We start from the raw sequence: 229965 nt of genomic DNA, 5'->3' as shown, positions 1-229965 counted from the left end.
CGACGGCCCTCGTGTGCGACCACCGGCGCGGGGAAACCGGCTTTCTCCACGTACGGGGTCAGCGCCGAACTCTTCGCCTCCTTCACCTGGAGCACCAGTGGCTGACCGCGGTGATCGAGCAGCAGCACGACGTAGGAGCGCAGGCCCACACTCCCCGTTCCCACCACCCTGAACGCCACGTCCTGCACCTCGTACCTGGCGAGCAGCGGGAGCCTGTCCTCCGGCAGCGTGTCCAGGTAGTCGGCGAGCGCGGAGACCACCGCGGCGGCCTCCGCGTCGGGTATGCGCCGCAGTACGGGCGGGGCGTCCACGAACCTCCTGCCGCCGCCGGATATCTCCTCCGTCGCCTTCGCCGCGAACCGCGCGCTGGTGTTCTTCCGTGCCTTGGCCACCACCCGCTCCAGCGTGCCCAGCAGGTCGCGGGCGTCCGCGTGGGAGACCAGTTCCTCGTCGGCTATCGCGTTCCAGGCGTCGGCGGCCGGCATGCCCGCCAGCAGCCGCATCGTGCGACGGTACGCACCCACCGCGTCCCGGGCCGCCTCACGGCACTGCTCCTCACTCGCCCCCGCCTCCCGGCCGGCCAGCACCAACGAGGCCACGAGCCGCTTCAGGTCCCACTCCCAGGGCCCGTACAACGTCTCGTCGAAGTCGTTGAGATCCATCACCAGCTTGCCGCGGGCGTCGCCGTAGAGACCGAAGTTGGCCGCGTGTGCGTCACCGCATATCTGCGCGCCGATGCCGGTCACCGGGGTGGTCATCAGGTCGTACGCCATCAGGCCGGCGGTTCCGCGGAGGAAGGCGAAGGGGCTGGTAGCCATGCGGCCGACCCGTATGGGCACCAGTTCCGGAAGACGTCCGGCGTTGGACTCCTCGACGGTCGTCACCGCGTCAGGCCGCCCGGCATCCGGCGTGAACCGGCTGTGCGCGGAACGTGGTGCCCGCTCCCGGAGCGCCTTGCCGACCGCCTTCGGCGCCGGTCCCCGCGCGTCCGGCTTCGCGAACCCCGTTACGTACGGCAATCGCGTCATCGCCGCCACCTCCCCCTCCGTACCCCTGCCCCGGCCCCGGACTCCGTCGTCCGACCGCGTCGGAACGTCCACGGAACCGGTGTTCTGCCGCCGGTCGCCGGGGCGCTGCCTCCGTCGCGTGTTCACGACGGTACAGACAGACCCCGCCTTGCGGCAGGGCCTGTGGATAACTCTGTGTGACGAATATGCGCGGGATGGACCTGTGGGGTGGAGCCGTGGGACGGAGCTGTGGGGCGGGCTCGGGACAGGGGAAGGATCGGGACCGGGGCGGGATGGGGCGGGCGCCTGTTGCGGATGCCTTGTGACTCGCTCGGCCCGGATGCATCGAGCGTTCACTCGGCCCGTTCGGCCCGCTCCGCCCGCTCCGCCCGGTCGGCCCGCTCCGCCCGGTCGGATCGAGCGTTTCACTCAGCCAGTTCGGGCCGCCCGGCCAGCCCCGCCAACTCGGTCAACCGGGACGACTTGTTCATCCCGGCCCCCTCAGCCGCCTAGGACCGCCCGGCCAGCCCCGCCAACGCAGCCGACCGGAACGACTTGTTCATCCCGGTCGACTCGATCGGTTCAGACCCCGACTGCCTCTTCCATCTCCTCCTCGGCCTCCTCAGCCGCCTCGGACCGCCCGGCCCGCTCCGCGTTCTCGCCGTCGCCGGCCCCCGCGGCACGGGCGGGGCGGCGTTCCGGCACCGTTGCGGCCACGGCGGCTGCGGCCACGGCCGTCGCGTTCTGTGCCGCGGCAGCCGCCGCGCGCCGGCGGCGCGCCTCGGCCAGGGATGCCACGCCGATCATCACGAAGCCCACGACCAGCCACAGCACCAGCGTCCAGACGTGCCCGGCCAGCCCGTTGTTGTCGAAGTAGACGTGGCTGCGGGTGCCCTCGACGAAGCCGGCGCCGTTCCAGAACGCGTGGAGGGAGGCGAAGAAACCGTTCTGCAGCTCGGGGCGGAAGACACCGCCCGCCGAGGTGAAGTTGAGCATCACGAACAGCGCCATGACGCCCAGCGTGGTCCAGCGCTTGAGGAACGTGTGCAGGCCGGTACCGATCAGCAGGATGCCCGCCGAGTACAGCCAGGCCATGGACCACAGCCCCCACATCCCGTGGTCCACGAGGTGGAAGACCGGCCCGGCGAAGAGCGTGCCGAGGATGCTGACCACGAAGGAGGTACCGACCGCCAGCGCCGCGCGCAGCCGGATCGGCAGGACGGCACCGGCGCCGCCGATCACCGCGACCGAGGCGTACGAACCGATGCTGATCGCGACCATCAGGAAGAAGAGGCCCTGGCCTGTCGGGTCGTCCTCGGCCGGCGGAGCGACGTCGGTGACCTTGAGCGGCGTGCCCTGCTGGGCCGCGACGGGGGTGAAGATCTTCTGCACCACGGTCGCCGTGGTGTCGGAGCCGGCGGTCGCGACCACCAGTTCCGGTGCCGCCTTCGCACCGGCGGCGGTCGCGCCGTCGTTCTTCACGGCCGCGCCGCCGTCGTTCTTCACGGCAGCCCCGGGGCCATTCTTCGCCGTCGGCGCGCCGTCCTTCGGGGCCGACGCCCCGCCGCTCGTCCCGGCCGGTGCGCCACCGCCGGAGGCGTGCGTGTCCATGACGTACGCGCCGAAGATCTCCTGGTGCTTCAGCTGGTCCACGGCCTCGGCCCGGCTGTCGACGGTGCGGACGTCCAGGCCGCCGTGCGCCTTGTCGCTGATCGACTGGGCGAGCACCTGCGCCTGGGATCCCGAACCGACCACGGCGACGGGCAGGTGGTGCGGCTCGGGGTGCGCGAACGCCCCCAGGTAGGCCAGGCCCATCCCGATGCACATCAGCAACGGGGTGACCAGGTGGGTCAGGACGTGCCGCAGATCGGCTCGGTGATCGGGGCGGTGGTGGTCAGGACGTCGGACCGAACTCATGCGTCGTGCCTTCTCAAGCTAGTCGCTCAGCATCGAGTAGTTGGCTTATACAACTCTCACTTCACGTTGTACTATACAACTACTTCAACGAAAGGCAAGCACCCGTGGCCCGCAGAGACGAATCCGTCGAGACCATCCAGCAGGAGATGACCGCGTTCGCCCGCCGGGCACGCGCCACCGCCGCCCGCATGCACCCCGAGCTCTCGCTCGTCTCCTACACGCTGCTGGCGCACCTCGACGACCAGCAGGGATGCCGCGCGACCGACCTCGCCGCGCACTACCTCCTGGACAAGTCCACGGTCAGCCGGCAGATCTCCGCCCTGGAGAAGCTCGGCTTCGTCGAGCGGCGCGTCGACCCGGACGACCACCGCGTCCAGGTGCTGCACCCCACGACCAAGGGCGCGCAGATGCTGGCCAATGTCACCGCCAGCCGCCGCCAGGCGTTCCACGAGCGGCTCGCCGACTGGGACGAGGAGGACCTGGACCGTTTCGCCTCGTACTTGCTGCGCTACAACGCCGCGCAGGCACGGCTCGGCTGAGGGCCACAGACAGCCCCGGCCCCCGGCCCTGCCGGCCCCGCCGCCGCCCGCCCCTGCTCAGCCCCGGAAGCGTGCCGGGCACTGCCCGCCGTCGGCGAGGTACGTCTCCGCCCACCGGGACAGTTCCTTGAGCGCGGGGTCGAGTGCCCGCCCCGCCTCGGTCAGGCGGTACGAGACGCGCAGCGGCGGGCCGCCATCCACCTCGCGCACGACCAGACCGGCCGCGGACAGTTCCGTGAGCCGGTCCGAGAGCATGCGTTCACTGATTCCGGGGACCGCCCGCCGCAGCTCGGCGAAGTACACGGGGCCGTCGAGCAGGACGGCCACGACCAGGCCGGTCCACCGTTTCCCCAACAGCGCGAAGACCCGCGTCATGCCGGTGTCCACCTGCCTGCATGCCTCTTCGCCGCGCTCCGTCATACGCCCAGGTTACTGCTCCGGCGTTGGGTACTAAAGAAAAGTAAGCTACTGTTCTATCCATAGGTACGAACGGAACTCATCCGCGGGCCGCATGCCGGCCACGACCGAAGGACCGCATCATGGCCACGCTCCTGCACCTCGACTCCTCCCTCTTCCCGGCCGACGGATCCGCCTCCCGCGCGGTGACCGCCGCCTTCCGCAAGGCTTGGGAGGAGCAGCACCCCGACGGCACCGTCGTCTACCGGGACCTCGCCGCCACACCGCTGCCGCACCTGGAGGCCGCTGGATTCACCGCCGCCTTCAGCGCCCCGGAAGACCTCACCCCGGAGCAGCGGGCCGCCTTCGCGCAGCGCCTCGAACTGGTGGAGGAGCTGGAACAGGCGGACGCGGTCGTCCTCGGCGCCCCCATGTACAACTTCACGATCCCCTCCACCGTGAAGGCATGGCTGGACCACGTGATCATCATGAACCGGACCACCGGGGACGAGTCCACGCTCAAGGGCAAGCCGCTGACCGTCGTCACCAGCCGTGGCGGCTCGTACGCCCCGGGCACGCCCCGCGCAGGCTTCGACTACGTGCAGAACTACCTGGAGGCCGTGCTCGGCACCATGTTCGGCATGGAGGTCGACTTCATCGTCCCCGAGCTGACGATGGCGCCCACCAACCCCGCGATGGCGGACCTCATACCGCTGTACGAGGCGTCCCGCGACAAGGCTTTCCAGGAAGCCGCCGACAAGGCCAAGGCCCTCGCCACGCGCCTGGCCGCCTGACCACCTGACCGCCTGGCCGCCTGGCCGCCTGGCCGCCTGGCCGCCTGACCCGACGCTACGGACACGCGCCCGGCCGCCTGAAGCAACTGCTACGGAACGCGCTTCGCCGCCCGTCCCGACGCTACGGACACGCGCCTCACCGCCCGAACCGTCGCTACGGACACGCGCCTCACCATCTGACGCACCGCGGCCCGGCGCGGCCCCGCGCAGGCCCGCGCACGCCCCGCACCTGCCCGGCCCGGACGCCATTCGGGTCGGGCCGCCCTACGCCCCCGACTCCGCGTCGCGCGCGAGCAACGCCGCCTGTACCCGGTTCTCGCAGCCCAGCTTGGACAGGATCCGGCTGACGTACGTCTTCACCGTCGCCTCGCTCATGTGGATCCGCTCACCCGCGTCGGCGTTGGACAGCCCCTCGCCGAGCAGGGACAGCACCTCCTTCTCCCGTTCCGTCAGGACGGACAGCCGCCGCCTGGCCTCCTCCGCACGCCGTGCCGTGCGCGTCGCGCCGGTCTCGCCGTCCGCACCGCTGCCGTGTGCCACCAGCGAATCGGCCACGTGCCGGGTCGCCACCGGCGACATGTAGGCATGGCCCTCGGCCGCGGCGCGCACCGCCCGGATCAGCTCGTCCGGCGCGGAGTCCTTCAACAGGAAGCCCGCGCTTCCCTCGCCCATCGCCCGCAGGACGTTCTCCCGCTCCCCGAACGTCGTCAGGATCAAGGCCCGTACGGCGGGTGCCGCGCGGCGCAGCTCGGCGAGTGCCGTCAGCCCGTCCATGACCGGCATCTGGATGTCCAGGAGCACCACGTCCGCACCGTGGACCCGCGCGGCCTCGACCGCCTCCTTGCCGTTGCCCGCCTCCGCCACGACCGCGATGTCCCGGTCGGAGGTGAGGATCATCCGGATACCGGCTCTGATGAGCGGCTCGTCGTCGGCCACGATCACCCTGATCACTCGGGCTCCCGCACGGGCTCGGTCGGTTGCTTCCACGGACAGCGCCATCTTCCCCCCACTCACGCGCCGGTCCGTCCGGCCGCCTTCAGACCTTCCCCACGAAGGTCTGCTTCTCCACCAGCTTCCCGTCCTTGAAACAGAACCGGAACGCGCGCTCCTGCGCCCAGTCCTCGGACGGTTCGTCGGACGCGAACGTCTCGCAACGCGCGCCCTCCGGCTTCGCGGGCCCCTGGTCGTTCAGCTCGCTGTTCAGGAACGACTCCGCCGGCAGTTGTTCGCGCACCTCGTCCTCCGGGGCCCCGGTCTTCAGCCGCTCGAAGGTGGCCGGTGCCACCGAACTCTCCTCCATCGCCTTGAAGAGCTCGACCGCTCCCCACGCGGTCACCAGGCCCAGGACCACGACCACGCCCGCCGCCAGACCGCACCCGACGGCGAACCCGCTGCGCCTCGGCTCCCCGCGGAACATCGCCGTGTCCGGCGCCGCATACACCCGGGACCAGTCGATGACCGGCTTACCGTCCTTGCCGGTTCGCACCACGGGGCGCCCGCGCCCGGGGTCCGGGAAACCGCCGATCGGAGCATCCGGACCGCACGGGCCGCCTGGCCCACCCGGCCCGGCTGCCGCCCCTGCCGCTTCTCCCGTCGGTACGGGTTCCCTGGCCGTCGCCGGCACCGCCACCGGCCCGTACGGCAGCACCCCTGCGAGCCGGAAGCCGCCGCCCGGCACCGGACCGCTGTGCACCATGCCGCCCACCAGCCGTGCCCGCTCCCGCAGCCCCGTCAGCCCCTGGCCGCCGCTGACCTGGGGACCGCCGGCCGCGCCCGGTGGCACCGGACCGTTGACGACCTCCACCAGCAGCGAGTCCGGCTCGTAGCGCAGCGCCACCGCCACCGGCGCCCCCGACGCGTGCTTGTGCGCGTTGGTCAGCCCTTCCTGCACGATGCGGTAGGCGGCCCGGTCGACGGCCGGCGCCAGCGCGCGCGGCTCCCCCGACCGGGAGACGGATATTCGCGCCCCCGCGCCACGCGACGCCTCGGCCAGCGCGTCCACCTGGTCCACCCCGCGCTGCCCCGCGTCCGGAGCCGTGCCCGCGCCGATCGCCGGATGTGCGCCGGCCGTGTCCTCGTGCTCGTCGCGCAGCAGCCCCACCACCTCACGCAGTTCGCGCATCGCCGCCACCGATGCCCCGCGCAGCACGCCGACGGCCTCCCGCTGCCGCCCGTTCAGCTCGGAGTCCACCTCCAGCGCGCCCGTGTGCACGGCGATCAGCGTGAGCTGGTGACCCAGGCTGTCGTGCATGTCCTGCGCGATGCGCTGCCGCTCGCGCAGCCGCGTCTGGCGGGCGATCATCGCGTTCTCCCGCAGCAGTTGGGTGCGCTGCGCGTGGAGCGTCTCCACCAGGGTGCGGTTCTGCGACCAGTAACGACTTGAGATGCCCGGCATGGCCACTATCGCCAGGAAGCACACCGCCAGGATCATCAGCTTCTCCGGCGACACCAGCGGGAAATCCTGGACCACCGGCACCACCGTGCCCGCCAGCAGCGCCACCGCGAACACCGCCAACGCCCGCGCGCTGCCCGCGATCCGGCGCCCGGCCGACCAGCCCGCCACGATCAGCAGCACCATCATCCCCGCGTACGACCAGCTCAGCGCCGCCGCGATGATCAGCACCGTGCCGGGCAGAGCTCGGCGCAGCGGTGCGAGCACCACCACCGCGCCCGTCACCAGCCACGTACGGACGTCACCGCTGTCGCTGAGCTTCTCCATGCCGAGCGCGATCAGGCCCAGCAGCAGTGCCAGCAGCGACTCACCGACGACGCGGTACGGCGGCCACTGCTCCGGACGGGCCAGGCACCGCCACCCCCGCCCGATCGCCGCCCGGACCTCCGCGAGCCGGACCCCCGCCGCCCGGACCGCCGCCCGGTCCGGGGTCGCACGGTCCGCAGTCACCCGGTCCGCTGCCCCGTCCGCCACCTGTTCCTTCCCCCTGATGTTCACGTACCGAGCGTAGGCACGCCCCGCCCACCGACACAGTCACCATTCGTCGCTCCCTGCCGTAACGAAAGTCGCGGCCGCGAAGCCCCCACCGTCCCCCTTGGCCCCGCACGCCCGCCCCGTCCCCCACAGCTCCCCGAACAGTCCGTCTTTCACCACTCCCTTCACACTCTCCCCACCCCTGGCCCCCGCCCCACCCCCACCGCGACCAACGCCCCCACCGCCAGCGCGCCCCCGCTCCACAGCACCGCGGTGATCCCCCAGCCGTCCACCACCCGGCCCCCGCCGAAGGCACCCAGGGCGATGGCCGCGTTGAACACCGCCACGAAGAGCGCGGACGCCGCCTCCCGCGCCTCCGGGGCCACCACCATCAGCCAAGTCTGCGTACTGACCGACACCCCTCCGTAAGCCAGCCCCCAGACCGCCAGCAACGCCGCCGCCCCCGGCACACCCACCCCGAGCACCGGCACCAGCAGCACGGCCCCGGCCAGCACCGCGCTGATCACCACCAGCGTGCCGCGCGGCGACCGCCCCGCACCCGCACCGCCCACGAAGTTGCCCGCCACCCCCGCTACCCCGTACACCAGCAGCAACGTGCTGATCACCCCGGGACCGACCCCGGACACCTCCTCCAGCACCGGCCGCACATACGTGTACGCGGCGAAGTGCCCGCCCACCAGGAGCGCCACCACGACCAGCCCGGTCCGCACCCGCGCGTCGTGGAACAGCCGCAGCACCCCGCCCAGCCGTACCGCCCCCTCGGCCGGCAGCGGCGGCAGCAGCACGGCGAGCGCCCCCGTGACCAGCGCCGCCAGCACGCCCACCACCACGAGCGCCGCGCGCCACCCGCCCAGTTGCCCGATCAGCGTGCCCATCGGCACCCCGAGCACGGACGCGGCAGCCACCCCACTGAAGATCAACGATGTCGCCGCGGCCACCGACCGCGCCGCCACCAGCCGTACCGCGAGCCCCGCCGCCAGCGCCCACACACCGCCCATACCCAGCCCGACCAGCACCCGCGCCGCCAGCATCACCCCGAAGTCCGGCGCCCACGCGGCCAGCAGGTTCGCCGCCGCGAGCATCGCCATCAGCCCGCACAGCACCACCCGCCGGTCAGCACGCCTCACCGCCAGGGTGAGCACCGGCGCCCCCAACGCCGCCACCACACCGGCCACCGTGAGCGTCAGGCCCGCCGTACCGTCCGTGACCCCCAACGCGCCCCCGATGGGCGTCAGCAGCCCCACCGGCAGCATCTCCGACGTCACCACCGTGAACGTGGCCGCCGCCAGTCCTCCCACCGCGGGCCACCCCGCGCCCCGCCGCAACTCGCCGTCGCGGCCCGCCGTTTCCTCGATCGTCTTCATGCCCCCAGCCAATGCGCAGCCACCCGCGGGAACAACGGCGAACCCCGCACGCTTCCATGAGCGTGGCTCATCGATCCCGGAGTACCCGGAGTACCCCTTCCCCCCGGAGCAACACCGCGCCCGTCACCTCCGGCGGCCTGGAGATGCGCGAACTGGAGTGCTTCCTGGTCCTCGCCGAAGAACTGCACTTCGGGCGCACCGGCGCACGCCTGTACGTCTCCCAGAGCCGCGTCAGCCAGCTCGTCCGCGCCCTGGAACGCCGCGTCGGCGCCCGCCTCGTCGAGCGCACCAGCCGCCGGGTACGGCTCACCCCTCTGGGTACGGACTTCCTGGCCGGCCTGCGCCCCGCCTACGACGCCCTGCGCGGCACAATCGAGTCCACCGTCGCCGCTGCCCGCGGCATCGAGGGCCGGCTGCGCATCGGCTTCCAGGGGACCGCCGACGACCGGATCATGCGGGCCATCGACACCTTCCACACCCGCCACCCCGGATGCGCCACGGAGATCGTCGAGATTCCGCTCCACGACCCCTTCGGCCCGGTGCACCGGGGAGAGGTCGACGCCGCCGTCGTCCTGCTGCCCGTCGAGGAACCCGGCCTCGTACTGGGCCCGGTCTTCTCCGAGCAGCAGCAGACCCTGGCCGTCTCCGTACGGCACCCCTTCGCCTCCCGCGCCTCCATCGACGCCGAGGACCTGGCCGACGGGCCGCTCGTCGGCGTCGAAGGCCCCGCCCCCGAGTACTGGCGCTACGCCCAGGCCCCCACCAGCACCCCCGGCGGCCGCCCCATCCCGCCCGGCCCCGGCGTCCGCACCCTCCAGGAGGGCCTCACCCTGGCCGCCGCCGGACGCGGCGCGATGCTGCTCTGCCGCCCCACGGCGGACTACCACGGGCGCCGCGACATCACGTTCGTACCGGTCACCGGCCTGCCGGACTCCGCACTCGGACTCGTCTGGCACCAGGACCGCGAGACCGCGCGCACCCGCGCCTTCAGTACGGCAGTCACCGATGTGACGTAGCGCTCGCCGACGCGACGCGGGGCCGCCGGTGTGATGTAGAACTCACTGCCCGTCAGTGCGGGCCCGGGGGGAGGCGGCCTGCGCGGGAATCCGGCGGAGCAATCATCGGGAGACCATCTGCGCATCGACGGAACAACGCAAGACCCCCGGTCCGGGAATCCCGGACCGGGGGTCTCATCTGTGCGCGAGGGGGGAGTTGAACCCCCACGCCCTTTCGGGCACTGGAACCTGAATCCAGCGCGTCTGCCTATTCCGCCACCCGCGCATTGGGTGTGTCATCCGATTCTCTCACGCGATCCGGGGTGTTCCGTCCGGGTCTTGTGTGAGCGCCTTCCGACATGCAGAACATTAGCACGCTGTCGGGGGTGCAATCACATCCGTTCTCCGGCACCCGTCCGTGACCTGCCCCGGAACCCGTCGAGGCCCTCCGTCACCCGTCGGCCGTCACCCGTCACCCCGACGTGCCCCGCCATGACGACCAGCGCCCCGGCCCGACCCCGCACCCCGCACCGACTCCCCCCTCTGGACCACCCCCGGTCACCCCTCCGCCACACCCGGCAGCCACCGATCCCCCCGCCCGGTCGCCGCTCGCACCACTCCGGCCGTCGCTCGTCCGCCACACCCGACGACCGGTCTCGTCCGTCCCGGCCGCACCCCGGACCAGCCCGATTCCCGCCACCCCGACCGATTCCCGCCACCCCCGCACACCCCCGCCCGCATCCGCCCCCGCCTCGCCGCCCCACCCGGTCGGCGAACCCGGCGGTTGCGGGACACTGTGAGTGGGGCACATCTACGATCGCAGTGCCATCGCAACGCCGGCGCGGTCCCATCGCGAAGCCATCGCGGTGCCCGGGCCCGTCCCGGCGGCCGGCGGCACTGCGGGTTTCACCATGGCGGCACCGCGGCCCCATCGCGGTTACGCCGGAGTGACGCACCAGCAAGCAGCAGTGAGCAACCTTGTGAGGGGCGACACTCGTCCTCACGACGGGAAAGGGGAACCAGCCGATTTCCCGGCGCGTGGATACGATCAGTAAGCAGTATCAGGACGACCCTGTCGAAGACCGACCTGACGAAGACTGAGGAAGGAGGTGCCCCCGTGGGAGTACTGAAGCGCTTCGAGCAGCGTCTCGAAGGTCTCGTCAACGGCACCTTCGCCAAGGTGTTCAAGTCCGAGGTGCAGCCCGTTGAGATCGCCGGCGCGCTCCAGCGCGAGTGCGACAACAACGCCACCATCTGGAACCGCGACCGCACGGTCGTCCCCAACGACTTCATCGTCGAACTGAGCACCCCCGACTACGAGCGGCTCAGCCCGTACAGCGGCCAGCTCGGAGACGAGCTCTCCGGCATGGTCCGCGACTACGCCAAGCAGCAGCGCTACACCTTCATGGGCCCGATCAAGGTGCACCTGGAGAAGGCCGACGATCTCGACACCGGCCTGTACCGCGTCCGCAGCCGCACCCTCGCGTCCAGCACGTCCCAGGAGCACCCGGGTGCCGCCGCGGCGGCCCAGCGCCCCACCGCGCCCCGGAACAGCCCGTCCGGCCCCGGCGGTCATGTGGGTCCGCCCCCCATGCCCACCTCGCCGCCCGGTATCGCCCAGCCCGCGTCCCGCCCGGGGACGCCCGGCGCCGGACCGCAGCCCGGTGCGGCCTCCGACAGCTGGTACCAGGGCCGGGGCGGCGCGGAGCGCGGCGCACCGACGCGACGCTGGATCGAGATCAACGGCAACCGCCACCAGATCTCCCGGTCGACCCTCGTCCTGGGCCGCAGCACCGACGCCGACGTACGGATCGACGATCCGGGAGTCTCCCGCCGGCACTGCGAGATCCGCGTCGGAACGCCGCCGACCATCCAGGATCTGGGTTCTACCAACGGCATCGTGGTAGACGGGCAGCACACCACCCGCGCTACGCTCCGCGACGGCTCGCGGATCGTCGTGGGCAGTACCACCATCGTTTACCGGCAAGCCGAAGGGTGAAGCGGGGGCAATGTCAGAGCTGACCCTCACGGTCATGCGGTTGGGTTTCCTCGCCGTACTGTGGCTGTTCGTCATCGTGGCCGTCCAGGTCATCCGCAGCGACCTGTTCGGCACACGGGTCACGCAGCGCGGCGCCGCCCGCCGCGGCGGCCAGGAGGCGCGTTCGCAGCAGCGCCAGCAGGCCGCGCCGCCGCAGCAGCGCCGCCAGGAAGGCGGCCGCGGCAACAACCGTCAGCGCCGCGGTGCCCCCACAAAGCTGGTGGTCTCCGAGGGCACGTTGACGGGGACGACCGTCGCCCTCCAGGGCCAGACCATCTCCCTGGGACGCGCGCACGACTCCACGATCGTGCTGGACGACGACTACGCCTCCAGCCGGCATGCCAGGATCTACCCGGACCGTGACGGCCAGTGGATCGTCGAGGATCTCGGGTCCACCAACGGCACGTATCTCGACCGGACCCGACTGACGACCCCGACACCGATTCCGCTGGGCGCCCCGATCCGCATCGGCAAGACCGTCATCGAGCTGCGGAAGTAGTGCTACGTCATGAAAGAGCGCGAGCGGAGCGAGCGAGCCGTGGCGGTCCACTCGACGGACCCGAGCGTGCTCCCGACCGGAGGGTGGGCACCGTGCGGATGTACCCCGAGCCGACGGGCGAGGTGCGTATGAGTCTGTCACTGCGCTTCGCCGCCGGATCGCACAAGGGCATGATCCGGGAGGGCAACGAGGACTCCGGTTACGCCGGCCCGCGCCTGCTCGCCATCGCCGACGGCATGGGCGGCCAGGCCGCGGGCGAGGTCGCCTCCTCCGAGGTGATCTCCACCCTCGTCCAGCTCGACGACGACGTCCCCGGCTCCGACATCCTCACCTCCCTCGGTACGGCCGTCCAGCGCGCCAACGACCAGCTGCGCGTCATGGTCGAGGAGGACCCGCAGCTGGAGGGCATGGGCACGACCCTGACCGCCCTGCTGTGGACCGGGCAGCGGCTCGGCCTGGTGCACGTCGGCGACTCCCGCGCCTACCTGCTGCGCGACGGCGTCCTGACGCAGATCACGCAGGACCACACCTGGGTGCAGCGGCTCGTCGACGAGGGCCGGATCACCGAGGAGGAAGCCACCACCCATCCGCAGCGCTCCCTGCTGATGCGCGCGCTGGGCAGCGGCGACCACGTCGAACCCGACCTGTCGATCCGCGAGGTACGGGCCGGCGACCGCTACCTGATCTGCTCGGACGGCCTGTCCGGCGTGGTCAGCCACCAGACCCTCGAAGAAACCCTCGCCAGCTACCACGGTCCGCACGAGACGGTGCAGGAGCTGATCCAGCTGGCGCTGCGCGGCGGTGGCCCGGACAACATCACCTGCATCGTCGCCGACGTCCTGGACGTCGACGCCGGTGACACCCTCGCGGGTCACCTCAACGACACCCCGGTCGTCGTCGGTGCCGTCGCCGAGAACCAGAACCAGCTCAGCGACCCCAGCACGATGCAGACGCCGGCCGCCCGCGCCGCCGAACTGGGCCGCCACCGGGACGCGCCGCAGAGCGCGCCGGGCGGCTCCTTCGGTCCGCCGGGCAGCGGCGACAACGGCGTCCCGGGCCCGCCGCAGGGCTCGTTCGGCGCGTTCACGGACGAGGAGTTCCTCAAGCCGGAGCGCGGCCGGGGCCGGTGGATCAAACGTTCGCTGATCGTCGTGCTGGCGCTGGCCGTGGTCGGCGGCGGCCTGTACGCGGGCTACCGCTGGACGCAGACGCAGTACTTCGTCGGCGCCAAGGACGACCACGTCGCGCTGTACCAGGGCATCAGCCAGGACCTCGCCTGGATCAAGCTCAACAACGTCGACGAGGACCACCCGGAGATCGAACTCAAGTACCTCCCGGTCTACCAGCGCAACCAGGTCAAGGAGACCATCGCCGTCGACAGCCGCAACCAGGCGATCGACAAGGTCACCGAGCTGGGCAAGCAGGCCACCGCCTGCCGCTCGAAGGAGACGCGGGAAACGGCGGAGCGTGCGGCGGCGGCCCGTAAGAAGGCCGAGGAAGACGCCCGAAAGAACAACAAGCCCGGCAAGCCCGGCGCGCCCCAGGCGACTCCGAAACCCACACCCACCACCAGCCAGACGCCCCCCTCCGAGGAGCAGCAGAAGCTGGAAAAGAATTGCAGCACCCAGCAGTGAGGGCGTAGGGGGCCGTAGAACTGATGAGCAGTACCACCACCACGACCACCGTGGGCACGATCGGCGCCCCGAGTCGCCGCAACACCGAGCTGGCCATGCTCGTCTTCGCGGTGCTCATCGCGGTGTTTGCGTACATCAACGTGGGCCTGGCCAAGGAGGGCTCGGTCCCGGCCGGCGTCCTGGGCTACGCCCTCGGCCTCGGCCTGCTGGCCGGCATCACCCACCTCGTCGTCCGCAAGTGGGCCCCGTACGCCGACCCGCTGATGGTGCCCATCGCGACCCTCCTCAACGGTCTCGGCCTGGTCTTCATCTGGCGTCTGGACCAGGAACCGCAGATCACCACCAAGCAGCTGGGCGGCGCGATGGCGCCCGGACAGCTGATGTGGTCGACGCTCGGCGTCGCCCTCTTCCTCGGCGTGCTGATCTTCCTCAAGGACCACCGTGTCCTGCAGCGCTACACCTACATCTCGATGGTCGTCGCGCTGATCCTGCTGATCGCCCCGATCTTCTTCCCGGCCAAGTTCGGCGCCCGCATCTGGATCACCATCCCCGGTGTCGGTTCGCTGCAGCCCGGTGAGTTCGCCAAGATCGTCATCGCGATCTTCTTCGCGGGCTACCTCATGGTCAAACGGGACGCGCTGGCGCTGGCCAGCCGCCGCTTCATGGGCCTGTACCTGCCGCGCGGCCGCGACCTCGGCCCGATCCTGGTCATCTGGGCGCTGAGCCTGATGATCCTGGTCTTCGAGACCGACCTCGGTACGTCCCTGCTGTTCTTCGGCCTCTTCGTGATCATGCTGTACGTGGCCACCGAGCGGACCAGCTGGATCGTCTTCGGCCTGCTGCTCAGCGCCGGCGGCGCGGTCGCCGTGGCCACCTTCGAGTCGCACGTGCAGGAGCGGGTGCAGAACTGGCTCAACCCCCTGCAGCTGATCAACGGCGGCGTGACCGAGACCGCCCAGGCCATGTACTCCTTCGGCTCCGGCGGCATCCTCGGCTCCGGCCTCGGCCAGGGCTACTCCCGCCTGATCGGCGGCATCGCGCCCAAGAGCGACTACATCCTCGCCACCGTCGGCGAGGAAGCCGGTCTCGCCGGCGTGATGGCGATCCTGCTGCTGTACGGCCTGCTCATCGAGCGCGGCATCCGTACGGCGCTGGCCGCCCGCGACCCGTTCGGCAAGCTCCTCGCCATCGGCCTGTCCGGCGCCTTCGCCCTCCAGGTCTTCGTCGTCGCCGGCGGTGTCACGGGTCTGATCCCGCTGACCGGTATGACGATGCCGTTCCTCGCCCAGGGCGGCTCCTCCGTCATCGCGAACTGGGCCCTGGTCGCGATCCTGCTGCGCATCAGCGACACCGCGCGCCGTCCCGCCCCGGCCCCCGCGCCCTCCACCGACGCCGAGATGACCCAGGTGGTCCGCCCGTGAACAAGCCTCTGCGCCGCGTCGCCATCTTCTGCGGCCTGCTGGTTCTCTCACTGCTGATCCGCGTCAACTGGGTGCAGTTCGTCCAGGCCGACGAGCTGAAGAACGACACGCACAACCGGCGCGTGGCCATCGAGCGCTACAGCCAGCCGCGCGGCAACATCATCGTCGACGGCAAGGCCGTCACCGGCTCGACCACCAACGAGAGCGGCGACTTCAAGTACAAGCGGACCTACAAGGACGGCCCGATGTGGGCGCCGGTCACCGGCTACGCGTCCCAGGCGTTCGGCTCCAACCAGCTCGAAAAGCTCAACGACAGCATCCTGTCCGGCACCGACGACAAGCTCTTCTTCAGCCGTACGGTCGACATGTTCACCGGCGAGAAGCAGAAGGGCGGCGACGTCGTCACCACCCTGAACGCCAAGGCGCAGAAGGCCGCCTACGACGGCCTGAACAAGAGCAAGGGCGCGGTCGCCGCGATCAACCCGGAGACCGGCGCGATCCTGGCGCTGGCCAGCACCCCGTCGTACGACCCCTCCACCTTCGCCGGCATGTCCGACAAGGACGCCAAGGCGTACAACGGGCTGCTGAAGAAGAACAACCCGGACGACCCGATGCTCAACCGGGCGCTGCGCCAGACCTACCCGCCGGGCTCCACGTTCAAAGTCGTCACCGCCGCCGCCGCGCTGGAGAACGGCCTCTACACCGACATCAACGCCAAGACGGACTCGCCGCTGCCCTGGTACCTGCCGGACACCGCACACCAGCCGCTGAACAACGAGGGCAACATCCCCTGCGAGAACGCCAGCCTCAAGGAAGCGCTGCGCTGGTCCTGCAACACCGTCTTCGGCAAGATCAGCGCCGACCTCGGCAACAAGAAGATGAAGGCCGAGGCCGAGAAGTTCGGCTACAACAACCCCGAGGTCGACACCCCGGTACGGGCCGCCGAGAGCGTCTACCCGACCGACAACCGGCCGCAGAACGCGATGGCCGGCATCGGCCAGGCGTCCAACCGCGCCACCCCGCTGCAGATGGCCATGATCACCGCGGCCATCGCCAACGGCGGCAAGCTGATGAAGCCGTACATGGTCGACCAGCTGGTGGCCCCCAATCTCAACGTCGTGCAGCAGCACACGCCCGAGGCGATGAGCCAGCCGCTCAAGCCGGAGAACGCCCAGAAGCTCCAGGAGATGATGGAGGGTGTCGTCAAGAACGGCACCGGCACCAACGGCCAGATCGACGGCGTCACCGTCGGCGGCAAGACCGGCACCGCCCAGCACGGCGAGAACAACAAGGACAACCCGTACGCCTGGTTCATCTCCTACGCCAAGACCTCCAAGGGAACGCCGGTGGCCGTCGCCGTCGTGATCGAGGGCTCGGACACGCTCCGCGGCGACATCGCGGGCGGCAAGCTGGCCGCCCCCATCGCCAAGAAGGTCATGGAGGCGGTACTCGACGGCAAGAAGTGACCCCGGTCACGCCAATACCGGTCGGATATCAGGTGCCGGTCGCGACCGGGCCCCGCACGGCGTGCCGGGTACGGTATGCCCGAACAGCACACCGCCGGACCACACACGGGTGCGGTCGGGACTGACGGAGAGGGCTGGAGAAGCTTATGGAAGAGCCGCGTCGCCTCGGCGGCCGGTACGAGCTGGGCTCGGTGCTCGGCCGCGGTGGCATGGCCGAGGTCTACCTCGCGCACGACACCCGCCTGGGCCGCACCGTCGCTGTGAAGACGCTGCGCGTGGACCTCGCCCGCGACCCGTCCTTCCAGGCCCGGTTCCGCCGTGAGGCCCAGTCGGCCGCCTCGCTGAACCACCCGTCGATCGTCGCGGTGTACGACACCGGCGAGGACTACGTCGACGGCGTCTCCATCCCGTACATCGTCATGGAGTACGTCGACGGCTCCACCCTGCGTGAGCTGCTGCACTCCGGCCGCAAGCTGCTGCCCGAACGGTCGCTGGAGATGACCATCGGCGTGCTCCAGGCACTGGAGTACTCCCACCGGGCCGGCATCGTCCACCGCGACATCAAGCCGGCCAACGTCATGCTGACCCGCACCGGCCAGGTGAAGGTCATGGACTTCGGCATCGCCCGTGCGATGGGCGACGCCGGCATGACGATGACGCAGACCGCCGCGGTCATCGGCACGGCGCAGTACCTCTCGCCCGAGCAGGCCAAGGGCGAACAGGTCGACGCCCGCTCCGACCTGTACTCGACCGGCTGTCTGCTCTACGAACTGCTCACCGTGCGGCCGCCCTTCGTCGGCGACTCGCCCGTCGCCGTGGCCTACCAGCACGTACGGGAAGAGCCGCAGCCGCCGAGCAACTTCGACCCCGAGATCACCCCCGAGATGGACGCCATCGTCCTGAAGGCGCTGGTCAAGGACCCCGACTACCGCTACCAGTCGGCGGACGAGATGCGCGCCGACATCGAGGCGGCCCTCGACGGGCAGCCGGTCGCGGCGACCGCCGCCCTCGGCGCGGCCGGCTACGACCAGGACCAGCCGACGGCGATGCTGCGCCCGCAGGACCCGGCCGGCCAGACGTCGATGCTGCCGCCGATGAACCCGGACGACGGCGGTTACGGCTACGACGAGCGGCCCGACCGGCGCCGCGGCGGTGGCGGCCAGAAGAAGAAGCACACCTCCACGATCCTGCTCGTCGTCGCGGGCATCCTCGTCCTGGCCGGTGCGATCTTCATCGGCAAGGCGATGTTCAGCAACACGAACACCAGCAGTGACGTCAAGGTGCCGGAGCTGACCGGGAAGACCCTGGAGCAGGCCAAGTCGGCCGGCGTCAACGGCGGCTTCAAGGTCTCCAAGAGCGGCAGCACGGCCTGTGAGAACGTCGAGAAGGACCAGATCACCAAGCAGGAACCGGCCGCCGGCGGCACGGTCGCCAAGGACGAGACGGTGACGGTGACGCTCTGCACCGGGCCGGAGAAGGTCACCATCCCCGACGTCACGGGCCTGACCTTCGAGAAGGCGAAGGACGACCTGAAGAACAAGGGCTTCGAGGACGTCCAGAAGACCGAGCGGGTCTCCGAGCGTCCGGAGGGCACGGTCGTCGACCAGGACCCCAAGGGCCAGAGCGAGGGCACCAAGAAGACCAAGATCACGCTGGTGGTCGCCAAGAAGTCGCCCACGACGACGGTGCCGCCGGTGACCGGACAGGACTTCAACACCGCGCAGAAGCAGCTCACCGACCTCGGCTTCCAGGTCAGCAAGAACGAGCAGGAGGTCTCCGACCCGAACCAGGTCGGCAAGGTCACCGCGCAGTCCCCGGACGGCAACGCGCAGGCCCGGAACGGCTCCACGATCACACTGACCGTCGGCAAGGCCGCCGAGCAGAAGCCGGTGCCCACCGTCATCGGCCAGTCCGTCAAGGACGCCAAGAAGGCCCTGCAGGACGCCGGCTTCACGAACATCCAGTTCGCGGGCGGCAGCTCGCAGGACGACAAGGCCCGCGTGATCAGCCAGGACCCGCAGCCCAACACCCCGTCCGCCCCCGGCTCCACCACGGTGACGCTCACCACGATGGGCGCCCCCACCGGGGACGACGACAGCGGTGACGACGGTGGCGGCGTCATAGGAGGCTGGTGGGGCCGGCACGGCAGGCACTGACGGGGAACCGTCGCCGCACGGGAAAGCCCCGGCACCCTTCGCTTGGGTTCTAGTGGTCGTTGCAACACCCCAGTTCAAGGGGTGCGATGGACTTCGAGGTCCGTAAGGTCCGCTCGGCTCAGGGGCGCAGGAAGCTCACCGCTGAGCGGGCGGAATACTTCCGGCTCGTGAATGCGGGATACACCAGCAAGGAAGCGTCCGCGGCGGTCGGTGTGAACGAGCGCACCGGACGTGAATGGCGCAATGGCCGGTGGGATCCTCAGCGGCTCAGACCGCCGGCGGCCCAGGCGACGCGCCGCCCCGACCAGGAGCGCGTCCACACCAGGCGGGCACCCGTTCTCCAGGACCGGGTGCCCGCAGCCGCAGCCGCAGCCGTGGAAGTGCGCTCGCGCTTTCTGTCAGAGCGTGAGCGCATCCACATCGCTGACCGGCTCCGGGAGAAGGCGTCCATCCGGTCGATAGCCGCCGAACTGGGCCGCAGCCCTTCCACCGTCAGCCGGGAGATCCGGCGCAACCGCACCGACGGCACCCGCAAGCAGTGGCACTACCGGCCGTTCGCCGCCCAGGCCCGCGCCGATGGCCGCAGGCCACGGCCGAAACCGCGGAAGATCAGCCAGAATCCCGAACTGCGGGACGCCGTCCAGGCGGGCCTGGACCAGCGGTGGAGCCCGGAACAGATCTGTCACGCTCTGCGCAGACAGTTCCCCCACCGGCCGGAGATGCACGTGGTCCACGAAACGGTCTACCAGGCGCTCTACGTGCAAGGACGCGGCCACCTCCGACGGGAGGTGGCGGGCGCGCTGCGCAGCGGACGTGCCCGCCGCAGGCCGCACCGCCAGGCCAACTGCCGCCAGCCCCGCTTCACCGATCCCATGGTCATGATCAGTGAGCGGCCCGCCGAAGCGGACGACCGGGCCGTGCCCGGCCACTGGGAAGGCGACCTGATCATCGGCAAGGACAGCGGCTCGGCGATCGGCACCCTCGTCGAACGCAGCACCCGCTACGTGATGCTCCTGCACCTGCCCGCCGACCACACCGCAGCCAGCGTCCGCGCTGCCCTGACGGAGACCGCGCAAAGGCTCCCCCAGCACCTGAAGCGGTCCCTGACCTGGGACCAGGGCGCAGAGATGGCCGCCCATCGCAGCTTCACCCTCGCCACGAACGTCCCCGTCTATTTCTGCGACCCGGCCAGCCCCTGGCAGCGCGGCTCGAACGAAAACACCAACGGCCTGCTCCGCCAGTACTTCCCTAAAGGAACCGACCTGTCCGTCCACACCCGCGAGCACCTCGACGCCGTCGCCGCCCAGCTCAACGGCCGCCCACGCAAAACGCTCGACTGGGAAACCCCAGCCGAGCGCCTGCATAAACTACTCGCGGCCTGAACAACACGACTACGTGTTGCGACGATCCCTAGAATCCGCCTCTCGGGAGCCGGGGCTTTGCCGTGGGCCGGGGCGGTACCGCCCTCAGCGCAGTTCCTTCGGCGGGGTGCGCTCGGCGTCGACCTTCTCGGTGCGCTCCAGCTCGCCCCAGACGATGTAGCGGTACGTGGAGGTGTAGACCGGCGTGCAGGTCGTCAGCGTGATGTAGCGGCCCGGCCTGCGCTTGCCGGACTCCTTGGGGACGTCGTCCAGGACGTCGACGTTGTACTTCGAGGTCTCGTCCAGGGACGCGTAGGCCTTGTAGATGTACCAGGTGTCCTTGGACTCGAAGACGATCGGATCGCCTTCCTTGAGCTTGTCGATGTTGTGGAACTTCGCGCCGTGCCCGTCGCGGTGCGCGGCGAGCGAGAAGTTGCCCTTCTTGTCCTGCGGAAGGGCCGACTTGACGGGCTCGGTGTAGTAACCGGCGACGCCCTCGTTCAGGACGTCGGGGTCGATGCCCTTCTTGACCAGCACTTCGCCGTTCTTCATCGCCGGGACGTGCAGGAAGCCGATGCCGTCCTTGGTGTCGAGCGCGCCGGGGCCCTTCGGGGTCTGCGCCCAGTTCTTGCGCACCGTGTCGCCCTGCTTGTGCGCCTCGCGGTCGGCGAGGACGTTCGTCCACCACAGCGAGTAGACGACGAAGAGGGCCAGGATCAGTCCCGCCGTGATCAGCAGCTCTCCGACGACGCTGACGACGGTGGCGATGCGCCCGCGCAGGCGGCGCGGCGGCGTGGACGCCGGCGGCTCCGCCGCCGTGCCGGTGTCCTCGTCGTGTCCGGTGGCAGTCACCGCGTGGTACCCCTCTTACGTTCGCTCAGCTGACGAGCGCATCCGGCTTGCCCTTGCTCCGCGGCCGCTCCTCGACCATCTTGCCCCAGACGATCATCCGGAAGGTACTGGTGAATTCGGGGGTGCAGGTCGTCAGCGTGAGGTAGCGGCCGGGGCGGGTGAATCCGGAGCGCCTCGGCACCGGGTCGAGCACCGCGATGTCCCGCGGCGAGGTCTGCGGCAGGATGCTCTCCATCGTGTACGTGTAGTACGTGCTGCGCGTCTCGACGACGATCTTGTCGCCCTTGACCAGCTTGTTGATGTAGCGGAAGGGCTCACCGTGGGTGTTGCGGTGCCCGGCCACCGCGAAGTTGCCCTGCTTGTCCCAGGGCATCGCGGTCTTCACGCTGTTCTTGTCGTAGTGACCGATCATGCCGCGGTCCAGCACCGCGGGCTTGCTGATGCCCTCGGCGATCGGGACCTTCACGTCCAGCTTGGGGATATACATGATCGCGAAGCCCTGGCCCGGTGAGAAGGCGTCGGGCCTGCGGTCCTCGCCGCCCTCGTCCCACTCGTGCTCCAGGTTGCTGGCGGTGCCGCCCGCCTGCTGGTGCGCCAGCACGTTCGTCCACCACAGCTGATAGGTGACGAAGAGCAGCATCAGCACGCCGAGGGTGATGAACACCTCGCCCACCGCGCGGCTGACGATGATGCCCGGACTCTCCTTGCCGGCCCGCTCGGCGCGGCGGGCCTCCATCCGCGTCATGGGCACGGAAGGCGCCTCTGCGGCCGAGGAGGCGGCGCTCGCACCGCCCGGAGGGGAACCACGCCGTGCGCGCCTGTTACCGCGCTTGGCGGCCTCCTGGGCGGCTTTACGGCGTGCGGCGCGGCCACCGGTCGTCGATGGCGTGGAAGCCGACGAGCCGGAAGCCGGCGCCTCGGGCTCTGTTTCACGTGAAACAACGTCCGTCCCGCCGTGGTCGCCGACCGGCTCTGCGGCCTGACGGAGTGCCATGGTCTCGGCGTCGTACGCGGGATCCGGGCCGACGGTGCCGACAGGGCCCGGTACGTACGGCGGGTCCAGGGCCGGGTTGAGGAACGGGTCCGGCCCGGCAGCGGGAGTGGGTGCCGTGACCGGTCCCGGGGGCGGAGCCGGGCTCGGGGCCGGGGACGGATCCGAGGTCGGGGACGGTGCCGGGTCGGGGGCCAGGTGCGGAACCGGGTTCGGGGCAGCCGTGTGAGCGGGCGCCTGGCTCCGCCCGTACGGGGGCGTCGGGGCCCGGTCCGGGCCGGGTATCGCGCGGTCCCGGTCCTGGCCCTGCTGCTGTGCGGGAGGCGCCACCGGGGCCTGATGCGGCCGGAACCACGGAGAACCGCTCCGCCCGGAGGCGGGCTGCCCGGCCTGCGAGGGCCGCCCAGGCTGCGGGGGCTGCGCGGGCTGCGGGGGCTGCGGGGGCCGCTCCGCCCCGGTCGGCCGCTCCGGCTGCGGACGCTCGTCCCGCCCGGCGCCCGGACGGCCCGGCCCCGGCTCCCGTGCCGGCGGGCGGCCGGGGAGCGGGTCCGTCAGCGGGTCGTCCAGCTGCCCGACGGCCGCCTCGAACGCCTCGCGGTCGTACGAACCGTCGGCGTCACGCGACGGCTCGTAGGACCTCCCCTCGCGCCCGGGGCGGAGGTCAGTCACGCGCCGACCTTGCCGACCACCGGGGCAAGCCCCGCCGAACGCTCCACCGCACCGGAGTCGCCACACTCCACCAGCCAGTTGGCGAGCATCCGGTGACCCCACTCGGTCAGGACCGACTCGGGGTGGAACTGGACGCCTTCGACGGGAAGTTCCCGGTGCCGCAGCCCCATCGCCACGCCGGTCTCGGCGTCGTCGCCCGTCCAGGCGGTGACCACCATCTCGTCGGGGACGGTGCCGGGCCGCACGGCCAGGGAGTGGTAGCGGGTGGCGGTGAAGGGGGTGGGCAGGCCCTTGAAGACGCCCGCGCCCTCGTGGGAGACCAGCGACGTCTTGCCGTGCAGCAGCTCGGGGGCCCGGCCCACGACACCGCCGTAGGCGACCGCCATCGACTGCAGCCCGAGACAGACCCCGAAGACCGGCACGCCCGTGTCGGCGCAGTGCCGGACCATGTCGACGCAGACACCCGCCTGCTCGGGGGCGCCGGGCCCGGGCGAAAGCAGGACACCGTCGAAACCGTCCTGAGCGTGCCGCAGCCCCACCTCGTCGTTGCGCAGCACCTCGCACTCGGCCCCGAGTTGGTAGAGGTACTGGACGAGGTTGAAGACAAAGCTGTCGTAGTTGTCGACCACGAGGATCCTTGCGGTCATCGGACGGCTCCCATCCCTCGGTCGACCGTGACGTCGTTGAAGGGGAGCAGCGGCTCCGCCCACGGGAAGACGTACTGGAAGAGCACGTAGACGATCGCCAGCACCAGCACGAGGGAGATCAGCGCCCTCACCCATGCGTTGCCCGGCAGATGCCGCCAGATCCAGCCGTACATGCTGTCGCTGCCCCTACTTGCCGATGACGATGACCGTGTCGATCGATGTCGATCGCTCCACCAGACTAAAGGGCGAGGGCGGCGGCCGGGGGCTCAGCCGGTCAAAGCCGACGGCCGCCCGCGCTCCACGGGTTGGGTGGAATCCAGGTGCGCCCAGACGATCAGCCGGTGGCTGTGGCCCCACTCCGGCTCACAGGTCGTCAGGGTGAGGTACCGGCCCGGACCGTTGTATCCCGATTTGCGCGGTACGGGGTCGATCACCCCGATGTCGGTGGGCAGCGTCGTCCAGGGGCGCCGGTCGATCCGGTACGTGAACCAGGTCGCGCCGTCCGTGAGCACCACCGCGTCGCCCGGCCGCAGTTCGGGGAAGTCCTTGAACGGGTCGCCGTAGGTACGGCGGTGCCCGGCGACCGCGAAGTTTCCCGTCGCGCCGAGCCGCGCGGTGCGGTCGTAGTGCCCCAGGCCCTTCTTCAGGACGTCCGTCCCGGTGCCTTCCAGTACGGGCTTGCTCCAGTCGGCTCCGAACCGCGGGATGTACATCACGGCGAAGGACTTTCCGTTCTCGTACCGCGGTTGCCTCGTGGTCCGGTCGGGCTGTCCGGCGGCAGCGTCCGGGGACGCGGTGGTGACCGGGCCGGTGGACCACCGGTCCTGGAGAGCGCCGATCTCACCGTCCATCGCGCTGTCGGCCCGCACGCCGGTCCAGAACAGCACGTACACCACGAAGAGCACGATCAGCGTGCCGACGGTGACGCACACCTCGCTGAACGTCCGTACGACCAGCCGCGCCGCCGCGCCGGAGCGCCTCCCACCGCCGGGCCGGCCTCCCGCCCCGGGCCGCGCCGCCGCCCTGGACCGTACCGTCATCGCGGACCGCCCCCTCCCCGGCCGCCGGCGCCGGTGCGGGCGGCCGGCGGGTCACGGCTTCACAGGCTGTGCGTAGTGGAGATCCACTGTGCCGGAGTAGCCGGGCAGAGTCACCGTCTCGTGCTGGTCGACTTTCCAGCCGAGCCCGTAGGCGTTGACGTACTGCATGTAGTTCTGGATGGCCGGCGAGGCGGTCAGCGCCCTGCTCAGCTTCTCCCGGTCACCGACGGCGGTGACCTTGTACGGCGGCGAGTAGACGCGGCCCTGGAGGATCAGGGTGTTGCCCACGCAGCGCACCGCGCTGGTGGAGATCAGCCGCTGGTCCATGACCCGGATGCCCTTGGCACCGCCCTGCCACAGCGCGTTGACCACGGCCTGCAGGTCCTGCTGGTGGATGACCAGGTCGTTGGGCTGCGGCTCCGGCACGCCGGGGATCTTCGCGGTGGCGTTCGGCGGGGCGTCGGTGAGGGTGACGGTCATGCCCTGGCCGTCGACCGGCTTGGTGCCCGCGTTCTTCTCCAGCGCCGCCAGCCTGGCGTTCTCGGCCGCCGAGTTGCCGCTGTCCTGGTGCGCGAGGGTGTCGACCTCGTCGCGCAGCGCGGCGTTGCGCTCGTCGTGCGCGCCGTTCTTGTGGCTGCGCTCCTGGATGAGGTCGGACAGGCGCAGCATCGAGTCGTCGGAGCGCAGGTCCGTGCCGCGCGCGGTGTCGAAGCTCAGCCAGAAGATCAGCCCGGCGAGCGCGAAGACGCCCAGGGTCAGCAGGCGCACCGGCCGCAGGCGGCGGCGCGGCGGGCGGCCGGGGGAGTCAGCGGAAGTGCTCAACGTACCCTTGCTCCTTACGACGCCGCGGAAGCACTACGCTAACGGACGCCCGGGGAGGGAATCCGCTCCCCGTCGCGTCCCCGCCCGGCCCGCGTCATGCATCATCCGCCCTCAGTGCGGTCACGCAGATCATCGACAGGAGAGTTCCTCGTGCCGAAGTCACGGATCCGCAAGAAGGACGACTTCACGCCGCCGCCGGCGAAGCAGACGACCAGTCTGCGCATGAGCTCCGGCCGGGGCTGGGTCGCCCCGGTGATGCTCGCGCTGTTCCTGATCGGTCTGGTGTGGATCGTGCTCTTCTATGTGACCGGGGGCGACATGCCCGTCAAGGCGATGGGCAACTGGAACATCGTGTGCGGGTTCGGCTTCATCGCGGTGGGCTTCGGCGTGTCCACCCAGTGGAAGTAGCCCGGAACGAACTGCGTCTTCGCTGACCGGTGACGCCGGTCAGCGGAGACAGCCGGGCTGCTTCTTGCCCCAGCGCGGGCACCGTCACGCAAGCCCTGCCCAAGGCCATCCACACAGTTATCCACAGCCGGGGAAAACTTCAGAAGATCTGTGGATAACTTCCCGGTCGTTGACGCCGGTGTGACCAGCGGTCCGTCCCCCCGATCCCCGCGACGACCCGTCCTTCCTGGGAAAACGCGTCTCTGTGCAGGTTGGAACACACGTTCCCCACCCGGTGCACAAGATCCGCCACCCGCTGTGGACAACCCGTACCCGGAGCGTGGACAACCCGTACCCGGAACACCTCCCGGCGCCCTATCGGACCGGTACGGGACAACCGCGCACCGCGCACGGCGGACCGCAGAATCCGCGCTCCGCCGCCCCGCTCACCCCACGAGCTGGACGGTCCGCACCCACACCACCGCGACGATCACCAGGAACACCACCGCGAACGTCAGGCCCTGCACCAGCGCCCGCCGCTCCCGCGGCGCGTGCACCATCCCGTACGTCACAGCCGCGCCCACGACCAGCCCGCCGACATGCGCCTGCCACGCGATGTTGGGCCACGCAAAGGTGAAGACCAGGTTGAGCGCCAGCAGGATCAGCACGGGCCGCATGTCGTAGTTCAGGCGGCGCATCAGTATGGCCGTCGCGCCGAGCAGCCCGAAGACCGCGCCGGACGCCCCCAGCGAGGGCTGGTTCTGCGCGGCGAGCAGGTACGACAGGGCGCTGCCGCCGAGCGCGGAGAGCAGGTAGAGCCCGATGAAGCGGAGCCGGCCGAGGGCCGCCTCCAGCGGCGGGCCCAGCCACCACAGCGACAGCATGTTGAAGATGATGTGCATCGGCTCCTGGTGCAGGAACGCCGCCGTCAGCAGGCGGTGGAACTCGCCCTCGGCGACGCCGATGAACCTCAGGTCCTCGGGGACGAACGCGCCGCCGATCATCTCCAGGTCCTGGACCAGGCTGTCGCCCACCGCCAGCACCGCGATGAACACCGCGACGTTGATGCCGAGCAGGATCTTGGTGACCAGGCGGGTGTCCGCGGCGAGCGAGCCGCCCGCGATCGTCCGGGGGGCGGTGGCCTGCGCCGTACGTCCCGTGCCGCTGCCGCCGCGTACGCAGTCCGGGCACTGGAACCCGACCGACGCGCTGACCATGCACTCGGGGCAGACGGGCCGCTCGCAGCGCGTACAGCTGATGCCCGTCGCACGGTCCGGATGGCGGTAGCAGCCGGGCGCGGCGTCGCCCGGCCGTGCGTCCTGCGGCTCCTGCGGGCTGCCCGGCGCCTGGTCCATGGTCCCCTCGGTCCCTCGTCCGAATCCGTGCGGACGTCACCGCACGACGAAGTGCGCGCCCCACCCGATCTACGACCGGGCGGGGCGCAATGGTTCCCGCGGGTCCGCGGTCCGGGGCCGCTGCGGGCCCGCCGGACCGGGCGTCCGCGGTGACGCGGTGCCGCGCGTCAGCGGGTCTCGACGACGACCGACTCGATCACGACGTCGTTGACCGGGCGGTCCGTACGCGGGTTGGTCTGCGTCGCCGCGATGGCGTCCACGACCTTCTTGCCCGCGTCGGTGGTGACCTCGCCGAAGATGGTGTGCTTGCCGGTCAGCCAGGTGGTCGGGGAGACCGTGATGAAGAACTGCGAGCCGTTGGTGCCCGGGCCGGCGTTGGCCATGGCGAGCAGGTACGGCTTGTTGAAGGACAGGTCCGGGTGGAACTCGTCCTTGAACTCGTAGCCCGGGCCGCCGGTGCCGTTGCCCAGCGGGTCGCCGCCCTGGATCATGAAGCCGCTGATCACCCGGTGGAAGACGGTGCCGTCGTACAGCTTGTCCGTGGTCTTCTTACCGGTCTCCGGGTGGGTCCACTCGCGCTCGCCCTTGGCGAGTTCGACGAAGTTCTTCACCGTCGTCGGGGCGTGGTTCGGCAGGAGCCGAATCTCGATGTCGCCCTGATTGGTCTTCAGGGTGGCGTAGAGCTCTTCAGCCACGATCTACCTTCCATAAGTCTGCACTGACGGTTCCCGATCCTCGCATGGACGTGTGCCCCGCACCGGGACACCGCAGCGTTCGGTTCTCCTTTCCGCCACCAGTACCGGCCGAACCGGCGCACGGCCCGGAAAACCGTGGCATTGTCATCGCAAGGCTCCGTATGGCCCCCAATGACCCGGATGCCCGCCCGCACATGCCGTATGTCGTGTGAGCAGGCATGATCTTGAACCGGGTGGACAGGCGACACAGCAGACATCGGGGGACAACCCCCCGAGCCCCCCGGACACGCCACCGAGGAGGAGGATCCCGTGACCCGCAAGGACAGCGTGCGCGCGGCGACCAGTTCGGCCAAGGACAGCGTGCGACACGCGGCGGAGGTGGTGGCTCCGTATGCCGGTACGGCCAAGGACACCGCCACGCACTACGCGCACGAGGCCCGCACGCGACTGGCACCCAAGGTGGCCGAGGCCGCTCACCAGGCCCGCAGCCAGTACGACGCCCACCTGCAGCCGCGCATCGAGCACGCCCGCGGCGCCCTGCCGCCGAAGGTCGACGCGGCCGCGAGCCGGGCCGCCGAGCGCACCCGCAAGGCGGCCCGCCAGGCCGCCGACTACACCGCCCCGCGCGTCGAGCACGCCGTGCACAGCGCACGCGCCGCCGCGGAACCGGTCCGCGAGCAGGCTGTGGCCCGCGGCACCGCCGCCATCGCGGCCCTCCGCGGCCAGGTGTCGGCCAAGGAGATCGAGAAGCTCGTCAAGAAGCACAACCGCCGCCGCCGCGCCGGCAAGGCCGCCAAGCGGATCGCGATCGTGGGCCTCCTCGCCGGCGGCGCCTACGCCGCCTGGAAGTGGTGGGACAAGCAGGCCAACCCGGACTGGCTGGTCGAGCCCCCCGCTCCCACCGAGGTCAGCGAACGCGCCACCCTGACCGCGGTCGACGGCACCGCGGAGGCGGCCGCCCTGGACCCGGAGGTTCAGGCCAAGCAGGCCGAGGCCGAGGCCGAGGAGCGCGGCGGCGGCACCACCTGATGCCTCGGGTCGCCGCCGCCCCGCCGCACGACACCGGCCCGGGCCGCAGCCCCGTCCAAGGGACTGCGGCCCGGGCCGGTGGTCCGGAACAGCGGACTTACGCCTTACGCAGACGGAACCCGAGGCCCAGGGCGTCCTCCTTGAACGTCTCGCCGTAGGACGGGTCCGCGTCACCCGGCGCGAAATCGACGGCCAGGACCTCGTCCGCTATGAGTTCGGCGTGCTCGGTGAGCGCCGTGGTCGTCTCGGGGGAGACAGAGGTCCAGCGCAGCGCGATCCGGTCGGCCACGTCCAGGCCGCTGTTCTTGCGGGCCTCCTGGATGAGCCGGATGGCATCGCGGGCCAGCCCGGCGCGCCGCAGTTCCGGGGTGATCTCCAGGTCCAGGGCGATCGTCGCGCCCGCGTCCGAGGCGACCGACCAGCCCTCGCGCGGCGTCTCCGTGATGACGACCTCCTCGGGGGTCACGGTGATCGTCTCGCCGTTCACCTCCAGCGTCGCCTCGCCGGAGCGCAGGGCCAGGGAGAGGGCCGCCGCGTCCGCCGCCGCCACCGCCTTCGCCACGTCCTGGACGCCCTTGCCGAACCGCTTGCCCAGGGCCCGGAAATTCGCCTTGGCCGTGGTGTCGACGAGCGAGCCGCCGACCTCCGAGAGCGAGGCGAGGAAGGAGACGTTCAGTTCCTCCGTGATCTGGGCCTGGAGGTCGGGGGAGAGCGCCGCGAACCCGGTCGCGCCCACCAGCGCGCGGGAGAGCGGCTGACGGGTCTTGACGCCCGACTCCGCGCGCGTGGCCCGGCCCAGCTCCACCAGACGACGGACCAGCAGCATCTGCCGCGACAGCTCCGGGTCGGCGGCGAAGCGGTCCGCCTCGGGCCAGGTGGAGAGGTGGACGGACTCGGGCGCGTCGGGTGTGACCGGCACCACCAGGTCCTGCCAGACCCGCTCCGTGATGAACGGGGTCAGCGGGGCCATCAGGCGCGTGACCGTCTCGATCACGTCGTGCAGGGTCCGCAGCGCTCCCTTGTCGCCCCGCCAGAACCGGCGCCGCGACCGGCGTACGTACCAGTTCGACAAGTCGTCGATGAAGGCCGAGAGCCGCTTGCCGGCCCGCTGGGTGTCGTACGACTCCATGGCCTCGGTGACGTCGGCCACCAGCGTGTGGAGTTCGGAGAGCAGCCACTTGTCGAGGACCGGGCGGTCGGCCGGGGCCGGGTCGGCCGCCGACGGTGCCCAGTCGGAGGTCCGGGCGTACAGCGCCTGGAAGGCGACCGTGTTCCAGTACGTCAGCAGGGCCTTGCGGACGACTTCCTGGATGGTGCCGTGGCCCACCCGGCGCGCCGCCCACGGCGAACCGCCGGCCGCCATGAACCAGCGCACCGCGTCGGCGCCGTGCTGCTCCATCAGGGGAATCGGTTCCAGGATGTTGCCCAGGTGCTTGGACATCTTGCGGCCGTCCTCGGCGAGGATGTGGCCCAGGCAGACCACGTTCTCGTAGGAGGACTTGTCGAAGACCAGCGTGCCGACGGCCATCAGCGTGTAGAACCAGCCGCGGGTCTGGTCGATCGCCTCGGAGATGAACTGCGCCGGGTAGCGGCTCTCGAACAGCTCCTTGTTCCGGTACGGGTACCCGTACTGCGCGAACGGCATGGAGCCCGAGTCGTACCAGGCGTCGATGACCTCCGGTACGCGCGTCGCCGTCTTCGTGCAGCCCTCGGCGGTGCAGGGGAAGACGACGTCGTCGATGTACGGACGGTGCGGGTCGAGCTGCGACTGGTCGGTGCCGGTCAGCTCGGTGAGCTCGGCGCGGGAGCCGACACAGGTGAGATGGTCGTCCGCGCAGCGCCAGATCGGGAGGGGGGTGCCCCAGTAGCGGTTGCGGGACAGCGCCCAGTCGATGTTGTTGTCGAGCCAGTCGCCGAAGCGGCCGTGTTTGACCGAGTCCGGGAACCAGTTCGTCGTCCCGTTCTCCTCGATCATGCGGTCCTTGACCGCGGTCGTACGGATGTACCAGGACGGCTGGGCGTAGTAGAGGAGCGCGGTGTGGCAGCGCCAGCAGTGCGGGTAGCTGTGCTCGAAGGTCTCGTGGCGGAACAGCAGGCCCCGCTCCTTGAGGTCGGCCAGGACCAGTTCGTCGGCCTTCTTGAAGAAGACGCCGCCGACGAGACCGAGGCCCTCCTCGAAGGTGCCGTCGGGGCGGACGGGGTTGACGACCGGCAGACCGTAGGCCTTGCAGACGCGGTAGTCGTCCTCGCCGAAGGCCGGGTTCGTGTGGACGAGGCCGCTGCCGCTCTCCGTGGTGACGTGGTCGCCGTTCACGACGATATTGGCGCCTTCGAGCGCGACGACGGAGAACGGCGACCGGTAGGACCAGCGCTCCATCTCGGCGCCGGTGAAGGACTCGCCGGTGGTGACCCAGCCCTCGCCCAGCGCCTGCTCGATCAGCGGCTCGGCGACGACCAGGCGCTCCGTGCCGTCGGTGGCGACCACGTAGGTCACCTCGGCGTTGACGGCGACGGCGGTGTTGGAGATCAGGGTCCAGGGAGTGGTCGTCCAGGCCAGGAGGGCCGCCTGGCCGGCCAGCGGGCCCGAGGTCAGCGGGAAGCGGACGTAGACGGAGGGGTCGACGACCGTCTCGTAGCCCTGGGCCAGCTCGTGGTCGGACAGGCCGGTGCCGCAGCGGGGGCACCAGGGGGCGACGCGGTGGTCCTGGACCAGCAGGCCCTTGTCGAAGATCTTCTTCAGGGACCACCAGACCGACTCGATGTACGGGGGATCCATGGTCCGGTACGCGTCGTCCAGGTCGACCCAGTACCCCATCCGGGTCGTGAGCTCGGCGAAGGCGTCGGTGTGCCGGGTCACCGACTCGCGGCACTTGGCGTTGAACTCGGCGATGCCGTACGCCTCGATGTCCTTCTTGCCGTTGAAGCCCAGCTCCTTCTCGACGGCCAGCTCGACCGGCAGGCCGTGGCAGTCCCAGCCGGCCTTGCGGCCGACGTGGTAGCCGCGCATGGTGCGGAAGCGGGGGAAGACGTCCTTGAAGACGCGGGCCTCGATGTGGTGCGCGCCGGGCATGCCGTTGGCGGTGGGCGGGCCCTCGTAGAACACCCACTCGGGGCGTCCTTCGGACTGTTCCAGAGTCTTTTCGAAGACCTTGCTCTCGCGCCAGAAATCGAGCACCTCGTGCTCAAGGGCGGGCAGGTCGACCTGGGCGGGCACCTGGCGGTACTGCGGCGATGTCATCGGCGGCTTAACTCCGGTCGGTCTGCGTGATGGGATCCCTGGAGGCTCACGGCCACACCCCTCATGGCCTGCGAACGGGGCCTGCCCGCACGGCGGTTCGTGGTGGCCCCCGCGGAGTGTGCGCCCCGGCCGGTCACGGCCGCGGGAAACGCTGCTCGTGCGGTCGGCGCCTGTCGGTCGATCCACTATACGGCCAAGCTCTGGCCCCCTGAGGGCTGTTGGGGCCACCCGTCAAGGGGGGGCGGCCGGCGCGCCGCGAGGCGGCTGCGGACCCGGTCAGGTGGCCCGTGCGTACCGTCGGCCCGCGATGATCTCCACCAGCCCGGGGACGTTCTGCTCGACGTAGAAGTGGCCGCCGGGGAAGAGCCGCGTCTCCGTCGACGCCGTGGTGTTGAAGCGCCACTGGTCGAGCTGTTCGGTCGTGAAGATGTCGTCGGTGCCGTAGCACACGACAATGTCCGCCTCGGTGACGGTGCGCCGCTTCCTGGACAGGAACGACTCGGATACCGAGAAGTCGGCGCGGAGAAGATCGGCGGTCCGGCGGCGCAGTTGGGGATGGTCCAGGATCTGCTGCGAGAGGCCGCCCCCGGATTTGGCGGTGATCTCGAAGATCTCCTCGTCGGTCGTGGTGAGGGGAGAACCTTCGAAGGGCAGGACGGCACCCCGCGGGCCCGAGTTCGCCGACGCGAACAGGGTGGCGCACTGGCTGCGGGCCCCCGTCTCCTCCAGCCGGGCCGCCAGGGCGAGGCCGACATAGGCACCGAGGCTGTGCCCGAAGACGGAGAACGGGCCGTCGATGGCGGAAACGGTGTCCAGCAGGGAGTCCACGGCCTCGTCGATGGTGGTGACGGGCGTTTCCCGCCAGCGGCGGCCCCGGCCGGGGAGATCGACGGCCAGCGGCCCGATCTCCGGCGGCAGTGCCTTCACCAGGGGATCGAAGTAAGCGGCGGACCCGCCGGCGTGGTGGAGCAGAACGAGCGGATGAGGCGTCATGGATGTCCGTCTCCCGTAAGGGCGGGCGAAAGGCGCGGGTGGAGGCGGCCCGCAGGCCGCCTCCACCCCGGGGCCCGTCAGCTCTGCTGGTGGGGGGTGAACTGGAACCCCCGCTGGCTCTCCTTCGCGACACGGTTGTGCCCGTACGTGTCCTCACCGGACACCAGGACCGTGCCGTACTTGTCGAGCACGATGCCGCCGCCGTACTCGCTCACCTCGTCGGTGCCCGGGTAGACCTGCACCTGCGTGGGGACGAACCGGGCGGCGTAACCCATCCGGTAGTCCTTCTTGGTCCCGGTGTGCGGCAGGGACGCGTGCATCAGGGTCGACCAGAAGATCACGCACTCGCCCGGCTTCATCACCAACGGGAACGCCTGGGACTCGTCCGGCTTCCAGTTCGGGTCCTTCTGCAGCTGCCGGTAGTCGTAGCCGAAGAAGCCCCGCTTGATGCCGTCCTTCTCCTGGGAGTTCGCCGCCTCCGCGTTGTACTCCATGCCCTTCGACTCGTCGTAGTTCATGACCTTGTGCGTGCCGGGCATCAGCTGGAGGCAGCCGTTCTCCTTCGTGGAGTGCGTGAACGCGGTCCACACGGTGACGGTGCCGCCGAAGGCCGGCCGGCCGTCCTCCGAGGGCCACACGATCTGCGGCGTGCCGCTGGCGTGCGCGAAGGTCGCCGCCTGGTGCCAGTCCGTGCCCTCGTCGCCCTGGTACTTGGGGAAGAACTCGCTGCGCCAGCAGAGCAGGTCGGGGCCCAGGAGCGAGGCGACCCGGTCGACGATCTCCCGCTTCATGATGTGCTCGGAGAGCAGGTCGATGTCCAGGTGCCGGTCGTAGTTGGAGATGCTGCTCGCCTTGCCGGAGCCCACCGGGTAGATGGCGTGCGAGCGGTCGCGCAGCTGCCGCTGGACGGTCTTCCAGCGCTCCTCCATCTCCTCGACCTCGTAGATCTTGATGGGTCCGAGGAAGCCGTCCCGCTCGAACTGCTCGACCTCGGCTTCGGTCAGGGAGAACGTGGTCTGCTGAGTAACGGTCATCGCTGTCATCCGCTCTGTACGGGGGTACCGGTGAGACGAGCTACCTCTGAGGCGACCTCTGCGAGGTTCTTCTCGAAGAGGATCTGAATGTCGACCTCGGCGCCGAAGCGCTCCTTGATGCGATTGCTCAGTTCGAGGGCGAGGACGGAGTGGCCGCCCAGGTCGAGGAAGTTGTCCTCGAGGGTGGCCGGTTCCTCCAGGAGCTCCGTGGCCCAGGCCGGGATCAGGCTCCGGGCCTCGTCGAGAATCGGCTTGTCCTGTGTCATTTCACTCATGTGTGACGACCGTTTCGTTCCATGACCGGGCGACGGCAGCCCGGTCGACCTTCCCGTTGACGGTGCTGGGCAGCTCCGGCAGCCGCTGGTAGCGGGCGGGATGCATGTAGGCGGGCAGCAGATCCTTGACGTGTGCGCGCAGATCGGCCGCCGTCGGTGCCTGCGCTTCGTCCCGTGCGACGAAGTCACAGACCAGCCGGTCATCGCCGGCCTTGAACTGCCGTACGTGGACGACCGCGTCGAGTACGCCTTCGTGCCGGCGGACCGCGGCCTCGATGTCGCTGAGCTCGATCCGGTAGCCACGCAGTTTGACCTGGAGATCGGCCCGCCCGATGTAGGCGAGGCTGCCGTCGGGCAGGCGGTGCACCAGGTCACCGGACCGGTAGTGGAGAACGGGCTCCCCGGTGTCCGGGGAGGCGACCGGCACGAACTTCTGCGCGGTGAGGTCCGGCCGCTTGAGGTACCCGTCGGTCACCTGGGGGCCGGCGAGCCACAGCTCCCCCGTCTCGCCGTCCGCCACCTCGTGGCCGCTCTCGTCGGCCACCCGCAGCCCGAAACCGGGCAGGGCGGTGCCGATCACGGACCTGTCGGAGTCCAGATCGTCCTCGCCGACCTCGTGGAACGTGGTGAAGACGGTGGTCTCGGTGATGCCGTAGCCGTTCACGAGCCGGGGGCTTTCCAGGCCGTACCGCTTGGCCCAGGGACGCAGCGTGGCGGGCACCAGCTTCTCCCCGCCGAAGATGACGTACCGCAGACCGCTCAGGTCCCGGCCGGAGCGCAGTGCCGCTTCGGCGAGGGTGGTGAATGCGGTGGGGGTCTGGTTGAGCACGGTGACGCCCTCGTCGGCGATCACGCCGAGGTATTTGTCGGGCGACCGGGCGGCCCAGTGGGGCAGGACCACCAGTTCGGCCCCCGTGGTGAGGGCCCCCCAGATTTCCCACACCGAGAAATCGAAGGCGATCGAGTGGAAAAGGAGCCACCGGTCGTGTTCGTCGAAATCGAAGACGGCCCGTGAGGCGGTGAAAAGGGCCGCGGCGTGGCCGTGGCGTACGGGTACGCCCTTGGGGGCACCGGTCGTGCCCGAGGTGTAGATGACGTAGGCGTCGGCCTGCGGGCCGGGTACGGGGCCCGGTGCCGTCCGTCCGGCCCGGTCGGCGAGTCCGGCGATCTCCTGGGTGGTGATCACACTGGTCACCGTGGTGGCGGCGAGGTCCTCACCGGGGTCACCGATGATCGCGGTCGCCTCGCTGTCGGCGATGATGAAGCTCTTCCGGGCCGGCGGGTGCCGGACGTCCAGGGGGACGTAGGCGGCCCCCGCCTTCAGGACGCCGATCATGGCGGCGACCGCGTCGGCGCCGGGGAGCATGCGCAGGGCGACACGGTCGCCCGCCCGTACTCCCTTTTCGTGCAGCAGCCACCCGATGGCGTCCGACCACTCGTCGAGTCGGCGGTAGGTGAAACGCCTGCCGTCGGCGGACAGCGCGCAGCGCTCCGGATGCGTGCTTGCGGATTCTTTGAACAGGCCTAATAGGCCTACTTCGGCCCGCATAAAGCAATCCGATTGCACCATGAAGTCCCCCCTCATGCTCAACGAATGCCGTATCAGAATGTGAGATACAACGACCTCGCCATTCACGACGAGCGAAACAATCGCACGGCAAATATGACCGGGACAAGACCATGTGATCCTGATCACTCCGACTGGACGCCCCTCCTGGCCGTGCGGTTGGCTCCTCGCTGCGGCACCCGAATGAACTAGCCACCTTGGGGGAAGAGTTGGCCGGGACCGAACTGGCGGGATCCCGCCGCAGGAAGCTGAGATTCCGCACGCAAGGCGCAGTCGTTCTGACCGTTTTACTGCCTCTTGCTGTGATTACTGTCGTCACCTTGCAGGTAGGCGACACGCAGTCCGGCAAGAAATCTGCCAGCCCGGATTCATCGGTCCTGGACACGGTCGGTCACTTTTTCCTCGGTGCCGCTGTGGTTCTCGTCGCGTCTCACATATTGGGATACGTGGCATCGAAGCTGGGGCAGCCACGCGTTACCGGAGAGATAGTCGCCGGCATTCTCCTCGGCCCGTCCTTACTGGGATCCCTCGCTCCCGGTGTGGCCGGCTGGCTGTTTCCCGCAGCAGTCGTCCCGATGTTCAACGGCCTGGCCCAGCTGGGCCTCGTCCTGTTCATGTTCGGGGTCGGGCAGGAACTGGCGTCGATGCGGCTGCGGGGCGCGGCGCCACGCGCCGTGCTGATCAGCCAGTCGTCGCTGCTCGTCCCGTTCGCGGCCGGCGCCCTGGTCGCACTGCCACTGATGGACGGCTACCTGGCCGAGGACGTGCCGCCCCTCGCCTTCGTCCTGTTCATCGGCTGCGCGCTGAGCATCACCGCCTTCCCCGTGCTCGCGCGCATCCTGAGCGACCTGGGGCTCACCCGCACGCGGCCGGGCCGGCTCAGCCTGTTCGCGGCGGCCGTGGGCGACGGGGGCAGCTGGCTGCTCCTGTCCCTGATCCTGTCGCTCGCCCACGGTGGCGACCCCATGACCGTCGTCGCCAAAGCCCTGGCCGTGGTCGCGGTGATCGCCGTCTTCGTCTGGCCGCTGCGCCGGCTCCTGACGAAACTGCCGGACCGGGCGGACGCCCGCGCGAAGGCGCCGGCCCTCATGGTGTTTCTCGTGGCCGCGGTGGGCGTGGCCGCGACCCTCACGGCGGCCCTCGGTATCCACCAGCTCATCGGAGCCCTGCTGGTCGGCCTGATCTGGCCGCACGGGAACCGGGCGGCGAGCGCCGCGGTGGCCCCGCTGGCGGACACCGCGAAGACCGTACTGCTGCCGTTCTTCTTCCTGGGCTTCGGGCTCGGCGTGGACCTGGGCTCGCTGAGCCTGGACGGCGGGGCCGGCCTGGTCCTGCTCGCCCTGCTGGTCGTCGCGACCGTCGGAAAAGTGGCCGGCCCCAGCCTGTGCGCCCGCTGCACGGGGCTGCCCTGGTCGGAGGCGCTCACCCTGGGCGTACTGCTCAACGCCCGCGGGCTGACCGAGCTGGTGGTGCTCCAGATCGGGTACGAGGCGGGGATCATCGACGAGAAGATGCTCGGGCTGCTGACCATCGTGGCGATCACCACCACCGTGATGACCACACCCCTGCTCAAGGCCACCGGAGCCCTGCGCGAACCGCCGTCCCGGCCACCCGCCTCCCCGGACCAGCCGCCCGCTTCCCCGGACCAGCCTCCCGCCTCTCCGGACCAGCCTCCCGCTTCCCCGGACCAGCCCGCCGGGCCGGCCGCACAGCGCTCCCCCGAGGCCCCGCCCCTCGCGCTGTCGGGTGCCGAAGGGGTCAGTGAGCGGCCCGCTGGTAGGTCGCCGGAGTGATGCCGTACGCCCGCTTGAACCACCGGTTGAAGTGCGCCTGGTCGGAGAAACCGGCGGACGCCGCGGCGTCCGCCGGGGACAGGCCGTGTGCCAGCAGCTGCCGTGCCCGTCGGAGCCGCAGGAGGCGCTGGTAGTCGCTCGGTGCCATGCCGAACTCCGCGCGGAAGGCCCGGTACAGCGCGAAACGGCTGCAGCCGGCCGCCGCTGCCAGCTGCTCCGCCGACACCGGTTCGAGGAAGAGGTCGTTCAGCAGGGCGTGCGCCTGCCGGGCGGCCCGGCGCTGTGCCTCGCCCTCCAGGGTCCGCCTCCGTGGTGCCCGCGTCGCGCCCCGCTCCGCGAGCGCGAGGACGGTGGCCGTCAGGAGCTCCTCCCTCGCCAGGTCGCCGGAACCGTGCACCAGCGCCTCGTGCAGACGTGCCAGCGCCCCGGTGAGCAGGGGGTCCGTCAGTACGGGGCGGACGAACAACGGCATCGACCCCGCGGCCCCGCCACCGGCCGCGTCGCCGAGGGTGTCGCGCACCACGGACGGGCCGATGTGCACGATGCGGTACTGATAGCCGAGCTCCGCGGCGGCCTGGCCGTCGTGCACCTCGTCGGGGTTGAACGCCATCACCATGCCGGCGCCGCTGGTGTGGTGCGCCCCGCGGCAGCGGAAGGTCTGCGCGCCCAGATCGGTGATGCCGAAGGAGTAGGTGTCATGGCTGTGCGGCGCGTACACGTGGTCGAGGAAGTGCGCGTGCATGGCCTCCAGCGGACGGGTCCCGTCCCGCCAGTACCGCACCCAGCCGTTTCCGTTCCTCATGCACTCATTGTGGCCGCGCACGAGCGTTCAAGTCAGGGGGGAGACCCGTCGGGCAGGGTCGGCGCATGGTAACGATGAACAGGATCAGCAACCCGTACACGCTGCTGATGGTGACGATGGTGCTCTGGGGAAGCTCCTTCTCCAGTTCCAAGTCGGTGGTGGAGCACGTACCGCACTCCGTCGGAGCCTTCCTGCGGTTCGGCGGCGGTGCGCTGGCCCTGCTGCTCGCCGTGGCGATGTCCGGCAGCCGTACGACGCGCGTACCTGCCCGCAACGGATGGCTCGCGGCCGCCGCCGGCGTGCTGGGCGTCTTCGCCTACAACGGGTTCTTCTTCTGGGGCCTGTCGCTCGCCCCGTCCCTGGACGCCGGCATTCTCATCCCGGTCATGAGCCCGGTCCTCACGAGCACGTTCCTGCTGGTGACCAAGAAGGAGAAGGCGACCTGGGCCCGCGTCACCGGCCTGGCCCTCGGGCTCACCGGCGCGGCGATCTTCTTCATCGGGGCCGGCGGCAGCGGGGGCGGCGGGTCGTCCCGGCTCCTGGGCGACGCCCTCTTCCTCCTGAGCGCCGTGTGCTGGGCCTCCTACACCCTGGCGGGACCACGCGTCCTCAAGGGCATCGAACCGCTGAAGGCCACCACGTACGCGACCTGCGCGGGCGCCGTGCTCCTCGGCGTCCTCGCGGCACCCGACATGCCCGACGTGGCATGGGGCGAACTGCCGACCAGCGTCTGGCTGAACACCGCCTTCCTGGCGATCGGCGCCGCGGCCGTGGCGAACCTCCTCTACTACCGGGGCGTCGGCACCGTCGGCCCGGCCAAGGCCTCCCTCATGATGTTCAACGTCCCCGTGATCAACACCCTGTGCGCCACCCTCCTCCTGGGCGAGTCCTTCGGCTGGCTCCAGGGCACCGGGGCACTGGTACTGGTGCTGGGCGCCGTACTCGCGGTGACCCAGGGCAAGCTCCCCTGGCGCTCGGCCGGCACCGGCAAGCAGCTCCCCCCGCCCGACGAGCTCGCTCCCCAGAAGGGCACCCCGGCCAGGAGCGCCTGACCGGCAGGACGCACGCAAAAGCCCCCTTGACCGCGTTCCCGCAGGTCAAGGGGGCTTTCTCGGTGGAGCCTAGGGGAGTCGAACCCCTGACATCTGCCATGCAAAGACAGCGCTCTACCAACTGAGCTAAGGCCCCGTCGCGAACCAGGGTACCCGGTGCCCGGGAGGTTTCCCGACCGGGTATCGCCGCGCGCAGGTGGTCTCCGTAGGATGCTTCGCGAGATTCGCGGCAGCGAAGCGCGATCGGGGAGACAGGGGAGACGCCATGGACGCAGCACAGCAAGAAGCCACCGCGCGCGCTCGGGAGCTGCAGCGCAGCTGGTACGGCGAGCCCCTGGGAGCGCTGTTCCGCCGTCTCATCGACGATCTCGGCCTCAACCAGGCCCGTCTGGCCTCCGTACTGGGGCTCTCCGCGCCCATGCTGTCACAGCTCATGAGCGGCCAGCGGGCCAAGATCGGGAACCCGGCCGTCGTCCAGCGGGTGCAGGCCCTCCAGGAGCTGGCCGGGCAGGTGGCGGACGGCAGTGTGAGCGCCGCCGAGGCCACCGACCGGATGGACGAGATCAAGAAGACCGCGGGCGGGTCGGTGCTCAACAACACCGCGCAGACCGCGTCGTCCACCGGGGCGACGACCGTACGGCGCGTGGTGCGCGAGATCCAGTCGCTGTTGCGCTCGGTTTCGGCCGCCGGTGACATCATCGACGCCGCGAACACCCTCGCCCCCACCCACCCCGAACTGGCAGAGTTCCTCAGGGTCTACGGGGCGGGGCGCACCGCGGACGCGGTCTCCCACTACGAGGCCCACCAGAGTTAGACGGCGAGCGGCCGGGGGCGCGCGACGGCCCCCGGAAGTCGGGCAGTTCGGTGGTTCGGTAGGCGGACGGGGCGCAATGGGTGAGGTCTTCGCCGGTCGGTACGAGCTGATCGACCCGATCGGGCGGGGCGGCGTGGGAGCCGTGTGGCGTGCCTGGGACCAGCGGCGGCGCCGTTACGTGGCGGCCAAGGTGCTGCAGCAGAGCGACGCGCACACGCTGCTGCGGTTCGTGCGGGAGCAGGCCGTACGGATCGACCACCCGCATGTGCTGGCCCCCGCGAGCTGGGCCGCGGACGACGACAAGGTCCTGTTCACCATGGACCTGGTGCACGGCGGTTCGCTGGCACACCTCGTGGGGGACTACGGGCCGCTGCCACCGCGCCTGGTGTGCGTCCTGCTCGACCAGCTGCTGTCGGGGCTGACCGCGGTCCACGCGGAAGGCATCGTGCACCGCGACATCAAGCCCGCGAACGTCCTGCTGGAGTCGACCGGGACCGGCCGGCCGCACGTGCGGCTGTCCGACTTCGGCATCGCGATGCGCAAGGGCGAGCCGCGGCTGACCGACGCCAATTACGTGGTGGGTACGCCCGGTTACTTCGCGCCGGAGCAGATGCTGGGTGCCGAGCCCGACTTCCCCGGGGACCTCTTCGCGGTCGGCCTGGTCGCGGTGAACCTGCTCACCGGCGCCAAGCCGGACGCGCAGAGCCTGGTCGACCACTTCACCGAGCACGGCACCCCGGAGGCTCCCGAGGACATCGCGGAGCCCCTGTGGCAGGTGCTGGCGAACCTGCTGCAGCCCGATCCCGAGCTGCGCTTCAAGACGGCCGTCGGCGCGCGCAAGGCGCTGCTCGCGGCGGCCGAGCTGCTGCCGGAAGCGACGGTCGAGGACGAGGTCGTCGAGGTCTTCGATCACATCGGGCCGCTGCCCGCCGGGTTCGGGCCGGACGGTCCGCTCCGGCCGGAGCAGCCGGGAGACGTGCCGTCGACACCGCCGCCCGCGCCCGCCACGCCGCCCACCCCGCCTCCGGCGAGCGTGTCCGACACCGGCAGCTCCCCCTTGGCGCCGCCCTCCAGCGGCATACCCGCGCCGCAGCACCCCGCAGCGGGCATCGCGGGCGTCGAGGGCCCGCCCGACACCGGGCGGGACGGCGCACGGCCTCAGAACGGCACTGAGGACGGCTCCAAGGACGGCGCCAAGGGCGGCGCCCAGGGAGCCGATGGGGAGCAGGTGGGCGGCGCGCACGGGAACGCGTACGGGAGGACGTACGGGCCCCCGTACGCAGCCCCGGACGGAACTCCGCCCCCGGCCCCCTACGCGGCACCACAACCGCCCTCCACGCCACCGCCTTTGCCCCCGGCGCACCCCCACGTCCACCGCCCGCCCGGCCCTCCGGACACCCGCCCGTACACCCCCGACCGCCCGCAGCCGCTGCCGCCCTCCGGACGCGCTGCGGCCCGCCGGCACCGGGCCGTGCCGCAGCGGCGTCCAGGGCCCCCGCTCAAGGTCGCGATTCCGGTCGTCGTGGTGGCGTTGTTGTTCATCGCGTTCGGTGTCTGGGCCTTGTCAGTCAGCTGACGGTTTCCGGCGTCACCGCTGCCCGCGCGCCCCACCAACCCTCCAGCGCGCTGCCACCGCCCACACCCCGAGCGCCAGCAGCAGCACCGTGCCCGTGCTGATGCTGCCGTACCCCAGCACGCGCATCCTGCTGCTCGACGCCACCTGTTGGGTCGTCATGCCGTCGTCTGCCGCCGCTCGTTGTTGCGGCGACACTGAGAAGTCGGTGGTGTGCTCCCGGTAGTCGGGGCCGCGTTGCGGGCGGCCTGCCGGGTCGACGCGTAGCGTGATCGGGGTGCCGTTCTCGAAGTACTTCGCGGCGTCCGGGTGCAGCGACACGGCCAGGTAGTACGAGCCCGCGAAGCGCATCGCGCTGACCGGTGCGGTGGCGTTGTAGCGGTTGCCGTAGTCCACCGGTGCCGTGGCGATCCTGGCGGCGGCCGGCTTGCCGTCGTACGCGATGAAGCGGGTGTCGCTGACCGGCCCGCGCGCCGGGTTGTAGACCCCCAGCCCCAGCGCGCTGGCCACGAGCCGTGAGCCGGCCACCGGGCCCTGCCCGCGCACCGTGGCTTCACCACCCGCCAGCGTCCCGCCCGGCAGCTCGACGCTCACGCTCAGCTGCTGCCCCCAGTCCACCGGCACCCGGTAGAAGCGGGTCTCCCCCGGCCTGATGCGGTCCTGCCACACCCCCTTGCCGATCGGCCCGGCGTCGTTGAAGCCGGTGCCGCCACCGGCGTCCTTCTTCTTGCCGCCGGTCAGCGGTGCGGGGGTCGCCGTGGACCAGGTGCCCGGGGCGGGTTGAGCGGGTGGTGTGCCCGTGAGGCCGGGTTCGCGCTGGAAGCGGAGTTCTACGGGCCAGCGGTCCGCGCCCGGTGCCGATGTCTTGCCGGCCCGCTTGACCACGAAGTAGTAGGCGCCTGCCTTCTGGCAGTTGGTGCGCGGGCCGTCGGCCCGGCGGGTGGCGTAGTCGGCGATCGGGTACGCCATGCCGCGGCCGTGGAAGGCCGTACTCCCGCCGGGGGAACAGGCGTTGCCGTCGGCGTCGCGGAGGCTGACCTTCAGGCTGTCGGTGTGGTCCGCGACTTCACTGCCGGGCCGGGGCGCGGCCACCGCGGAGAAGTAGGCGCTGGACTTCCCGTCCAGCCGTACCGCGTAGTGCTTCTCGTCGCCTCGGGCGAGGGTGTCGGTGTACGTCCCGGGCTCGATCCGCGGCGCGCCGGACGGTCTCTGGGTGCCCTGTACGGGCTGGGCGCCGACCGCCGTCCTGTAGGCGGGCGGACTGTCGCGTAAACCGTCCACGGGCCCCGCCGCCGCAGCACCTGCCGGCCCCGGTACGGATACGAGTACGGGCACCAGGAGGGGCACCAGCCTCCTCGCACGCCCGCCCCTTCGCGTACGCCCCCTTGCCACGAGCCACCCCTCACCACATTTGCTTTTGCAAGCTACTTATGTGCTTTGGCAAACCCGTCGGGACGGCTGCGTCACACGCCGCGGCACGCGCCGCCCCGCCCCCGGACGCACGAGACCCCGGTCACCGTCACACGGTGGCCGGGGTACGTACGTCGACTACGAACTGCTCTGCGTCTCACACACCCGAACCTGCGGGCACGGAGTCGGTCGCCTCCGTCCACAGATCCTGCTCGGCGCGATCCGCCTGGATCTGGCGGTACACGAGGAGCCCGCCGATGGCGGCCAGTGCGACCAGGAGAAGCTTCTTCACCGCGCGACCTCGTCTTTCGTTGACGTAGGGGACCTCTGGGGGCCGATGATACACACCGGCCGATACCGATCGGTGACCTAGGGCCCGACCCATGCGCAATGATGCACGGCCCGTCATCGCCCCGTCCGGCCGGCCCGCCATCGCCAAGCCCCGCCGGCCCGGCCGTGACCACCCCGGACGCGAAAGAGGCCCCACCGTCTCCGGTAGGACCTCTGTCGCGCTGGTGGGGCTAACAGGACTTGAACCTGTGGCCTCTTCCTTATCAGGGAAGCGCTCTAACCGTCTGAGCTATAGCCCCGCGCTGCACCGAAAGATTAGCGCACTTCAGAGGCATTCCCAAAATCGTGCGCCGGGCGCCTCCGGGTCCCCGGACGGAGCCGCCGTACGGCCCCGTCCGGGGATGCCCGCGTCCGTCACTCGTCCTCGGCGAGGGTCAGCTCGACGCCGCCCACGAACCCTGCCGAGATGTTGTAGATGAAGGCCCCGAGCGTGGCCAGAGCCGTGGCGAGCACGACGTCGATCACCGCGATGACCGCGGTGAACAGCAGCACTCGCGGCAGCGACAGGAACGACTGGAGGTCAAAACCGCCGCCGTCGCCCGAACCCGTCGCCTCACTGATCGTGCCGCCGACCGTGGTGAAGACGCCCATCGCGTCCATCACCATCCACAGCACCGCCACCGCCACGATGGTGCAGATCCCCAGCGCGATGGAGAGCAGGAAGCTGACCTTCATCACCGACCACGGATCGGCCCGGGCGACCCGCAGCCGCGCCTTGCGCGTACGCGGCGTCGTGCTGGCGCCCGTACGCGGCCGGCGCACCCCCTGCTGCGCCCCCGCGCCCTGTCCCGCACCCGATCGGTACGCCTGGGGCGGCTGGTACGGCTGCTGGCCGCCCTGGGCGCTCCCGCCCTGGGGCCCGGGTGCCGGTCCCGAACCCTGGGCCGGAGGCTGCGGCTGCGCCGCGGAATGCGGTTGCGGCTGACGCCGGTCGGTCACGGTTCCCCCCTGGTAGGAGCCCTCGGACGAGGTGCCGCCGGACGTGGCGGAGCCACGGGCGCTGTCCTCCGTCACGGTCGCGGGTCCCGAACGGGAGCTCTTCCTGTCTCCCGGTCCACCCGCCGCAGCGCCCGTGGCTCCACTCACGACCTACTCCTCGCGTTACTCCGCCGCGGGCTCGCCGCCCTCGGCCACCGCGGACTCGGTGCCCTCCGCCTCGTCGGCCGCCCCGGGCTCCACACCCGCGTCGACCTCCTCGGCCTCGCGACCGGCCTCGGCGTTACGTGCGATACCGACCACGGCATCGCGCTTGCCCAGGTTGATCAGTTGGACGCCCATGGTGTCACGGCCCGTCTCCCTGACCTCGCTGACCCGCGTACGGATCACGCCACCGGACAGCGTGATGGCGAGAATCTCGTCCGTCTCCTCGACCACCAGGGCGCCGACCAGCTCACCCCGGTCCTCCACGATCTTGGCGGCCTTGATGCCGAGGCCACCGCGGCCCTGCACGCGGTACTCGTCCACCGAGGTGCGCTTGGCGTAACCGCCGTCGGTCGCGGTGAAGACGAACGTACCGGCCCGCACCACATTCATCGAGAGCAGTTCGTCGCCCTCGCGGAAACTCATGCCCTTGACACCCGAGGTGGCGCGTCCCATCGGCCGCAGCGCCTCGTCCGTGGCGGTGAACCGGATCGACTGCGCCTTCTTGCTGATCAGCAGCAGGTCGTCCTCGGCGGAGACCAGCTCGGCGCCGATCAGCTCGTCGTCCGCGCCCTCCTCCGTCTCCCGGAGGTTGATGGCGATGACACCGCCGGAGCGCGGCGAGTCGTAGTCCTTGAGCGGCGTCTTCTTCACCAGGCCGCCCTTGGTGGCGAGCACCAGGTAGGGAGTGGCCTCGTAGTCGCGGATCGCCAGGATCTGCGCGATCTGCTCGTCCGGCTGGAAAGCCAGCAGGTTGGCCACGTGCTGGCCGCGCGCGTCCCGGCCGGCGTCCGGCAGCTCGTACGCCTTGGCCCGGTAGACCCGGCCCTTGTTGGTGAAGAACAGCAGCCAGTGGTGGGTGGTGGAGACGAAGAAGTGGTCGACGATGTCGTCTTCCTTCAGCTTCGTGCCCCGTACGCCCTTGCCGCCGCGCTTCTGCGACCGGTAATCGTCGGTCTTCGTCCGCTTCACATAGCCGCCACGGGAGATCGTGACGACGATGTCCTCCTCGGCGATCAGGTCCTCGACGGACATGTCGCCCTCGAAGGGCACCAGCTTCGAGCGCCGGTCGTCACCGAACTTCTCGACGATCGCCGCCAGCTCCTCGCTGATGATCTGACGCTGGCGCTCCGGCGAGGCGAGGATCGCGTTGTACTCGTTGATCTTCGCCTGCAGCTCGTCGTGCTCGGCGGTGATCTTCTGGCGCTCCAGGGCGGCCAGCCGGCGCAGCTGCATCTCCAGGATCGCGTTGGCCTGGATCTCGTCGATGGTCAGCAGGCCCATCAGGCCCTCGCGCGCCTCCTCGACCGTCTGACTGCGCCGGATGAGCGCGATGACCTCGTCGATCGCGTCCAGCGCCTTGAGCAGACCGCGCAGGATGTGGGCCCGCTCCTCGGCCTTGCGCAGCCGGAACTTGGTGCGCCGGACGATGACCTCGACCTGGTGGCCGACCCAGTTGCGGATGAACGCGTCCAGCGACAGGGTGCGCGGCACGCCGTCCACCAGCGCCAGCATGTTCGCGCCGAAGTTCGTCTGCAGGTCGGTGTGCTTGTAGAGGTTGTTCAGCACGACCTTGGCGACGGCGTCCCGCTTGAGGACGATGACCAGGCGCTGGCCCGTACGCGAGGAGGTCTCGTCACGGACGTCGGCGATGCCGCCGATCTTGCCGTCCTTGACCAGGTCGGCGATCTTCTGCGCGAGGTTGTCCGGGTTGACCTGGTACGGCAGCTCGGTGACCACCAGGCACTGGCGGTTCTGGATCTCCTCGACCTCGACCACCGCACGCATGGTGATCGAGCCGCGGCCGGTGCGGTACGCGTCCTCGATGCCCTTGCGGCCCACCACCAGCGCGCCGGTCGGGAAGTCCGGGCCCTTGATGCGCTCGATGAGCGCGTCCAGCAGCTCCTCGCTGGACGCCTCCGGGTTCTCCAGCGCCCACTGGGCACCGGCGGCGACCTCGCGCAGGTTGTGCGGCGGGATGTTGGTCGCCATGCCGACCGCGATGCCGGCGCTGCCGTTGATCAGCAGGTTCGGGAAGCGGGCCGGCAGGACCGTCGGCTCCTGGTTGCGGCCGTCGTAGTTGTCCTGGAAATCGACGGTCTCCTCGTCGATGTCCCGCAGCATCTCCATGGAGAGCTGCTTCATCTTGCACTCGGTGTACCGCATGGCCGCGGCCGGGTCGTTGCCGGGCGAGCCGAAGTTGCCGTTGGAGTCCACCAGCGGCATCCGCATCGACCACGGCTGGGCCAGCCGGACCAGGGCGTCGTAGATGGAGGAGTCACCGTGCGGGTGGTACGTACCCATCACGTCGCCGACGACGCGGGCGCACTTGTAGAAGCCCTTCTCGGGGCGGTACCCGCCGTCGTACATCGCGTACAGCACGCGGCGGTGCACCGGCTTGAGGCCGTCCCGCACGTCCGGCAGCGCGCGCGAGACGATGACGGACATCGCGTAGTCGAGGTAGGAGCGCTGCATCTCCGTTTCGAGCCCGACGGGCTCGACACGCATGCCCACGCCTTCGATGGCGGGGGCCGCGCCCTCGGCGGTCACGCCGTCCGGGGTCACAGGGGGGTTCTCGTCGGCCATTGCTGTTCAAAATCCTTTCGAGCTGCGGCTGCTGCGGTCCCCGCCGGCGGGCGGGGGAGGGCCGACAGGGCTCAGATGTCGAGGAAGCGGACGTCCTTGGCGTTGCGCTGGATGAAGGAGCGCCGGGCCTCGACGTCCTCACCCATCAGCACCGAGAACAGGTCGTCGGCGCGCGCCGCGTCGTCCAGCGAGACCTGGCCGAGCACGCGGCTGTCGACGTCCATCGTCGTCACGCGCAGCTCCTCGGCGTTCATCTCGCCCAGACCCTTGAAGCGCTGGACCGAGTCGTCCTTGATCCGCTTGCCGTTCTGCTTGCCGAGCTCGATCAGGGCGTTGCGCTCCCGGTCGGAGTAGGCGTACTCGTGGTCGTCCCGGCCCCACTTGATCTTGTAGAGCGGCGGGCGGGAGAGGTAGACGTGCCCGGCCTCCACCAGCGGCCGCATGAAGCGGAAGAGGAAGGTGAGCAGCAGGGTGTTGATGTGCTGGCCGTCGACGTCGGCGTCCGCCATCAGGATGATCTTGTGGTACCGGAGCTTCTCGATGTCGAAGTCCTCGTGGACCCCGGTACCGAAGGCCGAGATCAGCGCCTGCACCTCGTTGTTGTGCAGGATCTTGTCGACCCGCGCCTTCTCCACGTTCAGGATCTTGCCGCGGATCGGCAGGATGGCCTGGTACTGCGGGTCCCGGCCGGACTTGGCCGAGCCGCCGGCCGAGTCACCCTCGACGATGAAGATCTCGCACTTGGTGGGGTCGTTGGACTGGCAGTCCGAGAGCTTGCCGGGCAGCGACGCCGTCTCCAGCAGGCCCTTGCGGCGGGTCAGGTCCCGGGCCTTACGGGCCGCCACCCGCGCGGTCGCGGCCTGGATGCCCTTGCGGATGATGTCCGCGGCCTCGTTCGGGTTGCGGTCGAGCCAGTCCGTCAGGTGCTCGTGGACCACCTTCTGCACGAAGGTCTTGGCCTCGGTGTTGCCCAGCTTCGTCTTGGTCTGGCCCTCGAACTGCGGCTCACCGAGCTTGACCGAGATGATCGCCGTCAGACCCTCGCGGATGTCCTCACCCGTGAGGTTGTCGTCCTTCTCGCGCAGCAGCTTCTTGTCCCGGGCGTAACGGTTGATCAGGCCCGTCATCGCCGAGCGGAAGCCCTCTTCGTGCGTACCGCCCTCGTGGGTGTGGATGGTGTTGGCGAAGCTGTAGACACCCTCGGTGTACTGGGTGTTCCACTGCATCGCCACCTCGACCGAGAGCATCCGCTCCTTGTCCTCGGCGTCGATGTCGATCACCGTGGGGTGCACGACCTCGCCCTTGCGCGAGTTCAGGTACTTCACGAAGTCGACGATGCCGCCCTCGTAGTGGTACTTGACCGTGAGCGGCTTGCCCTCCTCGTCCACATGGGCCTCGCGCTCGTCGGTGAGCGTGATCGTCAGGCCCTTGTTGAGGAACGCCATCTCCTGGAAGCGGCGCGAGAGCGTCTCGAAGCTGTACTCGGTCGTCTCGAAGATGTCGCCGTCGGCCCAGAACGTGACCGTCGTGCCGGTCTCCTCGGTGGCCTCGTTACGGGACAGCGGAGCCGTCGGCACGCCGAGCTTGTAGTCCTGGGTCCAGCGGTAGCCGTCCCGCTTGACCTCGACGGCGACCTTCTGCGACAGCGCGTTCACGACGGAGACACCCACGCCGTGCAGACCACCGGAGACCGCGTAACCGCCGCCGCCGAACTTGCCGCCCGCGTGCAGCACCGTCAGCACGACCTCGACGGCCGGCTTCTTCTCCGAGGGCACGATGTCGACGGGGATGCCGCGGCCGTTGTCTACGACGCGCACGCCGCCGTCCGGCAGGATCGTCACGTCGATGGTGTCCGCGTGCCCGGCCAGCGCCTCGTCGACGGAGTTGTCGACGACCTCGTACACGAGGTGGTGCAGACCGCGCTCGCCGGTCGAGCCGATGTACATACCGGGGCGCTTACGGACCGCGTCCAGGCCCTCGAGGACGGTGATCGCGCTGGCGTCGTACGACTTCTCTTCCGGAGAGTCGCCACTGGCGCCGGCAGGAACCCCCTCTTCAGTAGAAGCCGTGTTGTTCTCGTTGAGGTCGCCGGAGTCGGCCACGAAGCGCCCTTTCTGGCACAGCACGAGCCGCCTCCATCAGAAGCAGGGCGGCTGCGTCGTTCGACATGTTCCGCGAGTGGGCGGGATTGCTACCAGTCTACCGGTAGCGCCGACACTAATGGGGGTTTGCGGGCGCCTGAGTCGTCATGTGCCGCCCTGAAGTGCCGTTGGCCGACTCCCCATATCTGCGACGGGGCCCCAGGACGCTCTAGACGGCCTTCAGCGCTTCGGGCTGTCAACCTCCGGCTACCGTGAGCGGAGTCTCACCCGCATCACGCGTTCACCTCAGCCGTACGTGTCCCCGGGCCCCTTGCTGCCGGGCGCCCGCAGCGGCCCGTACCGCCGCGCCGGACCACCCGGGCCCAGCACCTTGATCAGCTTTACCGTGCCCTGGCCCAGATCCTGGTTCAGCCGCGCGACGAGCTGCGGCGCCAGCAGCCGCAGCTGCGTCGCCCACACCGTCGAGTCGCACTGCACCGTCAGCACGCGCGCTTCCTCGTCGTACTTCTGCGGCTCGCAGTGCTGCGCCACCTCGGGACCCACCAGCTGCGGCCAGCGCCCCATGACGCCGCCCACCGCGGCCGGGGTCTCCCAGCCGCGCTCCGTGATGAGCCGGTTGATCGCCGCACCCAGCGGCAGCGGATCGCGCCCGTCGGCGCGCGCGCCGGAGCGCAGACCGCCGCGGCGCGCCTGCTTCTTCTGCTGCGCGGCGGCACCCCGGGCCTTCGCCTGTTCCTTGGCGGCGACCAGCGCCTGCCGGGCCAGATCGATCCCGGACAGCTCCGGGGGCTTGGGCTGGTCGGCGCCGGGCGGCCGCTCCGAGGGCTCCTCGGAGGGCGGTTCCGGCCGCTCGCCGGTCATCACCGGCTCCGACGCCCGCTCATGGTGCGACCTTCTCCGCGACACCCTCGGACACCGCGAACCGGGCTCCCGACAGCACCCCCGGCACGTCGTCGTCCACCGCCGCGGTCACCAGCACCTGCTCACCGGGCGCCACCAGCTCCGCCAGCCGCTCCCGGCGCCGGCTGTCCAGCTCCGCGAAGACGTCGTCGAGCACCAGCACCGGCTCGTTGCCCTCACCGCGCAGCAGGTCGTACGAGGCCAGCCGCAGCGCGAGCGCGTACGACCAGGACTCGCCGTGGCTCGCGTACCCCTTGGCGGGCAGCTGGCCCAGCTTGAGCAGCAGGTCGTCGCGGTGCGGACCGACCAGCGTCACCCCGCGCTCGATCTCGTTCTTACGGGCCGCGCCGAGCGCCTCGGTCAGCAGCCCGTACAGCTCCTCCCGCGTCGAGGCGCCGTGCAACGCGTCACCGGCCGAGCCGCGGTACTCCATCGCCAGCGGCCCGCCGCCCGGCGCCAGCTGCTCGTACGCCTTGTCGGCCAGCGGCTGGAGCGTGGCGATCAGGTCCAGGCGCTGGGCCAGCAGCTCGGCGCCGACCCGGGCCAGGTGCTGGTCCCACACGTCCAGAGTGGACAGGTCCATCTGACGGCCGCCGTGCCGCCGGGCCAGCGCCGCGCTCTTCAGCAGCGTGTTGCGCTGCTTGAGCACCCGGTCGTAGTCCGAGCGCACACCCGCCATCCGCGGCGAACGCGCCGTGATCAGCTCGTCCAGGAAACGGCGGCGCTCCCCCGGATCGCCCTTGACCAGCGCCAAGTCCTCCGGCGCGAACAGCACCGTCCGTACGATCCCCAGCACGTCACGCGGTCTGACCTGCGACGACCTGTTGATACGGGCCCGGTTGGCCTTGCCCGGGTTCAGCTCCAGCTCGACCAGCTGCTGCCGCTCGCCCTGGACGACGGCGGCCCGCACGATCGCCCGCTCGGCCCCCATCCGCACCAGCGGCGCGTCGGAGGAGACCCGGTGGCTGCCCAGTGTGGCCAGATAGCCGACCGCCTCGACGAGGTTGGTCTTGCCCTGCCCGTTGGGGCCCACGAAAGCGGTGACGCCCGGGTCGAGCGGGACCTCGACCCGGGCGTACGAGCGGAAGTCGGCGAGCGAGAGATGCGATACGTGCATGTGGCGCGCCGACCTCCCCCGGCTACCGGACTACTGCTACCTGGCTACGTGCTTCTTCGTGCTGCTTACTTCTTCGCGTTCTCGACGGCGTGACCGCCGAACTGGTTCCGCAGCGCCGCGATCATCTTCATCTGCGGCGAGTCGTCCTGGCGCGAGGCGAAGCGCGCGAAGAGCGACGCCGTGATCGCGGGCAGCGGCACGGCGTTGTCGATCGCGGCCTCGACGGTCCAGCGGCCCTCGCCGGAGTCGGCGGCGAAGCCCCGGAGCTTGTCCAGGTGCTCGTCGTCGTCCAGCGCGTTGACCGCCAGGTCCAGCAGCCAGGAACGGATGACCGTGCCCTCCTGCCAGGACCGGAAGACCTCGCGTACGTCGGTGACCGAGTCGACCGCCTCCAGCAGCTCCCAGCCCTCGGCGTAGGCCTGCATCATGGCGTACTCGATGCCGTTGTGGACCATCTTCGCGAAGTGGCCCGCGCCGACCTTGCCGGCGTGCACCGAGCCGAAGTCGCCCTCCGGCTTGAGCGCGTCGAAGACCGGCTGCACCTTGGCGACGTCCTCCGTGGAGCCGCCGTACATCAGCGCGTAGCCGTTCTCCAGGCCCCAGACACCGCCCGAGACGCCGCAGTCGACGAAGCCGATGCCCTTGGCGCGCAGCTCCTCGGAGTGCTTCTCGTCGTCGGTCCAGCGGGAGTTCCCGCCGTCCACCACGACGTCGCCGGGGGAGAGCAGCTCGCCCAGTTCGTCGATGGTCGCCTGGGTCGCTTCGCCGGCGGGCACCATGACCCACACCACGCGCGGACCCTTGAGCCCGTCCACCAGTTCCTTGAGGCTGTTCACGTCAGCCAGGTCCGGGTTGCGGTCGTATCCGATGACGGTGTGGCCTGCGCGGCGGATGCGCTCGCGCATGTTGCCGCCCATCTTGCCGAGACCGACGAGACCGAGCTCCATCAGTACCCCTTACGTTGCGTTACGGCACATCCCCGCCCTACGTGTCGAGTTTACGCGCGAAGCCACGACGCGGCGGCCCGCCCCCCACACCTGTGGACAACCGGGGGTGCAGCGGGGTGGCGTTCGGGAGGCTTTCGGTATTCGGGTCTTCGGGAGTACGCCGGTCAAGGCATTCGCCTGACGGCAGGGGTTTCGAGCGGGTCGCGCGCGCTCGACTACGTATTTCGTGAGGGAAACATCGGGGTATGCCGCCAGCGGCCGCGCTGGGCCGGCGCGTCTTGCATCAGGGCGTTCTGCGTCGGCGCTGTTTTGCCGGTCGGGCGGTGGGGTGCGGCGCGGCGGTCGACCGGGTTATCCACAGTCGCACCTTCGTACGTGCGGCTGGCAACGCTGTGACCAGCTACTCCACGGGCACTCGGAGCGGGGCCGCCAAGGCTGTGGATTGTTTTCCGCCCGGGACGGCTACCTGGGCGCCGCAGCGCCGGGAGCCTGGGGACGGTGTGGACACGGGCACGTCCCGACGCACCGGATATCCGCAGCCTGGGGAAAACGTCACGTCCGCCCGAGGCTTTTGCTCGGCACGGAAAGGAGAAAGTGGTCGCCGACGTGAAGCGAGTGGTGGGCCTTTTCCTTCGGCGGCGGCACGCACTCCGAAAGGATTTTTTCGTATTCTCCACCGAAAAACTCCGCCCCTGATACACGAGCGCTGCGTGCGTGTATCAGGGGCGGAGTGAAAACTCCCGGGTGACTTCCGTCGGCGGACGGCCGTACGGCCGGAGCCGGCCGGCAGCCGGAGACCGCAGCTGTCCGGTTGCCGGGGTCGCCCGGCAACCGGCCGGACGGTCAGCCGGAGAGGCGCACCGGCATGATCAGGTACTTGTACGCGTCGTCCGCCTCGGCGTCCTTGGCCGGGCGGCCGCTGAGCAGCGCCGGCTTGGTCGAGGTGGTGAAGGACAGCTGGGCCACCGGGGAGTCGATCGCCGACAGGCCCTCCAGGAGGAAGCCCGGGTTGAAGGCGATGGAGATGTCGTCGCCCTCCAGGTCGGCGTCCACCCGCTCCACAGCCTGTGCGTCCTCGCTGGAGCCCGCCTCCAGGATCAGCACGCCCTGCTCGAAGCTCAGACGCACCGGGGTGTTCCGCTCGGCGACCAGCGCCACACGCTTGACGGCCTCGACGAACGGGGCGGTCTCGATCACGGCGACCGAGTTGAACTCGGTGGGGAAGAGCGTGCGGTACTTCGGGAGGTCGCCCTCCAGGAGCCGGGTGGTCGTCCGGCGGCCCGCGCCCTCGAAACCGATCAGGCCCTCACCGGCGCCCGAGCCGGACAGCGCCAGGGTGACGCTGTCGCCGCTGCTGAGGGACTTGGCGGTGTCCAGCAGCGTCTTGGCGGGCACCAGGGCCACCGCGGAGGCGTCCGGGCTCTCCGGCTTCCACAGGAACTCGCGGACCGCGAAGCGGTAGCGGTCGGTGGAGGCCAGCGTGACGGTGTCGCCCTCGATCTCGATCCGGACACCGGTGAGCACCGGCAGGGTGTCGTCCCGGCCGGCGGCGATGGCGACCTGGGCGGCGGCCGCGGCGAAGACCTCACCGGGCACGGTGCCGGTGGCGGTCGGCATCTGCGGCAGCGCCGGGTACTCCTCCACGGGGAGGGTGTGGAGGGTGAACCGCGAGGAGCCGCAGACGACGGTGACCCGTACACCGTCGGTGGAAATCTCCACCGGGCGGTTGGGGAGGGCACGGCAGATGTCGGCCAGCAGGCGGCCGGAGACCAGGACGGTGCCTTCCTCCTCCACGTCCGCGTCGACGGAGACGCGCGCCGAGACCTCGTAGTCGAAGCCGGAGAGGCTCAGGCTGCCTTCCTCCGCCTTCAGCAGCAGGCCCGCGAGGACGGGCACCGGCGGACGGGCCGGGAGGCTCTTGGCCGCCCAGGCCACTGCCTCCGCGAGTACATCGCGCTCCACCCGGATCTTCACCGGAAACCGCCTCCTGCTGTTGCTGGCTTACGCCCTGCTGGCCTTCTTCGTCGGCTGGGTCGCCGGGGACCAGTCTGACGTACGTCACCGACAGCTGTTGCGGCTCGGGGTCAAGTCGGGTCGAGAGGCGTCGGACGACCGATCCCCAAGTTGTGCACAGCACCCGATTCGAAACGAGTTCCCCGGTAGCTATCTGTGGTCGTAGTAGTAGGGCCTGTGGAAACCGTGGACAACTGCGTCTGCGCAGGTCAGCACCGTTTTTTTGTCCACCGGGCCTGTGGGCGGCAGCCGTGGACAACCGGCCGTGTCTGTGGACCGCCGTTCTTCATGCACACCCGATGCACAGGGGAGCCCTACTTCTCCCCAGTCCTGTCCCCAGCTTTACCCCGGTTCCCCACAGCCCAATCCGGCACCTTGGTGTGACGCCTTTCACTCGGCCCGGTGAGCGCGGGTGTCGCCTTGCCGAACAGTGGACAGGGGTGTGGAGAAGTTGGGGACAAGCGCGGGCCACCTGTGGGCGGGCAGTGGACAACGCGATCGACCCCCTGTGGACGAATCCTCTGTCCACACCCTGTGGATGAGCGTTAGCCACAAATCCACACGCCGCTGACCTCGGCTGATGCCCCTGCGGCCGCTCCTCCTGTGGAAGCCACCGGGATAACTTCCCAGTCCCCAGCATGTGGACGGAAGAATCTTGGTCAATCTGTGGAGTACGACCGTGACCTGACGAGGAATCGAACAGAGCAGTGGCCTTCCACAGGGTCGGGACGAGGTCGGGGCGGTCGCGGGACGGGGCCAAAGGGGCTGCGGGGCGCGGTGAAGACGCCTTCGGACCGCGAAGTCGGGCCTCCGGCACGGGCCGGAGAAACCCGCTGAGCGAGGCGGAGCGCCTTGCGTACGAGCCGGAGGGGCGGCGCCGCACAGGGCCAGGGAGCCCGCCGTACGCCCGCCTGGGCCCGGCCGTACGTTCTCGGAGTCCTGCCGGACGCCCGTGGAGCCCTGCCGGACGTCCGCGAGAACCGCGCCGTACGTCCGGAGAGCCCGCCGAGCGACGAAGGGCGCCCCGGGAGCGGTTACGTCCCCGGGGCGCCCTCGAAGCTCCGGCCGGCCGGTGGCCGATGCCGCGTCAGCCGTTCTTGATGCGGTTCGTCAGCTCGGTGACCTGGTTGTAGATGGACCGCCGTTCGGCCATCAATGCCCGGATCTTGCGGTCGGCGTGCATCACCGTCGTATGGTCACGCCCCCCGAACTGCGCCCCGATCTTCGGCAGCGACAGGTCCGTCAGCTCTCGGCACAGATACATCGCGATCTGCCGCGCCGTCACCAGCACGCGGCTGCGCGACGATCCGCACAGGTCGTCCACGGTCAGCCCGAAGTAGTCCGCGGTCGCCGCCATGATGGCGGTCGCGGTGATCTCGGGGGCCGCGTCCTCGCCGCCCGGGATCAGGTCCTTCAGGACGATCTCCGTCAGGCCCAAGTCCACCGGCTGGCGGTTGAGGGAGGCGAAGGCGGTGACCCGGATCAGCGCCCCCTCCAGCTCGCGGATGTTGCGCGAGATGCGCGAGGCGATGAACTCCAGCACCTCCGGCGGCGCGTTCAGCTGCTCCTGGACCGCCTTCTTGCGCAGGATCGCGATCCGGGTCTCCAGCTCCGGCGGCTGGACATCGGTGATCAGCCCCCACTCGAAGCGGTTGCGCAGCCGGTCCTCCAGGGTGACCAGCTGCTTGGGCGGCCGGTCCGAGGACAGCACGATCTGCTTGTTGGCGTTGTGCAGGGTGTTGAAGGTGTGGAAGAACTCCTCCTGCGTCGACTCCTTGCTCGCCAGGAACTGGATGTCGTCGACGAGCAGGATGTCCATGTCGCGGTAGCGCTTGCGGAACGCGTCCGCCTTGCCGTCGCGGATGGAGTTGATGAACTCGTTGGTGAACTCCTCCGAGCTGACGTACCGCACCCGGGTGCCCGGGTAGAGGCTCCGCGCGTAGTGCCCGATGGCGTGCAGCAGGTGCGTCTTGCCGAGGCCGGACTCCCCGTAGATGAAGAGCGGGTTGTACGCCTTGGCCGGTGCCTCGGCCACGGCGACCGCGGCGGCGTGCGCGAAGCGGTTGGACGCGCCGATGACGAAGGTGTCGAAGAGGTACTTCGGATTCAGCCGGGCGGTCGGCTCGCCGGGGCCGGTCGCCGGCGCGGGCTGCGCGGCGAGCGGGCCGGGGGCGCCGCTGGGCGCGGGCAGGCCGCCGGGGCCGGGGTTCTGGATGTGCGCGGGGGGCTGGTGCTCGGCGAGGTCACGCCGCTGCGGCGGCTGCTGCTCGTACGGGGAGTGGCCTTCGGAGTGCTGGTGCTGCGGCGGGCCGGTGTGCTCGGGAGCCTGCGAACGGTAGTCGCCCTGTGACCGCTGGGGGTGCTGGTGCTGCTGCTGTACGTGTGCGGGAGGCGGCGTCGCGTAAGGATCGCGTTCGGGGAATCCGCCGAGGCGCTGCTGCTGCCATCCGTAGTCCTCGCGCGGGCCGGGGCCGGCCTGGCCGCCCATCCCGGAGTGCTGCGGCCAGGCGCCGGGCTCGTGCCGGGGCTGCTGATGCTGCTGGTACTCCGGGTACGCGGGACGTACGTGGGGCAGGTCGTCGTCCTGGTGGCCGTAACCCTGCCGGTTGTCGTAGCCCTCGCTCTGCCGGCTGTCGTAGCCGCCGTACGCATCGTGCTGCTGCCCCGGCTGTCCCCCTTGCTGCTGGGGCTGCTGGGGCTGATGCCGCTGCTGCATGTGCGGAGACGGCTGGGACTGCTGCATCGGCTGCTGAGGCTGTGGCTCCTCGGCGGAGTCGTCGACGGTGATCGCGATCCGGATCGGGCGCCCGCACTCGTGGCTCAGCGCCTCCCCGATGAGCGGCGCGAGCCGGCCTTCCAGCACGCCCTTGGCGAACTCGTTGGGCACGGCCAGCAGGGCGGTGTCCGCCACCAGAGCCAGCGGCTGGGTCCGCTTCAGCCAGTCCTGGTCCTTCGGCTTGAGGCTGTCGCTCTCCGTCCGTAGGAGGTGATCGAGTACGCGTGGCCACACTGCGGCAAGATCGGCAGGTACGTCGGCCACAAAGCACGCTCTCTCACTGGTCCCACGAATGTGTGATTCTCAGGACGGGCGGGAAGGAATCGGAGTTGACCCACGGTAGTCAGGGCGACCCTGGTGATTCAAGTTGTTGTCCACAGGCTGTGCATAGTGTGTCCCGGCCGAGGGCCGGTTTGACCGGATGACGCCGCCGCGCGTACCGTAACCAGGTCGAGTTGTCGATGGCTGCTGCCGCCTGCCTCCGATGGGCAAAGATCGCGCTCAAGTGATCGAAGTAGCGGTGCACTCGGGCGTTGCGAGCTACTCGTGGGCGCACGGTGACAGCCAGTCGACACCCCACACCTGTCTCCCCGGAGACACCAAGCATCTCTGGAGCCCCCGAGTGAGCAAGCGCACCTTCCAGCCGAACAACCGTCGTCGCGCCAAGACCCACGGCTTCCGCCTGCGGATGCGTACCCGTGCCGGCCGCGCGATCCTCGCGTCCCGCCGTGGCAAGGGTCGCGCCCGCCTGTCGGCCTGAGCCCTGAGCTAGGTCCATGACGTGCTGCCTACCGAGCATCGGCTGAGGCGGCGCGAGGACTTTGCGACCGCGGTACGCCGGGGACGCAGGGCCGGGCGCCCGCTCCTCGTCGTCCATCTACGCAGCGGTGCAACGGACCCGCACGCAGCGGGGGAGAGCCCTCCCCCGGCGCGTGCGGGTTTCGTCGTGAGCAAGGCCATCGGCGGTGCCGTGGTCCGCAACAAGGTCAAACGACGGCTGCGCCACCTCGTGCGCGACCGGCTGGACCGGCTGCCCGCCGGTAGCCTGGTTGTCGTACGGGCGCTGCCCGGCGCGGGCGATGCGGACCACGATCAGCTGGCCCGTGACCTGGACACCGCGCTGCAGCGGCTGCTGGATGGAGTTCCCCCCACCCGAGGTCAGGGGAGGGAGCCGCGGTGAAGTACCCGCTGCTGCTGTTGATCAAGCTGTACCAGTGGACCATCAGCCCCCTGCTGGGGCCGGTCTGCCGGTACTACCCGTCGTGCTCCCACTATGGCTACACGGCCATCGACCGGCACGGCGCGGTGAAAGGGACCGCGCTGACGGCTTGGCGCATCCTGCGTTGCAACCCGTGGTCGCCCGGTGGCGTCGACCGCGTTCCACCCCGGAAGCGTCCGGTCTGGCATCGGCGGCTGAGGAGCCGCCTGGGCGGATCCACCGTCCCTGAGCCTGCCGCACAGCCTGAGACTCAGCCCACCGCCCAAGGAGCCTGATTCGTGGACACGATCCTCAGTCCTCTCTATTACGCAGTTTCCTGGATCATCGTCCAGTTCCACTCGTTCTACAGCCTCATCTTCGACGAGAACAGTGGCGCGGCGTGGGGTCTGTCCATCGTCTCGCTGGTGGTGCTGATCCGTGTCTGCCTGATCCCGCTCTTCGTGAAGCAGATCAAGTCGACGCGGAACATGCAGGCGCTCCAGCCGAAGATGAAGGCGATCCAGGAGCGCTACAAGAGCGACAAGCAGCGTCAGTCCGAAGAGATGATGAAGCTGTACAAGGAGACGGGTACCAACCCGCTCTCCAGCTGCCTGCCGATCCTGGCGCAGTCGCCCTTCTTCATCTCGCTGTACCAGGTCCTCAGCCACATCGCGAACAACCAGACGGTCGGCGTCATCAACCAGTCGCTGCTGGAGAGCGCGCAGAAGGCGCACATCTTCGGCGCGCCGCTGGCCGCGAAGTTCCTGGACACCCCGGAGAAGATCCAGTCTCTGGGTGCGTCGGTCACCGACGTCCGCGTGGTCACCGTCATCATGATCGTCCTGATGTCGGCGTCGCAGTTCTACACGCAGCGCCAGCTGATGACCAAGAACGTCGACCTCACGGTGAAGACGCCGTTCATGCAGCAGCAGAAGATGCTGATGTACGTCTTCCCGATCATGTTCGCCGTCTTCGGTATCGGCTTCCCCGGCTTCCCCGTCGGTGTTCTCCTGTACTGGCTGACCACCAACGTCTGGACCATGGGCCAGCAGATGTTCGTCATCCGCCGGAACCCGACCCCGGGCAGCAAGGCGTTCGAGGAGCGTCAGCAGCGGCTGCGTGCCAAGGGCAAGCTCAAGGAGGACCCGGCCGAGGTCGAGGCCAAGAAGGTCGCCGAGGAGGCGCGCCAGAACCGGCAGCAGCCCAAGCGGCAGAGCAAGTCCCAGCGCCAGACCCAGCCCGCCGCCGGCGGCAAGCAGGCCGGCGGCAGCAAGCCCGCCGGTGGCGCCGGCGCGCAGCGGCGCACCCGCGCGGGGTCCGGCTCCAGCGCTTCCGACGCCTCCGGCTCGGACGCTTCGAAGAAGCAGTCCCTGGAGAAGCAGGCACCTCAGGACAGCAAGCCGAAGGGCGGCTCCTCCGCCTCCGGCTCCCGTAACGCCAAGTCCGGACAACGCAAGGGCCAGCAGCGGCCCAAGCACCCGTCCAAGAAGTAAGAAGGAGTCCTTCCGTGACGGACACGACCCGCCCCTCGTCGTCGACAGGGGGGACCCCGGCCGCCGAGGGGACCGACACCCTCACCCGCCTGGAGCAGGAGGGTGAGATCGCGGCCGACTACCTCGAGGGCCTGCTGGACATCGCCGATCTCGACGGCGACATCGACATGGACGTCGAGGCCGACCGCGCCGCTGTGTCGATCATCAGCGACTCGACCAGCCGTGACCTGCAGAAGCTGGTGGGCCGGGACGGTGAGGTGCTGGAGGCGCTCCAGGAGCTGACCCGGCTCGCGGTGCACCGTGAGACCGGTGACCGCAGCCGTCTGATGCTGGACATCGCCGGGTACCGGGCCCAGAAGCGCGAGGAGCTCGCGGAGCTGGGCGCCAAGGCGGCGGAGGAGGCCAAGGGCACCGGTGAGCCGGTGAAGCTGAAGGCCATGACCCCCTTCGAGCGCAAGGTCGTGCACGACGCGGTGGCGGCCGCGGGGCTGCGCAGCGAGTCCGAGGGCGAAGAGCCCCAGCGTTGTGTGGTGGTCCTCCCGGCCTGACGGCCAGAGCCCCGCACAGCTTGATGTCACCGGCCCCGTCTGTCTCGCAGGCGGGGCCACATCTTGTCAGCCTTATAACAGTCCAGAGGAAGGGCGTTTCCCGTGACGGACGCAGCAGCGGAGCTCCCACCGGCGCCGGATGTGGCGCGTGAGGTGTTCGGTGAGCTTTTTCCGGAGGCCGTGCGCTACGGCGAGCTGCTCGCCGACGCGGGCGTACGCAGAGGTCTGATCGGTCCGCGTGAGGTGCCGCGGCTGTGGGAGCGGCACCTGCTGAACTGCGCGGTGCTCTCCGAGGTGGTGCCCGAGGGCGTCACGGTCTGTGATGTCGGTTCGGGTGCGGGGCTGCCGGGCATTCCGCTGGCCCTGGTGCGGCCGGACCTCAAGATCACGCTGCTGGAACCGCTGCTGCGGCGGACGAACTTCCTGCTGGAGGTGGTCGAGCTGCTCGGGCTGGACCACGTCACGGTGGTGCGCGGCCGTGCGGAAGAGGTCATGGGCAAGCTTCCGCAGGTGCATGTGGTGACGGCGCGTGCGGTGGCGCCGCTCGACCGGCTGGCGGGCTGGGGGGTGCCGCTGCTGCGTCCCTACGGCGAGATGCTGGCGCTCAAGGGGGACACGGCCGAGGAGGAGCTGAAGGGAGCCCGCGCCGCGCTGAGCAAGCTCGGTGTCGTGGAGACCTCGGTCGTCCAGGTCGGTGAAGGGGTCGTGGATCCGCTGTCGACCGTGGTCCGTGTCGAGGTCGGCGAGAGCCCTGGTGGGGTGCGTTTCGCGGCCAAGCGCGCGAAGGCGGCCCGGCCCAGCCGGGCGCAGCGGGGGCGGCGCCGCTGAGCGGGGCGGTAGCCCTGCTGACTACCCCAGTAAAACCAACAAAATGACACAAAGCGGAGTGTCGCGTACAAAACGGACGCAACGCTGTCATCGTGTTTCACGTGAAACGTCGTTCTCTGCTGCATGGAATCATCAGCCGTGGTCGCGCGGCTGCCGCGCCGCGTGACCGGAAGCCCCCAGGGGTGACGGAAGTATCCACAGAGGTGGGTTCATCCACAGGAGAGCGGACCTCACTGGTTCACGACACCGAAAGCATGGCAGGCTCTGAGCACTGCGAGCCTGATGTCGAGGAGAGTGAATCCTTGCGGTCCGACGCCAACATCGCGGGCCCGATGACCGATCCGGTCCCCGGTCCCCGTAGCGAGTCGCTCGGGGATGACGTTTCACGTGAAACGCCGTCCCCCATGGACGACACCCCGATCGGTCGTGCAGCTCAGCTGGCGGTTCAGACGCTCGGCCGCTCCGGAGAAGCCCTGCCCCGGCCCGAGAACACCCGGGTCATGGTGGTCGCCAACCAGAAGGGCGGGGTCGGCAAGACCACCACGACGGTCAACCTTGCCGCCTCGCTGGCTCTGCACGGCGCCCGCGTCCTGGTCATCGACCTCGATCCGCAGGGCAACGCCTCCACGGCCCTGGGCATCGACCATCACGCCGAAGTCCCCTCCATCTACGACGTGCTGGTGGAGAGCAAGCCGCTGGCCGACGTCGTGGTCCCGGTGCCCGACGTGGAGGGGTTGTTCTGTGCGCCGGCCACCATCGACCTGGCCGGCGCCGAGATCGAACTGGTCTCGCTGGTGGCACGGGAAAGCCGGTTGGACCGGGCCATCAAGGCCTATGAACAGCCGCTGGACTACATCCTCATCGACTGCCCGCCGTCGCTCGGCCTGCTGACCGTCAACGCACTGGTCGCGGGTGCCGAGGTGCTGATCCCGATCCAGTGCGAGTACTACGCGCTGGAAGGACTCGGCCAGCTGCTGCGCAACGTGGACCTGGTGCGTGGGCACCTCAACCCCAAGCTCCACGTGTCGACGATCCTGCTCACCATGTACGACGGCCGCACCCGGCTGGCCTCCCAGGTCGCGGAGGAGGTGCGTAACCACTTCGGCAGCGAGGTGCTGCGCACCAGCATCCCCCGTTCGGTGCGTATCTCCGAGGCGCCCAGCTACGGGCAGACAGTCCTCACCTATGACCCGGGTTCCAGCGGCTCGCTGTCCTACCTTGAGGCGGCCCGGGAGATTGCCTTGCGTGGAGTCGCTCAGGCCGGGATCGGCTCCGAGGGGCTCACCGTGAACTATGAACCACAGCACAGCATGTCGGAGGGGAATCAGTGAGCGAACGACGTAGAGGACTGGGCCGTGGGCTCGGTGCGCTGATCCCCGCGGCACCGCAGGCAGCGGACAGCGCCGCGCCCGTGGTGGGCCGGGGAGCGACTTCGCCGTCCGCGGTGCCGGCCATGCCGCCGGACCGTGGGGTGGCGGCGGCCAAGGTCACCTCGATCGCGGCCAGGAGCGTTTCACGTGAAACGGAAGAGCCGCAGAAGACCGAAGCGGCGGCAGCCGTGACGGAAGAGGTGGCGGGGGCGCACTTCGCGGAGCTTCCGCTCGATGTGATCACGCCCAACCCGCGGCAGCCGCGTGAGGTCTTCGAAGAGGAGGCACTCGCGGAGCTGGTCACCTCCATCCAGGAGGTCGGCCTCCTCCAGCCGGTGGTGGTCCGGCAGACCGGTCCCGAGCGGTACGAGCTCATCATGGGCGAGCGGCGCTGGCGGGCCTGCCGCGAGGCCGGCCTGGAGCGGATCCCGGCGATCGTCCGTGCGACCGAGGACGAGAAGCTTCTGCTCGACGCCCTGCTGGAGAACCTCCACCGGGCGCAGCTGAACCCGCTGGAAGAGGCCGCGGCCTACGACCAGCTGCTGCGGGACTTCAGCTGCACCCACGACGAGCTGGCCGACCGCATCGGCCGGTCGCGCTCGCAGGTCTCCAACACCCTGCGGCTGCTGAAGCTCCCGACATCCGTGCAGTTCAGAGTCGCCTCCGGGGTGCTCTCCGCCGGCCACGCGCGCGCCCTGCTGGGTGTGGACGACGCAGACGAGCAGGAGGAGCTGGCGCGCCGCATCGTCCGCGAGGGACTTTCGGTGCGGTCGGTCGAGGAAATCGTGCGGCTGATGGGCTCCGAGCCCGCCGGTACCACCAAGGCGAAGAAGCCGCGGGCCGGCACCCGGGTCTCCCCCGCCCTGACGGGCCTGGCCTCCCGGCTGTCCGACCGCTTCGAAACCCGGGTGAAGGTCGATCTCGGACAGAAGAAGGGCAAGATCGTCGTCGAGTTCGCCTCGATAGAGGATCTGGAGCGCATCCTCGGCACCATGGCCCCCGGCGAGGGCCGGGTGCTCGACAAGAGCCTCACCGAGGACGACGGCGAAGACGACTGAACCGAGTGGCCGAGCCCGGAGGGCGGGCCGTGTTCCCAGCGGATTACGGAACACGGCCCGCCCTTTGCTGTGTGGCGGTACCCGCATACGCGGACCGTGGATACGATGCGATCGGGTATGGCGCACATCCACGTGGAAACCCCCACAACAAGGAGTAAGCCATGCGAACGGTGAGCCGCACCGGACTGCTGGCAGCGGGCTTCGGCCTCGGGGCAGTCGGTGGTTTCGTCGGTGGCCTGCTCAGCGAGCGGGACGTGCGGACGGCATCGCGCGGTGCGGCGGGCGAGGGAAGCGAGGACCTGTCTTCATGGGCCGTCGGCTCGTACCGCTCACGCTGGACAACCTTCCGGACCTCCCCAAGCGCTGCCGCTCCTGCGTCTTCTGGGAACTCGACCCCGTCAGCGGCGAAGCCGCGGTGAGAGCGGGCCGGCCCGAGCTGGAGAAGGAAGCCTGGATCTCGGCCGTCCTGCTGGAGTGGGGCTCCTGCGGCCGGGTGGTCCATGTCGACGACGTCCCGGTCGGCTTCGTGCTGTACGCCCCGCCCGCGTACGTACCGCGTTCCACGGCCTTCCCCACGAGCCCGGTGTCCCCGGACGCCGTACAGCTCCTCACGGCCTGGCTGACGCCCGGGTACCAGGGGCAGGGGCTGGGCCGGGTGATGGTGCAGACGGTGGCCAAGGACCTCATCCGCCGCGGTTTCAAGGCGGTCGAGGCGTTCGGTGACGCCCGCTGGTCGGAGCCGGCGTGCGTGCTACCCGCCGACCACCTGCTGGCCGTCGGCTTCAAGACGGTCCGCCCGCATCCCCGCTTCCCCCGGCTGAGGCTGGAACTGCGCACCACGATCTCGTGGAAGGAAGACGTGGAGATGGCCCTCGACCGCCTCCTGGGCGCGGTGCAGAAGGAACCGGCCCTGCGTCCGCTCTGAAGAGCGGGAGCGCACGAACGCGAACGGGCCCGGACCCCGGAGGGGCGGGCCCGTTCGCGTTCGTGCGGGTCGCGGAGAGCGATCAGGCGAGGAAGTCGCCCAGCTCGCGCTCCAGCATCGCCTTCGGCTTGGCGCCGACGATGGTCTTCACGACCTCGCCACCCTGGTAGACGTTCATCGTCGGGATCGACATGACGCCGTACTTGGCGGTGATGGTCGGGTTCTCGTCGGTGTTCAGCTTCGCGATGACGATCTCCTCGTGCTCGGCGGCGATGGCCTCCAGCGACGGGGCGATCTGGCGGCACGGACCGCACCAGGTGGCCCAGAAGTCCACGAGTACGGGCTTGTCGCTCTTGAGAACGACCTCTTCGAAGTTGGCGTCCGTCACGGTCACCGTGGCACCGGCCATGGCAGTCTCCTTACTGGGTGGGGTGGGGCTGGGGGCGTCAGGGGCGGAGTCAGGCGGAGGCGGTCTTCTCCGGCTCGGGGACGTCCTCGCTGTCCGAGAGCGCGGCGAGGTGCCGCTCGGCGTCCAGGGCCGCGGAGCAGCCGGTACCGGCCGCCGTGATGGCCTGGCGGTAGGTGTGGTCGACGACGTCGCCGGCGGCGAAGACACCCGTGATGTTCGTACGAGTGCTCGGGGCCTCCACCTGGAGGTAGCCCTCGTCGTCCAGCTCCAGCTGGCCCTTGAACAGCTCGGTGCGCGGGTCGTGGCCGATCGCGATGAACAGGCCGGTCACCGGGGACTCCGAGGTCTCACCGGTCTTCAGGTTGCGCAGCGTCAGGCCGGAGAGCTTGTTCTCGCCGTGCAGCTCGGCGACCTCGCTGTCCCAGACGAAGTTGATCTTCGGGTCGGCGAAGGCGCGTTCCTGCATCGCCTTGCTGGCCCGCAGCGTGTCGCGGCGGTGGATGATCGTGACCGACTTGGCGAAGCGGGAGAGGAAGGTGGCCTCCTCCATCGCGGTGTCGCCGCCGCCGACCACGGCGATGTCCTGGTCCTTGAAGAAGAACCCGTCGCAGGTGGCGCACCACGAGACGCCGCGGCCGGAGAGCTCGTCCTCACGGGGCAGGCCCAGCTTGCGGTGCTGGGAGCCGGTGGTGACGATCACGGCCTTGGCGCGGTGGACGGTGCCGGCGGTGTCGGTGACGGTCTTGATCTCACCGGTCAGGTCGACCGCGACCACGTCGTCCGGCACCAGCTCGGCGCCGAAGCGCTCGGCCTGGGCACGCATGTTGTCCATCAGGTCGGGGCCCATGATGCCGTCGCGGAACCCGGGGAAGTTCTCCACCTCGGTGGTGTTCATCAGCGCGCCACCGGCGGTGACGGCGCCCTCGAAAACCAGCGGCTTCAGGGAGGCACGGGCGGTGTAGAGCGCGGCGGTGTAGCCCGCGGGCCCGGAGCCGATGATGATCACGTTACGGACGTCGCTCACGGGTGTCTTCCTTGTCTCTGCCGACTGCTTGCTGGGGCTCTCGGTGAACTCTCACCCCACCCAACGGATCCTAAGGGGCAAGCATTCCCGCGGAGCCCCGGCGCTCTTACCGCCGGTTCAGGCCCGCCGGTACGAGTGGGTCAGCAGCACCTTGCCCGGAGCCGGCGGAGACGCGGAGACGCAGGAGGAGGAGATGACGTAGGCGGAGACGCGGTCGGCGTCGGTCGGGTGCGGCAGCACCAGGAGGTAGGCTTCCTGGCCCTCGTAGGTGCTGTGCGTGGCTGCCAGGGGGGTCTCCGGCCGTCCGGTGCCGCGCTGGACGCAGGACGGCACGGTATCCGTAGCGCCCCGCAGCGGGGTGTCGGGAGAGCTCTGTGTGCCGACGTCCGGCGCCTTCTTGGTGTGGGACGAGGCCAGCAGGTCGTGGACCCGCGATTCCAGGGTGGCGGACGTCAGCGCGGACGCGGCACCGGCGCTCTTCTCCGCGGCTTCGGTGTGCGGCTTCTGTGCTGTCCCCTGGCCACTGCCGGAGGACACGTTCTGGATGACGATCCCGCCGACGCCGATGACCGCCGCGGCAGCGGCGGCACCGAGCAGCGCCCTCGGCCAGCGTCGGTTGCGGGGCCGGCCGCCGGCTGTGCGGCGCCCCGGACCGGAAGCCGCCCGAGGGTGCCCTGCGGGTCGGGTGACGGACGCGGGAGGGACGGCGACGGTAGCGGGGGCGATGTCGGTTTCACGTGAAACAGGGACGGTCGTGGCGGCCGGAATCTCCCGCACCACCGGCTCCTGGTCCGGTGCGGTGGAGTCGAGCAGCGCCTCGGCTGCCAGCGCCGCGTCGATGCGCTCCGCCACGTCGGCCGGCATCCGCGCAGGCCCTGGAAGGGTGCCCAGCAGGCCCCGGATCTCCTCCAGGGAGGCATGGACGTCCTCGCACAGCTCGCAGCACGCGAGGTGATCGCGTAGGTCCGCGGTGCGGGACGGGGAGAGCAGCCCGTCCGTGAGCGCGGAGATCTCGGAGACCTCCGGGTGCTCGTCCGTGTCGGTCGTCGAAGTCACGAGCGCCCACCTCCGCCCTTCACGGCATCTGTGTCCTTCGGCCCTGCCGCCTCTGGGACGGATGTCCCCTGCGCCCGGTTCCTTCCCCCGCCGACGGGTCTGCTATCCCCTTCACCCGGGCGCAGATGGGTGAGCATCGGAAGAAGCCGGGCCCGGCCTCGCGCACAGCGGCTCTTCACCGTCCCCGTGGGGACGTCGAGGATCGCGGCGGCCTCGGCCACCGGATATCCCTGCATGTCAACGAGGACCAGCGCCGCACGTTGTTCCTCGGGCAGGGTGCGCAGCGCACCGAGCAGTTCCCGGTGCAGATCCTGCCGCTCGGCCGGCACGGCGGCGGACTCGTGCGGTTCCAGCAGCTGCTCCAGCCGCTCTGTCTCGGCGACGGGGGACGTACGGCGGGAGGCCGCTTTGCGTGCCCGGTCCAGACAGGCGTTGACGGTGATGCGGTGCAGCCAGGTCGTGACGGCCGACTGACCGCGGAAGGTGTGAGCGGCCCGGTAGGCCGAGACGAGTGCGTCCTGCACGGCGTCCGCTGCTTCTTCCCGGTCACCGAGGGTGCGCAGCGCCACCGCCCAGAGCCGGTCGCGGTGGCGCCGGACTATCTCGCCGAAGGCGTCGGGGTCGCCGGCCACGTGGCGCGCGAGGAGGTCGCCGTCGCTCACCACGTCAGAGCCGCCCGTCTCAGGCCCCACATGTCCCCCTGCTCGCGGCGGGTAGCGGATAGGTGGCTCCATTGAAGCCCGCCGGGCTGCGAAAGTAAACGCCGGTCAGACGCGGGGCCGGTCTCCGGCACGGCGGGCGCCGACTGCTGTTCGGCGCTGCGCGCGCCATCACTTCGCCGCCTTGAAAGTGCGTATTGCGAGAGTTGCCGAGGCGCGGTGACGGCTGAAACGATCAAGACGCCGCACAAAAACGGATCGCCGGGAATCGGCCGCTGTGGAACGGTTCGGCCGACTGCTTCCCACCCGTCGACAAAGATTCAAGGAATTGCTGTATGAAAAACCTCAAGCGTCTTCTGCTGATCGCGGTGGCCTCGGTCATTGCCGTGGGTGCGATGCCGGGTTCGGCGTCCGCGTACTCCAAGGGCAGCTGCAGCTACCGCAAGACGCTGTCGGTGAAGACCTACGGCGGGCACGCCACGGTCAAGCTCCTCGTCTACCGCTGCAAGGACGGTCACGACTGGACGATGGCCAGCATGACGTCGAACGGGAGCGACAGCGAGGGGGCGCTCTGGATGGACGTCTCCCGCAACGGCGGAAAGACCTGGAAGGGATTGGTGCAGAAGCGCCGGGTCACTCTCGACCCGGGTGACACGGCGTCGATCGCGAACAACAAGCTGCAGAACGACGGCCCCGGATACTCGGTGCGGGCCTGTGGGTACTTCGGCAACAATAAGGTGTATTGCACCAAGTGGAACTGAAGCGTAAGTAGGTTCCGATTTTCCGGGGCTCCGGCCGATGCGTCGGCCGGAGCCCCGGTGTGCTGACGGCCCTTCTTCGGTGGCAGTAGCCGGATTCACGGGTAATCGCCGGAATTCGGGTCGAAGTCACCTGTCGGACCACCCGCCGCTTCGCGAAAAAACGAGCACGCGCTGCTGATGCAGCACGTGCTCGGTCCTCGTGAAATTGGCCGGATCCCGCGAGAGCGGGGAGCGGGGAGCAGACCGTGCCCTTCGAGCGCCCCGCGAAGGGCGCTCGAAGGGTCAGCCGCTGACCTTGATCTCCGAGATGCCGCCCCGGAAGCCGTCTTCCTCGTCGTCGCTGGGCAGCTCGGTGATGTGGATCAGGACGTAACGCGTCTTGACGGGCTTGTCCAGCTTCGCGGTCAGCGAGGTGCCGGCCTTCTCCAGCTTCGAGAGGCGCTTGGTGAACGCGTTGAGCGTCGTCGGGTTCGACACTTCGGGATCGGCGGCGAGCACCTCGGCCGTCTGCCCCGGCCGGTACATGCTGGCCTGCACCTCGGAGACGTCCTGGACGCTGCCGAGGTCGACGACCAGACCGCTGCCGTCCGCGCGCTGCGGGAGGTTGCCGAAGTTCGCCCAGCCCTTGAACAGCCCGGTCACCCAGGCGGTGCCCGGGTCCCCGTCCACGGCGTTCGACGCCGGGCTGTAGCGTCCGCCGACGGGCGAACTGGTACGCGGAGAGAACTCCGTAGCGCTGTCGATCTTGATCGGCTTCGGTACGGGCTTCTTCTGCTTGCCGCTTTCGGGCTGCGTGCTCTCCTGGCTGTCCTGGCCCTCGTCCTGCAGGAGGGTGTCCGCCAGCTGCCAGCTGCCGAGCCCCAGCGCCGCGATCAGCAGTCCGGACACGCACCACTTCAGGGCCCGGCCGGTGCGGCTCTGCAGCGGCGGCGGCGGAGCGGGCACCGCCGCCGCCCGGGCCGGCGCCCCGCCGCTGCGCGACGGGGGCTGCCCGTACGAGCCCTGCTGGAAGGCGGTGCGCTGGTAGGGCGGCGGTGAGGTGAAGGACGTCTCCGGCGGGCGGATGCGCGGTATGGCCGTGACGGCCTTCGCCAGTTCTTCCGGAGTGGTGCAGGCCGGTTCCTGGCGGGAGGCGGTGGCACCGTCGTTGACCAGCGCACGCATGGCCAGCTCGGACAGGCCGCGGTGCACTCCGGCCCGTACCTGGTCCGGCGGGATCATGCCGATGTCCTTGGGCAGCCCCGACAGGCCGTACGCGTCGCTCTCGTACGGCCAGCGCTGGGTGAGGGCGGCGTACAGGAGAGCGCCGATCGCCTCGGTGTCCGTGCGCTGCGGGTGCTCGCTGGTGATGCCGCGCAGCGCGGCCATCACGGCCAGGCCGCGGATGCGGTACTGCCCGGACTCGGTCCGCAGCACCGAGCCGGGGTTGATCCTGAGATGGGCCAGGCCTTCCCGGTGGGCGGCGGCCATGGCCTGGGAGACCTGGCTGACGAGCTGGTAGGCGTCGTGGGGTTCGAGCGGGCCGCTCGCGAGCACCGCGGTGAGCTCCGTGGCGTCCGGCAGCCACTCGTGCACGACGTAGACGAGGTCGTTCTCCTCGACGGCGTCGAGGACCTGCACGAAGCGGGGGTCGCCGAGCAGCGCGGCGGAGCGCGCGGCGGACAGCACGGGGCGGGCGCGCGGGTGGTCCGCGGGCAGGATGTGTACGCCGACGGCACGGCGCAGTTTCTCGTCGACCGCACGCCAGCTGCTGAATCCGTCCAGACGGGTGACGCACTCCTCCAGGCGGTAGCGTCTGGCGAGCTTGTGGCCGCTGTGCAGTTCGGGCGGCTTGGTGTCGGCCACCGCGGCAGGCTGTTCGCCGGTGCGTGCGGTGTCCTGGTCCGTGCCGGTTACGCTCTCGGCCTCCGCACCGTCGTCCGTGGCCTGTCCCGCCTGGGCGGTCAGCGGTTCGTCACCGCTCGTGTCGGCCACGTCGACGGCAGCCGTGCTCCGTTCCGCCACCGTCGTTCCTGCCTCCCCATCCGTTGCAGGCTCTACGAGCCAAGACAATTGTGCCCACAGTCCGCCACTATGCACGACACACGGTTGCGGCCGATGGTTGTGCCCGCTCAGCGCCCCAGCTTGGCGCGGACCATGCCGACCATGGCGTTCATCTCCTCGACCCGCATCCGTTTCGCGGCGAGGAAGAAGACGGCGATCAGTGTGACACCGCCACCGGCCAAGGCGGCCAGCGATCCGGTGACCCCGCTGCCGAGCGCCAGGGTGATTCCGTATGCGGCCGCGCCGCCGACCAGAGCGGCGGGCACACAGGCACCGGCGAGACGGGCGTACGTACGAATGACGTGCGGTCCGTCCAGGTCGCCACCCAGCCGTGTGCGCAGGCGCCGCCAGGCCACGCCGACGCCGACGGCGTATCCCAGGCCATAGGAGGCCGCGAGGCCGACCACGACCCAGCGGGCCGGCAGGAGGAGGAAGCACAGCCCGGAAGCCGCCGCGTTGACGACGGCGACGATCACCGTGTTGAAGAACGGCGTGCGGGTGTCCTCGTAGGCGTAGAAACCCCGCAGGATGACGTACTGCGCGGAGTACGGAATCAGGCCCAGTCCGAACGCCATGATCACGTAACCGATGTTGGTGGCGCCGGTGCCGGCGCTGGAGAACATCAGCGTCGCCATCGGCACACCGAGCGCCACGAACGCGAAGGCGCACGGCACGATGGCCACCGCCGAGGTCCGCAGCCCGTAGGAGATGTCGTCGCGCACGGCGGTGACGTCCCCGTCGTGAGCGGCCCGGGAGATGCGGGGCAGGACGGCGGTCATGACCGAGACGGTGATGATGGCCTGCGGCATCTGCCAGAGCTGCAACGCGTAGTTGTAGGCGGTGATACCGGTGCCGGAGTGGCCTTCGCTCTCGGCCACCGAGCCGGCCCAGGTGGCGATCTGGGTCACCACGATCAGGCCGAGCTGGTTGGCGAGAACGAAGAAGAAGGTCCACTTGGCGAGCCGGGCGGCCTTGCCGAGTCCGTGCCCGCGCCAGTCGAAGCGGGGACGGAGCCGGAAACCGGCGTCCCGGAGGTAGGGGAACATGGCGAGCGCCTGCACGGTCAGTCCGAGCAGGGTGCCGATGCCCAGCAGCCGGACCGCGTCGGCGGAGACGTTGCCCGCGCCCACACCGCTGTGCGAGAAGCTGCCGAAGACCCAGATGAACGCGCCGAAGGTGGCGATCACGATGATGTTGTTGAGGACCGGGGTCCACATCATCGCGCCGAACCGGCCGCGGGCGTTGAGGATCTGCCCCAGTACGACGTGCACGCCCATGAAGAACATGGTCGGCAGGCAGTAGCGGGCAAAGGCGACCGCGACGTCCATCTGCTCGGGGTCCGAGGCGATCTTCGGCGACATCATGCCGATGAAGACCGGCGCCGCCAGCACGCAGACCGTGGTGACACCGGCCATCAGCACGGTGACCAGGGTCAGGAGCCGGTTGGCGTACGCCTCGCCGCCGTCCTCGTCGTTCTTCATGGCCCGCACCAGCTGCGGGATGAAGACGGCGTTCAGGGCGCCGCCGCCGACCAGGATGTAGATCATCGTCGGCAGGGTGTTGGCGACCTGGTACGAGTCGTTGAGGGTGCCGACGCCGATCGCCGCGGCGATGACGAGGTTGCGGACGAAACCGAGGATGCGGGAGACCAGCGTGCCCGCGGCCATGACGGCGCTGGACTTCAGCAGGCTGGAGGCGCGCCCGCCGGAACGCTTGGCGGGCTCCGGCGCGGGCACCGGTGCAGGCGGCTGCTCCGGTACGGCGGCGGCCTGCGGAACGGGGTCCGGCTGCGGCGTCATCGCCTGCTGCGGCTCGTCCGGGCGCTGCTGGCCGTAAGGCTGCTGTGTTCCTTGCGGGGGCTGCTGTCCGTACGGCTGCTGGGTTTCCTGGGGGCGCTGCTGTCCGTAAGGCTGCTGTGTTTCCGGGGGACGCTGCTGCCCGTACGGGCGTTGCTGGCCGTACGGCGGCTGCTGCGCTTCTTGGGGCCGCTGCTGCTCGTAGGGACGCTGCGGTTCGTACGGTTGCTGCTGGTCCCGGTACAGGTGCGCGAAGGCGTCCTGCCCGGGGCGCTCGTCGGCGGCCTGCGTGATGAGGTCGTCCACCCCCACGAACTGTGTCGTGGCGGCGTCGTCACCGTACGGCAGGTGCCGGGTCGGGCCCTGGGGCTCGGGAGGCGGGGGCGGGGCCCACACCTGGGGGTCCGGAGTGTGCTGCGGGGCAGGCGGCTGCTGGTAGAGCGGGTGCGGGGCCTGGCCGGGGGGCGGCGGGGGGTGGGCCGACCGGTCGTAGAGGACGTCGTTCACCGGGTCCTGGGCCGTGGGGTCCTGCGACCGGTACGGGTCGTTGGCGTACGCGTCCTGCACGTACGGGTCCTGGGGCGGCTGCCCCTGAGGCGTCGGCGGTCCCTGACCCGCAGGAGTGCCGCGCGCACCCCTGCCGCGGTCACCGTCGTACGGCGCATTCATCGCTGCCCCACCTCATCCGTCGCCGGCCATCCGGCCCCGCCATCTATCAACGGTCCACTTTCTCACCTGAGCCGGACGGGTCCGTGCTTCCCGAACCGGTGTCCGGCCCGGGGTCACCCGGCTGCACCGGCCCGTCACCGTCCGTGCCGCCGTCGTCGGTTCCGCCGCTGTTCCCGCTGCCGCCGTCGGCCCCTTCGCCGCCGGCTCCGCCGGACCCCTCGCCACCGCCGGTCCCGCCGGCGCTCTCGCCGCCGTCGGGCCCTTCCCCGCCGTGCCGGGCGGCACGCTTGCGCTGGAGGTAGATGCGCACCCCGGCGAGGACGAGCAGCAGCACACCGCCGGCGATCACGAGCATGATCGTCGAGGTGATCTCGGTGACGTTGACCTGGAAGGTCATCGGCCGGCCGTACAGCTTGCCCTCGGAGGTGTAGAGCTGCGCCGTCACCTGCACGGGACCGTTGGCGTTCGCCGTCGTGTCGAACTTGAACGACTGGCTGTGGCCGCCGTCCACCGTGATCTCCTGCGGCTCACCTGTGTCGAGACGGTTGGGCTGCGAGGACGTCAGCTCCAGCGTCAGGTTCTTCACGCCCTGCACCAGGTTGTTCTGCACCGTCACCGGAATGGTCGCGCTGCGCCCGGAGAGCGTCGCGTCCGACTTCTGGATCAGCTGCACGTTCTTCGTCAGACCGTCGAGGTAGGTGCGTACGGAGCTGCGGAAGACCGCGGCGCCCGCCTCGTCGCCGCGCCACTCGGTCGACATCTCCCGCATGATGGCGTTGCCGAACGGCGTCACCACGCGGGGCGGCTGGGACAGGACGGGCTCGAAGTCGTCCAGCGTGCTCTGGGTCTCCTGGATTTCTTCGAAGGCCGCGGTCGGCAGTTCCTGCTCGCGCAGCGAGGCCGGATACGCGGAGCTCCGGGGCACGACGCGGTTGGCGTCGGGGTCCGGCGTGGCCTTGGCGGCGCTCGCCAGGTTCATCGGTTCGGTCCAGCGGCCGGGTACCAGGCTCTTCACGCCGGCGGCCATGGCCTGGGCCTGACTGACCGACGGTGTGCGCTGCGGGGCGACGACGATGTTGCGCTGCCGCTCGGGCTCCTGGCCGTTGACCATCAGGCTCTGGGCGAGGAACTCCTGGATCGCGAGGGTGGAGTTCTCGGCCTTGGACAGGTCGCCCTCGAAGGCGGTGGACAGCCGGGCGTCCGAGACGATCGCGGTGTTCCCGCCGCCGATGGGACGGGCCGCCGTCGGGCTGTAGGAGAGGTCGTTCTCCTGGAGGCTGTCGCTGCGGGCGATGATGTTGTGCGCGCCGCCGGAGGTGGCCACGTCGACGATCGAGGAGTCGACGGCGCCCTCCGCGGGCCAGGCGAAGTCGGTACGGGGCTTGACGCCCAGGATCGTCTCCACGGTCGTGGCCGCCAGCGTCGTGGCGGGCCCGAGGTGGCCCAGGGCGCTGGGGACCTCCTTGCCGCGGTGGGCGAGCGAGGCCAGGTCGGGGTCGGCGAAGGGGAGGGCGACGACCTCGTGGGTCTTGACGGCCTCCTCCACCTGGGCCAGCCACTGCTTGGCGACGGCCTGGTTCTTGCCCGCCGTGGGGCCGTTAGGGCCTTCGACCTTGTACGTCTTGGTCATCGCGTCGACAGAGGCGAGCACGTCCGGGTCGATGACGAAGGTGACGGGGAGGTCCTTGCCGAGCGCCACGAGCTGCTGGAGCCGTCCGCCGGGAGCGATCTCCGCGGCCAGGTTGTCGTTGCGGAAGACGGGGGTCTGCTCCGCGTCCGCGTCCGTCTCCGCGGTGAGGTGCGTCGAGGAGATCAGCGGCCACAAGTACGTGAGCTGGGACTTCTTCGCCACGTCGGAGGTCTGCCAGGGCAGGAACGTGCGCTGGGCGCCGAGCACCTGCTCGTACGAGGAGTCGCCGGACCGGCCGGACAAGGAGACGCCGAGCTGGTAGACGCCGTCGTCCCCCAGGCCGAGATCCTTGACCGGCACCTGGAGGGTGAAGGTGCGGCTGACGCCCGGGGCCAGCTTGTCGATCTTCTGCGTGCGGTCCTTGATCTCCTCGCCGTCCGCGCCGGACGAGAAGCCGGTGCGCTTGGCGGCCGTGTCGATGGCGCTGCGGCTGGTGAGGGCCTGGCCCCGCCGCAGACCCACATGAGCGTCGGTGACCGGTGCGTCGCTGCGGTTGGTGAGTGTGCCGGAGACGGTGAGCGTGTCGTCCTTCTTCGGCACGGTGGGCGTGAGCGCGTCGATGGAGACGTCGACGGTGCGCGGCCCGGCGGCACGGGCTTCGGGGGCGACCGGGAACTGCACCATCGCCATCAGCAAAGGCACTCCGGCGACCAGTGCCGCGACCCGGCGCGACCACCGGCCGCGCGGCCGTTCACTCCCTTGCAACCCTGCCGCCTCGGCCACGCGTTCGCCCGTCCCTCGTCGTCGTCAGTGGTCGTCGGAATGTGCGTCCACGCATGGTAACGAGACCTGCTGTGCCGAAGTGCTGGGGACTGCTCCACAAGATCGCCCGGCGGCCGGCCGCCGGAGGGCCTTGTCCCCTTTTCCCGGGGATGCCCGGCAAGGCGGGCGACAGGACGCTTCGCCGGGCGCGGACCCGTACCCTGTTCTGTTGTGCCGAACGCCAACAATGACTTCCTCGCCCCGCAGTCCGAGCGGACCTCGCAGCCGACGAGCGCACTGAGCCAGGTGCAGCGCCGTGCCGTCGGCGAACTGTTGCGGGTCTCCCCTGTCGCGGACGACCTGGCCCGCCGTTTCCAGGAGGCCGGGTTCACGCTTGCCCTGGTCGGCGGTTCGGTGCGGGACGCCCTGCTCGGCCGGCTCGGCAACGACCTGGACTTCACCACCGATGCCCGCCCCGAGGACGTGCTGCGGATCGTGCGGCCGTGGGCGGACGCGGTGTGGGAGGTCGGTATCGCCTTCGGCACGGTCGGCTGCAAGAAGGACTCGTTCGACATCGAGGTCACCACGTACCGCTCCGAGGCGTACGACCGGACCTCGCGCAAGCCCGAGGTGTCCTACGGCGACTCCATCGAGCAGGATCTGGTGCGCCGGGACTTCACGGTGAACGCCATGGCGGTGGCGCTGCCGCAGAAGGAGTTCATCGACCCGCACAACGGTCTGGAGGACTTGGCGGCGCGCGTCCTGCGGACGCCCGGGACGCCGGAGGAGTCGTTCTCCGACGACCCGCTCCGGATGATGCGGGCCGCCCGGTTCGCGGCGCAGCTGGACTTCGAGGTGGCCGAGGACGTCGTCTCCGCCATGAAGGCCATGGCCGAGCGCATCGACATCGTCTCCGCCGAGCGGGTGCGGGACGAACTGAACAAGTTGCTGCTGGGCGCACACCCGCGCAAGGGGCTCAGGCTGCTGGTCGACACGGGGATCGCCGACCGGGTGCTGCCGGAGCTGCCCGCCCTGCGGCTGGAAAGTGACGAACATCACCGTCACAAGGACGTCTACGAGCACTCGCTGACGGTGCTGGAGCAGGCCATCGACCTCGAAGAGGACGGTCCGGACCTGGTGCTGCGGCTGGCGGCGCTGCTGCACGACATCGGCAAGCCGAAGACGCGGCGCTTCGAGAGCGACGGGCGGGTCTCCTTCCACCATCACGAGGTCGTGGGGGCGAAGATGACCAAGAAGCGGATGGCCGCGCTGAAGTACTCCAACGACATGATCAAGGACGTCTCGCTGCTGGTGGAGCTGCATCTGCGCTTCCACGGCTACGGGACGGGCGAGTGGACCGACTCCGCGGTCCGCCGGTACGTGCGGGACGCGGGGCCGCAGCTGGGGCGCCTGCACAAGCTGACGCGTTCGGACTGCACCACCCGCAACAAGCGCAAGGCCAACGCGCTCTCCCGTGCCTACGACGGCCTGGAGGAGCGGATCGCGCGTCTGCAGGAGCAGGAGGAGCTGGACTCGATCCGGCCGGACCTGGACGGCAACGACATCATGCAGATCCTCGGTGTCGCCCCTGGTCCGGCGGTCGGCAAGGCGTACAAGTACCTGCTCGAACTGCGCTTGGAGAACGGGCCGATGGAGCGGGACCAGGCCGTCGCAGCCCTGCAGGAATGGTGGGCCACGCAGAGCTGAGCCTGCTGTTTCACGTGAAACACGGCGCCGGAGCCGGACCGTGTTTCACGTGAAACGCGTCGCGTCCCCTACTCCTTGAGGTTTTCGAGGCAGAGGACGACCTTGTTGCGGTGCCTGCGGCCGGTGGCTTCCGGAGCAGCTGGAGGTCAGAGCCTCAGCTCCGCAGGAAGCGCACCAGCAAGGCGGCGGTCGCGGCGTGCAGCAGGGCGACGCCGATGACGAGCAGACTCGACTTGCCGTCCGGCGGCAGCATCAGCGCCGCCACCGCCGCAGCGCCGACGTAGGCGACGTTGAAGAGCATGTCGTAGACGGCGAAGACGCGACCGCGGAAGGCGTCGTCCACCGAGGACTGCACCACCGTGTCCGTGGAGATCTTGGCTGCCTGAGTACTGAGGCCGAGCACGAAGGCGGCCACCAGCATCGGGCCGTACGCGAAGGCCAGCCCCAGAGTCGGAGCCAGCACGGCAGACAGCCCCGCACAGCACGCCATCCAGGCCAGGGGACCGAACCGGGCTACGGCCGGAGGCGTGACGACCGCTGCGGTGAAGAAGCCGGCCCCCGATACGCCGACGGCGATTCCGAGGAGTGCCAGCCCGTTCGCTTCGCTGTCGGACCAGGCGTACCGGCACAGCATCAGCACCATCACCGTCAGCGCTCCGTAGCAGAAGCGCAGCGCGGTCATCGCTGTCAGCGCGACCGCGGCGGTACGGCGCTCGGCAAGATGGCGCAGGCCCTCGACCAGGCCACGGGCGGTGCTCGACACGGCGGTGCGCAACCGCGGCTGGAGCTCGCCGGGTTCAGGCCCGAGCAGCCCCGGGGCCATCCGCAGGGAGACCCCGGCAGCGCAGAGATAGAGGGCCGCGGCCAGCACCACGACGGCCGAGTTCGACTCGATGCCCGCGAGCCGTGCCGTGAAGGCGAGACCACCGCCCGCGGTGGTCGCGAGAGTGCCGGCGGTCGGGGACAGGGAATTGGCCAGCACCAGGCGCTCCGTACCGTCGACCACGCGGGGCAGGGCGGCCGAGAGCCCGGACAGCACGAAGCGGTTGACGGCCATGACGGAGAGGGCGGACGCGTAGAAGAGCCAGTCCGGGACCTGGGCGGTGATCAGGGCTGCGGTTCCGGCGGTGAGCGCGGTGCGCAGCAGATTGCCGTACAGCAGCACCTGCCGGCGGCGCCAGCGGTCGAGGAGGACGCCGGCGAAGGGGCCGAGGAGCGAGTACGGAAGCAGCAGGACCGCCATGGCCGAGGCGATGGCCGCGGGAGAAGCCTGTTTCTCGGGTGAGAAGACGACGTACGTGGCGAGCGCGACCTGATAGACGCCGTCGGCGGCCTGGGAGAGCAGCCGCACGGCCAGCAAGGAGCGGAAGTCGCGCAGCTGGAGCAGTACGCGAAGGTCACGCACAACGGGCATGAGACCCAGCCTCACACAGCTCACAGGCCCCCGGACGGAATTTCCGGGGGCCTGTGAGCACGGGGGAGGGCGCGGAGGTTAGCGCTCGACCTCACCCTTGATGAACTTCTCGACGTTGGCGTGCGCCTCGTCGTCGAAGTACTGCACCGGCGGCGACTTCATGAAGTACGAGGACGCGGAGAGCACCGGGCCGCCGATGCCGCGGTCCTTGGCGATCTTCGCGGCGCGCAGGGCGTCGATGATGACACCGGCGGAGTTCGGGGAGTCCCAGACCTCCAGCTTGTACTCCAGGTTCAGCGGGACGTCGCCGAAGGCGCGGCCCTCCAGGCGCACATAGGCCCACTTGCGGTCGTCCAGCCAGGCGACGTAGTCCGACGGGCCGATGTGGACGTTGTCCTCGCCCAGCTCGCGGTCGCGGATCTGCGAGGTGACGGCCTGGGTCTTGGAGATCTTCTTGGACTCCAGGCGCTCGCGCTCCAGCATGTTCTTGAAGTCCATGTTGCCGCCGACGTTCAGCTGCATCGTGCGGTCCAGGACGACGCCCCGGTCCTCGAAGAGCTTGGCCATCACGCGGTGCGTGATCGTGGCACCGACCTGGGACTTGATGTCGTCACCGACGATCGGCACACCCGCCTCGGTGAACTTGTCCGCCCACTCCTTGGTGCCGGCGATGAAGACCGGGAGGGCGTTGACGAAGGCGACCTTGGCGTCGATGGCGCACTGCGCGTAGAACTTCGCGGCGTCCTCGGAGCCGACGGGCAGGTAGCACACCAGGACGTCGACCTGCTGGTCCTTGAGGACCTGGACGATGTCGACCGGCGTCTCGTCGGACTCCTCGATGGTCTGGCGGTAGTACTTGCCCAGGCCGTCGAGGGTGTGTCCGCGCTGGACGGTCACGCCGGAGTTCGGCACGTCGCAGATCTTGATGGTGTTGTTCTCGCTGGCGCCGATGGCGTCCGCCAGGTCGAGGCCGACCTTCTTGGCGTCGACGTCGAAGGCGGCCACGAACTCGATGTCACGCACGTGGTAATCACCGAACTGCACGTGCATCAGGCCGGGCACGCGGGTGTCCGGGTCTGCGTCCTTGTAGTACTCGACGCCCTGTACCAGCGAGGCGGCGCAGTTGCCCACGCCGGCGATGGCTACGCGAACCGAACCCATTCCGGTTGCTCCCTGTGATCTCGACAAGGTCCCGCTGACTGCGGGACCTCATGTGGTGGTGTCATCGGACGGATCCGGCCGGGAACCACCCCGACGCCGGGGCAGGCCGCCCGCATCTCCTGACGTGTCCTTCTGGTGCTGCTCGGCAGGGTCGACGGCGCGCTGGTCGCGGCCGGCGCGCTCGCTCTCGATCAGCTCGTTGAGCCACCGGACCTCGCGTTCCACGGACTCCATGCCGTGCCGCTGAAGTTCGAGGGTGTAGTCGTCCAGCCGCTCACGCGAACGGGCCAGGGAGGTGCGCATCTTTTCGAGGCGTTCCTCCAGCCGGCTGCGACGGCCTTCGAGGACCCGCATCCGTACGTCGCGCGAGGTCTGCCCGAAGAAGGCGAAGCGGACGCCGAAGTGCTCGTCCTCCCACGCGTCCGGGCCGGAGTGGGCGAGCAGCTCCTCGAAGTGGCTCTTCCCCTCCGCCGTCAGCCGGTAGACGATCTTCGCCCGGCGGTTGGTGAGGGACGCGGGTTCCGGAGAACCGACCGTCTCTTCGGTCAGCCAGCCGTTGGCGACCAGTGCCTTCAGACAGGGGTAGAGCGTGCCGTAGCTGAACGCACGGAAGACCCCCAGTGAGGTGTTGAGCCGTTTGCGCAGCTCATAGCCGTGCATGGGGGACTCGCGAAGCAGTCCGAGGACGGCGAACTCAAGGATGCCGGACCGCCTGCTCATGTCCGCCTCCTTGGTGTCGTGCGCTCTTTATGCCGAGCTGATGTATCGATCCGATACATCCAGACGATAGATCGGCCCCCGGGGAGGAACAAGAGGGGGGACGGTGAACGCCATCACATCACCGTTTCGTTCTACCCAACCTGACTGATTTGGAGTGAATTTCGACGGTGGGCAGGTTTTGGCCGTGCGTAGTCTGTGCGCCATGCAAACTGCCGGGAACCGCGGGGCGGAACATGACGTCCCCGTCCTCGGTGTAGTGCGACCCCATGCGCCATATGGGTGCCGTACGTCGGGGGGACCTGAAGCCAACTGCCGCCTTCAGGCGACGAGATAGATAGCGCGCCTGCCCGAGGAGTATTCGTTCCATGAGCGAGCACCGTCGCAAACCGCCCCAGCCGCAGGGCGGCGGACGTGCTGCGGCCCGACGAGCCGCACAGCAATCACCGGGGCGCCGCGCCGCGCCCACCCGCGGCTCCGCCCCTGCCCCCGGCCCCGACTCCGGGGCGTACGGGCAGGAACGGCCGGCCGGCGGCAGAGCCGAGGCCCGGCGTGCCGCACAACGCGGCGGCCGACGACGTGCCTCCGACACGGCGGCGATGGCCTCGGGCAGTGGCCATGGCGGCCGCGGCGGCGGACGCCGTGGTGGTGGCGGTGGCGGTGGTGATGAAGGTGGCCGCGGACGTGGCCGGGGCGCAGGCAGGCCCGGCAAGAAGCGGATCATCGACTACCCGAGAGCCGGGAAGATCGGCTGGCGCCGGTTCGTGCCCTCGTGGAAGCAGACCCTCGGCACCTGCATCGGGTTTCTGGCGCTGATCGTCGGAGCGTCCGGTATCGCACTGGCCTACGTGGACATCCCGGACCCGCAGAAGGCGTCGCAGCTGCAGAAGAACGTCTACTACTGGTCCAACGGCAAGCCGATGGTCGTCGCCGGCGGTGGTGAACTCAACCGGCAGATCGTACCGATCTCCTCCATCCCCGCGACCATGCAGGACGCGGTGATCTCGGCCGAGAACGCCTCCTTCTACGAGGACTCGGGCATCGACCCGATGGGCATCGCGCGGGCCGTCTTCAACATGGCCAGGGGTGGTGAGACCCAGAGTGGTTCCACCATCACCCAGCAGTACGTGAAGAACACCTACCTCGACCAGTCGCAGACCATCAAGCGCAAGCTCACCGAGCTGTTCATCTCGGTGAAGGTGGGCATCAAGGAGGACAAGAAGGACATCCTGGCGGGCTACCTCAACACCGCCTACTACGGCCGCGGTGCGTATGGCATCCAGGCCGCGTCCCGGGCGTACTACGGCAAGGACTGCGACAAGCTCACCCCGAGTGAGAGCGCCTTCATGGCCGCCCTGCTCAACGGCCCCAACCTGTACGACCCGTACATCACCACGGAGACCAAGGGCGCGAACCTCAAGCGCGCCGAGTACCGCTGGAAGTGGACGCTGGACCGCGAGGTCGAGGTAGGCCGGATGAAGAAGCCGGACCGGGATCAGATCAAGGATTTCCCGATGCCGCTGAAGCCCAAGAAGGCCATGGACCTCCGCGGCCAGAAGGGCTACCTGGTCGACCTGGCCAACAACTACATCACGGCCAACACCAAGATCACGGACGCCATGCTCAAAAAGGGCGGCTACGAGATTCACACGACCTTCGACGAGAAGCAGGTCAACGAACTCGCGGCGTCCGTCGACAAGGTCACCAAGGAACACATCAAGCCGGACGAGCGCGAAGTGGACAAGTACGTCCAGTTCGGCGGTGCCTCGGTCGAACCGGGCACCGGCAAGATCGTCGCCATCTACGGCGGCAAGGACGCGACCCAGCACTACACGAACAACGCCGACTACACCGGTGTCCAGGTCGGCTCGACCTTCAAGCCGTTCGTGCTGGCGTCGGCGATGAGCGAAGGCGTACGGGACCCGCACAACCCCGAACGGCGCACGCGGGTCTCGCCGAACAGCATCTACAACGGTGACAACAAGCTGAAGCTGCTCAACTACGACGGGACCGTCTGGCACGACAAGGACGGCAAGGAGTGGCACCAGGCGAACGACGGCAACGAGGACAAGGGCAAGGTCACTCTCCGCACCGCCATGCAGTTCTCGGTGAACACCCCGTACATCCAGCTCGGCATGGATGTCGGCCGCGACAAGGTGAAGGAAGCGGCCATCGCCGCGGGGCTCCGCGACGACCAGAGCATGGCGAAGACCACCCCGGCCTTCTCGCTGGGCACCTCGGCGCCGAGCGCGATCCGGCTGGCCGGCGCGTACGCCACCTTCGCGGCCAGCGGGCAGCAGGACGATCCGTACTCGGTCGAGTCCGTCGAGAAGGACGGCCGGACCAAGTACGAGCACACCAAGAAGCCCAAGACGGGCTTCAGCGCCGCGGTCGCGGACAATGTGACGGACGTGCTGAAGACCGTGGTGGAGAAGGGCACCGGTACGGCGGCGAAGCTGCCCGGCGGGCGCGAGGCGGCCGGCAAGACCGGTACCACCGACGACAACAAGTCGGCCTGGTTCGCCGGCTACACGAAGCAGCTGGCCACCACGATCGGCATGTGGCGGGTGGACGACCAGGCCAAGCAGCAGCAGTTCCTCAAGATGTACGGCGTGGGCGGCGAGAAGAAGGTCCACGGCGCGTCGTTCCCGGCGCGTATCTGGGCGGACTACATGGCGCAGGTCATGAAGGGCAAGAAGCTCGAACGCTTCCCGCAGCCCGCGCCGATCGGCCAGACGGTCTACGGGGACGGTATGAGCCCGTCGCCGAAGCCCACCCCGTCCGCTCCCCCGCCCAGCTCCCCGACGCCCACCCCCAGCAAGTCCGCACCGACCAGTCCTACGCCCACCCCCACGCCGACCAAAACGTGCGCGGACTGGGACCTGAACTGCCGGACCAACGGTGGTGCGACCGGCGGGGACACCGGTGGACGTCCGGGCGGCGGAGATTCCGGCGGCACCACTCCGACACCCGACCCGGGCACCGGTGGCCCCGGGGGCGACGAAGGCGGCATCTTCGGCCACCCGGCCGGCGGCTCGGGGGCAGGGGGACGACGCGACTACTGACCGGTGACTGTTTCACGTGAAACGTGAAACGTGACGGAGAAGCCCCCGGACCCGTGCATACGGGCCGGGGGCTTCTCCGCGTTCGGCCCAGGCCCGTACGGCAGGATGGGCGCATGACGAGCGTGCGACAGGACGAGCCCGTACGGCCGACGCGACGGGACGAGGTGGCGGCGGCCGGCAGCGAGCTGGTCGGCGGCCCTGCCGGGCGGCGCGCGGTCTTCGGCACGGGCTGGTGGAGCCCCGTACGCGTCATCGCACTCGTCATGATCGGGATGTTCGCGCTCGGCATGGTGCAGAAACTGCCGTGCTACGAGAGCGGGTGGTTCTTCGGCGCCACCAGCCAGTACACCCACGCCTGCTACTCCGACATCCCCCACCTGTACGCGGGCCGTGGCTTCGCCGACGGTCTGATTCCGTACTTCGACAGACTGCCCGGCGAGATGGAGTACCTCGAATACCCGGTCCTGACCGGCGTGTTCATGGAGGTCGCCTCCTGGCTGACCCCGCACGGCGGCTCCATGCAGGACCGGGAACAGATCTACTGGCTGGTCAATGCCGGCCTGCTGATGGCCTGTGCCGCCGCTCTCGCCGTCTGCGTGGCACGTACCCACCGCCGCCGCCCCTGGGACGGCCTCCTGGTCGCCCTCGCTCCCGCCCTCGCGCTCACGGCCACCATCAACTGGGACCTCCTGGCCGTCGCGCTGACCGCCGTCGGGATGCTGATGTGGTCGCGCAGCCGAGCCCTCGCAGCGGGTGTGTTCATCGGGCTCGCGACCGCCGCGAAGCTGTACCCGGTGCTGCTGCTCGGCCCGCTGCTCGTCCTGTGCTGGCGGGCCGGACAGTGGCGTGCCTACGGCAAGGCCGTCGCCGGAGCCGCGGCCGCGTGGCTGGTCGTCAACGTGCCGGTGATGATCACGCACGACGGGTCCGGATTCCACCTCCGGGAGGGCTGGGCGAAGTTCTACACCTTCAGCCAGGAGCGGCCCATCGACTTCGGATCGATCTGGCTGCTCCTCTCCCAGCGCACCGGCAATCCGCTGGAGGACGCGAACACCTACGCGACGCTGCTGATGATCGTGGGGTGCGGCGCTCTGGCGCTGCTCACCTTCTACGCACCCCGCCGGCCACGGTTCGCGCAGCTCGCCTTCCTGGTCGTCGCGCTGTTCATCCTCACCAACAAGGTCTACTCGCCGCAGTACGTGCTCTGGCTGATCCCGCTCGCCGCGCTGGCACGGCCGCGCTGGCGTGACTTCCTGGTGTGGCAGGCGTGCGAGGTCATGTACTTCCTCGGCATCTGGATGTACCTGGCCTACACCGGCAACGGCGACAAGCACCAGGGTCTGCCGCTGGAGGGCTACCAGCTGGCCATGGCACTGCACCTGCTGGGGACGCTGTACCTGTGTGCCGTGGTGGTACGCGACGTGTTGCTGCCGGAGCGGGACGTCGTACGCAAGGACGGCGAAGACGATCCGTCGGGCGGCGTGCTGGACCACGCACCGGACGTCTTCGTGCTCGGCCGGGCACAGCACCTGCCACGGCATGCTGTGCAGTTCGAGGGAGCACCGCAGGTGCGCTGGGGTGCGGCCCGGAAGTAAGCAGGTCGGCAGCAGCGCGTACGGAACAGGCCCGGGGCCGCAGAGCAGATCTGCGGCCCCGGGCCTGTGCTGTTCCGTACGAGCGACCGCGGCTCAGCGGTCCACGAGGCGGTCGTACTGCGTCGTGGTGTGCCGCAGGTGCGCCACCAGTTCCTCCCCGACGTGGGGCTCGGGGGCGTCACCCGGCACGAAGAGGATGGAGACCTGCATGTGCGGGGGCTCCGCGAACCACCGCTGCTTGCCCCCCCACACGTACGGCGAGAGGTTGCGGTTGACGGTCGCCAGGCCCGCCCGCGCTACGCCCTTGGCGCGGGGCATCACGCCGTGCAGCGCCTTGGGCGACTCCAGGCCCACACCGTGCGACGTGCCGCCGGCCACCACGACCAGGTAGCCGTCGGAGGCGGCCTTCTGCTGGCGGTAACCGAAGCGGTCGCCCTTGCCGACCCGGGTGACGTCCAGGACCGAGCCGCGGTACTGGGTGGCCTCGTGGTCGCCGAGCCACAGCCGGGTGCCGATCCGTGCGCGGAAGCGCGTCTGCGGGAACTGCTGCTGGAGGCGGTGGAGCTCATCGGCCTTGAGGTGACTGACGAACATCGTGTGCAGCGGCAGACGGGCGGCCCGCAGCCGGTCCATCCAGCCGATGACCTCCTCCACCGCGTCGGAGCCGTCGGTGCGGTCCAGCGGCAGGTGAAGGGCGAAGCCCTCCAGCCGTACGTCCTCGATGGCCGCGGCCAGCTTCGGCAGGTCCTCGGGCAGTACGCCGTGGCGCTTCATGCTGCTCATGACCTCGATGACCACCCGGGCGCCCACCAGGCCGCCCACGCCCTCGACCGAGGAGACCGAACGGATGGCGCGGTCCGGCAGCGGAACCGGTTCCTCGCCGTGCCGGAAGGGGGTCAGCACGAGCAGGTCACCGCTGAAGTAGTCCTTCATGCGGGCCGCTTCGTACGTCGTCCCCACGGCGAGGAGGTCGGCGCCGAGCCGGGTCGTCTCCTCGGCGAGGCGCTCGTGGCCGAAGCCGTAACCGTTGCCTTTGCAGACCGGGACGAGACCCGGGAACTGCTGCAGAACGCTCTGCTGGTGTGCCCGCCAGCGCGCGGTGTCGACGTAGAGGGTGAGCGCCATGGCCGGGCCCGGAACCTTTCTCGTGGCTGCGATGCGGTCGAACAGGGGGTGTGACGGTCAGCGGCGCGACATGTAGATGTCGAGCGCCTTGTGCAGGAGCTTGTTGAGCGGGAAGTCCCACTCGCCCAGGTACTCGGCTGCCTGCCCGCCCGTGCCCACCTTGAACTGGATGAGGCCGAAGAGGTGGTCGTTCTCGTCGAGCGAGTCGCTGATGCCACGCAGGTCGTAGACGGTGGCGCCCAGCGCGTAGGCGTCGCGCAGCATCCGCCACTGCATGGCGTTGGACGGCCGGAACTCCCGGCCGATGTTGTCCGAGGCACCGTAGGAGTACCAGACGTGGCCGCCGACGACCAGCATCGTCGCGGCGGAGAGGTTCACACCGTTGTGCCGGGCGAAGTACAGCCGCATGCGGTTGGGGTCCTCGGTGTTGAGGGCTGCCCACATCCGCTGGAAGTAGCTGAGCGGCCGCGGCCGGAACTTGTCGCGCACCGCGGTGATCTCGTACAGGCGCTGCCACTCGGCGAGATCTTCGTAGCGGCCCTGGACGACCTCGACGCCGGCCTTCTCGGCCTTCTTGATGTTGCGGCGCCACAGCTGGTTGAAGCCCTTGTGGACGTCCTCCAGCGAACGGTTCTCCAGCGGCACCTGGAAGACGTACCGGGGCTGGACGTCACCGAAGCCGGCCCCGCCGTCCTCGCCCTGCTGCCAGCCCATCCGGCGCAGCTTGTCGGACACCTCGAAGGCGCGCGGCTCGATGTGGGTGGGCTCGACGTCACGCAGGCGCTTGACGTCGGGGTCCTGGATCCCCGACTTGATCGCGGCGGAGTCCCAGCGCCGAATGATCACCGGCGGGCCCATCTTGACCGAGAAGGCGCCCTGCTGCTTCAGGTGCGCCAGCATCGGCTTGAGCCAGTCCTCCAGATTCGGCGCGTACCAGTTGATGACCGGCCCTTCGGGCAGGTACGCGAGGTACCGCTTGATCTTGGGCAGCTGGCGGTAGAGGACCAGACCCGCGCCGACCAGTTGCCCGGTCTTGTCGAACCAGCCCAGGTTCTCCGAGCGCCATTCGGACTTCACATCGGCCCAGGCCGGCACCTGCATGTGGCTCGCCGAAGGCAGGCTCTGGATGTACGCCAGATGCTGCTCTCGGCTGATGGTCCTCAGGGTCAGGCTCATGCGGGGCGCTCCTCGGCAGGTTTGTCCCCAGGGTCGGGGCTCCGGCTCTCGCGCCGAAGCCTACTGTGACTGGGGAGCGCCCCGTCTGGGCGTAGGGGGGTGGAGCCCCCGCCGCCCGGCTAGCCGAGCAGCCCGCCGAAGAGTCCGCCGTGCGCCATGCCGAGGAAGAAGCCGACCGCCGCGGCGCCGAGGCCGATGATCAGCAGGAAGCGCTCGCCGGTGGTGGCGGAGATGAACTGTCCCCATGCGCCGGTGCCGATGCCGATCAGTCCCGTCCAGGAACTCAGCAGGTGAAGGTGGTGGAAATGGGCGGTGGCGAAGGCGATCGCGCCGAACACCAGCGTCACGGCGACGAGGGTGTTCTCGACGGGATGGGCCTTGCCGTCGCTGTTCAGAAGAGAGAGAAGGCCGTGCTGCGGCCGGACTGCCTGTGCCATGCGGCACCTCCGAAGACAGGGCGGCGAACTGTAACGCCGCTCACACCCGTTGTGTTCCAGATTGGGGGGATCAGCGGCCGGATTTCAACCGGAAGCCCACGGGCGGGTACTCTGTACAGTCTGCGCCCACGTCTGCCCAGGTCTCCTGGCCGGGCCGGGTGCGGAACGCATCATGACCCTCCTGCCACGGAACGACCGTGGCCGCTGAGTCCAAAGGAGGTGGGTTCTACATGCGTCACTACGAGGTGATGGTCATCCTCGACCCCGATCTCGAGGAGCGCGCTGTCTCCCCGCTGATCGAGAACTTCCTCTCCGTCGTCCGTGAGGGCAACGGAAAGGTCGAGAAGGTCGACACCTGGGGCCGTCGTCGTCTCTCGTACGAGATCAACAAGAAGCCCGAGGGCATCTACTCGGTCATCGACCTGCAGGCCGAGCCTGCGGTCGTCAAGGAACTCGACCGTCAGATGAACCTGAACGAGTCGGTCCTCCGGACCAAGGTCCTCCGTCCCGAGACCCACTGACGCACCAGCGTCAGCGGTAACCGGGTTCGAGTAGCAACACCAGCAGCCAGCAGCACACCCGCCGAGAGGTTCCCCTAATGGCAGGCGAGACCGTCATCACGGTCGTCGGCAATCTTGTCGACGACCCCGAGCTGCGCTTCACCCCGTCCGGTGCGGCGGTCGCGAAGTTCCGCGTCGCGTCCACCCCCCGCACCTTCGACCGCCAGACCAATGAGTGGAAGGACGGCGAGAGCCTGTTCCTGACCTGCTCGGTGTGGCGTCAGGCGGCGGAGAACGTCGCCGAGTCCCTCACGCGGGGCACTCGCGTGATCGTGCAGGGCCGCCTGAAGCAGCGGTCGTACGAGGACCGCGAGGGCGTCAAGCGCACGGTCTACGAGCTCGACGTCGACGAGGTCGGCGCCAGCTTGCGCAATGCCACGGCCAAGGTCACCAAGACCTCGGGCCGCGGTGGCCAGGGCGGAGGCTTCGGCGGCGGTCCGCAGGGCGGTGGCCAGGGTGGCGGCGGCTGGGGCGGCGGCCCCGGCGGCGGCCAGCAGGGCGGCGGCGGTGCTCCCGCCGACGACCCGTGGGCGACCGGTGCCCCTGCCGGCGGCGGCCAGCAGGGTGGCGGCGGTGGCGGCTGGGGCGGCGGCTCCGGCGGCGGCTACTCGGACGAGCCGCCCTTCTAGGTCCGGCATCCGGCACGTACACGCGCTGTTTCACGTGAAACAGCGCGAGCCGGCCGGGGCCTGAGGGCGTCAGCACAAACTTCTTGAACTCACTGGAGAGAGACAATGGCGAAGCCGCCTGCTCGCAAGCCTAAGAAGAAGGTTTGCGTGTTCTGCAAGGAGAAGATCTCCTACGTCGACTACAAGGACACGAACCTGCTGCGGAAGTTCATCTCCGACCGCGGCAAGATCCGTGCCCGCCGGGTGACCGGCAACTGCACCCAGCACCAGCGTGACGTCGCCACGGCCGTGAAGAACAGCCGTGAGATGGCGCTGCTGCCCTACACCTCCACTGCGCGATAAGGGAAGGGTGACCGACTCATGAAGATCATCCTCACCCACGAGGTCTCCGGCCTCGGCACCGCCGGCGACGTCGTCGACGTCCGCGACGGTTACGCCCGTAACTACCTGGTCCCGCGCGGTTTCGCGATCCGCTGGACCAAGGGTGGCGAGAAGGACGTCGAGCAGATCCGCCGCGGTCGCAAGATCCGCGAGATCGCCTCGGTCGAGCAGGCCAACGAGGTCAAGGGTCAGCTCGAAGGCGTCAAGGTGAAGCTGGCCGTGCGTGCCGGCGACGCCGGCCGCCTGTTCGGCTCCGTCACGCCGGCCGACGTCGCCTCGGCGATCAAGGCCGCGGGCGGCCCCGACGTGGACAAGCGCCGCGTCGAGCTCGGCTCGCCGATCAAGACCCTGGGCGCGCACCAGGTGTCCGTACGCCTGCACAGCGACGTTGTCGCGAAGCTGGGCGTCGAGGTCGTCGCCGCCTGATAGCAGCGACACCGCAGCACACGAAAGGGCCGCACTCCGGGAACGGGGTGCGGCCCTTTCGCGTGCGCGGACTGCTCAGAGCCGCGGGCTCTCAGCCTTCGTCCGCTTCCTGGGCCCGCTCGTAGAGATCGGCGACAGCCTCACCGAAGTACGCGGCGTAGGAGACATCGTCCTCGTCGCCGCCGCCCTGGTGCCCGCCCAGCACGCCGATCACCGTGCCGGTGTGGCTCTTGGGGTCGTAGTCGGCGAGCCAGGGGCTGCCGCTCGTGCCGCCCGCGAAGTCGGTGCACCTCACGCGCATCTGGGTGTCGCTGAACTTCGTGGCGCGGTTGTGGCAGGAGATCGGCGTCTCACTGCTGGTGGGGTAGCCGGTGATCTTGACGTCATTGTCGAAGCCGGGGTCGATGCCGAGCGTGTTGCCGCCCAGCACGTCCTGGATCTGCTTGCCGTCCTTGCTGCCGAGGACGAGGAAGGCGACGTCCATGTCCTCGTCCTGGGACGTGGCCCAGCGGTCGTCGACGACGACCTTCTCGACCTTCCACAGGCCGGTCGGCTCCTTGCCGTCGCGGTAGTCGGGTGCGAAGACCAGGTCGTTGACGGGCTGGCCGGTCTCGGCGTCGAAAGCGCAGTGCGCCGCGGTGATCAGCATGTTCCGGCCGGGGCTCTGCACGACACTGGCGGTGCAGAAGTGGTCGCCGGAGTCGTCCTTCTCGAAGATGGCCCCGACGCGGGCGTTCTGCTCGGTACTGCGCGGGGTGTACGCGCTGCCGTCGTCGGCGGGCGCGGTGGCGGACGGGTCCTGGTCCTGGGGGTCCTGGCGGGCCTCTCCCGACTTGCCGTGACCACTTCTGAGCGTGCCGTTGCCCCGGCTGCTGGTGTCGGCCTCCTGGGAGGCGTAGCCCACTATGGCGCCTGCCCCGACGACGGTCAGCGTCAGGGGCAGGACGATCTTCCTGGCAAGCGGGCGCACAGGGTCATTATCATCACGGGACCGTTGTTTCGGGTGGCTTCAACGCGAGGCTCCGGTCACAATCCAGCGGCCCGACCGGGTGCGTGCCCACAATGTCAGCATCCGCACGGTCATCATCAGGGCCATGGCCCACCACAGTGCGGTCAGGCCGCCGCCGACGACCGGCACCAGCAGCGCGGCGGGCGCGAAGAGCGCGAGCGTCACCAGCATCGCCCAGGCCAGGTAGGGGCCGTCGCCGGCGCCCATCAGTACGCCGTCGAGGACGAAGACGATGCCGGCGACCGGCTGGGTGAGGGCGACGACCAGCAGCGCGGGCAGCAGGGCGTCCTTGACGGCCTGGTCGTCGGTGAACAGCGGCATGAACAGCGGCCGGGTGAGGACGACGAGCAGCCCGAGCACCACACCGGAGGCGATGCCCCACTGCACCATGCGGCGACAGGCAGCCTTGGCGCCCGCCACGTCGTCGGCTCCCAGGTAGCGGCCGATGATCGCCTGGCCGGCGATGGCGATGGCGTCCAGGGCGAAGGCCAGCAGGGACCACAGGGTGATGACGATCTGGTGGGCGGCCACCTCGGCGTCACCGAGGCGGGCGGCCACGGCAGTCGCGATCATGAGGACGGCGCGCAGCGAGAGCGTACGGACCAGCAGCGGCACCCCGGCCTGGGCGCAGGCGCGGATACCGGCCGCGTCCGGTCGCAGCGAGGCGCCGTGCCGGCGGGCGCCCCGCACCACGACGACCAGGTAGACGGCGGCCATACCGCACTGGGCGACGACCGTTCCCCAGGCGGATCCGGCGATGCCGAGCCCGGCGCCGTAGACCAGCCCGATGTTCAGGGCCGCGTTGACGGAGAAGCCGCCGATGGCGACGTACAGCGGTGTCCGGGTGTCCTGGAGACCGCGCAGTACGCCGGTGGCCGCCAGCACCACGAGCATCGCCGGGATGCCGAGGGCGCTGATGCGCAGGTAGGTGATGGCGTACGGGGCGGCGGTGGACGAGGCGCCGAAGATGTCGACGAGCCAGGGTGCGGTGGGCAGGACGGCGGCCAGTACGGCGGCGCCCAGCAGCAGGGCGAGCCAGATCCCGTCCATGCCCTGCCGGATGGCGGCCGAGCGGTCACCGGCACCGACCCGCCGGGCGACGGCGGCGGTGGTGGCGTACGCGAGGAAGACGAAGACCGAGACCGCGGTCGTCAGCAGCGGGGCGGCGACGCCGAGGCCGGCGAGCTGCCGGGTGCCGAGGTGGCCGATGACGGCGCTGTCGACCATGACGAAGAGCGGTTCCGCGACGAGCGCGCCGAAGGCGGGCAGAGCGAGCGAGATGATCTCGCGGTCGTGGCGGCGGTCGGTGCGCCGCGGCGTCGCGGGGGCCTGTGTCATGCCGTCAATCTAATCTTCCACAGGTAAGTGGCACAACTGCAGAGCAATCATTACTTGGCGGCGCGTGGAGCGTTCTCCTCCACGCCGTTCGGCCCGATCATGAACAGGTTGCCGAAGTTTTTCTCCCCCACAGCCTATGGACGACAAAGCTGCAGGTCAGGTGGGTGGGGGTCGGCTGATTGTGTGTTTGTCCACAGCGGTGTCCCCCGTGCCGTGCACAGGATCGGCGCACTTCTCCACAGGAACGGGTGCTTCGTCCACATGGCCTGTGGATAACCAGATTGGCGGACGGTGCCGACGGGCCTACCGTAGTCCGGCGCCTGGCCCCTGTTCCGGTCTGAGAACCCGTCCGAACTCGACGCGCCGTAACCGGAGTCGGGCGTCTCGTTTGTCAGAGCCGTGCCGTAAGAAAGAAGGGCACAGCAAGGTCCGCGCCGCGGACGGGAGGAGGTGCCGGGGTGAGTATGCCCGAGCCCGTGGAAGACCCCTGGGCGGACGCCGGCCCCAGTGACCGGCTGCCTGCCGCGCGCTCCCGTCGGGGCGAGGGCAAGGGCCGGGGCCGCGACGACCGCCGTGACCGTGGCGGTGACGAGGAGGGCGGCTGGCCCTCCGGCGGTTTCGAGCGGGTGCCGCCCCAGGACCTGGACGCCGAGCAGTCCGTGCTCGGCGGCATGCTGCTGTCCAAGGACGCCATCGCGGACGTCGTCGAGGTGCTCAAGGGCCACGACTTCTACCGGCCGGCCCACGAGCTGATCTATCAGGCGATCCTCGACCTGTACGCCAAGGGTGAGCCGGCCGACCCGATCACCATCGCGGCCGAGCTGACCAAGCGCGGCGAGATCGCCCGGGTGGGCGGCGCGTCGTATCTGCACACCCTGGTCCAGTCCGTACCGACGGCGGCCAACGCCGAGTACTACGCCGAGATCGTCCACGAACGGGCGGTCCTGCGCCGGCTCGTCGAGGCCGGCACCCGCATCACGCAGATGGGATACGCGGCCGACGGCGACGTCGACGAGATCGTCAACAGTGCCCAGGCGGAGATCTACGCCGTCACCGAGCAGCGCACCAGCGAGGACTACCTGCCGCTCGGCGACATCATGGAGGGCGCCCTCGACGAGATCGAGGCGATCGGCTCCCGCCAGGGCCAGATGACCGGTGTGCCCACCGGCTTCACCGACCTGGACTCCCTGACCAACGGCCTGCACCCCGGCCAGATGATCGTCATCGCGGCCCGTCCCGCGATGGGTAAGTCCACCCTCGCGCTGGACTTCGCCCGGGCCTGTTCCATCAAGAGCAACCTGCCGAGCGTGATCTTCTCGCTCGAAATGGGCCGCAACGAGATCGCGATGCGTCTGCTGTCCGCCGAGGCGCGGGTGGCCCTGCACCACATGCGGTCCGGATCGATGACGGACGAGGACTGGACCCGCCTGGCCCGGCGGATGCCGGACGTGTCGGCCGCGCCGCTCTACATCGACGACTCGCCGAACCTGTCGATGATGGAGATCCGCGCGAAGTGCCGCCGCCTCAAGCAGCGCAACGAGCTGAAGCTGGTGGTCATCGACTACCTCCAGCTGATGCAGTCCGGCGGCTCCAAGCGCGCCGAGAGCCGCCAGCAGGAGGTGTCGGACATGTCCCGAAACCTCAAGCTGCTGGCCAAGGAACTGGAGCTGCCGGTCATCGCGCTCTCGCAGCTGAACCGTGGCCCCGAGCAGCGTACGGACAAGAAGCCGATGGTTTCGGACCTGCGTGAATCCGGTTCGATCGAGCAGGACGCGGACATGGTCATCCTGCTGCACCGAGAGGACGCCTACGAGAAGGAATCGCCCCGCGCCGGCGAGGCCGACCTGATCGTGGCCAAGCACCGTAACGGTCCGACGGCGACCATCACGGTGGCCTTCCAGGGCCACTACTCCCGTTTTGTGGACATGGCGCAGACCTGACCTGGAGGCGTGTAGGGCCTCATTTTCCGTGTCGGAATCTCACGATCGATGTCGGATGGATGTCGGATACGACATCGTCGTGAGATTGGCCAGACTCTTGAGGCTGAATTCGCTCAAACGTGTGGACGTTCCAAGCTCTCTTGGTGCACGTACTGCCGTACGGCCCAGGCTGTCACCGACTGCTTGATCGCATCGAACCTGATGCTGCGGGAGTGGGGGGTGCTCGTGCCAGTTGAGTCGGCAGTGGTGTGTTTCCGTACATCGGCCGGGGGTTCGAAGACGAGCCATGGGAAAGCGTCAGCAGCGCGTCGTTAGCGACAGCGTCTCCATGGCGGACATTCCGGTGGTACGACGGCCAGAGGCACTACTCGGGCACCTACTGGTCCTCGACCATGCGTGACCACGTGATCTACGAGTCACGGCTTGAACTTGCTCGACTGCTGTTTGACGACTTCGACCCATCCGTCCGCCGCATCCTTGCCCAGCCCTTCCTGCTGAAAGCCGAGGTGGAAGGAAAGGTTCGCAAACACATTCCGGACTACCTTCTGATCAGCGAGGACGGTCCGGTCGTGGTCGACGTCAAGCCGAGGCACCGGGTGGCCAAGCCAGAGGTGGCGTTCACTTTCGACTGGACGCGGCGGCTGGTGGAGACACGCGGATGGCGATACGTCGTGTGGAGCGAACCTGCGCCGGCGGAACTCGAGAACCTTCGGTTCCTCGCCGGGTACCGACGTGACTGGCTTTTCGATGGTCTCCTGCTCGACGAACTTCGAGCGATGGGTCTGGATTGCCGGACACTTGGCGAACTCGATGACGCACTCGCCGGACGAGAGCCGGAGGAGGTCCGTGCTGGGGTCCTTCACCTTCTCTGGCGTGGTGAGCTGGTCACCGACTTGAGTACCCCGCTCAGCGGTCATCACGTTCTGAGGGCTTAGAAGTGAGCTGGGCCGGAGTCCGCGTGGGGGTTGGTACACGGTTCCGCTATGACGGCGAGACCGTTGAGGTAATCGAGCTGGCGATCACCGCGAACGGCAACGAGGCGGTACTGAAGAACGGCCGCGGGAAGCTGCTGAGACTGGCAGTGAAGGAACTGCTGCTGTCTGATCGAGTTCGTGTGATCCCGGATGCTCCGGGACCGTCCAGTGACGACGACGAAGACGTCGCTGGCGTCGTGCTGAGCCAGCTGTCGAAAGCCGAGCAAGACGGACTACGAGAGCGGGCAGGCCATGTCCGGGAAGTTCTCACCGGTTACCGGTCGGGCGCTCCGGAGCTGGCAGCGGAAGGCGAGCCGAGACTGGAATACTCGCCTGACCTCCCGCTAGGCGAGCGCTACGCGAGCAAGGCCGCTGAACTCGGCGTCACCGTCCGTACCGTCGAGCGCTGGGTTCGGGACTTCCGCCGTGGCGGCGAGGCGGGCTTGGCGGCTGCCGGGCGACCCGCACGTGGGCGGGCCACGAAACTGGATGACCGATGGGTGGAGACAGCCACGGAGGTCATGGTCGAGCATGCCAAGGAGTCCAAGCCGTCCCGCACGCTGGTGATCGAGCGGACCCGAGCACGGGTGGTTGCACGGTTGGGTCCGGATGTCGTCCCGCAACCCAGCCGGGCTACTGCCTTCCGGCTGCTTGAGGAGTTGGAGGACCAGCACCCGCTCTTCCGACTGAGTGCGAAGCGGAACCGGGACATCGCTGGCCGGCCAAATGAGCCTTATGGCAAGTTGCGGCCGACCAGGCCGGGAGAGTACCTCCTGATGGACTCCACCCGGCTGGACGTTTTCGCCTTCGACCCGCTCACCCTTCGATGGGTGCAGGCTGAGCTCAGCATCGGTATGGACTGGTACACCCGCTGCATCACCGGCATCCGCCTCACCCCGGTGTCGACGAAGGCGGTGGACGTCAGCGCGGTGCTCTACCAGTCGTTCCGGCCCAGGCCGGCTGGGAAGGACTGGCCGCGCTACGCGGTCTGGCCCGAGCACGGCATCCCACGGACGGTCCTCGTGGATACGGCTGTCGCCGAAGGAGCTGGTGCAGCTGGCCCCATTCTGGTTCCGGAAACCCTGGTCATCGACCACGGAAAGCAGTACGACTCCGAGCATCTGACCAGCGTCTGCCGACGGATGGGCATCTCGATCCAGCCTGCGAGGCTACGGACGGGCCGCGACAAAGGGCCAGTCGAAAGATTCTTTCGCACCCTGCGCGAGGGCCTGCTTCAAGCACTACCCGGCTATAAGGGGCCGGACGTCCATTCCCGGGGGGAGAACCCCGAGGACGACGCCTTCTTCTTCCTGCATGAGCTGGAAGCGATCATCCGTGAGTGGGTCGCGGCGGTCTACCACCACCGACCGCACACGAGTCTGGTCGACCCGGGCCTGCCAGGGCTGCGGATGTCCCCCGCCGCGATGTTCGAGCACGGCATGGCTCGGGCGGGTTACGTCGAGGCCCCCAGAGACCCCGACCTCGCCTACGAATTCCTGAAGACCGAATGGCGCACGATCCAGCACTACGGAGTCGAGATCGGCCGTAGCCGCTACAGCGGCCCCGGCCTCAAGGGCCTCAGCGATGTCCGGAGTCCCTACAAGGGTCCGGTCGAGAACGGATGGCCCTTCCAGGTCGACCCCGACGACATCACTCGCATCTACGTCCGGGACCTGGACCGTCGCTGGCGCACCCTGACCTGGGAACATGCGCCCACGGCCGGTATGCCGCTGAGCGAGGATGCTCTCGCCTTCGCCCGGAAACTGGCTGCTGCGAAGTATCGCTTTCCTGACGACCGTCTTGCGGTCGCCGACCTATTGGAGCGCTGGAACCTCGGCCTGGGCACAACTCTGGCAGAGCGGCGGATGGCCCTGCGGCTATCGCGAGAGCAAGCGGCCATCGAACTGCCCGAGTCCGACGAGTCAGTCGTCTCGCTGCCCTCAGTCCGCAAAGCCCTGGGGGACAAAGAGAGCTCGTCCCACGAGGAGCTGGAGGAGATGGAGCCGGCCGAGACGGGTGATGACGACGAGGCCGACTTCGAAGTCCTCGTCGATGAGGATGACTTCTACGCCGACGCACTGGAGGACGTGTGACTGACCCGCTCCCGCTGGGCCTGGGGAATCTGGCGTTGTCGCGGAAGGAGGACTTCAAGGAGTTCGCCAACGCTCCGCGTCGCGAACAGCCAAGGTTGCTGACGAGGGCAGAGCTGAAAGCTCAGACCTCTGAGGCGAGAGCCGTCTACGACCGACTGCGGCGGGAGTGACATGCCAACCTCGGGCCGATCAGGACGCAGCAACTGGCCGACCTTCACGAGGACTTGTGGGACATCGTCGACAGCAATCAGCAGGATGGTGACAAGGCCAAGGGCGCCGTGGCTGTCGACGCCTTTCCTGGCCTCGGGAAGACGACGACGGTGCTGGCGTTCCTCCGTGAGTTCCACCACCGGGAGATCGCCGAGAACGGCGAGTTCACAGCGCAGGGACACGAACGGCTTCCGGTCTGCCGGGTTGGACTGACCGGCAATACCGGCATGAAGGACCTCAATCGTGCCATTTTGGAATTCTTTGGCCATGCCGGACGCAACCGCGGAACAGCCGCCCAGATGGGCCAGCGGGCCCTGGACTGCGTGTTGTCCTGCGAAGTGCGCGTCCTCGCCCTCGACGATCTGCACTTCCTGAAGTGGCGCAACACCAGCGGCATCGAGGTCAGTAACCACCTGAAGTGGATCGCCAACGAGTTCCCCGTGACCTTGCTGATGATCGGCGTCGGACTCGCTGAGAAGGGCCTGTTCAGCGAAGGAACCACTTCTGGTGACACAGCCCTGGCCCAGACAGGCCGGCGCACGACTCGACTGGACATGCAGCCCTTCACCATCAAGAACGAGGCGGGCCGCCGAGAATGGAGGAAGATGCTCCTCGCCCTGGAGAAGCGAGTGGTCCTAGCCGATAAGTACCCCGGCATGCTTGCAGACGATCTTTCCGACTACCTCTTTGCCCGCAGCACCGGGCATATCGGCTCGCTGATGACACTGATCAACCGGGGCTGCCAGCGAGCCGTCCGCAGCGGCACCGAACGCCTCGACCGTGACCTGCTCGACCGAGTGAAGAACGACGAGGCATCCGAGAAGGCTCGCAGGGAGCTCGAAACAGCCCTGGACAAGCGACGACTCACCAGCCGGCTCCGATCCAGCAACCGGAAAGCCGCGTGACGTCCGGCCTGCGGACTCTCCCGATCAGAGTCGCGCCGCTGCCAGGAGAAGCCTTGGACTCCTGGCTGGAGACTCTGGCCCACCGCAGCATGGTCAGCTTCCGCGAGATCCTGATCGCCTTGGGACTGCCCGGCCGGCGCGACGGCAGCCTCCCTGACCTCACCCGCTACCTCGAGCCGGAGCAGGCCGAGCAGGCCGCGGCCGTCAGCGGAGTCCCCGCTGACCGGTTGCATGCGATGACGTTGCGCCAGTACGACGGCCATGCGCTCGTACTGCACCCTCACCGCCGGACGGTGAACCGCATGCAGCTATGGGGCCGAAACGGCTCCCGATACTGCCCCCAGTGCCTTCACGAACACGACGGCCGCTGGCAGTTGTGCTGGCGTCTCCCCTGGAGCTTCGCTTGCACTCGGCACCGGATCCTGCTGCCGCATGCCTGTCCCTCTTGCAACCAGCGCACCTGCCACGGCCGAGTCAGCATCTTCCGTGATCTTCCACCCCATCAGTGTCCTACGACGCTGAAACCGTCAGGGGCGCTCTGCCAGACGGACCTCGCCCTGGCCCCCGCGGCCGCCCTTCGCGAAGACAGCCCAGTACTGGCGTCGCAGCGCTGGATCAACGACCTGCTGGACCGAGTCGAACAGGGACAAGCGCAGTCCCTCCCCACACCACAAATGATCTTCAATGACCTGCGTGCGCTGGCCTCCTGGGTCTTGCGCATCGCGGAACCCGGCGACTTCCCGACACTCGATCCGCATGTCGAGCAGGCATGCCAGGATTACGCCGGAGACGGCCAGTTCTCGCCCACCTCGGCGGCAGTGACCGCAGGCGGACTCACCCGCGCCGTCCACATCCTTCAACAGGGCTCCGACAAGACAAACATCGCCACGCTGCGGACCCTCCTCGAACGAGACGGCGAGCGACTGGACCTCATGCCCCTCGGCGATGTCAACAAACGCTGGAGGGCACACTCCACTGCACTGCAACAACTGATCTGGCAGGCCATGGATACACGCATGGCGAACGTGGACCGGCTCCGCTTCCGAAGCTGCACCACTCGCCCGCGCCCACCCCACAAGATGAACGAGACCTTGACCACGGCACGGGCCGACCGAGTCCCACAGTTGCTCTGGCGTGGATGGACTGCCCGCGTCCTGCCCGCCGCCGGCGTCCGGAACATTGGCAACTTCCGCGCGGCCCTGGCCGTCGCACTCCTCCTCCCCGGAGCATCCAAACGTCACTTCGATCCCCTGATCAGCATGCTCGGCCATCAGGCGCAGCTCGACGTCCACTACACGCTCGCCGAGCTTGCCCAGCAGGGCCACGACGGAGTCCTCACCGGGCTCTGCGAGATCGCCGACTACCTGGACACCCAGCCCGTCCCCATCGACTACGAACGTCGACGCGGGCTGACAGGTGACGGCCTCTTGCCCGCTGATGACTGGGTTTCGATCTGCACACAGACCGGTGTCCACCCGGGGCAGGAAGCGCGGCTGCTGTCTGTGCGCCGCTACCTCTATCAGCGCATCACCGGAAATGATCTCCGGCAGGCGCCAGAGTCGCTCCGGATCACGACCGCCGAGGAGGCGGGAGGCGTCGCGGTGGTTCCCTTCCGGATCACCGCCGCCCTACTGGGAGCTCTCGACGAGTACGGCGAGAACTACCTACGGGGTTTGGGCATCGACGAACCGCTGACCTGGGAGCCTCCAGCGGACCTTGCCGCAGGACTCTGCCTGCCCGGCAGACCAGTGGACGTGAGACGAGCACACCGTCTCATCTGCGCTGAGGGCCAAGCGCCCGCCGTCGCGGCGAAGGAGATGGGCGTCGCTCTGGAAAGCATCCGCCATTGCTTCGAGCAGCACCCACCCAGCAGCCCCTGGCCCTCCAAAAGCGGCGGATCTTGGGTCGACCCCAGCAGGCCCATTGCTCGACGATCCCGGCTTGCAGCAGCTCAGGCCCGCCAGCAAGCACACACCATGCTCACCGACGAATTCCTGCGACGCGAGTACCTCGACGCGCGGAAGACGGTCAGAGAGATCGCCTCAGAGACCCATCTCCCCAAGAGGCTCATCAGTGAGGTGCTGAATCAGTCCGGCCTCATCGCCAGCCGAGAGCCATCGAGGAAGCCGATCGTCGATGAGCAGTGGCTCCGAGAGCAGTACATCCGGCAGGCCCGGACCCTGGCCAGCATCGCCACCGAGCTGGACATGAGCCCAACGACCCTGACACGCCACCTCCGGGCCGTGGGCATCGAAATCCGTCCACGCGGCGGACGCCGGTCCGTGAGCCGAACGGAACTCGAATCAGTACCGCCGCTGATCCGGCCGGCCCTCACAGATCGGCGCTGTTGGGGCCGGCTTCAGCGGTTTCGAGAAGCCATGGAGCATCGCACCCTCGCCGAGGCATCACGTCAGCTCGGCACCACTCGCTCGGTCCTTTACGCCCAGTTTGCTGCCCTGGAAGGTGATTTGGGCGTCCAGCTCTACATCCGCCCCCGCCGGGGCGAATCACTCCGCCCCACCAAGGCCGGACAAGCCGTGATGGACGCGCTGACCGACAACGAAGGCGCCCGACCAGGCGGCAACACCATCGAGACCGGCATTCCTCCCGCCTCCAGGCAGAACCCATGACCAGCCGATCGTCGGCGGTCGGCTATCGAACAGGACCGCACTCATCGACCAGAATGGTCGGCTCCGACAGGAAGACGTTCGGGTCGACGGGCCCATAGGCAACGTTGAACGTATCGAGCCAGTACGACCAGTCCCGTATTCCGGCGGCGCTACTGAACCGATAGTTCAACTGCCAACGGACCCAATGCCCCGGGACCAGACGCACCGCCGGCGGCCGCCGCGGGCGCGGCGGCAATCCGAACAACGGCTCCACACGCGCCAGCACGCGGAGCCGATCGCCCTCGTCCCGCAAGCTGAGTCCGACCTGGCGCAAGTCCCTCTCACTCTCGTGCGGCTCGAAACCGTCACGCTCGGACATCTGGATGACCTGGGCGAAGGAAGACGGCACTGGTGACACCAGGAACCCTGTTGGCGCTGAGTTCCTGCGGGCAGCAGCGTCACCGCCCCTGGAGTGCTTCGTCCAGGACGTCCTGATCCACTGAACCGTGATCTCCACTGGAACCGCCTTTCGCCCCGGACACTACGGCGACCACGGCCTGCACGGCACTCGGGTTTCGGCTCGCTGCCCGGCGGCCCGGAAGATTCTGGCTGAGACGGACCTATTGCACAGCGCTAGAGTCCAGCGAAGGAGGCGAAGATGGTGCTGAACAAGAAGGGTTCCCGGCGCATAACCGTTGACGGGATCGAGTACCGCTGGCGGATCCGCAGGAGGCCCTCCTACATGCAGGGACTCTGCTGGACACCGATGACCTATGCGGTTGAAGCGGCCAGCGGCAGCCAGCCGGGCACGCCGTTGATCGTCACGAGCGGTCAGGCCCATCCCAGTAACTGGGTGGGCGTCGAGACGGAGCCCATTCGTCCGGCTCACGTTGCTGCCAGCATTCGAGAGGCGCGGGATCAAGGCTGGGATCCAACCCGGGTCGGTTCTCCTTTCCAGCTCGACCGATCCGCAGGATTCATCGCCCAGCCATGAGACAAGGCGGAGTAGCGCGGTGCATCTGGCCCGGCATCATGGCCTGGTGACCACATGGATGCGCTGTTACTGGGACGAGGAAGACACCTGGTTCTACTTCGAGGTCGACGCCGAAGGCTGGGTGATCCGGCAGGTCGAACTCGAAGGCTCAGAGCTGATCCCGATCGCAGCAGCCTCCCTCACCGAGTGGCAGCGGGCCCGCGACGCAGGCCGCCTCGGTGATTACGACAGCAGATTCGGGATCACTGCCGAGCTGCCCGTCTCGGAATGGGAAGGCCACGACCCCGAACAACTCACCTTTGAGGAGTTCGAGGATGTCTGGGGCTCTGCCCGTCAGCAGATCGCATCCCGGCCCAGCTGACCTCTCGGCGCCGCACTGGTGTGAAGATCGTGGAACTCCAGCGCGACCCGTCGGCAAGATGAACCTCGGCATCGACGTTGCAGACCTCCTCGATCGCCTCGTCCGGTTCCACGAGGAAGAGCACCTGGAAGCCGGCGGCCCGAACCCGGTAATAGGGGGCCTCCCAGCCGGCATCAGAAGCCCGACCCTCAGACGCCGGGCCCGCCTGTTGCGGCATCGACGCCGTCACTGAAGCTCCTCACCCGGCGGTATGAAGGCGTCGGCGCTGTCGGCGTCCTCCACATGCCCCTGAGCATCGACCGTGATGGCAGTCGCCCGGCCCTGCGAAGTGATCAACCAGGCCAGCACCTGCTCCGTGAGAGGTGATCCACCCGGCCCTTCATCCGTCCAGTCTGCCCGCCATCCCCCACCGGGTATCGCGGCAACGACCTGATCGGCCCGCTCCAAGTGGGAGAAGTCCACGTAGTCCGTGACCTGGCGCAATGCCCCTCGCTGCGGGTCGGCCACCAAGGCTGCCCCGGTTGCGGGATCCCATCCCTCCACACGCACCATGCGACCGATCTCGGTCTCAGTGCCATCGAAGATGGCGGTCCATCCGGTCTGATTGAAGTATCGGAGTTGCATGGCGTCATGATCCCGGAGGTCCGGCGACCTGCTCGACCTCCGTGTCGTGGAAGCCGTGGTTATCAAGAAACCGGCAGGCCGGTGATGCTGATGACAAAGACCCGACGGACTGTGGAAGCGGACCCAGACATTCCTGTAGGGCTCACGGAGCTTGTGACCGACCGGCGGGCAGCCGGGCCAGCGTTGCTGCCACAGATCCGTCAGAAGCACCCGCACATCTCCAGTCAGTGGAGCCGCGACTGGCTCCCCAAGCAGGGGAGGCCGCCGAGCAGGTGGGAGAGAGCGCGGTCAGTGGATTTGATGCTTTCTATGCTGGTGCCCACGTTCACTCGTTGGGGGACTCCGTTGCCGGTGGGATACCGCACCGCCAGCAGTCGTTCGCGTGGTCGTCCTGGCAGACGTAGCCGATGGCACCATCCACGCACCATTCGGCGGCCTCCTCGGACAGCAGATCGGGCCCGGCAAGGAGCAGCCGACGAAATTCCGTGGTGTCCGCAATGTCGGCCGGCCGGTTGGTGAACCACTCGTCGAACCAAGGCTTGTCCTGGTGTATGCGCCAGTGCGCATTCTCCCGGTCGTCGACAGCCGTAAGGAACCGATCGACGATGCGCCCCCAACTTGGTGCTCCGAACCAGCCGTTGTCGGACGCACAGAAGGATTCGATCAGGGTTCGCAGGCCGAACTCCTTCTCGCGAAGGCAGTACCTTCGCCCCCATGAGATCGCGACCTGTGCCATCTCTGCGAGTTCTTCTCGCGGATCAACCTCGTGCGCCGGGTCGTCAGGGTTGTGGCAGGCCAGCCCGAGCTCGAGTACGGACTGCCCTGTCGGTAGAACCCGGGACGGGTTGACGATCGCGAGACCGAGGCCGATCCAGTCGACATGGTCGAACGACAGCATCGAGCGCACGAGTCGGGTGGTTGCCGTGTTGATCCGCATCATTGTGCCGTCGTGGAGCGGACTCTTCCCGGCATGCCAGTTCTCGACGGGTGTGTTGCGCCACACGGCGAGCGTGATGCGGGTGGCAGCGAGCCACAGCAGGGCGTCGTCGCCGAGGTGCCCGAACCGCTTGGCGCACTCCTGGGCGCCGTAGGTGATCAACTCTTCCGGTTTCGGCCACCTGTGGCTGTCGGGCCCTTCAGGCCCTTCAGGCGCGTACTCGTAGTCGTCGGCGTACTCGTCGAGGATCGCGCTCAACTCGGCTGCGCTGTAAGCCTCGCTGTACTCGGAGCTGTCCGGCTCCTCGACGGTGTACATGTCGTGGTCCCAGGAGACGTACACGTCGCCCCAGAGCACGACGTCATCGCACTCGCTGGCGTTGTCCGTCACAACCGGCCTGATGGTGATCGGAGCAGTACGTCCGTCGGTTCGCTCGCCGTCCTTCTTGGCGGCCCATGCGGTGATGATCCCGAGCGGCTTCGGAAGGAGAGGGCCGACCTCGGTGATGCTGAACGGCTCGACGTCGTCATCGGTGTCGAACCGGCTGTTGACGAACGCGACCGCCTCGGAGGGCGTGCTGACGATGGACTGGGTACCACTCTGGTTGTCAACCACTCGCCACAACGGGCTGTTCTTCACGATGCTCTCCGATCGCGGTGAATGTACCCGGGGCGGGTGCGATGCACCGGGTCGCTCGATACTGACTCCGATTAGGTACTCAAAGGGGCCGGGCTGACAGGCTGCACTCGTGGCCCTCAACGATGCCTGCACGCTGGTTGGGCCGAACCACCCCCGAGCAGGCCAGGGAGGCTGCCGTTTTCCGGTGCTGGCGGCCTCGGGACCGGCCCCATCTCGCCGCACTCTAAGCGCAGGGTCTGACATCCGGACCGGGCAGCAGGTTCATACGGTCGACAATGAGCGCATGGACGTCCCTGAGTTGCTCGAAGCAGCTTTCCTGTTGGTTCCGGAAGAGACCGCCACCGAGAATGACATCACGGTGGGAGACGTCTGGGACTACCTGGTTCACGACGAGTGGGAGATCGCCCTGGGTCTGCTGGAGGAGTTTGGGGAGGCTCACTCGCCCCCTTTGGCTTTCTGGGAGAAGCTCGCCGAAGCGGCTGATCAGCTCCAGCTGGAGCGGAGTGCGGCTTGGTGCCATTGGCGATGCTCCGAGCTCCGCAACGGCGTGATCAGGGCAGATTTGACGCTCCGCCCTGCCGCCGAGGCGCGACGCACGACGCCAATCTCCGGCGCGGGTGTTCTGCGGCCCATGTGGGACATCGGTCTCCTCTCACCCACCGGCGGACGTGCGGTCAGCATCGCTGGGCTCTGGGTTGAGAACATGCCCATACTGGAGCCCGGCGGGCGAGCCACGGTTCGTCTTGTGCCCCTCACTCCCTCCCACTGGACGCACGTCCAGCCCGGCCAGCAGATCACCATGCACGAGGACCGAGCCGTGGCTGGCACCGCAGTCATCCTGGAGGTTTGTCTCCCTGCCACCGTCATGCCCGCGCGATGACATGAACTGCTTGCCGGTGCACATATCTCCGTACGTGGTGGTGCACTCAGACGGGACGCGGACAAGCGGTGCAGCCGGCTGGGCAGTCTGAGGAAATGACATCGATCTGAGACAGCCGCTTGCCGACACGTCGTGAGACTGGAGGGGAACGTCCAGGTCATAGCGTCGGCGCATGACACCGAAAGCGAGAACCTACAAGGCGGAGGCCGGCTTTCGTACGTGGTGCCGGACGAAGCAGTGACCGGCGCACGAGACGTCGCGGCTGTAGAGGGAGAACCACGGCTCAGGGGTGTCACCCGTTCGGGTGGCACCCCTGAGCTCTCCCCTGCCTACCGGGCGAAGAAGCTGATCAACTCCTGGGGCGTGGGGTTGTGGGTGACTCCGGCGGCTGCGGCGGCTGCGGCGCTGCGGGGGAACATGGCCTGCTCGTACGCGGTGAGGGCGGTCTCGATGTCGTCGGGGTGCGCGGCGAGGGCCGTGCCGAGTTCGGCGGCGTCCTGCATGGCCAGGTTGGCGCCCTCGCCGTCAGGGGGTGAGAGGTGGGCGGCGTCGCCGAGCAGGGTCACTCCCGGCACCCGGTCCCAGCGGTGCCCGACCGGCAGGGCATGGAGGCGGCGCAGGACCGGTGCGGTGTCGATGCCGGTGATCAGGGTGGTGAGTTCCGGTGCCCAGCCGTCGTACTCCTGCGCGATCCGCGTGGCGGCCGCGGCGGTGTCGGTGAAGTCGATGCCGCCGAACCAGTCCTGCGGCTTGGCCAGCGTGACGTAGGAGCGAAGGGCACCGTCCTTCTCCCGGTGGGCCACGAGCCACTTCCCGCGCTCGTCCGGGTCGAACGCCGCGAGCGTCCCGCCGCCGACCGCTTTCGCGGTGGCCGGGTGGCGGGTGTCTGCGTCGTACAGGCAGGTCTCGACGAAGGACCGGCCGATGTACGCGGGGGCGGCGTCGGAGAGCAGCGGGCGGACGCGGGACCAGGCGCCGTCCGCGCCGACCAGGAGGTTCGCGGCGACGGTGGAGCCGTCGGCGAAGGTCACCTCGTGGCGGGCCGCATCGAGGGTGCGGACGCCGGTGGCCTTGTGGCCCCATCGGACGGTGCCGTCGGGGAGCGCGTCGAGCAGGATTCGCCGCAAGTCGCCGCGCTGTACCTCGGGGCTCGTGCCGGTGCCGTCGTCGGCCTTGCTGAAGAGGACGGTCCCGTTCCGGTCGAGGAGCCGTATGGCTTGGCGACCCTCCAGGACGATGCCGCGGAATTCTTCCGTCAAAGCCGCCGCTCCGAGCGCGAATTGGCCGCTTCGGGCGTGGATGTCGAGCATCCCGCCCTGCGGACGCGCCGTCGGCGAAGGGTCCGCCTCGTAGACCACGGACGGGATGCCGTGGACGTGCAGGACGCGGGCCAGCACCAGGCCGCCGAGGCCGGCGCCGATGATCGTGACAGGCGTGTGCATGGGACTCCTTGCGTGTCGTGCACCTGCCGGGCGTGGTCGGGCCCGGCAGGTGCTCTGGGGACGCGGCCCGCCGGGTTGCGCGACCGCGCGGGAAGCGGCTCAGACGACGATGACCCGCCGCCCTCGGGAGTGACCGGCGCGGCTGTCGATGTGCGCCGCCGCGGCGTCGGCGAGCGGGTACGTCTTCTCGACCGGGATGTGGAGCTTGCCCCGCTCGATGAGGGCGGTGGCCTCGGTGAGCGCGTCCGGCACGCTTCCGGCCACGCCGGAGAAGCGGACACCGAACTCCGGCGCGCCGAGGTCGGCGATGGAGATCACCTTCTGCGGATCGCCGGTCAGGTCGACGAGTTCGCGGATCACGCCCGAACCGGCCAGGTCGAGGGCCGCGTCGACGTGGCCGAGCTGCCGTACCCGCTCGGTCCAGCCCTCGCCGTACGTCGTGGCGATGGCGCCCAGGCCGCGCAGATAGTCCTGGTTGGCGGCCCCGGCCGTGCCGATCACCGTGATGCCGCGGTCGCGGGCGATCTGCAGCACCGCTGAACCGACTCCTCCGGACGCGCCGCTGACCAGCAGCGTCTGCCCGGGGCGCACACCGACCTGGTGGATGATGCGCAGCGCGGTCTCCACCACGGAGGGGTAGCCGGCCGCCTCTTCGAACGTCAGGTGCTCGGGCATACGGGCCCAGGCCGACAGCACGGCGAACTCGGCGTAGGTGCTCGCGCCTTCGCCGAACACGCGGTCTCCGGCCTGGACCCCTTCGACGCCCGAACCGACCTCGTCCACCACTCCGGAGGCGTCCTGCCCGACTCCCGCGGGCAGCTCGATCGGGTGGGCCTTCTGGAACTGGCCCTCGCGGATCCGCCAGTCGACGGGATTCACGCCTGCCGCCCGTACGGCGATACGTATCTGCCCGGGGCCCGCGTGGGGCTCCTCGGCGTCGATGAGGTGCAGCACGTCGGGGCCGCCGAACTCGGAGAAGCTCACTTTCTTCATGCCGGGGACCGTAGCACTAACGGTTAGCTTTTCGGAACTGTTACAGGTCCGTACCTGGTAGCATCACTGCATGACGGAGCCGACCGGACGCCGTGAACGCAAGAAAGCCGCGACGCGCCAGAAGATCGCTGACGCCGCCCTGCGGCTCTTCCTGGAACGCGGGTACGACGCGGTGGGCATCCGTGACGTGGCCGCCGAGGCGGACGTGGCCGTCACCACGCTCTTCTCCCACTTCGCCTCGAAAGAGGCCCTGGTGTTCGAGCAGGACGAGGACTTCGAGCAACGCCTCACCCGGGCGGTCACCGGCCGGGCGCCGCACGAGCCGCTCATCCCCGCGCTGCGCCGCGAGGTCCAGGCTCTGGTGCGGCACTGCACCGCGGAGGAAGCCGCTCCGATCTGGCGCATGATCGACGACTCACCCGCCCTGCGGAAGTACGAGGAGTCGATGCGGCTGCGCCATGCGGAGTCGCTGGCGGCGGCCATCGCCGCCGATCCCGGCCTGCCGCAGACCACGACGGCGGGCCGGACGATCGCGCGGTTCGTGATCGACGCCTATTCGCTGGCCCGTGAGGAGGCCGAACCGGACGCCGCGGTGGACGAGATCTTCCGGATGATCGAGGCGGCCTGGGAGGTCGCCCGCTCTGCGTGACGGGCGTACGGAACTGTTCCTCCCGTCACGCGGGTCAGGAGCGGTCGGAGGCACGGCATCGGCAAGGGCGACGGCCCGGGGGCACCGGTCGCCGGAGCCAGGCTGCTCGCCGCCGCACATCTCCCCACCGTGGGGCTCGGTGCACTGGGGGCGGGCCCGTCGGCACGCGCGGGCGGCCTGACTACCGGGCGGTGATGCGGACGTTCGTCGGCGCGGAACTGGCCGAGAAGGCCGAGGCCGACCGGATCGCCCTCGACGCCGGCGCCACGGAGTTTCACGCCCCGGACCTCAAGGACGGGCCCCTGAGCCCCGGACGCCGTCTTGTGCCGCTCGCCGACCTGCCGCGTCCGCTGCTGCCGCCCAGAATCTCGCGTGCCACGGTTGCCGCGCTCATGCTGGACGAGGCTCAGACGTCCGGTCACGGGGGCGAGACAGTCGTCCCACTGAGCTGATCGCCCATGTCGACGACGGCTGTCGGGCTTGCGCTGGTCCCCTGGCAGCACGGCTGCGTTGTCAGTGGCTGCTGTGATGCTGCATCCCATGATTCCTCTGACGCTCACTGACATCACGCAGGCGATCCGCTCGGGCTGGGCCGCCGATACGTGTTCGGCCGACGATCACGAACGTAGCCCCTGGACCGCCGACAACCCGGCCTGGGGCCAATGCGACATCACCGCTCTCGTCGTGCACGACTTCTTTGGTGGTGAGCTCCTGGTCGGTGAGGTGTACCTCGACGGGGAGCAGCACAATTACCACTGGTGGAACCGGCTTCCCAGCGGCATCGAGATCGACCTCACGTACGAGCAGTTCAAGCGCGGTCAGGTGGTGTCCGGCAGCCGGGCCGTTCCGCGGCCTGTGGGCCGGCCGCCGCGCCGCGGTGACGAGTACGAGTTGCTGCGCGGCCGGGTCTGGCAGGCGCTCGGCCGAACACCCGCGTAGCTGACGGGAGCGCGGCGCCACCGGCTCGGCTTTGACCTTCAGGTTGCTCGAAGTCCCACAATCGCGGTCATGGACGAGAGCGATGAGCTGCTGGGCATCGGAGCGTTCGGACGGCGGGTGGGCCTGGCACCGAGCGCGCTGCGCTTCTACGACGACTGTGGCGTCCTGCGTCCCGTCAAGGTCGACCCGGCGAGCGGCTACCGGTTCTACGGAGCCGAACAGGAGGGCCGTGCCGTGTTGCTCCGCAGGTTGCGGGAGGCAGGACTGCCGCTGCTGGATGTCAGGGCCGTACTGGACGGGGGCGAGGCGGAGGCCCGTACGGTCCTGCACACGCACGTGGAGCGGACGCGGCAGACGGCGGACGCCGCGCGGGCATTGATCGAGGAGGTGCTGAGAAGGAACCCGGCGGAGTCTCCGCAGCAGCCGCAGGGGTGGGCCGGTGTCGGTGGTGCGGAGCTGGCCAGCGCGGTACGGCAGGTGGGGCCCGCGGTCGCGGAAGCCGAGACCCGTGCGAAGCACCCGGTGCTCGGTTGTGTGTTGCTCGAACTCGACGACGGCGAGGTGCGGGTGGTGGCCACCGACCGGTACCGGTTGGCGGTCCGGACCTTGCGGGCGGTGGCGACGGGTGGCGCTCCGTCCCGGGTACTGATCGATGTCGGGGAACTGGCCGCCATGGCGGCATGGGCACTGCCCCGGCAGCACATCGACATCGAGGTGCACGGTGATGAAGGACGCCTGATCGGGGAGGACGGGGTGTGCCGCGCGTTCGTGGGGTGGGCGGGAGAGTTTCCCGATTACCGGCTGGTCCTGGACGGAGTTAGGGCCGTCCGGCATCGGATCATCGCGGACCGGACGGCGCTCCGGGAGGCTCTTGCCGAGCGGGAGAAGGGCGCTGTGATCACAGTCCGGGCGGGAGCACAGGAGGTGGTTGTCAGCGGAGGCCAGGGAGGCGGCGGAGGCGGGGACGAGAACGGAGGTGGGAAGCGGCCGGCGGTCGAGGTGAGTGCGGTCTGCTCGGGTCCGCCGTTGCGTATCGCCTTCGATCCGGCGGTGCTCGTTCCTGCTCTGGACGCGGGGGTGGGGCCCGATGTGCTGCTGGAGGTTGCTTCCGAGAGCGAGCCGGTCGTCGTGCGCTCCGCTGACCAAGGCAGTTTCACCACCTTGGTCATGCCGGTCCAGGCGCTTGTTTCACGTGAAACGGACTGAAGGGAGCCGAACGATGGACGCCGACAATGACGTGGTGCGGCTGTGCGTGCGAGGCATGGAGGCCGAGGCGCGGGGTGAGAACGGCGCCGCGCTTCTTCTTTTCCTGGAGGCGTGGGAGGAAGCGAGTGACGATTACGAGGCATGTGTCGCCGCTCATTACGTGGCGCGGCACCAAGCCACGCCGGAGGAAACGCTCCGGTGGAATCAGGAGTGCCTGGACCGGGCGGACCGGGTGAGCGACGAACGTGTCAGCGGGTTCTACGCGTCTCTGTACGCGAATATGGCGCGTGCTCACCGGGAGTTGGGTGAGACCGCTGTGGCGCACGAGTACTTTCAGCGCGCTGCCGAACGGGTGGAGGACGCGCCGGGCGGGGACTACGGGATGTGGAACCGTCTCGTCATCGCGGAAGGGCTGCGGGGGACAGCTGCTGCTGGTCGGGGAGTGGCGGAAGCGGTGGGAGGTCGGAAGCCCGAGGGTGCGGAGAGCGCGGAGGATGCGGAGAGTGCAGAGGGTCCCGTGAGCGTGGCGGGCGTTTCGAGGTCGGTGGGCGCTGTGAATGTATTGCTGGCGGGGCTGCTGGCCAGGTTCTGTGAGCGGCGGGAACTCAGGGCACTGGGGATGATTCTGCCGGCGTACCTGAGCGATCTCGGCTCCGAGCAGGATCGTGACCGGCTTCGGTCGGCGCTGTGCATGGTCCACGCGGCGCGGTGGCTCATGGCGGAGGAACAGCAGGCCCTCGGGGAAACCATTGCGTTGTTGGGCGAAGAGGCCGGGACTTCGGTGGCGGGTGGAATCAGCGGAGTCGGCTGTCGGGTCGGGTGAGTTCGCACAGTGGGTGGGGCTGGGGGTCCCCGGGCTGCGTGACCGGGCCGGCCAGCTCGTCCATGGCCTCTTCGGCGCGGGCCAGTTGCTCGCCCACCTGCTCCCGTACGTCCTGGAGTTGTGCGATGCAGGCGTCCAGTTCGGCCAGCTTGCGCCGGTAGACCTGGACCGAGGCGGGGCAGGCGTCGCCTGCTGGATGGCCGGCGCGCAGGCATTCCACGAAGGGCCGGGTCTCTTCCAGCTCGAAGCCGAAGCGTTGCAGCACCTGGATCTGCCGCAGCAGCCGCAGATCGGCTTCGTCGTAGGTGCGGTGACCGTTGGCCGTGCGCTCGGCGTGGAGCAGTCCGCGCGCTTCGTAGTACCGCAGGGTGCGAGTGGTGGTACCCGCTCGCTCGGCGAGTTCTCCGATCCGCATGTCCACCCCCGTCCGGGCCCGGCACGGTGCTGTTCCGGGCGCCGTGACGACCGTAGCCGTTGACGTCGACGTCATGTCCAGAGGCTCCGACGGATTTGACGGTGCGGGTGGTGGGCCGGGTGCTCCATCCTTGTCCGGACCGTGGTTGTTGAGCTGTCGAGGAGTGCCATGAGTGGGGAACCGGCCGACGTGCGCCAGGAACTGGGATCAGGCGGGGAACTGATCGGCACGGGAGAGCACGAGGCGGGGCCGTTCGGGGCCCTGTTGCCGGAGACGAGGCGGGCGCTGTTGCGACGGCTGGCGGTCGGCCAGGCCGAGGGACGCGCGCCGTCGCTGACGGGCGCGGTGATTCGGGGCGGGAAAGTGGCCTGGGCCGCGTCTCGTAGTGGTAGTGGCAGTGGCAGCGGTAGCGACGACGGTGCTGTCGGCGGTGCAGGTGTTCAGTACCGGATCGGTTCGATCACCAAGACGTTTGTCGCGGTACTGGTGCTGCGGCTGCGTGACGAAGGGCTGCTCAGCCTGGACGATCCGCTCGGCAAGCATGTGCCGGGCAGCGCGGCTCCGGACGTGACGGTCGCCCAGCTCCTCTCGCACAGCTCGGGGCTGGCGGCCGAAGCTCGTGGGCCCTGGTGGGAGCGGACGCCCGGATCCCTGAGGCAGGAGCCCGGCGACCTTTTCGAAGGAGATCCGCGCCGCCTGTCCGCCGGGCGGCGGTTCCACTACTCCAACCCGGGTTACGCCCTGCTGGGCTCCTTGGTCGAGCGCCTGCGGGGCGGGCAGCCCTGGGGTGAGGTGCTGCGCCGGGAGGTGCTGGAACCGCTGGGCATGGGGCGTACGACGCTCCAGCCGCAGGCTCCGTATGCCGACGGGTGGGCGGTGCATCCCTGGGCGGACGTGTTGTTGCCGGAGCCCGCCCAGGACACCGGCCTGATGAGCCCGGCCGGACAGCTCTGGTCCACGGCCGAGGACCTGGGGCGCTGGGCGGCGTTCCTGGTCCGTGGTGACGACCGGGTGCTCAGCGCCGCCACCCTGGCCGAGATGCGTACTCCGTCGGTACCGCCCGAGGGCGCGGCGTGGGACGGCGGCTTCGGGCTCGGGCTTCAGCTCGTACGGTGGAACGGACGCCTGCTGTTCGGCCACACCGGGTCCATGCCCGGCTTCCTGGCGTCCCTGTGGATCGACGTTGCCGAAGACGTCGCCGGTGTCGTGCTCGCGAACTGCACGTCGGGGCCGGCCGTCAGCTCCGTCGCCGCAGACCTGGCCGGGATCGTCGCGGAGCGGGAGCCGCGCATTCCCGAGCCGTGGAGCCCATTGGCCGGACCGCTGGACGAGGACCTGCTGGCCCTCACAGGGCCGTGGTACTGGGGCGCGCACCCGTACGTACTGCGGTTGGGAGCGGCACGGGCGCTGGAGATCTCGCTCCTCTCGGGCCCGGGGGGCCGGGCTTCGCGGTTCCGTGCGGAGTCCGACGGCACCTGGACCGGGCTGGACGGCTACTTCACCGGTGAGCGGCTGCGCGTCGTCCGCGGTGAGGACGGCTCGGTCAGCCACCTGGACGTCGGCACCTTCGTCTTCACCCGGGGCCCGTACGAGCCCGCAGGGCCGGTACCGGGTGGAGTCGATGCGGAGGGCTGGCGCGGCCGCTGACGGTGGTGGGGCGGGACGTGAGCCCGTACGGCAGGGGTGACGGCCCCGGACGTACAGTCGAGCCACATATCAGGAGCCGCCGCACCGCGGCCCGCTACCGCTGGAAGGCCACCGTGACTGACGCGACCGCCGTGAACACGACCTCCGACGCCCCGGATCTCCTTGATCTGCCGCCGCTCACCGCCGGACACTTCGCGCGGATCGAGGACAAGGTCGCGGCGCTGATGCGTACCCAGGCCGACGTCGTGGCCATGCAGGGTGAGGCGCTGCTGCCGCTGGAGGCGTGCATCCGGTCCGCCGTGAGCCCCGGCAGCACGGCGCTCAACATCGTGACCGGGCCGTACGGCGAAACCTTCGGCGGCTGGCTGCGATCCTGCGGTGCCGAGGTCGTCACGATCAGCGCGCCGTTCACGGGAGCCGTGCGCCCGGAGCAGGTGGTGGAGGCGCTGCGTGAGCACCCCGCCATCGACTTCGTGAGCCTGGTGCACGCCGAGGCGGCGACCGGCAACACCAACCCGGTCGCCGAGATCGGTGCCGTCGTGCGAGAGCACGGCGCGCTGTTCATGCTCGACGCCGTGGCCTCGGTGGGAGCGGAACCGCTGCTCACCGACGAGTGGGGTGTCGACCTGTGCGTGATCGGCGGGCAGAAGGCACTCGGCGGCCCGGCCGGTGTTTCGGCCGTCTCGGTGAGCGCCCGGACCTGGGAGCGCATCGCGGCCAACGCGCAGGCTCCCCGTCGCTCCTACCTTTCGCTGCTGGACTGGAAGGAGCGGTGGATCGACGGTGGACGCACCGCCCTGCCACACGCTCCGGCACAGCTGGAGATGCTGGCTCTGGAGCAGGCCGTGGACCGGGTCGGGGCGGAGGGTCTGGCCGCTGTCATCACCCGTCACCGGGCGGCTGCGGCGGCGGTACGGGCAGGTGCACGTGCGCTCGGTGCCCTCTCCCCGTACGTACTGCGGGACGAGGACGCGGCCCCGGCGGCCACGACGTTGCGCGTGCCTGCGGACATGGACGCCCGCGACATCGTCTCTGCCGCGTTGGACGCTGCGGACGGCACGGTCGTGGTGCCCGTCCAGGCTGCGGCAGGGGCGCTGGCCAAGGAGATGATCCGGTTGAACCATTACGGGCAGGCGGCAGAGCGGGGCGTGGTGCTGGCGTCCCTCGCGGCGTTGGCGGCGGGACTGCGGGTGCTCGGCGTCACGGTGGACGGCGACGGAGCGGCCGCGGCGGCGGGCGCGGCATGGGATGAGGTCATCGCGGGCTGAGGCTCCGAGCGCTCACCGCGCAGCGCCTTCGACGCGCGGTCCCCTGGGGTGTCGTTTCACGTGAAACGACACCCCTTTTTTGTCGGCCGGTAGCTGTTTCACGTGAAACCGGGGTTGCTGAGCGGAAGTGGTCCTGTGGCAGTCAACAGGCTTGTGCAGAGCCCTAGTTGAGCGCTGTGGGGCAGAAGGGCTGACGAGTGGCCGTGTGTCGATTGCGTATGTCCCGTCCGTGACGGTGCGGCCGTCGCGGGCTCCTCCGTTCGGTCGTACTCCGGTGGCGGGGTGGGGGAGTCGGAGTGAGGCTGGACACCGAAGCTCGTGCGCTCCCGATCCCGCACCCGCTCTCTCGATGGCGGCACCCACCTGGTGGGGGCCGCCGAGGCGGCCTGCGAGCTCGTCGCTCCGTTCACCGCGGCGGCGCGGCTGTTGGTGATCTTGATTTCAGGCCCCTTTAGAATCGGAACGAACGCCCCGGTTGAGCATGAAGAACGCTCGTCCCGGAAGTCGACGGTTCTGAGGAGAGCGGATGGTGGCGAGTGGGATGCCCGCCCCTGCGCGGGCGGACGCGCGGCGTAACAGGGAGCTGGTGCTGCAAGCGGCCCGAACTGCTTTCGAAGAGCAGGGGTTGGGTGTGCCGCTGGGTGAGATCGCGCGGCGCGCCGGAGTCGGTGCCGGGACCGTCTACCGTCATTTCCCCTCCAAAGACGCGCTGTTCAGAGCATCGGTCGCCGACCGGGTACGGCTTTTCACCGATACGGCACGGGACTTGGCGGACACCGCGGATCCCGTTGCCGTCTTCTTTCGGTTCCTCGCGTCGGTGGTCCGGCTGGCGTCCCGTAACAAGGCGCTGTGCGACGCGCTGGAGGCGGCCGGCGAGGGTGATTACCAGCCCTCACCGCAGGCCGAACGGGACTTCGCCGAGGCCTTGGACGTCTTGCTCGTACGGGCCCAAGAAGCGGGTGGCGTAAGGAAGGACGTGGGTCTCGACGATGTCCTGGCCCTCCTGGTCGGGTGTCTCTCGATGGAGCAGCGGCGGGTCTCGTCGGGGGCGCCGCAGGGGCGGATGACGACGTTGATGTGCGACGGGTTGCGGGTCGGCAGAGGTGTGACGAAACTGCCCCGCCAAGTGCAAAGTCGTAACGAAACTCGGTGCGAGGTGTGTGGGGACCCTGTTTCTTCCGCACGGACGGGGCGGCCGGCTCGGTTCTGCGGTGGAGCCTGCCGACAGAAGGCGCATCGAGCCAGGGCGCGGGCGGCGCGTACTGCGCCTACTCCCGGAGAGGGCGGGCGCCGCGGCTGAGAAGGCGCGGGGGAAGTGGTGGCCTCGGCGCGCCGGACACCCCGGGGCACCCGATACGGCGGTTGCGCGGGCGCCCCGGGACGGGCTGAGCAAGCGGAAATGCGTAGGGACGGTCGGGGGGAGAACGCGTCGGGGCAGGGCGGCGCGAGGTCAGAGGTGGAGCTTGAAGCCCAGGTGGGAGGCCTCGAAGCCGAGGTGCTCGTAGAAGCGGTGGGCGTCGACGCGCGTCGCGTCGGAGGTGAGCTGGACCAGCCGGCAGCCGAGGGTGCGGGATGCGGCGACCGCCCACTCGATCAGCTGGGTGCCCAGGCCGCTGCCCCGCTCGTCCGCGTGGACACGTACCGCCTCGATGATCGAACGGCTGCTGCCGCGTCGTGAAAGCCCCGGTATCACCGAGAGTTGGAGCGTGCCTACCGGCCGGTCGCCGCGTACGGCGACGACCAGGTGCTGGTTGGGGTCGGCGGCCAGCAGCTCGTACGCCGCGCGGTACGGGGTCAGGTCGTCCGGACTCTCGCGGGTGGCGCCCAGCGCGTCGTCGGCCAGCATGGCGACGATGGCGGGAATGTCGTCCTCGGTCGCTGGGCGGATCTCGATGTCGCTCATGAGCGGGACCCTACGCACCCCCGGTCAGGCAGGCGTTGCGAGGGTTTCCACCGCGGTCACCAGCGGGGCCAGCTCGGGGCGTTTTGCGGCGTCCTGCAGTGCTTCGCGCAGCGCCGCGTCGTGCGTCGGACGGGCCTCTTCGAGCAGCTGACGCCCTTCGTCGGTGACGTTGGTGTAGATGCCGCGCCGGTCGTCGGGGCAGAGGTACCGGGAGAGCAGGCGACGCTCTTCGAGGCGGGTGACCAGGCGGGTGGTGGCGCTCTGGCTGAGGACTACCGAGTCCGCGACCTGGTGCATCCGCAGGTGGCCGCCCGGGCCGTCGTGCTGCTCGCTGAGCACGTTCAGTACGGAGAACTCCCGGACGCTCAGGTCGTGCCCAGCCTGCAACGCGCGCTCGATGTGCGACTCGATACGTCCGTGCAGAGCGGAAAGGGCGCACCAGCCCTGGGCGAGGGCCGGGGCGGAACTGGAACCGGCCGGGCAGCCCTGGCCGGACGCCTGGTGGCCGTGCTGCTCGGCCTCGTCCTGTCCGGTCCGCCGCGGGGCCTGCTGCGGCGCCCGCCGGGTCTGCTGCGTCATCGAGGGACCTCCTTACAGGTCGTACGACCCAGGATAGAACACCGGCGAAATAGCCCGCGCTTGCAAATAGCCAGCGTCTGCAATTATTGTCAGCGCTTGTTAAAGCTGCATGCAATCGTTTGAAGGGATCCGTCATGCCGCTCGCTCTCCTGGCGCTGACCATCGGCGCCTTCGGGATCGGGATGACCGAGTTCGCGGTGATGGGGCTGCTGCCCGACGTGGCCGCGGGCTTCGGTGTCTCCATCCCCACGGCCGGATACGCGACCACCCTCTACGCCCTCGGCGTCGTCGTCGGCGCCCCGCTGACGACCGCCCTCGGCACCCGCATGACCCGTAAGCAGATGCTGATGCTGCTGATGGGGCTGTTCGTGGTGGGCAACCTGCTCACCGCCGTGGCGCCGGTGTTCGCGGTCATGCTGGCCGGGCGAATCGTTTCGTCCTTTGCGCACGGCGCGTTCTTCGGCATCGGATCACTGGTGGCCGCCGATCTCGTCGCGCCGCACAAGCGGGCCGGTGCCATCTCGATGATGTTCGCCGGACTGACCGTCGCCAACGTCGTGGGCGTACCGTTCGGCACCCTGCTCGCCCAGCAGATCAACTGGCGCGCCACCTTCGTCGCCATCGCGGTCCTGGGCGTGCTCGGCTTCCTCGGTGTCGCCAGGCTGGTCCCGGCGCAGCCCGTGAAGGCGGCCGCCCCGATGGGCCAGGAGATCGCCGTCTTCCGCAACCCGCAGGTCGGGCTGGCGATGCTGATGACGGTCCTCGGCTTCGGCGGCGTCTTCGCGGCCGTCACCTACCTCGCCTCGATGATGACCGAGGTCGCCGGCTTCGCGCCGTCGTCCGTCGTCTGGCTCACGGCCGTCTTCGGCCTGGGAATGGTCGGCGGCAACCTCGTCTCGGGACGGTTCACCGACCGCCACATGATGCCCATGCTGTACGTGTCACTGGTCGGGCTCGCGCTCTCGCTGGCCGCGTTCAGCTTCACGGCCCACGACAAGGCCGCCGCGACCGTCACCGTCGCCCTCATCGGCGCCTTCGGCTTCGCGACCGTGCCACCGCTGCAGAAGCGGATCATGGATCAGGCGGCAGCCGCCCCCACGCTCGCCTCGGTCGGCAACATCGCGGCCTTCAACTTCGGCAACGCGCTCGCCGCCTGGCTCGGCGGCATCGTCATCGCGGCGGGGCTCGGGCTGACCGCGCCGAACTGGGTCGGCGTGGGGATGACCGTCCTCGCGCTGGGCGTCGCGGTCCTCGCGGGGGCGCTGGAGCGCCGGGGCAGCCGTGGTGACCGGAGTGGCACGGACGGGCGCGGCGGCCGGGTCGTCGCTTCGGGAGCCGGGGCCGGGGCTGGAGCCGGAGCCACCCCCGGACCCGGGGGCGGGAGCGGGGCGGTGGTCGGCAGTGCTGAGGAGGAGGCTGCGGCGGCCGTACGCGGTTAGGGGCCGAAGCGCCTCTGGCTGGCGCCAGGCCCGGTCTGCCCCCTCGTCCCATCACCACCCGTACGCAGGTCACGCGTTTGCCGGCAAGCGCGCCCCGCCCGTCCGTTCAGTCATCCCCAGCGCCGCCTCCATAGCTGAAACCAGCGCATAGCCCATATACCTACACGTACCTACACATACCCGCACACACAGGAGCACCCCTCATGAGCACCACCCCCTCCGTCCGCCCGCTCACCACCCACGACGCGGACACCTTGATAGAGGCCGCTCGCGCTGCCGCCGCTGACCTCGGGGTCCAGGGCAGTGTCACCGTCCTGGACGCGGGCGGGCACCTGCTCGGCTTCCGGCGCGACGACACCGCCGTGCTGATCTCGGGCGAGACCAGCACCCGTAAGGCGTACACCGCGCTCCAGCTGGACGCGCCGACCGCCGATCTCGCCGGCGCCGTACGGCCCGACGGCCTCTTCCACACCCTGCCCACCGCGCTCGACCGCCCGCTGCTGTTCATCGCCGGTGGCGTGCCGGTCCACCGGGACGGCCGCCTGATCGGCGCGGTCGGTGTCGGCGGCGGTGCGCCGGAGCAGGACGACCGGATCGCCCGTACCGCCATCGAGGCGGCGGGCCTCAACTGACGACACGACTCGGGTGCTTACGTGCCCGCCCGCGGACCCCGGCCGACTGTGCAGCGCGCAGTCGGCCGCCGCGTCGGGTGAGGCCCCAGGGCTTGAGTACGGAGATGGCGGTGACGAAGAGGTACGTGGCCGTCGCCACGGAGGGCGCGGACACCATGCTCAGCCCGGTGTCCGGGGTGCCGGCCACGGCATCGGCCGCGAGCCGGTCGATGCCCGGGCGCAAGGAGAAGGCCGTCAGCAGTACGGTTGCCGACGTCAACCAGAACTTGACGACGACCCAGCGGTGGCGGGCCAGCCCCCAGGGCGTACCGAAGGACAGCACCAGTCCGCTGGCCAGCGCCGTCAGTGCCACGGGGAGGACCAGCCAGTCGCTGAAGATCTTCATGGCGCGGTAGGCGGCCACGGTGGTCTCCAGCGACCCCGAGGTGTACCCGGTGACGCTGAGCGTGAGCAGGCCGAGCGTGAGCCCGAGCCAGCCGACGGAGACCGCGACATGGACGACGAGGACGGCGCGGCGCACAGGCCGGCTGAGCTGCTTCATGAGATCCACGGTCGCGCCCGGCGGCCAGCGCGGCATCTGACGGCGGGAGTATCCGGCCCTACGCGCGGTCGAGTAGCGGGGAGGCTATGGGGGGCGGTGCGCGTCTGCGTCGGGGAGCACCGTAGGAGCCGAGTGAGCGGTGCGGGAGCGCCGTAGGAACAGAGTGACTGGTGCGGGGAGCACCGTAGGAACCGAGTGACCGGTGCGGCGCACGGGACGAGGCCCCTCGCCAGCTCTCCCCGTCCGCTCTCCCTGTCAGCGCCCCCGTTTACGCTCCCAGGTATGGGGAGACTGCATCTGTTCGACATGGACGGCACGCTGCTCTACGGCTCGGCGGCCTCCGTCGAGATATCCCGGCAACTCGGGCTGGACCAGGAGATCGCCGCGCTGGAGCGGGCCTTCATCGCCGGCGAGGTGACGCCGGTGCGCTTCGCGGAGCTGGCGTGCGAGCTGTGGGCCGAGCTGACCGAGGAAGTGGTGGCGACGGCCTTCGAGGGCGCTCCGTGGCTGGCCGGCATCCGGGAGGTGTGGGCCGACATCCGGGCGCGGGGGGAGCGGTGTGCGGTGATCTCCCTGTCACCGGCGTTCTTCGTCGAGCGGCTGACGCTCTGGGGCGCGGATGCCGCGCACGGCTCCCGCTGGCCCGCACTGCCTTTTCGCGAACCGGTGGAACCGGACGGGATACTTTCCGCGTCTGCAAAGGTGCGGATTATGGATGAACTGTGCGCCCAGTTCGGTCTGAGCCGGTCCGACTGTGTGGCGTACGGCGATTCCCTGTCCGACACCGCCCTGTTCGCGGCCGTTCCCGCTTCCGTGGCGGTGAATGCGGACCACCATGTCAGCGCTCTGGCCTCATACGCATACGACGGCCGTGACCTGCGCGAGGCGTACGAACTCGTCCGGGCCGACGGGTAATTCCCGGCTGCCCTCACGGCTGTCCGGCACCTTTCGCTTGCCCGATGAATCGTGTTCTATGGGACGGAACACGGAAATCGGCGTGCCCGGAGTAAGTACCCCCAGTACAGGGGTTGTGTATTCAAGTACTGCGGGTATGGTCTAGTCCGGTTGAGCGGTGCGGCTGCTTCCGGCGGCCTGCGACTGTGCGGCGGGGCGGTAGGTGAAGCCCGCCAGCTTAGTGGCAGAGCGGCCCGCCGCGCCCGGATTTCCAGGTGATTGTCCGGTGCGCCGGGCCAGGTGGCACGCTGCGGAGAAGGAGTCCGCACGCGGTGCCGGACGAACGCGAAGTGTGTCCGCTATGGAGGGTGTTGCCGGGACAGCCCTGATCGATCAGGTATTCCGAAGCGGAGCGGGGGAATTGCGGGCACATTCCGAACTGCGGAAGTGCGAAGACGATCGAAAGACGTTCGAGGCGAGGCAGACCATGGACGCTCCGACCACCACGACAGCCGATAACGGCTCTTCTGGCGGCAGCAGTGGCGATTGGGGATGGTTCACTCCGTCGAAGAAGTCCTCCGAAGACCAACCTGGAGATCATCAGGGATCGACGGACGGCCGGAGCGAGCATGAGGGCGAGTACGCGGCAGAGACCCCGGAAGGTCGCGCGCGGGTAGGGCGAACGGCGGAAGGCCGGGGGGAGGAAGGCCGGGTACAGGAAGGCCGCGCATCGGGGCGGCATGCTCAGAACAGCCATGTCAGCCATGTCAGCCATGCCAACCACGACAGCCATGACAACCACGACAGCCATACGCAGGTCGGCCATGCCCAGGCCGATCACGCTCAGAGCAGTCATGCGCAAGGCGGCGACACCCAGGGCAAGCACGTCCGAGGCAGGCACGCGCAAGGCGGTTGCGCTCAGGACGGTCCCGCTCAGGACGGCCACGTACAAGACAGTCGCGCCCAAGGCAGGCGTGGCGTACCGGATGACTCGGCTGGGTATGGGGCTGGGCTCGGGGTTGGGGCCGGTTCTCCCTCCCCTTCCCCCCTTCCCCCTACCCACCCGCCCACCTCCTCCTCCACCACCACCGAGTCCGCCCATACCTCTGGCGCCATGCCCGGGGTCGGCCTGAACTCCGGCGAGGCAGGACCTACTCGTGCCCCTGCCCTTGCCCCTGTCCCTGCCCCTGTCCCTGCCCCTGCCCCTGCCCCTGCGTCCAGCTTCACGCCCGGGGCCGGCGGGCGTGCAGGTGACGTGTTCGTCCCCGCGCGCGGGGGTGACCCGGTGACGGGCTCAGCCGGTGCCGCGGACACCGGCGTCCGTCCGTCCGTCGCCGTCTCCCCCGACGCGATGCTCATCCGTCGGACCCTGGACGAGATCGAGCCCGTGGCGGACAAGGTCACCTCGTACTTCTACGCGCTGCTCTTCGTGCACCACCCCGACCTGCGTGCGCTCTTCCCGGCCGCGATGGACGTCCAACGTGACCGGCTGTTCAAGGCGTTGCTCACCTCCGTCAAGAACGTCGACGACACGGGCTACATCACCGACTACCTTTCACACCTCGGGCGCGGGCACCGTAAGTACGGCACACTGCCCGAGCACTACCCCGCTGTCGGCGAATGCCTGCTGAGCGCGCTCGCCCGGTACGCCTCCGGCACCTGGAACCCGGAGGCCGAAGCCGCGTGGGTGCGGGCGTACACCACCATTTCGCAGATCATGATCGACGCTGCCGCCGAGGACGAGGCGGTGGCCCCCGCCTGGTGGCAGGCCGAGGTCGTCTCGCACGAGCTGCGTACGCCCGACATCGCTGTCGTCACCGTCCGGCCCGACCAGCCCTACCCCTTTCTGGCCGGTCAGTACGCCAGTGTGGAAACCCCTTGGTGGCCGCGTGTGTGGCGGCACTATTCCTTCGCCGCGGCGCCCCGCTCCGACAGCCTGCTCTCCTTCCATGTGAAAGCCGTACCGGCCGGCTGGGTGTCCAGTGCCATGGTCCATCGCGCCCGCCCCGGCGATGTCATCCGGCTCGGTCCCCCATCCGGTTCCATGACCGTAGACCACACCACTGACAACGGGCTGTTGTGCCTGGGCGGCGGTACGGGCATCGCACCGATCAAAGCCCTGGTCGAGGACGTCGCCGAGCGTGGCCACCGGCGCCCGATGGAGGTCTTCTACGGCGCTCGCAGCGGCCATGACCTGTACGACCTCGACACCATGCTGCGGCTGGAACAGAGCCACCCCTGGCTGTCCGTACGCCCGGTCGTCGCCACCGGACGCCCCGACGGCCCGGCCAACAGCCTCAGCGGCCAACTCCCCGACGCGGTGCGTCAGTACGGGCCGTGGCGGGAATATGACGCCTACTTGTCCGGGCCGCCCGGAATGATACGTAACGGCGTGGATGCATTGGTGGGGGTCGGCATTCCCTCCGACCGCATACGGCACGACTCCGTGGATGAGCTGGTCGCGGCGGGAGATTGAGCAGTGACGACACATAGTGATCAGGGCTTGGCAGCACAGGGCGGGAGCGGTTTGACGGCGTACGGCGATCTCGGCGCGACCGGCGCGACCGGCGCTCCTGGCGCGTACGGGCTGGCGGGACCGGGTAGAAGCACTGGCGGCCGGCCCGGGACGGACGTGCGGGGAGCGCGTCCGGGCAGCGACGGCGAGCATCTGGTGCAGCAGCGGCTGGGTACGACCGAACGCGCCGACCGGTTCTACGACGACCAGGTGCTCGACCATCTGAACGACCGGATGCGGGAGTTCGTGGGCCGTCAGGAAATGTTCTTCCTGGCCACGGCCGACCGGCACGGGGAGTGCGACTCCACGTTCCGGGCCGGTCCGCCCGGGTTCCTCCAGGTCCTGGACGAGCGGACGCTCGCCTACCCGGAGTACCGCGGGAACGGCGTCATGGCATCCGTCGGGAACCTGTCCGAGAACCCGCACCTCGGCATCCTGATGATCGACTTCACGCGTGACCGCATCGGGCTGCACGTCAACGGGCGGGTCCGGGTGGTCATGGACGACGAGATGCGGGCGCGGCACCCGTACCTGCCCACCGACCCGGTGCCCGGCCGACGGGCCCAGTTGTGGGTGGAGGTCGCGGTTGAGGAAACGTATATCCACTGCGCCAAGCACATCCCGCACCTGCAGAAGGTGCCCCGGCAGGCCAGCGGATCGCGCGCCTGGGGCACGGACGACGCCAAGCGCAAGGGCGGGGACTTCTTCGGCGCGGCGGCGGAGGCAGCTGCCCGCCGGGAGGAGGGGACGCGTCGGGAGGAGGAGGCGTGTCGGGGTGAGGAGACGTGTCGGGAGGAAGGGACGCGTCAGGATGAGGGGGCGTGCTGCGAGGGTGGGGCAGGTCGCCGCTCGGTGGCTGGTCCGCGGTCGGCGGCGGGCTCTTCACCGGGCGCCGTCGTACGACCGGACGTCGCCTCTCGCCCGGGGGCCGCTGCCCGGTGGGAACTGGAGCCTGCGACTCGACGACCGGTCTCCAAGCCGGAGCGGGAGCCGAAGCCGCAGCGGGAGCCGAAGCCGCAGCGGGGAAGGGAGCCGCAGCCGGAGCCTGGGTTTGGGGCTGGGCCCGCCCCCGTCCCGCTGCCTGCCCCCAGTTCAGAGCCTGTCCCCAGCTTGGGATCCGCCCCCCAACCGGTGCCTGCCCTCAGCGCAGAGCCTGCCCCCACCCCGGAGCCCGCCCCCGCCCCGGAGCCCGCCCCCGTCCCAGAGCCGGCCCGCGAGCCCCGCGAAGTACGCCAAGTCCGGGAACAGGTCGAGCGCGAGGTCGAGCAGGTGCTCGCTCGTGCCCGGCTGCGCGCCCCTGCGGTGGCCGAAGGAGACGGTTTCCGGGGCTGGTTCGGCTAGGGCCCGGGGGGACGCGGGCGAGGGGCGTCAGAGGTCGGCAGCGGCTTCGTGGAGTGGCCGGCTGCCGCCGTATGCCGTCTCATGGAGCGGCCGGGCGCCGCCGTACGCCGCCACGGGCTGCCGCACGTCATCCGAGGTCCGGCGCGTGCATCGCCCGTACGCCCTCGATATTGCCGTCGAGGTAGTGGCGCAGGGACAGCGGCACGACCTCGGCCGAGGCGATGCCCACCCGGGTGAACGGCACCCGCACGACCTCGTACTCGCCGCAGGGCTCCTCCACCTCCGGCCCGTGCCGCAGCGCGAGGTCCATCGACTCCAGCCGGCAGACGAAGAAATGCTGCACCTTCACCCCGTCCACCCCGCCGTCGCTGATGTGCTCGACGGTGTCGACGAAGACCGGGACGACGTCGGTGATCTTGGCGCCCAGCTCCTCGTGGACTTCGCGGTGCAGGGCGTCCACGACCGTGGCGTCCTCCGGCTCGACCCCGCCGCCGGGCGTGATCCAGTACGGGGCCCGGCCGGGCTTGGTGCGCTTGATCAGAACGATGTCGGCACCGTCGAGCAGGATCGCGCGGGCGGTGCGTTTGACGACTGGCCGTACGGTCATACGGGACAGATGCCGCAGCCGGGACGCCGTGAAACCACCGTCCCACCAGTCCGCCGAGACGCGCTCCGAGCCGTGCGGCGGACTCTCCGGAGAGTCACGGACCATCGACCGCCATGACCGCCTCCCTGCGGTCCTTCCCACGGCCCTCCCCGGGTTGATCCACCGCCTCCCTGCGGGGTCCCCCCACAGCCCTCCCCGGGTGACCCGCCGCCTCCCCGCCGCCCCAGGAGCGCCTCACCACTCCGCAGCCGCTCGCAGCAGCCACTCATGAGTACGGGCGATGTGCGGCAGCGCCAGCGTCCCGGCCCGGGTGACCAGGAAGTACGTACGCAGCGGCGGTACCGGAGGGTCGAGCAGGGCGACGGCCTCGCCGCTGTCCAGTGCCTCTGTGCACAGGTAGCGCGGCAGCACCGCCAGGCCGGCGCCTGCCATGACGCAGGCCAGTACGGCCCGTAAGTCGGAGGCGATGACGGCCGCCGAGGCCGCGGGCGGCGTCTCGAAGACCGCTGACCAGTAACGGGAGATGAGCGGGAGGCTTTCGTGGACCTCGACGAGCGGTACGGGAGCGAGCGCGTGCACCCCCTTCGCCCGGACGACCGCGGGGCCGCCGAGCCGGTCCGCCCACCGTGGGGCGGCTATCAGGACGTGCTCCTCGTCGCACAGCGGCGTGGCGGTGAGCAGGGCGCCACGTGGCCGGGTGGTCGTGATGGCGAGGTCGTGGTGGCCGTCGGCCAGGCCGGACAGCAGCTCGTCCGCGGGGCCGAAGGCGGTCCGTACGCAGAGGCCCTGGTCTATGAGCGGCGCCAGGGCCGGTAACGCGCGCTGGGAGGTGAACTCCGGGGGGCCGGCGAGGTGCAGGGTGCGGATGGCGGACTCCTCGTCGAGTCCGGCTTCGGTGATCTCGGTGAGCGCGTCCAGGTGGGGCGCCACCTTGTGGGCGAGCTCGTCGCCGACGGTGGTGGGGGTCACGCCGCGGGCCTTGCGGAGGAAGAGCGGGCGGCCCAACTGCCGCTCCAGGCTGCGTATCTGGCTGGTCACGGCGGGCTGGGAGAGTCCCAGCAGAGCGGCGGCGCGGGTGAAGGAACCCGCTCGGTGCACCGTGACGAACGTGCGTAATAAAGCGAGGTCCATCCGTACCTCCCTCCACTCCCGTCGAGTCGGCGACCGCCCAACTATAAATTTGTCGATAGGGCTGTGCCGTCAGCGTGATTGGACACTGACGCTGAGTCAACTAGCCTTGTCTGCGCGGTTCGAAATGACGCGAACCGGGGCTGGCAGGGTGCCGAGGGGGGATACCCTGCCAGCCCGCTGTGCGTAGCGGCACGGGTACCGGCCGGTGACACCGGCTGCCGCATCGGCTGCCCCGTCGGCCGCCGCCTCCCGTTACGCGTTACGACGGCCGCTCGAACGCCGTGTCCAGCGCCGCCGTCACGTCCGCGATCAGGTCCGCCGGCTCCTCGACCCCGACCGAGAAGCGGATGAAACCTTCCGGCACCGCGTCGCCGCCCCACCGTCCGCGCCGCTCGGCGGTCGACCGCACGCTGCCGAAGCTGGTCGCGTCGTCCACCAGCGTCAGCGCCTCCAGGAAGCGCTCCGCGTGGGCGCGGTCGGGCAGCGTGAAGGAGACCACGTTGCCGAAGCGGCCCTCGCGCATCTGCCGTACGGCGATCCCGTGGGCGGGGTCGGACGGCAGCCCGGGATGCCGCAGGCCCGTCACCTCGGGCCGTTCCCGGAGGGCCGTCGCGAGCGCGAGCGCGCCGGCGGACTGCTGGCGCACGCGCAGGGCGAGCGTGGCGAGCGACCGGTGGGCGAGCCACGCCTCCATCGGGCCGGGGATCGCGCCGACGGTTTTGCGCCACATCCGTACGGAGTCGGCGAGGGCCGCGTCGCGGGTCGCGACGTAACCGAGGAGTACGTCGCCGTGGCCGGTCAGCGCCTTGGTGCCGCTGGCGACGGAGAAGTCGGCGCCGAGGTCCAGGGGGCGCTGGCCGAGCGGTGTGGCCAGGGTGTTGTCGACGGCGACCAGGGTGCCGCGCGCGTGCGCGGCCGCCGCCAGCCGCCGGATGTCGCAGACGTCCAGGCCGGGGTTGGACGGCGTCTCGATCCACAGCAGCCGGGCGCCGTCGAGCGCGTCGAGTTGCGCGTCGCCGGGGGTGGGGGCCGTACGCACCGCGACGCCGTAGCTCTCCAGGCGCTCGCGGACGGCGGGCAGCAACTGGTAGCCGTCGTTCGGGAGGACGACCGTGTCGCCGTTGCGCAGGCAGGAGAAGAGGACGGCCGAAATGGCGGCCATCCCGGAGGCGAAGGTCACGGTCTGCGCGGGCTCGTCCGGGGACTCCAGGTCGCCGATGGCCGATTCCAGCCGGGTCCAGGTGGGGTTGGCATCGCGGCCGTACGTGTACGGGCCGGTGGCGTCACCGGGGAGGTGGTAGTGCGCGGCGAAGACCGGGCCGGGCAGCGACGGTTCGTACGCTTCGGCCGCCGGGAGCCCGGCCCGTACGGCTCGTGTGCTGTCACCTGTCATGCGGGTTCCTCTCGTTGGAGGTGGGGAGGGGAGCGGCTGTGCCTGGGTTCGGGCTCGGGCGTGCGCGCCGCGGGGCGGGGCGTGCACCCGAACGTGCGCCTGGCGGTGAGACCGGACCGGGGACGTCAGGCGACAGACGGTTCCCCAGCGGGCGACCGGCCCTGCTCCGCAGACGACCGATCCTGCCCCGCAGACGACCGAACCTGGGCAGCGGACGACCGGATCTCGTCTGCGGGCTTCCCTCCGGCCGGAGCCCCCTCCCCGTCGAGGGTGGCCCGTACCGCCGCCAGCAGCCCGTCACTGGCGGCCTCGACCATCTCCAGGCACTCCTCGAACCCTGCCATGCCGCCGTAATAGGGGTCGGGAACGTCCAGATCGTGGGAGCACGCCCCCGTAGGAGCCTCACCGGAGGACACCGTTCCGTCCAGGCGTCGGTCCAGACGTCCGTCCAGGCCTCGGCCCAGATGTCCGTCCAGATGTTCATCCAGGCGTACGGCGCCTCCGGGCGACACCGCGGCGTCGTACGAGCGCAGCAGCCGCACCTTGGCCGCGTCCCGCGCGCTGGGCGCCAGCCGCCGCAGCGCGCGCAGGTGACCTTCGTCCAGCGCGATCACCAGGTCGAGCGTCGCGAACCACTCGGCCCGGAACTGCCGGGCCGAGTGGTGCTCCTCGTAGCCGGCGGCACGGAGGACGGCGACGGTGCGGGGGTCGGCCCCGTCGCCCTCGTGCCAGCCGCCCGTACCGGCGCTGTCGACGACGACCAGCCCGTCGAGACCGTCCTCCTCGACGCGGGCCCGGAAGACGGCCTCGGCCATCGGCGAGCGGCATATGTTGCCGGTGCAGACGAAACAGACGCGGTACGGGGCGGCAGCCCGGGGATGTGCCGGACGCGGTGCCGGAGTGCGCACGGTTCAGTCCCGGTCGTCGGGCAGCACCATGTGCAGGGCCCAGGAGACGATCGAGATGATCACGCCGCCCAGGACGGCGGTCCAGAAGCCCTGGACGTGGAAGGCGAGGTCGAGCTCCTTCGCCAGCCACGAGGTGAGCAGCAGCATCAACGCGTTGATCACGAGCGTGATGAGGCCGAGTGTGAGGATGAAGAGTGGCAAGGACAGCAGCTTGACCACGGGTTTGACGACGAAGTTCACCACACCGAAGATCAGCGCGACCAGCAGCAGCGTCAGCGTCTTGCGCCCGGTGCTCTCACCGGTCAGTGTGATGTCCTTCAGCAGCCAGATGGCCACGGCAAGCGCCGCGGCATTGGCGATCGTCTTGACCACGAAATTCTTCATGGTGAGATCGTCGCAGACGATACGGACACTCCGAGGGGTACCAACGGCATGAAGGCTTTCAGGCTCGACGAACTGGAGGCGGAGCGGGCCGCCAACGACGGCGCGTATCTGCAGTTCCTGCGGGAGCGGAACATGTCGGTAGGGCTCTACGCCCTCGACGCGGGCAGCATCGACCCGCAGCTTCCGCACAACCAGGACGAGGTGTACCTGGTCGTCAGCGGGCGGGCGGCGATCACCGTCGGCATGGAGACGACCTCGGTGGCGCGCGGCAGCGTGGTGTACGTCCCCGCCGGAGTGCCGCACAAGTTCCACCACATCAGCGAGGACCTGCGGGTCATGGTGGTCTTCTCTCCGCCGGAAAGCTGAGGCGCGTACCCCTGGACCCGTAGGGGACGGTTCAGGGGAGGGCCGGGGCCGCGCGGCCCCCGTTCCGTCCCGCGCCGCCCTAGCATCGGCGGTGCAGGGGGGAACAGGGCATCGGGCCCCCGGGCCGGGGCACCGGCCGGGCACATGACACGGACGCGGGACGTTGGACAGGACCGCGGACCGGGATCACGGGCCGGGATCACGGGCCGGGGACCGGAGATCGCGGACCGGGACCACGGACCGGCGGATCGCGGGCCGGGGTCCGCATGAGCAAGGCGCACCACAGACAGACGACAGCAAACGCGAAGAAGACGCAGAAAGCAGGGCAGAGCAATGGCCGGCAAGGGGACGTTCGCAGGACTTCCGTGGTGGGTGACGTGGGTCGCGGTGCCCGTCGTCCTCCTGGTGGTGTTCGGCAGCCTGATCGCCAGCGCGGTCGGCTTCCTGATCGGCCTGCTCTTCAAGGTGCTGATAGCCGTGGCGCTGATCGCCGGTGTCGTCTACCTGGCGCGCAGGCTCAAGGGATCCTCGTCCTCCTCGTCGCGGAGTGACTGGTGACCGACCGGTCCGTGGGGAGCCGGGCCCGGTCCTGCTGATCGCGCCCGTTCCTCCCTCCTGATCGCGCCCGTTCCTCTTTCCTGATCGCGCGCCCGGCCCTTCCGGCCCTCCGTTCCGCCCGCCCCGCCCCGAAAGGGAGCGGGGCTTCGGCTTTTGCGCCGGTGGTACGGCAGAGCCGGGTCGGCCGGCGGGCCGACTCGCTCGCCGATCCGTGACCGCCCCCCTGACCGCCCCCTGACCGCCCCCCTGACCGATCTCCTGGCTGACTCCCGGGCTGTCCCCTCGCCGATCTCCACACTGTTCTCCTTGCCGTTCTCCTTGCCGATCTCCGCACCGATCTCCGCACCGATCTCCACGCCAAATCCCCCTGCCGCCCGGAGCGGCCAAGTTAGAGTGCGATTCGCAGGCGTCTTCCGGATGGTGACGTTCCGGAAAATAACGAGTGAGGCAGGACCGGGCCGGGCGTCGACGAGGGCCCCTGGGAGACGCGGGCGGAGCGGGAGCGGCTCCCGCCACCGGGGCCGTGCCGCCCCGGCGACCCGACCAGGGGGGTTGGCCATGGTGAACGGTGAACCCGTTTCGCACCCCACGTTGATCGGCTCGGTGCAGCGGGCGCTGCGCCTGCTGGAGGCGGTGGGCGCGCACTCCGCCGGTGCCCCCGCCAAACAGCTGGCCAGGGAGGCGGGCTTGCCGCTTCCGACGACGTACCACCTGCTGCGGACCCTGACGCACGAGGGCTACCTGCGGCGCGAGAACGGGGTGTTCGTCTACGGAGAGGCCGCCGGCTCCATCGGGAAGGCGGGCGCCGAGCGGTGCCGCCGTGCCGAGCTGGGGGACGCGCTGGCCATCGTGGGCAAACGGGTCGGCGCCGCGGCCTACTTCGCGGTCTACCGGGAGGGCGAGGTGGAGGTGGTGGCCGCCACCGAGGACCCGCAACGGCCGCCGGTGGAGGAGTGGGTGGACTTCCGTACCACCGCGCACGCACATGCGATCGGGCAGTGTCTGCTCGCACAACTCGACGAACAGTCCAGGAAGGATCACCTGGCCCGGTACCCGGTGCAGTCACTCACGCCCTATTCGGTGCGGTGCGAGGACGACCTGCTGCACCGGCTGGACGCGGTGCGCCGCGCCCAAGTCGCCTACGAGCAACAGGAATATGCCTTGGGCACAGTATGCTCGGCGATTCCGATCCAGGTGGGTTCGGCGGCCGCGACCGTGGCGATTTCCCTTCCCGCGAGCGACGCTCAGCGCCTACACTGCGTTACCGAAAGACTACGCAGAATGGTGGAGGCGACGTTAACGACACTCGCTTTCTCTATCAGTATCTGAAAAATCACTCCTTGTGATCCGTTTGCACGTGACAGACGATGGCGTCAATGGGGCCAAGAGGGACGATTCCTGGCCATCTCCGACCAAGTACGGGGCAGAGGTTGATGACCGACACAGTTCAGGCAGAAGTGATCATGAGCTTTCTCGTGTCCGAGGAGCTCGCCTTCCGTATCCCGGTGGAGCTGTACTTCGACCGCGCGGACCCCTATGCGGTCAGCTTCACCTTCGACCTTCCCGGAGATGTGCCCGTGACCTGGGCATTCAGCCGGGAGTTGCTGCTGGACGGGTTGAGCAAGCCGTCCGGTGAGGGCGACGTACGCATCGAGCCGTCCTCTTCCGAACACCTCAGCGATGTCTTCATCAGCCTTCAGGTGGCCGACGAACGGGCGCTGTTCCGTGCCGGCGCTCCGCCGCTGGTGGCCTTCCTCGACCGTACGGACCGACTCGTACCGATCGGGGAGGAAGAGGTGTGCGACACGCTCGACTCGACACTGGACCGGATTCTTTCGGAGGCGCAGAAGGCGGGGTGAGCGGGCGGCCGCTGCCGGCTCGCTGCCGGACCGGCCGGCTCGGCCGTGTGCCCGGCCGCCGGTTCAGTGCTTGCGTCGCTTGCCGCTGCCGACGCCTCGACCCGCGCGCCGTCCTGCGCTGCGCCCCGTGCTCGGCCTCGTACTCCGCCCCGGACCTCGGGGGGAGCCCCGGCCTGCCCTCCGGCCCGCCTCCTGGCCCGGCCCCCGGCCCGTCTCCCGGTCCGCGGAGACGACCAGTGCGGCCAGCAGCGTGGTCAGCGGTACGGACGCGACCAGGCCGATGCTGCCCACCAGTGTGCGTACGACTTCCTCGGCCACCACCTCACTCGTGGCGACCGTGCCGACGCTGCTCTGTGCGATCGAGAACAGCAACAGGAGTGGCAGTGCCGCGCCCGCGTAGGCGAGTACGAGCGTGTTGACCACGGACGCGATGTGGTCGCGGCCGATGCGCATCGCCGACGTGTAGAGCTTGCGCCAGCCTGCCGACGGGTCGGCCTCCTTCAATTCCCAGACCGCGGCGGTCTGGGTGACCGTCACGTCGTCGAGCACACCCAGCGACCCGATGATGATGCCCGCCAGCAGCAGGCCGCGGATTTCGATGTCGGGATAGAGGCCGTGCACCAGCTCCGTATGGTCGTCGGTGTTGCCGGTCAGCAGGGCCCAGCCGATGAAGACGGAACCGAGCAGGCCGATCAGCAGCAGCGAGGCCAGCGTGCCCAGTACGGCGACGGACGTACGTGCCGTCAGGCCGTGGCACAGGTAGAGGGCGACCAGCATGATCGCGCTGCCCCCGACGATGGCGACCACCAGGGGGTTCGAGCCCTGGAGGATGGCGGGGAGGATGAAGAGCGTCAGCACCAGGAAGCTCACGACGAGCGCGACCAGCGCGAGGGCGCCGCGCAGCCGCCCGACCACGACGACCGCCGCGGCGAAGAGGGCGGCGAGTATCCACATCGGGAAGGTTCGGTCCACATCGGTGACCGAATACTGCAAGTCTTTGGGCGCTTTGGGAGCGTACGCGACCACGACACCCTGACCGGCCTGGTAGTGCCGCGTGGCGTCGGGCGTCACGATCGACTCGAACCGCCGGCCCGTGTCCTTCCCGGTGGTCACCTCGATGACCGCCCGCTCGCAGTGCTTGGCCTGTTGGGGGCCGGCGGGGGAGGACGGTTGCTGCTGCGAAGGCTGTTGTGGCTGCTGGGCGTGGACGTCCGCGCACTTCACCTCCTCGACCTTCACCACCTTCGCCTTCTCGGTGGGCTGGTCGAAGCCGACACCGGACGGCTTGTGACCGGGCGCGCCGCCCGGCCACAGCACGACCAGCCCGACCAGGACCGCGGCGGCGAACGGGACGAGCACCGCGGCGATGACCTTGCGGAGGTGGCGCGATACGGGGGCCGCGGGGCCGTGCCCGTGACTGTGGCTGTGGCCATGGCCGTGTCCGTGATCGCGGCGGTGTCCGTGCCCGGAACCGTGCTCCTGTCCGGCTGCGGCTGCGGCTGCGGCTGCGGCTCCGAGGCCGTGCTCGTGCCCGGGACCGGTCCCGGCCCCTGCTGCGGACATGGGCCCGGACCCGTGCGACGGCCCGGAAGCGTGGTCGTGCGCGGAGTGCGAAGGCTCGTTGCTGGTCACCGCCCGATCATCGCAAGAACTGGCAGGGCCCCCTGTTCACCGCGCCACACCGGCCGCTACCGTGGTGTCACCTTTGCAATCGCGGGAGCTCGGAGCACCGGGCTGAGAGGGCGCTGACCCCCGTACGGAACGTCCGGCCGAAGCCGGGAACGCCGTCACGGACATCGCTGCGTCGACCGCCGAACCTGTTACCGGGTAATGCCGGCGTAGGGAGTGGGTCTTCATGACTCTGCAGGATGCACGCACGCCCGAAAACGGCCAGCACTCCGCCGCGGAGATCGGCTGGCACAAGGGCTACCTCACCGGTTCGCGACCCGACCTCAGGGTTCCGGTCCGGCGTGTGCACCTCACCAACGGCCAGGACGTGACGCTCTACGACACGTCAGGGCCGTACACCGACCCCCACATCGAAAACGACGTCCGCCGCGGCCTGGCGCCGCTGCGGGAGAACTGGATCATCAGCCGCGGCGACACCGAGGAGTACGCGGGACGGCCGCCGCGGCCCGAGGACGACGGCCTCAAGCACACCTCGCCGCGCGGCGGCCTGAAGAACCTCGACGCGGTCTTCCCCGGCCGCCCCCGGCAGCCGCGCCGGGGCCGGGGCGGCGCCGCGGTCACCCAGCTCGCGTACGCGCGGCGGGGCGAGATCACGGCGGAGATGGAGTACGTCGCGATCCGCGAGAACGTCTCCCCCGAGTTCGTACGGGACGAGATCGCGGCCGGCCGGGCGGTGCTGCCCGCCAACGTCAACCACCCGGAGATCGAGCCGATGATCATCGGCAAGAACTTCCTGGTGAAGGTCAACGCGAACATCGGCAACTCCGCCGTCACCTCCTCCATCGAGGAGGAGGTGGAGAAGATGACCTGGGCGACCCGCTGGGGCGCCGACACGGTCATGGACCTGTCCACCGGCCGCAACATCCACACCACCCGGGAGTGGGTGCTCCGCAACTCCCCCGTGCCCATCGGCACCGTCCCCCTCTACCAGGCACTGGAGAAGGTGGACGGCAAGGCCGAGGAACTGTCCTGGGAGATCTACAAGGACACGGTCATCGAGCAGGCCGAACAGGGCGTCGACTACATGACCGTGCACGCCGGGGTCCTGCTGCGGTACGTCCCCCTGACGGCCCGCCGCAAGACCGGCATCGTCTCGCGCGGTGGATCGATCATGGCGGCGTGGTGCCTCGCGCACCACAAGGAGTCGTTCCTCTACACCCACTTCGAGGAACTCTGCGAGATCCTCGCCTCCTACGACGTCACGTACTCCCTCGGCGACGGGCTGCGCCCTGGGTCCATCGCGGACGCCAATGACGAGGCGCAGTTCGCGGAGCTGCGGACGCTCGGCGAACTCAACTCGATCGCCAAGCGGCACGGCGTCCAGACGATGATCGAGGGACCGGGCCACGTCCCGATGCACAAGATCAAGGAGAACATCGACCTCCAGCAGGAGATCTGCGAAGAGGCCCCGTTCTACACACTCGGCCCGCTGACCACCGACATCGCGCCGGCGTACGACCACATCACCTCCGGGATCGGCGCGGCGATGATCGCCTGGTGGGGTACGGCGATGCTCTGCTACGTCACGCCCAAGGAGCACCTGGGCCTGCCGGACCGGGACGACGTGAAGACCGGCGTGATCACGTACAAGATCGCGGCCCATGCGGCGGACCTGGCCAAGGGGCACCCGGGGGCCCAGGAGTGGGACGACGCGCTGTCCGACGCGCGCTTCGAGTTCCGGTGGGAGGACCAGTTCAACCTGGCCCTCGACCCGGACACGGCCCGCGCCTTCCACGACGAGACGCTGCCGGCGGAGCCGGCGAAGACGGCGCACTTCTGCTCCATGTGCGGGCCGAAGTTCTGCTCGATGAAGATCTCCCAGGACATCCGCCGCGAGCACGGTGGCGACCTGGCGGCCGCCTCGGAGGCGGAGGCCGGCATGGCCGAGAAGTCGAAGGAGTTCGCGGCGGCGGGGAATCGGGTGTATTTGCCGATCGCGGAGTGAGAGTTTCCTGAGACTGTGACCTCACGTCACAGTCTCACGCAACTCTCGATACGTTACCCGCAGGGGGCGACCTGGGGACTTGTGCGTACCCTCACGAAAAATGAGGGTTCCGTCGATACATCGGGTGGGGCCCCCGGGGTGTCCACAGGCTGGTGCGAGCCCCGAAGCATGGCTATCGTGCAACAGCGACCGGGCCCGAAGCCGCAAGTTCCGATTGCGGCTTCGGGCCCGTTCCGTACGTGCCGGACCGGATCAGCGGGGCAACGTATACCTCGGCGCCCCATCGGCGCCCACCCCGACCTGGCGGATGCACCCCCGTTTGAGCAGCATCCGCAGCGAGTCGTGCACACGGTGCTCGGTGAGCCCGGTCCGCTGGGGTGAAGGCAGGCCGTTCTTCCCGTACCTGTTCTTCCGCTCCCAGCTTGTCCGCGATCCGATCCAGTGAATCAGCGATTCGGCCGAACATCCGCAGTTCCTCGCGCCGCAGCACGGCGTACTCCTCGTCGAGCTGGAGATTGCGCTGCTCCATGCGGATGATGACGTCGGCGACCTGGTCGGGCATGGCGTAGGCCTTGGGTGCTCCCGGGGTGCGGACTTGGGTTTCGGCTTCGTCCAGCGAGTACGAACCGTCCCGCTGTACGGTCACGACCACGTCGGTGATCCAGTTCTTGAACGGCTCGCACTCGGCTTTCACGCACCCGTTCACCAGCCGGACCAGCCCGTTGAGACTAACCAGGACCATGGACTTCCTGAGCCCCTGACCAGCGGGAATGCTCCAACCCTCACGGGAAATTAGGCTTCCGGCGATACATCGCATGTGCTCCGGCACGTGCCTGCGCAGTGCTTCGCTGGTGTTGGTGTGCTTCAACTGCCGGCACAGGTCCGCCGCCGGAAACCAATGCGTCCCATCCGGCATGGTCAGCCTCCGTACCCGCGCCCCTGTCGCCGCGTACACGAAGTCGTTGACGTCGATTGCGTCCTGCCGCCCCACGTGAGGGGGCCGTGTGTCATGTGTGCTCATGATGAGCATCACCTCCACCGCCGAACGTAAGTCCCCGGCCACCCCAACCCCCGGCCGATAAACCGCATTTCACTCCATCGTGGCGGTTCTGCGCACAACCCGAGGGGGGCCCGGACTCGGACCCCCCTCGGATGTGGTGCATGGGCGCTACTCAGGATGGTGATCCGGCCCTCCGTAATCGGGGCTGGTGAAGTCCGGGCTGGTGAAGCGGGGTCGGGGAGCGGCGGGCGGGCCGCCGTCCGGGCTGGTGAAGTCGGGCCGTGAGTAGCCCAGGGACGGGATACGGCCGCCTTCGACGCCGCGCCGCGGCACGTACCGGGCCGTACCGTGGCCGTTGACGCCGGCCGGGTCGGACAGGGCCTCGCGCAGGAACGGCAGGATGCCGCGCTCCAGGAGCGCCTGCCGCCAGGCGTCCCGGGCGAGGTCCACCTCCCGGGCCCGGCCGCTGCGGCCGTCGCCGGTGCGTGGGGCGCGGAGCGAGGTGGAGCCGTTGCGCCAGGCCGCGAGGACCAGGCTCGCCATCGCGACGAGCGCGCCCGCGGCGGTGATCGCCGCGAAGACCCAGCCCACACTGATCATCGGCTGGGCGGCGGACGGGTCGGTGCCGACCGTCCGCAGGACGTACCCGATGACCAGGAACAGGACGGCGGCGATCCCCGCCAGTACCGGTGCCAGGACCGCGAGCATCGCGGCCAGCCCGGCTCCGGCCGGTTCGGCGGCCTCGCCCACGGTCGTGGCGAGGTCGATCCCCGGGCCGCCCGCGGAAGCGCCTTTCTCCTCACGGCCTTCCACGGGGCCGGCGTCCGGTGCGGGTGCCGGAGCGCGCAGCTCCTCGCGGAGCCGTACATAGTGTCGGTATTCGGCCGTCGCGCATGCGGCTATGGCCGATGTGGCGCTGAGCGCCATGGTGCGCAACTGCTCGGTGTTGAGGTGCTTACCCGCCGCGGAGGTCATTTCCGGTCGGTATTCCGCGGTGCGCAGCGCCTCGTCGAGGAGCCGCGCGAATTCCGCGCGGTCCTCGCTCAGCAGGTGCGGAGCGCTGTTCATGTGCATCCCCCGATGCTCCGTAGGGCCGTACAGGCCGGCGTGGGCCGGGCAGTGGGCGGAAACGGAGGAGAGCCTGCTACGGATAGACCGATGGTAGAGCGCCTCCGGCACGGGGTGACAGGGTGTTTGCGGAAATAAGGACCGCTCCTGCCGGGCTCGGACCCCGCTGCGCCACTTCCCTACCTGCCGCTACCCCTGCCCGGATAACGGTCAGGCAGTCAGGGGAAGTTGTACGACCAGTAGTTTTCCGGCCATGGTGATCCCGCCGTCCATGGCGATGGCGAGCCCGTCGGCGTAGACGTGCGGGCCGTCGACGGCGACGCCCTCGCCTTCGTCGTCGTCCTCACCGCCGACCTCGCCGAGGAGGTACGGGATCGGGCTGTGGCCGTGCACGACGCGCCGGCCGCCGTAGGTGTCGAGGAGTTCGCGTACGGCCAGCGGGCCGGCCTCCTCGTCGCGGAAGGCGAACCGCTTGGTGAACTTGCGGAACAGGTCCCAGACCTCGTCCGCGTCGCTGCGCGTGAGGACGTCGTGGACGGTGTCGTTGACGTCCTCGATGGAGTCGCCGTACTCCAGGTAGGCCGTGGTGTCGGAGTGCACGAGCAGGTGCCCGTCCTCCTCCGATACGGCGTCGAGGCGGGCCATCCACTGCAGGTGGTGGTCCTGGAGACGGTCCATGTCGGTCTTCTGGCCGCCGTTGAGGAGCCAGGCGGCCTGGAAGGACGCGGTGCCGGCGCCGGACTGGACCGGGGTGTCACCGAACCGCTTGGCGCCGAGGAGCAGCAGTTCGTGGTTGCCCATCAGGGCCTTGCAGTAGCCGCCGGCGGCCGCGGCCTCGGCGGACAGCTGCATGACGAGGTCGATGACGCCGATGCCGTCCGGGCCGCGGTCGGTGAAGTCACCGAGGAACCACAGGCGGGCGTTGCCGGCGGCCCACTGGCCGTCGGCGTCGATGAGGCCTTCGGCGGCGAGCGCCTCGCGCAGTTCGTCGTAGTAGCCGTGCACGTCGCCGACGACGTACAGCGGGCCGCCGCCCTCCTGCTGGTCAGCGGCGGGTACGGCCGACTCGGGCACCGCCGTCAGGTCGACGGTCGGGCGGTCGATGAGGGTGTCCGTGCGGGTGACGGGCGGGAGGTCCGTACGGCCGTCGGGGTGACCGGGGCCGCCGGCCGTGGCGACGGGGCCGATGACCGGGAGGGAGCGCTCGGTGGGCGTGTACTCGGGCGGCATGCCGTGCGGAGGCACGCCCGCGGAGGCCGGCGGGACTGTCGGCTGCGGGGGGACCGCGGGTGCCGGGGGCACCGGCGGAGCGGGCGGCTGCCCCGGAGCCGGAGGTTGTGCCGGCATGGTCCGCACCATGGGTCCCACACTGGCCCCCTGAGTCATCGACCCCTCCACCGTCGCGCCGCCGTGCACCTCGCGGACCTTGCCTGGTCGACGGCGGTCCGTGGTGTCGTGCGCCCATCATAGGAATGCCGCTCGCGGGTTGTGACGCACCCGGGGGTGCTCAATCGCTCGGCGCCCGGTGTTCGCTGCCGTTTTCTCCGGGATCCACCCGATTTTATCCCGGGCGTCCGGGGGCCGGGCGGGCGGCGCGGCGACGCCGGGAGGACGGTGCGACGTGCCGAAGTCGCCCGGAGGGGTGCTCCGGCCGATTGGTGTACGGGTGGGTGCAGGCGGGGCGCCCGCCCGCCGCCGGACACACCTCCGGCCGTGCGGACGCGGAAGGCGCGTCCACACGGCCGCTCGAACGTGTGACGGTCGGATCCGGAGGGGCCTCCGTGGTGACCGGCGGGATCAGGCTCCGGACGGTCCCCGTGGCGGGCTGACGGTCGTCCGTGTGGACCTGCGCTGGGAGGAGGTCCGCACGATCAGGTCCGTCGGTATCACCTGCTCGACCGGTCGTCCGCTGTCCAGCCCTTCGATGGCGTCGATGAGGAGCTGGACGACGGCGGTGCCGATCCGGCGGGGCTTGAGGGAGAGGGTGGTGATCGGCGGCTCGGTCGTGGCGTAGACCGTGGACTCGCTGCAGCAGACCAGCAGCAGGTCCTCGGGGACGCGCAGGCCGTAGCGTCTGGCCGCCGCCAGCAGGTCGGTGCCGTTCGGGTCGAACAGGCCGTACACCGCGTCCGGGCGGTCCGGACGGGCCAGCAGGCGGTCGGCGGCCACCGCGCCCGCGCACGGGTCGTGCGCGGGGTAGGACTCGTACACCGGGTCCTGTCCGACGCGCTCGCACCAGCGCAGGTACGCGGTGGTGGAGAGCCGGGTGTAGGTGTCGGTGGTGGTGCCGGTGAGCAGGCCGATGCGGCGGGCGCCGGCCTCGGCGAGGTGGTCGAGGAGGCCGAGTACGGCCGCCTCGTGGTCGTTGTCGACCCAGCCCATCACGGGGAGGGTGCCGCCGGGCCGGCCGTCGGAGACGACGGGGATGCCGTGCCGTACGAGCTCGGTGACGACGGGATCGCCGTCGGCCGGATCGATGACGACGGTGCCGTCGAGGGCGACGTTCGACCAGACGTCGTGGCGGGAGGTCGCGGGCAGGATGACGAGGGCGTACCCGCGGGCGAGCGCCGCCGAGGTGGCGGCTCTGGCCATTTCCGCGAAGTACGCGAATTCGGTGAAGGTGAAAGGTTCATCCCCGTACGTGGTGACGGTCAGGCCGATGAGCCCTGACTTGCCGGTACGGAGCGTGCGGGCGGCGGCGGAAGGGCGGTAACCCAACCGGTCGGCCACCTCGCGGACGTGGCGACGGGTGGCATCCGGAAGCCGGCCCTTGCCGTTGAGCGCGTCGGAGACAGTCGTGATGGATACCCCGGCTGCGGCGGCCACGTCCCGGATGCCTGCCCGCCCCAGCCGGCGACCGGTAGACCGGCTCACCTGGTGCTTCCCTGCTGCTGTCATGGCGAGCCGATAGTAGGGCTCGGGCGGTCCTTTCGCGGGGCGCTGCGTGCAGGAGTGGAAAGGCACGTTTCTGCACGGCCGAATGACTCGTATGGCCTGCGAAACAGAGGGAGTTGAGGGGATTCACCAGCGACTTTCCGAGGAACGTCGGGAGTCGCCGGCCGATTGGTCCAGGTCTCGAAGCGGTCTCAAGTCACCTTCACGAGGGATGCGCGCCACGGCGCGAGCCACCGGCGCGTAACGGAGGGCGTAGCGCTCCCCAAGGCCTGTGCGCGGTGGCGGCGGGGTGCGGGGGGATCTTGCGGCGGTGCGGACCTCCGCCCGGACGATCTTTCCGTACGGGGCGGTCGCCGATGCGCATGATCTTTCCGGGAGCATGATCCTCCGGCAAGGCGGACTCCGGGGGTGGGCCCCGGGGGTGGGCCCCGGGACGGGCCGGGCCTCGGGACCGGTGGCCTTCCGGGGGCGGGCTCACGCCGCTGACGGGAAGCCGGACAGCGCGCCCGAGGAAGCCGGACAAGGCCCCGGTGCGGCATCCGTTCCGGCCGAGGCCTACGCCTGGCGGAGCAATCCTCATAAGGTGTGCAGTATTGGCGACGGACGGTACGGTCGAGGAGGAACCTGCGGTGAGCGAGAAGAGCCCGAAGCTGCGCGCTGCGCTGGACGGCATCCCCACCTACAAGCCCGGCAAGCCGGCTGCGACGGGTGGTCCCGTCACGTACAAGCTGTCCTCCAACGAGAACCCGTACCCGCCGCTGCCGGGCGTCCTGGAGAGCGCCGTGGCCGCGGCCGGGGCCTTCAACCGTTACCCGGACATGGCCTGCACGGGCCTGATGGCCGAGCTGTCGGAGCACTTCGCGGTGCCGGTCGAGCACCTGGCGACGGGTACCGGTTCGGTGGGGGTGGCCCAGCAGCTCGTGCAGTCGACGGCCGGGCCGGGCGACGAAGTGATCTACGCGTGGCGCTCCTTCGAGGCGTACCCGATCGTCACCCAGGTCGCCGGGGCCACGCCCGTACAGGTGCCGCTGACCTCCGGTGAGGTGCACGACCTGGACGCGATGTACGAGGCGATAACCGACCGGACCCGGCTGATCTTCGTCTGCAACCCCAACAACCCCACCGGCACCGTCGTCCGCCGGGCGGAGCTGGAGGCGTTCCTGGACCGGGTGCCGAGCGACATCCTGATCGTGCTGGACGAGGCGTACCAGGAGTTCAACCGCGACGCGGACGTGCCGAACGGCCTGGACCTGTACCGGGACCGCCCCAACGTCTGTGTTCTGCGGACCTTTTCCAAGGCGTACGGGCTCGCCGGCCTGCGGATCGGCTTCGCGGTGGCCCACGAGCCGGTGGCGGCCGCGCTGCGCAAGACGGCCGTGCCGTTCGGCGTGAGCCAGCTCGCGCAGGAGGCGGCGGTGGTGTCGCTGCGCAGCGAGGGCGCGCTGATGGAGCGGGTGGACGCGCTGGTCACGGAGCGGGCGCGGGTCTGCGAGGCGCTGGTCGCGCAGGGCTGGACGGTTCCCGAGACGCACGCGAACTTCGTCTGGCTGCGGCTGGGCGACCGCACGCTCGACTTCGCGGCGGCGTGCGAGAAGGCGGGCGTGGTGGTCCGCCCGTTCCCCGGCGAGGGGGTGCGGGTGACGATCGGCGAGACGGCGGCGATGGACCTGTTCCTGCAGGCGGCCGAGCAGTTCCGCAAGGAGCTGTGAGCGGCGGGCAGCTGTTACCACCGAGCGGGGGCGTGTGCCTAGGGGCGCACGCCCCCGCTCTGCTGTTTCTCGAAGTGCGGGGAAGGGCCACGCGGCGCGTTTGCCGGGCGTGACGGTAGTCACGCACCCCCCGTCAGGGTCAGAAACCGGCCATGGGTGATAATTGCTTGTGAATGTGAACGCGTTCACAAGCGCGCCCCTTATGTACCGCTTCCATCGGGACAAACCGGGGCGAAGCAAGCCGTAGACAGCACACGGCGACGTAAGGAGAGACCCGACGTGGACCTGGCGTTGGCGCCAGAGACCCTGGCGCGATGGCAATTCGGCATCACGACCGTCTACCACTTCCTCTTCGTCCCCCTCACGATCTCCCTCGCCGCCCTGGTGGCCGGGCTGGAGACGGCATGGGTGCGGACGGGCAAGCAGCAGTACCTCAAGGCCACCAAGTTCTGGGGCAAGCTCTTCCTGATCAACATCGCGATGGGTGTCGTCACCGGCATCGTCCAGGAGTTCCAGTTCGGGATGAACTGGTCCGACTACTCGCGGTTCGTCGGTGACGTCTTCGGCGCCCCGCTCGCCTTCGAGGCCCTCATCGCCTTCTTCTTCGAGTCCACCTTCATCGGCCTGTGGATCTTCGGCTGGGACAAGCTGCCCAAGAAGATCCACTGCTTCTGCATGTGGATGGTCTCGATCGGCACCATCCTGTCGGCGTACTTCATCCTCGCCGCCAACTCCTGGATGCAGCACCCGGTCGGCTACAAGTACAACGCCGCCAACGGCCGCGCCGAGCTGACCGACTTCTGGAAGGTGCTGACCCAGGACACCACGCTCGTCGTCGTCTTCCACACGCTGACCGCCGCCTTCCTGACCGGCGCCGCGTTCATGGTCGGCATCGCCGCGTACCACCTGATGCGCAAGAAGCACGTCAAGGTGATGCGTACGTCGCTGCGGCTCGGCCTGGTCACCCTGGTCATCGCCGGCGCGCTCACCGCGATCAGCGGCGACCAGCTCGGCAAGGTCATGTTCCGGCAGCAGCCGATGAAGATGGCCGCCGCCGAGGCGCTGTGGGACAAGGAGGGCCCCGCGCCGTTCTCCGTCTTCGCCTACGGCGACGTCGACAAGGGCCACAACAAGGTCGCCGTCGAGATACCCGGGCTGCTCTCCTTCCTCGCCCACAACGACTTCTCCACGCCGGTCCCCGGCATCAACGACGTCAACAAGGCCGAACAGGAGAAGTACGGGCCCGGCGACTACCGGCCCAACATCCCGGTCGCCTACTGGGGCTTCCGCTGGATGATCGGCTTCGGCATGGCCTCGTTCGCCATCGGCCTGGCCGGGCTCTGGCTCACCCGTAAGAAGTTCTGGCTCGCGCCGGGCCTGCGGACGGGGGACGAGGAGCCACCCCACCTGGCGCTCACCAGGAACAAGGTGCTCGGCGTCCGGCTGAGCAAGCTCTACTGGTCGCTGGCGTTCGTCACCCTCGGCTTCCCGCTCATCGCCAACTCCTGGGGCTGGATCTTCACCGAGATGGGCCGCCAGCCCTGGGCGGTGTACGGCGTGCTGAAGACCTCCTCGGCGGTCTCCCCGGGCGTCTCGCAGGGCGAGGTGCTCACGTCGATGACCGTCTTCACGCTGCTGTACGCGATCCTCGCGGTCATCGAGGTCAGGCTGCTGGTCAAGTACGTCAAGGCCGGACCGCCGGAGCTGACGGACGACGACCTCAACCCGCCCACCAAGATCGGCGGCGACCACGCGGACGCCGACCGGCCGATGGCCTTCTCGTACTAGGAGGCGACCGTGGAACTCCATGACGTCTGGTTCGTACTCATCGCCGTGCTGTGGACCGGGTACTTCTTCCTCGAAGGATTCGACTTCGGCATCGGCGTCCTGACCAAGCTGCTCGCCCGGGACCGGAGCGAGCGGCGGGTCCTGATCAACACCATCGGCCCGGTCTGGGACGGCAACGAGGTGTGGCTGCTCAGCGCGGGCGGCGCGACCTTCGCCGCCTTCCCGGAGTGGTACGCCACCCTCTTCTCCGGCTTCTACCTGCCGCTGCTGCTCATCCTGATCTGTCTGATCGTGCGCGGTGTCGCCTTCGAGTACCGCGTCAAGCGGCCCGAGGAGCGCTGGCAGCGCAACTGGGAGCACGCGATCTTCTGGTGCTCGCTGCTCCCCGCGTTCCTGTGGGGTGTCGCCTTCGGCAACATCGTGCGGGGTGTCCAGATCGACGCGCACAAGGAGTACGTCGGCAGCGTCCTGGACCTGCTGAACCCGTACGCCCTGCTCGGCGGCCTGGTCACGTTGACCCTGTTCACCTTCCACGGGGCGGTCTTCGCCTCGCTGAAGACGCTGGGCGGCATCCGGGAGCGGGCCCGCCGGACGGCCACCGTCCTCGGCCTGGTCACCGCCGTGCTGGCGGTCGTCTTCCTGGGCTGGACCCAGCTCGACAAGGGCGACACCGCGTCCCTGGTCGCGATGGCCGTCGCGGTGGTGGCCCTGGTCGCCGGGCTGGTGATGAACCACCGCGGGCGGGAGGGCTGGTCGTTCGCGTTCTCCGGCGTCACGATCGTCGCCGCGGTCGCGATGCTGTTCCTGACGCTCTTCCCGAACGTGATGCCGTCCTCGCTGAACGAGAGCTGGAACCTCACGGTCGCCAACGCCTCGTCCAGTGCGTACACGTTGAAGATCATGACGTGGTGCGCGGGCATCGCCACCCCGGTCGTCCTGCTCTACCAGGGCTGGACCTACTGGGTCTTCCGCAAGCGGATCGGTACGCAGCACATCGCCGACGCCCACTAGGAAGAGTCCACCCCGGTGGGGTCCCGGCGGGACCCCACCGGCCGTCACCGGCTGATCAACTTCCGCCCGGGAGAGGTTGTTTCACGTGAAACCCGTCGACCCGCGCCTGCTGCGGTACGCCCGCGCCACCCGTTTCTTCCTCGCCGCGGTGGTGGTCCTCGGGCTGGCCGGCTCGGGTCTGGTCATCGGCCAGGCCATGCTCATCGCCGAAGTCGTCGTCGGCGCCTTCCAGCGCGACCTCGGTCTCGCCGGCCTGAGCACACCGGTGACGCTGCTCGCACTGGTCTCCGTCGGCCGTGGCCTGGTGGCCTGGCTGACGGAACTGGCCGCGCACCGGGCGAGCGCGGCGGTCAAGTCCGAGCTGCGTACGCGGCTGCTGACGCAGGCGGCGGCCGGTCTGGGGCCGGGCTGGCTGAGCACCCAGCGGTCCGGGGAACTCACCACCCTCGCCACCCGCGGTATCGACGCCCTCGACGACTACTTCGCGCGTTACCTGCCGCAGCTGGGCCTGGCGGTCGTGGTGCCCGTCGCGGTCCTGGCGCGGATCGTCGCGGGCGACTGGATCTCGGCCGCGACCATCGTCGTGACGCTGCCGCTGATCCCGCTCTTCATGGTGCTCATCGGCTGGGCCACGCAGAACCGCATGGACCGCCAGTGGCAGCTGCTGTCGCGGCTGTCGGGCCACTTCCTGGACGTGGTCGCCGGGCTGCCCACACTGAAGGTCTTCGGCCGGGCCAAGGCGCAGGCCGCGGCCATCCGTTCCATCACCGGCGAGTACCGCCGCGCCACGCTGCGCACCCTGCGGATCGCCTTCCTGTCCTCCTTCGCGCTGGAACTGCTCGCCACGATCTCGGTCGCGCTGGTCGCGGTCGGCATCGGGATGCGGCTGGTGCACGGCGACCTGGACCTGTACACGGGCCTGCTGGTGCTGATCCTGGCGCCCGAGGCGTACCTGCCGTTGCGGCAGGTCGGCGCGCAGTACCACGCGGCGGCCGAGGGCCTGGCGGCGGCCGAGGAGATCTTCGCGGTGCTGGAGACGCCGCCGCGTACGACGGGCGACGAGCCCGTTCCCGACAGCACCGCGCTGTCCGTCGAGAAACTCGTCGTGCGCCACCCCGGCCGCTTCGAACCCTCGCTCGCCGAGACGTCGTTCGAGGTCAGGCCCGGTGAGACGGTGGCCCTCGTCGGCCCCTCCGGTGCGGGCAAGTCGACCTTGCTGAACGTCCTGCTCGGCTTTGCCGCGCCCGCGGCGGGACGGGTACGGGTCGGCGGCCGGGATCTGGCCGCCGTCGATCCGGAGGCCTGGCGGCGGCAGATCGCCTGGGTGGCCCAGCGCCCGTACCTCTTCGCGGGCACCATCGCGGACAACGTGCGGCTGGCCCGCCCCGACGCGGACGACCCGTCGGTACGGGCCGCGCTGCGCGACGCCGGGGCCCTGGAGTTCGTCTCCGCGCTGCCCGACGGCGTGGAGACCGTGCTCGGCGAGAGCGGTTCCGGCCTGTCGGCGGGGCAGCGGCAACGCCTGGCCCTGGCCCGTGCGTTCCTGGCCGACCGCCCGGTCCTGCTGCTCGACGAGCCGACCGCGAACCTGGACGGCGAGACGGAGGCGGGCATCGTCGACGCGGTGCGCCGTCTGGCGGCCGGCCGCACGGTGCTTCTGGTCGTCCACCGGCCCGCGCTGCTGGCGGTGGCGGACCGTACGGTGCGGCTGGCGGGGCCGGTGGTGGAGGCGGCGGCGCCGACGCAGGAGCTAGCCGTGTCCGTGGCGTCCGTGCGGGAGAGCGACGGCGGAGCCGTACGCGACGATCTTGCGGCCCCGGAGCCCGGGGGCGGCCCGGACGTCGTCCCCGGGGCCCGGCGTCCGGCACTGGCCCGGCTGCGGGGCCTGGCACGGGCCCGCTGGGGCCGGCTCGGGCTGGCGCTGCTGCTGGGCAGCCTGGCACTGGGCAGCGCCGTGGGCCTGATGGCGACGTCCGGGTGGCTCATCTCCCGGGCGGCGCAGCACCCGCCCGTCCTGTACCTGATGGTGGCGGTCACCGCGACGCGGGCCTTCGGCATCGGCCGGGCCGTGTTCCGGTACGCGGAGCGGCTGGTGGCGCACGACGCCGTCTTCCGGATGCTCGCGGACGTACGGGTGGCCGTCTTCCGGCGCCTGGAGCGCCTGGCGCCCGCCGGACTGCGGGCACGCAGCAGCGGCGACCTGCTGTCGCGCCTGGTGGCCGATGTCGACGCCGTGCAGGACTACTTCCTGCGGTGGCTGCTGCCGGTCGGGGCGGCCGTGGTGGTCGGCGCGGGCTCCGTCGGGTTCACCGCCTGGCTGCTGCCCGAGGCGGGCGCCCTCCTCGCCGCCGGACTGCTCCTGGCGGGCGTGGGGGTGCCGGCGCTGTCCGCCGTGCTCGCGCGCCGCGCCGAGCGGCAGCTCTCCCCCGCCCGCGGTGTGCTCTCCGCCCGCGTCCTCGACCTGCTGACCGGCACGGCCGAGCTGACGGTGTCCGGCGCGCTCGCGTCCCGCATCGACCGGACGCGGCGCGCCGACCGCGACCTGACCCGGATCGCGTCCCGTTCGGCGGCCGCGGCCGGTGCCGGGGCCGGGCTGTCCGCGCTGCTGTGCGGGCTGACGGTGGCCGCGGCGGCCGTCGTGGGTGTCCAGGCCGTGGACGAACGGCGGCTGGCGGGCGTGTGCCTGGCGGTCGTGGTGCTCGTTCCGCTCGCCGCGTTCGAGGCCGTGGCGGGGCTGCCGCTCGCCGTGCAGTACCGGCAGCGCACGCGCCGGGCGGCCGAGCGGGTCTTCGAGGTGCTGGACGCGCCCGAGCCGGTCACCGAACCGGCCGGCTCGGTGGCCGTAGCGCTGCCGGGCTCCCCGTTCCCGCTGGTCGTCGAGGGGCTGACGGCCCGGTACCCCGGTCAGCGGGTGCCCGCGCTGGACGGTGTCGGCTTCGTCCTCCCCGCCGGGCGGCGTCTGGCGGTCGTCGGCCCGTCCGGTTCGGGCAAGACGACGCTCGCCCAGGTGCTGCTGCGCTTCCTGGACCGGGAGGCCGGCTCGTACACGCTGAGCGGCGTGGACGCGGCGGCAGCGGACGGTGACGCCGTACGGCGGCAGATCGGTCTGTGCGCGCAGGACGCGCACCTCTTCGACAGCTCCGTACGGGAGAACCTGCGGCTCGCGCGGCCCGGAGCGGGCGAGGGCGACCTGTGGGACGCGCTCACGCGGGCCCGCCTGGCCGACTGGGTGCGGTCGCTGCCCGACGGGCTGGACACGATGGTCGGCGAGCACGGCGCCCGGCTCTCCGGCGGCCAGCGGCAGCGTCTCGCGCTGGCCCGCGCGCTGCTCGCCGACTTCCCGGTCCTGGTGCTGGACGAGCCCGCCGAACACCTGGACCTGGCCACCGCCGACGCCTTGACCGCCGACCTGCTGGCCGCGACCGAGGGCCGTACGACCGTGCTGATCACGCACCGGCTGGAGGGCCTGGAGGCCGTCGACGAGGTGCTGGTCCTCGACGAGGGGCGGCCCGTCCAGCACGGTCCGTATGCGGAGCTGGCGGCGGCCGACGGCCCGTTCCGCCGGATGCGGGAGCGGGAGCAGGAGGTGGACGCGCGGGCCGGAGACAAGGGTGCGGCGGACGCGCGTCCGGCGGGTGCGGGGCCGACACGGTGAACGGCTGAAGAACGACGGGTGCCGGCGTCCGCTGCGTACGGTGGCGGCGGACGTCCGGACCGGGGTGACGTGGCAGCCCGGGGCGGTCCGGGGTGGTCCGGTCCGGCGTCCGAATTGCCGTATAGAGGGCTTTCATCGGGAAAGCGACTATTAGGCTCGTCCCATGGCAGTCACGACAGGACCCTCAGACCCCATGGGCACCGGGACACCCGCCGGTACGGGCTCCGGGACGGCACCCACGGGCTCCGGCGGTGCCGACGGCGCGTCCACGCCCGGCCCCGCCCCCGACCCCATGGAAGCGGCCACCGAGGCGACCCGCAGCCTCCAGGGCCTGTCGACCGAGCTGACCGCACGGGTGCCGCAGCTCCTGGAGGCGATGCGTACCGTCGGCGCGGGCCTGGACCTGCACATCACCCTGGACCGGATCGTGGAGACCGCCGCCGAGCTGGCCGACGCCCGCTACGCCGCGATCGGGATCATCGACGAGGCGCGCGAGGGCCTGTCGGACTTCGTGACGTACGGAGTCAGCGCCGAGGAGCACGCCCGGATCGGCGCGCTGCCCGACGGGCACAAGGGACTGCTCGGCGCCCTCATCCACGATCCGAAGGCGCTGCGGCTGGCGGACCTCACCCAGGACGTGCGGTCGGCGGGCTTTCCGCCGGGGCACCCGCCGATGCGGACCTTCCTCGGGGTGCCGATCCGCGTCCAGGGGGAGATTTTCGGCAACCTCTATCTGACCGAGAAGCGTGGGGGCGGCGAGTTCAGCGAGGGCGATCTGCACATGGTGCGGGTGCTCGCCACCGAGGCCGGCATCGCCATCGGCAACGCGCGGATGTACGCGGCGACGCGGCAGCGGGAGCGGTGGATCGACGGCGCGGCCGCGGTGACCACCGCGCTGCTGGCCGGCAGTGACGTGGACGACGCGCTCGCGGTCGTCGCCGAACAGGCCCGCAAGCTGGCCGACTCCGCGGCCGGCATCGTGCTGCTGCCCGCGGCGGACGGCGGACTGGAGATCGTCGCGGTGTCGGCGGACGATCCCGCCGGCCTCATCGGCACCCACATGCCGTCCGAGAGCCCGGTGGCCGAGCAACTGCTGGCCGGTGAGCCGGTGTTCGTGGAGGACTCGGCCACCGATCCGCGGATGGTCACGGACGTCGCGCCGCGGTTCGGTCCCAGCATGCTGCTGCCCCTCAAGAGCGGCGGCCGGGTGCTGGGCACACTGGCGACACCGAGGGAGCGCGGCGACCGCCCCTTCACCGCCGCCGAACGCACACTGGCCACCCAGTTCGCGGCCCAGGCCGCGCTGGCGCTCGTGCTGGCCGACGCGCAGCGCGACCGCGAGCGGCTGGCCGTCTACGAGGACCGCGACCGGATCGCCCGTGATCTGCACGATCTGGTCATCCAGCGCCTCTTCGCGACCGGGATGATGCTGGAGAGCGCGCAGCGCAGGGCGGTCGTGCCGGAGGTGCAGGACGGCATCGGCAAGGCCGTCGACGAGCTCGACGTCACCATCCAGGAGATCCGTACCGCGATCTTCGCGCTGCAACAGGGCCCGGCCGAGGCGCCGTCCGGGCTGCGGACCCGGGTCCTGCGGGAGATCGGGACCGCCGCCGTGCCGCTCGGGTTCCAGCCGTCGGCGAACTTCGTCGGCCCGGTGGACGCCCGCGTCGGCGAGCTGACCGGCAAGAACCTGATCGCCGCGCTGCGCGAGGCACTGTCCAACGCGTTCCGGCACGCGGACGCCTCGCGCATCGAGGTCGTCGTGGACTCGATGATCAAGCTGCCGGACGGACGGGACGGCGTACGGCTGACGGTCGCCGACGACGGCGTGGGCATTCCGGACGGCGGCCGGCGCAGCGGCCTGCGCAACCTCGCGAAGCGGGCCGAGTCGCTGGGCGGGTCCAGCACGTACGGGCCGGGCCTGGGCGAGGGCGGGGCGGGGACGATGGTGACCTGGGAAGCGCCGCTCTGAGGGAGGCCGGAGGCCGGGGCGGGGGACCGCAGGCCTGGGGGCCGGGGCCAGAGGTCAGGGTGCGGTGGTCGCGGTCGGGAGGTGTCCGTACGGTGTGCCGCGGCCCGGACGCGGCCCTACGGACCAGCCGGAGCGCCTCCGTACGGTTCAGCCGGTATTCGAGTGATCTGTCGTGTTGTCGGAGCGGCTGATTCCGGCCATTCCGTGGGGGCGGATTGCTCCGTTCGGAGCCTCGTGGGCGAGGTTGGCGAAACGTTTTAGTTGCTTTTGAAGGTGTTTGGGCAATTATCTGGCCATGTGTCCAGGTTTGCTGGATTGGTTGCGTAAGACGGTCCGAGGGCGGTGGCGCCCTGCCCGGCGTACGTACGGGCAGGCAGGGCGCGGTGTCCGCCGGCGGCGTGGCGCGCCGTCACGTGCGGTGCGGGTGACGTTGTCGCTGGTCGTGGCGCTGACGGCGGCGGCAGGAACGGAGCCTGCCGCCGGCGGGACGGCTCGGGCCGGCACCCCGGCCGCCGCCTCGGCCCCGGCGGAACCGAGCGACAACGCCCCCTTACCGTCGCTGCCCGCTCGCCGCCGCCCCTCCCCGGCACGCGCCCACGGTGCCGACCGGCTGGCCGCCGCGAGCCTGGAGGCCCTCCGGCTCGGCAGGGCCGCGCATCGGACCGGGCGGTCGTACGCGAAGATCCTGCGCGAGGTGAGAGCGGGCCGGGCCCGCGCCTCGCGGCTGCAGGCGGCTCTCCTCCGGGAACGCCGCAGGGCCGGTGAACTGCGCCGGGCGGCCGGACGGATCGCCGGTGCGCAGTACCGCAGCAACAACCGGCTGCCGTTCGCCCTGAGCGGCCGGGTACGGCACGCCTCCCAGGCCCGTCACGGACACCAGGCCCATCACGGGCCTCGACCCCATCACGGGCCCCAGGCGCGTCTCGGACCCGACGCGGTACTGGACGCCTACCGGGACGCCGATCACCGGCAACACCTGCTGGCTTCCCGTGCGCGCGAGGCGCTGCGTCTGAGCCGGGCCCTGGAGGCGGACAGTGCGGCCGTACTGGCCCGCTCCGCCGCGCTGGACGCCCACCGCTCCCGCCTCGACACCGAGCGCCGGCGCATCAGCCGCCGCCTGGGCGTCGTCCGCGGACAACTCCGGGAACTGTCCCGGAAGGCGTCCCGCGAGGGGCACTGCGGGCTGCCCGGCACGGTATCCGCAGCGGCGAAGCGCTCCGAGCCGGCGGCACCGCCGGTGACGGCGCCGGGCGTCAGGTGGACCCGGCCGGTGGAGCACTACGTCCTGTCAGCGGGTTTCGGCGGCTCGGGCCGCCGCTGGGCGCACGTCCACACGGGCCAGGACTTCGCGGTTCCGGTCGGCACCCCCGTACGGTCCGTGGGCTGGGGGCGTGTCACCAGCCTGACCTGCGGTGACGGTTTCGGGATCAGCATGGTCGTGCAGCACGGCGCCGGTGTGTTCTCGCAGTACGCGCACCTGTCGGCGGCGCTGGCCCGCCCCGGGCAGCGGGTGCGGCCGGGGCAGCAGATCGCACTGTCGGGTACGACCGGCAACTCCACCGGACCGCATTTGCACTTCGAGGTACGCCGCACGCCGCGCATGGGGTCGGGCGTCGATCCGGTGCCGTGGCTGGCGAGTCGGGGGGTGCGGTTGCGGTGAGTGAGGAGGTGGGGTGTGTGGTGGCGAGGGGCGGTCAGCGGTGCTCAAGTATGCGTTCGATCACGGCCGCTACGCCGTCCTCGTTGTTGCCGGCCGTGTGGAGGTCCGTCGCGGCCAGTACGGCGGGGTGCGCGTTCGCCATCGCGTACGCGGTGCCGGCCCAGGCCAGCATCTCGATGTCGTTGGGCATGTCCCCGAAGGCGACGACCTGGTCGGGGCTGATGCCACGCTCCGCGCAGCAGCGGGCCAGGGTGCCGGCCTTGCTGACACCCAGGCCGCTGATCTCCAGGAGCGCGGTCGGACTGGACCGGGTGAAGGAGGCGTACCTGCCCGCCCGCGCGCGGGCCAGGTCGAGGAAGGCGTCCGGGTCCAGGTCGGGGTGGTGCGCGAGGAGCTTGAGCACGGGCTGGTCGGGGCTCAGCGGGGACTGCCGCTCCTCGGGGCTCGGTTCGGCCAGGAGTTTTTCCGCGGGCGCGATGACGGCGGCCGGGTCGAGATAGAAGGGCGGGTACGCCGGCTCGTAGTTGAAGCCGCCGGTCTGCTCGACCGCGAACGTCGTGCCGGGAGCGGCAGCGCGCAGCGCGTGCACGACGGAGAGTGCCTCCGGCCGTTCCAGCGGGCTGATCTCGACGATCCGGCGGCCGTGGTGGAGATCGACGACGGCCGCGCCGTTCGCGCAGATCGCCAGGCCGTGTCCGTGCACATGGTCGCTGACCACGTCCATCCAGCGGGCCGGCCGACCGGTCACGAAAAAGACCTCGATGCCTGCCCGCTCGGCGGCGGCCAGCGCGGCGATCGTCCGGCCGGAGACCGTCTTGTCGTCGCGCAGCAACGTGCCGTCGAGGTCGGTGGCGATCAGCCGGATCGTTTTCCCGTCGGACCCTGGCGCCAGGGGAGGCTCTGCGGAGGCATCGGTCACGCCGCCCATCTTCGCGCATATGCGCGCACAGGCGTGCGGCGGGTCGCGCGCATGAGCTTGACGGAGGCGGGATCCGTGCCGGGAGTACGGGGGCGTACGCCGGCGGGTGCCGGACGGCCGTAGAGGAACGGGTACCGGGCCGTAGGAGGACGAGCGGCGGGTCGTACCGGAGCGGGTGCCGTACGTACCCGCCCAAGAACTGAGCCGGTCCTGCGCAGGTTCGGGCGGGGAGGCGTACGGATGCGGAGACGGGCGTACGGCCGACTGCGCGTGCGCCTGTACGGCAAGTGCACCCCGCGTGCACGGCGGGTGGCTCCCGTGTGCGGGTGCTCACCACGGCTCGCGGGTCCGATGCGGGGCCGCCGTACGCTCGTACCCATGCGACTGAGCACCGTGATCCTTCCCGTCCGCCGCTGGTCCGAGGGTGGCCGGGAGGTGTGGCAGCGCGCCGAGGAGCTGGGCTTCCACACCGCGTACACCTATGACCACCTCTCCTGGCGGAGTTTCCGGGACGGGCCGTGGTTCGGCGCGGTGCCGACGCTGACCGCGGCCGCCGCCGCGACGTCCCGGATGCGGCTGGGCACCCTCGTCACCTCCCCGAACTTCCGGCACCCGGTGACCCTCGCCAAGGAACTGATCTCCCTGGACGACATCAGCGACGGGCGGATCACCCTGGGCATCGGCGCCGGGGGCTCCGGTTTCGACGCCACGGCGCTCGGCCAGGAGCCGTGGACGCCCCGGGAACGGGCCGACCACTTCGGCGAGTTCGTACCGTTGCTGGACCGGCTGCTGACGCAGGACGTGGTCTCGTACGAGGGCGTGCACTACCGCGCCCACGAAGTGCGCAACATCCCCGGCTGTGTACAGCGCCCCCGGTTGCCGTTCGCGATCGCGGCCACCGGGCCGCGCGGCATGCGGCTGGCCGCCGGGTACGGGCAGGCATGGGTGACCACCGGCGACCCGAAGGCCGCCGCGACCGGCACCGCGGCCGAGTCCCTGGAGGCGGTGCGTGGCCAGGTCGAACGCCTCGGCAAGGCGTGTGCCGAGGCCGGCCGGGACACCGGCGAACTGGAGAAGATCATGCTCACCGGCTTCACGCCGGACCGTCCGCTCGATTCCGTGGACGCCTTCGTGGACTTCGCTGGTGCACACGCCGAGGCGGGCATCGACGAGATCGTGCTGCACTGGCCGATCGACGGGTCGGTCTTTGAAGCGGACCTTTCGGTGTTCGAGCGGATCGCCGGGGAGGGGCTTGCGCAGCTCGGGCGGTAGGGCGGTCGGCAGGTAGGGGCGGTCGGTTAGGTAGGGGCGGAAGGCGGAAGGCGGAAGGCGGAAGGCGGACGGCAGGTAGGCGGGTAGGAGCGGTGGGCGCGCCGGGTCGGCATCCGGCGGTCGGGGCGAATCCATGGCCTGCGTTTTACGCCGTAACGGGTGGACAAGAGGGAGAATCGGGTCAGAGGCGCCGGAACGGTTCCTCGGACGGACTCTGCGGACTCTGCGGACTCTGCGGTGTGGAGGACTGAGAGCATGGCACGGACCCGATTCGCCCCCGACCGCGGCCTGACGTCACGCATGGTCACGACCATGTTCTTCATCGGCCTGCTGTACGTGGTCGTGGTGGGCGCGCTGGTGGTGCTCCTCAAGGGCGCGTGGATCGTGGTGCTGCTGATCTCGGGCGCCATGTTCGTCGCACAGTTCTGGTTCAGCGACCGGATCGCCGCCTTCAGCATGGGGGCGCGTGAGGTCACTCCGGAGCAGGCACCGGAACTGCACGGCGCTGTCGACCGGCTGTGCGCCCTCGCGGACATGCCCAAACCGCGCGTGGCCGTCGCGGAATCCGACGTACCGAACGCCTTCGCGACCGGCCGCAACCAGAAGAACGCGATGGTGTGCGCGACCACCGGCCTGCTGCGGCGGCTGGAGCCGGAGGAGCTGGAAGGAGTCCTCGCGCACGAGCTGTCGCATGTCGCGCACCGCGATGTCGCGGTCATGACGATCGCCTCGTTCCTGGGCGTACTGGCCGGGATCATCACGCGCGCGGCCCTGTGGAGCGGCGTCGGCCGCAACAGCCGGGACAACAACGCGGCGATCGCCGTCCTGGTCGTCACGCTGGTCAGCGCCGTGGTCTACGCCGTCAGCTTCCTGCTCACCCGCCTGCTGTCCCGCTACCGGGAGCTGTCCGCCGACCGGGCCGCGGCCATCCTGACCGGGCGCCCGTCGGCGCTGGCCGCCGCGCTCACCAAGGTCACCGGTCAGATGGCGCAGATCCCGACGCGGGACCTGCGCAAGGCCGAACCGTTCAACGCGTTCTTCTTCGCGCCGGCGTTCTCGAAGGAGAGCTTCGGGCGACTGCTGTCCTCGCACCCGACGCTGGAGCAGCGGCTGGAGCAGCTGGGGCGGATCTCGGCGCAGCTGGGGCGGCCGTAGGGGCGACTGTGGAGGTGGTCTTGGAGGTGATCCTGGAGGGGGTGCGTAGGGCGGTCGTAGAGGCAGGCGTAGCGGCAGACAGAGGCAGGCGTAGGGGGAGAGCGCCGTCACCTTGCGCCCGCCGGAAGACGGATCGCAAGCAGATCAGACGGATCGCAGAAGGTCCGCAGTCGGGCCGCAGTCAGGGCGCGGTCGGGGCGCAGTCGGGGCGCGGTCGGGGCGCAGTCGGGCCGGAAACGGTCCGCAGTCGGGACACAGACGGATCAAGGAGAGCCACCGCATGGGATTTCTGGACGCCATCCTCGGACGCAGCAAGCCGGTACGTCCCGACCTCGACCGGCTGTTCGCGCTTCCCTCCGCGGCCGTCACCCTCCAGGCCGCGGCCGGGTTCCGGCCCACCGGCCTGGGATCGGTGTGCTTCGCGAGCGTCGAGGGCGGCGCGTTCCGCGGCATCCAGGAGGAGGTGCGCGACCTTCTGGGCCGACCGGCCGAGTTCAGCCAGGACGAGTACGGCTACTCGTGGATGCTCGCGCGGCACGGGCCGGAGGACATTGCGGGGTTGGTTAACGATCTGCACACGGTCAACAGTTCCCTGGAGAGCGCCGGGTTCGGCCCGCAACTGCTGTGTTCCCTGATGGGCTTCCGGGACGACCGTGGCAGGCCGCTCGCGCTGGTCTACCTCTACAAGCGCGGTACGTTCTACCCGTTCGCGCCGCTGACAGGCCCGGAAGGGGCCGCCGAAAAGCGCGACAACGCCCTGGAGCTGGAGATCCGGGCCGTGCTCGCCGACGACTTGGAGACCGAGCCGGATCTGAGCCGGTGGTTCCCGGTCTGGGGTGCGCCCGGGTTGTGACGGGCTGACCGTGCCCGCGCGGGGACGGCTGGTCCCTGGCTGGCCTTTTCGGTGGCTGGTTCCGGCACCGGGCGGTCGCTCGCGTACGTTGGCGGCATGGCTGAGGCAGTGGAGACGGCGGGCGTGCCGGGCAGGCGCCGCCGTGCGCCCGGGATGAGCGCCGACGAGCGCCGCTCGATGATCGTGAAGGCCGCGTTGCCGTTGGTGGCTGAGTACGGCGCGGGCGTGACCACGGCGAAGGTGGCGCGCGCGGCGGGCATCGGTGAGGCGACGATCTTCCGTGTCTTCGAGGACAAGGAGGCGCTGCTGGCGGCCTGTGTGGCCGAAGCCCTCCGCCCCGACGCTCTGCTCGCCTCCCTGGCCGCCGTCCCCTTGCACCGGCCCCTCGCGGAGCGGCTGGTCGAGGCGCTGGACGCGATGCGGGAGCACCTGTCCCGTATCGGTGCGGTGATCGGTGCGCTACACGCGACGGGGCACCTGCGGGGGTGTGAAGCGCCAAGGGCGGGTGGGCCGGGCTCGGAACCGGGACTGGCCTCGGAACCGGGACCGGTTTCGAAACCGGAACCGGCCTCGGAACCGGGGGCGGCCTCGTCCCCGTCCGTGCCCGGCAGCCGCGAGGAGGCGCTGGCGGCTCCACTGGCAGCGGTAGCCGCCCTGTTCGAGCCCGAGCGGGACCGTTTGCGGGTGGCGCCGGAGGCCCTGGCCAGGGTCTTCCTGACGCTGAGCCGGGCCTCGGCGGTGGAGGCGGGGGACGAGGAGCGCATGCTGGGGGCGCTCAGCCCGCGAGAGTTGGTGGACCTCTTCCTGCACGGCGCGCTCGGGGACGAACGCTAGGCCGTGGGCTTACGGGGCCCGTCCGTATCCCTGTTCAGGCACCTGCCACGGATCTACCGCTGGAGCTTCTTGGCCCGCTCTCGACCTTGCACACGCTCCTGAATTGGTTCCTGTTCACTTTCCCGGCCCCGGTTTCGGTCCCGGTTTCGGTTTCGGTCCTGCTCCGGCTCGTGATCCGGGCCCTGTTCCCCGGCCGGTGCCCCGGCTGCTTCCCTGTTCCGGCGGGCCTGGTCCGAAGTGATCTCTGCGGCCGCCCAGTTGGCCCATTCCTCCATCATGGCGGTCTGGCGCAGACCGAATTCCAGGGCGATGCGCCCGTAGACCGCGATCATTTCGCCCTTCCAGTCGCCGGCGTCGGCCAAGGCCCGGTAGTCGGCGTGCGCGCGGGCGGACCGTTCGGCCTGTTGCAGAAGGTACGTACGGGCTTCCAGCGGTGTCAGGGCGCCGAGGAAGAAGACACGCAGCAGGCCGTCGTGACGCTGCGGTCCGACAGGCTCCACCTCCGTGAGCCAGTGGTGGAGTTCGGCCATGCCGGCCTTGGTGATGGCGTACTCCTTGCGGCCCCGGGGGCCGTGCGAGGCCACCTCGATCAGGTCGGCCGCGGTGAGTTTGTTCAGCTCACCGTAGACCTGGCTCTGGGTGGCCGGCCACACGTGCGCGAGCGACAGGTCGAACGTCTTCATCAAGTCGTAACCGCTGGCGGGTGATGCGGCCAGCAGGCCCAGAACGGCGTGGCGGAGGCTCATGTCCGTCACTTTACCTTCCAGTCTTGACACGTCAAAGGAGAACCCTCTAGCTTCGACATGTCGAAGTTGGAATGTCGCTGGAAGGCCGGGGCAGCCCGGTCGGGGGAGTCGAGAGTCATGACCTTCTTGCGGGGGTTCTTTCCGTGGATCGCCTACGGAGCTGTGGCCTGGGCGTCTTGGCAGTGGGCCGCGCTGCTGGCCCTGGTGATCGGCTGCGCGGTGCTCTACGCGGACCGTGCCGAGGGGCTGTCGCCGTCGTTCCGGGTGCTGGAGTACGGCAGCCTGGTGTTCTTCGCCGGCATCACGGTCCTGGCCTTCGTCCGGCCGGACAGCGGTCTGCGGACCTACGACGGAGCCCTGTCCTCGGGCTGGCTGGCACTGGTCACCTGGGGATCGATGGCCGCCCGTCGGCCCTTCACGCTCGCGATAGCCCGCCGGAAGGCGCCGCCCGAGGTGTGGCGTACCCGGCTGTTCCTGCGGATCAATTACGTGCTCAGCGCGGCCTGGGCGGCATCCTTCACGTTCGCTGCGGCAGGGCAGGCCCTGGTCACGGGCTACGGGCTCGGACTGACCGCGATGATCTCCATCCATCTCAGCGCCTTCGTCATCCCGTTGCGTTTCACCGCGAGCTACCCGGAGCGTGCGCGAGCGCGCTTCCTGGAGAAGGCCGGCGGACACCCTTACGTACAGGAGGCCCAGCCCGCATGACGACGACAAACGTCCCCGGATCCGCCGTCCCGGCGTCCGGCTCCGAAGACACACCGCCCCCGCACCTGGCGGGGAACTTCGCCCCGGTGCCCAAGGAACTCACCACGCACGAGCTGCCGGTCACCGGCGCGATACCGCCCGAGCTGACGGGCTGGTACCTGCGCAACGGCCCCAACCCGCGGGACGCCGCGTCGGTGCACTGGTTCTTCGGTGACGGCATGGTCCACGGCGTCCGCCTGGAAGGCGGCAAGGCCGTCTCGTACCGCAACCGCTGGGTCCGCACCTCGGCCTTCACCGACGGTGCAGCGGTCCGGGACCGGGAGGGGCGTCCCGACCTGACCGCCGGTGTCGCCAACACCCACGTGGTCCACCACGCGGGCCGCACCCTCGCCCTGGTCGAGTCGTCCTTCCCGTACGAACTCGACTGCCGGCCGGGGCACGAGCTGGAGACCATCGGCCCGTACGACTTCGACGGCCGGCTGACCACCGCCATGACCGCTCACCCCAAGACCTGCCCGACCACGGGAGAGCTGCACTTCTTCGGCTACGGCGTTCCGGAGCCGCCGTTTCTGACCTACCACCGTGCGGACGCCTCCGGCGCGCTGGTGGTGAGCCGCCCCGTCGAGGTGGGGGCGTCCACGATGATGCACGACTTCCACCTGACGGCCGGGCACGTCGTCTTCATGGACCTCCCGCTCGTCTACGACCACGGGACTCCCGGCTTGCCGTACGTATGGGACGCGGAGTACGGCGCCCGGCTCGGTGTGCTGCGCCGCGACGATCCGCACGGTGACGTCCGCTGGTTCACCATCGACCCCTGCTACGTCTTCCACTCCCTGAACGCGTACGACGACGGCCCGGGGCGCATCGTCCTCTACGTCTGCCGCTACCCGGCGCCGGAGCTGAAGTCGCTGCCCACGCTGTGGCGGTGGACCATCGACCTCGCCGCGGACAAGGTCGTCGAGGAGCAGGTGGACGACCAGTCGGGCGAGTTCCCGCGCATGGACGACCGGCTGGCGGGGCTGGACGCCAGGTTCGGGCACATCACGCGGAGCGGGGGCCCCGGCGCCGGCCCCACGCCGAGCGCGGTGATCCGCTACGACCTGCACACCGGCACCAGTGCCCGGTACGACTTCGGCCCCGGCCGGACCCCCGCCGAGGCCGCCTTCGCTCCGGCGGACGACCGGCCCGGCGGCCCCGGGTGGTTGCTCACCTACGTGCATGACGCGGCGAGCGACACCAGCGATCTTGTGATCCTCGACGCGGAGGACATAGCCAAGGGGCCGGTGGCCACGGTCCACCTGCCCCAGCGGGTGCCCTTCGGGTTCCACGGGAACTGGCTACCGGACCCGGTCCAGTAGGGAGGCAGCGAGTCGCGCCCGGCCCCGAGTGGCTGCGCCTGAATGGCGGCCGGGGGTGCGGCGGTATCGGATGAGGGGGTTCACCTCGGTCGACGCAGCCGGGACGGCTTCGGGTGCCACATCCCGACGAGGCCCGACTGCCGCATCCGGGCGATGTCCACGAAGACGGCCGGGCCCGGGCCCGGAAGCTTCCGGCCGGCTCCAGACGAGGAAAGAAGCCCCCATGCGTGTACGTACCGCCGACACCCTCGGCGCACTGTTCCTGGCCGCCGCGGCCACCTTGCTCATCACCGGCCCGGCCACGGCCGACAGCCACGACGGCTGGATCGGCCGGACAGGGCCGGTGGACGATCTCGGCCGCCCAGGCCACGTCGGGCGCGACGCAGGACGCGACGCAGGCAGGGACGGTCGGAACACCGGCGCGGTGACCATCGGCAAGCACACCTACGCACCGTCCGCCGCGACACACAACTGGGGAGGGAACAACTGGAACAGCAAGGTCGTCTTTGGAGCCCTGAGGCTCGATTGAGGTGGTCCCGGCGAGGGGCCGGCGGTCAGCGGGGCGGAGTGCGGCGGGCTGCCAGCTCGTCCATGGTGCGGGCATGGACCTCGCGTCGGGTGGCGGCGGTGATGAAGGCTGCCACGTTCTCTCGGCCGACCAAGTCGCGTACGGCGCGTACGGCATCGGCGGGGAGCGCGATCACGGTGGCGTCGGCGTCGGCGTCGGCATCGGTGGAGGCGTCGACGGTGGGAGCGGTGGGAGCGGGGGCGGCCTCGGGGGCGGTGGTGCCGGTGTTGGTATCGGTGGAGTGAGGTGCTGGGGAGCGGGCTGGCTCGGGGGCTACGGCCTGCCCCGCCCTCGGACCGCACAATCCGCTGCCGCTGCCGCTGCCGCTGCCGCTGTCGTTGCTGATGTCGCCGAGATGGTGATGGATGTAGCGGGTGGCCATGGTGCGCATGGCGCGGGCGAGTTCGGCGTCGACGGTTTGCTGAGCGAGGGGGCGCAAGCGGCGTACGAGGCCAGCGGCCTCGGTGGCCTCTGCTTCGGTGGGCTGGTGGTCGAGGTAGGGGTGAAAGACGTACTCGGTGGTGAAGTCGAGGAAGCGGGCCGCAATGTGCTCGACCTGGCCGCGGAGTTCGCGCAGATGGCCGGAGATGGCCGTGAGGGGGACGCCGGCGCTGTGCAGCTCGGCGGCTACGGCCAGCTCCTGAGGACTGGGGACACGGAAGACGTCGCCACTGCCGGGGAGGCGTTCCAGGACGCCCAGTTCGACTGCGTCCGCCAGGGCTTCTTCGTCCGGTGAGCCGCCGAACGCGGCGTCCAGCTCCTCACGCGTGATGCGGGCCGCCTCCTCGTCGCTCCATGGGCCGTCGATCTCGGCGACCAGGCCGAGGACGCCGCCGAGGCCGCGTCCGGTGTCCCAGGCCTCCAGGAGTTCCTTGATGCTGGCGAGGGTGTAACCGCGGTCGAGCAGGTCGGCGGTGCGGCGCAGCCGCTCCAGGTGCTCGTCGCCGTAGACGTTGGCCCGGCCGCGGCGTTCCGGCTTGGGCAGGAGGCCGCGGTCCTGGTAGGCGCGGATGGTGCGGACCGAGGTGCCGCTGATGTGGGCCAGATCCTCGATGCGGTACTCGGCCGGCGGCGACTGGTCGGTCAATGCGGTGCTCCTTACGAGATGGCCGCGCGGCCCACCGCGCCCGCTGCGGCGCGGGCGGCTGGGGAGGACACCAGGTAGTCGACGGCCTTGCGCAGCGAGCCTTCCTGCGAGGGATGGTACGACCGCTTCAGGTAGCGCGGTACGGCGGTGCCCAGCTCGCGCCAGGTCGGCAGGAGCTGCGCGCGCACGGCCCGGTTGTGCGCGCGCAGGGAGTACCGCAGGCGCCCGGCCAGCTGCGGGTCGTGGCGTATGAGGTAGGCGGCGCCCCAGGCCCACAGGTAGAGGAGGACGGGGGCGGTGACGGCCATGCCCAGGACGCGGCGGGCGTACCGGGGCAGGCTCTCGCCGCCGGTGTGCTCATACATGTCGAAGGCCACGGCGCGGTGCTCGACCTCTTCCGCGCCGTGCCAGCGCAGCAGGTCGAGCATGACCGGGTCGGGGCCGGCCCGGTCCAGCCCCTCGGCGTGCAGCACCCAGTTGCCGAGGACGGCGGTGAACTGCTCTATGGCGGCTATGAGGGAGAGCCGGAAGCGCAGCCACTCCTGGGTGGGGACGGGGGCGGCGAACGGCGGCCGTTCGCCGAGGAGGTGTTCGAAGAGGAAGTCGACGTGCTTCGTGTAGGGGGCGGTGTCCAGGCCCTGGTGGGCGAGGTGTTCCAGGACGTATGCGTGCTGGACGCTGTGGGTGGCCTCCTGCCCCATGAAGCCTTTGACGTCCTTGAGCAGCGCGGGGTCGCGGACCAGCGGCAGGGCTTCCTTGAAGACCTTGACGAACCAGCGTTCTCCCGCGGGCAGCAGGAGGTGCAGGACGTTGATGACGTGGGTGGCGGTGGGCTCGTCCGGTATCCAGTGCAGCGGGGTCTCGCGCCAGTCGAACGTGACCCGGCGGGGTGCGATCGTGTGGCGCTCCTCCGGTTCGGTGGGGTTCGTACTCACGCTGTGCTCCTGACGTAAGACGTAAGACGTGAGGGGAGAAGGGGAGAGAGCGAGTGGGAGGGGTGTGGGGGAGGGGCCGGGGCGGTGGTGCGACCGCCCCGGCACGCGTTCGTCTTGAGGGGCGCCCGCTGCGGCATGTGTTCGCCTGGGGGTGCGGTCGCGCCGGCCTCTGTCTGCGCCTGGGCGTGCGGCAGCGCCGACTTGTCCGCGCCTTGGCGCGCGTCCTCACACGGGCGGGTCGAGACGGGCCAGTGCGCGTAGCGCGCGGGGGGTGAAGCGGGACATCAGGTGGGCGCCGCGTGCCTCGGGCGTGACGGGGACGACCGCTGCGTTGCGGACGACCGCGCGCAGGATCGCGTCGGCGACCTTCTCCGGCGGATAGTTGCGCAGCCCGTACGCGCGGGCCACCTTGGCCTGGCGGCGCTTCTCCTCGTCCGCCGAGACGCCCGTGAAGCGGGCCGTCGTGGTGATGTTCGTGTTCACGATGCCGGGGCAGACGGCCGTGACGCCGATGCCCTGGCCGGCCAGTTCGGCGCGCAGGCTCTCGCTGAGCATGAGGACCGCCGCCTTCGACGCGCCGTAGGCGGACAGGATCTTCGACGGCTGGAAGGCCGCCGCCGAGGCGGTGTTGACGATGTGGCCGCCCTGGCCGCGCTCGGCCATCTGCCGGCCGAAGAGCCGGCAGCCGTGGATGACGCCCCAGAGATTGACGTCCAGGACCTTCCTCCAGTCCTCGGTGGTCGTGCTGAGGAAGGAGCCGGACAGGCCGATGCCGGCGTTGTTGACCAGCACGTCGACGGTGCCGTACTCGGCGGCGACCTTGTCGGCCAGCTTCTCCATGGCGGCCTCGTCCGAGACGTCCACCGTCTCGGCCCACGCCTGCGGGGCGCCGACCAGCCGCGCCAGGTCGGCCGTACGGGCCGCTCCCTCGGCGTCCCGGTCGACGGCGACGACGCGTGCACCCGCCTCGGCGAACGCGAACGCGGTGGCCCGCCCTATGCCGCTGGCGGCGCCGGTGACCAGCACCAGCTGCCCGCCGAACCGGTCGGCGTACGGACCGGCGGCGACGTTCTCCCTGGCCGGGTCGCCCTCCTCCTTGGACGTCACGAATTCGGTGATCCAGGAGACCAGTTGGTCGGGCCGGGTGCGCGGCACCCAGTGCTTGGCCGGGAGGGTGCGCCGGACCAGCTGCGGCACCCAGCGTTCGAGGTCGTCGTAGAGCCGCTGGGACAGGAAGGCGTCCCCGGTGGGCGTGATGAGCTGCACCGGGCAGTGGGCGTAGGCGTCGGCGCGCGGGCGGCGCAGCCGGGCGCGGACGTTGTCGCGGTAGAGCCATGCGCCGTGGGCGGCGTCCGTGGGCAGGGACGCCGTCGGGTAGTCGCCCGCGGGTATCTTCTCCACCCGCTGGAGGATCTTCGGCCAGCGCTTGCCGAGCGGCCCCTTCCAGGCCAGCTCGGGCAGGACCGGGGTGTGCAGCATGTAGACGTACCAGGATTTGACGCCCTGGTTGAGCAGTTGTGCCGCGCGGCGCGGGGTGGGGCGGGCGGCGCGCTTCTTGATCCAGTGGCCGAAGTGGTCCAGTGACGGGCCGGACATCGAGGTGAAGGAGGCGATCCGGCCTTCCGTGTGCCGGGCCGTCGCGAACTCCCAGGCCTGCACCGAGCCCCAGTCGTGGCCGACCACGTGGACCGGGCGGTCCGGGCTCACCGCCTCCGCCACGGCGAGGAAGTCGTCGGTCAGCTTCTCCAGCGTGAAGCCGCCGCGCAGCGGTCTGGGCGCGGTGGACCGGCCGCAGCCCCGGACGTCGTACAGCACCACGTGGAAGCGGCCGGCCAGACCGCGGGCCACCTCCGACCACACTTCCTTGCTGTCCGGATAGCCGTGCACCAGCACCACCGTGGGGTGCGTGGTGTCGCCCAGTTCGGCGACGCACAGCTCCACCCCGCCCGTACGGACCCAGCGCTCCCGGGCACCGTCCAGCCCGGCTCCAGCTCCGGCTCCGGCTCCAGCCCCAGCTCCAGCACCGGTCCCGTCTCCTGTCGTCCTGCTCATGCGGCCTTCTCCTCCTGCCAGCGCCGCACGTGCGGCAGATCGTCGTCCAGCCAAAAGGCGCTCTCCTGCGGGTCGGCGGAGTCCGTCACGACGAGGATCTCCTCGAACTTCGCGCCCGTGCCCCGGAATCCGAGGTGTGGTTCGACCGCCCACAGTCCCGGCTGCGGCGGGTGGTCGGAGAACTTGTACGGGCTCCACAGCGGCGACCAGCCGTCCCGGTGGCCGTGCAGCGCGTCCGAGGCCAGGCCCTTGAGCGCCTGCGTACCGAACCCGAAGACCGTGGGTGACCAGCGGCGTTCCTTGACCCGGTCGATCTTGTGGGCGATCACGCCGAAGGGGTAGGCACGGTGCCGGTTCGCATGCCCCTGGCGGATCATGAGCCGCTCGACGTCCTCGTAGATCTCACGCAGCGGGCGGCGTTCGCGCACCTCGCGCAGGATCAGTTCGCGATGCGCTTCGAGGTCGGCCAGCAGCCGGTCGTGCACGGGATTGAGCCCGAGGCACCCGGAGTAGCCGATGTCGGCCGTGCGGCCGCGGTGGACCGGCGCCATGTCGAGGATGAAGGCCATCCCGGGCTCCAGGCGCCGATTGGTGGGGAAGAACTGCAGCGGTATACGGAAGTTCGTGAACGCCGTACGGTCGCCGAACCAGGCGAAGGGGAGGTGGAACCAGTCCCGTACACCACGCTCGTGCAGCCAGTCGCGCTGCATCCGCGCCGCTTCCCGCTCCGTCACGCCCGGTCTGAGCTGCGCGGCGACCGCCTCGGCGCAGTCGTAAGCAAGGCGCTGCACCTCTCTGAACCCCCGCAGCTCCGCGGTGAGTTCACGCGCCCCGCCGGCCCTGCCGACCCCGCCGGTCCCGGCCGCGCCACCGTTCCCCCCGGCCGCCCCGCCGCCCCTCCGGGCCGCTGCGGCCCCTGTCGCTGAGGTCATCGCCAACCGTCCGTCCCGTATGCCGTTCATCGCGGTACGTGCCCGTAACTTGACACTGATGAATGTGACAATGCTCGGCGGCGACGTCAAGGGGTCGGTACGGGCCTGTGGAAAACCTGCGGGAGACACCCGGCAGCCGGCCGTGCGAAGCGATCAAGGATCAAGGATCAAGGATCAAGCTTGACGAGCACCCGGGCCACCGCACGTACCCCCGCCCCGCCCCCGACCCCCATGAGCCGAAAGCCGGACCTCCCCTACGGGCCCCTCCACCTGTGGTCGGAGGCCGATCCAGCCGCCAGGTCTGACGACCGGTGTGGTGAGCGCCACTACCGTCGTGGACGTGACTGTGATCGTGACCGAAAGCCTGAGCAAGCGGTACCCGAGGGTGACCGCGCTGGACCGGCTCACCGTTGACATCGGCCCGGGCGTGACCGGCCTGGTGGGGGCGAACGGTGCCGGCAAGTCCACCCTGATCAAGCTGCTGCTGGGCCTCGCCCCGGCCAGCGAGGGGTCCGCGACCGTCCTCGGCCTCGACGTGGCCAGGGAGGGCGGCGCCATCCGGGAGCGCGTCGGCTACATGCCGGAGCACGACTGCCTGCCGCCCGACGTCTCGGCCACCGAGTTCGTCGTCCACATGGCGCGCATGTCGGGCCTGCCGCCGACCGCGGCCCGTGAGCGCACCGCCGACACGCTGCGGCACGTCGGCCTCTACGAGGAGCGCTACCGCCCCATCGGCGGCTATTCGACGGGTATGAAGCAGCGCGTCAAGCTGGCCCAGGCGCTGGTCCACGACCCGCAGCTGGTCTTCCTGGACGAGCCGACCAACGGCCTGGACCCGGTCGGCCGCGACGAGATGCTCGGCCTGATCCGCCGCGTGCACACCGAATTCGGCATATCGGTCCTGGTCACCTCGCATCTCCTCGGCGAACTGGAGCGCACCTGCGACCACGTCGTCGTCATCGACGGCGGCCGGCTGCTGCGCTCCTCCTCGACCGACGACTTCACCCAGCTCACCGCCTCCCTCGCGGTCGAGGTCACGGACACCGACGAGCACCCCGACGGCACGGCGTCGCTGCGCTCGGCCCTGACCCGTGCCGGTGCCGCGGTGACCACCGCGGCCCCCGGCTCGGAGAGCGGCGCCTCCGCCGCCCACGTGCTGTACGTGGAGGCCACCGGCGAAGAGACGTACGACCTGGTGCGCGACACCGTCGCGGGCCTCGGCCTCGGCCTGGTCCGCATGGAGCAGCGCAGGCACCGCATCTCCGAGGTCTTCCGGAGCGACGACGCGGCGACCGCGGGCGCCCCGGAGGCATCGGGCCCGCAGCCCGCCGCGCCCCGCCCCACCGCCCCCGCGACGACCGCTTCCGCGACGACCGCCCACCGAGCCACCAAGGACGGAGGCGCCCCCGATGCCGCCTGAGACCAGGAACCCCGCCACCGCCGGAGCGGCGCAGGACGTCATCCACGACATCGGCTACCGCCACTTCGACGGCCCCCGCCTGGGCCGCGCCTACGCGCGCCGCTCGCTGTTCTCGCAGAGCCTGCGCGGTGCCTACGGGCTCGGCCGCTCGGCGAAGTCCAAGGTCCTGCCGATGCTGCTGTTCGCCGTCATGTGCCTGCCCGCGGGCATCATGGTGGCGGTCGCGGTGTTCACGAAGATGAACGACCTGCCGGTGGCGTACACCCGGTACGCGATCTTCCTCCAGGCGGTCATCGGCCTCTACCTGGCCGCCCAGGCACCGCAGTCCGTCTCCCGCGACCTGCGCTTCAAGACCGTCCCGCTGTACTTCTCGCGCCCGATCGAGCGGGTCGACTACGTGGTGGCGAAGTTCGCGGCCATGGCCGGTGCGCTGTTCATCCTGACCGCCGCGCCGCTGCTGATCCTCTACATCGGCGCGCTGCTGGCCAAGATGGACTTCGTCGACCAGACCAGGGGGATGGCCCAGGGCCTGGTGTCGGTGGCACTGCTGTCCCTCCTCTTCGCCGGTGTCGGCCTGCTGATCTCCGCGCTGACCCCGCGCCGCGGCTTCGGTGTGGCGGCCGTCATCGCCGCGCTGACGATCCCGTACGCCGCGGTGAGCGCCGTCCAGGGCATCGCCGCCGTACAGGGCCAGGAAGGGGTCGTGGGCTGGCTCGCCCTGTTCTCGCCCGTCACCCTGATCGACAGCGTGCAGGCGACGTTCCTCGGCGGCACCGCGTCCTTCCCCGACGAGGTCCAGCCGTCCACCGCCGCTGGGCTGGTGGCCCTCCTGGTCACCCTGGTCGCCGTCGCGGGCTCGTACGCCCTGCTGATGCGCCGCTACCGGAAGGCCGGCCTGTGACCGCCCGCCCCGCGCCCCCGGAGGCGCACCCGACGATGCCCGCCATCAGCTCCCGGAGGAACGGGCCGCGCCCATGACGACCATCCAGATCGACCATGTCTCCCGTTGGTTCGGCAACGTGGTTGCCGTCAACGACATCACCATGACCATCGGGCCCGGTGTCACCGGCCTCCTCGGCCCGAACGGCGCGGGCAAGTCCACCCTGATCAACATGATGGGCGGCTTCCTGGCCCCGTCCGGCGGGTCCGTCACCCTCGACGGCCGTGCCATCTGGCGCAACGAACGCATATACCGCGACATCGGCATCGTGCCGGAGCGCGAGGCGATGTACGACTTCCTCACCGGCCGCGAGTTCGTCGTCGCCAACGCCGAACTGCACGGCCTGGGGAAGGGCGCCGCGCGCCGCGCGCTGGCCACCGTCGAGATGGAGTACGCGCAGGACCGCAAGATCTCCACGTACAGCAAGGGCATGCGCCAGCGCGTGAAGATGGCGTCCGCGCTGGTCCACGAACCGTCCGTACTGCTGCTGGACGAGCCGTTCAACGGCATGGACCCACGCCAGCGGATGCAGCTCATGGAACTGCTGCGGCGGATGGGCGACGAGGGCCGTACGGTGCTGTTCTCCTCCCACATCCTCGAAGAGGTCGAACAGCTCGCCTCGCACATCGAGGTGGTGGTGGCCGGACGGCACGCCGCGTCCGGCGACTTCCGCAAGATCCGCCGCCTGATGACGGACCGCCCGCACCGCTACCTCGTCCGTTCCGACGACGACCGCGCGCTGGCCGCCGCCCTGATCGCCGACCCCTCCACGGCCGGCATCGAGGTGGACCTCCAGGAGGGCGCGCTGCGCGTCCAGGCCGTCGACTTCCCCCGCTTCACCGCCCTGCTGCCGCGCGTCGCCCGCGACCACGGCATCCGCCTCCTGACGGTCTCGCCCTCCGACGAGTCCCTGGAATCGGTCTTCTCCTACCTCGTCGCGGCCTGAAAGGAGCCTGAAAGCGATGTCAGCGACCTCATCGGTCCGGCCGGACCCGTCCCCGGCACCCGCCGCGGGCCCCTCGGCGGCCCCGTCGGTCTTCAACCCCACCGTCGCCCGGCTCACCTACCGGGCCCTCCTCGGGCGGCGCCGCGCGCTGATCCTCTTCGCGCTGCCCGCCCTCCTGATCGTCATCTCCGTCGCCGTACGGGCGCTGGCCGGCGCCGACGACTCCACCGCCAACGGCGTCCTGGGCACCTTCGCGCTCGCCACGATGGTGCCGCTGATCGGCGTCATCGCCGGTACGGGCGCGATCGGCCCGGAGATCGACGACGGCTCCGTCGTCTACCTGCTGGCCAAGCCGCTGCGCCGGTCCTCGATCATCTTCACCAAGCTGGTCGTGGCGATCGGTGTGACGGCCGCCTTCTCCGCGATCCCGGTACTGATCGCGGGCTTCGTCCTCAACGGCAACAGCCAGCAGATCGCCGTCGCGTACGCGGTCGCCGCGGCCGTGGCCTCCGTCGCGTACAGCGCCCTGTTCCTGTTCTTCGGCACGATCAGCCGGCACGCGGTCGTCTTCGGCCTGGTCTACGCCCTGGTCTGGGAGACCCTGTTCGGCAACCTGGTCCCGGGCGCGCGGACGCTGAGCGTCCAGCAGTGGGCCCTCGCGGTGGGCCAGAAGATCGGCGCGGAGGGTGCGATCACGTCCGAGGTCGGCCTGCCGCTGGCGGTGGCCCTCCTGGTCGCCGTGACGGGCCTCGCCACGTGGTACGCGGCGCGCAAGCTGCGGACGTTGACGTTGGCTGGGGAGGAGTAGGCGGGAGACAGAAGGGAAGTTGCATACCGCTTAGGGGAGCGCCGTAAGCGGTATGCAACTGCCGCGCGGGAGGGCGGCTCAACGCGCAGCGCGCTGCCGGAGAACACACATCTCCGGCAGCGCGCGAGGGCGGAAGAGGTACGAGGCCCGTTACGCCTCCGCCCCGATCCGCCGGTCCCGCCCCGCGCCCAGGCCCAGCAGGACCAGGCCCGCGCAGACGGCCAGCAGCAGCACGATCGGCACCGTCCAGCCGTGTGTCGCCTGGTGTACGGCGCCGAGTACGAGCGGGCCGGCGGCGGCGAGGAGGTAGCCCCAGGTCTGGGCCATGCCTGAGAGGCGGGCGGCGGTGTGAGCGTCTCCGGAGCGCAGCACCATCATCGTCAGGGCCAGGCCGAGCGCGCCGCCCTGCCCGATGCCCAGGAGTACGGCCCAGATCCAGGCGCCCGCCACCGGGGCCACCAGGAGGCCGACGATGCCGCAGGCCATCAGGGCGGTGACGGCGACGGCCAGCAGCCGCTGCCGCCGCATCCGCCCGGCGAGCATCGGCACCACGAAGGAACCGGCCATCTGCACCAGGGTGCTGAAGGCGAAGACCAGTCCGGCCGTGGCCTTGCTCATGCCGTGGTCGGTGAAGATCGTCGGCATCCAGGCGATCATCACGTACGCGATCAGCGACTGCGACCCCATGAAGAGCGTGACCTGCCAGGCCAGCGGAGAACGGCTCAGGTTGGGCCCGTCCTCGGTGGCGTGCGTCGGTGTCGCGGCGGCCTGGCCGTGCCGGGTGCCGCGCCGGGCGAGCACCGCCTGCGGGATCCAGACGAGGGCGGCGACCGCGGCCAGCAGCGCCCACGAGGCCAGCGAACCCTGCCAGCCGCCCAGCGCGTTCTCCAGCGGCACGGCGGAGGCGGCCGAGACGGTGGCGCCCAGGATCATCGCCGTGGAGTACAGGGCGGTCATGCCCGCCGCCTGCTCCGGGAAGTCCCGCTTGATCAGGCCGGGCATCAGGACGTTCAGCAGCGCGATGGACGTACCGACCACCGCGCAGCCCACGAACAGCGCGACGACCGGCGGGGCGATCCGCAGCAGGATGCCGCCGCACAGCAGCACCAGCGCGCCGCAGAGCACCGTCTCGGTGCCCCAGCGGCGGGCCAGCCGCGGCGCGGCGATCGAGCCGAGGCCCATGAAGACCAGCGGGATGGTCGTCACGAGGCTGCTCGCGGTCGCGGCCAGGTGGAAGTGGTCGCCGATCTCGCTCACCAGCGGCGATACGCCGGCCAGGGCGGCGCGCATGTTCAGTGAGGCGAGCACGATGCCGAGCAGGACCAGGACCGGGTGCGCGCGCAGCCGGCGGCGGGCCGCGGCTACCGGCGGAGCCGGGGCGAGGTCCTCCTCGGCGTCGATCAGTGGTGCTTCGGGCCGGGTCCCTGACATGGGTGGGTGACGCTCCTTGGGTGAGGGGGAGGGGTGTGCGGGGCGGAGGAAGGGAGAGGAACGTTTCGGCAGTGGCCGTGCGGGCGGGGCGGGGCTCCGTACTGCGGGACGGCGGCCTGCCGTCTTCACGGGCGAACCGGTTCGCTCACCGCTCCGCGAGCAGTTTTTCCACCGCCCGTTTCGGGGGCTCCAGCAGCGCGCGGGCGGCCTTCTCGGCGGCCTCCGGGTCGCCGGAGGCGATCGCGTCCAGGACGGCACGGTGGTCGCCGTGCACGATCCGCGGCATCAGTTCGTCGCCGAGCGAGGAGACCAGTGCCTCGCGTACGGAGCTGCTGAACCAGGCGTACGTGGCGGTGAGCGCGGTGTTGTGCGCGGCCTCCACGACGGCCCGGTGGAACGCGACGTCGTGATCGGCGTACAGCTCCAGGTCGCCGCCGAACGGCTGCCCGCCCGCCGCTTCCAGTGCGGCCTGGGCGTCCAGCGCGGCGCGCATCCGGTCCAGGTCGTCCGGCCGGTGCCGCTGCGCCGCCAGCCGGGCGGCCTCCGCCTCCAGGGCGATACGCAGCTCCAGCACGTCCCGGACCCCGGCCCGCTGCACACCGCGCATGACGGCGCCGGGGTCGGTGCAAGAGACCACGAAGGTGCCCTCGCCCTGCCGGGAGCGCAGCATTCCGGCGTGCACGAGGACCCGTACGGCCTCGCGGACGGTGTTGCGGCCGACCTGGAGCTGCTCGGCCAAGGCGTGCTCGGTGGGGATGCGCTCGCCGACCGGCCAGGTGCCGGCGGTCAGCTGGGCGCGCAGGGCGTCGACGACGGTGTCCACGAGGGACTGCCGTCCCGCTGCCTGCAACGCCATGTACATCTCCTCGATCGGTCGTCCAGGGGTCTGCCGCACCGGGGCGGTCGCCCGGTTGCCCAGTCATCCTACAACTGGTGGATGCGGTATGCACGGAGTTCTGGCTCCGTGCACACCGCGTCCGTCCCGAGGGTCGTCACAGACCGATGTCGCGCCCCTGGATGTCCGCCAGGGACTCGCGCCGTACGAGAACCCGCGCGTGCCCGTCCGCGACGGCGACCACCGGCGGGCGGCCGACGAGGTTGTAGCCCGAGGCCATGGACAGGTGGTACGCGCCCGCCACCGGCACGGCGATCAGATCCCCCGGCCGTACGTCCCCGGGCAGCGGCACCCCGGCGGCGAGTACGTCACCCGCCTCGCAGTGCCGCCCCACCACGCTCACCGGCACCGGCGCCGCGGACGAGCGCCGCCCGACCAGCCGGGGCGCGTACCGCACCCCGTACAGCGCGGGCCGCGGGTTGTCGCTCATCCCGCCGTCGACGGCGACGAAGGTGTGCTCACCGGTCCGCTTGACGGACAGCACCCGGTAGAGGGCGACGCCGGACGGCCCCGCGATGGCGCGGCCCGGCTCGACGGTCAGCCGGGGCACCGGCAGCCCGGCCGCCGCGCAGCCGCCGGCCAGTTCCGCCCGCACCCTGGCGCCGAGCGCCGCGATGTCCATGCTGTCCTCGCCGGGCCGGTAGGCCACGCCGTGGCCGCCCCCGATGTCCAGCTGCGGCAGCGTGACGCCGTGCTGCTCATGGATACGGGCCAGCAGTCCGACCAGCCGCCGTACGGCCGACAGGTACGGCTTGACGGTGGTGATCTGCGAGCCCAGGTGGCAGTGCAGGCCGACGAGCCGGAGCCGCGGCTGGCCCAGGATGCGGGTGATGGCGTGCTGCGCCGAACCGTCGGCCAGGGACAGGCCGAACTTCTGGTCGTCGGTACCCGTACGGATCTTGGCGTGGCCGCCGGCGGCGATGCCCGGAACCACCCGTACGAGGACCTGCTGCCGGGTGCCGGCGGGCACCGCGGCGGCGAGCCGGGCGATCTCGGAGGTGCTGTCGATGACGATCCGGCCTACCCCGAGGCGCAGCGCGGTGCGCAGGTCCTCGGGGCTCTTGGCGTTGCCGTGCAGCACGATGCGGCCGGGCGGGAAGCCGGTGGTGACGGCGAGTTCCAGTTCGCCCGCGGAGCAGACGTCCAGGCCCAGGCCCTCCTCGCGTACCCAGTGGGCCATGGCGCGGCACAGGAACGCCTTGGCCGCGTACAGGACGTCGGCGTCGGGGAAGGCGCGCAGGTAGGCGCGGCAGCGGGCGCGTACCTCGCCCTCGTCCAGGACGTAGGTGGGGGTGCCGAAGCGGGCGGCGAGTTCGGTGAGGGGGACACCGCCGACGGCGAGGTCGGCGTCGGGGAGTTCGGCCGTGGAGGCGGGCCAGACACCGAGGCCGGTGGGGCCGGTGGGGTTGGTGGGATCGGTGGGGTTGTTGGAATGGGTCGAGTCGGCGGGGGTGGTGGGTCGAGCGAGATCCGTGGGATCTGTGGGATCTGTGGGGCCCGTGGGATCAGTGGGTTCGGTGGAGTGGGGGTGAGGCAGGTCGGTCCGCTGTCCTGTGGGGGGCTGCGGTGCCGGGGTCGTCGTCACGGTCATGGTGGTCGTACGCCCCTTCTCAGACGGCCCGCAGCAGCGGTGTACGGGGAGTACCGGGGGCGAGGCGGGGGTCCACCGTCAGGACGGCCGCGCCGAGCGGTTCGGCGAGGGCGCGCAGCGCGGGCTCGGCGAGCCGGATCCACGGCTGGTCGCTGCCTAGCGCGGCGGCGAGCCGCTGCACGGAGGTGAAACCGACGGCGGTACGGCCGCCGAGCGGAGTGCGGAACAGGCGGGCCGTACAGCCCGCGGGGCCCGGCCGGACGGGGACGAACAGCAGTCCGGCCGGGATGCGTTCGGCGGGTTCGGGGTCTTCCGCGTACAGGTGTTGCTGGGGCACGGCGTCGCTCCTCGCGCAGCAATGGCCCCGGACCGGAGGGAAGGGAAGTGCCGGGGCTCCTCCTCGACGCTATGCCCGTACCGGCATGCGCACGGCGGCGTACTGACGCATCATTGACGGCCCGTGGACGCCCCTTGACGGAATGCTGGTGCTCCGGCGCATGCCCCGGTGCACGGAATCGCCGTGCGCCCCGGCGCGGGCCCGTGCATACGCCTCGGCAGATGCCGAATCACGGCACGTCGCCGCCCGCTGTCCACGAGGATCGCCTCGACCACCGTCCGGAATTCACGAAGATCACCTCGACCACCGCCCGACGACCGTCGGCCCGCTCCCCGCCCTGCACACCCGCCTCCGGCCTTCGCCCGCCCCTTGCCCCTTGACCCCCACCCGCCCCTTGACCTTCACACCGTGGCAAGCCCTGCACTGGGAGTCTCATGTTCACCATCGGAGAGTTCGCGGGCCACGGCCGTGTGTCGGCCCGGATGCTGCGTCACTACGACGCCATCGGGCTGCTGCGCCCGGCCCGTACGGACCCGGTCACCGGCTACCGCTACTACGAGGCCGGTCAGCTCGCCCGCCTCAACCGCATCATCGCCCTCAAGGACCTCGGCTTCAGCCTTCAGCAGGTGACGGCCATCCTGGACGAACAGGTCAGCGCGGCGGAACTGCGCGGCATGCTGCGGCTGCGCCGCGCCGAGCTGACGGCGGCGGTCACGGCGGCCGGCGCCCGGCTGGCCCGGGTCGAGGCGCGGCTGCGGACGATCGAGGGCGAAGGGCGGATGGCCGCCGACGAGGTGGTGGTCAAGCGGGTCGAAGCGGTACGGGTCGCTCAACTGACGGGTACCGCGGCGAGCTTCGGGCCCGAGGACATCGGTCCGGTCGTCGGGCCGCTGTACGACGAGCTGTTCCGGCGGCTGGCCACCGCGGGCGTCGAGCCGGCGGGCCCGGGCATCGCGCACTACGCGGACGCGCCCGGCGGTGGCGACCGCATCACGGTGCACGCGGCGGTCGTGGTCGCGGCCGTTCCGCAGCCGTCCCACGACTTCGCGATCGTGGACCTGCCGCCGCTCGCGCAGGCCGCCACGGTGGTGCACCGCGGGCCCATGGAACGAGTGCTGCCCACGGCCCAGGCGCTGGCCCGCTGGCTCGACGACAGCCCGTACCGGTCCGCCGGGTATCCGCGGGAACTGACGCTGGAGTGTCCCGAGGACCGGGAGGACTGGGTGACCGAGTTGCAGGAGCCGATCACCTCGGAGGGGTGAGTCAGGGGGCGGCTGGGAGGGGCGAACGGTACGTCGTTCGGGTCGCTCCGGTCGCTCCGGTCGCTTCGGTCGCTCTTCGGTCGTTCGGGGCGTTCGGTCGCTCCGGTCGCTTCGGTCGCTCAAGCCTGCGCCCGTGCCGGCCCCCTGTCGTGCCCCTCGGATGCGCCGGCGCACGTAGGGGCGCACGCGGGTACGTCTGCTTCGACGCCCGAGAGCCGTTGTGCGCGAGCTCTTGCGTCCGGGCCGGCGGCTGTGCCTGGCGCCGCACCCGGACCAGCAGCCGTGCCCACTCCGGTCACCTCGGCGACCCCGGCCGCCCCACCCGCCCCGACCGATCCACCCGCCCTGACCACCCCGGTCGCCCCACCCGCCCCGACCGATCCACCCGCCCCGAGGGAACCGTTCACCGTTTCGGCGAACTCCACCGCCACCGGGCTCAGCGCCGCCCACTGCCGTACCGCCCACCCGGCCGCCAACGGGGGGAGCCCCGGAATCGGGATCAGCCGCAGCGACGGGTGGCCGGCGCCCCGCCAGCCCGGCAGGTCCGGCACCACCGCGTGTCCGACGCCCAGTTCCGCCAACAGGATCGCGGTGTCCCAGTCGGCCACACTGGTGGAACTGGCGGGCACGGCGGCGGGGCCCTGCCCGGCCTCCGGCCGCCCCCGGCCCAGGTGGCCGTCGAGCCGCATCCGCGAGACGGAGTTCTCCGGCAGCCGGATGTGCCGGATACCGGACAGGCCGCCCGCCAGCTCGGCCGGCTCGATGTGGTCGCGCCCGGCGAGCGGGTCGTCGGACCGTACGGCGAGGACCCACGGCAGCTCCAGCACCGGGTGCTGCTCGATACCGCGTACGGGCGGGCCGATGGTGATCCAGGCCAGTTCGGCGGTGCCGTCGGCCACCGCCTCGAAGCAGCGACGACCGGAGTTCTCGGTCTGGAACTCCAGGTCGACGTGCGGGTGGCGGGCCCGGAAGGCGACCACCGCCGCCGACATGAAGTGCCGTACGGTCGTGGCCCCCGTGGTGATCCGCAGCGTGCCGCCGTCGCCTTGGCGCAGGTCGGCCAGGCGGCGCAGGGCCAGATCCAGTTCGGCGAGCGACCCGGTGGCGGCGCGGCACAGGATGCGGCCCGCCTGGGTGGGGGCCACGCCGCGCGGCCGCCGCTCCAACAGGGCTGTTCCCGTCTCGCGTTCGAGTCGTTTGACGCGCTGGCTGACCGCCGACTGCGTACAGCCCAGGTCGCGGGCGACGGCGCTGAGGCTGCGCGCCTCACAGACGGCGACGAAGGCACGGAGGTCGTCGAGAGTCACCAACCCAAGGTATCGCTGGGGTATTTGGAAGGAAACCCGAGGATTGACTTGGGGGTGCGGGCGGGACGAGGATCGGTGCAGGGCCCAGGGCGGCCACCCGGAACCGGCTACGGCGCCGTACGGTTCCGGGGGCCGACCCGCCATGGGCCGGCCCCCGGGGATCAGGGATTGCTGTCGTACGGCCGCTTCGTACGCCTACGGCCTCACCTTCACGCGTGCGGCCTCACCTTCACGCGTGCGGCGCTCGCGGCCTCATCCGTACGACTTCGGCCTCACCCTTGGTCGGCGCCGACGGGCACGTCACCGGCCCGGCCCCGACCCGCGGGCACCGGGGAGCCGGTCGTGCCGGGGGCGTCGGTGCCCGTACCGGAACCCGCCGTACCCGAACCCACCGTGCCCGGCTTCGCCGCCGTCCCCCCGGCAACCGGAGCCGTCTGCTCCGCTTCCGGGCGGCGTACGACGGCCAGGACCAGCAGCCCCGCGGCCACCGCCACCACGCCCGCGACCAGGGACACCCGGGTCAGGCCGTGCACGTACGCGGTGCCGGGGGCGGCGTGCGCGCCCGCGGACCGCACGCCCTGCGTGAAGACCGTGCCGAGGATCGCGATGCCGAGCGCGTAGCCGAGCTGGCGGAAGGTGTTCACCGCGCCGCTGGCCATGCCGGCCCGCTGGGGCGGAGCCGCGCCGAGCGCGGCCGAGACCAGCACCGGCATGGACATGCCGATGCCGAGGCCGCTGACCAGCAGGCCCGGGACGAGGACCGCCCAGCCGGAGGCGTCGTTCAGCAGCAGGACGTGCAGCAGCGGGCCCGCGCCGATCAGCAGGAGACCGATGCCGATCGGCAGCCGCGGCGCCAGCCGGTGCAGATACCGGCCGCCGAACATGCCCACGCCCATCGACGCCACCGCCATCGGCAGGACCGCGACACCGCCCATCACCGGGCTCAGGCCGAGGATGTTCTGCACCCACAGTCCCACGTACGTCAGGTACGGGAACGCCGCGGCCTGGAGCAGCAGCGCGGCCGCCATCAGTACGGCGAAGGCCGGGCGGCGCATCAGCTTCAGGTCCAGCAGCGGCTGCCGCGCGCGCCGTTCCACGGCGACGAAGGCGACCAGGGACAGCAGGGACACCGCCAGCGCCAGCAGGGTGCCGGACTCCGTCCAGCCCTCCTCGCCGCCGCGCATCAGCCCGTACGTCAGTGCGCCCGCGCACAGTGTGAACGCGCCGGCGCCCGGCCAGTCGATGCGCGCCGCACGGTCGCCGTGCGACTCCTGGACCGACCGCAGGGTGATCCAGACTGCCACCGCCGTCAGCGGCAGGTTGACCAGGAAGATCGCCCGCCAGTCGATGTACTGGGTCAGCACCCCGCCCAGCACCGGACCGACCGCCGCCGCGGCGCCGCTCGTACCGCCCCAGATGCCGAAGGCCACCCCGCGGTCACGGCCCTGGTACGCGGCCATCAGCAGCGGCGTGTTGGTGGCGAACATGGCCGCCGCACCCACGCCCTGCACCGCGCGCGCGGCGATCAGCACGCCCTCGTCGGGCGCCAGCCCGCAGGCGAGCGAGGCCAGCGCGAAGAGTCCGAGGCCCGCCAGGTACAGCTTGCGGCGCCCGAACAGGTCGGCTGCCGAGCCGGCCACCATCAGCAGCGCGGCCAGCGCCAGCGCGTAGATGTCCATCACCCACTGCAGCGAGGTGAAGGAGGCGTCCAGACCGTCGGCGATCCGCGGCAGCGCGGTGTTCACGATCGTGACGTCGACGAGCAACATGAAGTTGCCCAGGGTGATGGCGACCAGCGGCCACCATTTGCTCCGCCCGTTGTGCATCAAGAACCTCTGAGATGGATCGGTGTTCCGAGTGGTGTGTTCCGTCCAGCGTCCGGGCCGGTCCCCGTTCCTCCCAACCACACCGTCCCGTGCGGCGCGATCCGACACGGGTTAGCCTTTCCTGGTGAAAACCGACGGCTTCGACCGGCTGGACCGGAGCCTGGTCCACGCCCTCCAGCTCGACGGCCGGGCCCCCTTCAGCCGGATCGCCGAGGTGCTCGGCGTCTCCGACCAGACCGTCGCCCGCCGCTACGGGCGGCTGCGCGGCGCGGGCATGATCAGGGTCATGGGGCTCACCGACCCGGCCGCCCTCGGCGAGACCGAGTGGATCGTACGGGTCCAGTGCACGCCCGACGCGGCCGTCGCCGTCGCCGAGGCGCTCGCCCGGCGGCCCGACACGTCCTGGGTGAGCCTGATGTCCGGCGGCACCGAGATCGGCGTCGTGTGCCGCTCCGCGAGCAGCCGGGACAGCGACGCGCTCCTGCTGCAGAAGCTGCCGCGGACACCCAGCGTGGTCGGTGTGACCGCGCACTGCATGGTGCACGAGTTCTTCGGCGGCCCGCTCGGGCTGGTCAACAAGTCCGGCGCACTGACCGAGGAGCAGGCCGCGCAGTTGCGCCACCCGGCGTCCGCTGCGGCCGACGCGCGCGCCGCCGACCCGCCCGGACAGGCGGCATCCGTCACGCTCACCGACGCCGACCGGCGCCTCCTGGACGTCCTCGCCGAGGACGGACGGGCCGCCCTCGGCGATCTCGCCGCGGCCACCGGCTGGTCCCAGACCACCGTCCGCCGCCGCCTGTCCGAACTGCGCGCCGACGGCGTCCTCTACTTCGACGTGGACTACGACGCCCGGCACTTCGGGCTCGGCGTCATGGTCTCCCTCTGGCTCTCCGTCGCCCCCAGCGAACTCGCCGCCACCGGCGCGGCACTGGCCCAGCACCCCGAGGTGGCCTTCGCCTGCGCCACCACCGGGCCGCACAACCTCTTCGCGTCGGTCCTGTGCCCGGACGTGCGCGCCCTGTACACGTACCTGACCACCCGGATCGGGGCGCTGCCCGCCGTACGGAACATGGAGACGGCCCCGCTGATCCGCCGCCTGAAGGGGCCCGGGCCGCACGGTTACGGGCGGGTCGGCTCCGGCCCGATCACCTCGGCGCTGTCACCGGCCCGGGTGCGGTGAGGCCGGTGTCCGTGTGATGAGGCCGGTGCTCCCGTCCTCGCCCGTCGACCGGGCGGCCGCCTGGGTACGGTCCGCTCCCGGCACCCACATCTGGCTGCTGGTCATCGGCATCACCAGCCTGGTGATCGCCGGTGCCAGCGAGGGCCTGGAGCAGTTTCTCCTCCACCGCACCAGCAGCAACATCCACGAACTGAACCGCCACCCCCTCTCCTCCCTCCTCATCAGCGGCTTCTGGATCGAGAACCCGTCCTCCTTCGTCCTGTACGCGGTCCTCTTCGAGCTGGTGCACGCCAACGTCGAACGCTGGCTGGGCACCTGGCGCTGGCTGCTGACCGTCGGCGCCGCCCACATCACCGCCACCCTCGCCAGCCAGGAACTGGTCCTGCTCGCCATCGAAGGCCACCGGCTGCCCCGCTCCATGTCGCACGTCGTCGACATCGGCGTCTCCTACGGCCTGGCGGCGGCAGCCGGCCTGCTCACCTACCGGCTGCCGCCGCCCTGGCGCTACCTCTACCTGGCAGCCGTCGTCGGCTTCTTCGGCATCCCGCTCCTGTCAGGCGCCACGTTCACCGACATCGGACACGCCATCGCGCTCATCCTTGGTCTCGCCGCTTGGGCCTTGACCCCGGATGCCGGTGCGGGCGGGGCAGCGGACGGGGACCGGAACGCAACTCCCGTACGTCCTCCGCCAGATCGCTGAGCCGCTCACTCATCGCGCACACGACCCGGTTCGTGGCGTCCAGCCGCCGGTCCAGCCGGTCCAGCCGCCCGGAGATCCGGCCGATCACCGGGCCCAGGTCCCGCAGGGCGGGTCCGATGTCGGCGAGCGACGACTCGCCGCGGGTGAGCCGGTGGTCGAGCGACTCGACCGTCGGCGCCGGCCGGGCCTGCCGGGGCCGGGGCACCTCGACCCGCTCCCGCGCGCTCTCCTCGACGTCGAGGAGGTACGTACGGACCGCCCGCGCGACCTCGCTGTCGCGGAGGAGCATGGCGATGTTGAGGATGGTCCGGCGGGTGTAGAGGGTGAGGTTGGTCTTGGCCTGTGGATAACTTTCCTCATAGAGGGACATGTTGTCCCTCTTAAACTCTCGCAGGTCAGAGCCTCGGAGGACCCACATTCCGTTGGTGGACAACTCCGCCCGGTGTCGTTGGGTGACCTTCTTTACGACCTCCTTGTGTACAACGAAGTAGGACGCGACGCCCTCTGTCGTCGCGTGCACCCCGTCGGGCAGCAAGGCAAGTGCCTTGACCTTGTCGAGGACCTCGGTACGGTCCGCCACACTGTCGCGCATAGCACGCGACTCCAGCAGTACAGCTTCAGGTGGCATGTACATGCCCTCCACTCAAACCAGAAGCGGTTTGAAAGAGTCAGGCTGACTCTTTCAACTGAACGCCCGTATCCAGGGCTCAGGAGCGGAGGCTGCTCACGGATGCCACTACCTCTATGTCCGGTTCCCAGTCGTACGGCTGCACCGCTTCACGACCGTCACCGGCAAACCCCAGCACTTCACGAACCCTCGACGCCTCGAACTCCAGTTGCCTCCACGCACAGGGGACAACGAGTCGATAAACGTACAGTTACCCCGTCTCGGGCATGACTTCGTGCGTACGTTCCGAAAAGCAGACCGACCCGGCCGTCGGGGCCGGGCCGGAGGGCGTCTCAGGCGCCGTACCCGTCCCCGAACAACCGCTCCAGGACGACCGCGATGCCGTCCTCCTCGTTGGACGCCGTCGTCTCGTCCGCGACGGCCTTGAGCTCGGCGTGGGCGTTGGCCATGGCGACGCCGTGCCGGGCCCAGCCGAACATCGGGATGTCGTTGGGCATGTCGCCGAAGGCGATGGTGTCCGCGGCCTTCACGCCCAGGCGGCGGGCGGCCAGGGAGAGGCCGGTGGCCTTGGAGAGGCCGAGGGGGAGGAGTTCGACGACGCCCTCGCCGGCCATCATCACGCCGACCAGGTCGCCGGAGACCTCACGGGCCGCGCGGGCCAGTTCGTCGTCGCCGAGGGTCGGGTGCTGGATGTAGATCTTGTTGATGGGGGCTGCCCACAGGTCGCCGGGGTCCTGGACCTCCAGGTTCGGCAGCGGGCCTTCCTGGATGCGGTAACCGGGCGTGACCAGCACCTCGCCCTCCAGGCCGTCCCGGCTCGCGGCGAGGAACAGCGGGCCGACCTCCGCCTCGATCTTGGACAGGGCCAGGCCGGCGAGCTGCCGGTCCAGGGTGACCGAGGTCAGCAGCCGGTGTTCGCCGGCGTGGTAGACCTGCGCGCCCTGCCCGCACACCGCTATGCCGTCGTAGTCCAGCGCGTCGAGGATGTGCCGGGTCCACGGCACCGCGCGGCCCGTGACGACGATGTGCGCGGCCCCCGCCGCCGTGGCCGTGGCCAGGGCGGCGCGGGTGCGCTCGGAGATCGTGTCGTCGTGCCGCAGCAACGTTCCGTCGAGATCGGTCGCGACGAGTCTGTACGGCAGCGGGCGGGCCGGCGGTGCGGCTTGGTGCGCGGGCTCGGGGGCGGTGGTCACCGGGCGACGGGCTCCAGGATCTCCCGGCCGCCCAGGTACGGGCGGAGCATCTCGGGCACGCGCACGGAGCCGTCCGCCTGCTGGTGGTTCTCGAAGATCGCCACGATGGTGCGGGGCACCGCGCAGAGCGTGCCGTTGAGCGTGGCCAGCGGCTTGACCTGCTGCTTGCCGTCCTTGTTGGTCCGCATCCGGACCGACAGGCGGCGGGCCTGGAACTCGTCGCAGTTCGAGGCGCTGGTCAGCTCGCGGTACTTGCCCTGGGTCGGGATCCACGCCTCGCAGTCGTACTTGCGCGAGGCCGAGGCGCCGAGGTCACCGGTGGCCACGTCGATCACCTGGAAGGGCAGTTCCAGGCCGGTCAGCCACTGCTTCTCCCAGTCGAGGAGGCGCTGGTGCTCGGCCTGCGCGTCCGCCGGGTCGACGTACGAGAACATCTCGACCTTGTCGAACTGGTGGACGCGGAAGATGCCGCGGGTGTCCTTGCCGTACGTACCGGCCTCGCGGCGGAAGCACGGCGAGAAGCCCGCGTAGCGCACGGGCAGCTGGTCCGCGTCGAGGATCTCGTCCATGTGGTACGCGGCGAGCGGGACCTCGGAGGTGCCGACGAGGTAGAAGTCGTCCTTCTCCAGGTGGTACACGTTCTCCGCGGCCTGGCCGAGGAATCCGGTGCCCTCCATGGCGTGCGGGCGCACCAGGGCCGGGGTGAGCATCGGCGTGAAGCCGGCCTCGGTGGCCTGGGCGATGGCGGCGTTGACCAGCGCGAGCTCCAGGAGCGCGCCGATGCCGGTCAGGTAGTAGAAGCGCGAGCCGGAGACCTTGGCGCCGCGCTCGACGTCGATCGCGGCCAGCGCCTGGCCGATCTCCAGGTGGTCCTTGGGCTCGAAGCCCTCGGCGGCGAAGTCGCGGATCGTGCCGTGCGTCTCCAGGACCGTGAAGTCCTCCTCGCCGCCGACGGGCACGTCGGGGTGGACGAGGTTGCCCAGCTTCAGCAGGAGGGACTGGGTCTCCTCCTTGGCCTGGTCCTGCTCGGCGTCGGCGGCCTTGACGGCGGCGGACAGCTCCCCGGCCTTCTTCAGCAGCGCGGCCTTCTCGTCGCCGGCGGCCTTGGGGATGAGCTTGCCGAGCGACTTCTGCTCGTTGCGCAGCTCGTCGAAGCGGACGCTTGAGGCCCTGCGCCGTTCGTCGGCGGAGAGCAGTGCGTCGACGAGTGCGACGTCCTCTCCACGGGCGCGCTGGGACGCGCGCACACGGTCGGGGTCCTCACGGAGCAGGCGAAGGTCAATCACCCCACCAGGCTACCGGGGCCCGGGCCGGACCTTCGACGCCATATTCTCCGCGTGGCGCTATGTCCGGTTTGTTGATTTTTAGTGTGTTTGGCTATTCCGGGCGGTACGGTCCGGTAAGGCGGGGTGGCGGGGGTGCGTAAGGGGCGCATAAGGGGCGTGCGGGAGAGGGGCGGGGTGCGGGTGGATGTGCGGGAAGTGCGGACGGGGGGTGTGCGGGCGTACGGAAAGTGGCGGGAAATAGCGGTGGAAGAATCTTGCGTCGGCGCCGGTGCGGGGGTAGGCGGTCCGCACTCGTCCACCGGCTTCCCTTGCGTGTGGGAGGAGTTGGCGGGCGGGCCGGGGCGGCGGGCGGCGAGGGTTGTACCCAGGGTTGTCCACAGGTGCAGGGGGTTACGGAACCTTATCCACAGGCTGTGTGTGGAATCTGTGGAAGTCGGAAGAGCATGTTCCGTTTCAAGAATGCGTTGCCATGGATTCACCGAAGAAACCCCTACTGGACGCTCTTTCGTGTGGGATTTCCTCGCCCTAAAGGATTGTTCGCGTAATTTGTGCTGACGCGGGGTGGGGTGCGGTGCTGTGGAAGGCCCTGGGGGTCGGTAGAGCAACATGTCGACTCGGGCCGGGCTGCGGGGGCTGTCGTGTCGACTTATCCCCAGGTCGAGAACCGGGCCTGTGGATAACTTTGTGGACAACCCCAAGACCCCAGACCAAGCCCCCGGAGGAGCCTCCGGAACGCCGTCCGGCCGCTCCGCCGCCCGCTGCGGACGCCTCAGGCCCGCCCGTCGAGGCAACGGGTCAGCCAGTCCGCCGCGTCCGTGAACGCCGCGTCGACCGTGTCCGGCCGTACGTTCGGCCGCACCTGGTCGGCGCGCGGATACGACCCGAGGAAGCGCACCTCGCGGCAGACCCGCTTCAGCGCCATCAGCACCTCGCCGACCCGGCGGTCCGTGAGGTGTCCTTCGCAGTCCACCGAGAAGCAGTAACGGCCGATGCCCTCGCCGGTCGGCCGCGACTCGATGCGCATCATGCTGACGCCGCGGGCCGCGTACTCCTGGAGCAGTTCCAGGAGCGCGCCGGGGTGGTCCTCGCGCAGCCACAGGACGACCGAGGTCTTGTCGGCGCCGGTGCGCGCCGCGGGCCGGGCCGGGCGGCCGACCAGCACGAAGCGGGTGGCGGCGTTCTGCGCGTCGTGGATGTCGGTGACCAGCGGTTCGAGGCCGTACGTCGCCGCCGCGAACTCACCCGCGAACGCGCCGTCGTACCGGCCCTCCTGGACCAGCCGCGCCCCGTCCGCGTTGGAGGCCGCCGACTCCCACACGGCCTCCGGCAGGTGCGCCGCGAGCCACTTGCGCACCTGCGGCTGGGCCACCGGGTGCCCGGTGACCGTCTTGACGTCGGCCAACTGGGTGCCGGGCCGTACGAGCAGGGCGAACGCGATCGGCAGCAGCACCTCGCGATAGATCATCAGCGGTTCGCCGGCGGCCAGTTCGTCCAGGGTGGTGGTCACTCCGCCCTCGACCGAGTTCTCGATCGGCACCAGCGCGGCCGCGGCCTCGCCGGTCCGTACCGCGTCCAGCGCGGCCGGTACGGACACCATCGGGACCACCTCGCGGGTGGCGGCCTCCGGCAGCGTCCGCAGGGCCGCCTCCGTGAACGTTCCCTCGGGTCCCAGGTAGGTGTAGCGGCTGACCGACATGTCCCTCTGACTCCCTCACGCTCCGGTGGGGACCGACTCGCCGATCACCCGCGCGCCACGTTACCCGCCCGGCCGCCCGCCCCGGCCGGGAAGCCCGTATCGGCTCACGGGCCACACAGGGGCCTCACAGCCGCACCGGGCCCGTGAAACACACGGACCAGCCATCACCCTTCCAGCAACGGCTGCCCCACGTACCCGCCCGCCACCGCGGCCGGCGGCACGGCGAACAGCCCGCTCGCCTCGTGCCGCAGGAAAGGGGACAGCGCGTCCCCCCGGTCCAGCTTGCGCTGGATCGGGATGAAGGAGCGCAGCGGGTCGGCCTGCCAGCAGACGAACAGCAGCCCGGCGTCCGGGGCGCCGTCGTCCCGGAACCCGTCGTGGAACGAGAAGGGCCGCCGCAGCATGGCCGCGCCCTGGTTGGACTCCGGCGCCGCGATCCGCGCGTGCGCGTCGGCCGGAACGACCGGCAGCCCGTCGGGGCCGTTCTTCTCCAGGTCCATCTTGGTGTGCTCGTCGCCGCCGGTCAGCGGCGCGCCGTCGGCCTTGCGGCGGCCTATGACCTTCTCCTGCTTGGCCAGCGGCTGCTTCTCCCAGTCGTCCAGCAGCATCCGGATCCGGCGGACCACCGCGTACGAGCCGCCGCGCATCCAGGCGTACGGACCGCTGCCGGCGTCCCGGCCGACGAAGATCCGTTCGTCGAAGTCCGGGTCCGCCGGCTTGGGGTTGTTGGTGCCGTCGACCTGGCCCATCAGGTTGCGGGCGGTCATCGGGGCCGCGGTGGCGCCGGGCGTGCGGTTGAAGCCGTTCATCTGCCAGCGCAGCCGCGCGGTGCCCCCGGCCTCCTTCTGGAGGGCGCGCAGCGCGTGGAAGGCGACCAGCGCGTCGTCGGAGCCGATCTGGAGCCAGAGGTCGCCGTTGCTGCGCCCGGCGTCCAGCTCGTCCGCGGAGAAGTCCGGCAGCGGTTCGAGCTGGACGGGGCGGTGCGCGGTCAGCCCCGTACGGTCGAAGAAGGTGCGGCCGAGACCGAAGGTGACGGTGAGCGAGGACGGGCCCGCGTCCAGCGCGACACCGGTGTCCGCGGCCGGTGTGCGGCCGGCCATCAGCTCCTCGGCCGTACGCGACCAGCGGCGCAGCAGCGCGGCCGCCTCCTTGCGCCCGGCCCCCGGCGCGAGGTCGAAGGCGACGAGGTGACCGCGCGCCTGGAGGGGCGTGGTGATGCCCGCCTGCTGCTTGGCGCGCTCGTCGCGGAAGGCGACGGAGGCCGAGCCGACGCTGCTCAGGGCAGCGGGCGGGTCGTCCTGGGCGGCGGCGACGCCGATCGCGCCGCCCGCGGCACCGACGACGAGGCCCGCCGCGCCCGCGGCGCCGACGGTGCCGAGCAGCCGACGGCGGGACAGTTCGAGGGTCTCGGTGGGTTCGGGCCCGGAACCGGAGTTGGTGCCGGGGCCGGTGCGGCCGTCGGTCCCGGAGGCGCCGTCGGAGGGAGAAGCGGTGGTCGTCATCAGTTGATCTTCACGTTCCTGGTCTCGGTCACCTGGTCGATGTCGGAGGTCCGTACGACCAGGGAGAGCTGCCACTGTCCGGGCACCGGCAACTGGACGTCCCGCGCGCTCCAGTGTCCCTCGCTGACATGGTCGAGGGTGACCGGCAGCGGCCCGAGATCCTTGTCGGGGAGGGTGAAGGAGACCTTCACCTCGGGGACGTCGACCGTCCGGCCGTCCGGATCGGCGAGCCGCAGGTGCAGGGCGTTGCCGCTGCCGCTGCGGCCGGGGTCCAGGTCGACGCGCGCGGTGCCCTTGCCGCGCGGGCCGCCGGTGTCGAAGGGGATGTTCAGCACCTTCGGCTGGTTGGCGTCGGCCGACTGCCCGGCGCCGCCGGCCGCCTTCACGGCCGCCTCCGTACGCGCCGGTTCGGTGGAGGTGAGCACGGTGGTGACGGCCAGTACCACCACGGCGACCGTCGCCTCGGCGAGGACCGAGCGGCGCAGTCCGGAACGCTCGGGGTCGGCGTCGCGGATGCGCTTCGTCCGCGCGCTGGCCAGCGCGGCGCGCTGGCGGGCGAGTTGGGCGGCTCGCTCGGGGTCGGCTTCGGCCGTGGGGGCGTCGGCGGCAGGCACCGGTCCGTCGGTGGCGGCCGTCTCCGTACGTGCCGCCACGCTCTCCAGTACGGCGGTGGCCTCCGCCTCGGGCGCCGGGCCCTCGCCCAGCCGCGCCGTCCAGCGCCGCGAGAACCAGGCGATGCCGACGAGGACGACGACCAGCGCCGCCTTGGCCAGCAGCAGCTTGCCGTACGAGGTGTCGGTCAGCGCCTGCCACGTGCCGACCTGCCGCCACGACTGGTACACGCCGGTCGCGACCACCACCAAAACGGAACCGAACGCGAGCCGCGAGAAGCGGCGTACGCCGGAACGGGCCACGGCCGGGCCTCGGTAGAGGGAGACCAGCAGCGCCGTCAGGCCGCCGAGCCAGGTGGCGACGGCCAGCAGGTGCAGGACGTCGACGGGCATGGCGACGGCGGTCTGCAGGCCGGTCGAGGCGTGCTCGGCCATCGCCCAGGTCGCGGCCAGCCCCACGGCGACGATGGCGCCGCCGACGGAGAGCCCGAAGGTGAGGTCCTTGCGGCGCTTGGTGCCGGCGGTCGCGGTGCCCGGGGCGTCCGACGGCGCGTCGCCCGCCCCCTCCGCGCCCGTACGCCCCTCCTCCCGCTGCGCGCGGGCGTACGCGCCGAAGAGGACCGCCACGAACAGGGCCGCGGCGGCGAGCAGCAGCAGCCGCGAGACCAGTGCGGCACCCGGCTTGGTCTCCAGGACCTGGCGGAGTCCGCCGAGATCGAAGACGTCGGCCAGGTCGCCGGAGGTCGTGTACGGGGTGCGCAGCAGCAGCATCGCGATCGTCGCCGCAGTCAGCGCGGCCCAGCTACGGGCGACCAGCCGCTGCACGGACCGTACGCGCGCGGCGGCCGGGCGGCAGATCAGGACGAACGCGGCCCCACCCACCAGGACGACGAAGCCCGCGTACGCGAGATAGCGGGCGATGCCGTACAGCGCGCCGACCACCCCGCCGCCGGCCTCCTGCTGCGGCAGCGGTGCGCTCGTCTCCGAGGGCGCGCCCACGGAGAAGGTGAAGGCGCCGGAGACCGGGTGGCTGTCGGCGGAGACCGCCTGCCAGGCGACGGTGTACGTGCCGTCCGGGAGCCCCGGCGGCAGCCCGGCGCCGTACTTGACCGTCTCGCCGCTGCACAGGTCGCGCAGCTTGCCGCGGTCCACCCGCTTGCCCTGCGGGTCCAGGACCCGGACCGAGTCGTCGCTCATCGCGACGCCTTCGGAGAAGGTGAGCGTGACCTGTTCGGGTGCGCTCTGCACCACCGACCCCTGCGCGGGTGTGCTGCCGGTCAGCGCGGCGTGGGCGGAGGCCGGGGCGGCGCCCCCGAAGAGCGCGCCGAGCAGGGCCGCCGCGAGCACCAGGAGGCGCAGCGCGGACGACCGGCGGGCGCGTGGTGCGCTGGTCCGGCGTGCGCCCGGAGCGCGGGCGCCGGAGCCCGGTGCGCAGAGGACGGTGGTGGTCATGGCGAGGCGCCCCCTACTTCTCGGCGTGGTGCTGCGCGTGGTCGTCCATCGACCCCTCGTGCTGCGGGCCGTCGTGCTTGGAGCCGTTGCCGTGCGAGCCGTTGTCCTGCGAGCCACTGCCCTGCGAGCCACTGCCCTTCGGGACGTAGGTGGCGGACCGGACCGGCACCTCGACCTTGATCGCCTTGGCCGTGGCGAAGTGCAGCTCCACGCTGACCTTCTGGCCCTCGGCCGGCTTCTTCTTCAGCCCCATGAACATCAGGTGGTTGCCGCCGCGGGCGAGTTCGAGCTTGCCGTTCGCGGGGATGTCCAGGGACTTGACCTGCTCCATCTTGTTGTTCTTGGTGGTGTGAATGGTGACGTCGTCGCTCAGGTCGCTGGTGACGGAGGTGAGCTTGTCGGCCGTACCGCCGGTGTTCTCGATGACCATGAACGCGCCGGCCATGCTCTGGTCGACCGGCTGCGGCAGGTACGCCCCGGAGACCTTCAGCTCGGGGGCGCTGTCCCCGCCGCAGCCCGCGAGGGCGAATCCGGCGGTGAGGGCGAGTACGGCGGCGAGGGTGGTGCGGCGGTTCACGGGTTCTGTCCCTTGATGATCTTCGGAAGTGCCTTGGAGTAGTGGTCGACGCCGGCGTCCTGCATCCCCATCCAGTGGATCTTGTCGTCCTTGGGGGAGCTGAGCAGGACCTGCGCTCCGTGGGTGGAGACCACGTCGCCGTTCTTCTTCTTGACGGGCTTCTCGATGCCGATGTTCACGCTGCGCGCGCCGGCCTGGATGGTGTCGAAGGAGCCGGTCAGGCCGACGAACTTCTTGTTGATGCCGCCGAGCCACTTCTTGAGCGCGGCGGGGGTGTCCCGTTCGGGGTCCGAGGTGACGAAGACGACGCGCAGGTCGTCCTGTTCGGCCTTGGGCAGCTGCCGCATCGCGACGTCGATGTTGTTCATCGTCAGCGGGCAGACGTCCGGGCAGTGGGTGTAGCCGAAGTAGACCAGGGTCGGGTGGCCCTTGGTCCGCTCGATCAGGTCGTACTTCTCGCCCTCGGTGTCCGTCAGGACCAGGTCCGGCTTCTCCATGGGCCGGTCGAGCGTGACGACCGGCTCGGAGCGGGTGCCGCCGGAGACGCTGGCGGCGGGCTGGTCGCTGTCGCCGCCGCTGCCGCAGGCGGCCAGGGTCAGCGCCGAGACCAGCGCGATACCGGCGGCGGTCAGGTTCCTCTTACGCATGTACGTGTTCCGTTTTCAGGAAGGGTGCGCCGGTCCGGCGTCCGGGAGGCCGGGCGCCGGGGGCGGGCACGGGGTCGGGTCAGGCGCCGCGGCGCCGGCCGGCGAGCACGCCGAACGCGACACCGATGATGCCGACGACGATGCCGGCACCGCCCAGGACGCGGGCCGTGGTGTCGCTGCCGTCCGCGGCGGCCTGCTGGGTACTGCCCGCGTCGCCGCCGGCGTTCTTCGCGTCGGCCGTGCCGGAGCCGTGGCCGTCGCCGGACGCGGGGGTCAGTTCGAGCACCGGCGCCGGGTTCTCCGGCTCGGGGCCGCCCTCCTTGGTCGGCTCGATCCACCGTACGACCTCGTCGTTGTCGTACGTCTGGAGGGCCTTGAAGACCAGCTTGTCGGCCTTGGGCAGCTGCCCGACGGAGACCGGGAACTGCTGGAACTGACCGGGCGCGATCTTGCTGCCGTCCGCGGTCCAGGTGATCTTCGAGACGGCTTCGGTGAGCTTCTTGCCGTGCGTTTCGAGCGGCTTGTCGAGCTTGGACTTGGTGACGTCCACCTTCCAGCCCGGCACCGGCTGCGGCATGGCGGACGCCAGCGGGTGGTCGGTCGGCAGGGTCACTTCGAGCTTCACGGTCGAGGCGTTGTCGCGCTCGTTGGGGACCTTGAAGTTGATCGTCGCGTAGCCGCCCTGCTCGGCCTGGCCCGGCTGCACGCTGACGTGCGCGAAGGCCGGGCCGGCGAGCAGCAGCACGCCGCCGGCCGCGAGGCCGCCCACGACGGGCAGACGGCGGGCGAGCCGGCCGCGGCGGCGGGTGCCCGGGGCCGGAGCGGCGCCCTGTGACGGTGCGGCAGGGGACGGTGACGGTACGGCAGTGGTCTCAGACATGGCGGAAATGCACTCCACAGGCTGGAGGGACGGGGAAGGAACGGCTGGCACGCGTGCGGCGACGACGGCGCACGCCGCCTCCTCCCGTGCGCCGGAGCGCGCCCGGTCCTGCCGGGGCGTGCCCGGTCGTGCCGGGGTGTCCCGGCGCTGCCGGACCGTCCCGGTCCTGCTGCGGGGGGTAGGGGTGCGTGGTCGTCAGGCCGCGAGGGCCAGGGCGGGCGGGCCCCGCCTGACGACACTGTGCTGGAGCGCGAGTTCCCGCGGGCGGGCTTGGTCATCCCCGTACGAAAAACGCGCCACGGGGCGTACGTCCGCCGTCAGGAGCCCGGCGCACAGGGCGCGTACGAGCGCGAGCGCGCCGCGCAGCGCGCCCACCAGGGCTTCCGCCACCGCCGACGCCTCCCGCGCCGCGGGCGCCGAGAGCCGTACCAGTCGCCACAGGGCCGCCTCGCCGCGGCGCAGCAACCAGCCGGCGGCGAGCGCCGCGAGCAGGTGCGCCAGCAGCATCGGCAGCGAGGGCAGCAGGCCGTGCGCCGCCGTGGCGGCGGTGGCCGGGTCCATGGCGTGCCCGGCACCGCCGGCCGAAGCGGCGGGGCCGCCCGGGCCGATGACCGAGGTGTGCAGGATGCGGCGTGCTTGCGCGCCGTCCAGCTGCCCGGCGCCGAGGCCGCAGGTGATGTGCCGTGCGAGGGAGATGGCCGCCTGGTCCGAGAGCCCGCCACCGGCCGGAGCCGGGCCGGCCGCGGGGGCGGTGGCCATCCGGTGCTGCCCCAGCGCGAAGACGGTGTGCAGCGCGAGCTGGCCGACGGCCAGCGCCACGGCGATGCCGGGCAGCGAGCGTTCCCGCCCGGCCAGCGGCGCCGCGACGGCGAACACCGCCGCGCAGCCCACGCCCAGCGTCCACAGGGGAACGGCGGCGCAGGACCCGATCATGTGCCCGGCCGCGGACAACGCGACGCAGACCGCGGTGAACACCGCGGCCCTCAGCAGCCGCAGATCGGCGGCGGCGCGCGCTCCGGGGTCGGACGGGGCAGTCATGGCGGCGCCATCATCCCACTGCCCTTACGGCTCGCATACGGCAGGTCCGCCTCTCCGGTACCGGGCGGATCGCGCCATTCCGGTCGGGGCGGGTCAGGGCGCGGGACGGGGGGCGGCTCCGGAGCGCTCGGGCGGCGCGCCGGAGCGTGCGCGGGCGCACGGAGGGACTCGCTACACCGGCGGGTGTCGGGGGCGCATCCGCCGAATGAGCGGAGTCACGTCCGGGGCACGCTTACGGACCATGCGCCCCGGCAATACGTATCGATATGTCGAGCCGCGACCAGGAGGCTGCAGCGATGAGCATCTGGTGGTCCCTGCATCTGCGGCGCGAGGCCGCGAGCGTGCCGCTCGCCCGGCGGCTCCTGCTGGGAACGATGGAGACGGCCGGGGTGGACCCGGACGTCTCCCACGACCTGTCCGTCGCCCTCACCGAAGCGTGTGCGAACGCCGTCGAACACGGTGGCGACGCCGCCGCGGAGGACTACCGGGTCACCGCCTTCATCAACGGCGACACCTGCCGTATCGAAGTCACCGACTCCGGCCCCGGATTCCGGGACCGGACCCGCAGGCCCAAGCGCCCCGGGCGGAGCGCCCTGCCCGATCCCGCGCCGCCCCCACCCATGGCAGCCCCCGCCCCGGCCCAGGCCGAGCACGGACGGGGGCTGTTTCTGATCGAGGCCCTGACCGACCACGTCCGCTACCGCAACCGCACCGGACGGTGCGGCGCGGTGGTCAGCTTCGACAAGATCCTCAAATGGAAGGAGGACGTGCCGCTGATGGCGTCGTGAACGGGACCGGGCGCTCCGTGGCAGACCGGTCGGCGGGCCCGGGTCACTGTTTCCAGTACTTCGCCACCGCTTGCGCGTACGCCACCCGGTGATCGAGCCCCTCACCCGGGACGCGGAAGCGGCCGCGCGCGGACTCGGTCATGACCGCCCGGCCGAAGAGCCCGCCCGGCCGCTTCCAGGCCGTACGCAAGGGGGAACCGACCTCGTCGGCGGGCATGTCGGAGAGTGCCAGACCGATCAGGTAGATCAGGACGAGCGGCAGCATCACCAGCCACAGGAGCAGGGACGGTACGGTCCCCTCCCGCCCGCGCAGTACCTCCCCGTCGGGTAGGTGGATCTCGTACGTGGGGCGCCACCGCTTCTTCTTCGGCGGCAGGCGGAGTTCGGCGAGCTGCCGGTGGTCCGGGGTGAGGACGGCGAGGCGGCCGCCGTCCGTGCGGACGACCACGGCGAGCGGCGCGGTGCCGGCGGGGTCGGTGGTGAGGGTGAAGCGTGGCTTGCAGCCCTCGGGGACCGGATGGCCGTCGGGCGCGCCTTTGCGTACGTACACGGGGGCGGAGCCCCTGGGGCGCAGTTCGTAGGGCTTGGGGTCGGGGTGGCGGGTGAAGGCGAGTGTCATGGAGTTGGTCCGTCTCGTCTCGTCGCGACGCGTCGATGTGGGCAGGAGGAGCCCGGTGGGCCGGGGCCTCGGCCGAAACCCGGGCCTCGGCCGAAACCCGGACCCCGGCCGAAACCCGAGCCCCGGCCGAAACCCGAGCCCCGAGCCATGACCCACCGAATCCGTGCTAACCGAACACCGCGCGCACGCCGCCGGGTGCCGCCGCCTCCGGATCGTCGTTCTCCCGTGTCGCCGGGCGGATGACCAGGCTCTCACCGATCTGCCGCAGGATGCCGGTGTAGCGCGGCAGGTCGGCGAAGCACGGCGTGGAGAGGGCCAGCACCAGCAGCCAGCCCCGCACCGGTGCGGGGACGTACAGCTCGATGTGGGCGAAGTCCAGCGTCGGCAGGATGCCCGTACCGTCCGTCTCGGTGGCGTGCAGGGACAGCACGGCCGGGCCGCACGGCAGGTCCACCCGGTCGACGCTGCGGTGCTCCTCGAAGGCGAGGCCCTCCTGGACGGAGGCGGCGACGACGTCCGGGGCGTCCGGCTCCACGGCCTCCGCCCGTACGAGGAAGTGCGCCGTGCTCGCCACGCCGTCCTCCGTCTCGTAGAAGGCGACGGACGCGTGCAGTACGGAGTCGGCGGCCAGCGCGGCCGTCAGGTCGGAGTAGACGACGGCGGTGGTCTCGCGCTGGAACTCCGTACCGCCCGGCCAGATCTTCTCCGCCAGCTCCCACAGCGCGGCGTCGAGGACGTCCGGCGGGAGGTGCAGCGGCAGCTCGTGGAAACCCTCCGGGGTGTCCAGCGTGAGCGACACGTTCTGCGGGGACGTGGTCATCACAGCCTCCCCGCGGCCGGCGTGCCGGGATCGGTGAGCTGGTTGTGGGCGCCGATGGCGATACCCGGTACCTGCTGGGCCACCTGCGGGCCCCTGGACCACCAGGAGACCGGGTCGATGGAGCCGTCGGCCCGCATCGCCCCGCGCAGCGAGGACTTGATCCCTTCGGGGGTGAGGCTGCTCTCCAGGACCTTGTTGAGGCCCTTGCTGATGCCCGCCTCCTTGATGCTCGCGCCCGCCACGTCCTGGACGTGGCTGTTCCACGCCAGTTTCATGCGGTTGCCGAAGCCGGTGGTGGTGAAGACCTTGCTGCCGCCGACGTACTCCTTGCCCATCCCGAAGAGCGACTTGCCTTCCAGGGCCCGGCCGGCGAACCCGGCGTCCCGCAGGGCGCGGATCTTGTTCACCTTGTCGATCGAGGCGACGGTACGGCCCTCCACCTGCGCCAGCTTCATGGGCACCTTGGCGCCCTTCATCGCGACGGACCCGAACTTCCCGAAGGGGATCACCCCGATGCCGTCGCCCACCAGGTCCATCACGCTGACGTTCGCCCCGCCGAGCTTCGCCGCCCCGTGCGTGGCGAGGGCCCCGAGGGAGGCACCGGCGCTGGCCAGGGCGAGCGCGCCGGAGAGCGGCGGGCACCACAGGGTCAGCAGGGAGGCGACGCCCAGGATGCTGGAGGCGATCGAGAGCCAGTCACCGATCTTCTTCAGCAGGTCGGCGTGCTTGGTGCACCACTCCTGGATGCCGTGGCCCATGCTGGTGAAGAAGTCACCGAGGCTCTCCCAGAAGCCCGGGTCGGGGGCGTTCTCGGTGGCGCGCCGGATGCGTTCGGCGATGCTGCGGGCCTGGTCCTGGTGGTTGCCGAGGAGGTCCTCGGCCTTCTTGACGATCGCCTCCAGCTCCTGGGTGGCGGTGTCCAGCTGACTGCGGGCGGTGTCGAGGGCGGTGTCCGCCTTGTTCAGCCGGGCGCTGGCCGCGTCGATCTTCTTCTGTGCGGCGTCCAGGGCGGCCTGGTCGGTGTAGAACGTGCCGGCCAGCCGCAGGTCCGGGTCGGCCGCGGCCTGGTTGTACGCGCCGACCGCGCGCTCGTTCTCCTGCTTGCGGGTGGCGACCGTCTGCTTGGCCGCGGCGGCCTCCGCCTCGTACTGCTTGCCCTTGGTCTGGTACGAGGACAGTGCGGTGTGCCAGGCGCGGAGCTGGGTGACGGCGTCGCCCATGGCGTCGCGGCTGTCACTCACGTACTTCGGAAGGTCACCGACCTTCTCGGAGAACGCCTTGGCCGCGTCGCCTTCCCAGTCACCGCCGCCCTTGCCGATACGGGAGAGCACCGAGTGGGCGGAGTCCAGGGAGCGCTTGGCCGCGTCGAGCTTGCCGTTGAGGGCCTCGACGGAGCCCAGGTCGCCGGGCGCCGGATTGAAGCCGAGGGCCGGGAAGTTCTGCTGGGTCATCGGGTCACCTGCCGGAGGAGGAAGCCGCGGAACGGGTACGGGTACGGGTGCGAAGCGACACGCACATCACGCCGCCTTCTTGGCGTTCTTCGCGAAGGCGTCCCGTAGGGCGTTCTCCAGCGACTCGTAGTTCTGCTTGACCTGTTTCAGCTTCTCCTCGATGGCCTGGGTACCGTCGGCGATCTTCTTGATCGCGTTGTCCCAGCTGTCGTGGAACTCGTCGCAGGCGTTGTCCAGCGCCTCGGCCCCGGTCGACTTCGGCCCGGTGTCCTTCAGCGCGCTCAGCGCCTTGCGCATGTTGTCCTGACTGTCGTGCAGGTCCTTCAGCAGGCGTCCGAGGTTGTCTGCCTCGACCTTGAAATAGCCTCCCACGCGGCCTCCCCCGTAACTGTGTACAACCGGCCGACACGTTACCGCCGGGCGGACACCCGGTCACGCGGGGGGTGTTGGGTCTCCGCACCGCAGGTCAGGCCCGGGAAACAGACGGCCTCCGCACCGGTGCGCCGGCGACACGCACCGACAATGTGCCGTTGCGCCGACGTACCGACATGCCGAAGAAGTGTCCGGGAGCCGACGTTCTGCCGGCGTCCCTCCGGTGCCGGGTCGCGCGGTCCCGCAGGGGAAGGACGTCCCCCGCCGCGTCCCCGATTGCCGCGGGAACCACGCACACCCGTCCTAACGCGAGGCGTCTCGCGTTAGCGTGTTCTGGACAATACGTGGCCTGAACCCGCACTGCAATACGGAGCCGCCGTGAGCACAGCGCAGCCCCCTCCCGGAGCGTCCCGGCCGGGGGGACGTACCGCGCGTACGAGACAAGCCGTACTGGACGCGGTCTTCGAAGAACTGGGCGAGGGCGGATACGCCGCGCTCACCATGGAGGGGGTCGCCCGGCGTTCCGGGGTCCACGTCGCGACGATCTACCGCCGCTGGCGCTCCGTCGAGGGGCTCGTCTGCGAGCTGATGGCCGACCTGAGCGGCGGGATTCCGCTTCCGGACACCGGCACGCTCCGCGGTGACCTGCGCGCACTGGCCCGTTCGATCGCCGCCTTCTACACGGAGCCGCGCTACTGCGGGCTGCTGGAGGCGGTGGTGTCCGCCGCCGCGCGCCAGCCGGAGGCCGCCGACGTGCTGCGGCAGTTCTTCGACCAGCGGCTGCGGCTGGCCGGCAGCATGGTGCCCCGTGCGGCGGCGCGCGGTGAACTGCCCGAAGGCGCCGACCCGGACGAGGTCCTGGCCGCCCTGGGCGCGCCGTTCTACTACCGGCTGCTGATCGCCCGCAGGCCGGTCGACATCCGGCTGGCCGACTGTGCCGCCGAGGCGGCCTGGGCGGCGGCACGGGCCGGAGTCTTCGCGCCCGGGGCGGGAGTCTTCGCGCCCGGGGCGGGCACTGGGGAAGCTGTACGGGGCGCCGCGGACACGAGGTCCACCGAACAGAAGCCCGGGAACGCGGAAAGCGGCCGGTGACTCCCGTAGGAGCCCGCCGGCCGCCTTCCGACGACGGTGATCGTCTGCGGGGTCAGCCCCGCGCCTCCGCTCCGCGTCCGGTCAGCCCCGCTGCCCGGTCAGCTCCGCCATCCACGCCTCGACCTCGTCCGCGCGGCGCGGCAGCGCGGCGGACAGGTTCCGGTTGCCGTCCTCGGTGACGAGGATGTCGTCCTCGATGCGGACGCCGATGCCGCGGTACTCCGCCGGGACGGTCAGGTCGTCCGCCTGGAAGTACAGGCCGGGCTCGACGGTCAGCACCATGCCGGGCTCCAGCGCGCCGTCGACGTACGTCTCCGTGCGGGCGGCGGCGCAGTCGTGGACGTCCAGGCCGAGCATGTGGCCGGTGCCGTGCAGCGTCCAGCGGCGCTGCAGGCCCAGCTCCAGCACCCGGTCCGCCGGGCCCTCGACCAGGCCCCACTCGACCAGCTTCTCGGCGAGCACGCGCTGCGCCGCGTCGTGGAAGTCGCGGAACGCGGCGCCCGGCTTGACGGCCGCGATGCCCGCCTCCTGGGCCTCGTACACCGCGTCGTAGATCTTGCGCTGGAGGTCGCTGTACGTGCCGTTGATCGGCAGCGTACGGGTGACGTCCGCGGTGTAGAGGCTGGTGGTCTCCACGCCCGCGTCCAGCAGCAGCAGGTCGCCGGAGCGGACCTGGCCGTTGTTGCGGACCCAGTGCAGCGTGGTGGCGTGCGGCCCGGCGGCGCAGATCGAGCCGTAGCCGACGTCGTTGCCCTCGACACGGGCCCGCAGGAAGAACGTTCCTTCGATGTAGCGCTCGCTGGTCGCCTCGGCCTTGTCCAGGACCTTCACGACGTCCTCGAAGCCGCGCACGGTCGAGTCGACCGCCTTCTGCAGCTCGCCGATCTCGAACTCGTCCTTCACCAGGCGCGCCTCGGAGAGGTACTCCCGCAGCTCTTCGTCACGCTCGGCGGTGACCTGGCCGGCCAGGGCCTCCTCGATGCCGGCGTCGTGGCCGCGCACCACCCGGACCGGACCGCTCGCCGCGCGCAGCGCGTCGGGCAGCTCGCGCACGTCCGCGCAGGCCAGGCCGAGCAGCGCCGCGGCCTCGGTCAGGCTGTTGCGGCGGCCGACCCACAGCTCGCCCATGCCGTCCAGCCAGAACTCACCGTTCCCGCGGTCGGAGCGGGGCAGCCGGTAGAGCGTCGCGTCGTGGCCCTCGCCGTCCGCGCGGGGCTCCAGGACCAGCACGCTGTCGTCGGTCTGGTCACCGGTGAGGTGCACGAACTCGGTCGCGGCGCGGAAGTCGTACTCGGTGTCGTTGGAGCGGGTCTTCAGGTTGCCCGCCGGGATCACCAGGCGCTCCCCGGGGAAGCGGCGGGACAGCGCCGCGCGCCGCCGGGCCGCGTACGGAGCCTGCTCGACGGGCTCCAGGTCGCGCAGCTCGGTGTCGGCCCAGCCCGACTGCATGTTCTTCGCGAGCTCGTCCGATACGCCCGGGTAAAGGCCGTTCTTCCGCTGCTTGATCGGCTGCTCGTCCTCGCCCGGGGTCTCCGGCGTGAGCTCGTCCGTCACTATGCCTCCTTGTACGACTGCACCACATTCCATCGTAAGTGCGGAAAGAACGGGGTCCAGGGGCGGGAAGCGGTGAGGTATCAGACACTCCGGGCGCGCGGGCGGGGCACCCGTGCGGCCCGGCCGTCACTCGAAGTACGCCGTGAGCAGCACCACGTCCTCCGGGGACTCCGGGGCGTCCAGCCCCTCCGGGAGCAGAGTGCGCAGCAGGTGGTCCGTCAGGGCCTCGGGGTCGTGGCGTACGGCCCGGGGGACGCCCGCGGCGGCGGCGTGCAGCCGGGCGAAGGCGCGGTCCATCGGCTCGCCGGTGCGGCGCAGCAGCCCGTCGCTGTACAGCAGAAGGGTTTCTCCTGACGCGGGGCGCAGCTCCACGCTCGGCGCCTCCCAGCAGGCCAGCATGCCCAGCGGCGCGGACAGCGTGGTCTCCACGTACTCGGTACGGCGGTCACCGATGATCAACGGCGGGCAGTGCCCGGCCCCGGCCAGCACGATCCGGCGCCCGGCCGCGCCCGGCACGCCGGGGGCCTGCGGCGTACCCGGTCCGGCTCCCGGTCCCGTACCGGGTCCCGGTCCGGCTCCCGGCCCCGTACCGGGTCCCGGTACGCCCGGCGGCGCTTCGGCGAAGGCGAACAGGGCCGTCGCGCTGCGGGCCGGCTCGGTCAGCCGCAGCAGCAGTTCCAGGTCGGAGAGGACCGCGACCGGGTCCTCGCCCTCCATCACCGCGTATGCGCGGAGCGAGGCGCGCAGCCGTCCCATGGCGGCCACCGCGCCCGGCCCCGAGCCGGTGACGGAGCCGACCGCCAGGCCCAGCGCGCCGTCCGGCAGCGGGAGCGCGTCGTACCAGTCGCCGCCGCCGAGCGGCCCGGAGCTGTGCCGTACCGCGAGCCGTACGCCGGGGGCCCGGGGCAGCCTGCTGGGCAGCAGCTCCTCGCGCAGCGTCGCCACGGTCTGCCGCTGGCGGTGCAGTTCGAGGAGGCGGGCGAGGTGTTCGGTGGCGTACGCGAGGTAGCGGCCGACCAGGTGGCGCTGCCGCTCGGCGGGGGCGGCGGGTTCGTCGAAGAGCCAGACCGCCGCGCCGAACCGGCCTGCGGAACCGGCCTCCAGCGGTACGGCGTAGCTGGCCGCGTATCCGAGGCGGGCGGCGACTTCCCGCAGGCGGGGGTCGAGGCCGGGCCCGCCGGGGATGTCGGGCTGGGCGATGTGGCCGCGCCCGCAGGCGATGCAGCCGGAGTCGTCCGGGCCGGGGCTGTGCGGGTCTGGGCTGGCTGGGCCGGGGCTGTTCGGGCCTGGGCAGTGCGGGTCTGAGCTGTACGGGTCTGGACTGGCTGGGCCCGGGCTGTGCGGGTTCGGGCTGTGCGGGTCTGAGCTGTACGGACCTGGACCGGCCGGGCCGGGACTGTTCGGGCCTGGACCGTCCGTACGCCCGCCGTCCGCCGTCGCGGCTCCCTGGAGGCCGCTCGCAGACGCGCCGCCCTGTAGGCCGTTCGGCCCGGGACCGTCCGCGCCGTGGTCGGCGGGTGCGCCGGCCGGGCACCCGTCAGTGGGCAGGCCGTTCGCCGCGGGCGGACCGGCTTGCGTGGTCAGGCCGCTCGTCACCGGCAGCCCGTCGAGGATCCGGCCGAAGGACTGCGCGCGGCGCGGCACGGTCTCGATGTGGCCGATGTCCGCCCGGCCGAGTCCGAGGCCGATGGTGGTGTCCGGCCCGAGCCCGTCGGACGGTTCGAGGACCACCAGCCCGCGCCGGGCGCCCACGAGGGAGGCGCCGGCGCGCAGCAGCTCCTGGAGGGCGGCGTCGAGGGTCCGCGTACGGGCCAGCTGCTCGGTGAGGCCGTGCAGCGTGGTGAGGTCGGAGAGCCACCCGGCGAGTCGGTCCTGGACGGCCGTGCGGCGGGAGTCGGGCGGGGTGCCCGCCGGGGTTGCTGCGGTGGCGGACTCGGCAGTGTGCGTGGGGGCGGGAAGTGCTGGTTCGATTCCAGCCACTTTCGGAACGTGAGGGGTGGTCATGGCCGACGGCTTACGTAGCGCCGGGTGAAACCCCAGGTCAGGCCGCATGTGGAGGCAGGCTGCGGCGTTTTGTTGAGTGTTGTTGAGTAGTGTGTCGAACTGCTCAATTTCCTCAATAGCATCGCAAACCCCCATGTCATGCTGCTCCGCTATCAATGCCTCCACATGTACACGCCGCAGTGACACGATGTCCAGCATTGCCCCCATGGGGTTTGTGGTGTCAACGGGACGAGGAAGTTGGCCGGAAAATATCCCCCCGAACGTCAATTTGAGGTCGACTGGCGACGTTCGACAGTGCGTCATCACCACCATGGCGGGTACGTACTCGGAAAGGCGCGGAGTCAGTTGGGGCCGCGCCGGAACTCTCCGACGGGCACGGGCGTCTAACACGGCGACGACCGCGCCGCACCGCACCCCCAAGTGGCGGATCTGCTTCACGGGACAGCAAGCGCCATGCGTGCGCCACCCTCCGCCACGTTCCACGCTCGGCGTATGGCGTGATGCGCTGCTCTGTACACGCAGTGACCAGAGATCCACGTGGCGTCAGGGGTTCGCAGGAGCCACCGAAGAACGCCACGAAGCGGCATGAACCGGCATGTAGTGCGATGGACATAGCCCTCGGCGTTAACGGAAAGGAACGAGCGCTCATGCGCGAGATCCTCGGAAGGCGACGCAAGCTCCAGCTCCGGCGCGGCGGAAGGTCGGCGCTGCTCGGTGCGGCGCTCCACTGCGCCACCGAGTGGCAGTGGCCCGTACTCCCGGGCGTCGGACTGCGGACCGGCGGGAAACCGGCGGGCGGCAAGCCGCCCGGTGGATGGGGGCGTGCCGAGCGCGGGCCGCGCCCGTGCAGTTGCCCGGACCCGGACTGCGTGGTGCCCGGCGCGCACCCCTTCGACCCCGGGCTGTTCGCCGCCACCACCGATGCCCGCATGGTGCGTTGGTGGTGGACGAACCGGCCGACCGCGCCCCTCCTGCTGGCCACCGGCGGCCGCGCGCCCTGCGCGCTGAGCCTGCCGGCCGTCGCCGGGGCGCGGGCGCTGACCGCCCTGGACCACTTCGGCGTCCGGACCGGCCCGGTCGTCGCCACCCCCACCCGATGGTCGTTGCTGGTCGCCCCGTACTCCCTCGCGGAACTGGGCGAGTTGCTGCACTCCCGGGACTGGGTGCCCAGCTCGCTGCGCTTTCACGGCGAGGGGGGCTACGTGGTGCTGCCGCCCTCGCAGATCGGCGCGGGCAAGGTGCACTGGGAGCGGTCGCCGGGCACCGGACCGGCCGCGCCGTGGCTGCCGCGGGTGGAGACGATCGTGGACGCCCTGGTCACCGCGAGCACCAGCGCGCCGGACGGCGGCAGCCGGCTCGCTTACTGACGTGCGTAACGGTCGGCGGTACTGACTCGACCGGCTCGCGTACCGGTTCGACCGGCTCGCGTACCGGCTCGACCGGCCACCCCTTCACCCTGGAAGCCCCTCCCGCCGCCCCGCGTGGACAAAGGACGTGCGGGCGGTTCACTCGTACGGGTGTGAGCTGCCCGGTGTTGGCGGGGATTCGGGGGTACGGGCCCGGTATGTGCCCGTTCCGGGCCGATATGTTCGGCGCACCGTCAATCCGGCGGTCAACTCCGTCGCCCTGACAGATCCAGGTGGTCCCATGGAGCGTGCGCCGAATCTCCGCATGATCGCACTGGCGAGCACGGTCGCGCTCGCCGTCGCGCTGCCGCTGGCGGCCGCGACCGCCGGTCCGGCCGAATCCGATCGGTCGGCGGCTGATGACTCCGCGAGTGCTACACATCCGGATGCTGGTGTTCCGGTCGGTACGCGGGCGTCCGCCGCGCCGGGCCCGGACGCGGCACCGGTTCCGTCCCGGGGCGCGCACACGGTCCCCCGTACGGGTGCGCCCGCCGATTCCCGTACCGAACCCCGTAGCGGCCCCCGTACGGCAGCCGACGGCCGTCGCACCACCCGCTGCGGCCCCGAACTCGCCGCACCCGAAGGAGTGGAAGCTCAGACGTGTGTGCTCACCGAGGGCGGTCTGACCTGGGGGCGTACGTACTACCGCAACACCTCCGGCAAGCCCCTGCGCGCCGTCCTGTCCCTGCTGCGGCCGGACGGCCGGACCGTACAGGCGCACTGTGACCTGCCGGCCGGTGACGAGCCCGCCATCTGTGAAACCCCGCGGGAGGCGACGGTCGGCGGCGACCGGGCGCCGTACACCGCGGTCGCGGAGGTCGCCGACGCGCGGGGCGAGCGCAAGCTGCTGCGGTCCGGCAGCAACGCCGCGCCGGGGTCGGCCGGTTCGGACCAATGACGGTGCGGGAGCGGCGGGTGCGTGCTGTGGGGCCGGGGCGTCGGCGGGGCGCTGACGTCGTCCGAGACGGCCGGTACGGGGCCTGACGGGGGCCGGCGGCCGAGGCGGTGAGCGGGCGACGGGAGCGTCCGTAGCGGGCCTGAGGCGAGCGCACAGGGGGCGCGGTGGGCCGGTCTCGCGGGGAGGGTGCCCCGCGGCGGTCTCGCGGGGAGGGTGCCCCGCGGCGGTCTCGCGGGGAGGGTGCCCCGCGGCGGTCTCGCGGCGCCGGGGCGGTCCGCCCGGTCCGGACGGACGCGGGCATGGAAGCGCCCGGTCGCTGGCGACGGGGGATGCACCAGCGACCGGGCTCCTAGAACGGTAACAAGAGATCGGCGGTTCGCAAATTCGATCGTGGAATTCCGGACGCGTATTTACCGGTCGGTACGGCGACTTGTGACCGGAGTCACGCCCGGAACGCCGTTCCGCGCCCCTCGGGACGCGTTCAGCTCAGCGTCACCTGACGGTTGGTGAGGCCACCGCGGGCACGGCGCTCCTCAGGCGTCAGCGGCGCGTCCGTGGCGAGCGCCGCGGCGAGCCGCTCCGCGAAGGCGGCGGCCGGCTTGGCCACGTCGTCGGCGCCCGTCCCGGAGGGCAGGTCCCAGACCGGCACGACCAGGCCGTGCGCGCGGAACGAACCGACCAGACGGGTGCCTTCGCCGAGCGAGGACGTACCGGCGGCGTGCAGCCGGGCCAGCGCGTCCAGCAGCTTCTCCTCCGGGTGGTCCATCACCCAGCGCAGGTGGTTCTTCTCGGGTGTCTCGCACCAGTAGGCGCCCTCCAGGCCGTCCAGCCGGGCGGTCGGGATGGCGGCGGCGTTCGCCCGCTCCAGGGAGGCGGCGACCTCGCCCGTCGCGTTCTCGGCGTCCTCCACCCAGAACTCGAAGCCGGAGTGCACCTGCGGCTCGAAGGGCGCGGCCGGGTCCAGCAGGTCCTGGAGGCGCGGACCGTCCGCCGCGGCACGCTCGGCGGCGACCGGCGTGCCGGGCTCGGCGGCCAGCGCGCGGCGCAGCGTGTCGGCGAGGTCGCGGCTGAGGTCCCCGGAAGCGGTGTCGTTCTGCAGGCCGAGCAGGACGGCGCCGTTGTCGCGCCGCAGCGCGGGCCAGGCCATGGGCAGGACGGTCGCCAGCGTCACCGACGGCACGCCCTCGGGCAGCCCGTCCTTGAGCTTCAACTCGACGGTGGCGGCGGGCACCAGCTCCCGCAGCGCGACCCAGTCGCACTCGCCCCGCAGTCCCTCGAAGGGGCGCTGCACCAGCTCGGTGACGGCGTGCGCCGCGCTCCGGCCGTGACACGCCTTGTAGCGGCGGCCCGAGCCACAGGGACAGGGCTCACGCGCCCCGACGACGGGAATCTCGCCGTCCTTGATCTGCGGTGCTGCGGCCTTGGTCTGGGGACGGCGCTTCTTGGCCATGGCGAGGCTTTCTCCTGGTCGATCCTGGGCGTACGGACGCGTTCCGGCGCGAGCCTAGACGACTGGGCCCGGCCTCGCGGCGCGCGCTGCGGCCGGTGGCCGCGCGCTGCTCAGGAAGGGGACGGCGCGGTGCCCCGGCCGGTGCCCCGGGACCGTCCGCCCGCCGCCCGTCCGGCGACCGCCCGCGGTCCGTCCACCACCTGCGGCCGCGCAGGGCAACGGAATTGGTCCCACGGGACCGTTCGCCGCCGTATCGCCGTGTCGGCACCCGGGACGTCGGGGGTACGGCGGGGCGCGTAGGGGCGGCTGCGGGGCGCGTAGGCCGAGGCGGACGGGTCTTGCCGGCCGGATCGGTGCCGGCTGGTTCTCAGGGCGCCTTGTAAGCGCTCAGGTCGCTTCGCAGGCTCTGCCCACCTTCGCAGGTCTCAGCCCGCCCTCGCAGGCCTTCAGGCTGCCCAGCAGGTCCTCAAGCCGCCTCACAGACCCGCTGACCCGCTGACCCGCTGACCGGCTTTCACGGCGGTCCCGGCGGTCCCGGAGGTCCCGGAGAACCCGTGCGCCGGAGCCCGGCGAGGGCGGTTCGGCCCCGGGCCCGGAACCGGGTCCGGCTCCGGGCCCGGGCCTTGGGAGCCAGAGGCCCTGTATCCGAGTCCGCCTGCCCCCTCACCCGTTCGAACGGTCGCACTCCACCAGCGACAGCTCCGCCCTGGCGGCCGTCATCCGCCCAGGTGCCGTGCCCAGCCCAGGCGCCATGTCCCGACCAGGCGCCATGTCCCGCCCGGGCGCGGTCTCCCGCCCGGCCGCGCATCCTTGCACCACGCCGTTGGTGCGCCCGTTGGCCCGCCCGGTGGGCAGCCCTTCGGGCCGCCCGTTGAGCCCCCCGCCGGAGAATTCGGCGGCCAGCTCCACGGGGAGGTCCACGCGCGTAGCGAACGCGCTGCGGAGGCCGTGCAGGGTGAGCAGAGCCCAGACCGTCACCTCACCCTCCGTGTCCTCCACGCCCCATTCCTTGGCGAGGGACCGGATGATCGCCAGCCCGCGGCCGCCCTTCGCGGTGACCGACGGAGTGGCTGGTTGCGGCCGGGTCGGGCCGCCGCCGTCGGTGACCGCGATGGTCAACTGGCCGTGCCCGTCGATGCGCCACGCCGCGCGTATCGCGTCCGGCGCCTTGTCATGGGCGGAGTCCCGTACGGAACCCGGCGCCTCCAGCACGCATATCGGACGTGCGTGCCGACATGAATTGCTCAGCAGTTCGGAAAGAATGAGTACCGCGTCGTCGACGACCGTGTCCTGAACGCCGCTTGCCAGCAGCTCGGCCCGCATGCGCCGCCGGGCCGCCCCGACCCCTGACGGACCATGGGGTACGGCCATGACCGACGCCGTCGGCACCTCTTGTGCCACCATCAACGCCACCCCCGAGACCTCCTTCGCCCCACGCCACGGGATGGATGCCCCAATGGCCTGGACCGGAAACCGGCCAGTCCAGGTGCGGTGACGCACTCGTCACGGTCGCATACGGGCCGAATGCGCCGGTGCACTCCCCGTGACGCCCGCTACCCCAGTCCCAGTTGGGCTCGCACCTGTTTGGGGCGGTTGGTGATGATTGCGTCCACTCCCAGGCGTTCACACAGCTCGACATCCGCCTCGTCGTTGACGGTCCAGACGTGCACCTGATGGCCCACGCGGTGCGCCTTGGCCACGTAGTCGGGGTGCGCGCGCAGGATGCGGACGCCCGGTCCCGCGATGCTCACACCGGGCGGCAGCCGCCCGTCGCGGTGGCGCGGTGTCAGGAACTGCATCAGGTAGACACCAGGGATGTCGGGGGCCGCGGCCCGTACGCGGTGCAGTGAGCGGGCCGAAAAACTCATGACGCGGACGGGCGGCGGACCCTCGGCCGACGCCCGGGTATGGCCGAATCTCTCCAGTAGGGCGACCAGCCGCTCCTCCACCTGGCCGGCCCAGCGGGTGGGGTGCTTGGTCTCGATGGCCAGCTCGACGCGGCGGCCGGCGTCGGACACGAGTTCGAGAAGTCGTTCCAGGGTCAGGACGGACGTGCGTTCCGGGTCCTCGTGCTGGCGGTCCGGCGCCTCCCAGGTGGCGTCCTCGTCCTCCTTCCAGGAGCCGAAGTCCAGCGCGGCCAGGTCGGCCAGCTCCAGCGCGGAGACCGCGCCGCGCCCGTTGGAGGTGCGGTTGACCCGGCGGTCGTGCACGCAGACGAGGTGGCCGTCGGCGGTGAGCCGCACATCGCACTCCAGCGCGTCGGCGCCGTCCTCGATCGCCCGGCGGTAGGCGGCCAGGGTGTGTTCCGGCGCGTCCTCGGACGCGCCACGATGGGCTACGACGGAAATGCGGGATGAGCCCGGGGTGCGGTCCCGGAGCGGGTACGCGGTGGTCACCGGGTTATCGTGCCATCGCCCGCGGGAGGGACGCCTTGTGCACTACCTGATCCGCATAACAATAGATGCGCCGTTTTTGTCCGGCATAAAGGATGGAGAGACAGTCACAGCCTCGGCTTACGGCGCCCTGACGCGCGGTGGGAAAGGCTTGCCCCTGTGACAGTCGCCGGTACCGCCTGCCCGTAGCCCGTACGCCAGGGTTGCGCACCGCATCCTGGACACCGAACCGCATCCTGAAGGAGAGGCCGGGCCCTGGCCCGGCACCGTCGTGAAGCTGAGGAGAGAGCCGTGAGCACCGAGAACGAGGGCGCCGCCGTCCCGCCGGAGGCCCAGCCGCCGTCGGCGCCCCAGGCGTCGGACAGCGCACCCGAGTCCGGTGCGCGCCCTGCGGACGGCGCGGGCGCACGGGACGCGGCGGGCGCGCCGGGCACATCGCATGCGCCGGGCGCGAAAGCTGCGCACGACGCGCCGGGCGCAGCGGGGGCGCACGACGCGCCCAGAGCGCCCTCCGCCCCCGCTCCTGCCGCCACCCCGCCCGCGGCGCCCCCGCCGCCGGATTTCGCACCGACGGCCGGCCGGGCGGGCTCGCCGGGCGAAGCGGCCCCGACCGGTCAGGCAGGCCCGGCGAACAGCACCGAGCCCGGCGCCCACGACCGCACGCAGCAGTTCTCCGAGCCCACAGCCCCGCAGGACGGCCCTCACCCGGCAGGCGGCTCCCACACGGCAAACGGCCCTCACCCGGCGGGCGCCCACGCCCAACCGCCCACCGGCGGCGAGCCCCACCCGGGCACCCAGCCCCACCCGGGCACCCAGCCCCACCCGAGCACCCAGCCCCACCCGGGCACCCAGCCCCACCCGGGCGGTGCCCCTTACCCGGGCAATGCGGCCCACCCCGGTGGCGAGGGCCACCCCGGCGGCGAGGGCCACCACACGACCACGCCGCCTTCGTACGCGACGGCGGCACACGGCGCCTCCTCGGGCGGCTGGGGCGGCCCCCCGCCCGGTTACGGAGGCGGCGGCGCGGGCGGCCCGGACGGCGTGTGGGGCGCCCCGGGCGCGCCCGCGCCGAAGAAGCGCCGCACCGGCGGCCTGGTCGCCGCCGTACTCGTCGCCGCGCTGGTGGCCGGCGGCATCGGCGGCGGCATCGGCTTCTGGGCCGCCAACCGCTCCGACACGAACTCCACGACGGTCTCCGCCTCCGGCGACCCCGAGGCGCTCAACCGCAAGCCCACCTCCGTCTCCGGGATAGCGCAGAAGGCGCTGCCCAGCGTCGTGACGATCGAGGCACAGGGCGCGACCGGCGAGGGCGGCACCGGCACCGGCTTCGTCTACGACAAGCAGGGCCACATCCTCACCAACAACCACGTCGTCGCCAGCGCGGCCCAGGGCGGCAAGCTGACCGCCACGTTCTCCAACGGCAAGAAGTACGACGCCGAGGTCATCGGCCGGGCCCAGGGCTACGACGTCGCCGTCATCAAGCTCAAGAACCCCTCCGACGCCAACCTCGTCCCGCTCCCGCTCGGCAAGTCCGCCAACGTCCAGGTGGGCGACGCGACGATCGCCATCGGCGCGCCCTTCGGCCTCTCCGGCACCGTCACCACCGGCATCATCAGCGCCAAGAACCGCCCGGTGGCCTCCAGCGACGGCGGCGGCGCCACCCCCTCGTACATGAGCGCCCTCCAGACGGACGCCTCGATCAACCCGGGCAACTCCGGCGGCCCCCTGATGGACGCCTCCGGCAGCGTCATCGGCATCAACTCGGCCATCCAGTCCGCGGGCAACGGCGGCGGCGGTTTCGGCGGCGAGAGCCAGCAGTCCGGCAGCATCGGCCTCGGCTTCGCCATCCCGATCGACCAGGCCAAGCGGGTCGCCGACGACCTGATCAAGAAGGGCCAGCCGGTCTACCCGCAGATCGGCGCGCAGGTCCTGATGCGCGACACCGGCGACGGCGCGACCATCCCCCAGAACGGCGGCGCCGACGGCTCCGCCGCGATCACCCCGAACGGCCCCGCCGACAAGGCCGGCCTGAAGCCCGGCGACACGATCACCAAGCTCGACAACACGGTGATCGACAGCGGCCCCACCCTGATCAGCACCATCTACCAGCACAAGCCGGGCGACAAGGTTACCCTCACCTACAAGCGCGGCGGCAAGGAGCACACCGCCCAGGTGACCCTGGGCCAACGCACGGGCGACAAGTGACGCGCTAGTCTGATCCCCGCGCCACCGTCACGGCGGTGCGCGGGGAGGCTTGCCCGAGCGGCCTAAGGGAACAGTCTTGAAAACTGTCGTGAGGTAACCCCTCACCGTGGGTTCAAATCCCACAGCCTCCGCAGCTCAGCAGCATGGAACGGCCCCTGACCAGCAAGTTTGGTCGGGGGCTGTTCGCTTTCCGGTGCTGCCCACTGGGCCCCGTAGTCCCCGGGTGCCCCGGGCGGTGGTGATGGGACTCATGCCAGGTGATCGATGGATACGTCGCCCCACTGCTGCGCGAGATATTCCGCGACCAGTCGACGATGGCAGTGCTGCGCACTGTGCTCGCTGCACAGCAAGACCGCGTTGTCGAGCAGTTCCTGCGGGACGGTGTTCTCGATGTGGCGACTCTGCATCAGGTTCAGGAACTGTGCTTCGTAGGTGGCCCAGCCGGCGCCTCGCTTCTTGTAGTCGTCGAGCAAGTGCTGGGTCGGTGCCAGATCGGTACGATGGGTGTATTGCGTACCGCAAAGCTCACTCAGGAAATACTTCAAGTCATCACGTTTGGCGAATCCGGACAATTGCGAGACGTTGTTCAGTCGCACATCGACCAGCGTGGACACGCCGGCCTCACGCAGTAATCCGAAAAACTTTTCAGCAGATTTCTTTGTGAAGCCGATCGTGTACAGTCTCATTTATTCGGCGCCCCGTTGTTGTGAAATTCCTCGTTGACGTATGCGATCCGCTTCTCCTGGCGGCCGAGCGCCTCCTGGAGTCGCTCGGCCGGTGTGCGGAACAGTTCGGCTTGATCCAGACCGAAAATAGCCATCAAACGACGCATGGCCATGGCGTGACTCTCGATGTGTCCGTCGCTGTGAATATGTTCGACGGTGGTTCCGGTTTCTTCGAGCACTCGGGATACGAGTACGCAACGATGGCAGTCAAGAGGTTCTTGTTCGGCGCACATAACGGCGATTCGCTCGTTCTGTGCGCCGTTCCGCAGGCGGTCGATGCCGCTGATGAAGTCAGGAGTCTGTGCGAGACGGCCGAACTGAACCTGACCGTCGACGTAGCAAGTGCCGTTGTCCGGGCGTGCTCCTAGTTCCTTGCCGAGGAAGACGTATTTGATGCCGGCGTCGTGCAGGGCGGGCGTCACCGAGTGCCGGTTGAACTGGGGAGTGAATCGACTGGCGGGTGTCGACCGCACATCAGCAACTGCTGAGACTCCATGTTTCTGAAGCAGGCTTAAAAACTGTGACATGCTGTGCGTGGAGTGGCCGACTGTGTACACGGTGCTTGTTGTCATGTCTGGCTGCCTGCTTCGATCTTGGCTCGTTCGATGATGGACGCCGCTAATTTATAAGCATAGCCTTTGAAGTCTTCGCTCAGGCTCACCGTGACGAAAGATTCGCCTAGTTCGTAAATCCTTTGAGGATTGTTCAGGTGCTGCTGTTCGTACTCGGGGTCGGTTGCTCGCATGATGTAAAGGCGGCCGGCGTGTCTGAACACTGCGTCCAGGGGGCGCTTAGCGTCGTCGGAACCTGCGCGCGGAGTAGGGGTGCGCAGCGTTATTCGGCTCACGCGGATGAGCTTGAGAGAGTCCGGCAAAGTTTCTGTTTGTTCAATCGGTATTCGGTCGTTGAAGCGGCCGGGCGTGCTGTGCCCGTTGATCCATAAAGTGTCGGGATGCTGTTCCACTGCCAACAGTTGGCTCCACTCGGCCCTGCCTGCTCTCTTCCAGTCGCGGCGGGGGTCGAGGAGCCAGTTCTCGCTCTGATAGCTGCTCGGCTGGTGGTGGAGGAGCGGGACGTCGATGATGTCGAGGACTCTCGGGTCCGATCCATCTTCGTATTGCCGTTCTTGTCTGGATATCTCATGGCTTTTTCGTGCGCTGACGGGGCGTACCCATTGCCCTGAATCGACAAGCACGCCCGCGACGCATCGCCCCCCTCCCTTGCGAGAGTTCGCTAAACACACGAGCCTCTGGAATTGCGTCATGCGTCCCCCCGGAGCTGATGCCTTCGCTGCGTTTGGGAAGGTTACGCAGTGCGTTAACACGAGGCGACGGGTGTCCCTCAAGTAACCACCCCTATCGGCCAGTCCCGGGGGAAGAACCGGTGCACTCGGAGAAGGGCCGAGAAGGGCGGAGAAGGGCCTTGGCGATCCGTCAGCCGGCGTGGTGCGGGGCAGGGTCTCACCTGCCCTCAGATCTGGTGGGCTTCATACCCCGCAGGTCAGCAGGGCGTCTGTTACGGAGGGTGAAGCGGTGACGCGCGTATCGGTCGGCTGACGGTGGTCAGCGGGTTCACGTAAGCATCGAACTTGGTGGCCCGCCACAGGGCTGACGTAACAATGGCTCAGTTCATGCCCTCAGTGCCGGGCCGCCGAAGCGATTGTCGCGCGGGCCTCGCGTTCGGTGAGGCCGGTGTGGAGGGCCGCGGTGGTCAGGGCGGTGGCCATTTCTTGGCCGAGGCCGGATTCGTAGGCGCGGCAGGCGGCCCAGAAGAGGCGGGCGTTGCGCTGGCCGTCCGGGGAGGTGCGGACGAAGCGGAGGAGGGCGGGGGCCGGGTTGGGGTGTGGGGGAGGGGAGGGCAGGGCGGACGGGTGGTGGAGGGCGTGGGGGTTCGGGTGGGGTGGTGACTGGGGTGGGAGGAGGGAGAGGAGGGGGGCGGGTGCTGCGGTGGGGTGTCGTGGGGTGCCGGGGACGAGGTGGTACTCGCCTCGGGAGGTGCGGGAGCCGGGGCCGACCAGGTAGCCGCCGGTGCCGCGGATGTCGATGCCCGGGGCCAGGCGGCCTGCGGAGTTGGGTACGGGCAGGGCCGGCGGGGCGGAGAAGTAGAGGTGGCGGCCGCCGCTCGGGGTGCGCACCGTGACGGTGGGCGGGAGCGTGAAGTGGTGTTGTGCGGCCAGGAGTTGCAGGGCGGTGAGGCCGTCCGCGCCGTTCTTGGTGTCCAGGTCGATGCCGATGAGGTGGTGTGGAGGGACGCCGCAGGCGATGCCGTACGCGGTGGCCCAGGGCGCGGCCGCGAAGAGGCGGCGGACGGCGAGCGGGTCCGAGGTCGCGTCGTGGATGCCGTGCCCGGGACGGCCGCAGTCGCCGCGGCAGGGGGTGGGGGCGGGGGAGGGGTCTGCGTGGTGGTGGGAGCGTACGGCGGGGAGTTTGGCGCGGGTGAGCGGGAGGACGGAGTAGCCGCGGCCGGCCGCGACGAGGGCGTGGGTGAGGGCGGTGGTGTGGGGGTCACTTTGGTGAGCGGGGCGGGCCGGCCGATGGGTGGACCGGTCGACGGGGTGGCCGTCGAAGTGGACGTCGGAGTGGTCGTCGGAGTGACTGCCGGGGCGGTCGTCAGGGCGAGTGCCGGGGTGGGAGGGATGGCTTCCGGTGGGGGTCAGGCGGGGAGCGGCCATGGGGCCATTTTCGTATGTGAGTTCGATTCTGGGAAGGGGTGCATGGGCTCCCGGCCGGGAAAGGCCGGAAAGGTGCGGGAACGTTTCGTCGCAGGTCGGAAGTGGTGAGTGAGGAGCGTCGGGGCGTGCGCCGGGTTGTTGGTGGTTGCGTGGGAGGCTTGCTTGGGGTTCGTCATGCTTGAGTGGGAAGTGGTCGTTCCGGTCTGGTTCGCGGGGGGCGCGTCGGGCGAGCCTGATCACCGCGCCGTCGACCACCACCCAGCAGGTCGCGAACGGGCCCGGCGCCTCGAACCAGGGCGACACCGCGAGCGTGAACGGCCACGGGCTGGCCCACATCGATCAGGCCGACACCACGGTGAACTTCGCCAACGTCTGGTGAGCCGGCCGACACCGCCCGGCTGCCGTAATCGGTGAGTCCGGCCGGCCGGTGCCGTTCCGCTCCGTTCCGCTCCGTTCCGCTCCGCTCCGCTCCGCTCCGTTCCGCTCCGCTCCGTTCCACTCCGCTCCGTTCCGCTCTTGACTTACCGGGGTGCCTGACGGACAGTCAGGAACCCTTCGGGTGTATGGAGGAACAGGAGGAGAAGGGGGAAGGGTCGTGGCCTCGGGAACGGACACAACTACGGGTAAGAGCAGCACCGTTGACGACGCAAGCAGCCCGTCCGGTGTAGAGGCCGGCGCCGACGACGAGCTGTACCTCCGGCTGAAGACCTTCGAAGGTCAGGCCGCCGTAACGGCCGGCGAAGGCAAGGACCCCGTCAACGAGCCGATGATCCGGCACTGGTGCGAGGCCATGGGCGACACCAGCCCCGCGTACCAGGGCCCCGACGCCGTCGCCCCGCCCACCATGCTCCAGGCCTGGACGATGGGCGGCCTCTCCGGGCACCCGGGCCGTTCGGCGGCGCACGAGGAGCTTTTCGCCCTGCTGGACGAGGCCGGCTGCACCGCCGTCGTCGCGACCGACTGCGAGCAGGAGTATCTGCGCCCGCTCCGCCCCGGCGACCGCATCACCTTCGACTCCGTCATCGAGTCGGTGTCCCCGCGCAAGACGACGAAGCTGGGGGCGGGGTACTTCGTCACGACGCGGATGGATGTACGGGCGGACGGCGAACCGGCCGGTACGCACCGTTTCCGTATCCTCAAGTACGCGCCCGCCGCACGTCGGGACTCCCGCACTCAGGACGGCCGCCCGCGTCCACCCGGGAGCGGCGGCCGGGCCCGCAGCCCCCACCCCCGCCCCGTGGTCAACCGCGACAACGCCGGATTCTGGGACGGAGTCGCCCGCCACGAACTGCTGATCCAGCGCTGCACGGACTGCGCGACGCTCCGCTTCCCCTGGCTGCCGGGGTGCAACAGCTGTGGCGGGGAGGGGTGGGACACCGTGGCGGCCACCGGTTCCGGCACGGTCTTCTCGTACGTCGTGATGCACCATCCGCCCTTCCCGGCCTTCGACCCGCCGTACGCGGTGGGGCTGATCGAACTGGCGGAAGGGGTGCGGGTGGTGGCCGGGCTGGTCGGGATGCCGCCGGGGAAGGTGCGGATCGGGATGCCCGTACGGCTGGAGTTCCGGACCGTGGACGAGGACCTCGTACTGCCCGTTTTCAGCGGTGGACGGGAGGCAGGCACCTGGCCCGTCGGGCCCGGCGACGAGCTGCCCCCGTTGACCGTCCCCGTCACCCGCACCGTGATCGTCTCAGGGGCGATCGCCTCCCGTGACTACCAGGACGTGCATCACGACACCGAAGCGGCCAGGGACAAAGGCTCTCCGGACATCTTCATGAACATCCTGACCACGAACGGTCTCGTGGGCCGCTACATCACCGATTTCTTCGGCCCCGGAGCCGTACTCCGCGAGGTGGCGATCCGGCTCGGAGTGCCCAATTACCCGGGGGATGAGATGGAGTTACGCGGCAGGGTCCTCGCCCGGGACGGTGACACGGTGGACGTACGGGTGGTGGGTACGAACCGCCTCGGCCACCATGTCACCGGCACGGCGACGGTCGCAGTCCCCGCTTCGGAGGCCGTCCCCAGCGCCTCTCAGGAGCCGCACCCGGAGCCCACCCCATGACCCTCCACCGCGCGGACACCCTCGGCGGCCGCGCCGCCATCGCCGGCATCGGTGCCACCGAGTTCTCCAAGGATTCCGGCCGCAGTGAGCTGAAGCTGGCCGTCGAAGCCGTACGGGCCGCTCTGGACGACGCCTGGCTCGGGCCCGCCGACGTCGACGGCCTGGTCACCTTCACGATGGACACCAGCCCCGAGATCACCGTCGCCCAGGCGGCCGGTATCGGTGAACTGTCCTTCTTCTCGCGCGTCCACTACGGCGGCGGCGCGGCCTGCGCCACGGTGCAGCAGGCGGCCCTCGCCGTCGCGGCCGGGATCGCCGAAGTCGTCGTCTGTTACCGGGCGTTCAACGAACGCTCGGGCCGCCGGTTCGGTGCCGGTGTGCAGCGGCGCGAGCCGTCCGCCGAGGGCGCGGCGCTCGGCTGGAACCTGCCCGCCGGGCTGCTGACACCCGCCTCCTGGGTCGCCATGGCGGCGCAGCGGTACCTGTACGCGTACGGGCTCACCCCGGAGGCGTTCGGGCAGGTCGCGGTCGTCGGCCGGCGGCACGCGGCGCGCAACCCGGCCGCGTACTTCTACGGCAGGCCGATCACCCTCGCCGACCACGCCGCGTCCCGCTGGATCGTCGAGCCGCTGCGGCTGCTCGACTGCTGCCAGGAGACCGACGGCGGCCAGGCCCTCGTCGTCACCTCGCTCGAACGTGCCCGTGACCTGCGGCGGCCCCCCGCCGTGATCCTGGCGGCGGCACAGGGGGCCGGCCGGGCCCAGGAGCAGATGACCAGCTACTACCGGGACGGGCTGACCGGCCTGCCGGAGTCGGCCGTCGTGGCGCGGCAGCTGTGGCGGACGAGCGGGCTGCGCCCGGCGGACATCGACGTCGGCATCCTTTACGACCACTTCACACCGTTCGTACTGATGCAGCTGGAGGAGTTCGGTTTCTGCGCACCGGGTGAGGCGGCGGACTTCGTCGCCGCGGACGCCCTGCCGCTCAACACCCACGGCGGACAGTTGGGCGAGGCGTACCTGCACGGCATGAACGGGATCGCGGAGGCGGTACGGCAGCTCCGCGGCACCTCCGTCAACCAGGTGCCGGGCGCCGCCGGAGTGCTGGTCACGGCCGGTACGGGCGTACCGACCTCCGGGCTGGTGCTCGGCGCGGCGGACGGCTGACCGGAGGCGGCGCTTGTCCGGAGTCGGCGGTTGTGCGGAGTCGGCGGCTGACCGGAGGCGGCGCTTGCCCGGAGTAGGCGGCTGCCCGGAGCCGGCGGTTGTACGGTGTCGGCGGCCGACCGCAGCCGGCGGAACGTCTCTTCGAACGCCGTCCCGAAAAGACCCCCGGAAGGCTGAATGCGTGCGGCCGATGGCGTGTCCGGCGCGCGGCGCACCGTGCCCGCACTTTGACTCCGGATATGAGATCGACAAACAAGATCATCCGACGGAGTGCGCTGCGCCCCACCCTCCTCCTCACCGCCCTGACCGGCCTGCTCGGTCTGCTGGCCACCCTCCTCGCACCGGCCGCCGGCGCGGAGCCCGACCGGACCGGTCCCCGCGGCCCGAACGTGTTCCAGGGCTGGGCGTTCGACACCTGCCGGACGCCCTCGCAGAGCACGCTGGCGGCCTGGAAGGGCTCCAAGTACCGCGGCGTCGGCGTCTACTTCGGCGGGCGCGGCCGGGCCTGCCCCCGCCAGCCGAACCTCACCCGCGACTGGGTACGCGCCGCCCACCGCGCGGGCTGGCGGCTGCTGCCGCTGTACGTCGGCTCACAGGCGCCCTGCGTGGTCAACAAGCACAAGCGGAAGGTGACCATCGGCAGTGATCCGGTGCAGGTGGGCACCGGCGAGGCGCAGGACGCGGTACGCCGGGCCAAGGCGCTGGGCATCGCCCCGGACAGCGCGCTGTACCTGGACATGGAGGCGTACAACCTGCGTGACGCGGCCTGCACCCGTAAGACGCTGGAGTACATCCGCGCCTGGAACCGGGAGACGCTCCGCCTGGGCTACGTGCCCGGCTTCTACAGCAGCGCCGACTCCGGTGTACGGCACATCGAGCGGGCCCGGCGGGCCGGCACGCGGGACCTGCCGTCCGTGATGTGGTTCGCGCGGTGGCACTCCAAGCCGAACCTGTACGGCGAGCCCGAGATGTCCGCCTCGGCGTGGCGTCCGCACCGTCGGATCCACCAGTACGCGGGCAATGTCGCCGAGACCCACGGCGGCCGCAGGATGGTCATCGACCGCAACCAGGTGGACGCCCCGGTGGCCGTGATCCAGTAAGGCCCCGGCGGGTGGGGCTCCGGTGCGCGGGCGCCGGAGCCCTGACGAAAGTGAGACGGGCACCCTGACGAGGGACGAGTGGCTGTCCGCCTTTAGGAGGTAGGGGGAACCCCACCCGTACAACTTGAGGGGGAGGGGGCATCGGCACCTCTGGGCGATCCCTCACGGCATTCCGCGCTTCTAGCGTTGGAGCATGACCACGCCAGTGTGCACCAGCGCCTCCCGCGCCGCTGTGTTCCCGTCGTTCTCGTCGTACGTGCGGGCCCGCGGGCCGGTGCTCTTGCGGACCGCCCGCTCGCTCACCGCCAACCCGAGCGACGCCGAGGATCTGCTGCAGACCGCGCTGACCAAGACGTTCGTGGCGTGGGAGCGGATCGAGGACCACCGGGCCCTGGACGGCTACGTGCGCCGTGCCCTGCTGAACACCCGCACCTCGCAGTGGCGCAAACGCAAGGTCGACGAGTTCGCCTGCGAGGAGATACCCGAGCCCGACCCGGTGCCGGCGCCCGACCCGGCCGAGGCCCAGGTGCTGCGGGACGCGATGTGGCGGGCGGTGCTGCGGCTGCCGGCGCGGCAGCGGGCGATGGTCGTGCTGCGTTATTACGAGGACCTGAGCGAGGCGCAGACGGCGGAGGTGCTCGGGGTCTCCGTCGGCACGGTCAAGAGCGCGGTCTCCCGGGCCCTGGCCAAGCTGCGCGAGGACCCGGAGCTGGCCGTCGCGGCGTAGGGCGCGGCCGCGGCGCGGACACCGGGCTCAGACCAGCCGCACCGCGTCCCCCTGCCGGATCCGGCCCGGCCGTACGACCTGCGCGTACACGCCCGCGCACGGCTGCGGCCCCATCTCTTCCATCGGCACCACCCGGTTGTGGCGCGCGGGCACGCGCAGCGCGTCCGGGTCGCGCGGCAGCCTGCCGTGCTCCAGCGTCGGTACGGCGCAGCGCGGTGTACGGGCCACGACCCGGAGGGTGAGTTCGTCGCCGATCCGCAGTTCGCGGCCGGGCCAGTCGTTCTCGACGAAGCCGGCGGCCTCGGTCCGGATCACGACGTTGGGGCGGTAGCGCTCGGCCTCGACGGTGGTGGCCCGAGGACCGAGTTCGGTGATCCGGTCGAGGGTGGCGCGGGTGATCAGGTGCAGCGGCGCGTAGTCGAAGAAGGTGCCGGGCGGGGCCTGCGAGGCGATCGCCAGGGTCTCGTGCGCCACCTCGGCCGCCGCACCGGCGGCCAGTACCTCTTCGGGGCGGGAGCGTTCCAGGGTGGCCTTCTCGGGCGGGGTGTCGGCGAGGGTGACGGGCTGCCCGAGGTGCGCGGTGAGCGTCCGGTGCACGTGAGGGTCGGTGGACCGTACGGTACGGCCGGACGGCAGCGTGATCCGTACGGCACCGTCGATGATCTCGGCCCGCAACTTCAGCAAGTCGCGCCACAGCCGTGGATTCTTCGCGCTGGCGACCTGGCCGGACGTCTGGTGCACCAACGCGAGCGCACGGTCCCCCGCCAGCCCGCGGGCGTCCGCCACGGCGTCCGGAACCTCCTCGCCCAGCAGCGACTTCACCGGATACCGCCACAGCGTGGTCACCGTTCCCACCATCGTCCCCATACCTCCAGGCTGCCACGACCGTACGGCGCGAGACTCCTGATTTTCCGGTGCGGATCGCGCGGAGCGCGTGGTAAGGGGTGATGCGGGTGGGGTTGCGGGTGGGGCTGGGTCCCTCCCCGTCGCGCCTGCTTAGGAGAAATCAGCCGACGGGGTGGGGTGTACGCCGCACCGTGCCCTTGCGGTTTCGGTCCTGGAGCGGCGACGTGAGAAGAACGTAGCGTCGCCTGGCTTGGTGTCGCAAGCATGAGACGGCACATAAATGAGACGGCATATGACGCAAGCCCATCCCCCTCGGAGGTATGGGCTTGTCTGTTCGAAAGACGTCGGGTGGACTAGATCGCGTGATCGAATTCCCCGGCTTTGACGTCCAGAATCAACGCTTGGAACTTCGTGCGAGTGGTCGTGATGATGGTGCCCGGACTGTCGCTCTCCCGGACTTCGATCATTCCGTCATGCGTCCGTATCTCGACGCAATTCCCCGTCGCCTCGGAGTAAGAAGACTTCTGCCATGCGGTCGGACTGGTCATGTCTGCGCGTCTCACATTTCCTTTGCGATGCTGTGGATAAGTTCCCGCGATGCGGCAGGGCTGAGCGAGGCTCGCCGGGCGGCTTGGAAAACCGCGCGGTACTTGCTCAGTTGAGCCTCCGCGTCCAGGAATCCCGGCCCGTATGCGCTGTCGAGTTGCACGGTGTCGAGCTGGGGCACGGGGCCGTCGGCGTAGAGCACTGATTGTGCTGACCCGATGAATTCTTCCGTGGTGAAGGGGAGAACCCGGATCGTCACGCTCGGCCATTCGGCGACTTCCAGCAGGTATGCGAGCTGGCTGCGGACGACGGCGCGACCGCCGTACCCCATGCGCAGGGCCGCCTCGTTGATCACTCCCTCGAAGGGGGGAGGGGTGGCGCGGTCGAACAGTATGCGTCGCCTTACGCGCTGCTCGACGCGGGCATCGAGTTCGGTCTGCGGCAGCGGCGGCAATGCTCCGCCAAAGATCGTTCGCGCGTAGTCAACCGTCTGGAAGATGCCGGGAATCGTCAGGCTTTGCAGGGACAGGATGCGCCGGGCGTGATGTTCCAACTCCGCGACGTCCAAGAAGCCCTGCGGCAGGACGCCGCGATACTCCTCCCACCACCCTTTGTGCCGCTCCTCGGCCATGTCGCAGAGGGCGTCGATCAGGGCGGAATCGCCGGCGGAGTAGAACGAGGCGAGGCGGCGAACCCGCTCCGCGCTGATCCCCCACCGCCCCGACTCCAGGTGGCTGATCTGCGCCTGATTTCCGCCGAGCAGGGCTCCGGCCTCGCGTGCGGGCATCCCTGATGCCTCGCGGAGCTTCCGCAGTTCCGCGCCCAGGCGTTGCTGCCGCACGGTGGGACTGCTTCTTGGTGGCATCGGCCCCTCTTCTGGTCGGCGTTCCCAGTCTGACGCGACACGGTCTCACGGGTCCACTCGTCAACGACACGTCCCCGTCTCATCCTTGTGCCGTCTCATGGATGTGCCCTACGGTCGTGGAACCACCGCGCCGCACGTCGGATCGCCGAAGTGCAGCCACTCGCACGCCTCTTGGCGCGCACCTGGGGAGTGGCCAGGCCACGGCAGCGGGCAGTGCGCACCCTCGCGTTGGGAGACGTAGCCATGACTCCCGCACCCCCGAAACCGACCCCCACACCCCCCGTCGCACGCGACTCGTTCCGGTTCGACCTGCTCAACCGGGCCACCGCGCCGGGGATCGCCCGGGCCGTCGTGACCGACCTGATGACCCTGACCGGCAACACCGAACTCGTCGACGACATGCGCGTCTTGGTCAGCGAGCTGGTCACGAACGTACACCTGCACACCGACACAGCCGTCGTACGCCTCGACTGACCGTGCACCCCGCCTCCGTACGCGTGGCCGTGTGGGACGACGCCCCGCGCAGCCGGCTCCTCAGCCTGCCCGCGCTGCTCGACGACGGGTCCGGGCGTGGCCTGCACCTGGTCGAAGCCCTGGCGTCGCGGTGGGGCGTCTACCGGCCCAACATCGACACCCGCCGGCGCAAGGGGGTGTGGTTCGCGCTGGACCGGTGCGGAAGCGGCGCTCCGTAGCCAGCCACGGTCAGGCCATGCACAGCGATAGCGGCCTGCCGGATCAGGCGCCGGATCAGGCGCCGGACGCGGGCGGGCCCGCTGAACGATCGCCCCGCGTTCCGGGCCTCAGCGCACGGCCGCGGCCGCGCGTACGTCGGCGAGGGCTTGCCGGGCCAGTGGGCCGAAGTCCTCGCCGTTGTCGGTGTCGATCCACTGATCGAAGGCGATCTCCCAGACGAGCATGCCCAGTTTCGCGGCCACGTGCGCGGTCGGGCTCGGGACGCCGCGGCGGTGGAGGGCCTCGGTCACTGAGGCGATGAGGCCAATCCTCTTCAGGGCGTCCCGTTCACGCAGTTCCGTATGGGAGTTCAGCACGGCCTGGCGTCGGCTGCTGAACTCGCGGCGGTCGGCGGTGAAATACGTCTGGCCGAGCGCATCGAGGGCCTTTGCGACCGCGTCGAGCGGTCCGGCCGCCGACGGCGCCGAGGCGATCCCGTCGACGAGCAGTCCGTGCACCGTGGCCCTGCCGAAGAGCACCTCGCGCTTGTCCGGGAAGTGCCGGAAGAACGTGCTCTTGGTGAGCCCCGCGCGCTCCGCGATCTCGATCACGGTCGTGTTCTCGTAGCCGTTCTCCTCGAAGAGGTCGAGGGCGGCGGCGGCGAGCCGTCCTGGTGCTTCGGGTTGCCAGCGGGCCATGAGACCAGTGTACGGGACTTGGTCCCGTCGCTGAGGTAGGGTCGATGAGACCAAGTCCCATCACCGGCCCAGAGAGGTCACCGATGAGCAGAGCTGTGCGTTACCGGCGTTTTGGCGGCCCCGAAGTACTCGAACTGCAGGAGATACCCGAGCCGCACGCCGCACCGGACGAAGTGCGCGTCCGGGTCACGGCCGCCGGGCTGAATCCGATGGACTGGCAGATCACCAGCCGGCCCGACATGGCGGCGGGGTTCGGCATCACCTTGCCGGCCGGATTCGGCAGCGACTTCGCCGGAGTGGTGGACGAGGTGGGCGCCGAAGCCGCCGGGTTCGCGGTCGGCGACCGGGTGTACGGGGCCGCGATCGGCCGGTCCGTCGCCGACTTCGTGCTGATCAGGCCGTCCGCGGCAACGCTGTTCCCCACCCCGGAGGGCGTCGGCGACGAGGTGGCGGGCACGCTTCCGGTGTCCGGTCTGACGGCCTGCGCCGCGCTCGACGCGATCGGGCTCCGCGCCGGGGAAACCGTCCTGATCGGTGGGGCGGCGGGTGGCGTGGGCCTCTTCGCCGTGCAGCTGGCGAAGCTCGCGGGCGCCCGGGTGCTCGGCACCGCCTCCGAGGGCACGTTCGGATTTCTGCGCGGGCTCGGCGCCGAACCTGTGGCATACGGCCCCGGCCTGGCGGACCGGGTGCGGGCGCTGGCGCCCGAGGGGATCACCGCCGCAGCCGACCTGTTCGGCAGGGAGGCGGCCGAGGCCGCGCTGGAACTCGGCGTGGCACCCGAGCGGATCTCCGTCGTGGCCGACGGTCCCGCCCCGCCGCCCGGTGTGCGCAAGACGGGCGCCCTCGCCGCGGGTCCGGGCGCCATGGAACGGATCGCCGACGCGGTCCGGGCCGGCGGGATCACGGTGCCGATCGCGGCGACCTACCCGGTCGAGCGGATCCGCGAAGCCGTGGCGACGCAGGCCGAGAGGCATGTGCACGGCAAAATCGTGATCGCGCTGTGAACCGGCGCCAGGCGGACTCGGCGACCAGGGCACCGGCGGGCGGCGCGCCGTGATCGCGCTGTGCACCCTTCGCGGGCAGGTCACCTGTCACCGGCGCGGTGCTCCTGCGTGATCCGACCTCCATCCGGAGTGCGTGCGTGCCTGACAAGAGGCTTGCCGGGTACAGCAGTCGCGGTACCGACCCCGCGCAGTGGTCGAGGGAGGCGCGGGGCGTACAGCACGTACGGACGTGGCGCGGCGCGGGGAGCGCCATGGTCCGCTTCCCGCCCCGCCCGACATGGCGAAGATGGCTTGATCACGGCCTCCCCGCACCGCGCGGGCAACGCCCCGCCGTGCCGCTCACCGGCGGTGTCCGGGAGGTGCCGGGCGCCCGGACAACGGCCGGATCCGTACGGTCCGGGTAGTGACATACCGCGAGGAACACCAGCACAATCGCCAGGAACTTACCCGCGCGTAACAGGCGCACCCTATGGGGAGGCTCCCGGTGCAGAGCACGATGCAAGACGTACCCCTGCTCGTTTCGAGGATCTTGACGCACGGCGCGACGATCCACGGAAAGGCCGAGGTGATCACCTGGACCGGTGACGGTGAGCCGCACCGCCGCAGTTACGCGGAGACCGGCGCCCGCGCCGCTCAGCTCGCCCACGCGCTCCGCGACGAACTCGGCGTCGGCGTCGACGAGCGGGTGGCGACGCTCATGTGGAACAACGCCGAGCATCTGGAGGCGTACCTCGCCATCCCCTCCATGGGCGCCGTGCTCCACACGCTCAACCTGCGCCTCCCCGTCGAGCAGCTGATCTGGATCGTCAACCACGCCGCCGACCGCGTCGTCCTCGTCAACGGCTCGCTGCTGCCGCTGCTGGCGCCGCTGCTCCCGCACCTGCCGGGGGTCGAGCACGTCGTCGTGGCGGGGGCGGGTGACCGTTCCCTGCTGGAAGGCGTGCGGCCGCGCGTACACGAGTACGAGGAGCTGATCGCGGGCCGTCCGGAGCGGTACGACTGGCCGGAGCTCGACGAACTGCAGGCCGCCGCGCTCTGCTACACCTCCGGCACGACCGGCGACCCGAAGGGCGTGGCCTACAGCCACCGCTCCCTCTACCTGCACTCCATGCAGGTCAACAACGCCGAGGCGTTCGCACTGGGCGGCAAGGACATCGCCATGCCCGTGGTCCCCATGTTCCACGTGAACGCCTGGGGCCTGCCGCACGCCTCCTTCATGGCAGGCGCCTCCCTGCTGATGCCCGACCGGTTCCTCCAGCCGGGGCCGATCGCCGAAATGATCGAGACGGTACGGCCGACCGTCGCCGCCGCCGTGCCCACCATCTGGCAGGGCCTGCTCGGCGAGCTGGACGCCACGAAGCGTGACGTCACCTCGCTGCGCAACGTCGTCATCGGCGGCTCCGCGTGTCCCCCGTCCCTGATGCGCGCCTTCGAGGAACGCCACGGCCTGCGCGTGGTGCACGCCTGGGGCATGACCGAGACCTCCCCGCTCGGCTCGGTCGCGCACCCGCCGGCCGGCGTGAGCGGCGAGGAGGAGTGGACGTACCGCGCGACGCAGGGCCGCTTCCCCGCCTCGGTGGAGGCCCGGCTCGTCGGCCCCGACGGCGCACACCTGCCGTGGGACGGGGAGTCGGCGGGCGAGCTGGAGGTACGGGGACCGTGGATCGCGGGCGCGTACTACGGCGGCGCGGACGGCCCCGACCTGCGCCCCGAGGACAAGTTCAGCCCCGACGGCTGGCTGCGCACCGGTGACGTCGGCACGATCACGCCGGACGGCTACCTCACCCTGACGGACCGCGCCAAGGACGTCATCAAGTCCGGCGGCGAGTGGATCTCGTCCGTCGAGCTGGAGAACCACCTGATGGCCCACCCGGAGGTCGTGGAGGCCGCGGTGGTGGCCGTACCGGACGACAAGTGGGGCGAACGCCCGCTGGCCGCCGTGGTGCTGCGGGAGGGCGCGAGCGCGGCCTTCGAGGAGCTGCGGGCCTTCCTCGGCGAGCGGGTGGCGCGCTGGCAGTTGCCGGAGCGGTGGACGGCGGTGGTGGCCGTACCGAAGACCAGCGTCGGCAAGTTCGACAAGAAGGTGCTGCGGAGGCAGTACGCGGAGGGGGAGCTGACGGTTACGCGGGTGGGGTGAGGTGGTCGGTGGTTGCCGGGGTGGCGGTCATCGGGGTGGCGGTCGCTGGGGCGGTGGTCATCGGGGTGGGGTGAGGCGGCGGCGGGTGCGTACGGGAGGGGGTGTCGGGGCGGTCGGTCCCGGGCCCGCTGCCCGCACCCGCGGGCCCTCGTCCGGCTTCGCGTTGCGCAGGCGGATGCCGCTGAACCCCAGCGTGCTGGTGATCACGTCGTTCCAGAAGCCCCAGAGGTTGTCGAGCACGCGGAGCTGGATCCCGGCCTCCCGGTGGAGCCGGAGGAGATCGCCGACCGGCTCCGGCGGGCCGAGCGGGACGACCGGGCGGGTCGCCACGACGGCGTGCGGCACCGGCCCGCCGAACGGGCGGAAGGGGGCGGCGGGCAGCCGGTAGGCGTAGAGCTCGACGGTGCGCAGCGGCTCCAGCCAGTCGTACTCGATCACGTGCACCCGCTCGCCGCCGCCCGGTCCGAGGACGCGCGCCCGGTCCGCGGCGGACGTGCCCGGCACGCACCACGCCATCGCCCGCGGGCACTGGCGCGGGAACCAGTAGTCCGGCGCCCGGTCACCGTCGACGGCCCAGACGTACGCCTCCGGCTGCCGGGCGGTCCCGGCGACGTGCGGCACGAACGTGCCGATCGTGGGGTCCTCCGAAAAGTGCAGGACTTCACCGGGGCGGGGGCGCATGGGGCGTTTCTACCGCAGGGGGGGTGGTGGGCCACCGGGCTTTTCCACGGCTGCCCGCTCGGGTCCTGCTCAGTTCGCTCCGGTCCCGCTCAGCCCGTTCCGCCCGCTCAGGCCGCTCGGGTCCCGCTCAGCTCGCTCGGGTCCCGCTCAGGCCGCTCGGGTCCCGCTCAATGCGTACCGGCCTGGCTCAATTCGCACCGGGACCGATCGATTCGCACCGGGCCCGCCCGATTCGTACCGCTCCCGCTCAATTCGTACCGATCTTGGCGAGCAGGTCCACGATCCGCGCCTGGACCTCCGCGCTCGTCGACCGCTCCGCCAGGAAGAGGACGGTCTCGCCCGCCGCGAGCCCCGGCAGCTGGGCCGGGTCGAGGTCGGCCGACGTGTAGACGACCAGCGGGGTGCGGTTGAGCAGCCCGTTCGAGCGCAGCCAGTCGACGATCCCGGCCCGGCGGCGGCGTACCTGCATCAGGTCCATCACCACCAGGTTCGGCCGCATCTGGGCCGCGAGCGTGACCGCGTCCGCGTCCGTCGCCGCCCGCGCGACCTGCATGCCGCGCCGTTCCAGCGAGGCGGTCAGCGCACCGGCGACGGCGTCGTTCTCCTCGGTCAGCAGGACCCGCGGCGGGTGCTGCTCGCTGTCGCGCGGGGCGAGCGCCTTGAGGAGTACGGCCGGGTCGGCCCCGTACGCGGCCTCCCGCGTCGCCTGCCCGAGCCCGGCCGTCACCAGGACCGGCACCTCGGCCGCCACCGCCGCCGTACGCAGCGACTGCAGCGCCGTACGGGTGATCGGCCCGGTCAGCGGGTCGACGAACAGCGCCGCCGGGTACGCGGCGATCTGCGCGTCCACCTCCTCGCGGGAGTTGACGATCACCGGGCGGTAGCCGCGGTCGCTCAGCGCCTGCTGCGTGGAGACGTCCGGGGCGGGCCAGACCAGCAGCCGGCGCGGGTTGTCCAGCGGCTCCGGCGGCAACTCGTCGTCCATCGGCTGCGGCTGCGGGTCGGTCACCTCGACGGCGCCGTTCGGGCCGTCCAGCGGCTCGGGTCCCTCGCTGCCCTCGTCGGGCGCGGAGACGGCGAAGGCGCGCCCCTCCGAGGTGTTCAGCAGGTGCTGCTGGTGCGGTTGTTGTTGCTGCTGGGACTGCTGGGACTGCTGGGGATGCTGTACGGGCTGGGGCTGGGGCTGTCCCGGAGCGTGGGTGCCGGGCTGCGGGTGCGGCCGGGCCTCGGCGGAGGCGGCGTCGGACGCGGCCGTACGCTCCCCCTCCTGCGGCGGCTGCGCCAGCTTGCGGCGGCGCCCCGAGCCCGCGGCGGGGGCTCCGGGTGTGGGGGAGCCGGGTGCGGCACCTCCGGGTGCGGCCGGCCGCTGCTGCTGCTCGGATCCGGCGAGCTGCTGCGAGAACGGCACGCCCTGCCCGAGCGTCCGCACACTGAACGCGCGCCCGTGGGAGTGGCCGGCGGCGGGCCCGCCCGCCAGGTCGTCTCCCTCCGCCGCGTCCGGGGAGGCGGGCGCGGGCATGGGCTGCTGGGGGGTGGCCGGGTCGGGTACGGGCGCCTCGGCCGCACCGGGGCCTTCGGCGGGGCCGTTCTGTAGCTGGTGCTGTGCCCGGTTCTGTACCTGGCCCTGTACCTGTACCTGGCTCTGGCCCTGGCCCTGGCCCTGATTGTGCGGTTCTTGGCCCGCGCCCTGCTCGGCCTCCACCGGGCTGGGGCGCCCACGCCGGCGCCCGGTCGGCGCGGGGGGCGCGTCAGCGGCTGTCGGAGCGGTTCCCGGGCCGGCCGTCGGAGCGCTGCCGGGAGCGGTCGTCGGCCCGCCCTCGACGGGGTGCGCCACCAGCCCCTCGGGCCCGGCGACGAACGTACCCGTCGACTCCGAATCGGCCATCGCGGCGGCGGCCCGCTCCTCGGCGGCCGCACGCCGCGCACGGCGCCGACCGGTCGGCTCGGGCCCCCAGCCACCCTCGGGCGCGCCCGGCGCGGGCACCGCACCGGCCGGATCGCCGGCCGCGTCGGCCGTACCGGGGCGCGCGCGACGGCGCCCCGTACCCGTACCTGTACCCGCGTCTGCGCCTGTACCTGTGCCTGTACCCGTTCCGCCCTGCGGGCCGTCGGCCGGTCCGGCGTTCTGACCGGGCAGGACCGGCAACGCGGGCAAGGGGGACTGCGGGAGCTGATCGGCGGCGGCAGGCGGCAGCGCGAAGGCCGAGTGCGCGTTACGGACCGGGGCCTGCGCCTGGTTCGGGAAGGGGCGTTCGGCCGTGTCGGCCAGCGCCCTGCGCGCCCGGCGCCCGGACGGCGGCACCTGCCCCTGAGCCTGAGCGTGCCCGGCCTGGGCGGGAACAGCCTGCCCCTGGCCCTGCCCCGGCCCCTGCCCGTGCTGCTGCCCCTGAGGGCCGCCGGCGGCCGCCGGGAGCGCGGCCCGTGCGGCACCCTCAGGGCCGTTCTGCTGCAGCGGACGCCGGCCGCCCGGTGGTACGACCTCGGCCCCGGCCATGCCCTGCGGCATCCCGGGCGCGCCGGTCATCCCCTGTTCCGCGCCGGGGCGCCCGGAGCCGCCCGTACCCTGCGCCCCGGGGGCATCCGCCTCATTACGGGCCCGGGGCACCTGACCGCTCCCGCTCCCGTCGCCACCCGCGCTGCCGTTCCCGTTCGGGTTGCCGTTCTGGTTGCCGTTCTGGTTCCCGTTCCCGGCTGCCGCGGCGTCTCCACCCGGCTGCTGCTGCGGCTGCTGCTGCGCCGGTACGTCACCGTTCCGCGCCCGGCGCCGCCCGGTCGGCGTGTCCTCGGGCCCACCGTCCGTACGGCCCGTACCGCCGCCCGCGGCACCGGACGTACCCGGGCCGCTCGCCCCTCCGTCTCCCTGCGCACGCGCCTTCTGCCCAGGCACTCCAGGCACTCCAGGTGCCCCAGATGCCCCAGGCACCCCGGCCCCACCGACCTGCCCCTGAGCCGGACCCTTGCCCTTGCTCTGGCCCTGGCTCTGGCCCTTGCCCTGGCCCTGGCCTTGTGCCTGCTCCTGCGCCTGTCCCTGCGTCCCCCGAGCCCGCTCGGCCGGCACCGGCATGACCGTCGTCTCATTGCCCGTCACCTCGCGCGCCGGGCCCGCCGCGCCGGACACCGGCGCGCCGTCGGCCGTCACCGGCACTTCGAGCACATACGCGCTGCCGCCCGCACCCGGCACCTTGTGCGTCTGCAGCACACCGCCGTGCTGCCGCACGATGCCGCGCACGATCGGCGCGTGGACCGGGTTGCCGCCGCCGTACGGGCCGCGTACCTCGATCCGTACGACCTCGCCGCGCGCGGCCGCGGCCACCACGATCGTCGAGTCACCGGAGGCGGCTTCGGCACCGCTCCCGGCCTTGCCCGTGGCGTCCACGCCCGCGACGTCCGCGATCAGATGGGACAGCGCCTGCGCGAGCCGCTCCGCGTCCACCTCGGCGTCGATCGGCGGGGCGTGCACCGCGAACTGGGCGCGGCCCGGGCCGATCAGCTCGATCGCGCCCTCGACACCGGCGGTCACGACCCGGTCGAGCGAGACCTTGGAGCGGGTGAGCCGTTCGCCGCCCGCGTCCAGCCGCTGGTAGCTCAGGACGTTGTCGACCAGCGTGGTCATCCGGGCGTACCCGGCGGCCAGGTGGTGCAGGATCTGGTTGGCCTCCGGCCAGAGCTGGCCGGCCGGGTCGGACGCCAGGGTGCCCAGCTCCGCCTTCAGCTCCTCCAGCGGGCCGCGCAGTGACTGGTCCAGTACGGCCAGCAGCTGCGTGTGACGCGCCGCCAGCGCGTCGTACGGGCGCCGGTCGGTGAACGTCATCACCGCGCCGACGAGCTGGTCACCGTCGCGTACCGGCGCGGTCGTCAGGTCCACCGGGACGGACCGGCCGTCCTTGGCCCACAGTGCCTGCCCGCGCACCCGGTGCTTGCGCCCGGAGCGCAGGGAGTCGGCGAGCGGCGTCTCCTCCCAGGGCAGCGGCGTGCCGTCCGCGCGGGAGTGGTGGATGAGCGGGTGCAGCTCCTTGCCGCCGAGTTCGCTCGCCCGGTAGCCGAGGATCTGCGCGGCGGACGGGTTGACGAGGACGACCCTGCCCTCGGAGTCGACGCCGACGACGCCCTCGGCGGCCGCGCGCAGGATCATCTCGGTCTGCCGCTGCTGGCGGGCCAGCTCGGTCTCGGTGTCGAGCGTCCCTGTCAGGTCCCGTACGACGAGCATCAGCAGCTCGTCGCCGGTGTAGCCGTTGCGGTGGTCGGCGTACGCGGCCTCGAAGGCGGACTCGTACGGGGTACGGCCGTCCTCCAGGTTCGCGCTGGTCACCTCGACCAGCAGCTCGCTGCCGTCGGTACGCCGCGCCACCATCCGCGTGGGCTTCGTCCGCGGGCCGTGCTCCTGCTCGTCGTGGCGCCGCATCGAGCCGGGAATGCGCTTGGAGTCGAAGGACGGCAGCAGGTCCAGCAGCCCGCGGCCCACCAGGGCGGTGCCCGGGGCCTCGAAGGTCTCCAGGGCGATGGCGTTCGCGTTGACGACCGTGCCGTTGCAGTTCACCAGCAGCAACGCGTCCGGCAGAGCGTCGAGTATGGCTGCGAGGCGAGCAGCGCCTCGGGATGGCCTGCTGCTCACGACGACGCTTCCTCCCTGCAGTTACCGCACCTTGCCGAGCCCGCCGCCACGTCCGCGGCGGGTCACTGGAAGGGAGTCTACGGGCACCGGATGTGGACGCGGAGACGGATGACGAGGAGGTAATGCCACGGGATTGTGCGACTCGTCGCACGCCCGACATGTGCCCCGCGTCCTGAACTGGCCCGCTTCCAGGTCACGAAGCGACCGAGGGCAGCACCGGCACGAACCGGTTCCAGCGGCTGATCTCACATCCGTCGGCGCGGCTGAACCGGGCGTTGACGGGGCGCCCCGCCCACGTGCCGGTGACGCGTGCGGTGGCCGGTCCCCCGTACTGCATCGTGCACTTGCTGCCCTTCGGCA

195 protein-coding genes, 4 tRNA genes and 5 pseudogenes (2 of these 204 only partly in view) are annotated in these 229965 nt (G+C 70.5%); 95 read left to right on the top strand and 109 right to left on the bottom strand.

From position 1 onward, the window contains the following. Both OEIGOIKO_RS42925 and OEIGOIKO_RS20880 read right to left on the bottom strand, forming a co-directional pair. Positions 1–1028, bottom strand: partial view of a DUF2252 family protein gene (locus OEIGOIKO_RS42925; RefSeq protein ID WP_246177456.1) — the 5' portion only. Its footprint begins 1285 nt before the window's first position; the window shows 1028 of its 2313 coding nt (coding positions 1–1028); its start codon is at positions 1026–1028; its stop codon lies off the left edge, out of view. Between the two features lie 561 nt (positions 1029–1589). Then, positions 1590–2924, bottom strand: coding sequence for an ABC transporter permease (locus tag OEIGOIKO_RS20880; RefSeq protein ID WP_125055323.1), 1335 nt, complete (start codon positions 2922–2924; stop codon positions 1590–1592). Between the two features lie 104 nt (positions 2925–3028). Between OEIGOIKO_RS20880 and OEIGOIKO_RS20875 the strand changes: the two genes are divergently transcribed. Continuing rightward, a complete protein-coding gene (locus OEIGOIKO_RS20875) occupies positions 3029–3463 on the top strand; it encodes a MarR family winged helix-turn-helix transcriptional regulator (RefSeq protein ID WP_125055322.1) in 435 nt (144 codons plus the stop codon). A 57-nt stretch (positions 3464–3520) separates the two neighbouring features. Here OEIGOIKO_RS20875 and OEIGOIKO_RS20870 read toward each other — a convergent pair whose 3' ends face one another. After that, the gene (locus OEIGOIKO_RS20870) at positions 3521–3883 is read right to left on the bottom strand and encodes a winged helix-turn-helix transcriptional regulator (protein ID WP_125046061.1); all 363 of its coding nucleotides are present in this window, start codon (positions 3881–3883) and stop codon (positions 3521–3523) included. Positions 3884–4002: 119 nt separating this feature from the next. On the opposite strand from OEIGOIKO_RS20870, the gene OEIGOIKO_RS20865 reads away from it, so the two are divergent. Further along, positions 4003–4653, top strand: coding sequence for an FMN-dependent NADH-azoreductase (locus tag OEIGOIKO_RS20865; protein ID WP_125055321.1), 651 nt, complete (start codon positions 4003–4005; stop codon positions 4651–4653). A gap of 264 nt (positions 4654–4917) precedes the next feature. On the opposite strand, the gene OEIGOIKO_RS20860 is transcribed toward OEIGOIKO_RS20865, so the two are convergent. From OEIGOIKO_RS20860 to OEIGOIKO_RS20845, 3 genes are all read right to left on the bottom strand, one after another. Continuing rightward, positions 4918–5604: a response regulator transcription factor gene (locus OEIGOIKO_RS20860; protein ID WP_125055320.1), complete on the bottom strand. Its 687-nt coding sequence runs from the start codon at positions 5602–5604 to the stop codon at positions 4918–4920. An 85-nt stretch (positions 5605–5689) separates the two neighbouring features. Further along, the gene (locus OEIGOIKO_RS20855) at positions 5690–7603 is read right to left on the bottom strand and encodes a sensor histidine kinase (protein ID WP_246177455.1); all 1914 of its coding nucleotides are present in this window, start codon (positions 7601–7603) and stop codon (positions 5690–5692) included. Between the two features lie 161 nt (positions 7604–7764). Further along, a complete protein-coding gene (locus OEIGOIKO_RS20845; protein WP_125055318.1) occupies positions 7765–8964 on the bottom strand; it encodes an MFS transporter in 1200 nt (399 codons plus the stop codon). Positions 8965–9107: 143 nt separating this feature from the next. On the opposite strand from OEIGOIKO_RS20845, the gene OEIGOIKO_RS20840 reads away from it, so the two are divergent. Further along, positions 9108–9980, top strand: a complete 873-nt coding sequence (locus tag OEIGOIKO_RS20840; protein WP_125058825.1) for a LysR family transcriptional regulator — start codon at positions 9108–9110, stop codon at positions 9978–9980. Positions 9981–10161: 181 nt separating this feature from the next. Here the strand turns inward: OEIGOIKO_RS20840 and OEIGOIKO_RS20835 are convergent. After that, a tRNA-Leu gene (locus tag OEIGOIKO_RS20835) sits at positions 10162–10245 on the bottom strand. 831 nt (positions 10246–11076) lie between these two features. On the opposite strand from OEIGOIKO_RS20835, the gene OEIGOIKO_RS20830 reads away from it, so the two are divergent. The 7 genes from OEIGOIKO_RS20830 to OEIGOIKO_RS20795 all read left to right on the top strand — a co-directional run bounded on the left by OEIGOIKO_RS20830 (position 11077) and on the right by OEIGOIKO_RS20795 (position 20555). Further along, complete coding sequence (locus OEIGOIKO_RS20830; protein WP_125055317.1) at positions 11077–11958, top strand: FhaA domain-containing protein; 882 nt, start codon at positions 11077–11079, stop codon at positions 11956–11958. 10 nt (positions 11959–11968) lie between these two features. Beyond that, positions 11969–12496 (top strand): FHA domain-containing protein FhaB/FipA, encoded by a 528-nt coding sequence (locus OEIGOIKO_RS20825; RefSeq protein ID WP_030017036.1) that lies wholly within the window; start codon positions 11969–11971, stop codon positions 12494–12496. 128 nt (positions 12497–12624) lie between these two features. After that, entirely contained in the window at positions 12625–14130 is a 1506-nt protein-coding gene (locus tag OEIGOIKO_RS20820; protein ID WP_125055316.1) for a PP2C family protein-serine/threonine phosphatase, read from the top strand. A gap of 23 nt (positions 14131–14153) precedes the next feature. Further along, a complete protein-coding gene (locus OEIGOIKO_RS20815) occupies positions 14154–15551 on the top strand; it encodes an FtsW/RodA/SpoVE family cell cycle protein (RefSeq protein WP_125055315.1) in 1398 nt (465 codons plus the stop codon). Continuing rightward, positions 15548–17017, top strand: a complete 1470-nt coding sequence (locus OEIGOIKO_RS20810) for a peptidoglycan D,D-transpeptidase FtsI family protein (protein WP_125055314.1) — start codon at positions 15548–15550, stop codon at positions 17015–17017. Before OEIGOIKO_RS20815 ends, OEIGOIKO_RS20810 begins: the two co-directional genes overlap by 4 nt. A 146-nt stretch (positions 17018–17163) precedes the next feature. Next, positions 17164–19173, top strand: coding sequence for a Stk1 family PASTA domain-containing Ser/Thr kinase (pknB, locus tag OEIGOIKO_RS20800; RefSeq protein ID WP_125055313.1), 2010 nt, complete (start codon positions 17164–17166; stop codon positions 19171–19173). Positions 19174–19259: 86 nt separating this feature from the next. Next, positions 19260–20555, top strand: a complete 1296-nt coding sequence (locus OEIGOIKO_RS20795; RefSeq protein WP_125053881.1) for an IS30 family transposase — start codon at positions 19260–19262, stop codon at positions 20553–20555. A gap of 84 nt (positions 20556–20639) precedes the next feature. Here OEIGOIKO_RS20795 and OEIGOIKO_RS20790 read toward each other — a convergent pair whose 3' ends face one another. The 6 genes from OEIGOIKO_RS20790 to OEIGOIKO_RS20765 all read right to left on the bottom strand — a co-directional run bounded on the left by OEIGOIKO_RS20790 (position 20640) and on the right by OEIGOIKO_RS20765 (position 25555). Further along, positions 20640–21386: a class E sortase gene (locus tag OEIGOIKO_RS20790; RefSeq protein WP_125055312.1), complete on the bottom strand. Its 747-nt coding sequence runs from the start codon at positions 21384–21386 to the stop codon at positions 20640–20642. Positions 21387–21411: 25 nt separating this feature from the next. Beyond that, positions 21412–23046 (bottom strand): class E sortase, encoded by a 1635-nt coding sequence (locus tag OEIGOIKO_RS42920; protein WP_246177454.1) that lies wholly within the window; start codon positions 23044–23046, stop codon positions 21412–21414. Beyond that, on the bottom strand, positions 23043–23693 hold the full coding sequence (locus OEIGOIKO_RS20775; RefSeq protein ID WP_125055310.1) for an aminodeoxychorismate/anthranilate synthase component II: 651 nt from the start codon (positions 23691–23693) through the stop codon (positions 23043–23045). The genes OEIGOIKO_RS42920 and OEIGOIKO_RS20775 overlap by 4 nt, the downstream gene beginning before the upstream one ends. Then, the gene (locus OEIGOIKO_RS41675) at positions 23690–23866 is read right to left on the bottom strand and encodes a hypothetical protein (RefSeq protein ID WP_030017044.1); all 177 of its coding nucleotides are present in this window, start codon (positions 23864–23866) and stop codon (positions 23690–23692) included. Before OEIGOIKO_RS41675 ends, OEIGOIKO_RS20775 begins: the two co-directional genes overlap by 4 nt. A gap of 93 nt (positions 23867–23959) precedes the next feature. Beyond that, positions 23960–24733 (bottom strand): class E sortase, encoded by a 774-nt coding sequence (locus tag OEIGOIKO_RS20770; RefSeq protein ID WP_246177453.1) that lies wholly within the window; start codon positions 24731–24733, stop codon positions 23960–23962. A gap of 51 nt (positions 24734–24784) precedes the next feature. Then, complete coding sequence (locus OEIGOIKO_RS20765) at positions 24785–25555, bottom strand: DUF881 domain-containing protein (RefSeq protein ID WP_030017046.1); 771 nt, start codon at positions 25553–25555, stop codon at positions 24785–24787. 150 nt (positions 25556–25705) lie between these two features. On the opposite strand from OEIGOIKO_RS20765, the gene crgA reads away from it, so the two are divergent. Continuing rightward, positions 25706–25963: a cell division protein CrgA gene (crgA, locus tag OEIGOIKO_RS20760; protein ID WP_030017047.1), complete on the top strand. Its 258-nt coding sequence runs from the start codon at positions 25706–25708 to the stop codon at positions 25961–25963. Positions 25964–26388: 425 nt separating this feature from the next. Here the strand turns inward: crgA and OEIGOIKO_RS20755 are convergent, their stop codons facing one another. Both OEIGOIKO_RS20755 and OEIGOIKO_RS20750 read right to left on the bottom strand, forming a co-directional pair. Beyond that, positions 26389–27297, bottom strand: coding sequence for a rhomboid family intramembrane serine protease (locus tag OEIGOIKO_RS20755; protein WP_125055309.1), 909 nt, complete (start codon positions 27295–27297; stop codon positions 26389–26391). A 167-nt stretch (positions 27298–27464) separates the two neighbouring features. After that, entirely contained in the window at positions 27465–27992 is a 528-nt protein-coding gene (locus tag OEIGOIKO_RS20750; RefSeq protein WP_125055308.1) for a peptidylprolyl isomerase, read from the bottom strand. Between the two features lie 309 nt (positions 27993–28301). Here OEIGOIKO_RS20750 and OEIGOIKO_RS20745 point away from each other — a divergent pair, with 309 nt between their 5' ends. Further along, on the top strand, positions 28302–29021 hold the full coding sequence (locus OEIGOIKO_RS20745; protein ID WP_031007805.1) for a DUF5324 family protein: 720 nt from the start codon (positions 28302–28304) through the stop codon (positions 29019–29021). A gap of 97 nt (positions 29022–29118) precedes the next feature. On the opposite strand, the gene ileS is transcribed toward OEIGOIKO_RS20745, so the two are convergent. The 5 genes from ileS to OEIGOIKO_RS20720 all read right to left on the bottom strand — a co-directional run bounded on the left by ileS (position 29119) and on the right by OEIGOIKO_RS20720 (position 36110). After that, positions 29119–32259, bottom strand: a complete 3141-nt coding sequence (gene ileS, locus OEIGOIKO_RS20740; protein WP_125055307.1) for an isoleucine--tRNA ligase — start codon at positions 32257–32259, stop codon at positions 29119–29121. Positions 32260–32535: 276 nt separating this feature from the next. Further along, positions 32536–33252: a thioesterase II family protein gene (locus tag OEIGOIKO_RS20735; RefSeq protein ID WP_125055306.1), complete on the bottom strand. Its 717-nt coding sequence runs from the start codon at positions 33250–33252 to the stop codon at positions 32536–32538. 77 nt (positions 33253–33329) lie between these two features. Next, positions 33330–34286, bottom strand: a complete 957-nt coding sequence (locus OEIGOIKO_RS20730) for a chlorinating enzyme (RefSeq protein ID WP_125055305.1) — start codon at positions 34284–34286, stop codon at positions 33330–33332. A 5-nt stretch (positions 34287–34291) separates the two neighbouring features. After that, on the bottom strand, positions 34292–34561 hold the full coding sequence (locus tag OEIGOIKO_RS20725) for a phosphopantetheine-binding protein (protein WP_246177452.1): 270 nt from the start codon (positions 34559–34561) through the stop codon (positions 34292–34294). Then, entirely contained in the window at positions 34554–36110 is a 1557-nt protein-coding gene (locus OEIGOIKO_RS20720; protein WP_246177451.1) for an amino acid adenylation domain-containing protein, read from the bottom strand. Before OEIGOIKO_RS20720 ends, OEIGOIKO_RS20725 begins: the two co-directional genes overlap by 8 nt. Before the next feature lie 320 nt (positions 36111–36430). Between OEIGOIKO_RS20720 and OEIGOIKO_RS20715 the strand changes: the two genes are divergently transcribed. Next, positions 36431–37921 carry a cation:proton antiporter gene (locus OEIGOIKO_RS20715; protein ID WP_307721237.1) on the top strand — a complete coding sequence of 497 codons (1491 nt, stop codon included), beginning with the start codon at positions 36431–36433 and terminating at the stop codon, positions 37919–37921. Here OEIGOIKO_RS20715 and OEIGOIKO_RS20710 read toward each other — a convergent pair. Next, on the bottom strand, positions 37887–38723 hold the full coding sequence (locus tag OEIGOIKO_RS20710; RefSeq protein WP_125055302.1) for an AraC family transcriptional regulator: 837 nt from the start codon (positions 38721–38723) through the stop codon (positions 37887–37889). The genes OEIGOIKO_RS20715 and OEIGOIKO_RS20710 overlap by 35 nt on opposite strands. A gap of 74 nt (positions 38724–38797) precedes the next feature. Here OEIGOIKO_RS20710 and OEIGOIKO_RS20705 point away from each other — a divergent pair, with 74 nt between their 5' ends. Continuing rightward, positions 38798–39775, top strand: coding sequence for a DMT family transporter (locus OEIGOIKO_RS20705; protein WP_246177450.1), 978 nt, complete (start codon positions 38798–38800; stop codon positions 39773–39775). Between the two features lie 63 nt (positions 39776–39838). On the opposite strand, the gene OEIGOIKO_RS20700 is transcribed toward OEIGOIKO_RS20705, so the two are convergent. Further along, positions 39839–39911 (bottom strand) — tRNA-Ala (locus OEIGOIKO_RS20700). A 129-nt stretch (positions 39912–40040) separates the two neighbouring features. Here OEIGOIKO_RS20700 and OEIGOIKO_RS20695 point away from each other — a divergent pair. Beyond that, entirely contained in the window at positions 40041–40589 is a 549-nt protein-coding gene (locus OEIGOIKO_RS20695; protein ID WP_125046046.1) for a helix-turn-helix domain-containing protein, read from the top strand. 76 nt (positions 40590–40665) lie between these two features. Continuing rightward, a complete protein-coding gene (locus tag OEIGOIKO_RS20690; RefSeq protein WP_125055300.1) occupies positions 40666–42165 on the top strand; it encodes a serine/threonine-protein kinase in 1500 nt (499 codons plus the stop codon). Positions 42166–42177: 12 nt separating this feature from the next. Here the strand turns inward: OEIGOIKO_RS20690 and OEIGOIKO_RS20685 are convergent, their stop codons facing one another. The 11 genes from OEIGOIKO_RS20685 to dnaA form a co-directional block, all read right to left on the bottom strand. Continuing rightward, on the bottom strand, positions 42178–43443 hold the full coding sequence (locus OEIGOIKO_RS20685; protein ID WP_246177449.1) for a hypothetical protein: 1266 nt from the start codon (positions 43441–43443) through the stop codon (positions 42178–42180). 286 nt (positions 43444–43729) lie between these two features. After that, positions 43730–43864: a DLW-39 family protein gene (locus OEIGOIKO_RS42330; RefSeq protein WP_003958712.1), complete on the bottom strand. Its 135-nt coding sequence runs from the start codon at positions 43862–43864 to the stop codon at positions 43730–43732. Between the two features lie 221 nt (positions 43865–44085). Then, a tRNA-Ile gene (locus OEIGOIKO_RS20675) sits at positions 44086–44162 on the bottom strand. A 115-nt stretch (positions 44163–44277) separates the two neighbouring features. Next, on the bottom strand, positions 44278–45009 hold the full coding sequence (locus OEIGOIKO_RS20670) for a DUF3566 domain-containing protein (RefSeq protein ID WP_371858946.1): 732 nt from the start codon (positions 45007–45009) through the stop codon (positions 44278–44280). Positions 45010–45024: 15 nt separating this feature from the next. Then, entirely contained in the window at positions 45025–47649 is a 2625-nt protein-coding gene (gene gyrA, locus OEIGOIKO_RS20665; protein WP_125055297.1) for a DNA gyrase subunit A, read from the bottom strand. 71 nt (positions 47650–47720) lie between these two features. Beyond that, a complete protein-coding gene (gene gyrB / locus OEIGOIKO_RS20660; RefSeq protein ID WP_125055296.1) occupies positions 47721–49775 on the bottom strand; it encodes a DNA topoisomerase (ATP-hydrolyzing) subunit B in 2055 nt (684 codons plus the stop codon). Between the two features lie 261 nt (positions 49776–50036). Then, positions 50037–50612, bottom strand: coding sequence for a DciA family protein (locus OEIGOIKO_RS20655; protein WP_125055295.1), 576 nt, complete (start codon positions 50610–50612; stop codon positions 50037–50039). A 19-nt stretch (positions 50613–50631) separates the two neighbouring features. Next, positions 50632–51768 carry a DNA replication/repair protein RecF gene (recF, locus tag OEIGOIKO_RS20650; RefSeq protein ID WP_031007778.1) on the bottom strand — a complete coding sequence of 379 codons (1137 nt, stop codon included), beginning with the start codon at positions 51766–51768 and terminating at the stop codon, positions 50632–50634. A 65-nt stretch (positions 51769–51833) separates the two neighbouring features. Then, the gene (gnd, locus tag OEIGOIKO_RS20645) at positions 51834–52715 is read right to left on the bottom strand and encodes a phosphogluconate dehydrogenase (NAD(+)-dependent, decarboxylating) (RefSeq protein ID WP_125055294.1); all 882 of its coding nucleotides are present in this window, start codon (positions 52713–52715) and stop codon (positions 51834–51836) included. Positions 52716–53558: 843 nt separating this feature from the next. Next, entirely contained in the window at positions 53559–54689 is a 1131-nt protein-coding gene (dnaN, locus tag OEIGOIKO_RS20640; RefSeq protein WP_125055293.1) for a DNA polymerase III subunit beta, read from the bottom strand. Positions 54690–55815: 1126 nt separating this feature from the next. Next, a complete protein-coding gene (gene dnaA, locus OEIGOIKO_RS20630) occupies positions 55816–57768 on the bottom strand; it encodes a chromosomal replication initiator protein DnaA (RefSeq protein ID WP_125055292.1) in 1953 nt (650 codons plus the stop codon). Positions 57769–58126: 358 nt separating this feature from the next. Between dnaA and rpmH the strand changes: the two genes are divergently transcribed. The 9 genes from rpmH (at position 58127) to OEIGOIKO_RS20585 (ending at position 64924) form a co-directional block, all read left to right on the top strand. Then, entirely contained in the window at positions 58127–58264 is a 138-nt protein-coding gene (gene rpmH, locus OEIGOIKO_RS20625; protein ID WP_003949374.1) for a 50S ribosomal protein L34, read from the top strand. A gap of 21 nt (positions 58265–58285) precedes the next feature. Further along, the gene (gene rnpA / locus OEIGOIKO_RS20620) at positions 58286–58684 is read left to right on the top strand and encodes a ribonuclease P protein component (RefSeq protein ID WP_030017062.1); all 399 of its coding nucleotides are present in this window, start codon (positions 58286–58288) and stop codon (positions 58682–58684) included. Next, a complete protein-coding gene (yidD, locus tag OEIGOIKO_RS20615; RefSeq protein ID WP_125055291.1) occupies positions 58681–58998 on the top strand; it encodes a membrane protein insertion efficiency factor YidD in 318 nt (105 codons plus the stop codon). The genes rnpA and yidD overlap by 4 nt, the downstream gene beginning before the upstream one ends. A 3-nt stretch (positions 58999–59001) precedes the next feature. Continuing rightward, the gene (yidC, locus tag OEIGOIKO_RS20610) at positions 59002–60195 is read left to right on the top strand and encodes a membrane protein insertase YidC (protein WP_125055290.1); all 1194 of its coding nucleotides are present in this window, start codon (positions 59002–59004) and stop codon (positions 60193–60195) included. Positions 60196–60209: 14 nt separating this feature from the next. Continuing rightward, complete coding sequence (locus OEIGOIKO_RS20605; RefSeq protein ID WP_030017064.1) at positions 60210–60743, top strand: Jag family protein; 534 nt, start codon at positions 60210–60212, stop codon at positions 60741–60743. A 102-nt stretch (positions 60744–60845) separates the two neighbouring features. Then, positions 60846–61571 carry a 16S rRNA (guanine(527)-N(7))-methyltransferase RsmG gene (gene rsmG, locus OEIGOIKO_RS20600; RefSeq protein ID WP_030017065.1) on the top strand — a complete coding sequence of 242 codons (726 nt, stop codon included), beginning with the start codon at positions 60846–60848 and terminating at the stop codon, positions 61569–61571. A gap of 254 nt (positions 61572–61825) precedes the next feature. Continuing rightward, entirely contained in the window at positions 61826–62902 is a 1077-nt protein-coding gene (locus OEIGOIKO_RS20595; RefSeq protein ID WP_125055289.1) for an AAA family ATPase, read from the top strand. Continuing rightward, a complete protein-coding gene (locus tag OEIGOIKO_RS20590) occupies positions 62899–63999 on the top strand; it encodes a ParB/RepB/Spo0J family partition protein (RefSeq protein ID WP_125055288.1) in 1101 nt (366 codons plus the stop codon). Before OEIGOIKO_RS20595 ends, OEIGOIKO_RS20590 begins: the two co-directional genes overlap by 4 nt. A 307-nt stretch (positions 64000–64306) precedes the next feature. After that, positions 64307–64924, top strand: a complete 618-nt coding sequence (locus OEIGOIKO_RS20585) for a GNAT family N-acetyltransferase (protein WP_125055287.1) — start codon at positions 64307–64309, stop codon at positions 64922–64924. Between the two features lie 82 nt (positions 64925–65006). Here the strand turns inward: OEIGOIKO_RS20585 and trxA are convergent, their stop codons facing one another. From trxA to sigM, 4 genes are all read right to left on the bottom strand, one after another. Continuing rightward, positions 65007–65333 (bottom strand): thioredoxin, encoded by a 327-nt coding sequence (trxA, locus tag OEIGOIKO_RS20580; RefSeq protein WP_125055286.1) that lies wholly within the window; start codon positions 65331–65333, stop codon positions 65007–65009. Positions 65334–65382: 49 nt separating this feature from the next. Then, on the bottom strand, positions 65383–66357 hold the full coding sequence (trxB, locus tag OEIGOIKO_RS20575; protein ID WP_125055285.1) for a thioredoxin-disulfide reductase: 975 nt from the start codon (positions 66355–66357) through the stop codon (positions 65383–65385). 117 nt (positions 66358–66474) lie between these two features. Further along, positions 66475–67413, bottom strand: a complete 939-nt coding sequence (locus OEIGOIKO_RS20570; protein ID WP_125055284.1) for an anti-sigma factor family protein — start codon at positions 67411–67413, stop codon at positions 66475–66477. Next, positions 67410–68105: an RNA polymerase sigma factor SigM gene (sigM, locus tag OEIGOIKO_RS20565; protein ID WP_125046033.1), complete on the bottom strand. Its 696-nt coding sequence runs from the start codon at positions 68103–68105 to the stop codon at positions 67410–67412. Before sigM ends, OEIGOIKO_RS20570 begins: the two co-directional genes overlap by 4 nt. A gap of 302 nt (positions 68106–68407) precedes the next feature. On the opposite strand from sigM, the gene OEIGOIKO_RS20560 reads away from it, so the two are divergent. Next, positions 68408–68833: a hypothetical protein gene (locus OEIGOIKO_RS20560; RefSeq protein WP_125055283.1), complete on the top strand. Its 426-nt coding sequence runs from the start codon at positions 68408–68410 to the stop codon at positions 68831–68833. A 282-nt stretch (positions 68834–69115) separates the two neighbouring features. Here the strand turns inward: OEIGOIKO_RS20560 and OEIGOIKO_RS20555 are convergent, their stop codons facing one another. From OEIGOIKO_RS20555 to OEIGOIKO_RS20545, 3 genes are all read right to left on the bottom strand, one after another. Further along, positions 69116–70837 (bottom strand): protein kinase family protein, encoded by a 1722-nt coding sequence (locus tag OEIGOIKO_RS20555; RefSeq protein ID WP_125055282.1) that lies wholly within the window; start codon positions 70835–70837, stop codon positions 69116–69118. Positions 70838–70944: 107 nt separating this feature from the next. Next, entirely contained in the window at positions 70945–73341 is a 2397-nt protein-coding gene (gene murJ / locus OEIGOIKO_RS20550) for a murein biosynthesis integral membrane protein MurJ (protein ID WP_125055281.1), read from the bottom strand. Between the two features lie 46 nt (positions 73342–73387). Further along, positions 73388–75754: a DUF6049 family protein gene (locus tag OEIGOIKO_RS20545; RefSeq protein ID WP_170251780.1), complete on the bottom strand. Its 2367-nt coding sequence runs from the start codon at positions 75752–75754 to the stop codon at positions 73388–73390. Between the two features lie 210 nt (positions 75755–75964). On the opposite strand from OEIGOIKO_RS20545, the gene OEIGOIKO_RS20540 reads away from it, so the two are divergent. Beyond that, positions 75965–77440 (top strand): CCA tRNA nucleotidyltransferase, encoded by a 1476-nt coding sequence (locus tag OEIGOIKO_RS20540; RefSeq protein ID WP_125055280.1) that lies wholly within the window; start codon positions 75965–75967, stop codon positions 77438–77440. Positions 77441–77594: 154 nt separating this feature from the next. On the opposite strand, the gene OEIGOIKO_RS20535 is transcribed toward OEIGOIKO_RS20540, so the two are convergent. From OEIGOIKO_RS20535 to OEIGOIKO_RS20525, 3 genes are all read right to left on the bottom strand, one after another. After that, on the bottom strand, positions 77595–78854 hold the full coding sequence (locus tag OEIGOIKO_RS20535) for an MFS transporter (RefSeq protein WP_125055279.1): 1260 nt from the start codon (positions 78852–78854) through the stop codon (positions 77595–77597). Positions 78855–78932: 78 nt separating this feature from the next. Next, on the bottom strand, positions 78933–80015 hold the full coding sequence (locus OEIGOIKO_RS20530; RefSeq protein WP_125046027.1) for an inositol-3-phosphate synthase: 1083 nt from the start codon (positions 80013–80015) through the stop codon (positions 78933–78935). 48 nt (positions 80016–80063) lie between these two features. Beyond that, a complete protein-coding gene (locus OEIGOIKO_RS20525; protein ID WP_125055278.1) occupies positions 80064–80735 on the bottom strand; it encodes a PadR family transcriptional regulator in 672 nt (223 codons plus the stop codon). Between the two features lie 365 nt (positions 80736–81100). On the opposite strand from OEIGOIKO_RS20525, the gene OEIGOIKO_RS20520 reads away from it, so the two are divergent. Together OEIGOIKO_RS20520 and OEIGOIKO_RS20515 are read left to right on the top strand one after the other, a co-directional pair. Then, positions 81101–83797, top strand: coding sequence for a transglycosylase domain-containing protein (locus tag OEIGOIKO_RS20520; protein ID WP_125055277.1), 2697 nt, complete (start codon positions 81101–81103; stop codon positions 83795–83797). Between the two features lie 113 nt (positions 83798–83910). Next, a complete protein-coding gene (locus OEIGOIKO_RS20515) occupies positions 83911–85392 on the top strand; it encodes a glycosyltransferase family 87 protein (RefSeq protein ID WP_125055276.1) in 1482 nt (493 codons plus the stop codon). A gap of 93 nt (positions 85393–85485) precedes the next feature. Here OEIGOIKO_RS20515 and OEIGOIKO_RS20510 read toward each other — a convergent pair whose 3' ends face one another. From OEIGOIKO_RS20510 to OEIGOIKO_RS20500, 3 genes are all read right to left on the bottom strand, one after another. Then, a complete protein-coding gene (locus tag OEIGOIKO_RS20510) occupies positions 85486–86517 on the bottom strand; it encodes an alanine racemase (RefSeq protein WP_125055275.1) in 1032 nt (343 codons plus the stop codon). 57 nt (positions 86518–86574) lie between these two features. After that, positions 86575–87693 carry a lipid II:glycine glycyltransferase FemX gene (locus OEIGOIKO_RS20505; protein WP_125055274.1) on the bottom strand — a complete coding sequence of 373 codons (1119 nt, stop codon included), beginning with the start codon at positions 87691–87693 and terminating at the stop codon, positions 86575–86577. Positions 87694–87812: 119 nt separating this feature from the next. After that, positions 87813–88130 carry a hypothetical protein gene (locus OEIGOIKO_RS20500; protein WP_031007735.1) on the bottom strand — a complete coding sequence of 106 codons (318 nt, stop codon included), beginning with the start codon at positions 88128–88130 and terminating at the stop codon, positions 87813–87815. Between the two features lie 230 nt (positions 88131–88360). On the opposite strand from OEIGOIKO_RS20500, the gene rpsF reads away from it, so the two are divergent. The 4 genes from rpsF (at position 88361) to rplI (ending at position 90126) form a co-directional block, all read left to right on the top strand. Further along, a complete protein-coding gene (gene rpsF, locus OEIGOIKO_RS20495) occupies positions 88361–88651 on the top strand; it encodes a 30S ribosomal protein S6 (protein ID WP_003978891.1) in 291 nt (96 codons plus the stop codon). A gap of 77 nt (positions 88652–88728) precedes the next feature. Beyond that, positions 88729–89319, top strand: coding sequence for a single-stranded DNA-binding protein (locus OEIGOIKO_RS20490; RefSeq protein ID WP_030017087.1), 591 nt, complete (start codon positions 88729–88731; stop codon positions 89317–89319). Positions 89320–89424: 105 nt separating this feature from the next. Further along, positions 89425–89661, top strand: a complete 237-nt coding sequence (gene rpsR, locus OEIGOIKO_RS20485) for a 30S ribosomal protein S18 (protein ID WP_003978893.1) — start codon at positions 89425–89427, stop codon at positions 89659–89661. A gap of 18 nt (positions 89662–89679) precedes the next feature. Next, on the top strand, positions 89680–90126 hold the full coding sequence (gene rplI / locus OEIGOIKO_RS20480) for a 50S ribosomal protein L9 (RefSeq protein ID WP_031007733.1): 447 nt from the start codon (positions 89680–89682) through the stop codon (positions 90124–90126). Between the two features lie 91 nt (positions 90127–90217). Here rplI and OEIGOIKO_RS20475 read toward each other — a convergent pair whose 3' ends face one another. Together OEIGOIKO_RS20475 and OEIGOIKO_RS20470 are read right to left on the bottom strand one after the other, a co-directional pair. Then, a complete protein-coding gene (locus OEIGOIKO_RS20475; protein ID WP_125055273.1) occupies positions 90218–91096 on the bottom strand; it encodes a trypsin-like serine peptidase in 879 nt (292 codons plus the stop codon). Between the two features lie 39 nt (positions 91097–91135). After that, on the bottom strand, positions 91136–92473 hold the full coding sequence (locus OEIGOIKO_RS20470; protein WP_125055272.1) for an MATE family efflux transporter: 1338 nt from the start codon (positions 92471–92473) through the stop codon (positions 91136–91138). 464 nt (positions 92474–92937) lie between these two features. Here OEIGOIKO_RS20470 and dnaB point away from each other — a divergent pair, with 464 nt between their 5' ends. From dnaB to OEIGOIKO_RS20445, 6 genes are all read left to right on the top strand, one after another. After that, positions 92938–94413 (top strand): replicative DNA helicase, encoded by a 1476-nt coding sequence (gene dnaB, locus OEIGOIKO_RS20465; RefSeq protein ID WP_030017091.1) that lies wholly within the window; start codon positions 92938–92940, stop codon positions 94411–94413. A gap of 248 nt (positions 94414–94661) precedes the next feature. Next, entirely contained in the window at positions 94662–95348 is a 687-nt protein-coding gene (locus tag OEIGOIKO_RS20460; RefSeq protein ID WP_435851862.1) for a TnsA-like heteromeric transposase endonuclease subunit, read from the top strand. A 2-nt stretch (positions 95349–95350) separates the two neighbouring features. Further along, positions 95351–97480: a helix-turn-helix domain-containing protein gene (locus OEIGOIKO_RS20455; protein ID WP_125055271.1), complete on the top strand. Its 2130-nt coding sequence runs from the start codon at positions 95351–95353 to the stop codon at positions 97478–97480. After that, entirely contained in the window at positions 97477–97650 is a 174-nt protein-coding gene (locus OEIGOIKO_RS42915; protein WP_246177447.1) for a hypothetical protein, read from the top strand. Before OEIGOIKO_RS20455 ends, OEIGOIKO_RS42915 begins: the two co-directional genes overlap by 4 nt. 54 nt (positions 97651–97704) lie before the next feature. Then, complete coding sequence (locus tag OEIGOIKO_RS20450) at positions 97705–98595, top strand: ATP-binding protein (RefSeq protein WP_246177446.1); 891 nt, start codon at positions 97705–97707, stop codon at positions 98593–98595. Beyond that, entirely contained in the window at positions 98592–101225 is a 2634-nt protein-coding gene (locus OEIGOIKO_RS20445; protein ID WP_281288370.1) for a TniQ family protein, read from the top strand. The genes OEIGOIKO_RS20450 and OEIGOIKO_RS20445 overlap by 4 nt, the downstream gene beginning before the upstream one ends. A gap of 22 nt (positions 101226–101247) precedes the next feature. Here OEIGOIKO_RS20445 and OEIGOIKO_RS20440 read toward each other — a convergent pair whose 3' ends face one another. After that, positions 101248–101721, bottom strand: coding sequence for a hypothetical protein (locus OEIGOIKO_RS20440; RefSeq protein WP_037887510.1), 474 nt, complete (start codon positions 101719–101721; stop codon positions 101248–101250). Between the two features lie 141 nt (positions 101722–101862). Between OEIGOIKO_RS20440 and OEIGOIKO_RS20435 the strand changes: the two genes are divergently transcribed. Both OEIGOIKO_RS20435 and OEIGOIKO_RS20430 read left to right on the top strand, forming a co-directional pair. Next, positions 101863–102198, top strand: a complete 336-nt coding sequence (locus tag OEIGOIKO_RS20435) for a hypothetical protein (protein WP_125055269.1) — start codon at positions 101863–101865, stop codon at positions 102196–102198. Positions 102199–102256: 58 nt separating this feature from the next. Further along, positions 102257–102559, top strand: a complete 303-nt coding sequence (locus OEIGOIKO_RS20430; protein WP_125058820.1) for a hypothetical protein — start codon at positions 102257–102259, stop codon at positions 102557–102559. Positions 102560–102784: 225 nt separating this feature from the next. Here OEIGOIKO_RS20430 and OEIGOIKO_RS20425 read toward each other — a convergent pair whose 3' ends face one another. Both OEIGOIKO_RS20425 and OEIGOIKO_RS20420 read right to left on the bottom strand, forming a co-directional pair. Further along, positions 102785–103183, bottom strand: coding sequence for a hypothetical protein (locus tag OEIGOIKO_RS20425; protein ID WP_125055268.1), 399 nt, complete (start codon positions 103181–103183; stop codon positions 102785–102787). Between the two features lie 325 nt (positions 103184–103508). Next, positions 103509–104759 carry a hypothetical protein gene (locus OEIGOIKO_RS20420; RefSeq protein WP_246177445.1) on the bottom strand — a complete coding sequence of 417 codons (1251 nt, stop codon included), beginning with the start codon at positions 104757–104759 and terminating at the stop codon, positions 103509–103511. A gap of 283 nt (positions 104760–105042) precedes the next feature. Here OEIGOIKO_RS20420 and OEIGOIKO_RS20415 point away from each other — a divergent pair, with 283 nt between their 5' ends. After that, on the top strand, positions 105043–105639 hold the full coding sequence (locus tag OEIGOIKO_RS20415) for a hypothetical protein (protein WP_125055267.1): 597 nt from the start codon (positions 105043–105045) through the stop codon (positions 105637–105639). A 329-nt stretch (positions 105640–105968) separates the two neighbouring features. Here the strand turns inward: OEIGOIKO_RS20415 and OEIGOIKO_RS20410 are convergent, their stop codons facing one another. Continuing rightward, positions 105969–107081, bottom strand: a complete 1113-nt coding sequence (locus tag OEIGOIKO_RS20410; RefSeq protein WP_125055266.1) for an FAD-dependent oxidoreductase — start codon at positions 107079–107081, stop codon at positions 105969–105971. 99 nt (positions 107082–107180) lie between these two features. Beyond that, complete coding sequence (locus OEIGOIKO_RS20405) at positions 107181–108074, bottom strand: NADP-dependent oxidoreductase (protein WP_125055265.1); 894 nt, start codon at positions 108072–108074, stop codon at positions 107181–107183. A 70-nt stretch (positions 108075–108144) separates the two neighbouring features. Here OEIGOIKO_RS20405 and OEIGOIKO_RS20400 point away from each other — a divergent pair, with 70 nt between their 5' ends. The 5 genes from OEIGOIKO_RS20400 (at position 108145) to OEIGOIKO_RS20380 (ending at position 111691) form a co-directional block, all read left to right on the top strand. Then, positions 108145–108723, top strand: a complete 579-nt coding sequence (locus tag OEIGOIKO_RS20400; protein ID WP_125055264.1) for a TetR/AcrR family transcriptional regulator — start codon at positions 108145–108147, stop codon at positions 108721–108723. A gap of 194 nt (positions 108724–108917) precedes the next feature. Continuing rightward, positions 108918–109175: a hypothetical protein gene (locus tag OEIGOIKO_RS42910; protein WP_246177444.1), complete on the top strand. Its 258-nt coding sequence runs from the start codon at positions 108918–108920 to the stop codon at positions 109173–109175. An 88-nt stretch (positions 109176–109263) separates the two neighbouring features. Further along, the gene (locus OEIGOIKO_RS20390) at positions 109264–109662 is read left to right on the top strand and encodes a YunG family protein (protein ID WP_125055263.1); all 399 of its coding nucleotides are present in this window, start codon (positions 109264–109266) and stop codon (positions 109660–109662) included. A 69-nt stretch (positions 109663–109731) separates the two neighbouring features. Continuing rightward, positions 109732–110868, top strand: a complete 1137-nt coding sequence (locus tag OEIGOIKO_RS20385; RefSeq protein WP_125055262.1) for a DNA polymerase III subunit beta family protein — start codon at positions 109732–109734, stop codon at positions 110866–110868. 13 nt (positions 110869–110881) lie between these two features. After that, on the top strand, positions 110882–111691 hold the full coding sequence (locus tag OEIGOIKO_RS20380; RefSeq protein WP_125055261.1) for a hypothetical protein: 810 nt from the start codon (positions 110882–110884) through the stop codon (positions 111689–111691). Here OEIGOIKO_RS20380 and OEIGOIKO_RS20375 read toward each other — a convergent pair. Further along, positions 111663–112106, bottom strand: a complete 444-nt coding sequence (locus OEIGOIKO_RS20375; protein WP_125055260.1) for a MerR family transcriptional regulator — start codon at positions 112104–112106, stop codon at positions 111663–111665. The genes OEIGOIKO_RS20380 and OEIGOIKO_RS20375 overlap by 29 nt on opposite strands. A 168-nt stretch (positions 112107–112274) precedes the next feature. On the opposite strand from OEIGOIKO_RS20375, the gene OEIGOIKO_RS20370 reads away from it, so the two are divergent. From OEIGOIKO_RS20370 to OEIGOIKO_RS20360, 3 genes are all read left to right on the top strand, one after another. Continuing rightward, positions 112275–113753, top strand: coding sequence for a serine hydrolase domain-containing protein (locus tag OEIGOIKO_RS20370; RefSeq protein ID WP_125055259.1), 1479 nt, complete (start codon positions 112275–112277; stop codon positions 113751–113753). A gap of 113 nt (positions 113754–113866) precedes the next feature. Beyond that, on the top strand, positions 113867–115021 hold the full coding sequence (locus tag OEIGOIKO_RS20365; protein WP_246177443.1) for a pyridoxal-phosphate-dependent aminotransferase family protein: 1155 nt from the start codon (positions 113867–113869) through the stop codon (positions 115019–115021). A gap of 526 nt (positions 115022–115547) precedes the next feature. After that, positions 115548–116321 carry a TetR/AcrR family transcriptional regulator gene (locus tag OEIGOIKO_RS20360; protein WP_125055258.1) on the top strand — a complete coding sequence of 258 codons (774 nt, stop codon included), beginning with the start codon at positions 115548–115550 and terminating at the stop codon, positions 116319–116321. Between the two features lie 150 nt (positions 116322–116471). Here the strand turns inward: OEIGOIKO_RS20360 and OEIGOIKO_RS20355 are convergent, their stop codons facing one another. After that, the gene (locus tag OEIGOIKO_RS20355; RefSeq protein WP_125055257.1) at positions 116472–116924 is read right to left on the bottom strand and encodes a GNAT family N-acetyltransferase; all 453 of its coding nucleotides are present in this window, start codon (positions 116922–116924) and stop codon (positions 116472–116474) included. A gap of 24 nt (positions 116925–116948) precedes the next feature. Then, positions 116949–117503, bottom strand: coding sequence for a MarR family winged helix-turn-helix transcriptional regulator (locus tag OEIGOIKO_RS20350; RefSeq protein ID WP_246177442.1), 555 nt, complete (start codon positions 117501–117503; stop codon positions 116949–116951). 134 nt (positions 117504–117637) lie between these two features. On the opposite strand from OEIGOIKO_RS20350, the gene OEIGOIKO_RS20345 reads away from it, so the two are divergent. Together OEIGOIKO_RS20345 and OEIGOIKO_RS20340 are read left to right on the top strand one after the other, a co-directional pair. Continuing rightward, positions 117638–118942, top strand: coding sequence for an MFS transporter (locus OEIGOIKO_RS20345; RefSeq protein WP_246177441.1), 1305 nt, complete (start codon positions 117638–117640; stop codon positions 118940–118942). A 203-nt stretch (positions 118943–119145) separates the two neighbouring features. After that, entirely contained in the window at positions 119146–119574 is a 429-nt protein-coding gene (locus OEIGOIKO_RS20340) for a GlcG/HbpS family heme-binding protein (protein ID WP_125055256.1), read from the top strand. On the opposite strand, the gene OEIGOIKO_RS20335 is transcribed toward OEIGOIKO_RS20340, so the two are convergent. Beyond that, on the bottom strand, positions 119567–120115 hold the full coding sequence (locus tag OEIGOIKO_RS20335; RefSeq protein ID WP_125055255.1) for a DUF2269 domain-containing protein: 549 nt from the start codon (positions 120113–120115) through the stop codon (positions 119567–119569). The genes OEIGOIKO_RS20340 and OEIGOIKO_RS20335 overlap by 8 nt on opposite strands. A gap of 282 nt (positions 120116–120397) precedes the next feature. On the opposite strand from OEIGOIKO_RS20335, the gene OEIGOIKO_RS20330 reads away from it, so the two are divergent. The 3 genes and pseudogenes from OEIGOIKO_RS20330 to OEIGOIKO_RS20315 all read left to right on the top strand — a co-directional run. After that, positions 120398–121030 carry an HAD family hydrolase gene (locus OEIGOIKO_RS20330; protein ID WP_125055254.1) on the top strand — a complete coding sequence of 211 codons (633 nt, stop codon included), beginning with the start codon at positions 120398–120400 and terminating at the stop codon, positions 121028–121030. 1315 nt (positions 121031–122345) lie between these two features. Next, positions 122346–123485 (top strand): annotated as a pseudogene (locus tag OEIGOIKO_RS43960) (globin domain-containing protein); the annotation flags it as partial. A 195-nt stretch (positions 123486–123680) separates the two neighbouring features. After that, positions 123681–124260, top strand: a pseudogene (locus OEIGOIKO_RS20315) (pyridoxamine 5'-phosphate oxidase family protein); the annotation flags it as partial. 732 nt (positions 124261–124992) lie between these two features. Here the strand turns inward: OEIGOIKO_RS20315 and OEIGOIKO_RS20310 are convergent. The 5 genes from OEIGOIKO_RS20310 to OEIGOIKO_RS20290 all read right to left on the bottom strand — a co-directional run bounded on the left by OEIGOIKO_RS20310 (position 124993) and on the right by OEIGOIKO_RS20290 (position 129288). Further along, the gene (locus OEIGOIKO_RS20310; protein ID WP_125058815.1) at positions 124993–125472 is read right to left on the bottom strand and encodes an NUDIX domain-containing protein; all 480 of its coding nucleotides are present in this window, start codon (positions 125470–125472) and stop codon (positions 124993–124995) included. A gap of 234 nt (positions 125473–125706) precedes the next feature. Beyond that, complete coding sequence (locus tag OEIGOIKO_RS20305; protein ID WP_125055253.1) at positions 125707–126603, bottom strand: LysR family transcriptional regulator; 897 nt, start codon at positions 126601–126603, stop codon at positions 125707–125709. A gap of 259 nt (positions 126604–126862) precedes the next feature. Next, on the bottom strand, positions 126863–127996 hold the full coding sequence (locus OEIGOIKO_RS20300) for a cystathionine gamma-lyase (protein WP_125055252.1): 1134 nt from the start codon (positions 127994–127996) through the stop codon (positions 126863–126865). A gap of 125 nt (positions 127997–128121) precedes the next feature. Beyond that, positions 128122–128811 (bottom strand): low molecular weight protein-tyrosine-phosphatase, encoded by a 690-nt coding sequence (locus OEIGOIKO_RS20295; protein WP_125055251.1) that lies wholly within the window; start codon positions 128809–128811, stop codon positions 128122–128124. A 96-nt stretch (positions 128812–128907) separates the two neighbouring features. Beyond that, the gene (locus OEIGOIKO_RS20290) at positions 128908–129288 is read right to left on the bottom strand and encodes a phage holin family protein (protein ID WP_125055250.1); all 381 of its coding nucleotides are present in this window, start codon (positions 129286–129288) and stop codon (positions 128908–128910) included. A gap of 48 nt (positions 129289–129336) precedes the next feature. Between OEIGOIKO_RS20290 and OEIGOIKO_RS20285 the strand changes: the two genes are divergently transcribed. From OEIGOIKO_RS20285 to OEIGOIKO_RS20270, 4 genes are all read left to right on the top strand, one after another. After that, positions 129337–129654 (top strand): cupin domain-containing protein, encoded by a 318-nt coding sequence (locus OEIGOIKO_RS20285; protein WP_125055249.1) that lies wholly within the window; start codon positions 129337–129339, stop codon positions 129652–129654. A gap of 333 nt (positions 129655–129987) precedes the next feature. Further along, positions 129988–130212: a DUF5326 family protein gene (locus OEIGOIKO_RS20280; protein ID WP_030022921.1), complete on the top strand. Its 225-nt coding sequence runs from the start codon at positions 129988–129990 to the stop codon at positions 130210–130212. Positions 130213–130770: 558 nt separating this feature from the next. Continuing rightward, the gene (locus OEIGOIKO_RS20275) at positions 130771–131541 is read left to right on the top strand and encodes an IclR family transcriptional regulator (RefSeq protein WP_125055248.1); all 771 of its coding nucleotides are present in this window, start codon (positions 130771–130773) and stop codon (positions 131539–131541) included. A 104-nt stretch (positions 131542–131645) separates the two neighbouring features. Continuing rightward, positions 131646–132071, top strand: coding sequence for an SsgA family sporulation/cell division regulator (locus OEIGOIKO_RS20270; protein WP_031006684.1), 426 nt, complete (start codon positions 131646–131648; stop codon positions 132069–132071). 63 nt (positions 132072–132134) lie between these two features. Here OEIGOIKO_RS20270 and OEIGOIKO_RS20265 read toward each other — a convergent pair whose 3' ends face one another. Then, positions 132135–133703 carry a YibE/F family protein gene (locus OEIGOIKO_RS20265; protein ID WP_246177440.1) on the bottom strand — a complete coding sequence of 523 codons (1569 nt, stop codon included), beginning with the start codon at positions 133701–133703 and terminating at the stop codon, positions 132135–132137. Between the two features lie 223 nt (positions 133704–133926). On the opposite strand from OEIGOIKO_RS20265, the gene thiC reads away from it, so the two are divergent. Further along, the gene (thiC, locus tag OEIGOIKO_RS20260) at positions 133927–135705 is read left to right on the top strand and encodes a phosphomethylpyrimidine synthase ThiC (protein WP_125055247.1); all 1779 of its coding nucleotides are present in this window, start codon (positions 133927–133929) and stop codon (positions 135703–135705) included. 172 nt (positions 135706–135877) lie between these two features. Here thiC and OEIGOIKO_RS20255 read toward each other — a convergent pair whose 3' ends face one another. The 4 genes from OEIGOIKO_RS20255 to OEIGOIKO_RS20240 form a co-directional block, all read right to left on the bottom strand. Then, positions 135878–136726 carry a BRO-N domain-containing protein gene (locus tag OEIGOIKO_RS20255; RefSeq protein ID WP_307721236.1) on the bottom strand — a complete coding sequence of 283 codons (849 nt, stop codon included), beginning with the start codon at positions 136724–136726 and terminating at the stop codon, positions 135878–135880. A 147-nt stretch (positions 136727–136873) separates the two neighbouring features. Continuing rightward, positions 136874–137779: a hypothetical protein gene (locus OEIGOIKO_RS20250; protein ID WP_125055246.1), complete on the bottom strand. Its 906-nt coding sequence runs from the start codon at positions 137777–137779 to the stop codon at positions 136874–136876. Positions 137780–137983: 204 nt separating this feature from the next. Continuing rightward, positions 137984–139159, bottom strand: coding sequence for a metallophosphoesterase (locus OEIGOIKO_RS20245; protein ID WP_246177439.1), 1176 nt, complete (start codon positions 139157–139159; stop codon positions 137984–137986). Positions 139160–139570: 411 nt separating this feature from the next. Next, positions 139571–140671, bottom strand: coding sequence for a LacI family DNA-binding transcriptional regulator (locus OEIGOIKO_RS20240; protein WP_125045991.1), 1101 nt, complete (start codon positions 140669–140671; stop codon positions 139571–139573). Positions 140672–141297: 626 nt separating this feature from the next. On the opposite strand from OEIGOIKO_RS20240, the gene hisC reads away from it, so the two are divergent. From hisC to OEIGOIKO_RS20210, 6 genes are all read left to right on the top strand, one after another. Further along, a complete protein-coding gene (gene hisC / locus OEIGOIKO_RS20235) occupies positions 141298–142377 on the top strand; it encodes a histidinol-phosphate transaminase (protein ID WP_125055244.1) in 1080 nt (359 codons plus the stop codon). Between the two features lie 279 nt (positions 142378–142656). Then, complete coding sequence (locus OEIGOIKO_RS20230) at positions 142657–144165, top strand: cytochrome ubiquinol oxidase subunit I (RefSeq protein ID WP_125055243.1); 1509 nt, start codon at positions 142657–142659, stop codon at positions 144163–144165. A 9-nt stretch (positions 144166–144174) separates the two neighbouring features. After that, on the top strand, positions 144175–145176 hold the full coding sequence (cydB, locus tag OEIGOIKO_RS20225) for a cytochrome d ubiquinol oxidase subunit II (RefSeq protein ID WP_125055242.1): 1002 nt from the start codon (positions 144175–144177) through the stop codon (positions 145174–145176). 85 nt (positions 145177–145261) lie between these two features. Then, positions 145262–148831: a thiol reductant ABC exporter subunit CydD gene (cydD, locus tag OEIGOIKO_RS20220; protein WP_125055241.1), complete on the top strand. Its 3570-nt coding sequence runs from the start codon at positions 145262–145264 to the stop codon at positions 148829–148831. A gap of 292 nt (positions 148832–149123) precedes the next feature. Next, a complete protein-coding gene (locus OEIGOIKO_RS20215; RefSeq protein ID WP_125058813.1) occupies positions 149124–150803 on the top strand; it encodes a sensor histidine kinase in 1680 nt (559 codons plus the stop codon). A 424-nt stretch (positions 150804–151227) separates the two neighbouring features. Then, on the top strand, positions 151228–152463 hold the full coding sequence (locus OEIGOIKO_RS20210) for a M23 family metallopeptidase (protein ID WP_170251778.1): 1236 nt from the start codon (positions 151228–151230) through the stop codon (positions 152461–152463). Positions 152464–152497: 34 nt separating this feature from the next. On the opposite strand, the gene OEIGOIKO_RS20205 is transcribed toward OEIGOIKO_RS20210, so the two are convergent. Then, a complete protein-coding gene (locus OEIGOIKO_RS20205; protein WP_125055239.1) occupies positions 152498–153391 on the bottom strand; it encodes a Cof-type HAD-IIB family hydrolase in 894 nt (297 codons plus the stop codon). A gap of 369 nt (positions 153392–153760) precedes the next feature. Here OEIGOIKO_RS20205 and OEIGOIKO_RS20200 point away from each other — a divergent pair, with 369 nt between their 5' ends. The 4 genes from OEIGOIKO_RS20200 (at position 153761) to OEIGOIKO_RS20185 (ending at position 157496) form a co-directional block, all read left to right on the top strand. After that, the gene (locus OEIGOIKO_RS20200; protein ID WP_125055238.1) at positions 153761–154654 is read left to right on the top strand and encodes an LLM class flavin-dependent oxidoreductase; all 894 of its coding nucleotides are present in this window, start codon (positions 153761–153763) and stop codon (positions 154652–154654) included. A gap of 255 nt (positions 154655–154909) precedes the next feature. Further along, a complete protein-coding gene (gene htpX / locus OEIGOIKO_RS20195; RefSeq protein WP_031006719.1) occupies positions 154910–155809 on the top strand; it encodes a zinc metalloprotease HtpX in 900 nt (299 codons plus the stop codon). A gap of 280 nt (positions 155810–156089) precedes the next feature. Beyond that, positions 156090–156662: a PspA-associated protein PspAB gene (gene pspAB, locus OEIGOIKO_RS20190; protein WP_125055237.1), complete on the top strand. Its 573-nt coding sequence runs from the start codon at positions 156090–156092 to the stop codon at positions 156660–156662. A gap of 96 nt (positions 156663–156758) precedes the next feature. Beyond that, positions 156759–157496, top strand: coding sequence for a TetR/AcrR family transcriptional regulator (locus OEIGOIKO_RS20185; RefSeq protein ID WP_125055236.1), 738 nt, complete (start codon positions 156759–156761; stop codon positions 157494–157496). Positions 157497–157549: 53 nt separating this feature from the next. On the opposite strand, the gene OEIGOIKO_RS20180 is transcribed toward OEIGOIKO_RS20185, so the two are convergent. After that, on the bottom strand, positions 157550–158242 hold the full coding sequence (locus OEIGOIKO_RS20180) for a PadR family transcriptional regulator (protein WP_125055235.1): 693 nt from the start codon (positions 158240–158242) through the stop codon (positions 157550–157552). Between the two features lie 117 nt (positions 158243–158359). On the opposite strand from OEIGOIKO_RS20180, the gene OEIGOIKO_RS20175 reads away from it, so the two are divergent. The 3 genes from OEIGOIKO_RS20175 to OEIGOIKO_RS20165 all read left to right on the top strand — a co-directional run bounded on the left by OEIGOIKO_RS20175 (position 158360) and on the right by OEIGOIKO_RS20165 (position 160840). Beyond that, the gene (locus OEIGOIKO_RS20175) at positions 158360–158950 is read left to right on the top strand and encodes a hypothetical protein (protein ID WP_125055234.1); all 591 of its coding nucleotides are present in this window, start codon (positions 158360–158362) and stop codon (positions 158948–158950) included. Further along, positions 158947–160311 carry a carotenoid oxygenase family protein gene (locus OEIGOIKO_RS20170; protein WP_125055233.1) on the top strand — a complete coding sequence of 455 codons (1365 nt, stop codon included), beginning with the start codon at positions 158947–158949 and terminating at the stop codon, positions 160309–160311. The genes OEIGOIKO_RS20175 and OEIGOIKO_RS20170 overlap by 4 nt, the downstream gene beginning before the upstream one ends. A gap of 223 nt (positions 160312–160534) precedes the next feature. After that, complete coding sequence (locus tag OEIGOIKO_RS20165; protein WP_125055232.1) at positions 160535–160840, top strand: hypothetical protein; 306 nt, start codon at positions 160535–160537, stop codon at positions 160838–160840. A 25-nt stretch (positions 160841–160865) separates the two neighbouring features. On the opposite strand, the gene OEIGOIKO_RS20160 is transcribed toward OEIGOIKO_RS20165, so the two are convergent. The 4 genes from OEIGOIKO_RS20160 to OEIGOIKO_RS20145 form a co-directional block, all read right to left on the bottom strand. Next, the gene (locus OEIGOIKO_RS20160) at positions 160866–161966 is read right to left on the bottom strand and encodes a MerR family transcriptional regulator (RefSeq protein ID WP_125055231.1); all 1101 of its coding nucleotides are present in this window, start codon (positions 161964–161966) and stop codon (positions 160866–160868) included. 11 nt (positions 161967–161977) lie between these two features. Further along, positions 161978–162901: a metal-dependent hydrolase gene (locus OEIGOIKO_RS20155; protein ID WP_125055230.1), complete on the bottom strand. Its 924-nt coding sequence runs from the start codon at positions 162899–162901 to the stop codon at positions 161978–161980. 225 nt (positions 162902–163126) lie between these two features. Beyond that, positions 163127–164953 (bottom strand): SDR family oxidoreductase, encoded by a 1827-nt coding sequence (locus OEIGOIKO_RS20150; protein WP_246177438.1) that lies wholly within the window; start codon positions 164951–164953, stop codon positions 163127–163129. Beyond that, the gene (locus tag OEIGOIKO_RS20145) at positions 164950–165744 is read right to left on the bottom strand and encodes a M24 family metallopeptidase (RefSeq protein ID WP_246177437.1); all 795 of its coding nucleotides are present in this window, start codon (positions 165742–165744) and stop codon (positions 164950–164952) included. The genes OEIGOIKO_RS20150 and OEIGOIKO_RS20145 overlap by 4 nt, the downstream gene beginning before the upstream one ends. Positions 165745–166225: 481 nt before the next feature. Here OEIGOIKO_RS20145 and OEIGOIKO_RS20140 point away from each other — a divergent pair, with 481 nt between their 5' ends. The 4 genes from OEIGOIKO_RS20140 (at position 166226) to OEIGOIKO_RS20125 (ending at position 169999) form a co-directional block, all read left to right on the top strand. Continuing rightward, positions 166226–167305, top strand: a complete 1080-nt coding sequence (locus OEIGOIKO_RS20140) for an ABC transporter ATP-binding protein (protein WP_170251775.1) — start codon at positions 166226–166228, stop codon at positions 167303–167305. Next, positions 167295–168206 carry an ABC transporter permease gene (locus tag OEIGOIKO_RS20135; protein WP_125055228.1) on the top strand — a complete coding sequence of 304 codons (912 nt, stop codon included), beginning with the start codon at positions 167295–167297 and terminating at the stop codon, positions 168204–168206. The genes OEIGOIKO_RS20140 and OEIGOIKO_RS20135 overlap by 11 nt, the downstream gene beginning before the upstream one ends. Before the next feature lie 73 nt (positions 168207–168279). Beyond that, a complete protein-coding gene (locus OEIGOIKO_RS20130; RefSeq protein ID WP_125055227.1) occupies positions 168280–169191 on the top strand; it encodes an ABC transporter ATP-binding protein in 912 nt (303 codons plus the stop codon). Between the two features lie 16 nt (positions 169192–169207). After that, positions 169208–169999: an ABC transporter permease subunit gene (locus tag OEIGOIKO_RS20125; protein ID WP_246177436.1), complete on the top strand. Its 792-nt coding sequence runs from the start codon at positions 169208–169210 to the stop codon at positions 169997–169999. 150 nt (positions 170000–170149) lie between these two features. On the opposite strand, the gene OEIGOIKO_RS20120 is transcribed toward OEIGOIKO_RS20125, so the two are convergent. From OEIGOIKO_RS20120 to OEIGOIKO_RS20105, 4 genes are all read right to left on the bottom strand, one after another. Then, entirely contained in the window at positions 170150–171430 is a 1281-nt protein-coding gene (locus OEIGOIKO_RS20120; protein WP_125055226.1) for a CynX/NimT family MFS transporter, read from the bottom strand. Positions 171431–171575: 145 nt separating this feature from the next. Continuing rightward, positions 171576–172286 (bottom strand): FadR/GntR family transcriptional regulator, encoded by a 711-nt coding sequence (locus tag OEIGOIKO_RS20115; protein ID WP_125055225.1) that lies wholly within the window; start codon positions 172284–172286, stop codon positions 171576–171578. A gap of 136 nt (positions 172287–172422) precedes the next feature. After that, positions 172423–173916: a diaminopimelate decarboxylase gene (lysA, locus tag OEIGOIKO_RS20110; protein ID WP_246177435.1), complete on the bottom strand. Its 1494-nt coding sequence runs from the start codon at positions 173914–173916 to the stop codon at positions 172423–172425. A 19-nt stretch (positions 173917–173935) separates the two neighbouring features. Then, positions 173936–174253, bottom strand: a complete 318-nt coding sequence (locus OEIGOIKO_RS20105) for an SAV_915 family protein (protein WP_031006763.1) — start codon at positions 174251–174253, stop codon at positions 173936–173938. A 434-nt stretch (positions 174254–174687) separates the two neighbouring features. Here OEIGOIKO_RS20105 and OEIGOIKO_RS20100 point away from each other — a divergent pair, with 434 nt between their 5' ends. Continuing rightward, positions 174688–175515, top strand: coding sequence for a MerR family transcriptional regulator (locus OEIGOIKO_RS20100; RefSeq protein ID WP_125055224.1), 828 nt, complete (start codon positions 174688–174690; stop codon positions 175513–175515). 377 nt (positions 175516–175892) lie between these two features. Here the strand turns inward: OEIGOIKO_RS20100 and OEIGOIKO_RS20095 are convergent. Both OEIGOIKO_RS20095 and OEIGOIKO_RS20090 read right to left on the bottom strand, forming a co-directional pair. Beyond that, a pseudogene (locus OEIGOIKO_RS20095) lies at positions 175893–176822 on the bottom strand (LysR family transcriptional regulator); the annotation flags it as partial. 272 nt (positions 176823–177094) lie between these two features. Next, positions 177095–178648: an MFS transporter gene (locus tag OEIGOIKO_RS20090; RefSeq protein ID WP_125055223.1), complete on the bottom strand. Its 1554-nt coding sequence runs from the start codon at positions 178646–178648 to the stop codon at positions 177095–177097. A gap of 124 nt (positions 178649–178772) precedes the next feature. On the opposite strand from OEIGOIKO_RS20090, the gene OEIGOIKO_RS20085 reads away from it, so the two are divergent. Then, positions 178773–179828 carry an Lrp/AsnC family transcriptional regulator gene (locus tag OEIGOIKO_RS20085; protein WP_125055222.1) on the top strand — a complete coding sequence of 352 codons (1056 nt, stop codon included), beginning with the start codon at positions 178773–178775 and terminating at the stop codon, positions 179826–179828. A 16-nt stretch (positions 179829–179844) separates the two neighbouring features. Next, a complete protein-coding gene (locus tag OEIGOIKO_RS20080) occupies positions 179845–180528 on the top strand; it encodes a rhomboid-like protein (RefSeq protein WP_125055221.1) in 684 nt (227 codons plus the stop codon). Here the strand turns inward: OEIGOIKO_RS20080 and OEIGOIKO_RS20075 are convergent. From OEIGOIKO_RS20075 to OEIGOIKO_RS20030, 10 genes and pseudogenes are all read right to left on the bottom strand, one after another. Further along, a complete protein-coding gene (locus OEIGOIKO_RS20075) occupies positions 180422–181156 on the bottom strand; it encodes a hypothetical protein (protein WP_125055220.1) in 735 nt (244 codons plus the stop codon). The two genes, OEIGOIKO_RS20080 and OEIGOIKO_RS20075, sit on opposite strands and share 107 nt — an antisense overlap. Before the next feature lie 332 nt (positions 181157–181488). Next, complete coding sequence (locus tag OEIGOIKO_RS20070) at positions 181489–182349, bottom strand: HAD family hydrolase (RefSeq protein WP_174857191.1); 861 nt, start codon at positions 182347–182349, stop codon at positions 181489–181491. Then, on the bottom strand, positions 182346–183635 hold the full coding sequence (gene serS, locus OEIGOIKO_RS20065; protein WP_125055219.1) for a serine--tRNA ligase: 1290 nt from the start codon (positions 183633–183635) through the stop codon (positions 182346–182348). Before serS ends, OEIGOIKO_RS20070 begins: the two co-directional genes overlap by 4 nt. A 769-nt stretch (positions 183636–184404) precedes the next feature. Then, positions 184405–185331, bottom strand: a complete 927-nt coding sequence (gene pheA, locus OEIGOIKO_RS20060; RefSeq protein WP_125055218.1) for a prephenate dehydratase — start codon at positions 185329–185331, stop codon at positions 184405–184407. A gap of 164 nt (positions 185332–185495) precedes the next feature. Continuing rightward, complete coding sequence (efeB, locus tag OEIGOIKO_RS20055) at positions 185496–186833, bottom strand: iron uptake transporter deferrochelatase/peroxidase subunit (protein WP_174857190.1); 1338 nt, start codon at positions 186831–186833, stop codon at positions 185496–185498. Continuing rightward, positions 186833–188896, bottom strand: coding sequence for a copper resistance CopC/CopD family protein (locus OEIGOIKO_RS20050; RefSeq protein WP_125055217.1), 2064 nt, complete (start codon positions 188894–188896; stop codon positions 186833–186835). The genes efeB and OEIGOIKO_RS20050 overlap by 1 nt, the downstream gene beginning before the upstream one ends. Positions 188897–189032: 136 nt before the next feature. Continuing rightward, positions 189033–189473, bottom strand: a pseudogene (locus OEIGOIKO_RS20045) (copper chaperone PCu(A)C); the annotation flags it as partial. Further along, positions 189470–190120: an SCO family protein gene (locus OEIGOIKO_RS20040; protein ID WP_125055215.1), complete on the bottom strand. Its 651-nt coding sequence runs from the start codon at positions 190118–190120 to the stop codon at positions 189470–189472. The gene OEIGOIKO_RS20040 and the pseudogene OEIGOIKO_RS20045, both read right to left, overlap by 4 nt. A gap of 79 nt (positions 190121–190199) precedes the next feature. Then, a complete protein-coding gene (locus OEIGOIKO_RS20035; RefSeq protein ID WP_125055214.1) occupies positions 190200–191000 on the bottom strand; it encodes a YcnI family copper-binding membrane protein in 801 nt (266 codons plus the stop codon). Positions 191001–191195: 195 nt separating this feature from the next. Continuing rightward, positions 191196–192038 carry a hypothetical protein gene (locus OEIGOIKO_RS20030; RefSeq protein WP_125055213.1) on the bottom strand — a complete coding sequence of 281 codons (843 nt, stop codon included), beginning with the start codon at positions 192036–192038 and terminating at the stop codon, positions 191196–191198. 296 nt (positions 192039–192334) lie between these two features. On the opposite strand from OEIGOIKO_RS20030, the gene OEIGOIKO_RS20025 reads away from it, so the two are divergent. Continuing rightward, positions 192335–192826 (top strand): ATP-binding protein, encoded by a 492-nt coding sequence (locus tag OEIGOIKO_RS20025; RefSeq protein ID WP_125055212.1) that lies wholly within the window; start codon positions 192335–192337, stop codon positions 192824–192826. Positions 192827–192869: 43 nt separating this feature from the next. Here the strand turns inward: OEIGOIKO_RS20025 and OEIGOIKO_RS20020 are convergent, their stop codons facing one another. The 4 genes from OEIGOIKO_RS20020 to OEIGOIKO_RS20005 form a co-directional block, all read right to left on the bottom strand. Next, positions 192870–193445, bottom strand: coding sequence for a hypothetical protein (locus OEIGOIKO_RS20020; protein ID WP_125055211.1), 576 nt, complete (start codon positions 193443–193445; stop codon positions 192870–192872). A 166-nt stretch (positions 193446–193611) separates the two neighbouring features. Then, on the bottom strand, positions 193612–194265 hold the full coding sequence (locus tag OEIGOIKO_RS20015; protein ID WP_125055210.1) for a hypothetical protein: 654 nt from the start codon (positions 194263–194265) through the stop codon (positions 193612–193614). After that, positions 194265–195716 (bottom strand): putative T7SS-secreted protein, encoded by a 1452-nt coding sequence (locus tag OEIGOIKO_RS20010; RefSeq protein WP_125055209.1) that lies wholly within the window; start codon positions 195714–195716, stop codon positions 194265–194267. The genes OEIGOIKO_RS20015 and OEIGOIKO_RS20010 overlap by 1 nt, the downstream gene beginning before the upstream one ends. 66 nt (positions 195717–195782) lie before the next feature. Continuing rightward, positions 195783–196088 carry a hypothetical protein gene (locus OEIGOIKO_RS20005; protein ID WP_125055208.1) on the bottom strand — a complete coding sequence of 102 codons (306 nt, stop codon included), beginning with the start codon at positions 196086–196088 and terminating at the stop codon, positions 195783–195785. 378 nt (positions 196089–196466) lie between these two features. Here OEIGOIKO_RS20005 and OEIGOIKO_RS20000 point away from each other — a divergent pair, with 378 nt between their 5' ends. Continuing rightward, the gene (locus tag OEIGOIKO_RS20000; protein ID WP_125055207.1) at positions 196467–197180 is read left to right on the top strand and encodes a TetR/AcrR family transcriptional regulator; all 714 of its coding nucleotides are present in this window, start codon (positions 196467–196469) and stop codon (positions 197178–197180) included. An 81-nt stretch (positions 197181–197261) separates the two neighbouring features. Here OEIGOIKO_RS20000 and OEIGOIKO_RS19995 read toward each other — a convergent pair whose 3' ends face one another. Both OEIGOIKO_RS19995 and OEIGOIKO_RS42905 read right to left on the bottom strand, forming a co-directional pair. Further along, a complete protein-coding gene (locus OEIGOIKO_RS19995) occupies positions 197262–198734 on the bottom strand; it encodes an aminopeptidase P family protein (RefSeq protein WP_125055206.1) in 1473 nt (490 codons plus the stop codon). A 126-nt stretch (positions 198735–198860) separates the two neighbouring features. Continuing rightward, positions 198861–200714 (bottom strand): PP2C family protein-serine/threonine phosphatase, encoded by a 1854-nt coding sequence (locus OEIGOIKO_RS42905; protein WP_371858944.1) that lies wholly within the window; start codon positions 200712–200714, stop codon positions 198861–198863. Positions 200715–201385: 671 nt separating this feature from the next. Here OEIGOIKO_RS42905 and OEIGOIKO_RS19975 point away from each other — a divergent pair. Both OEIGOIKO_RS19975 and OEIGOIKO_RS19970 read left to right on the top strand, forming a co-directional pair. Continuing rightward, on the top strand, positions 201386–202105 hold the full coding sequence (locus tag OEIGOIKO_RS19975) for a bifunctional DNA primase/polymerase (RefSeq protein WP_125055205.1): 720 nt from the start codon (positions 201386–201388) through the stop codon (positions 202103–202105). A gap of 280 nt (positions 202106–202385) precedes the next feature. Further along, on the top strand, positions 202386–203042 hold the full coding sequence (locus OEIGOIKO_RS19970; RefSeq protein ID WP_125055204.1) for a hypothetical protein: 657 nt from the start codon (positions 202386–202388) through the stop codon (positions 203040–203042). 481 nt (positions 203043–203523) lie between these two features. Here the strand turns inward: OEIGOIKO_RS19970 and OEIGOIKO_RS19965 are convergent, their stop codons facing one another. From OEIGOIKO_RS19965 to OEIGOIKO_RS19950, 3 genes are all read right to left on the bottom strand, one after another. Next, positions 203524–204492, bottom strand: coding sequence for a DUF5926 family protein (locus OEIGOIKO_RS19965; protein ID WP_125055203.1), 969 nt, complete (start codon positions 204490–204492; stop codon positions 203524–203526). 663 nt (positions 204493–205155) lie between these two features. Next, positions 205156–205896, bottom strand: coding sequence for an ATP-binding protein (locus OEIGOIKO_RS19960; protein ID WP_371859028.1), 741 nt, complete (start codon positions 205894–205896; stop codon positions 205156–205158). 149 nt (positions 205897–206045) lie between these two features. Continuing rightward, entirely contained in the window at positions 206046–206888 is an 843-nt protein-coding gene (locus OEIGOIKO_RS19950; RefSeq protein ID WP_125055201.1) for a glycerophosphodiester phosphodiesterase, read from the bottom strand. Between the two features lie 288 nt (positions 206889–207176). Between OEIGOIKO_RS19950 and OEIGOIKO_RS19945 the strand changes: the two genes are divergently transcribed. Together OEIGOIKO_RS19945 and OEIGOIKO_RS19940 are read left to right on the top strand one after the other, a co-directional pair. Beyond that, a complete protein-coding gene (locus OEIGOIKO_RS19945; RefSeq protein ID WP_125055200.1) occupies positions 207177–209090 on the top strand; it encodes a trypsin-like peptidase domain-containing protein in 1914 nt (637 codons plus the stop codon). Positions 209091–209133: 43 nt separating this feature from the next. Further along, positions 209134–209221, top strand: a tRNA-Ser gene (locus tag OEIGOIKO_RS19940). Between the two features lie 117 nt (positions 209222–209338). Here OEIGOIKO_RS19940 and OEIGOIKO_RS19935 read toward each other — a convergent pair. The 4 genes from OEIGOIKO_RS19935 to OEIGOIKO_RS19920 form a co-directional block, all read right to left on the bottom strand. Beyond that, the gene (locus tag OEIGOIKO_RS19935; RefSeq protein WP_125055199.1) at positions 209339–209776 is read right to left on the bottom strand and encodes a DUF488 domain-containing protein; all 438 of its coding nucleotides are present in this window, start codon (positions 209774–209776) and stop codon (positions 209339–209341) included. Further along, positions 209773–210387: a DUF488 domain-containing protein gene (locus tag OEIGOIKO_RS19930; protein ID WP_125055198.1), complete on the bottom strand. Its 615-nt coding sequence runs from the start codon at positions 210385–210387 to the stop codon at positions 209773–209775. The genes OEIGOIKO_RS19935 and OEIGOIKO_RS19930 overlap by 4 nt, the downstream gene beginning before the upstream one ends. Then, positions 210384–211079, bottom strand: a complete 696-nt coding sequence (locus OEIGOIKO_RS19925) for a dual OB domain-containing protein (RefSeq protein WP_371858943.1) — start codon at positions 211077–211079, stop codon at positions 210384–210386. The genes OEIGOIKO_RS19930 and OEIGOIKO_RS19925 overlap by 4 nt, the downstream gene beginning before the upstream one ends. Positions 211080–211451: 372 nt before the next feature. Further along, complete coding sequence (locus OEIGOIKO_RS19920) at positions 211452–212486, bottom strand: bifunctional DNA primase/polymerase (RefSeq protein WP_176602588.1); 1035 nt, start codon at positions 212484–212486, stop codon at positions 211452–211454. Positions 212487–212664: 178 nt separating this feature from the next. Between OEIGOIKO_RS19920 and OEIGOIKO_RS19915 the strand changes: the two genes are divergently transcribed. From OEIGOIKO_RS19915 to OEIGOIKO_RS19890, 5 genes and pseudogenes are all read left to right on the top strand, one after another. Further along, positions 212665–212865, top strand: coding sequence for a hypothetical protein (locus tag OEIGOIKO_RS19915; RefSeq protein ID WP_125055196.1), 201 nt, complete (start codon positions 212665–212667; stop codon positions 212863–212865). A 309-nt stretch (positions 212866–213174) separates the two neighbouring features. Then, positions 213175–214095: pseudogene (locus OEIGOIKO_RS42900) on the top strand (bifunctional MaoC family dehydratase N-terminal/OB-fold nucleic acid binding domain-containing protein); the annotation flags it as partial. Positions 214096–214547: 452 nt separating this feature from the next. Next, positions 214548–215717, top strand: a complete 1170-nt coding sequence (locus tag OEIGOIKO_RS19900; RefSeq protein WP_125055193.1) for a lipid-transfer protein — start codon at positions 214548–214550, stop codon at positions 215715–215717. Positions 215718–215956: 239 nt separating this feature from the next. Further along, entirely contained in the window at positions 215957–216817 is an 861-nt protein-coding gene (locus OEIGOIKO_RS19895; RefSeq protein ID WP_125055192.1) for a DUF1906 domain-containing protein, read from the top strand. Between the two features lie 193 nt (positions 216818–217010). Further along, positions 217011–217544 (top strand): SigE family RNA polymerase sigma factor, encoded by a 534-nt coding sequence (locus OEIGOIKO_RS19890; RefSeq protein WP_125055191.1) that lies wholly within the window; start codon positions 217011–217013, stop codon positions 217542–217544. Between the two features lie 27 nt (positions 217545–217571). Here OEIGOIKO_RS19890 and OEIGOIKO_RS19885 read toward each other — a convergent pair whose 3' ends face one another. From OEIGOIKO_RS19885 to OEIGOIKO_RS19875, 3 genes are all read right to left on the bottom strand, one after another. Beyond that, positions 217572–218411 carry an MOSC domain-containing protein gene (locus OEIGOIKO_RS19885; RefSeq protein ID WP_246177432.1) on the bottom strand — a complete coding sequence of 280 codons (840 nt, stop codon included), beginning with the start codon at positions 218409–218411 and terminating at the stop codon, positions 217572–217574. A gap of 332 nt (positions 218412–218743) precedes the next feature. Further along, positions 218744–218938 carry a DUF397 domain-containing protein gene (locus tag OEIGOIKO_RS19880; protein ID WP_125055190.1) on the bottom strand — a complete coding sequence of 65 codons (195 nt, stop codon included), beginning with the start codon at positions 218936–218938 and terminating at the stop codon, positions 218744–218746. A gap of 11 nt (positions 218939–218949) precedes the next feature. Then, positions 218950–219777, bottom strand: a complete 828-nt coding sequence (locus tag OEIGOIKO_RS19875; protein ID WP_307721235.1) for a helix-turn-helix domain-containing protein — start codon at positions 219775–219777, stop codon at positions 218950–218952. A 267-nt stretch (positions 219778–220044) separates the two neighbouring features. On the opposite strand from OEIGOIKO_RS19875, the gene OEIGOIKO_RS19870 reads away from it, so the two are divergent. Further along, on the top strand, positions 220045–220275 hold the full coding sequence (locus OEIGOIKO_RS19870; protein WP_125055188.1) for a hypothetical protein: 231 nt from the start codon (positions 220045–220047) through the stop codon (positions 220273–220275). A 2-nt stretch (positions 220276–220277) separates the two neighbouring features. Beyond that, positions 220278–220493 (top strand): ATP-binding protein, encoded by a 216-nt coding sequence (locus OEIGOIKO_RS19865; RefSeq protein ID WP_125055187.1) that lies wholly within the window; start codon positions 220278–220280, stop codon positions 220491–220493. 108 nt (positions 220494–220601) lie between these two features. On the opposite strand, the gene OEIGOIKO_RS19860 is transcribed toward OEIGOIKO_RS19865, so the two are convergent. Next, on the bottom strand, positions 220602–221171 hold the full coding sequence (locus tag OEIGOIKO_RS19860; protein ID WP_125055186.1) for a TetR/AcrR family transcriptional regulator: 570 nt from the start codon (positions 221169–221171) through the stop codon (positions 220602–220604). Positions 221172–221254: 83 nt separating this feature from the next. On the opposite strand from OEIGOIKO_RS19860, the gene OEIGOIKO_RS19855 reads away from it, so the two are divergent. Continuing rightward, positions 221255–222175: an NADP-dependent oxidoreductase gene (locus OEIGOIKO_RS19855; RefSeq protein ID WP_174857189.1), complete on the top strand. Its 921-nt coding sequence runs from the start codon at positions 221255–221257 to the stop codon at positions 222173–222175. Positions 222176–222659: 484 nt separating this feature from the next. Further along, positions 222660–224312 (top strand): long-chain fatty acid--CoA ligase, encoded by a 1653-nt coding sequence (locus OEIGOIKO_RS19850; RefSeq protein ID WP_125055185.1) that lies wholly within the window; start codon positions 222660–222662, stop codon positions 224310–224312. Positions 224313–224369: 57 nt separating this feature from the next. On the opposite strand, the gene OEIGOIKO_RS19845 is transcribed toward OEIGOIKO_RS19850, so the two are convergent. The 3 genes from OEIGOIKO_RS19845 to OEIGOIKO_RS19835 all read right to left on the bottom strand — a co-directional run. Further along, entirely contained in the window at positions 224370–224993 is a 624-nt protein-coding gene (locus tag OEIGOIKO_RS19845; RefSeq protein ID WP_218040002.1) for a DUF6886 family protein, read from the bottom strand. 247 nt (positions 224994–225240) lie between these two features. Continuing rightward, positions 225241–229605: a PAS domain-containing protein gene (locus tag OEIGOIKO_RS19840; RefSeq protein ID WP_125055184.1), complete on the bottom strand. Its 4365-nt coding sequence runs from the start codon at positions 229603–229605 to the stop codon at positions 225241–225243. A gap of 193 nt (positions 229606–229798) precedes the next feature. Then, positions 229799–229965, bottom strand: the end of a protein-coding gene (locus OEIGOIKO_RS19835) for an SSI family serine proteinase inhibitor (RefSeq protein ID WP_125055183.1). It continues 424 nt past the right edge of the window; the window shows 167 of its 591 coding nt (coding positions 425–591); its start codon lies off the right edge, out of view; the stop codon is at positions 229799–229801.

The organism is Streptomyces paromomycinus (assembly GCF_003865155.1).
Lineage (GTDB): Bacteria > Actinomycetota > Actinomycetes > Streptomycetales > Streptomycetaceae > Streptomyces > Streptomyces chrestomyceticus.
This window is presented reverse-complemented; position numbering and strand designations above follow the sequence as displayed.

What these genes read in the sequence shown, in the direction of transcription:
- OEIGOIKO_RS20880 (WP_125055323.1), bottom strand. Translation starts at nt 2,924, where the DNA reads ATGAGTTCGGTCCGACGTCCTGACCACCACCGCCCCGATCACCGAGCC.
- OEIGOIKO_RS20870 (WP_125046061.1), bottom strand. Translation starts at nt 3,883, where the DNA reads ATGACGGAGCGCGGCGAAGAGGCATGCAGGCAGGTGGACACCGGCATG.
- OEIGOIKO_RS20865 (WP_125055321.1), top strand. Translation starts at nt 4,003, where the DNA reads ATGGCCACGCTCCTGCACCTCGACTCCTCCCTCTTCCCGGCCGACGGA.
- OEIGOIKO_RS20845 (WP_125055318.1), bottom strand. Translation starts at nt 8,964, where the DNA reads ATGAAGACGATCGAGGAAACGGCGGGCCGCGACGGCGAGTTGCGGCGG.
- OEIGOIKO_RS20840 (WP_125058825.1), top strand. Translation starts at nt 9,108, where the DNA reads ATGCGCGAACTGGAGTGCTTCCTGGTCCTCGCCGAAGAACTGCACTTC.
- OEIGOIKO_RS20825 (WP_030017036.1), top strand. Translation starts at nt 11,969, where the DNA reads ATGTCAGAGCTGACCCTCACGGTCATGCGGTTGGGTTTCCTCGCCGTA.
- OEIGOIKO_RS20820 (WP_125055316.1), top strand. Translation starts at nt 12,625, where the DNA reads ATGAGTCTGTCACTGCGCTTCGCCGCCGGATCGCACAAGGGCATGATC.
- OEIGOIKO_RS20815 (WP_125055315.1), top strand. Translation starts at nt 14,154, where the DNA reads ATGAGCAGTACCACCACCACGACCACCGTGGGCACGATCGGCGCCCCG.
- pknB (WP_125055313.1), top strand. Translation starts at nt 17,164, where the DNA reads ATGGAAGAGCCGCGTCGCCTCGGCGGCCGGTACGAGCTGGGCTCGGTG.
- OEIGOIKO_RS20795 (WP_125053881.1), top strand. Translation starts at nt 19,260, where the DNA reads ATGGACTTCGAGGTCCGTAAGGTCCGCTCGGCTCAGGGGCGCAGGAAG.
- OEIGOIKO_RS20775 (WP_125055310.1), bottom strand. Translation starts at nt 23,693, where the DNA reads ATGACCGCAAGGATCCTCGTGGTCGACAACTACGACAGCTTTGTCTTC.
- OEIGOIKO_RS41675 (WP_030017044.1), bottom strand. Translation starts at nt 23,866, where the DNA reads ATGTACGGCTGGATCTGGCGGCATCTGCCGGGCAACGCATGGGTGAGG.
- OEIGOIKO_RS20770 (WP_246177453.1), bottom strand. Translation starts at nt 24,733, where the DNA reads ATGACGGTACGGTCCAGGGCGGCGGCGCGGCCCGGGGCGGGAGGCCGG.
- OEIGOIKO_RS20755 (WP_125055309.1), bottom strand. Translation starts at nt 27,297, where the DNA reads ATGGACCAGGCGCCGGGCAGCCCGCAGGAGCCGCAGGACGCACGGCCG.
- ileS (WP_125055307.1), bottom strand. Translation starts at nt 32,259, where the DNA reads ATGACATCGCCGCAGTACCGCCAGGTGCCCGCCCAGGTCGACCTGCCC.
- OEIGOIKO_RS20735 (WP_125055306.1), bottom strand. Translation starts at nt 33,252, where the DNA reads ATGACGCCTCATCCGCTCGTTCTGCTCCACCACGCCGGCGGGTCCGCC.
- OEIGOIKO_RS20730 (WP_125055305.1), bottom strand. Translation starts at nt 34,286, where the DNA reads ATGACCGTTACTCAGCAGACCACGTTCTCCCTGACCGAAGCCGAGGTC.
- OEIGOIKO_RS20725 (WP_246177452.1), bottom strand. Translation starts at nt 34,561, where the DNA reads ATGAGTGAAATGACACAGGACAAGCCGATTCTCGACGAGGCCCGGAGC.
- OEIGOIKO_RS20720 (WP_246177451.1), bottom strand. Translation starts at nt 36,110, where the DNA reads ATGCGGGCCGAAGTAGGCCTATTAGGCCTGTTCAAAGAATCCGCAAGC.
- OEIGOIKO_RS20710 (WP_125055302.1), bottom strand. Translation starts at nt 38,723, where the DNA reads ATGAGGAACGGAAACGGCTGGGTGCGGTACTGGCGGGACGGGACCCGT.
- OEIGOIKO_RS20705 (WP_246177450.1), top strand. Translation starts at nt 38,798, where the DNA reads ATGAACAGGATCAGCAACCCGTACACGCTGCTGATGGTGACGATGGTG.
- OEIGOIKO_RS20695 (WP_125046046.1), top strand. Translation starts at nt 40,041, where the DNA reads ATGGACGCAGCACAGCAAGAAGCCACCGCGCGCGCTCGGGAGCTGCAG.
- OEIGOIKO_RS20690 (WP_125055300.1), top strand. Translation starts at nt 40,666, where the DNA reads ATGGGTGAGGTCTTCGCCGGTCGGTACGAGCTGATCGACCCGATCGGG.
- gyrA (WP_125055297.1), bottom strand. Translation starts at nt 47,649, where the DNA reads ATGGCCGACGAGAACCCCCCTGTGACCCCGGACGGCGTGACCGCCGAG.
- OEIGOIKO_RS20655 (WP_125055295.1), bottom strand. Translation starts at nt 50,612, where the DNA reads ATGACCGGCGAGCGGCCGGAACCGCCCTCCGAGGAGCCCTCGGAGCGG.
- recF (WP_031007778.1), bottom strand. Translation starts at nt 51,768, where the DNA reads ATGCACGTATCGCATCTCTCGCTCGCCGACTTCCGCTCGTACGCCCGG.
- gnd (WP_125055294.1), bottom strand. Translation starts at nt 52,715, where the DNA reads ATGGAGCTCGGTCTCGTCGGTCTCGGCAAGATGGGCGGCAACATGCGC.
- OEIGOIKO_RS20595 (WP_125055289.1), top strand. Translation starts at nt 61,826, where the DNA reads ATGGCAGGCTCTGAGCACTGCGAGCCTGATGTCGAGGAGAGTGAATCC.
- OEIGOIKO_RS20585 (WP_125055287.1), top strand. Translation starts at nt 64,307, where the DNA reads ATGGGCCGTCGGCTCGTACCGCTCACGCTGGACAACCTTCCGGACCTC.
- trxA (WP_125055286.1), bottom strand. Translation starts at nt 65,333, where the DNA reads ATGGCCGGTGCCACGGTGACCGTGACGGACGCCAACTTCGAAGAGGTC.
- OEIGOIKO_RS20560 (WP_125055283.1), top strand. Translation starts at nt 68,408, where the DNA reads ATGAAAAACCTCAAGCGTCTTCTGCTGATCGCGGTGGCCTCGGTCATT.
- murJ (WP_125055281.1), bottom strand. Translation starts at nt 73,341, where the DNA reads ATGAATGCGCCGTACGACGGTGACCGCGGCAGGGGTGCGCGCGGCACT.
- OEIGOIKO_RS20535 (WP_125055279.1), bottom strand. Translation starts at nt 78,854, where the DNA reads ATGCCCGTTGTGCGTGACCTTCGCGTACTGCTCCAGCTGCGCGACTTC.
- OEIGOIKO_RS20530 (WP_125046027.1), bottom strand. Translation starts at nt 80,015, where the DNA reads ATGGGTTCGGTTCGCGTAGCCATCGCCGGCGTGGGCAACTGCGCCGCC.
- OEIGOIKO_RS20525 (WP_125055278.1), bottom strand. Translation starts at nt 80,735, where the DNA reads ATGAGCAGGCGGTCCGGCATCCTTGAGTTCGCCGTCCTCGGACTGCTT.
- OEIGOIKO_RS20520 (WP_125055277.1), top strand. Translation starts at nt 81,101, where the DNA reads ATGAGCGAGCACCGTCGCAAACCGCCCCAGCCGCAGGGCGGCGGACGT.
- OEIGOIKO_RS20515 (WP_125055276.1), top strand. Translation starts at nt 83,911, where the DNA reads ATGACGAGCGTGCGACAGGACGAGCCCGTACGGCCGACGCGACGGGAC.
- OEIGOIKO_RS20510 (WP_125055275.1), bottom strand. Translation starts at nt 86,517, where the DNA reads ATGGCGCTCACCCTCTACGTCGACACCGCGCGCTGGCGGGCACACCAG.
- OEIGOIKO_RS20505 (WP_125055274.1), bottom strand. Translation starts at nt 87,693, where the DNA reads ATGAGCCTGACCCTGAGGACCATCAGCCGAGAGCAGCATCTGGCGTAC.
- OEIGOIKO_RS20500 (WP_031007735.1), bottom strand. Translation starts at nt 88,130, where the DNA reads ATGGCACAGGCAGTCCGGCCGCAGCACGGCCTTCTCTCTCTTCTGAAC.
- rpsF (WP_003978891.1), top strand. Translation starts at nt 88,361, where the DNA reads ATGCGTCACTACGAGGTGATGGTCATCCTCGACCCCGATCTCGAGGAG.
- OEIGOIKO_RS20490 (WP_030017087.1), top strand. Translation starts at nt 88,729, where the DNA reads ATGGCAGGCGAGACCGTCATCACGGTCGTCGGCAATCTTGTCGACGAC.
- rpsR (WP_003978893.1), top strand. Translation starts at nt 89,425, where the DNA reads ATGGCGAAGCCGCCTGCTCGCAAGCCTAAGAAGAAGGTTTGCGTGTTC.
- rplI (WP_031007733.1), top strand. Translation starts at nt 89,680, where the DNA reads ATGAAGATCATCCTCACCCACGAGGTCTCCGGCCTCGGCACCGCCGGC.
- OEIGOIKO_RS20470 (WP_125055272.1), bottom strand. Translation starts at nt 92,473, where the DNA reads ATGACACAGGCCCCCGCGACGCCGCGGCGCACCGACCGCCGCCACGAC.
- dnaB (WP_030017091.1), top strand. Translation starts at nt 92,938, where the DNA reads ATGCCCGAGCCCGTGGAAGACCCCTGGGCGGACGCCGGCCCCAGTGAC.
- OEIGOIKO_RS20435 (WP_125055269.1), top strand. Translation starts at nt 101,863, where the DNA reads ATGGTGCTGAACAAGAAGGGTTCCCGGCGCATAACCGTTGACGGGATC.
- OEIGOIKO_RS20430 (WP_125058820.1), top strand. Translation starts at nt 102,257, where the DNA reads ATGCGCTGTTACTGGGACGAGGAAGACACCTGGTTCTACTTCGAGGTC.
- OEIGOIKO_RS20425 (WP_125055268.1), bottom strand. Translation starts at nt 103,183, where the DNA reads ATGCAACTCCGATACTTCAATCAGACCGGATGGACCGCCATCTTCGAT.
- OEIGOIKO_RS20415 (WP_125055267.1), top strand. Translation starts at nt 105,043, where the DNA reads ATGGACGTCCCTGAGTTGCTCGAAGCAGCTTTCCTGTTGGTTCCGGAA.
- OEIGOIKO_RS20410 (WP_125055266.1), bottom strand. Translation starts at nt 107,081, where the DNA reads ATGCACACGCCTGTCACGATCATCGGCGCCGGCCTCGGCGGCCTGGTG.
- OEIGOIKO_RS20405 (WP_125055265.1), bottom strand. Translation starts at nt 108,074, where the DNA reads ATGAAGAAAGTGAGCTTCTCCGAGTTCGGCGGCCCCGACGTGCTGCAC.
- OEIGOIKO_RS20400 (WP_125055264.1), top strand. Translation starts at nt 108,145, where the DNA reads ATGACGGAGCCGACCGGACGCCGTGAACGCAAGAAAGCCGCGACGCGC.
- OEIGOIKO_RS42910 (WP_246177444.1), top strand. Translation starts at nt 108,918, where the DNA reads ATGCGGACGTTCGTCGGCGCGGAACTGGCCGAGAAGGCCGAGGCCGAC.
- OEIGOIKO_RS20390 (WP_125055263.1), top strand. Translation starts at nt 109,264, where the DNA reads ATGATTCCTCTGACGCTCACTGACATCACGCAGGCGATCCGCTCGGGC.
- OEIGOIKO_RS20385 (WP_125055262.1), top strand. Translation starts at nt 109,732, where the DNA reads ATGGACGAGAGCGATGAGCTGCTGGGCATCGGAGCGTTCGGACGGCGG.
- OEIGOIKO_RS20380 (WP_125055261.1), top strand. Translation starts at nt 110,882, where the DNA reads ATGGACGCCGACAATGACGTGGTGCGGCTGTGCGTGCGAGGCATGGAG.
- OEIGOIKO_RS20375 (WP_125055260.1), bottom strand. Translation starts at nt 112,106, where the DNA reads ATGCGGATCGGAGAACTCGCCGAGCGAGCGGGTACCACCACTCGCACC.
- OEIGOIKO_RS20370 (WP_125055259.1), top strand. Translation starts at nt 112,275, where the DNA reads ATGAGTGGGGAACCGGCCGACGTGCGCCAGGAACTGGGATCAGGCGGG.
- OEIGOIKO_RS20360 (WP_125055258.1), top strand. Translation starts at nt 115,548, where the DNA reads ATGGTGGCGAGTGGGATGCCCGCCCCTGCGCGGGCGGACGCGCGGCGT.
- OEIGOIKO_RS20355 (WP_125055257.1), bottom strand. Translation starts at nt 116,924, where the DNA reads ATGAGCGACATCGAGATCCGCCCAGCGACCGAGGACGACATTCCCGCC.
- OEIGOIKO_RS20350 (WP_246177442.1), bottom strand. Translation starts at nt 117,503, where the DNA reads ATGACGCAGCAGACCCGGCGGGCGCCGCAGCAGGCCCCGCGGCGGACC.
- OEIGOIKO_RS20345 (WP_246177441.1), top strand. Translation starts at nt 117,638, where the DNA reads ATGCCGCTCGCTCTCCTGGCGCTGACCATCGGCGCCTTCGGGATCGGG.
- OEIGOIKO_RS20340 (WP_125055256.1), top strand. Translation starts at nt 119,146, where the DNA reads ATGAGCACCACCCCCTCCGTCCGCCCGCTCACCACCCACGACGCGGAC.
- OEIGOIKO_RS20335 (WP_125055255.1), bottom strand. Translation starts at nt 120,115, where the DNA reads ATGAAGCAGCTCAGCCGGCCTGTGCGCCGCGCCGTCCTCGTCGTCCAT.
- OEIGOIKO_RS20330 (WP_125055254.1), top strand. Translation starts at nt 120,398, where the DNA reads ATGGGGAGACTGCATCTGTTCGACATGGACGGCACGCTGCTCTACGGC.
- OEIGOIKO_RS20310 (WP_125058815.1), bottom strand. Translation starts at nt 125,472, where the DNA reads ATGACCGTACGGCCAGTCGTCAAACGCACCGCCCGCGCGATCCTGCTC.
- OEIGOIKO_RS20305 (WP_125055253.1), bottom strand. Translation starts at nt 126,603, where the DNA reads ATGGACCTCGCTTTATTACGCACGTTCGTCACGGTGCACCGAGCGGGT.
- OEIGOIKO_RS20300 (WP_125055252.1), bottom strand. Translation starts at nt 127,996, where the DNA reads ATGACAGGTGACAGCACACGAGCCGTACGGGCCGGGCTCCCGGCGGCC.
- OEIGOIKO_RS20295 (WP_125055251.1), bottom strand. Translation starts at nt 128,811, where the DNA reads ATGGCCGAGGCCGTCTTCCGGGCCCGCGTCGAGGAGGACGGTCTCGAC.
- OEIGOIKO_RS20290 (WP_125055250.1), bottom strand. Translation starts at nt 129,288, where the DNA reads ATGAAGAATTTCGTGGTCAAGACGATCGCCAATGCCGCGGCGCTTGCC.
- OEIGOIKO_RS20285 (WP_125055249.1), top strand. Translation starts at nt 129,337, where the DNA reads ATGAAGGCTTTCAGGCTCGACGAACTGGAGGCGGAGCGGGCCGCCAAC.
- OEIGOIKO_RS20280 (WP_030022921.1), top strand. Translation starts at nt 129,988, where the DNA reads ATGGCCGGCAAGGGGACGTTCGCAGGACTTCCGTGGTGGGTGACGTGG.
- OEIGOIKO_RS20275 (WP_125055248.1), top strand. Translation starts at nt 130,771, where the DNA reads ATGGTGAACGGTGAACCCGTTTCGCACCCCACGTTGATCGGCTCGGTG.
- OEIGOIKO_RS20270 (WP_031006684.1), top strand. Translation starts at nt 131,646, where the DNA reads ATGACCGACACAGTTCAGGCAGAAGTGATCATGAGCTTTCTCGTGTCC.
- thiC (WP_125055247.1), top strand. Translation starts at nt 133,927, where the DNA reads ATGACTCTGCAGGATGCACGCACGCCCGAAAACGGCCAGCACTCCGCC.
- OEIGOIKO_RS20255 (WP_307721236.1), bottom strand. Translation starts at nt 136,726, where the DNA reads ATGAGCACACATGACACACGGCCCCCTCACGTGGGGCGGCAGGACGCA.
- OEIGOIKO_RS20250 (WP_125055246.1), bottom strand. Translation starts at nt 137,779, where the DNA reads ATGCACATGAACAGCGCTCCGCACCTGCTGAGCGAGGACCGCGCGGAA.
- OEIGOIKO_RS20245 (WP_246177439.1), bottom strand. Translation starts at nt 139,159, where the DNA reads ATGACTCAGGGGGCCAGTGTGGGACCCATGGTGCGGACCATGCCGGCA.
- OEIGOIKO_RS20240 (WP_125045991.1), bottom strand. Translation starts at nt 140,671, where the DNA reads ATGACAGCAGCAGGGAAGCACCAGGTGAGCCGGTCTACCGGTCGCCGG.
- OEIGOIKO_RS20215 (WP_125058813.1), top strand. Translation starts at nt 149,124, where the DNA reads ATGGAAGCGGCCACCGAGGCGACCCGCAGCCTCCAGGGCCTGTCGACC.
- OEIGOIKO_RS20205 (WP_125055239.1), bottom strand. Translation starts at nt 153,391, where the DNA reads ATGGGCGGCGTGACCGATGCCTCCGCAGAGCCTCCCCTGGCGCCAGGG.
- OEIGOIKO_RS20200 (WP_125055238.1), top strand. Translation starts at nt 153,761, where the DNA reads ATGCGACTGAGCACCGTGATCCTTCCCGTCCGCCGCTGGTCCGAGGGT.
- htpX (WP_031006719.1), top strand. Translation starts at nt 154,910, where the DNA reads ATGGCACGGACCCGATTCGCCCCCGACCGCGGCCTGACGTCACGCATG.
- pspAB (WP_125055237.1), top strand. Translation starts at nt 156,090, where the DNA reads ATGGGATTTCTGGACGCCATCCTCGGACGCAGCAAGCCGGTACGTCCC.
- OEIGOIKO_RS20185 (WP_125055236.1), top strand. Translation starts at nt 156,759, where the DNA reads ATGGCTGAGGCAGTGGAGACGGCGGGCGTGCCGGGCAGGCGCCGCCGT.
- OEIGOIKO_RS20180 (WP_125055235.1), bottom strand. Translation starts at nt 158,242, where the DNA reads ATGAGCCTCCGCCACGCCGTTCTGGGCCTGCTGGCCGCATCACCCGCC.
- OEIGOIKO_RS20175 (WP_125055234.1), top strand. Translation starts at nt 158,360, where the DNA reads ATGACCTTCTTGCGGGGGTTCTTTCCGTGGATCGCCTACGGAGCTGTG.
- OEIGOIKO_RS20170 (WP_125055233.1), top strand. Translation starts at nt 158,947, where the DNA reads ATGACGACGACAAACGTCCCCGGATCCGCCGTCCCGGCGTCCGGCTCC.
- OEIGOIKO_RS20165 (WP_125055232.1), top strand. Translation starts at nt 160,535, where the DNA reads ATGCGTGTACGTACCGCCGACACCCTCGGCGCACTGTTCCTGGCCGCC.
- OEIGOIKO_RS20150 (WP_246177438.1), bottom strand. Translation starts at nt 164,953, where the DNA reads ATGAGCAGGACGACAGGAGACGGGACCGGTGCTGGAGCTGGGGCTGGA.
- OEIGOIKO_RS20135 (WP_125055228.1), top strand. Translation starts at nt 167,295, where the DNA reads ATGCCGCCTGAGACCAGGAACCCCGCCACCGCCGGAGCGGCGCAGGAC.
- OEIGOIKO_RS20130 (WP_125055227.1), top strand. Translation starts at nt 168,280, where the DNA reads ATGACGACCATCCAGATCGACCATGTCTCCCGTTGGTTCGGCAACGTG.
- OEIGOIKO_RS20125 (WP_246177436.1), top strand. Translation starts at nt 169,208, where the DNA reads ATGTCAGCGACCTCATCGGTCCGGCCGGACCCGTCCCCGGCACCCGCC.
- OEIGOIKO_RS20120 (WP_125055226.1), bottom strand. Translation starts at nt 171,430, where the DNA reads ATGTCAGGGACCCGGCCCGAAGCACCACTGATCGACGCCGAGGAGGAC.
- OEIGOIKO_RS20115 (WP_125055225.1), bottom strand. Translation starts at nt 172,286, where the DNA reads ATGGCGTTGCAGGCAGCGGGACGGCAGTCCCTCGTGGACACCGTCGTC.
- lysA (WP_246177435.1), bottom strand. Translation starts at nt 173,916, where the DNA reads ATGACCGTGACGACGACCCCGGCACCGCAGCCCCCCACAGGACAGCGG.
- OEIGOIKO_RS20100 (WP_125055224.1), top strand. Translation starts at nt 174,688, where the DNA reads ATGTTCACCATCGGAGAGTTCGCGGGCCACGGCCGTGTGTCGGCCCGG.
- OEIGOIKO_RS20090 (WP_125055223.1), bottom strand. Translation starts at nt 178,648, where the DNA reads ATGCACAACGGGCGGAGCAAATGGTGGCCGCTGGTCGCCATCACCCTG.
- OEIGOIKO_RS20080 (WP_125055221.1), top strand. Translation starts at nt 179,845, where the DNA reads ATGAGGCCGGTGCTCCCGTCCTCGCCCGTCGACCGGGCGGCCGCCTGG.
- OEIGOIKO_RS20075 (WP_125055220.1), bottom strand. Translation starts at nt 181,156, where the DNA reads ATGCCACCTGAAGCTGTACTGCTGGAGTCGCGTGCTATGCGCGACAGT.
- pheA (WP_125055218.1), bottom strand. Translation starts at nt 185,331, where the DNA reads ATGTCGGTCAGCCGCTACACCTACCTGGGACCCGAGGGAACGTTCACG.
- efeB (WP_174857190.1), bottom strand. Translation starts at nt 186,833, where the DNA reads ATGACGACCACCGCTTCTCCCTCCGACGGCGCCTCCGGGACCGACGGC.
- OEIGOIKO_RS20050 (WP_125055217.1), bottom strand. Translation starts at nt 188,896, where the DNA reads ATGACCACCACCGTCCTCTGCGCACCGGGCTCCGGCGCCCGCGCTCCG.
- OEIGOIKO_RS20040 (WP_125055215.1), bottom strand. Translation starts at nt 190,120, where the DNA reads ATGCGTAAGAGGAACCTGACCGCCGCCGGTATCGCGCTGGTCTCGGCG.
- OEIGOIKO_RS20035 (WP_125055214.1), bottom strand. Translation starts at nt 191,000, where the DNA reads ATGTCTGAGACCACTGCCGTACCGTCACCGTCCCCTGCCGCACCGTCA.
- OEIGOIKO_RS20030 (WP_125055213.1), bottom strand. Translation starts at nt 192,038, where the DNA reads ATGACTGCCCCGTCCGACCCCGGAGCGCGCGCCGCCGCCGATCTGCGG.
- OEIGOIKO_RS20025 (WP_125055212.1), top strand. Translation starts at nt 192,335, where the DNA reads ATGAGCATCTGGTGGTCCCTGCATCTGCGGCGCGAGGCCGCGAGCGTG.
- OEIGOIKO_RS20020 (WP_125055211.1), bottom strand. Translation starts at nt 193,445, where the DNA reads ATGACACTCGCCTTCACCCGCCACCCCGACCCCAAGCCCTACGAACTG.
- OEIGOIKO_RS20015 (WP_125055210.1), bottom strand. Translation starts at nt 194,265, where the DNA reads ATGACCACGTCCCCGCAGAACGTGTCGCTCACGCTGGACACCCCGGAG.
- OEIGOIKO_RS20010 (WP_125055209.1), bottom strand. Translation starts at nt 195,716, where the DNA reads ATGACCCAGCAGAACTTCCCGGCCCTCGGCTTCAATCCGGCGCCCGGC.
- OEIGOIKO_RS19975 (WP_125055205.1), top strand. Translation starts at nt 201,386, where the DNA reads ATGCGCGAGATCCTCGGAAGGCGACGCAAGCTCCAGCTCCGGCGCGGC.
- OEIGOIKO_RS19970 (WP_125055204.1), top strand. Translation starts at nt 202,386, where the DNA reads ATGGAGCGTGCGCCGAATCTCCGCATGATCGCACTGGCGAGCACGGTC.
- OEIGOIKO_RS19965 (WP_125055203.1), bottom strand. Translation starts at nt 204,492, where the DNA reads ATGGCCAAGAAGCGCCGTCCCCAGACCAAGGCCGCAGCACCGCAGATC.
- OEIGOIKO_RS19960 (WP_371859028.1), bottom strand. Translation starts at nt 205,896, where the DNA reads ATGGTGGCACAAGAGGTGCCGACGGCGTCGGTCATGGCCGTACCCCAT.
- OEIGOIKO_RS19935 (WP_125055199.1), bottom strand. Translation starts at nt 209,776, where the DNA reads ATGAGACTGTACACGATCGGCTTCACAAAGAAATCTGCTGAAAAGTTT.
- OEIGOIKO_RS19930 (WP_125055198.1), bottom strand. Translation starts at nt 210,387, where the DNA reads ATGACAACAAGCACCGTGTACACAGTCGGCCACTCCACGCACAGCATG.
- OEIGOIKO_RS19925 (WP_371858943.1), bottom strand. Translation starts at nt 211,079, where the DNA reads ATGACGCAATTCCAGAGGCTCGTGTGTTTAGCGAACTCTCGCAAGGGA.
- OEIGOIKO_RS19920 (WP_176602588.1), bottom strand. Translation starts at nt 212,486, where the DNA reads ATGGCCGCTCCCCGCCTGACCCCCACCGGAAGCCATCCCTCCCACCCC.
- OEIGOIKO_RS19900 (WP_125055193.1), top strand. Translation starts at nt 214,548, where the DNA reads ATGACCCTCCACCGCGCGGACACCCTCGGCGGCCGCGCCGCCATCGCC.
- OEIGOIKO_RS19895 (WP_125055192.1), top strand. Translation starts at nt 215,957, where the DNA reads ATGAGATCGACAAACAAGATCATCCGACGGAGTGCGCTGCGCCCCACC.
- OEIGOIKO_RS19890 (WP_125055191.1), top strand. Translation starts at nt 217,011, where the DNA reads ATGACCACGCCAGTGTGCACCAGCGCCTCCCGCGCCGCTGTGTTCCCG.
- OEIGOIKO_RS19885 (WP_246177432.1), bottom strand. Translation starts at nt 218,411, where the DNA reads ATGGGGACGATGGTGGGAACGGTGACCACGCTGTGGCGGTATCCGGTG.
- OEIGOIKO_RS19880 (WP_125055190.1), bottom strand. Translation starts at nt 218,938, where the DNA reads ATGACCAGTCCGACCGCATGGCAGAAGTCTTCTTACTCCGAGGCGACG.
- OEIGOIKO_RS19870 (WP_125055188.1), top strand. Translation starts at nt 220,045, where the DNA reads ATGACTCCCGCACCCCCGAAACCGACCCCCACACCCCCCGTCGCACGC.
- OEIGOIKO_RS19860 (WP_125055186.1), bottom strand. Translation starts at nt 221,171, where the DNA reads ATGGCCCGCTGGCAACCCGAAGCACCAGGACGGCTCGCCGCCGCCGCC.
- OEIGOIKO_RS19855 (WP_174857189.1), top strand. Translation starts at nt 221,255, where the DNA reads ATGAGCAGAGCTGTGCGTTACCGGCGTTTTGGCGGCCCCGAAGTACTC.
- OEIGOIKO_RS19845 (WP_218040002.1), bottom strand. Translation starts at nt 224,993, where the DNA reads ATGCGCCCCCGCCCCGGTGAAGTCCTGCACTTTTCGGAGGACCCCACG.